This is a genomic window from Photorhabdus stackebrandtii (assembly GCF_011189495.1).
GTDB lineage: Bacteria > Pseudomonadota > Gammaproteobacteria > Enterobacterales > Enterobacteriaceae > Photorhabdus > Photorhabdus khanii.
Map to the genome: position 1 here is coordinate 1 of NZ_PUJV01000005.1, position 225,174 is coordinate 225,174.

General features: G+C 42.0%; 204 protein-coding genes, 1 tRNA gene, 3 pseudogenes, 1 riboswitch and 1 other annotated feature. Of the genes and pseudogenes, 88 read left to right on the forward strand and 120 right to left on the reverse strand.

What is annotated here, in order from left to right; genetic code table 11:
- Positions 1-367: 367 nt before the first annotated feature.
- The 19 genes from C5470_RS05540 to C5470_RS05630 form a co-directional block, all read right to left on the reverse strand.
- Positions 368-853 carry a C40 family peptidase gene (locus C5470_RS05540; RefSeq protein WP_166286653.1) on the reverse strand — a complete coding sequence of 162 codons (486 nt, stop codon included), beginning with the start codon at positions 851-853 and terminating at the stop codon, positions 368-370.
- A 93-nt stretch (positions 854-946) separates the two neighbouring features.
- Positions 947-1,339 (reverse strand): 4-amino-4-deoxy-L-arabinose-phosphoundecaprenol flippase subunit ArnF, encoded by a 393-nt coding sequence (gene arnF / locus C5470_RS05545; protein WP_166286655.1) that lies wholly within the window; start codon positions 1,337-1,339, stop codon positions 947-949.
- Complete coding sequence (gene arnE / locus C5470_RS05550) at positions 1,336-1,680, reverse strand: 4-amino-4-deoxy-L-arabinose-phosphoundecaprenol flippase subunit ArnE (protein WP_166286657.1); 345 nt, start codon at positions 1,678-1,680, stop codon at positions 1,336-1,338. Before arnE ends, arnF begins: the two co-directional genes overlap by 4 nt.
- A complete protein-coding gene (gene arnT / locus C5470_RS05555) occupies positions 1,677-3,338 on the reverse strand; it encodes a lipid IV(A) 4-amino-4-deoxy-L-arabinosyltransferase (protein ID WP_166286659.1) in 1,662 nt (553 codons plus the stop codon). Before arnT ends, arnE begins: the two co-directional genes overlap by 4 nt.
- A 7-nt stretch (positions 3,339-3,345) precedes the next feature.
- Positions 3,346-4,239, reverse strand: a complete 894-nt coding sequence (arnD, locus tag C5470_RS05560) for a 4-deoxy-4-formamido-L-arabinose-phosphoundecaprenol deformylase (protein WP_166286661.1) — start codon at positions 4,237-4,239, stop codon at positions 3,346-3,348.
- The gene (gene arnA / locus C5470_RS05565) at positions 4,236-6,221 is read right to left on the reverse strand and encodes a bifunctional UDP-4-amino-4-deoxy-L-arabinose formyltransferase/UDP-glucuronic acid oxidase ArnA (RefSeq protein ID WP_166286663.1); all 1,986 of its coding nucleotides are present in this window, start codon (positions 6,219-6,221) and stop codon (positions 4,236-4,238) included. The genes arnD and arnA overlap by 4 nt, the downstream gene beginning before the upstream one ends.
- The gene (arnC, locus tag C5470_RS05570; protein WP_166286665.1) at positions 6,222-7,208 is read right to left on the reverse strand and encodes an undecaprenyl-phosphate 4-deoxy-4-formamido-L-arabinose transferase; all 987 of its coding nucleotides are present in this window, start codon (positions 7,206-7,208) and stop codon (positions 6,222-6,224) included. It lies immediately after the preceding gene.
- Complete coding sequence (gene arnB, locus C5470_RS05575) at positions 7,209-8,354, reverse strand: UDP-4-amino-4-deoxy-L-arabinose aminotransferase (RefSeq protein ID WP_166286667.1); 1,146 nt, start codon at positions 8,352-8,354, stop codon at positions 7,209-7,211.
- Positions 8,355-8,531: 177 nt separating this feature from the next.
- Positions 8,532-9,278 (reverse strand): vitamin B12 ABC transporter ATP-binding protein BtuD, encoded by a 747-nt coding sequence (gene btuD, locus C5470_RS05580; protein WP_166286965.1) that lies wholly within the window; start codon positions 9,276-9,278, stop codon positions 8,532-8,534.
- A gap of 34 nt (positions 9,279-9,312) precedes the next feature.
- Positions 9,313-10,320: a vitamin B12 ABC transporter permease BtuC gene (gene btuC / locus C5470_RS05585; protein ID WP_166286669.1), complete on the reverse strand. Its 1,008-nt coding sequence runs from the start codon at positions 10,318-10,320 to the stop codon at positions 9,313-9,315.
- A 65-nt stretch (positions 10,321-10,385) separates the two neighbouring features.
- On the reverse strand, positions 10,386-10,682 hold the full coding sequence (gene ihfA, locus C5470_RS05590) for an integration host factor subunit alpha (protein ID WP_011146885.1): 297 nt from the start codon (positions 10,680-10,682) through the stop codon (positions 10,386-10,388).
- Between the two features lie 4 nt (positions 10,683-10,686).
- Complete coding sequence (gene pheT / locus C5470_RS05595) at positions 10,687-13,074, reverse strand: phenylalanine--tRNA ligase subunit beta (protein WP_166286671.1); 2,388 nt, start codon at positions 13,072-13,074, stop codon at positions 10,687-10,689.
- A gap of 14 nt (positions 13,075-13,088) precedes the next feature.
- Positions 13,089-14,072 carry a phenylalanine--tRNA ligase subunit alpha gene (gene pheS / locus C5470_RS05600; protein ID WP_036849454.1) on the reverse strand — a complete coding sequence of 328 codons (984 nt, stop codon included), beginning with the start codon at positions 14,070-14,072 and terminating at the stop codon, positions 13,089-13,091.
- 85 nt (positions 14,073-14,157) lie between these two features.
- Positions 14,158-14,282 (reverse strand) — a sequence feature (Phe leader region).
- On the reverse strand, positions 14,232-14,360 hold the full coding sequence (gene pheM, locus C5470_RS23570) for a pheST operon leader peptide PheM (RefSeq protein WP_166286673.1): 129 nt from the start codon (positions 14,358-14,360) through the stop codon (positions 14,232-14,234). Its footprint overlaps the feature before it by 51 nt.
- Before the next feature lie 25 nt (positions 14,361-14,385).
- Positions 14,386-14,742, reverse strand: coding sequence for a 50S ribosomal protein L20 (gene rplT, locus C5470_RS05610; RefSeq protein ID WP_021323015.1), 357 nt, complete (start codon positions 14,740-14,742; stop codon positions 14,386-14,388).
- 41 nt (positions 14,743-14,783) lie between these two features.
- Complete coding sequence (rpmI, locus tag C5470_RS05615) at positions 14,784-14,981, reverse strand: 50S ribosomal protein L35 (protein ID WP_006118955.1); 198 nt, start codon at positions 14,979-14,981, stop codon at positions 14,784-14,786.
- Positions 14,982-15,080: 99 nt separating this feature from the next.
- On the reverse strand, positions 15,081-15,620 hold the full coding sequence (gene infC / locus C5470_RS05620) for a translation initiation factor IF-3 (protein ID WP_166286967.1): 540 nt from the start codon (positions 15,618-15,620) through the stop codon (positions 15,081-15,083).
- Positions 15,621-15,623: 3 nt separating this feature from the next.
- Complete coding sequence (thrS, locus tag C5470_RS05625) at positions 15,624-17,552, reverse strand: threonine--tRNA ligase (RefSeq protein ID WP_166286675.1); 1,929 nt, start codon at positions 17,550-17,552, stop codon at positions 15,624-15,626.
- A gap of 478 nt (positions 17,553-18,030) precedes the next feature.
- Positions 18,031-18,702: a transglycosylase SLT domain-containing protein gene (locus tag C5470_RS05630; protein WP_166286677.1), complete on the reverse strand. Its 672-nt coding sequence runs from the start codon at positions 18,700-18,702 to the stop codon at positions 18,031-18,033.
- Between the two features lie 220 nt (positions 18,703-18,922).
- Here C5470_RS05630 and C5470_RS05635 point away from each other — a divergent pair, with 220 nt between their 5' ends.
- From C5470_RS05635 to C5470_RS05655, 5 genes are all read left to right on the forward strand, one after another.
- On the forward strand, positions 18,923-19,837 hold the full coding sequence (locus C5470_RS05635; RefSeq protein ID WP_166286679.1) for a metal ABC transporter substrate-binding protein: 915 nt from the start codon (positions 18,923-18,925) through the stop codon (positions 19,835-19,837).
- Positions 19,834-20,730: a manganese/iron ABC transporter ATP-binding protein gene (locus tag C5470_RS05640; RefSeq protein WP_036849447.1), complete on the forward strand. Its 897-nt coding sequence runs from the start codon at positions 19,834-19,836 to the stop codon at positions 20,728-20,730. Before C5470_RS05635 ends, C5470_RS05640 begins: the two co-directional genes overlap by 4 nt.
- Positions 20,727-21,602, forward strand: coding sequence for a metal ABC transporter permease (locus tag C5470_RS05645; protein WP_021324215.1), 876 nt, complete (start codon positions 20,727-20,729; stop codon positions 21,600-21,602). The genes C5470_RS05640 and C5470_RS05645 overlap by 4 nt, the downstream gene beginning before the upstream one ends.
- Positions 21,599-22,483 (forward strand): metal ABC transporter permease, encoded by an 885-nt coding sequence (locus C5470_RS05650; protein WP_166286681.1) that lies wholly within the window; start codon positions 21,599-21,601, stop codon positions 22,481-22,483. Before C5470_RS05645 ends, C5470_RS05650 begins: the two co-directional genes overlap by 4 nt.
- Before the next feature lie 122 nt (positions 22,484-22,605).
- Positions 22,606-23,463: a fructosamine kinase family protein gene (locus C5470_RS05655; RefSeq protein ID WP_166286683.1), complete on the forward strand. Its 858-nt coding sequence runs from the start codon at positions 22,606-22,608 to the stop codon at positions 23,461-23,463.
- A 54-nt stretch (positions 23,464-23,517) separates the two neighbouring features.
- Here C5470_RS05655 and C5470_RS05660 read toward each other — a convergent pair whose 3' ends face one another.
- From C5470_RS05660 to C5470_RS05675, 4 genes are all read right to left on the reverse strand, one after another.
- A complete protein-coding gene (locus tag C5470_RS05660; protein ID WP_166286685.1) occupies positions 23,518-24,060 on the reverse strand; it encodes a YniB family protein in 543 nt (180 codons plus the stop codon).
- 180 nt (positions 24,061-24,240) lie between these two features.
- The gene (locus C5470_RS23575) at positions 24,241-24,438 is read right to left on the reverse strand and encodes a phage terminase large subunit family protein (protein ID WP_166286687.1); all 198 of its coding nucleotides are present in this window, start codon (positions 24,436-24,438) and stop codon (positions 24,241-24,243) included.
- Between the two features lie 149 nt (positions 24,439-24,587).
- Positions 24,588-25,226 (reverse strand): type A chloramphenicol O-acetyltransferase, encoded by a 639-nt coding sequence (catA, locus tag C5470_RS05670; protein WP_166286689.1) that lies wholly within the window; start codon positions 25,224-25,226, stop codon positions 24,588-24,590.
- Positions 25,227-25,509: 283 nt separating this feature from the next.
- On the reverse strand, positions 25,510-25,701 hold the full coding sequence (locus C5470_RS05675) for a hypothetical protein (RefSeq protein WP_166286691.1): 192 nt from the start codon (positions 25,699-25,701) through the stop codon (positions 25,510-25,512).
- A 248-nt stretch (positions 25,702-25,949) separates the two neighbouring features.
- Here C5470_RS05675 and C5470_RS05680 point away from each other — a divergent pair, with 248 nt between their 5' ends.
- Positions 25,950-26,498 (forward strand): metal-dependent hydrolase, encoded by a 549-nt coding sequence (locus tag C5470_RS05680; RefSeq protein WP_166286693.1) that lies wholly within the window; start codon positions 25,950-25,952, stop codon positions 26,496-26,498.
- Positions 26,499-26,705: 207 nt separating this feature from the next.
- Positions 26,706-28,097: an L-cystine transporter gene (locus tag C5470_RS05685; protein ID WP_036849436.1), complete on the forward strand. Its 1,392-nt coding sequence runs from the start codon at positions 26,706-26,708 to the stop codon at positions 28,095-28,097.
- 72 nt (positions 28,098-28,169) lie between these two features.
- Here the strand turns inward: C5470_RS05685 and htpX are convergent, their stop codons facing one another.
- The 4 genes from htpX to C5470_RS05705 all read right to left on the reverse strand — a co-directional run bounded on the left by htpX (position 28,170) and on the right by C5470_RS05705 (position 32,760).
- The gene (gene htpX / locus C5470_RS05690) at positions 28,170-29,057 is read right to left on the reverse strand and encodes a protease HtpX (RefSeq protein WP_036849435.1); all 888 of its coding nucleotides are present in this window, start codon (positions 29,055-29,057) and stop codon (positions 28,170-28,172) included.
- A 340-nt stretch (positions 29,058-29,397) separates the two neighbouring features.
- Positions 29,398-31,449: a carboxy terminal-processing peptidase gene (prc, locus tag C5470_RS05695; RefSeq protein WP_166286695.1), complete on the reverse strand. Its 2,052-nt coding sequence runs from the start codon at positions 31,447-31,449 to the stop codon at positions 29,398-29,400.
- A gap of 19 nt (positions 31,450-31,468) precedes the next feature.
- Positions 31,469-32,167, reverse strand: a complete 699-nt coding sequence (proQ, locus tag C5470_RS05700; protein ID WP_166286697.1) for an RNA chaperone ProQ — start codon at positions 32,165-32,167, stop codon at positions 31,469-31,471.
- 95 nt (positions 32,168-32,262) lie between these two features.
- Positions 32,263-32,760 (reverse strand): GAF domain-containing protein, encoded by a 498-nt coding sequence (locus C5470_RS05705; RefSeq protein WP_166286699.1) that lies wholly within the window; start codon positions 32,758-32,760, stop codon positions 32,263-32,265.
- Positions 32,761-33,425: 665 nt separating this feature from the next.
- Here C5470_RS05705 and C5470_RS05710 point away from each other — a divergent pair.
- Positions 33,426-33,668 (forward strand): DUF1480 family protein, encoded by a 243-nt coding sequence (locus C5470_RS05710; RefSeq protein WP_166286701.1) that lies wholly within the window; start codon positions 33,426-33,428, stop codon positions 33,666-33,668.
- 230 nt (positions 33,669-33,898) lie between these two features.
- Here C5470_RS05710 and C5470_RS05715 read toward each other — a convergent pair whose 3' ends face one another.
- The 4 genes from C5470_RS05715 to ftnA all read right to left on the reverse strand — a co-directional run bounded on the left by C5470_RS05715 (position 33,899) and on the right by ftnA (position 36,381).
- On the reverse strand, positions 33,899-34,240 hold the full coding sequence (locus C5470_RS05715) for a YebY family protein (RefSeq protein WP_166286969.1): 342 nt from the start codon (positions 34,238-34,240) through the stop codon (positions 33,899-33,901).
- A gap of 160 nt (positions 34,241-34,400) precedes the next feature.
- On the reverse strand, positions 34,401-35,294 hold the full coding sequence (copD, locus tag C5470_RS05720) for a copper homeostasis membrane protein CopD (protein ID WP_166286703.1): 894 nt from the start codon (positions 35,292-35,294) through the stop codon (positions 34,401-34,403).
- 2 nt (positions 35,295-35,296) lie between these two features.
- Positions 35,297-35,683 (reverse strand): CopC domain-containing protein YobA, encoded by a 387-nt coding sequence (gene yobA, locus C5470_RS05725; protein WP_166286705.1) that lies wholly within the window; start codon positions 35,681-35,683, stop codon positions 35,297-35,299.
- 194 nt (positions 35,684-35,877) lie between these two features.
- Positions 35,878-36,381 (reverse strand): non-heme ferritin, encoded by a 504-nt coding sequence (ftnA, locus tag C5470_RS05730; RefSeq protein ID WP_166286707.1) that lies wholly within the window; start codon positions 36,379-36,381, stop codon positions 35,878-35,880.
- A 328-nt stretch (positions 36,382-36,709) separates the two neighbouring features.
- Here ftnA and C5470_RS05735 point away from each other — a divergent pair, with 328 nt between their 5' ends.
- Positions 36,710-36,940 carry a DNA polymerase III subunit theta gene (locus C5470_RS05735; RefSeq protein WP_166286709.1) on the forward strand — a complete coding sequence of 77 codons (231 nt, stop codon included), beginning with the start codon at positions 36,710-36,712 and terminating at the stop codon, positions 36,938-36,940.
- A 49-nt stretch (positions 36,941-36,989) separates the two neighbouring features.
- On the opposite strand, the gene pip is transcribed toward C5470_RS05735, so the two are convergent.
- From pip to C5470_RS05750, 3 genes are all read right to left on the reverse strand, one after another.
- Entirely contained in the window at positions 36,990-37,943 is a 954-nt protein-coding gene (gene pip, locus C5470_RS05740) for a prolyl aminopeptidase (protein WP_166286711.1), read from the reverse strand.
- A 79-nt stretch (positions 37,944-38,022) separates the two neighbouring features.
- A complete protein-coding gene (locus C5470_RS05745; protein WP_242687818.1) occupies positions 38,023-38,268 on the reverse strand; it encodes a YebF family protein in 246 nt (81 codons plus the stop codon).
- A gap of 107 nt (positions 38,269-38,375) precedes the next feature.
- Positions 38,376-38,555, reverse strand: coding sequence for a YoaH family protein (locus tag C5470_RS05750; protein WP_166286713.1), 180 nt, complete (start codon positions 38,553-38,555; stop codon positions 38,376-38,378).
- A 142-nt stretch (positions 38,556-38,697) separates the two neighbouring features.
- Between C5470_RS05750 and pabB the strand changes: the two genes are divergently transcribed.
- The 8 genes from pabB (at position 38,698) to mntP (ending at position 46,855) form a co-directional block, all read left to right on the forward strand.
- The gene (gene pabB, locus C5470_RS05755; RefSeq protein ID WP_166286715.1) at positions 38,698-40,068 is read left to right on the forward strand and encodes an aminodeoxychorismate synthase component 1; all 1,371 of its coding nucleotides are present in this window, start codon (positions 38,698-38,700) and stop codon (positions 40,066-40,068) included.
- Positions 40,065-40,628, forward strand: a complete 564-nt coding sequence (locus C5470_RS05760) for a CoA pyrophosphatase (protein ID WP_166286717.1) — start codon at positions 40,065-40,067, stop codon at positions 40,626-40,628. Before pabB ends, C5470_RS05760 begins: the two co-directional genes overlap by 4 nt.
- 170 nt (positions 40,629-40,798) lie before the next feature.
- The gene (locus tag C5470_RS05765; RefSeq protein WP_166286719.1) at positions 40,799-42,163 is read left to right on the forward strand and encodes an L-serine ammonia-lyase; all 1,365 of its coding nucleotides are present in this window, start codon (positions 40,799-40,801) and stop codon (positions 42,161-42,163) included.
- 497 nt (positions 42,164-42,660) lie between these two features.
- A complete protein-coding gene (manX, locus tag C5470_RS05770; protein WP_036849407.1) occupies positions 42,661-43,641 on the forward strand; it encodes a PTS mannose transporter subunit IIAB in 981 nt (326 codons plus the stop codon).
- A 58-nt stretch (positions 43,642-43,699) separates the two neighbouring features.
- The gene (locus tag C5470_RS05775; RefSeq protein ID WP_036849405.1) at positions 43,700-44,500 is read left to right on the forward strand and encodes a PTS mannose/fructose/sorbose transporter subunit IIC; all 801 of its coding nucleotides are present in this window, start codon (positions 43,700-43,702) and stop codon (positions 44,498-44,500) included.
- Between the two features lie 13 nt (positions 44,501-44,513).
- Positions 44,514-45,380, forward strand: a complete 867-nt coding sequence (locus tag C5470_RS05780; RefSeq protein ID WP_036849404.1) for a PTS mannose transporter subunit IID — start codon at positions 44,514-44,516, stop codon at positions 45,378-45,380.
- A gap of 68 nt (positions 45,381-45,448) precedes the next feature.
- Positions 45,449-45,907, forward strand: a complete 459-nt coding sequence (locus tag C5470_RS05785; RefSeq protein ID WP_036849402.1) for a DUF986 family protein — start codon at positions 45,449-45,451, stop codon at positions 45,905-45,907.
- Between the two features lie 366 nt (positions 45,908-46,273).
- The gene (mntP, locus tag C5470_RS05790) at positions 46,274-46,855 is read left to right on the forward strand and encodes a manganese efflux pump MntP (RefSeq protein ID WP_166286721.1); all 582 of its coding nucleotides are present in this window, start codon (positions 46,274-46,276) and stop codon (positions 46,853-46,855) included.
- A gap of 57 nt (positions 46,856-46,912) precedes the next feature.
- Here the strand turns inward: mntP and rlmA are convergent, their stop codons facing one another.
- Positions 46,913-47,731, reverse strand: coding sequence for a 23S rRNA (guanine(745)-N(1))-methyltransferase (gene rlmA, locus C5470_RS05795; protein ID WP_166286723.1), 819 nt, complete (start codon positions 47,729-47,731; stop codon positions 46,913-46,915).
- 280 nt (positions 47,732-48,011) lie between these two features.
- Between rlmA and C5470_RS05800 the strand changes: the two genes are divergently transcribed.
- Together C5470_RS05800 and C5470_RS05805 are read left to right on the forward strand one after the other, a co-directional pair.
- The gene (locus C5470_RS05800) at positions 48,012-48,263 is read left to right on the forward strand and encodes a hypothetical protein (RefSeq protein ID WP_241826044.1); all 252 of its coding nucleotides are present in this window, start codon (positions 48,012-48,014) and stop codon (positions 48,261-48,263) included.
- Positions 48,223-48,615: a DUF2335 domain-containing protein gene (locus C5470_RS05805; RefSeq protein WP_166286725.1), complete on the forward strand. Its 393-nt coding sequence runs from the start codon at positions 48,223-48,225 to the stop codon at positions 48,613-48,615. Before C5470_RS05800 ends, C5470_RS05805 begins: the two co-directional genes overlap by 41 nt.
- Before the next feature lie 78 nt (positions 48,616-48,693).
- On the opposite strand, the gene C5470_RS05810 is transcribed toward C5470_RS05805, so the two are convergent.
- From C5470_RS05810 to C5470_RS05820, 3 genes are all read right to left on the reverse strand, one after another.
- A complete protein-coding gene (locus C5470_RS05810; protein WP_166286727.1) occupies positions 48,694-49,017 on the reverse strand; it encodes a CcdB family protein in 324 nt (107 codons plus the stop codon).
- A complete protein-coding gene (locus C5470_RS05815) occupies positions 49,017-49,265 on the reverse strand; it encodes a type II toxin-antitoxin system CcdA family antitoxin (RefSeq protein WP_166286729.1) in 249 nt (82 codons plus the stop codon). The genes C5470_RS05810 and C5470_RS05815 overlap by 1 nt, the downstream gene beginning before the upstream one ends.
- Before the next feature lie 296 nt (positions 49,266-49,561).
- Positions 49,562-49,795 carry an addiction module antidote protein gene (locus C5470_RS05820; RefSeq protein WP_207626902.1) on the reverse strand — a complete coding sequence of 78 codons (234 nt, stop codon included), beginning with the start codon at positions 49,793-49,795 and terminating at the stop codon, positions 49,562-49,564.
- 195 nt (positions 49,796-49,990) lie between these two features.
- Between C5470_RS05820 and C5470_RS05825 the strand changes: the two genes are divergently transcribed.
- Positions 49,991-50,269: a helix-turn-helix domain-containing protein gene (locus C5470_RS05825; RefSeq protein ID WP_166286731.1), complete on the forward strand. Its 279-nt coding sequence runs from the start codon at positions 49,991-49,993 to the stop codon at positions 50,267-50,269.
- Positions 50,270-50,416: 147 nt separating this feature from the next.
- Here C5470_RS05825 and guaA read toward each other — a convergent pair whose 3' ends face one another.
- Both guaA and guaB read right to left on the reverse strand, forming a co-directional pair.
- Positions 50,417-51,994 (reverse strand): glutamine-hydrolyzing GMP synthase, encoded by a 1,578-nt coding sequence (gene guaA, locus C5470_RS05830; protein ID WP_036849395.1) that lies wholly within the window; start codon positions 51,992-51,994, stop codon positions 50,417-50,419.
- 78 nt (positions 51,995-52,072) lie between these two features.
- Complete coding sequence (gene guaB, locus C5470_RS05835; protein ID WP_036849605.1) at positions 52,073-53,539, reverse strand: IMP dehydrogenase; 1,467 nt, start codon at positions 53,537-53,539, stop codon at positions 52,073-52,075.
- Positions 53,540-53,711: 172 nt separating this feature from the next.
- Between guaB and xseA the strand changes: the two genes are divergently transcribed.
- Positions 53,712-55,085 (forward strand): exodeoxyribonuclease VII large subunit, encoded by a 1,374-nt coding sequence (gene xseA, locus C5470_RS05840; RefSeq protein WP_166286733.1) that lies wholly within the window; start codon positions 53,712-53,714, stop codon positions 55,083-55,085.
- Between the two features lie 26 nt (positions 55,086-55,111).
- On the opposite strand, the gene C5470_RS05845 is transcribed toward xseA, so the two are convergent.
- From C5470_RS05845 to maeB, 5 genes are all read right to left on the reverse strand, one after another.
- Positions 55,112-57,388, reverse strand: coding sequence for a TonB-dependent receptor domain-containing protein (locus tag C5470_RS05845; protein WP_166286735.1), 2,277 nt, complete (start codon positions 57,386-57,388; stop codon positions 55,112-55,114).
- A gap of 128 nt (positions 57,389-57,516) precedes the next feature.
- Positions 57,517-59,574, reverse strand: a complete 2,058-nt coding sequence (locus C5470_RS05850) for a S9 family peptidase (RefSeq protein WP_166286973.1) — start codon at positions 59,572-59,574, stop codon at positions 57,517-57,519.
- A 121-nt stretch (positions 59,575-59,695) separates the two neighbouring features.
- A complete protein-coding gene (locus C5470_RS05855; RefSeq protein WP_166286737.1) occupies positions 59,696-60,505 on the reverse strand; it encodes a TonB family protein in 810 nt (269 codons plus the stop codon).
- Positions 60,506-60,658: 153 nt separating this feature from the next.
- Entirely contained in the window at positions 60,659-61,534 is an 876-nt protein-coding gene (locus C5470_RS05860) for a ChaN family lipoprotein (RefSeq protein WP_166286739.1), read from the reverse strand.
- A 112-nt stretch (positions 61,535-61,646) separates the two neighbouring features.
- Positions 61,647-63,926 carry an NADP-dependent oxaloacetate-decarboxylating malate dehydrogenase gene (gene maeB, locus C5470_RS05865; RefSeq protein WP_166286741.1) on the reverse strand — a complete coding sequence of 760 codons (2,280 nt, stop codon included), beginning with the start codon at positions 63,924-63,926 and terminating at the stop codon, positions 61,647-61,649.
- Between the two features lie 576 nt (positions 63,927-64,502).
- On the opposite strand from maeB, the gene C5470_RS05870 reads away from it, so the two are divergent.
- The 5 genes from C5470_RS05870 to C5470_RS05890 all read left to right on the forward strand — a co-directional run bounded on the left by C5470_RS05870 (position 64,503) and on the right by C5470_RS05890 (position 67,710).
- A complete protein-coding gene (locus C5470_RS05870) occupies positions 64,503-65,138 on the forward strand; it encodes a response regulator (RefSeq protein WP_011146941.1) in 636 nt (211 codons plus the stop codon).
- 196 nt (positions 65,139-65,334) lie between these two features.
- Positions 65,335-65,718 carry an ArsC family reductase gene (locus tag C5470_RS05875; protein WP_166286743.1) on the forward strand — a complete coding sequence of 128 codons (384 nt, stop codon included), beginning with the start codon at positions 65,335-65,337 and terminating at the stop codon, positions 65,716-65,718.
- Positions 65,719-65,720: 2 nt separating this feature from the next.
- A complete protein-coding gene (gene dapE / locus C5470_RS05880) occupies positions 65,721-66,848 on the forward strand; it encodes a succinyl-diaminopimelate desuccinylase (RefSeq protein WP_166286745.1) in 1,128 nt (375 codons plus the stop codon).
- On the forward strand, positions 66,845-67,534 hold the full coding sequence (locus tag C5470_RS05885; RefSeq protein WP_166286747.1) for a M15 family metallopeptidase: 690 nt from the start codon (positions 66,845-66,847) through the stop codon (positions 67,532-67,534). The genes dapE and C5470_RS05885 overlap by 4 nt, the downstream gene beginning before the upstream one ends.
- Positions 67,522-67,710, forward strand: coding sequence for a YpfN family protein (locus C5470_RS05890; RefSeq protein ID WP_166286749.1), 189 nt, complete (start codon positions 67,522-67,524; stop codon positions 67,708-67,710). Before C5470_RS05885 ends, C5470_RS05890 begins: the two co-directional genes overlap by 13 nt.
- Here C5470_RS05890 and C5470_RS05895 read toward each other — a convergent pair.
- Positions 67,661-69,712, reverse strand: a complete 2,052-nt coding sequence (locus tag C5470_RS05895) for a tRNA(Met) cytidine acetyltransferase TmcA (RefSeq protein WP_166286751.1) — start codon at positions 69,710-69,712, stop codon at positions 67,661-67,663. The two genes, C5470_RS05890 and C5470_RS05895, sit on opposite strands and share 50 nt — an antisense overlap.
- Positions 69,713-69,717: 5 nt before the next feature.
- Positions 69,718-70,170 carry a DUF441 domain-containing protein gene (locus tag C5470_RS05900; RefSeq protein ID WP_166286753.1) on the reverse strand — a complete coding sequence of 151 codons (453 nt, stop codon included), beginning with the start codon at positions 70,168-70,170 and terminating at the stop codon, positions 69,718-69,720.
- A gap of 544 nt (positions 70,171-70,714) precedes the next feature.
- Between C5470_RS05900 and C5470_RS05905 the strand changes: the two genes are divergently transcribed.
- From C5470_RS05905 to C5470_RS05935, 6 genes are all read left to right on the forward strand, one after another.
- Positions 70,715-71,779 (forward strand): radical SAM protein, encoded by a 1,065-nt coding sequence (locus C5470_RS05905; protein WP_166286755.1) that lies wholly within the window; start codon positions 70,715-70,717, stop codon positions 71,777-71,779.
- 567 nt (positions 71,780-72,346) lie between these two features.
- Complete coding sequence (locus tag C5470_RS05910) at positions 72,347-73,357, forward strand: hypothetical protein (protein ID WP_166286757.1); 1,011 nt, start codon at positions 72,347-72,349, stop codon at positions 73,355-73,357.
- Positions 73,354-73,848 (forward strand): hypothetical protein, encoded by a 495-nt coding sequence (locus C5470_RS05915; RefSeq protein ID WP_166286760.1) that lies wholly within the window; start codon positions 73,354-73,356, stop codon positions 73,846-73,848. Before C5470_RS05910 ends, C5470_RS05915 begins: the two co-directional genes overlap by 4 nt.
- A 17-nt stretch (positions 73,849-73,865) precedes the next feature.
- Entirely contained in the window at positions 73,866-78,257 is a 4,392-nt protein-coding gene (locus C5470_RS05920) for a condensation domain-containing protein (RefSeq protein ID WP_166286762.1), read from the forward strand.
- A 24-nt stretch (positions 78,258-78,281) separates the two neighbouring features.
- Complete coding sequence (locus tag C5470_RS05925; protein WP_339916032.1) at positions 78,282-78,983, forward strand: efflux RND transporter periplasmic adaptor subunit; 702 nt, start codon at positions 78,282-78,284, stop codon at positions 78,981-78,983.
- Between the two features lie 32 nt (positions 78,984-79,015).
- Complete coding sequence (locus C5470_RS05935) at positions 79,016-79,243, forward strand: phosphopantetheine-binding protein (RefSeq protein ID WP_166286764.1); 228 nt, start codon at positions 79,016-79,018, stop codon at positions 79,241-79,243.
- 17 nt (positions 79,244-79,260) lie between these two features.
- On the opposite strand, the gene C5470_RS05940 is transcribed toward C5470_RS05935, so the two are convergent.
- The 10 genes from C5470_RS05940 to dapA form a co-directional block, all read right to left on the reverse strand.
- Positions 79,261-80,469, reverse strand: coding sequence for an alpha/beta hydrolase (locus tag C5470_RS05940; protein WP_166286766.1), 1,209 nt, complete (start codon positions 80,467-80,469; stop codon positions 79,261-79,263).
- Positions 80,470-80,575: 106 nt separating this feature from the next.
- Positions 80,576-81,295, reverse strand: coding sequence for a nucleotidyl transferase AbiEii/AbiGii toxin family protein (locus C5470_RS05945; protein WP_051477447.1), 720 nt, complete (start codon positions 81,293-81,295; stop codon positions 80,576-80,578).
- Complete coding sequence (locus C5470_RS05950; RefSeq protein WP_036849600.1) at positions 81,288-81,488, reverse strand: hypothetical protein; 201 nt, start codon at positions 81,486-81,488, stop codon at positions 81,288-81,290. Before C5470_RS05950 ends, C5470_RS05945 begins: the two co-directional genes overlap by 8 nt.
- 241 nt (positions 81,489-81,729) lie before the next feature.
- Complete coding sequence (locus C5470_RS05955) at positions 81,730-83,382, reverse strand: ATP-binding cassette domain-containing protein (protein WP_166286768.1); 1,653 nt, start codon at positions 83,380-83,382, stop codon at positions 81,730-81,732.
- Entirely contained in the window at positions 83,379-85,094 is a 1,716-nt protein-coding gene (locus tag C5470_RS05960; RefSeq protein WP_242687819.1) for an ABC transporter ATP-binding protein, read from the reverse strand. The genes C5470_RS05955 and C5470_RS05960 overlap by 4 nt, the downstream gene beginning before the upstream one ends.
- A gap of 591 nt (positions 85,095-85,685) precedes the next feature.
- Positions 85,686-86,399, reverse strand: a complete 714-nt coding sequence (gene purC / locus C5470_RS05965) for a phosphoribosylaminoimidazolesuccinocarboxamide synthase (protein ID WP_166286772.1) — start codon at positions 86,397-86,399, stop codon at positions 85,686-85,688.
- 437 nt (positions 86,400-86,836) lie between these two features.
- Positions 86,837-88,003, reverse strand: a complete 1,167-nt coding sequence (locus tag C5470_RS05970) for a VopS family T3SS effector adenosine monophosphate-protein transferase (protein WP_166286774.1) — start codon at positions 88,001-88,003, stop codon at positions 86,837-86,839.
- On the reverse strand, positions 87,990-88,433 hold the full coding sequence (locus C5470_RS05975) for a type III secretion system chaperone (protein WP_166286776.1): 444 nt from the start codon (positions 88,431-88,433) through the stop codon (positions 87,990-87,992). Before C5470_RS05975 ends, C5470_RS05970 begins: the two co-directional genes overlap by 14 nt.
- 311 nt (positions 88,434-88,744) lie before the next feature.
- Positions 88,745-89,794: an outer membrane protein assembly factor BamC gene (bamC, locus tag C5470_RS05980; protein WP_166286778.1), complete on the reverse strand. Its 1,050-nt coding sequence runs from the start codon at positions 89,792-89,794 to the stop codon at positions 88,745-88,747.
- Positions 89,795-89,810: 16 nt separating this feature from the next.
- Positions 89,811-90,710, reverse strand: a complete 900-nt coding sequence (gene dapA, locus C5470_RS05985) for a 4-hydroxy-tetrahydrodipicolinate synthase (RefSeq protein WP_166286780.1) — start codon at positions 90,708-90,710, stop codon at positions 89,811-89,813.
- A 255-nt stretch (positions 90,711-90,965) separates the two neighbouring features.
- Here dapA and C5470_RS05990 point away from each other — a divergent pair, with 255 nt between their 5' ends.
- Both C5470_RS05990 and bcp read left to right on the forward strand, forming a co-directional pair.
- Positions 90,966-91,511: a glycine cleavage system transcriptional repressor gene (locus C5470_RS05990; RefSeq protein WP_166286782.1), complete on the forward strand. Its 546-nt coding sequence runs from the start codon at positions 90,966-90,968 to the stop codon at positions 91,509-91,511.
- A 26-nt stretch (positions 91,512-91,537) separates the two neighbouring features.
- A complete protein-coding gene (gene bcp / locus C5470_RS05995; protein ID WP_036849350.1) occupies positions 91,538-92,008 on the forward strand; it encodes a thioredoxin-dependent thiol peroxidase in 471 nt (156 codons plus the stop codon).
- Positions 92,009-92,166: 158 nt separating this feature from the next.
- Here bcp and C5470_RS06000 read toward each other — a convergent pair whose 3' ends face one another.
- Positions 92,167-93,246, reverse strand: coding sequence for an AI-2E family transporter (locus C5470_RS06000; RefSeq protein ID WP_166286784.1), 1,080 nt, complete (start codon positions 93,244-93,246; stop codon positions 92,167-92,169).
- A 136-nt stretch (positions 93,247-93,382) separates the two neighbouring features.
- On the opposite strand from C5470_RS06000, the gene bepA reads away from it, so the two are divergent.
- Together bepA and arsC are read left to right on the forward strand one after the other, a co-directional pair.
- On the forward strand, positions 93,383-94,846 hold the full coding sequence (gene bepA / locus C5470_RS06005) for a beta-barrel assembly-enhancing protease (RefSeq protein ID WP_166286786.1): 1,464 nt from the start codon (positions 93,383-93,385) through the stop codon (positions 94,844-94,846).
- Between the two features lie 9 nt (positions 94,847-94,855).
- Positions 94,856-95,212 (forward strand): arsenate reductase (glutaredoxin), encoded by a 357-nt coding sequence (arsC, locus tag C5470_RS06010; protein ID WP_036849345.1) that lies wholly within the window; start codon positions 94,856-94,858, stop codon positions 95,210-95,212.
- A gap of 37 nt (positions 95,213-95,249) precedes the next feature.
- Here arsC and hda read toward each other — a convergent pair whose 3' ends face one another.
- A complete protein-coding gene (gene hda / locus C5470_RS06015) occupies positions 95,250-95,957 on the reverse strand; it encodes a DnaA inactivator Hda (protein ID WP_036849598.1) in 708 nt (235 codons plus the stop codon).
- A 714-nt stretch (positions 95,958-96,671) separates the two neighbouring features.
- Here hda and C5470_RS06020 point away from each other — a divergent pair.
- From C5470_RS06020 to C5470_RS06040, 5 genes are all read left to right on the forward strand, one after another.
- Entirely contained in the window at positions 96,672-96,977 is a 306-nt protein-coding gene (locus C5470_RS06020) for a PTS sugar transporter subunit IIB (protein ID WP_166286788.1), read from the forward strand.
- 29 nt (positions 96,978-97,006) lie between these two features.
- Entirely contained in the window at positions 97,007-98,329 is a 1,323-nt protein-coding gene (locus C5470_RS06025; RefSeq protein WP_166286790.1) for a PTS sugar transporter subunit IIC, read from the forward strand.
- A 24-nt stretch (positions 98,330-98,353) separates the two neighbouring features.
- Entirely contained in the window at positions 98,354-98,677 is a 324-nt protein-coding gene (locus C5470_RS06030) for a PTS lactose/cellobiose transporter subunit IIA (RefSeq protein ID WP_166286792.1), read from the forward strand.
- Positions 98,674-99,978 (forward strand): 6-phospho-beta-glucosidase, encoded by a 1,305-nt coding sequence (locus tag C5470_RS06035; RefSeq protein WP_166286794.1) that lies wholly within the window; start codon positions 98,674-98,676, stop codon positions 99,976-99,978. Before C5470_RS06030 ends, C5470_RS06035 begins: the two co-directional genes overlap by 4 nt.
- Positions 99,979-100,668: 690 nt before the next feature.
- Positions 100,669-100,842 (forward strand): hypothetical protein, encoded by a 174-nt coding sequence (locus C5470_RS06040; RefSeq protein ID WP_152961785.1) that lies wholly within the window; start codon positions 100,669-100,671, stop codon positions 100,840-100,842.
- 182 nt (positions 100,843-101,024) lie between these two features.
- Here C5470_RS06040 and uraA read toward each other — a convergent pair whose 3' ends face one another.
- Entirely contained in the window at positions 101,025-102,326 is a 1,302-nt protein-coding gene (gene uraA, locus C5470_RS06045) for a uracil permease (RefSeq protein WP_166286796.1), read from the reverse strand.
- A 67-nt stretch (positions 102,327-102,393) separates the two neighbouring features.
- Complete coding sequence (upp, locus tag C5470_RS06050; protein WP_166286798.1) at positions 102,394-103,020, reverse strand: uracil phosphoribosyltransferase; 627 nt, start codon at positions 103,018-103,020, stop codon at positions 102,394-102,396.
- A 226-nt stretch (positions 103,021-103,246) separates the two neighbouring features.
- On the opposite strand from upp, the gene purM reads away from it, so the two are divergent.
- The 5 genes from purM (at position 103,247) to ppx (ending at position 109,265) form a co-directional block, all read left to right on the forward strand.
- Positions 103,247-104,287, forward strand: a complete 1,041-nt coding sequence (purM, locus tag C5470_RS06055) for a phosphoribosylformylglycinamidine cyclo-ligase (protein ID WP_166286800.1) — start codon at positions 103,247-103,249, stop codon at positions 104,285-104,287.
- On the forward strand, positions 104,284-104,922 hold the full coding sequence (gene purN, locus C5470_RS06060) for a phosphoribosylglycinamide formyltransferase (protein ID WP_166286802.1): 639 nt from the start codon (positions 104,284-104,286) through the stop codon (positions 104,920-104,922). The genes purM and purN overlap by 4 nt, the downstream gene beginning before the upstream one ends.
- Positions 104,923-105,024: 102 nt before the next feature.
- Entirely contained in the window at positions 105,025-105,570 is a 546-nt protein-coding gene (gene speG / locus C5470_RS06065; RefSeq protein WP_166286804.1) for a spermidine N1-acetyltransferase, read from the forward strand.
- 89 nt (positions 105,571-105,659) lie between these two features.
- A complete protein-coding gene (ppk1, locus tag C5470_RS06070; RefSeq protein WP_166286806.1) occupies positions 105,660-107,729 on the forward strand; it encodes a polyphosphate kinase 1 in 2,070 nt (689 codons plus the stop codon).
- 3 nt (positions 107,730-107,732) lie between these two features.
- Positions 107,733-109,265 (forward strand): exopolyphosphatase, encoded by a 1,533-nt coding sequence (gene ppx / locus C5470_RS06075; protein WP_166286808.1) that lies wholly within the window; start codon positions 107,733-107,735, stop codon positions 109,263-109,265.
- A 450-nt stretch (positions 109,266-109,715) separates the two neighbouring features.
- Here ppx and C5470_RS06085 read toward each other — a convergent pair whose 3' ends face one another.
- The 3 genes from C5470_RS06085 to C5470_RS06095 all read right to left on the reverse strand — a co-directional run bounded on the left by C5470_RS06085 (position 109,716) and on the right by C5470_RS06095 (position 112,421).
- Entirely contained in the window at positions 109,716-110,387 is a 672-nt protein-coding gene (locus C5470_RS06085) for a Crp/Fnr family transcriptional regulator (protein ID WP_166286810.1), read from the reverse strand.
- A gap of 91 nt (positions 110,388-110,478) precedes the next feature.
- Complete coding sequence (gene add, locus C5470_RS06090; RefSeq protein WP_166286812.1) at positions 110,479-111,465, reverse strand: adenosine deaminase; 987 nt, start codon at positions 111,463-111,465, stop codon at positions 110,479-110,481.
- Between the two features lie 26 nt (positions 111,466-111,491).
- Entirely contained in the window at positions 111,492-112,421 is a 930-nt protein-coding gene (locus C5470_RS06095) for a nucleoside hydrolase (protein ID WP_166286814.1), read from the reverse strand.
- 386 nt (positions 112,422-112,807) lie between these two features.
- On the opposite strand from C5470_RS06095, the gene C5470_RS06100 reads away from it, so the two are divergent.
- The 8 genes from C5470_RS06100 (at position 112,808) to fbaB (ending at position 127,472) form a co-directional block, all read left to right on the forward strand.
- Positions 112,808-114,022, forward strand: a complete 1,215-nt coding sequence (locus C5470_RS06100; RefSeq protein ID WP_166286816.1) for an MdtA/MuxA family multidrug efflux RND transporter periplasmic adaptor subunit — start codon at positions 112,808-112,810, stop codon at positions 114,020-114,022.
- Entirely contained in the window at positions 114,022-117,168 is a 3,147-nt protein-coding gene (locus C5470_RS06105) for an MdtB/MuxB family multidrug efflux RND transporter permease subunit (protein WP_166286818.1), read from the forward strand. Before C5470_RS06100 ends, C5470_RS06105 begins: the two co-directional genes overlap by 1 nt.
- Positions 117,165-120,251, forward strand: a complete 3,087-nt coding sequence (gene mdtC / locus C5470_RS06110; RefSeq protein WP_166286820.1) for a multidrug efflux RND transporter permease subunit MdtC — start codon at positions 117,165-117,167, stop codon at positions 120,249-120,251. The genes C5470_RS06105 and mdtC overlap by 4 nt, the downstream gene beginning before the upstream one ends.
- Positions 120,248-121,636 carry an envelope stress sensor histidine kinase BaeS gene (gene baeS / locus C5470_RS06115; RefSeq protein WP_166286977.1) on the forward strand — a complete coding sequence of 463 codons (1,389 nt, stop codon included), beginning with the start codon at positions 120,248-120,250 and terminating at the stop codon, positions 121,634-121,636. Before mdtC ends, baeS begins: the two co-directional genes overlap by 4 nt.
- Positions 121,633-122,337, forward strand: coding sequence for an envelope stress response regulator BaeR (baeR, locus tag C5470_RS06120; protein ID WP_166286822.1), 705 nt, complete (start codon positions 121,633-121,635; stop codon positions 122,335-122,337). Before baeS ends, baeR begins: the two co-directional genes overlap by 4 nt.
- Positions 122,338-122,434: 97 nt before the next feature.
- On the forward strand, positions 122,435-122,779 hold the full coding sequence (locus C5470_RS06125) for a YegP family protein (protein ID WP_166286824.1): 345 nt from the start codon (positions 122,435-122,437) through the stop codon (positions 122,777-122,779).
- Positions 122,780-122,978: 199 nt separating this feature from the next.
- A complete protein-coding gene (trhP, locus tag C5470_RS06130) occupies positions 122,979-124,355 on the forward strand; it encodes a prephenate-dependent tRNA uridine(34) hydroxylase TrhP (RefSeq protein ID WP_166286826.1) in 1,377 nt (458 codons plus the stop codon).
- A gap of 2,067 nt (positions 124,356-126,422) precedes the next feature.
- A complete protein-coding gene (gene fbaB, locus C5470_RS06135; RefSeq protein ID WP_166286828.1) occupies positions 126,423-127,472 on the forward strand; it encodes a class I fructose-bisphosphate aldolase in 1,050 nt (349 codons plus the stop codon).
- 121 nt (positions 127,473-127,593) lie between these two features.
- Here the strand turns inward: fbaB and thiD are convergent, their stop codons facing one another.
- Together thiD and cspE are read right to left on the reverse strand one after the other, a co-directional pair.
- Positions 127,594-128,394: a bifunctional hydroxymethylpyrimidine kinase/phosphomethylpyrimidine kinase gene (thiD, locus tag C5470_RS06140; RefSeq protein ID WP_166286830.1), complete on the reverse strand. Its 801-nt coding sequence runs from the start codon at positions 128,392-128,394 to the stop codon at positions 127,594-127,596.
- A 41-nt stretch (positions 128,395-128,435) separates the two neighbouring features.
- Positions 128,436-128,527, reverse strand: a riboswitch (TPP riboswitch).
- A 115-nt stretch (positions 128,528-128,642) separates the two neighbouring features.
- Positions 128,643-128,852 (reverse strand): transcription antiterminator/RNA stability regulator CspE, encoded by a 210-nt coding sequence (gene cspE / locus C5470_RS06145; RefSeq protein ID WP_036781809.1) that lies wholly within the window; start codon positions 128,850-128,852, stop codon positions 128,643-128,645.
- 590 nt (positions 128,853-129,442) lie between these two features.
- Here cspE and pagP point away from each other — a divergent pair.
- Positions 129,443-130,066 carry a lipid IV(A) palmitoyltransferase PagP gene (gene pagP / locus C5470_RS06150; protein ID WP_166286832.1) on the forward strand — a complete coding sequence of 208 codons (624 nt, stop codon included), beginning with the start codon at positions 129,443-129,445 and terminating at the stop codon, positions 130,064-130,066.
- 69 nt (positions 130,067-130,135) lie between these two features.
- Here the strand turns inward: pagP and C5470_RS06155 are convergent, their stop codons facing one another.
- The gene (locus tag C5470_RS06155; protein WP_166286834.1) at positions 130,136-131,515 is read right to left on the reverse strand and encodes an amino acid permease; all 1,380 of its coding nucleotides are present in this window, start codon (positions 131,513-131,515) and stop codon (positions 130,136-130,138) included.
- A 165-nt stretch (positions 131,516-131,680) separates the two neighbouring features.
- Entirely contained in the window at positions 131,681-131,824 is a 144-nt protein-coding gene (gene mgrB, locus C5470_RS06160; RefSeq protein ID WP_036849285.1) for a PhoP/PhoQ regulatory lipoprotein MgrB, read from the reverse strand.
- A gap of 296 nt (positions 131,825-132,120) precedes the next feature.
- On the opposite strand from mgrB, the gene C5470_RS06165 reads away from it, so the two are divergent.
- Positions 132,121-132,504, forward strand: coding sequence for a helix-turn-helix domain-containing protein (locus C5470_RS06165; protein ID WP_166286836.1), 384 nt, complete (start codon positions 132,121-132,123; stop codon positions 132,502-132,504).
- A gap of 90 nt (positions 132,505-132,594) precedes the next feature.
- Complete coding sequence (gene yidA / locus C5470_RS06170; RefSeq protein WP_166286838.1) at positions 132,595-133,401, forward strand: sugar-phosphatase; 807 nt, start codon at positions 132,595-132,597, stop codon at positions 133,399-133,401.
- A gap of 63 nt (positions 133,402-133,464) precedes the next feature.
- Here the strand turns inward: yidA and yddG are convergent, their stop codons facing one another.
- The gene (yddG, locus tag C5470_RS06175) at positions 133,465-134,358 is read right to left on the reverse strand and encodes an aromatic amino acid DMT transporter YddG (RefSeq protein WP_422631053.1); all 894 of its coding nucleotides are present in this window, start codon (positions 134,356-134,358) and stop codon (positions 133,465-133,467) included.
- Positions 134,359-134,372: 14 nt separating this feature from the next.
- Complete coding sequence (locus C5470_RS06180) at positions 134,373-134,873, reverse strand: DUF2165 family protein (protein WP_166286842.1); 501 nt, start codon at positions 134,871-134,873, stop codon at positions 134,373-134,375.
- A gap of 220 nt (positions 134,874-135,093) precedes the next feature.
- Between C5470_RS06180 and C5470_RS06185 the strand changes: the two genes are divergently transcribed.
- On the forward strand, positions 135,094-135,522 hold the full coding sequence (locus C5470_RS06185) for a DUF805 domain-containing protein (RefSeq protein ID WP_166286844.1): 429 nt from the start codon (positions 135,094-135,096) through the stop codon (positions 135,520-135,522).
- A gap of 407 nt (positions 135,523-135,929) precedes the next feature.
- On the opposite strand, the gene C5470_RS06190 is transcribed toward C5470_RS06185, so the two are convergent.
- From C5470_RS06190 to icd, 4 genes are all read right to left on the reverse strand, one after another.
- Positions 135,930-136,757, reverse strand: a complete 828-nt coding sequence (locus tag C5470_RS06190) for an N-acetylmuramoyl-L-alanine amidase (RefSeq protein ID WP_166286846.1) — start codon at positions 136,755-136,757, stop codon at positions 135,930-135,932.
- A gap of 253 nt (positions 136,758-137,010) precedes the next feature.
- Positions 137,011-138,474 (reverse strand): alanine/glycine:cation symporter family protein, encoded by a 1,464-nt coding sequence (locus C5470_RS06195; protein WP_166286848.1) that lies wholly within the window; start codon positions 138,472-138,474, stop codon positions 137,011-137,013.
- Positions 138,475-140,493: 2,019 nt separating this feature from the next.
- Positions 140,494-141,060 (reverse strand): hypothetical protein, encoded by a 567-nt coding sequence (locus C5470_RS06200; RefSeq protein ID WP_166286850.1) that lies wholly within the window; start codon positions 141,058-141,060, stop codon positions 140,494-140,496.
- A 321-nt stretch (positions 141,061-141,381) separates the two neighbouring features.
- Positions 141,382-142,635, reverse strand: a complete 1,254-nt coding sequence (gene icd / locus C5470_RS06205) for an NADP-dependent isocitrate dehydrogenase (protein ID WP_021325636.1) — start codon at positions 142,633-142,635, stop codon at positions 141,382-141,384.
- Positions 142,636-142,775: 140 nt separating this feature from the next.
- Here icd and rluE point away from each other — a divergent pair, with 140 nt between their 5' ends.
- The 8 genes from rluE to C5470_RS06245 all read left to right on the forward strand — a co-directional run bounded on the left by rluE (position 142,776) and on the right by C5470_RS06245 (position 150,912).
- Positions 142,776-143,405: a 23S rRNA pseudouridine(2457) synthase RluE gene (gene rluE / locus C5470_RS06210; protein WP_166286979.1), complete on the forward strand. Its 630-nt coding sequence runs from the start codon at positions 142,776-142,778 to the stop codon at positions 143,403-143,405.
- Positions 143,398-143,847: an NUDIX hydrolase gene (locus C5470_RS06215; RefSeq protein ID WP_166286852.1), complete on the forward strand. Its 450-nt coding sequence runs from the start codon at positions 143,398-143,400 to the stop codon at positions 143,845-143,847. The genes rluE and C5470_RS06215 overlap by 8 nt, the downstream gene beginning before the upstream one ends.
- 84 nt (positions 143,848-143,931) lie before the next feature.
- Complete coding sequence (gene mnmA / locus C5470_RS06220) at positions 143,932-145,035, forward strand: tRNA 2-thiouridine(34) synthase MnmA (RefSeq protein WP_166286854.1); 1,104 nt, start codon at positions 143,932-143,934, stop codon at positions 145,033-145,035.
- 2 nt (positions 145,036-145,037) lie between these two features.
- Positions 145,038-145,664, forward strand: a complete 627-nt coding sequence (gene hflD / locus C5470_RS06225) for a high frequency lysogenization protein HflD (protein ID WP_166286856.1) — start codon at positions 145,038-145,040, stop codon at positions 145,662-145,664.
- 23 nt (positions 145,665-145,687) lie between these two features.
- Positions 145,688-147,058, forward strand: a complete 1,371-nt coding sequence (gene purB / locus C5470_RS06230) for an adenylosuccinate lyase (protein ID WP_166286858.1) — start codon at positions 145,688-145,690, stop codon at positions 147,056-147,058.
- A 434-nt stretch (positions 147,059-147,492) separates the two neighbouring features.
- On the forward strand, positions 147,493-148,161 hold the full coding sequence (gene phoP, locus C5470_RS06235; protein WP_166286860.1) for a two-component system response regulator PhoP: 669 nt from the start codon (positions 147,493-147,495) through the stop codon (positions 148,159-148,161).
- Between the two features lie 19 nt (positions 148,162-148,180).
- On the forward strand, positions 148,181-149,644 hold the full coding sequence (phoQ, locus tag C5470_RS06240; protein WP_166286981.1) for a two-component system sensor histidine kinase PhoQ: 1,464 nt from the start codon (positions 148,181-148,183) through the stop codon (positions 149,642-149,644).
- 146 nt (positions 149,645-149,790) lie between these two features.
- Positions 149,791-150,912, forward strand: a complete 1,122-nt coding sequence (locus tag C5470_RS06245) for a ribosomal protein uL16 3-hydroxylase (RefSeq protein WP_166286862.1) — start codon at positions 149,791-149,793, stop codon at positions 150,910-150,912.
- Between the two features lie 231 nt (positions 150,913-151,143).
- Here C5470_RS06245 and pepT read toward each other — a convergent pair whose 3' ends face one another.
- From pepT to lolC, 5 genes are all read right to left on the reverse strand, one after another.
- Positions 151,144-152,406, reverse strand: a complete 1,263-nt coding sequence (gene pepT / locus C5470_RS06250) for a peptidase T (RefSeq protein ID WP_166286864.1) — start codon at positions 152,404-152,406, stop codon at positions 151,144-151,146.
- Between the two features lie 55 nt (positions 152,407-152,461).
- Positions 152,462-153,304, reverse strand: a complete 843-nt coding sequence (gene cobB / locus C5470_RS06255; protein ID WP_166286866.1) for a Sir2 family NAD+-dependent deacetylase — start codon at positions 153,302-153,304, stop codon at positions 152,462-152,464.
- A 93-nt stretch (positions 153,305-153,397) separates the two neighbouring features.
- A complete protein-coding gene (gene lolE / locus C5470_RS06260) occupies positions 153,398-154,645 on the reverse strand; it encodes a lipoprotein-releasing ABC transporter permease subunit LolE (RefSeq protein WP_166286868.1) in 1,248 nt (415 codons plus the stop codon).
- Positions 154,645-155,349 (reverse strand): lipoprotein-releasing ABC transporter ATP-binding protein LolD, encoded by a 705-nt coding sequence (gene lolD / locus C5470_RS06265; RefSeq protein ID WP_036849253.1) that lies wholly within the window; start codon positions 155,347-155,349, stop codon positions 154,645-154,647. Before lolD ends, lolE begins: the two co-directional genes overlap by 1 nt.
- Positions 155,342-156,544: a lipoprotein-releasing ABC transporter permease subunit LolC gene (lolC, locus tag C5470_RS06270; protein ID WP_166286870.1), complete on the reverse strand. Its 1,203-nt coding sequence runs from the start codon at positions 156,542-156,544 to the stop codon at positions 155,342-155,344. The genes lolD and lolC overlap by 8 nt, the downstream gene beginning before the upstream one ends.
- A 197-nt stretch (positions 156,545-156,741) precedes the next feature.
- Here lolC and mfd point away from each other — a divergent pair, with 197 nt between their 5' ends.
- The 5 genes from mfd to C5470_RS06295 all read left to right on the forward strand — a co-directional run bounded on the left by mfd (position 156,742) and on the right by C5470_RS06295 (position 165,141).
- A complete protein-coding gene (gene mfd, locus C5470_RS06275; RefSeq protein WP_166286872.1) occupies positions 156,742-160,188 on the forward strand; it encodes a transcription-repair coupling factor in 3,447 nt (1,148 codons plus the stop codon).
- 700 nt (positions 160,189-160,888) lie between these two features.
- Entirely contained in the window at positions 160,889-161,866 is a 978-nt protein-coding gene (gene pvcA / locus C5470_RS06280; RefSeq protein WP_166286874.1) for an L-tyrosine isonitrile synthase, read from the forward strand.
- A 12-nt stretch (positions 161,867-161,878) separates the two neighbouring features.
- Positions 161,879-162,724 carry a TauD/TfdA dioxygenase family protein gene (locus C5470_RS06285; RefSeq protein WP_166286876.1) on the forward strand — a complete coding sequence of 282 codons (846 nt, stop codon included), beginning with the start codon at positions 161,879-161,881 and terminating at the stop codon, positions 162,722-162,724.
- 110 nt (positions 162,725-162,834) lie between these two features.
- The gene (locus C5470_RS06290) at positions 162,835-163,263 is read left to right on the forward strand and encodes an N-acetyltransferase (RefSeq protein ID WP_166286878.1); all 429 of its coding nucleotides are present in this window, start codon (positions 162,835-162,837) and stop codon (positions 163,261-163,263) included.
- A 210-nt stretch (positions 163,264-163,473) separates the two neighbouring features.
- Positions 163,474-165,141, forward strand: a complete 1,668-nt coding sequence (locus C5470_RS06295) for a S8 family peptidase (RefSeq protein WP_166286880.1) — start codon at positions 163,474-163,476, stop codon at positions 165,139-165,141.
- 87 nt (positions 165,142-165,228) lie between these two features.
- Here C5470_RS06295 and C5470_RS06300 read toward each other — a convergent pair whose 3' ends face one another.
- The 18 genes from C5470_RS06300 to yceD all read right to left on the reverse strand — a co-directional run bounded on the left by C5470_RS06300 (position 165,229) and on the right by yceD (position 180,657).
- Positions 165,229-166,533, reverse strand: a complete 1,305-nt coding sequence (locus tag C5470_RS06300; RefSeq protein ID WP_166286882.1) for an NAD(P)/FAD-dependent oxidoreductase — start codon at positions 166,531-166,533, stop codon at positions 165,229-165,231.
- 379 nt (positions 166,534-166,912) lie between these two features.
- Complete coding sequence (nagZ, locus tag C5470_RS06305) at positions 166,913-167,935, reverse strand: beta-N-acetylhexosaminidase (RefSeq protein ID WP_166286884.1); 1,023 nt, start codon at positions 167,933-167,935, stop codon at positions 166,913-166,915.
- A 53-nt stretch (positions 167,936-167,988) separates the two neighbouring features.
- Entirely contained in the window at positions 167,989-168,852 is an 864-nt protein-coding gene (thiK, locus tag C5470_RS06310; protein WP_166286886.1) for a thiamine kinase, read from the reverse strand.
- The gene (gene lpoB / locus C5470_RS06315) at positions 168,839-169,405 is read right to left on the reverse strand and encodes a penicillin-binding protein activator LpoB (RefSeq protein WP_166286888.1); all 567 of its coding nucleotides are present in this window, start codon (positions 169,403-169,405) and stop codon (positions 168,839-168,841) included. Before lpoB ends, thiK begins: the two co-directional genes overlap by 14 nt.
- 190 nt (positions 169,406-169,595) lie before the next feature.
- On the reverse strand, positions 169,596-169,946 hold the full coding sequence (gene hinT / locus C5470_RS06320; RefSeq protein ID WP_166286890.1) for a purine nucleoside phosphoramidase: 351 nt from the start codon (positions 169,944-169,946) through the stop codon (positions 169,596-169,598).
- Between the two features lie 71 nt (positions 169,947-170,017).
- A complete protein-coding gene (locus tag C5470_RS06325) occupies positions 170,018-170,803 on the reverse strand; it encodes a metal-dependent hydrolase (RefSeq protein WP_166286892.1) in 786 nt (261 codons plus the stop codon).
- Between the two features lie 25 nt (positions 170,804-170,828).
- Positions 170,829-171,818 carry a DNA polymerase III subunit delta' gene (holB, locus tag C5470_RS06330; RefSeq protein WP_166286894.1) on the reverse strand — a complete coding sequence of 330 codons (990 nt, stop codon included), beginning with the start codon at positions 171,816-171,818 and terminating at the stop codon, positions 170,829-170,831.
- Positions 171,818-172,456: a dTMP kinase gene (gene tmk / locus C5470_RS06335; protein WP_166286896.1), complete on the reverse strand. Its 639-nt coding sequence runs from the start codon at positions 172,454-172,456 to the stop codon at positions 171,818-171,820. Before tmk ends, holB begins: the two co-directional genes overlap by 1 nt.
- Positions 172,453-173,478 carry an endolytic transglycosylase MltG gene (gene mltG / locus C5470_RS06340; protein ID WP_166286898.1) on the reverse strand — a complete coding sequence of 342 codons (1,026 nt, stop codon included), beginning with the start codon at positions 173,476-173,478 and terminating at the stop codon, positions 172,453-172,455. Before mltG ends, tmk begins: the two co-directional genes overlap by 4 nt.
- Before the next feature lie 27 nt (positions 173,479-173,505).
- Positions 173,506-174,330: an aminodeoxychorismate lyase gene (pabC, locus tag C5470_RS06345; protein ID WP_166286900.1), complete on the reverse strand. Its 825-nt coding sequence runs from the start codon at positions 174,328-174,330 to the stop codon at positions 173,506-173,508.
- A gap of 190 nt (positions 174,331-174,520) precedes the next feature.
- Entirely contained in the window at positions 174,521-175,762 is a 1,242-nt protein-coding gene (gene fabF, locus C5470_RS06350; protein WP_166286902.1) for a beta-ketoacyl-ACP synthase II, read from the reverse strand.
- A 73-nt stretch (positions 175,763-175,835) separates the two neighbouring features.
- Positions 175,836-176,072: an acyl carrier protein gene (gene acpP / locus C5470_RS06355; protein WP_011147052.1), complete on the reverse strand. Its 237-nt coding sequence runs from the start codon at positions 176,070-176,072 to the stop codon at positions 175,836-175,838.
- 154 nt (positions 176,073-176,226) lie between these two features.
- Positions 176,227-176,961 (reverse strand): 3-oxoacyl-ACP reductase FabG, encoded by a 735-nt coding sequence (gene fabG / locus C5470_RS06360; protein ID WP_166286904.1) that lies wholly within the window; start codon positions 176,959-176,961, stop codon positions 176,227-176,229.
- A 13-nt stretch (positions 176,962-176,974) separates the two neighbouring features.
- Positions 176,975-177,904, reverse strand: a complete 930-nt coding sequence (gene fabD / locus C5470_RS06365; RefSeq protein WP_166286906.1) for an ACP S-malonyltransferase — start codon at positions 177,902-177,904, stop codon at positions 176,975-176,977.
- A gap of 18 nt (positions 177,905-177,922) precedes the next feature.
- Positions 177,923-178,876 carry a beta-ketoacyl-ACP synthase III gene (locus C5470_RS06370; protein ID WP_166286908.1) on the reverse strand — a complete coding sequence of 318 codons (954 nt, stop codon included), beginning with the start codon at positions 178,874-178,876 and terminating at the stop codon, positions 177,923-177,925.
- Between the two features lie 6 nt (positions 178,877-178,882).
- A complete protein-coding gene (plsX, locus tag C5470_RS06375) occupies positions 178,883-179,920 on the reverse strand; it encodes a phosphate acyltransferase PlsX (RefSeq protein WP_166286910.1) in 1,038 nt (345 codons plus the stop codon).
- Positions 179,921-179,949: 29 nt separating this feature from the next.
- Positions 179,950-180,120 (reverse strand): 50S ribosomal protein L32, encoded by a 171-nt coding sequence (gene rpmF, locus C5470_RS06380; RefSeq protein ID WP_011147057.1) that lies wholly within the window; start codon positions 180,118-180,120, stop codon positions 179,950-179,952.
- Between the two features lie 12 nt (positions 180,121-180,132).
- Positions 180,133-180,657 (reverse strand): 23S rRNA accumulation protein YceD, encoded by a 525-nt coding sequence (yceD, locus tag C5470_RS06385; protein WP_166286912.1) that lies wholly within the window; start codon positions 180,655-180,657, stop codon positions 180,133-180,135.
- Between the two features lie 142 nt (positions 180,658-180,799).
- Here yceD and C5470_RS06390 point away from each other — a divergent pair, with 142 nt between their 5' ends.
- On the forward strand, positions 180,800-181,390 hold the full coding sequence (locus C5470_RS06390; protein ID WP_166286914.1) for a Maf family protein: 591 nt from the start codon (positions 180,800-180,802) through the stop codon (positions 181,388-181,390).
- Here C5470_RS06390 and rluC read toward each other — a convergent pair.
- Positions 181,387-182,346 (reverse strand): 23S rRNA pseudouridine(955/2504/2580) synthase RluC, encoded by a 960-nt coding sequence (rluC, locus tag C5470_RS06395; protein WP_166286916.1) that lies wholly within the window; start codon positions 182,344-182,346, stop codon positions 181,387-181,389. The genes C5470_RS06390 and rluC overlap by 4 nt on opposite strands.
- A gap of 559 nt (positions 182,347-182,905) precedes the next feature.
- Between rluC and rne the strand changes: the two genes are divergently transcribed.
- Positions 182,906-185,935, forward strand: coding sequence for a ribonuclease E (rne, locus tag C5470_RS06400; RefSeq protein ID WP_166286918.1), 3,030 nt, complete (start codon positions 182,906-182,908; stop codon positions 185,933-185,935).
- A gap of 166 nt (positions 185,936-186,101) precedes the next feature.
- A complete protein-coding gene (locus C5470_RS06405; protein ID WP_166286920.1) occupies positions 186,102-186,734 on the forward strand; it encodes an SDR family oxidoreductase in 633 nt (210 codons plus the stop codon).
- 51 nt (positions 186,735-186,785) lie between these two features.
- On the opposite strand, the gene tmaR is transcribed toward C5470_RS06405, so the two are convergent.
- Positions 186,786-187,103, reverse strand: a complete 318-nt coding sequence (gene tmaR / locus C5470_RS06410) for a PTS system regulator TmaR (protein WP_166286983.1) — start codon at positions 187,101-187,103, stop codon at positions 186,786-186,788.
- A gap of 899 nt (positions 187,104-188,002) precedes the next feature.
- Between tmaR and C5470_RS06415 the strand changes: the two genes are divergently transcribed.
- Positions 188,003-188,233: a hypothetical protein gene (locus C5470_RS06415; RefSeq protein WP_036849223.1), complete on the forward strand. Its 231-nt coding sequence runs from the start codon at positions 188,003-188,005 to the stop codon at positions 188,231-188,233.
- A 95-nt stretch (positions 188,234-188,328) separates the two neighbouring features.
- Here C5470_RS06415 and C5470_RS06420 read toward each other — a convergent pair whose 3' ends face one another.
- The 3 genes and pseudogenes from C5470_RS06420 to C5470_RS06430 all read right to left on the reverse strand — a co-directional run bounded on the left by C5470_RS06420 (position 188,329) and on the right by C5470_RS06430 (position 189,790).
- Positions 188,329-188,730 carry a hypothetical protein gene (locus tag C5470_RS06420; protein ID WP_131601537.1) on the reverse strand — a complete coding sequence of 134 codons (402 nt, stop codon included), beginning with the start codon at positions 188,728-188,730 and terminating at the stop codon, positions 188,329-188,331.
- A gap of 73 nt (positions 188,731-188,803) precedes the next feature.
- Entirely contained in the window at positions 188,804-189,310 is a 507-nt protein-coding gene (locus tag C5470_RS06425) for a hypothetical protein (protein WP_166286922.1), read from the reverse strand.
- Positions 189,310-189,790: pseudogene (locus tag C5470_RS06430) on the reverse strand (Hcp family type VI secretion system effector). Before C5470_RS06430 ends, C5470_RS06425 begins: the two are co-directional and overlap by 1 nt.
- A gap of 296 nt (positions 189,791-190,086) precedes the next feature.
- Between C5470_RS06430 and sbcB the strand changes: the two are divergent.
- Positions 190,087-191,517: an exodeoxyribonuclease I gene (gene sbcB / locus C5470_RS06435; RefSeq protein ID WP_166286924.1), complete on the forward strand. Its 1,431-nt coding sequence runs from the start codon at positions 190,087-190,089 to the stop codon at positions 191,515-191,517.
- 140 nt (positions 191,518-191,657) lie between these two features.
- On the opposite strand, the gene dld is transcribed toward sbcB, so the two are convergent.
- The 8 genes from dld to yieE all read right to left on the reverse strand — a co-directional run bounded on the left by dld (position 191,658) and on the right by yieE (position 203,744).
- Positions 191,658-193,373: a D-lactate dehydrogenase gene (gene dld, locus C5470_RS06440; protein WP_166286926.1), complete on the reverse strand. Its 1,716-nt coding sequence runs from the start codon at positions 193,371-193,373 to the stop codon at positions 191,658-191,660.
- A 195-nt stretch (positions 193,374-193,568) separates the two neighbouring features.
- A complete protein-coding gene (locus tag C5470_RS06445) occupies positions 193,569-194,951 on the reverse strand; it encodes an APC family permease (RefSeq protein WP_036849217.1) in 1,383 nt (460 codons plus the stop codon).
- 592 nt (positions 194,952-195,543) lie between these two features.
- Positions 195,544-197,517: a ligand-gated channel protein gene (locus C5470_RS06455; protein ID WP_166286928.1), complete on the reverse strand. Its 1,974-nt coding sequence runs from the start codon at positions 197,515-197,517 to the stop codon at positions 195,544-195,546.
- Between the two features lie 372 nt (positions 197,518-197,889).
- Entirely contained in the window at positions 197,890-198,678 is a 789-nt protein-coding gene (locus tag C5470_RS06460; RefSeq protein ID WP_036849210.1) for an ABC transporter ATP-binding protein, read from the reverse strand.
- Positions 198,675-199,760: a FecCD family ABC transporter permease gene (locus C5470_RS06465; RefSeq protein ID WP_166286930.1), complete on the reverse strand. Its 1,086-nt coding sequence runs from the start codon at positions 199,758-199,760 to the stop codon at positions 198,675-198,677. Before C5470_RS06465 ends, C5470_RS06460 begins: the two co-directional genes overlap by 4 nt.
- Positions 199,761-199,784: 24 nt before the next feature.
- A complete protein-coding gene (locus C5470_RS06470; protein ID WP_207626904.1) occupies positions 199,785-200,936 on the reverse strand; it encodes an ABC transporter substrate-binding protein in 1,152 nt (383 codons plus the stop codon).
- Positions 200,937-201,244: 308 nt separating this feature from the next.
- Positions 201,245-202,726 (reverse strand): amino acid permease, encoded by a 1,482-nt coding sequence (locus tag C5470_RS06475; protein ID WP_166286934.1) that lies wholly within the window; start codon positions 202,724-202,726, stop codon positions 201,245-201,247.
- A gap of 154 nt (positions 202,727-202,880) precedes the next feature.
- Positions 202,881-203,744 (reverse strand): DNA-binding transcriptional regulator YeiE, encoded by an 864-nt coding sequence (gene yieE, locus C5470_RS06480; protein ID WP_166286936.1) that lies wholly within the window; start codon positions 203,742-203,744, stop codon positions 202,881-202,883.
- Between the two features lie 189 nt (positions 203,745-203,933).
- On the opposite strand from yieE, the gene C5470_RS06485 reads away from it, so the two are divergent.
- On the forward strand, positions 203,934-205,016 hold the full coding sequence (locus C5470_RS06485; protein ID WP_166286938.1) for a YeiH family protein: 1,083 nt from the start codon (positions 203,934-203,936) through the stop codon (positions 205,014-205,016).
- A gap of 109 nt (positions 205,017-205,125) precedes the next feature.
- Positions 205,126-205,968, forward strand: a complete 843-nt coding sequence (nfo, locus tag C5470_RS06490) for a deoxyribonuclease IV (protein WP_166286987.1) — start codon at positions 205,126-205,128, stop codon at positions 205,966-205,968.
- Between the two features lie 9 nt (positions 205,969-205,977).
- On the opposite strand, the gene fruK is transcribed toward nfo, so the two are convergent.
- Complete coding sequence (gene fruK, locus C5470_RS06495; protein ID WP_166286940.1) at positions 205,978-206,916, reverse strand: 1-phosphofructokinase; 939 nt, start codon at positions 206,914-206,916, stop codon at positions 205,978-205,980.
- Positions 206,917-207,120: 204 nt separating this feature from the next.
- Between fruK and C5470_RS06500 the strand changes: the two genes are divergently transcribed.
- The 3 genes from C5470_RS06500 to yeiP all read left to right on the forward strand — a co-directional run bounded on the left by C5470_RS06500 (position 207,121) and on the right by yeiP (position 209,622).
- Entirely contained in the window at positions 207,121-207,540 is a 420-nt protein-coding gene (locus C5470_RS06500) for a nucleotide triphosphate diphosphatase NUDT15 (protein WP_166286942.1), read from the forward strand.
- A 116-nt stretch (positions 207,541-207,656) separates the two neighbouring features.
- The gene (gene mtr / locus C5470_RS06505; RefSeq protein ID WP_166286944.1) at positions 207,657-208,916 is read left to right on the forward strand and encodes a tryptophan permease; all 1,260 of its coding nucleotides are present in this window, start codon (positions 207,657-207,659) and stop codon (positions 208,914-208,916) included.
- Positions 208,917-209,049: 133 nt separating this feature from the next.
- A complete protein-coding gene (yeiP, locus tag C5470_RS06510) occupies positions 209,050-209,622 on the forward strand; it encodes an elongation factor P-like protein YeiP (protein ID WP_132352772.1) in 573 nt (190 codons plus the stop codon).
- 224 nt (positions 209,623-209,846) lie between these two features.
- Here yeiP and C5470_RS06515 read toward each other — a convergent pair whose 3' ends face one another.
- The gene (locus C5470_RS06515) at positions 209,847-210,164 is read right to left on the reverse strand and encodes a hypothetical protein (RefSeq protein ID WP_207626905.1); all 318 of its coding nucleotides are present in this window, start codon (positions 210,162-210,164) and stop codon (positions 209,847-209,849) included.
- Positions 210,165-210,601: 437 nt separating this feature from the next.
- Between C5470_RS06515 and C5470_RS06520 the strand changes: the two are divergent.
- Positions 210,602-211,306 (forward strand): annotated as a pseudogene (locus C5470_RS06520) (phosphatase PAP2 family protein).
- A 359-nt stretch (positions 211,307-211,665) separates the two neighbouring features.
- A complete protein-coding gene (mepS, locus tag C5470_RS06525) occupies positions 211,666-212,259 on the forward strand; it encodes a bifunctional murein DD-endopeptidase/murein LD-carboxypeptidase (RefSeq protein WP_166286946.1) in 594 nt (197 codons plus the stop codon).
- A 64-nt stretch (positions 212,260-212,323) separates the two neighbouring features.
- Here mepS and C5470_RS06530 read toward each other — a convergent pair whose 3' ends face one another.
- The 3 genes from C5470_RS06530 to rsuA form a co-directional block, all read right to left on the reverse strand.
- The gene (locus tag C5470_RS06530; RefSeq protein ID WP_166286948.1) at positions 212,324-212,668 is read right to left on the reverse strand and encodes a YejG family protein; all 345 of its coding nucleotides are present in this window, start codon (positions 212,666-212,668) and stop codon (positions 212,324-212,326) included.
- A gap of 983 nt (positions 212,669-213,651) precedes the next feature.
- Entirely contained in the window at positions 213,652-214,839 is a 1,188-nt protein-coding gene (locus C5470_RS06535) for a Bcr/CflA family multidrug efflux MFS transporter (RefSeq protein ID WP_166286950.1), read from the reverse strand.
- A 125-nt stretch (positions 214,840-214,964) separates the two neighbouring features.
- On the reverse strand, positions 214,965-215,666 hold the full coding sequence (rsuA, locus tag C5470_RS06540; RefSeq protein ID WP_166286953.1) for a 16S rRNA pseudouridine(516) synthase RsuA: 702 nt from the start codon (positions 215,664-215,666) through the stop codon (positions 214,965-214,967).
- A 276-nt stretch (positions 215,667-215,942) separates the two neighbouring features.
- Here rsuA and radD point away from each other — a divergent pair, with 276 nt between their 5' ends.
- Positions 215,943-217,700 (forward strand): DNA repair helicase RadD, encoded by a 1,758-nt coding sequence (gene radD / locus C5470_RS06545; RefSeq protein ID WP_166286955.1) that lies wholly within the window; start codon positions 215,943-215,945, stop codon positions 217,698-217,700.
- A 146-nt stretch (positions 217,701-217,846) separates the two neighbouring features.
- Positions 217,847-218,131: a 50S ribosomal protein L25 gene (gene rplY / locus C5470_RS06550; RefSeq protein WP_036777310.1), complete on the forward strand. Its 285-nt coding sequence runs from the start codon at positions 217,847-217,849 to the stop codon at positions 218,129-218,131.
- A gap of 71 nt (positions 218,132-218,202) precedes the next feature.
- Here rplY and yejK read toward each other — a convergent pair whose 3' ends face one another.
- The gene (gene yejK / locus C5470_RS06555) at positions 218,203-219,207 is read right to left on the reverse strand and encodes a nucleoid-associated protein YejK (protein WP_166286957.1); all 1,005 of its coding nucleotides are present in this window, start codon (positions 219,205-219,207) and stop codon (positions 218,203-218,205) included.
- A 273-nt stretch (positions 219,208-219,480) separates the two neighbouring features.
- Here yejK and C5470_RS06560 point away from each other — a divergent pair, with 273 nt between their 5' ends.
- From C5470_RS06560 to C5470_RS06570, 3 genes are all read left to right on the forward strand, one after another.
- Positions 219,481-219,708, forward strand: a complete 228-nt coding sequence (locus tag C5470_RS06560; RefSeq protein WP_036772527.1) for a YejL family protein — start codon at positions 219,481-219,483, stop codon at positions 219,706-219,708.
- A gap of 32 nt (positions 219,709-219,740) precedes the next feature.
- A complete protein-coding gene (yejM, locus tag C5470_RS06565) occupies positions 219,741-221,480 on the forward strand; it encodes an LPS biosynthesis-modulating metalloenzyme YejM (protein WP_166286959.1) in 1,740 nt (579 codons plus the stop codon).
- 75 nt (positions 221,481-221,555) lie between these two features.
- Positions 221,556-221,632: transfer RNA gene (locus C5470_RS06570), tRNA-Pro, on the forward strand.
- A gap of 161 nt (positions 221,633-221,793) precedes the next feature.
- On the opposite strand, the gene C5470_RS06575 is transcribed toward C5470_RS06570, so the two are convergent.
- The 4 genes and pseudogenes from C5470_RS06575 to C5470_RS23580 form a co-directional block, all read right to left on the reverse strand.
- Positions 221,794-222,420: a tail fiber assembly protein gene (locus C5470_RS06575; RefSeq protein WP_166286961.1), complete on the reverse strand. Its 627-nt coding sequence runs from the start codon at positions 222,418-222,420 to the stop codon at positions 221,794-221,796.
- Complete coding sequence (locus C5470_RS06580; protein ID WP_166286963.1) at positions 222,420-223,487, reverse strand: tail fiber protein; 1,068 nt, start codon at positions 223,485-223,487, stop codon at positions 222,420-222,422. Before C5470_RS06580 ends, C5470_RS06575 begins: the two co-directional genes overlap by 1 nt.
- Positions 223,488-224,444: 957 nt before the next feature.
- Complete coding sequence (locus C5470_RS22665; protein WP_242687825.1) at positions 224,445-225,056, reverse strand: gp53-like domain-containing protein; 612 nt, start codon at positions 225,054-225,056, stop codon at positions 224,445-224,447.
- Positions 225,053-225,174: pseudogene (locus tag C5470_RS23580) on the reverse strand (IS982 family transposase); the annotation flags it as partial. The gene C5470_RS22665 and the pseudogene C5470_RS23580, both read right to left, overlap by 4 nt.

Sequence of the window (225,174 nt, forward strand, 5' to 3'; positions counted from 1 at the left end):
TAAACCATTAAACCATTAAACCATTAAACCATTAAACCATTAAACCATTAAACCATTAAACCATTAAACCATTAAACCATTAAACCATTAAACCATTAAACCATTAAACCATTAAACCATTAAACCAGTGTAAAATAAATCTCTTTTAAAAAAGTTAAAAGCCTTTTATTCAAAATTGCGCTTTGAACAATTAAATCACGCTTGAAAACTGATGTTGGCTAACCTGCTGGCATAAATAACGGTTAACCCTATTAAACATTTTAACATAATCTCATATGCCAATATGACATTGAATTTTTTACCCGATTTAAAAAAGCTTTAATCACTATTTTACCTTTGCTGATTAAAGTTTTTACCTGTTTTTCCGTTAAATCCTGCGAGCTTGCCAAAAAGCTTTTCTCCAGTAAACGTTATTCATAGATGAACGGGTTACACCTTTATGGGTTGATGCATGAATAAATTCATTGTTGGCATCATAAATGCCAACATGTAACCCATGTTCACCACTGCCTGTTTTAAAAAAAACTAAATCACCCGGCATTAAATCATCCCTATCAATGCGGGTTCCTAACCCTATTTGCCCACGGGTAGTACGAGGTAACTGAATATTAAACCGGTCACTGAATGTACGGTAAACAAAACCAGAGCAATCAACTCCCCTACGATCCATCCCACCATAATGATAGGGTGTGCCGTACCATTGATTAAGCTGCTCTTTAAGTTGAGCAATCACCATGATGGGATCAGAAAGCGCCGTTTTTAACGCAGGAGCCTGGGTTCTGGAGGGATGACTGGAACAACCAATAAGTAACAAGCTGAGTAACAACAACAGCTCTTTTATTCTTATTGTCATCAATCTCACCCCACAGAACCCACAAAATACGCTAACTTTATCCAGCCTCCAACCAAAAAACAAGGCTGTCTTTCAAGCAAAAGAGCTAAATATTTATTTGGCTATTCGTTCTGAACGGCTAATCAACCAGACACCAAATAAAATGAAAATTACACCTGCTGTTTTCAACAAGGTGACGGTTTCATTAAACCAGGGCAATAAAGCCGCCATGAAATAAACAAATACATAACTCAAGCTTATTAACGGATAAGCTTTATTTAATGGTAAATATTTCAGTGCGAATAACCAACATAGCATAGATAACAGATACCCAGCCAGACCAGCCATTATCGTCACGAGAGAATTGCGATTATCCCATAGCCACTCAATATCAAACCAATGCAGGCCAAGGTTCAATGCCGGCAAATTTACAACGCCCCATTTCAGTAATAACTGTGCTATTGTCACCAATAATACGCTGGCTAATCCCCAAATATAACCTTTCATTCATTCAGGCTCATCAACAATATTCCCAACATAATACAAGCAACCCCACTCCAATGCTTTCTGCCTACTTTTTCCTGATAGAGAAATTTCCCCGCCAAAGTGACCATAATAAAATTGATACTCAACATGGGATAAGCCATTCCCAACGGCAATATCTGTAACAAACGCAGCCAGAATAACATCCCGACTGCTAACAGAATTATCGCCCCCAGTAACCATTTTAGAGCTAATGTTTTTTTGCCATCAGCATCACTCTGCCAGCATATCACAGCCTGTTTCTGACATAGCTGACTAGCACATGTCATTAGGCTAACCAGCAACAGTAAAGCAAAACTTATCATGGACGTTTCTCATAGACCATAATAACGAAGCGGTAATCACGGCTAACTTGATCTGCTTTTGGTAAATCAGGTAATTCTTCATTTTTATACAAATGAAAGAGCACTGATACCCGGCCTTCTTTACGGGCTTTTTCCAGCCATTGCGGAAAATCTTTATCGTAAATATGTCGGTATCGGCTATCCGGATAATTCAAACCATATTCCAGTTCACCAAAACGCTCAAGCATATAAATATCACTGCGTTTCATCTCCCATGCAGCACTGGTCGCAAGGCCAACACTTTCCGATACAATATATCGACTGTCTGCAAGCTCCTGACGATGCAGGTTAATAAAACTCTGAGGCAATTTGGAGTTAATGATATTTTCAGGCAAAACATTACCAATCGTCAGACTGACAACAATAGAGCAAAATGCCGCCCACAACCAATATTTCCCATTCTGCGTGAAACACAGATAGCCAATAATCGCCCAGATCCCAAAGGCAACAATAGCTAAAACCCATTTAAGCCATTCTGATGGCTGGTATAAAGCATGTTTTGTCACTGTTTCCATAGCAAACAAAACCATTACCGCCAACAGACCAATGAATACGTTAACCATTCCATTGATCTTCAATAACTTCATCTTGCCATTTTTTACACAATCTACACCAAATTTAGCCATCATCATTGCCAATGGCGCCATACAAGGCAAGATGTAAGTCGGCAGTTTTCCTTTTGCAATACTGAAAAACAATAATGGCACCGCAAACCAACAAAACAGAAAAAACATTTCAGGATGGGATTTTCTCTCTTTCCAGCCTTTAATCACAGCCCCAGGTAATAATCCAAGCCACGGGATCACACCAAGAATCAGAATCGGTATGTAATACCAGAATGGTGCTATATGTTGGGCATCATCAGCAGAGAAACGCTTAATATGCTCAATCCAGAAGAAATAATGCCAATAATCAGGCTCACGCAGGGCAACCGCAATAACCCACGGCAAACTAATTGCTATCGCGGAAATAATGGCAAGCGGACCAAAGCATACTATTTGCCGGACCCGTTTCTGATAAATGACAACCGGCAACATAGCAATCACCGGAACGGCCAGGGCCAGAAACCCTTTCGTCATAAAGCCCATACCACAACATAAACCAAGCACCAGATATGCTATAACCCGCCACCGAGTACAATCTGCTTTTAATGCCCAGAAACTGCACATCATGGCAGCCGTCACCCACAAAGAGAACATCGGATCGAGCACACTATAAGTGCCAATCGCCAATACCAGAAACATTGAGATATAAATCAGACTGGAGGCAAAAGCAATATGTCGGTCCTGCCACATCATCATAGCAAGCCGATATAATAAAATTGTACTGACGAAAATACAGAAAACTGATCCAAAACGAACAGCAAAGTTATTATCGCCAAAAATCCATTGACTGATATTATTAATCCAATAACCCGCTACCGGCTTTTCAAAATAACGAATATCCAGTAAATACGGAACAACCCAATCTCCTCGTTGCAGCATTTCACGACTAATTTCTGCATAACGGGTTTCATCTGGTTGCCATAACAGACGACCATTAAGGGGTAATAAATAAGTAAGGACAAAAAAAAGAGCCATCAAAAAGGCCCCTACTTTACATGCCCGATTATTTAACATAGATAAATTAAACCTCTTGTTGGCATCCTAACCACCCTTCTCTGCCGGGAAATTCGGAACGAACGATTCTTCCTACAGGAATTCGCTGTATGTTTTCAGGCAGCAGATGACTCAATGCACAAAATTGTATGTTTTCCCGGTGAGCCATCTCCAACAGAGTTTCAAATTCTGTGGATTTGGACATCCCTTCCACTTCCGTATGGATGGTATATACCGGAACTCCCTGGTTGTTTTTTATTTCATCAAGGATAAACCGATTAAAATCTTCATCTTTAACCTGAATTCCTATCACTTCATCATAAGTTGGCAACGTCACCGGAATTTGCACAGTGCCAATAGTACCATCAGGTAAAATGGGCCTGAATGGATAGCTCCCCCGACAATCACTATTGTAATCAAAACCAAACTGCTGCTTTACTGTAAGTACGCGTTCATCCGCCCGCCAGCCAGCAACTGCGGAACACGTTACCCGTTGACCCGTTGCCTGTACCAAAGCTTCCACACCCAGTTTAACCTGCTCTGTTAACTGCGCCTCAGACCAGCGGCCAACTTTCGCCTGCCAACCCTGATGATCCCATGCATGCAAGCCAACTTCATGGCCTGCATCCAACGTTTGCTTCATCAGATAGCCTAAATCCCTAGCTATTTTTTTACCCGGCCATGCAGTACCCGCCAGTAAGATATCAAGACCATACAAAGATGCCGCATTTGATCTCAACATTTTCCATAAGAATTTCGGCCGTAAAAGACGCCATAAATGGCGCCCCATATTATCCGGTCCGACACTGAAGAAAAAACTGGCCTGGATCTGATGCTTTGCCAAAATTTTAAGCAACTGCGGTACCCCTTCAACGGTTCCCCGATAGGTGTCTACATCAATTCTCAAGCCAACTTGTTTCATGCGTTTTTCCCTAATTCTTCCACCTCACCACGCAGGAAGAAATCCAATGTTTCATTGATCGTCTGTTTCATCTCAATAGTTGGTTTCCAACTCAGAAGCCGTTCCGCATTTTTAATGCTGGGCTTACGATGTTCAACATCCTGATAGCCTTTACCATAGTAACTTCCGCTTTCAATTTTTTTGAATCCGGCAAACGGAGGAAAATGACCTCTCAACTCATGATTCTCAAAGCTATCAAGTAACATTTCTGCTAACTGGCGAATACTGGCTTCGTTAGTTGGATTCCCAATATTGACAATTTGACCGTCACACAACCCATCACGGTTTTCAATAATCCGGAATAGCGCTTCAATACCATCATTAATATCAGTAAAGCAGCGTTTCTGTTCACCACCATCCACCAGTTTTATCGGTGAGCCTTCAACTAAGTTCAATATCAGTTGTGTAATCGCTCTGGAACTGCCAATACGCGCAGAGTTCAGGTTATCCAAACGTGGCCCCATCCAATTAAATGGACGAAACAGCGTGAATTTAAGTCCTTCTTTCTCACCATATGCCCAGATAACACGATCCAATAATTGTTTAGATACAGAATAGATCCAGCGCTGTTTGTTAATCGGACCAACAATCAGGCGGGAATCATCTTCATCAAACTCTTTATCATCACACATTCCGTAAACTTCTGATGTGGATGGGAAAATAATCCGTTTATTGTATTTAACACAATAACGAACAATCTTTAGATTCTCTTCGAAATCCAGTTCAAATACACGCAATGGGTTACGGGTATATTCAATCGGGGTTGCAATAGCCACCAGCGGCAGAACCACATCACATTTCTTGATGTGATACTCGATCCACTCCGTATGGATGTTGACATCACCTTCAATGAAATGAAAACGCGGATTACCGATAAAACGCTCAATGGCAGAAGAACCGATATCCATACCGTAGATATCATAGTTGCCATCACGCAACAGGCGTTCTGTCAGATGATTACCGATAAAACCGTTCACACCCAGAATTAATACACGCTTACGGTGGCTAATTTGAGAGGTTGCCTTTGGACCGACACGTATATCCGTCACAATGCTCATATCTGCTGCCAGGCGCGTCCCCTGAACATATAGGCCGGATTCATTCTGCCCACTCATAATTTCCAGCGCACCTTGACCACAGGCAATAATCAGCGGAGCCACCGACAATATAGTCCCTGGCTGTTTATTATGCGCTTCATTCAGCACGGAAGCCCGCCAGATAGTCATCTTGCGATCACCCAGAAAAGTAAATGCACCAGGATAAGGTTCTGTCACGGCCCTTATCAGGTTGTTGATTTCAGTGGCTGATTTGTTCCAATCAATTTCTCCATCAGCGGCAGTACGGCGACCAAAGTAAGTTGCCTGCTTCTCATCCTGCGGTGTTGCCGTATAAGTTCCTGCTTTGATCTGAGGTAATACTTGATCAAGCAATTTTCCCGCTACTTCGCGCATTTTACCGTGCAAAATCAGTGAAGTATCTGTTTCTGCAATAGCAACTTTATGTTGAGCAACAATATCTCCTGCATCAGGTTTCAATACCATCTTATGCAGGGTGACCCCCGTTTCTGTTTCACCATGCAAAATCGCCCAGTTAATGGGGGCACGACCACGGTATTTTGGCAACAGAGAACCATGCAAATTAAATGCACCTGCGCTCGCCAGCGATAAAATATCTTCGCTCAACATGTTCCGGTAATAAAAAGAGAAAATCACGTCAGGCTTCATTTCCCGGATACGCTCAATCCAAAGTGGATGGTTAACGTTCTCTGGTGCAAAAACCGGAAGCGCCAAATCTGCGCTCAAACGGGCAACAGAAGAGAAAAAATGGGTTTCAGTAGGATCATCTGTATGGGTAAATACCGCCTGAATATCAAAGCCAGCTTTAATTAAGGCATTGATCCCGACACAGCCGATATCATGGTAGGCAAAGATAATTGCTTTCATTTAGTATTCTTCCTGGTTTTCTGGGTTATCGTTGGTCTTTTTATTTCCGACCACTTTTTGAATAAAATAACGTGGACGCGCACGGACATCGTTATAAATACGGCCTATGTATTCACCTAATAAGCCCATTGCGACGAACTGTGCGCCAATAAACATGAAAAGGATAGCAAACAGGGTAAACACTCCTTCTGCTGCCCAAATAGAACCGAAAATCAGACGTAAAGTCATCAGCAACACCGCCAGTAAAAAACCTGAAACCGCAATGACACTCCCGACTACGCTCAACAGACGCAATGGGGCTGTTGTCAGGCAGGTAAGCAGGTCATACATCAGATTAATCAGCTTCATAAAGCTGTATTTGGAATCACCAAATTCACGCTCTGCATGGGCGACATCAATCTCTATCGTTTTACGGGCGAATGTGTTTGCCAGAATAGGAATGAAGGTGCTGCGCTCATGGCACTGCAACATGGCTTCAATAATGTGACGGCGATAAGCACGAAGCATGCAGCCATAATCCCCCATAGAGCGACCTGTTGCCTTAGTAATCATAGCGTTGATGATTTTTGAAGCTGTTTTACGAAACAGGGAATCCTGCCGGTTAGCCCGGCGGGTACCCACAACGTCATAACCCTGTTCAGCGGTTTTAACCAGACGGGGGATCTCTTCTGGAGGATTCTGTAAATCTGCATCAAGCGTAATAACCAGATCGCCATTGACCTGATTAAAACCCGCCATGATTGCTGAATGTTGGCCGTAATTACGATTAAGCAGAATTGCAATAATATGATTTTCAGGTTGTTCCGCTGCCTGAATCAGAATTTCCGCAGATTTATCACTACTACCATCATCAATAAGAATAAGCTCGTATTCTTGAGTCAATTGTTTACAAGCCGCCAAAGTTCTTTCTAGTAAAAGAGGTAAGCTTTCCTCTTCGTTATAAACTGGAATAACAACAGAAACTTTTTTAATTTGCTCAAATGACACTTATCTGCGCTCCGAAATAATTTCTTGTAAAGCATCAATGACACAATCCACATCGTCATCACTCATATCAGGGAAAAGTGGTAATGAACAAAGTGTTGCTGAATTCCATTCTGATTCAGGCAACGACAATTGCGGATAACGTTCCCGATAATATTTTTGCGTATGTGCTGCTCTGAAATGCAAACCTGTGCCGATATTTTTCTCTTTTAGACGCTCCATTAATGCATCGCGGTCAATACCACAGATTTCCTTATTAACCCGCACCATAAACAGATGATGTGCATGTAAATGTTCATAATCGGGTACACTTAGCATCTGCAATGGCAAATTTTTTAATGCCGTTGAATAACGGGCTACAATTTGCCGACGGCGAGCATTCATTGATTCCAATTTACTTAATTGCACAACAGCAATGGCAGCATGAATATCAGATAAATTATATTTGTAACCTGGTTCTACAACTTCCGCCTGCGGTTTCCTACCCTGAATTTGACGATCAAAAGCATCAACGCCTAATCCATGAAACTTTAGACACCGGATTCGTTCAGCAAGTTCATTATTATCGGTAACAATTAAACCGCCTTCCGCACAGGTAACATTTTTTATGGCATGAAAGGAGAAAATGGCCGTACCATGCTCACCAACCCACTCATTTTTATAACGAGCCCCTATTGCATGAGCCGCGTCTTCAATCAACGGAATACCGGCATCTTGAGCAATGACACGCAGTGCATCCAAATCACAGGGAGCCCCAGCATAATGAACAGGAATAATCGCTTTGGTTCTGGAAGTAATTGCTTTTTTTACGGTTTCTGCTTCGACCATTAAAGTATTACGATCGACATCAATCATGATCGGCTCGGCACCAAGCAGACAGATCATATTTATTGTGGAAACCCAAGTTTGAGACGGCGTAATAACTTCGTCACCGGGACCAATACCCAACGCCATTAATGTTAGATGCATACCTGCCGTTGCAGAAGTCAAAGCAACCGCATGTTTACAACCAAACATACGGCAGAAGTCCTGTTCCAATTGATGATTTTGCGGGCCTGTTGTAATCCAGCCCGAACGAAGAACTTTCTCTACCGCCTGAATTTCTTCATCACCTATGGCAGGACGGGAAAATGGCAGAAAACGATCCATAAAACACAGTCCAATTCATTCATAGTATAATGATATATTAGATGACTGTATTTTAACGAATCCTCAACGTAGGTATGATTTAGTAAATTAATTGACATCCTCCCCTTCCTAAAGGAAGGGGCTTCCCGCGAAAAACATGGTGAAAATTACAATAGGTTTACTCTGACTGAACGGTGCTCAAGGCAAAAAAACTCGCCAATATTTATGCCTTCTCTCTGACACACATTTGATATCAGCCGCAAAAACGCTGGAGAGCGTATTTTCTTCCATTACTTCATCCGGTTTTCCATCCGCAACCAATAGGCCATTGGCAAGCAACCAGATCCGATCAGCTTTATCATAACTGTGATTAAGATCATGACCACTCATGATGACGGTTCCACCGAGTGCACAAAATTTCTTTACTAACAGATCAAGTGCTGCCACCTGAGTGATATCAAGGTTATTTGCAGGCTCATCCAAGAGTAATAATTTACCTTTCGAATTAACTGATGGCCAAACCTGTAAAAAAACCCCGGTTAACCGCACTCTTTGCCATTCACCACCCGATAAATTTCCTACCGGTGTCTCCAGCAGCATTCCCAACTTAAAATAAGAACAGAGCGTTGACAGCACATCATCACAATTAACCCGGTGGTGCATCAAGTGCAGTTGCAGATATTGAAAAACCGGCATTATTGGTACAGAAGAAATTTGCTGGCTGAGCCATGCTCTGTGCCGTGCTAATTCACCATGACTATATTGACTAAGGCATTTTTGTTGCAGATCAATTTCACCACTACACGGCAAAATACCTGCCATACAGGCCAATAATGTGCTTTTTCCTGAACCATTTGGCCCAATAAGATGGATTTGTTCACCTTGTTGTACTGAGGCTGTCAGCGGCATTAATCGGTTTTGTACGGAGACTTGCCGGAGAGTCATCAACTGGCTGGTGATTTTCGCATCATTCACTTGTTTAACTCCAATCTCTGACTTTTAATAATAACCAGATGAATACTGGCGCTCCTAATGTTGCAGTCACAACGCCAATCGGTACTTCTGCATTCGTCAGGCTAAGGCGAGAAAATAAATCAGCCAACAATAATCCATAACCGCCGGCCAGAACACATGCAGGCAATAATGTTTTATAATCCGTCAAACCACACAAACGCAAAATATGTGGGATCACCAAACCAATAAAGCTGATTGTTCCGGCAAGTGCAACACTTAACCCCACCAGCAATCCAATCGCGCATACGAATAGATTACGCCAACGATAAAGTGAAATACCTAACTGTTGAGATGTTGTTTCTCCCAGTGAAAGAAAATTAAGTACTTTTCCTTGACTGCTCAACCAAATGATTAAAGGAAACAAAGCAACGACCAACCATTGCTGTCGCCAGTCTATCCCACTGAAACTGCCCATCATCCAGTACATTAGCTGGCGTAAGTCCAGACTGGTGCTAAAATAAACCATCCATGTCATCAATGCACCAGAGACGACACCGAAAGCGACACCCACCAATAACAAACGGGCATTATTTAGATGACGCTTTCTTGAAAAGGTCAGTAATATCATGGTGACAGTGAGCGCGCCCAGCACAGCGCCAATGCTCAACAACCAGAATGGCGTAATACCGTGAAACATCAGCACCAAAAATACAACCACCACGCTGGCGCCATTACTGATCCCCAATAATCCCGGTTCAGCCAACGGGTTTTCAAACAGAGCTTGCATCACCGCACCCGCCACAGTCAAGCTTGCACCTACCGCAACGACGGCCAGAACACGAGGAAAACGCAGCTGCCACACAAACAATTGACCCGTTTCAGAAAACCATTTATCAGGCCATATCCAATTTTCTCCAGCACAAAGTGAGAGAAAAAAAACAAATAAAAATAAACAAGTGAGAATTGTCAGAAAGCGATAATCACGCCTTTTCTGACGAGTCACTAATTCAGCAATGGAATAGGTGGGTTGCATTGGAAATCAGCTCATGAGAGAAGATCTTTATAAGAAAAAGGCCGCTATTAACGCGGCCTTTTTGATTATTCCTTAGGTGTGGCTTTCTCAACTCTGCTTTTTAACTTCTGACCAGGACGGAATGTCACTACTCGGCGAGCAGTAATTGGAATATCTTCACCCGTCTTAGGATTACGTCCCGGACGTTGGTTTTTATCCCGTAAATCAAAGTTGCCAAATCCAGACAATTTTACCTGCTCACCATTCTCCAAAGAACGACGCACTTCTTCAAAGAATAATTCAACCAGATCTTTAGCATCACGCTTGCTAATTCCCAGTTTCTCAAACAGATTTTCTGACATTTCAGCTTTAGTAAGCGCCATAGGTTCAGTCCCTCAAGGATGCTTGGAATCGCTGTTTCAGTACTGCAACACATCTATTGACAGTTGCAGCAATCTCTTCTTCTTCCAGTGTACGTGCGGTATCCTGCAAGATAAAACTTATAGCAAGGCTCTTATGACCCTCGGCTACACCTTTACCACAATACACGTCAAACAAGTTTATGCCAACTATATGATTTACGCCAACTTTCTTGCATTCTGCCAAAACATCTTCTACAGCAACATTTTCAGGCACCACAATGGCGATATCACGACGGTTTGACGGGAAACGTGAAATCTCTTTCGCGTCAGGAACCACGCAGCCTGACAGCTTGTTCCAGAGTATTTCGAATACCACGGTGCGGCCGTTTAAGTCAAGTTTACGTTCTAATTCCGGATGGACAACACCAATGTATCCGATGTATTCATTTTCCAGATAAATCCCAGCGCTTTGGCCTGGGTGCAATGCTGGATTTACATCTGCTCTAAAAGAGATCTTAGATAATTTTCCGGTTAATTCCAGTACAGTTTCCAAATCGCCTTTCATATCGAAAAAATCGATAGATTGTTTTTCCAGTGTCCAATGCTCTTCAAAACGATTGCCGGCAATGACACCACCTAACATCAGCTCCTGACGAATACCCTGATCCGCATTTTCATCAGGAACAAAACGCAAGCCGGTTTCAAACAGGCGTACACGGTTTTGCTGACGATTCTGGTTATACACCACGGTTGTCAACAAACCCGTCAGTAAAGATAAACGCATTGCAGACATATCCGCTGAAATGGGGTTAGGCAGCATCAATGCCTGTTGCTGTGGATGCAACAATGCCTGAGTTTTGGGATCAACAAAGCTGTAAGTAATTGCTTCCTGATAACCTCTGTCAACCAGCATCGTTTTAACACGTTTCAAGGGAAGATCCGCTTCACGGTGTTTTTTCATGATAAGATCTGCACGCATCGGTACATCTGGAATATTATTGTAACCGTAAATACGGGCAACTTCTTCCACCAAATCTTCTTCAATCTCCATATCAAAACGCCAGCTTGGTGCAATCGCCTGCCAGCAGTTTTCCTGAACAGTGACGTTACAACCTAAACGGGTCAAGATATCACCAACCTGATCATCAGGCACACAGTGACCAATCAAACGATCCAATTTTTCACGGCGCAAGGTGATTGTCGCAGGTTTTGGTAATTGAGATTCATCAGTAATATCAATGACCGGACCTGCTTCACCACCACAAATATCAATCAGCAATTGAGTCGCTCTCTCTATTGCCTGGTGTTGTAACTGAGGATCAACACCGCGCTCATAGCGGTGAGATGCTTCAGTATGTAAACCATAACGACGAGCACGACCAGCAATCGCCAAAGGTGCAAAAAATGCGCACTCAAGTAAAATATTTTGAGTTTCTTCGTTCACACCTGAATATTCACCCCCAAAAATACCCGCCATTGCAATGGCTTGTTTTTCATCAGAAATAACCAGAGTATCAACAGAAAGCCTGGCTTCTGTGCCATCCAGCAAAACGAGTTTTTCATCCGGTTTCGCCATACGCACAGTGATTGAACCATTTAAGCGCTCCAAATCAAACGCATGCAATGGTTGGCCTAATTCAAGCAACACATAGTTAGTCACATCGACAATTGGATCAATAGAGCGGATACCACTACGACGCAGTTTTTCACGCATCCACAATGGTGTTGTCGCTTTCACATTGATTTTTTTAATTACCCGCCCCAAGTAACGAGGGCAAGCTTCTGTTGCTTCAACATGAATAGGAAAAACAGCATCTGTTGTTGGTTTTATTGCCTCAATTTGCGGTGCAGATAATGGCATTTTATTAGCGACTGCTACATCACGTGCGACCCCCATAATACTCAGGCAATCAGCACGGTTAGGTGTAATACTGATCTCAATGACGCTATCATCCAGCCTCAGATATTCACGTAGATCAACACCTAAAGGCGCATCAATGGGTAATTCAATAATACCATCGTGATCTTCAGAAATACCCAGTTCAGAGAAAGAACACAGCATACCTTCAGAAGACTCACCACGCAGTTTAGCCGCTTTGATTTTGAAATCACCCGGCAGTACAGCACCCACTGTGGCTACCGCAACTTTCAACCCCAAACGGCAGTTCGGTGCGCCACAAACGATATCCAATAGGCGATCACCACCGACATTCACTTTTGTAACCCGTAATTTATCCGCATTTGGATGCTGGTCACATTCAACAACTTCACCAACAACCACACCATGGAATTGACCAGCAACAGCTTCAGTGCCATCAACTTCCAAACCAACCATGGTGATTTGATCAGACAATTCTTCACTGTCAATGGCTGGGTTTACCCACTCGCGCAACCAGAGTTCACTGAATTTCATGAGATATTCCCGCCTTATTTAAACTGTTTGAGAAAACGCAAATCATTTTCGAAGAACGCACGCAAGTCAGTTACACCGTAACGCAACATTGTCAGGCGCTCCACCCCCATGCCAAAAGCAAAACCAGAATAAATTTCAGGATCAAGGCCAACATTATTCAGCACATTAGGATGAACCATACCGCAGCCCAACACTTCCAGCCATTTGCCGTTTTTACCCATTACGTCAACTTCCGCCGAAGGTTCTGTAAATGGAAAGTAAGAAGGACGGAAACGAACCTGCAAGTCTTCTTCAAAGAAGTTAGTCAGGAAATCGTGCAACGTCCCTTTCAGATTGGTAAAACTGATGTCACGGTCAATAATCAAACCTTCCACCTGATGGAACATAGGCGTATGAGTTTGGTCGTAGTCATTACGGTATACACGGCCAGGTGCAATGACACGAATGGGCGGCTGTTGGTTATGCATAGTCCGGACCTGAACACCAGAAGTCTGAGTACGCAACAGACGTTTGGCATCAAACCAGAAAGTATCATGATCAGCGCGTGCAGGATGGTGGGCAGGAATATTCAATGCATCGAAATTGTGATAATCATCTTCAATTTCAGGGCCTGATTCTACAGAAAAACCTAATTCACCAAAGAAAGTTTCAATACGCTCTATTGTACGGTTAACCGGGTGTAATCCACCATTTTCCATACGGCGACCAGGCAGAGATACATCAATCTTCTCTGCGGCTAAACGGAAGTTCAGGAGGTCAGTCTCCAGTTTTTCTTTACAGGCATTCAAAACTTCCTGGACTTCCTGCTTCGCCTGATTAATAACCGCCCCTGCGGCTGGACGTTCTTCGGCCGGCAGATCACGCAGCGATGACATTTGGAGAGTTAAATGGCCTTTTTTGCCTAAATATTCAACACGCACCAAATCCAACGCAGCAACATCTTGGGCATCTTCTATGGCTGCTTTTGCATTTGCAACCAATTCAGCGAGATGTGGCATCGTTTTCCTCTTCCTTCGGCCTAACGGCCTGCTAATAATGATCGTTAATGACTCTATAAACCTGCTTCTGTTTTTATGTGATAAAAACAAAAAAGCCTCCACAACGGAGGCTCAGGCGCTACTTTTCGTTTCTTTTCTTACGCGCAAAGCCCCCTGAATTCAGGCGCTAAAATAAAAAAAGAAGCGAAAAAAAGCTAAAGGCATAATATTGGTTCTCTCGGAAAAAATTTTTTCTGACAACGGCGCTCTAGTAAGCCACATTTTCAAACAAAGTAAAAGAGGGAGCATGCTCCCCCTCTTAAACTACTCTAACTTATGCCAGAGCGCTCTTCGCTTTTTCAACTAAAGCAGCAAATGCCACTTTGTCAAACACAGCGATGTCAGCCAGGATCTTACGGTCGATTTCAACAGAAGCCTTTTTCAGGCCATCAATGAAACGGCTGTAAGACAGACCATTCTGACGTGCAGCAGCGTTGATACGTGCAATCCACAGTTGACGGAACTGACGTTTACGCTGACGACGGTCACGGTAAGCGTACTGCCCTGCTTTGATTACTGCCTGGAAGGCAACACGGTAAACGCGCGAACGGGCACCATAGTAACCTTTCGCTTGCTTTAAAATTTTCTTGTGACGTGCACGGGCGACAACACCACGTTTTACGCGAGCCATATACTTCTCCTATCGTCTCTGAGTTCTAATCTAAAAATTGCTTATGCGTACGGCAGACAAGCAACAACCAGGCCCAGATCACCTTTGGAGACCATGCCTTTTGGACGTAAATGACGTTTACGCTTGGTTGATTTCTTAGTCAGAATGTGACGAAGGTTAGCGTGCTTACGCTTAAAACCACCACTTGCAGTTTTTTTAAAGCGTTTAGCGGCGCCGCGTACTGTTTTAATCTTTGGCATTTTAATTTCCACTTCGCATTGTTAATTACAACGAATCAGTAAGGCGAACAAGCCCCAACCAGACGAACCGACTGGAGCTTATTACTTGATTGTGCCCGACTATTTCTTCTTAGGAGCGAGCACCATGATCATCTGACGGCCTTCAATCTTCGATGGGAAGGATTCGACCACTGCCAGTTCATCCAGATCGCCGCGAATGCGGTTAAGCATTTCGACACCAATCTGCTGGTGCGCCATTTCACGCCCACGGAAACGCAGGGTGATTTTAGCTTTATCGCCATCTTCCAGAAAACGAATCAGGTTGCGTAGTTTGACCTGATAGTCGCCTTCATCTGTACCAGGACGGAATTTAATTTCCTTAACCTGAATAACCTTTTGTTTTTTCTTCTGTTCTTTGATTGACTTACTCTTCTCATAGAGGAACTTGCCGTAATCCATGATACGGCAAACCGGCGGCTCGGCATTCGGGCTGATTTCAACTAAATCAACACCCGCTTCCTCAGCTTTTTCAAGAGCTTCTCTCAGATTGACGATGCCAATCTGTTCGCCATCTAAACCTGTTAAACGAACTTCAGAAGCGCGAATTTCTCCATTAATGCGGTTAGGACGCGCCGTTTGAATTCTTTTTCCGCCTTTAATACCTTATTCCTCCAATTGATGAAGATTGCGACTGCGTATTTCTATCAGCAGTTTTTCGATGAACTCGTTAACATCAATGCTACCTAAATCCTTACCGCGGCGGGTTCGAACAGAAATTTTTCCTGATTCGACCTCTTTTTCACCACAAACAAGCATATAAGGAACACGACGTAGAGTGTGTTCACGGATTTTAAAACCAATCTTCTCGTTTCTCAAGTCTGCTTTTGCACGGATGCCTGCATCTTGAAGTTTTTTTGCTAATTCCTGTACATAATCAGCCTGGCTATCTGTGATATTCATCACAACTACCTGCTGCGGAGCAATCCATGTCGGGAAGAAACCCGCATATTCCTCAGTCAGGATGCCGATAAACCGTTCCAGTGAACCCAGAACCGCACGGTGAATCATTACAGGAACCTTACGTTCGTTGTTTTCACCTACGTAGGACGCACTCAAACGGCCCGGTAGTGAAAAGTCAAGCTGCACAGTACCACATTGCCACGCACGATCCAAACAATCATGCAAAGTAAATTCAATTTTTGGTCCGTAGAAAGCACCTTCACCTGGCTGATACTCAAACTGAACACCGTTTTCTTGCAGCGCTGCCGCCAAAGCTTCCTCGGCCTGGCTCCATTGTTCTTCAGTACCAATGCGTTTTTCCGGACGGGTCGATAGCTTAACAACGATTTTTTCAAAACCAAAAGTGCTGTAAACGTCGTACACCATCTTAATGCAGCTGCTCACTTCCCGATGAATTTGCTCTTCTGTACAGAAGATATGAGCATCATCCTGAGTAAAGCCACGAACACGCATCAAACCATGTAATGCACCCGACGGTTCATTACGGTGACAGCTACCGAACTCAGCCATACGTAAAGGCAAGTCACGATAAGATTTTAAACCTTGGTTAAAAATCTGAATGTGCCCTGGACAATTCATGGGTTTAACGCAATATTCACGGTTCTCTGAAGAAGTGGTAAACATATGCTCACCATAGTTTTCCCAGTGACCCGTTTTTTCCCACATCACACGGTCCATCATAAATGGACCTTTAACTTCCTGATATTGATATTCTTTCAGTTTAGTGCGCACGAAAGTTTCAAGTTCACGGAAAATAGTCCAGCCATCGTTATGCCAGAATGCCATACCCGGCGCTTCTTCCTGCATGTGGTACAAATCTAGCTGTTTACCAATTTTACGATGGTCACGTTTAGCGGCTTCTTCCAAGCGTTGCAGATAAGTGTTGAGCTGTTTCTTATCAGCCCACGCAGTACCGTATATCCGTTGCAACATTTTATTGTTGCTGTCGCCACGCCAGTATGCCCCTGCTATTTTCTGTAATTTAAAATGATGACAAAAACGCATATTTGGCACATGTGGGCCACGGCACATGTCAACATATTCTTCATGATTATACAGGCCAGGACGATCATCACGGCCAATGTTGTCATCCAAAATCTGTACTTTGTAATCCTCACCACGGGCAACGAACGTATCACGAGCTTCTTGCCAACTCACTTTTTTCTTGATGACGTCATAGTCTTTTTTAGCAAGCTCCAACATGCGTTTTTCAAGCAGCTCAATATCTTCCTGCGTCAAGGCACGGCCAAGATCGACATCATAGTAAAAACCATTATCAATGACAGGTCCGATGGCCATTTTAGTATCTGGCCATAATTGCTTAATCGCATGGCCCAACAGATGTGCGCATGAATGGCGGATAATTTCCAGCCCTTCCCCATCTTTACTGGTAATAATAGCCAGTTTTGTATCAGAATCGATTAATTCACAGGCATCCACCAGCTCACCGTTTACGCGGCCAGCAATACATGCTTTCGCTAAACCTGGACCAATATCACAGGCAACATCCATTACAGAAACGGCACGATCAAACTGACGTTGGCTACCGTCAGGAAGAGTAATAACAGGCATTTAAAATCCTTATCTACAGTGGTGACCCGCACGAAAGGTCACTTGAAGGAATTTGATATTCAACTAAAATAACGATTTAAATTATTATCTAGTCAATCCATTAACGTTTGGTACTAAAACGGGTACACAATGTAAAAAGTGACTGCCTTTGATACCGAAACATCGCGAAAATATACCACCAACAAACATTCAGGTCACGGCTATGTTTAGTTAGAAAATCAAAGGGCATATGGCCTTAATAATCCACTGCATCAATAATACGATCATTTCAATGACGAAAAAGCACGATTTCTGCTCTTATTACAGCGCGGAATAAATATCGCCAGTTTGATATTGAAGTCAATGAAAGTCTTAAAAAAATCTTATAGAAACATGAGGAAACAGTAATGGCTGTTCCCAGTTCTAACTGAATATAATCATAATCAAATATATATTTCAGAAAAAATCATTAGAAATGGAATAGCCTTTTGCCAGCTCTTTAATCTGCCATTGTCAATGAACGGTAAGCATTCTTCACTTTCCACAAATAGCGTGGAGCCTGAGGTGCCGGATGATTATCCTTGACATGCTGATAAAACTCATCCGGTGTCATCCGGTTTATTTTATTAACGGCTAACTGACGGTCAGCACTAAAAGTGCGCAAGAGCGCACCTGCACCATTGACGTAAGCAACGATAGTGGCGTAGTAGAGCGTCTCCGGATTATCAATACCCGCCAGATGCTGCTCTTTTAGAAGACGAATATAAGCAGTACCAAGATCAATATTGGTTTTAGGATCTTTCAACTCACGGGTTGTCGGCTGACCAAAACGCCCTTTCTGTCGATACACATCCCGTCCTGCTGTTGATGCTTTAATTTGCATAAGACCAATTGCGTTCGATTTACTGACGGCATCGGGGCGAAAACCTGATTCAACTTGAATAATCGCCCTGATAAGCGTTTCATCAACACCGTACCGATTGGATGCCTGCTGAATAAATTTATCAAAAGGTGTCGGCGGAAAAGAAGAAAACCCAGCGACGTTAGCAAAGCTACCATTCAGCATACGTTGCTGACCTGGCTGTTTTCCGATATTGGTTTGCTGAGCTTTCTTTTCAGCACAACCGACTAATAGCACAATCAGCGCCACAAAGCTGAGTTTTAGTTTCACCCTTTAATCCTCTGGATCAAATCTACTACAGCGCAGCATATACAATTTCGTTCACAACCCAAAAATATTTTACTTAACTTTTAACTCTATTCATGTTCATATCATATGAAGTGACTATTACAATAATCTCTGTTTCTAAATTTTATAATCTTGACTTTACTTAAATGATATTGATAATCGTTATCATATGCATATTTATAACAAGTAAAGGTTTGAATTCATGAAAAAGAAATTCTCTCTGCTTCCTTATCCTATACCGGGAATCGTATTGATTCTCTTATCCATAATCTTATTTAGCCAACAGGTATCCGCCGCCAAAAAACTTAAAGTCGTCACTACTTTTACTATCATTCAGGATATAGCACAAAATGTAGCAGGCGATGCTGCAATTGTTGAATCAATTACTAAACCAGGTGCTGAAATCCATGATTATCAACCTACTCCCAAAGATATTATAAAATCTCAACATGCTGATTTGATCCTTTGGAATGGATTGAATCTGGAACGCTGGTTCGAACGTTTCTTTGAAAACCTCAAAGATGTCCCTGCCGTTGTCATTACTGAAGGCATTACGCCATTACCTATTCGTGAAGGGCCTTACAATGGAAACCCTAACCCTCACGCCTGGATGTCACCCACCAATGCTCTAGTTTATATTGAAAATATCCGCAAAGCATTCGTGAAATATGATCCTGAAAATACAGAAATTTATAATAGGAACGCCAAAGCTTATGCTGAAAAAATCGCCCAATTGGATTCTCCACTGAGAGAGCGTCTTGCCCGTATTCCACAGGATCAACGTTGGTTAGTCACCAGTGAAGGGGCTTTTAGCTATCTGGCTAAAGATTATCAATTTAAGGAAGTTTATCTGTGGCCAATCAATGCGGAAGAACAAGGTTCACCACAACAAGTTCGTCATGTGATTGATACAGTAAGAGCAAATAAGATCCCGGTGGTGTTTAGCGAAAGTACCATTTCCGATAAACCAGCCAAACAAGTCAGCAAAGAAACCGATGCCCGTTATGGTGGCGTTCTTTATGTAGATTCACTCTCCGGCAGTGACGGGCCAGTACCCACTTATATTGATTTACTGAACAAAACTGTAGATACAATCGCAAAAGGATTTAATCAATGAATAGCAATATGCTGTTTGAGCGTCCTCATTTAGTGGTTGATGATGCCACTGTGACTTATAACAACGGCCACACTGCTATTTATGACGCCAGTTTTTCTATCACCGGCGGTACTATCTGTGCATTAGTTGGCATTAATGGCAGTGGTAAGTCCACACTGTTTAAGACCATTATGGGGCTGGTAAACCCATCTCAAGGGAAAGTTACCCTAAGCGATATGCCTGTCAAAAGTGCATTAAAGAAAAATATCATCGCGTATGTACCTCAAACAGAAGAAGTTGACTGGAACTTCCCGGTACTGGTTTCTGATGTCGTTATGATGGGCCGCTACGGCAAAATGGGATTTTTGAGAATCCCAGGCAAAAAGGATCACCAAGCTGTTGATGAAGCACTTGAACGTGTTGGCTTAACGGCTCTGCGCAACCGGCAGATTGGAGAGCTTTCAGGAGGGCAAAAAAAACGGGTTTTTCTTGCAAGAGCGCTGGCTCAGGAAGGAAAAGTTCTGTTACTGGATGAACCTTTTACCGGTGTTGATGTAAAAACAGAAAATGCCATCATTGACCTGCTGTGTGATTTACGTGATGAGGGTCATCTGGTTTTAGTCTCAACACACAACCTTGGCAGTGTTCCCGAATTCTGTGACCACGTCATCCTGATCAACCGAACTGTTCTGGCAAGTGGCCCGACAGAAACAACGTTCACCCAGAAGAATTTGGAGATGACTTTTGGTGGAGTACTTCGTCACATTAATCTATCCGGGCCGGAGTTGCATAATGATGATGATCCACGTTCCCTGACGGTTATTACTGATGATGAACGTGCAGCGGTGTTTTACGGTCAAGATCACCATGTTCCACCGAGGCAAACCCAGCAAAAGGAGAAACATAAACCATGATAGAACTTTTGCTGCAACCTTTTCACTATAACTACATGGTGAAAGCTATCTGGGTCAGTTCAATTGTCGGTGCCGTTTGTGCCTTTCTTTCTGCCTATCTGATGCTAAAAGGCTGGTCACTGATGGGAGACGCTCTCTCTCACTCGGTTGTGCCTGGTGTCGCCGGTGCGTACGCACTGGGTCTTCCTTATGCAGGTGGCGCTTTTTTTACCGGCATGCTGGCAGCGCTATCAATGACTCTCGTTCGCCATATCACTCGCTTACGTGAAGATGCGGTGATCGGGTTTATATTTTCTACTTTCTTTGCTGCCGGCTTATTAATCGTTTCTCTCAACCCCACATCCGTTAACGTGCAAACCATTATTCTCGGTAATATCCTCGGTATCGCTGATGAAGATGTTCTCCAGGTTGAAATTATCATTGCAGTTTCATTTATCGTGTTAATGCTTATTTGGAAAGATTTGCTAGTTGTGTTCTTCGACGAAACCCATGCACGTTCTATTGGCTTATCTCCCTTACGGATGAAAATTATTTTTTTTACTTTACTGAGTGCCTGTACCGTTGCTGCCTTACAAACTGTCGGCGCTATTCTAGTAATCGCAATGGTAGTAACTCCAGGAGCAACCGCCTATTTACTAACTGATCGTTTTAAACACTTATTGATAATTGCAGTAGCTATTGGTTCCCTGACCAGTGCGTTTGGTGCTTACTTAAGTTTCTTCCTTAATGGTGCCACCGGAGGTGTTATTGTCACGCTACAAACCGTTATTTTCCTATTGGCGTTCTTCTTTGCACCAAAACACGGATTAGTCGCATCCCGTATACGTGCCAGAAAAGAATCCGTGGCGTTGGCTAAGGAGACACCGCTATGAATCAGTTGATTCAATTGATCACTGAACCGTTTATGTTTCCATTTATGCAACGGGCAATGTTCGCAGCCATTGTGACAGGCGCAGTATGTGCGATGCTCTCTTGTTACCTGGTGCTTAAAGGGTGGTCGTTAATGGGAGATGCTATCTCTCATGCCGTATTACCGGGGATTGTACTGGCTTTCGCTGCCGGGATACCTCTGGCTATTGGCGCGTTTCTTTCTGGTATTTTTTGCGCTTTTGCAACAGGATATCTGAAAGAACACAGCCGGATAAAAGAAGATACTGTGATGGGAATCGTCTTTTCCGGCATGTTTGCTTTTGGTTTAGTTCTTTTTGCCCGAATGGATACCGATCAACATCTCACTCATATTTTGTTTGGTAATATGCTGGGGATCACTAAAGATGAATTGAATCAAACATTATGGATTACCTGTATTACCATGGCTGTGGTACTGCTAAAACGTAAAGATTTCATGCTCTATTGCTTTGATCCGAACCAAGCGCGCGTAGTAGGGTTACCTGTTAAGTTTTTGCATTACGGTTTACTTTGTTTGCTGGCAATGACTATTGTCGCTTCCCTGCAAGCCGTGGGAATGATTCTGGTTATCGCAATGTTAATATCGCCCGGGATTATCGCTTTTATGTTATGCCGTAGTTTTGATCGAATGTTAATTGTCGCTATTGTTGCGTCGGTCAGTTCCTGTGTTCTTGGTACACTGATTAGTTTCCATATTGATGGTGCAACAGGGCCATGCATTGTTATTATTCAAGCTATTTTCTTTACACTGGCACTGACTTACAGTCAGATAAAACAAGCAAGAACAAAACTTAAACATAAAACCCATCAAGTTACTCTCCAAGTCTCTGACGAACCTAATTAATAACAAAAAGGGTTATATCTGTTTTAAGATATAACCCTGCTAATCATCTTTTTTACCGACTCATATATTTTCTCTGACTATAATTGTTCATAAAAGTGATTGACGATTTAGAGAGGTGAACCATGTGGCAGGCAGTAAATCGTTTACTAAATGAATATTTCGGTGCTGCCGAAATTCACGATAAAACTGCGTTAACTGGAGGCGACATCCATCAAGCCTGGCAAATCATTCACGGCGAACGACAAGTCTTTGTCAAATCAAATCTGAAGGAAATGCTCGCTGTCTTCAAAGCAGAATCTGAACAACTTGAATTACTGGCACGCAGCCAAACTATACGTGTTCCTGCTGTTTATGGTGTTGGTTGTGATCGAGACTACAGTTTTCTGCTACTTGAATTTTTGCCTTTAAAATCTTTCAACCCACACAATGCTTATTGTTTCGGTCAACAACTGGCAAAACTTCATCAGTGGAGTGAGCAACCCCAATTCGGTTTTGATTTTGACAATATGCTGGCAACAACACCACAACCAAATGGTTGGCAACGACGTTGGCATCAGTTTTATGCAGAGAAACGAATTGGTTGGCAATTACAGATTGCAGCAGAAAAAGGCATGACATTTGGTGATATTAATAATATTGTTCGGGTTGTAAGTCACAAACTTCAGCATCACCAACCACAACCCTCTCTCTTACATGGCGATCTCTGGCCTGCTAATTGCGCTTCTCTGGATGATCACGCCGTTGCTTTCGACCCCGCTTGCTATTGGGGAGATCGTGAGTGTGATTTTGCTATGCTGCCGTTGTACCCTGACCTACCAATGCAAATTTTTGATGGTTATCAGAGTGTGTGGCCACTACCTGCCAATTTTATTGATCGACAACCTATATACCAACTCTATTATTTGCTTAACCGTTGTAATCTGTTTGGTGGTGATAATTTTATTGCGGCGCAAGACATTATTGATGACATTATGCAATGAAGAAACAACTCGCTGCGGAAGCACTTCATTCCGCAGCCATTATCACCAGAAGATTTACCAGCCTAAAATTCCCAGTAGAAAATAAAAAATTGCACCGATAATTACCGGTGAAACATATAAAATATAAATCTGACTAAACAATGTATGGTGCGGAAGTTTGATCCTTGATTCAATCTGTTCTCTTGTCAGGCCACCATTATCTTTGACCTTTTCAAGAATCAGCTGATCTTCGATATTTTCGCGTATAAATTTCACTTGTCTATACATACGCTGGCCTGATGCATTCATAGCAAGACCGACAAAAATAAGAAAATAAATAATCAGAAAACTCATATTTTCCCCAGTGAAACCCGCCAAACGAACAGGAGATGGCGAATTTTTCCAGAAGAAATCCAAAAATGGCGTATTAAAGCGCACCATTTCAGCCATCATTTTCAGAAAATCATCTAAAACAGCATTGATGCCATCACCTTTAATACCATGTAACCAGGCAAGATTGATCACAGAAACGATGGTCGATAAGAGTGCCGGAATAAAAATCATCCAACCTAAAATTCGCTTAATAATAGCGATGTATCCGGCTTTTTGGTAAGTCATGATACCCCTCATAGCAGTAAATAGATTTTATTTTTAGCTAATCATAGCCCATCAATCATTAAATTTAACTTTATATTTAATTAACTAAGCATTTCTTACCCTGTTCCCCACAAGAAAAAGATTTCATCTGCCAAGATTGCTACAATCAGCTTTCGCTAACTGTCTGAGTAATAGGAGATACTATAATGCCTTTTCGTTTACCAATAAAAGCAACCTTACTGTTTTTGCCATAGCACTGGCAGACAGAACAAAACAGTTAAAAAAATCGAGAAATTGACGATGACTACAATGCGGGCAAGCAATAGAAGTACGACACTGATCTGAATCCTCATAACTGGCGGCAATCCAACTTTCATCTTCAACAGTCGGAGAACACACAATTCAAGCCGAATATTGCTATACGCTTCTCCTCTAGCCGGATTTATTACTGGAGTATTATGAACATAAAAAGCCACCAGTGTTAGCTGATGGCTATTAGTGTATTTCCGATACAACCTTAGGCCATCAATAGTTCAGATTGGCCTTAACTAAATAAAATCGTTACATAACTCTTGTAATTTATTAATAACACGCCCCACATGGAAACCATCACAAGTAGCATGATGCACCTGAATTGCCAAAGGCAACTGAGTTTGATTTCCCTTTTTGTAAAATTTTCCCATTGTAAATATAGGTGGAAAATAATCCGTAAAATTAGCAACGTTCAAGTTAAATCCATCAAAACTCACCCACGGCACAGACGATATGTGAAAGTGGTTTTCAGGTAGTTCTGGTTTAGAAAAAAAGCAAAGATCATCTTTATAGGTTTCATAATCAGCAGAATAGTTTTTCATGAACTCTGACAGATCAGAATTGAACTCAGTCCAAATCGCTGAGAATGTTTCTGTTTCCTTGTGAAAGATTGTATACGCAGGATTGACACTATCCCATACAATTAATTCTTCATCTTTTATAGCCATTCTGAACTCAGAGTAAGAGTTCACAACTGTTGATATTAAATAAATGATGGTTGGGTAGAATTTATATTGTTTTTCCACCAACGAAGATAACAAATGGGTAATATCAATTTTTGTTGTTAGACTAAATCCGCATTGCACGATATTACGGTAATGCAAGAAATGCTCTTTCCTATTCCAGCGATTTATATCAATCTCTGAGTAACTCATATTTTCCCCTTCTAATGTAAAATTTAAAAAATGAATTAAATTAGAGGGGCTGCTCTTTCTGTTTGTAGTGGGATCATAATCACTCCGGTATGAAATTGGACTAAATACTCAGTCTCTGACGAAGAAAAATTATATATTAGCTAAAAACAAATCACTACCAACACAGCATTATCTTTATAAATCAAACAATAAGAGAGTTCACACCATAAAAACTTACACAATACTCTATCAAAGAACTTCATGAACACATCTTGTAGAATTTTATAAAATGGCATTTTATTCTTTATAATAACGTTTCTTGTTTACTCTGAAATTCAGCTTTTGCCATTGCCCCTATTGCATAGATAGTCCCCAGAATAAACCAGCCTTGATATACGACAAAAATGACAAATGTTGTATCGGTCAGTAAATCGTAGCATCGGAATTCTGTCGGAACGTGCTTATACTTAGCAATATGCAAACAGTCGTCGTACATCTTACCTTTTCTGCTTGCCGATGAACTGGCAACGATAGTGATCTACTCAAGTGTATAACGTTGTCATAGCGTTGCCCGAATTCGTTAGCGATAACATCAGTAGTAACAACCGGCATACCTTTTACCTTCTTGATTAGCTCATGTGGTTAGAATAAGATATTTTTGCTTTTCACCCCCTATCTTACCCGCATAAAACCCACTATACTTCGCCAACTGTATGGATAGACAGTTATTAGTCAGAGGAATTTATGACCGGGGAAGGGCATCTTTTATTTTCAGTTGCCAGTATTATTATGGCGCACAAACTTGAAATAACACCTGAAATAGCCAATGGTGACTGGTTGCATATGCTACCAGGCGTGCTGCTTACTGCATTGTTACCAGATATAGATCACCCAAATTCAACCCTGGGCAGATTATTCAGGGTTATCTCCATTCCAATTGCCAAACTATGTGGCCACAGAGGATTCACCCACAGTCTACTTGCTCTTGCATTAGGTATTGCTTTACTTTGGCTCAAAATACCAGAAAAATGGCCTGTACCAACCGATTTTTTCCATGCCATGATTGTTGGCTACCTAAGTCATCTGGTAGCAGATATGCTGACACCTGCTGGTGTACCGCTGTTATGGCCAATAAAGATACGTTTCTGCCTGCCGATACTTGGCAAACAAGGAAATAAGAAAGCAGAAAGATTTATTTCTGCCTTACTGATTGTCATCGCCATTTTTCTGCCAGAAGATATTGAATATTCTATATTTATTTATATAGATCACATCAAAAAATTGTGCTTTTAATAACCTTCGAAAATATTTTCAATGTTATAGTCGCATAAAAATCAATCTTAATTGCCATGATGATTATATCAAATTCTATTTAATTATAAGGGTCGATAACCTTAGCTGGTACCATATTCTCAATTACTTGCTGTAGGGTATAAGTTTATAACTTAACTCGATTAATACAGCTTAACTCCCTCAATAATTAAAATCTGGAGTTTGTGGATGAACTTACCATTAATTCTAAATGTGCTCGTTTTCGCAGCACTGCTTTTGCTATTGTCAAAAGCCAGTTCACACCAATGGAGTCTGTCAAAAAAGGTTCTTTTTGGCCTCGCCATTGGCGTTATTTTTGGTCTGGCGCTACAACTGACTTATGGAGCTGATAATACCATACTGAAAGAATCAATCTCATGGTTCAATATTGTAGGTAACGGCTATGTACAACTTCTGCAAATGGTGATTATGCCGCTGGTATTTGCCTCTATTCTAAGCGCTGTTGCCAGATTGCATAAAGCATCTTCTCTGGGAAAAATCAGTTTTCTAACCATCGGCAGCCTGCTGTTCACTACGATGATCGCAGCGCTGATCGGTATCATTATTACTAACCTATTCGGCCTGACTGCTGAAGGTCTGGTGCAAGGAACTCAAGAAACAGCACGCCTGTCGGCTATCGAAAACAACTACATAGGCAAAATCTCTGATTTGTCTGTGCCGCAGTTAATTTTATCTTTTATTCCTAAAAACCCATTTGCTGATTTAGCCGGCGCCAATCCAACATCTGTTATCAGTGTTGTTATTTTTGCGACCTTCCTGGGGATTGCTGCACTACAAATGCTGAAAGATGACCGCGAACGTGGTGAACGTGTATTAGCCGCTATCGATATTATGCAAGCATGGGCAATGAAACTGGTTCGCCTGGTTATGCGCCTGACGCCATACGGTGTTATGGCTCTGATGACCAAAGTTGTCGCCAACTCTAATATCCACGAAATTGCGAAACTGGGCAGCTTTGTTATCGCATCCTACATTGCACTAGCGCTGGTGTTTGTTGCTCACGGGTTTCTGCTCTCTCTCACCGGTATCAATCCACTTAAATTTTTCAAAAAAATCTGGCCGGTATTGACCTTTGCATTCACTAGCCGTTCAAGTGCAGCCAGTATCCCACTGAATGTTGAAACCCAGACACGCCGTATCGGTGTACCGGAATCTATCGCCAGTTTCTCAGCATCTTTCGGCTCAACAATTGGTCAGAATGGTTGCGCCGGGATTTATCCTGCCATGCTGGCAGTCATGGTTGCGCCGACAGTAGGCATAAACCCATTTGATCCTGTATGGATTGCAACACTGGTTGGTATTGTGACTATCAGCTCCGCAGGCGTTGCTGGTGTGGGTGGCGGTGCTACATTTGCCGCACTGATTGTCTTACCTGCAATGGGATTACCTGTAACGCTAATTGCACTGTTGATTTCTGTTGAGCCTCTTATTGATATGGGCCGTACTGCGCTGAATGTGAGTGGTTCAATGACCGCCGGTACAATTACCAGCCAGTTAATGGGGCAAACTGATAAAACCACCTTCAATCAGGAAGATGAAGTTGAATTAAATCAGCTATGATTTGAATTTCAAAAATCATAAAAAAAGCCGAGGAATACATCATTCTTCGGCTTTTTTATCTTATTCACAATATTATTTATTCAGGTACTGCCCACTACGCAGAGCTTCAATACGTTTGTCTAATGGTGGGTGAGACAGAAACAGCTCACTGAACGTCTTGGATTTACCATTAATACAGAATGCCATCATACTGCCTTCTTCCTGCGGCTCATAACTGGTTTTCAGACGCTGTAAAGCAGCAATCATCTTCTCACGACCTACCAACTTAGCAGAACCTGCATCTGCATGGAATTCGCGGTAACGGGAGAACCACATCGTAATAATACTTGCCAGAATACCGAATACGATTTCCAGCACCATTGAAACAACCATGTAAACGATCGGGTTACCAGAAGAGTTACCCTCTTCTTCACTATTGTTACCAGACAGAAAACCTGATACAACCTGAGCCAACAGACGGGAAATGAAGATAACGAAGGTATTGACTATCCCTTGCAGCAAAGTCATCGTCACCATATCACCATTAGCGATATGGCTAATCTCATGGGCAATAACGGCTTCCGCTTCTGCCCTGCTCATATTATCCAACAGACCAGTACTAACAGCGACCAGAGAAGCATTACGACGAGCACCGGTAGCGAAGGCATTAATATCTGGTGCAGCATAAATTGCAACCTGTGGCATCGTAATATTGACCTGCTCCGCCTGGCGGCGAACAGTCTCGACTAACCAATGTTCAACTTCATTCGCTGGCTGTTCTATGACCTGACCACCAACAGAACGCAAGGCCATCCATTTGGACATCAGCAGGGAAATAAACGACCCACCGAAGCCGAACAGGCCAGCCATAATCATTAAACCTTGTACGCTACTTCCCTGAATTCCTGTCAGAGATAGTATTATCCCAAACACCAACATAACAGCAAGGTTAGTGAGGAGGAACAAAGCAATTCGCATCATAAAAACCGGCTTCCTTTATTAATAATCAATGCACTTTCAGAGTTAATCTATAAATAAGGCTGTTCTTGCTATATTCAAGGTTTTTAACTCTTCAAGCGATAAAATCAACACAACTTTACAAAATCATAAAAAACCGGTATCAGCCTAACACTAATTGGTTAAGCAAAATACTCTGATACCCGGTAACACTGAGAAAATGTGAAACAGTTCATCATTCCTGAAAAGAGAGAACTGCTCAAAAAGCAACGTTTATATGGATATTGGAAGTCCAATACACCGTTCACTCAAAACATCAAGTGAACGGCATTGAATATCGTTAACGAGCTGTTTGAAAATCACTCTACTTAGATTTAGCTAACATTTTCTCGGCAGGTTGGTGCGCCAAATCAAGTGCAATTTTCACTGATTCATTAAGATAGGGATCCGGCCCCTGATAATCTTTAGGTAAATCATCCAGTGAAGTTAACAGTTTTTTACCTTCGCGTTTAAAGCGATCATTAATCCGGTTCAGTTTTAAAGCATCATCTTCTTTATTCTCTTTCTCTCTTTGTGCGTAGTTAAGAGAAACAATGTTCTTATGCTCTTTCATTGCCTTATAGTGCGCAATGTCTTCATTTATATACTTGAACTCTGGATCATCCGCGATGCGGGCACTATGAGCCATATTCAACTGCGGAACTAACCCCGCAATAACTTTAGATCCCGTATAACGGGCAGAAGGAACGCTATCCCAAGGCAAAGCATTATCTTCAAAACTTTCCCCTGTTTCTGCCGGATCAATCCCCGTTGGCATCACAATATCAGGTGTAACACCTTTACGCTGGGTACTACCACCATTCACACGATAGAATTTCTGAATCGTATACTGGACAGAACCCAGCGATGGCCAATCAGGACGCATCATTTGATCGTAAATACGATTCAAAGAACGATATTGCTGAACCGTGCCTTTACCAAACGTTGGCTCACCAACAATCAGCGCCCGTCCATAATCCTGCATTGCTGCGGCAAAAATCTCAGAAGCAGAAGCACTAAAACGGTCTACCAGGACAACCAAAGGCCCTTTATAGTACACCACTTCATCAGTATCAGAATCCTGGCGGACTTTCCCATTATTATCCCTGATTTGCACAATCGGGCCGCTTGGGAGAAACAAGCCAGACAGAGAAACCGCTTCTGTCAGTGCTCCACCACCATTACTACGCAGATCAATAACGATAGCACTGACATGCTGTTTAGTCAGTTTTTGCAATTGAGTTTTAACATTGTCAGTCAAGCCAACGTAAAAACCTGGAATATCAAGAACGCCCACTTTCTCTTTACCAATTGTCTTGACTGACATCTTTACCGCCCGATCTTCCAGACGGATCTGTTCACGAGTCAAAGTGATAGTACGTGGCTTTGCCCCTTTGGTATCAGAAATAACCTCAAGCCGTACTTTACTGCCTTTAGGGCCTTTAATCAGTGCAACCACATCATCCAGACGCCAGCCAATAATATCCACCATGGATTTCCCTGCCTGAGCGACACCAATAATCTTATCACCCACTTTTAACGCTTTGCTTTTGGCGGCAGGTCCACCGGCAACCATAGAATTTATGACGGTATAGTCATCATCTATCTGTAAAACAGCACCAATTCCTTCCAGGGAGAGACTCATCTCTGAGTTAAACTGTTCAGTATTGCGTGGTGAAAGATAATTGGTATGAGGATCGATTTCACGGGCAAACGCCGTCATAATCAATTGGAAGACATCTTCACTCTGACTTTGTGTCAGGCGTTTTAACGCAGACTGATAGCGCTTGGTCAGCACTTGTTTAATTTCTTTATCGTCTTTACCGGTGAGTTTGAGATTGAGCCAATCATATTTAACCTTAGCATCCCAAAGTTTATTTAACTCTTCGATATTCTGTGGCCAAGGGGCTTTAGAACGATCAACATCAATTGTATCGTTACCACCAAAACTCATTGGCTGTTCAAGGCGAGATAAAGCGTACTGATATCGCTCAAAGCGGCGTTTTTGCAACAAATTAAACAGGTCATACGGGATTTCCAGATTCCCGGTTTCCAGTTCCTTGCCTAACAACTTTTTCTTATCATCATATTGAACTACATCTGACGCCAGTAATATGTTATGGCTGTAGTCCAGTATATTAAGGTAGCGATCAAATATTTTTGCTGAAAAATCACCATTTAAATCAAATTGACGATAATGAGAGCGAGTGAAGCGGGATGTTACCCGCTCGCTTACTGTTGAGTGCTGAGGCTCTTGCTTCAATACAGGCAGTTGTTCAATACGAACAGGAACAGCCGCTGGACTGTTTGTATTTGCATAACAAGTACCAAAAATTGAAACGCCTAAGACAAAAGCCAGTCTGACGAATATGTTCATGCCCAGGTCGGCCTCCGTATCAGAACTGTAAATGTTCTGCGCGTACAATCATCGCTAAACCGGAAGGCAATTGTACCCGTACACCGTCTTTGGCGATTTCAAGCACAGAAGCATCCATCGAGCTTTTACCCACTCTTACTTTAATTTCCTGACCAATTTTCAGCGATGAAACATCGGCGATCTGAGTTGGTGCAGGTTGAGCAGGTTTAGCCGCCGGTTTACGTGCTTGCTGAGGGCGATTTTGTTGGCGTGGCTGCCGTTTTTCCCCCTCAGTATTATTGGCTCGACGAGGAGCTGGCTTTTTGGCTACAGGCCGTTCATTTTTTTCACCGGCAGCCTCATTTTCAGCTTCATGTTTTTTAGCTCTCTGCTCTGCACGCTGTGCCTGAACCCGTGCTTTGGCTTCAGTCAGTTGCTGGAGAGCGTGTTGAATATGTTCCGCTTCCAGTTCACCGCATGAATTACCATCAAGGTCAACACGCTGCGCGCCCTCTTTAACACCATACAAGTAACGCCAGCTTGATGTATACAGACGCAAGGCAGAGCGCAATTGTGTTTTACTTAAACACTCTTCGTCCTGGATACGTTCAACGATATCCTGAAAAATACCGATTTTTAAAGGACGGGCTTCACCTTCAGCTACGAAACAGAGCGGGAAACGCTCAGCTAAAAAAGCAATAATTTCTTTACTACTATTCAACTTAGGTTGATTTTCCATGAAATTTCCTGATTACAACGGTTTTGCCAACCAGCATAGGCATGAACTGGCGTCATTATAATAGCGTTGCTGATAAATGCCACGTTATCCATATGTTAAGTTACATTCAATTCAACATATTTCGGCACAACGCACTGTTCTAAATGAGCACAAAGCCCATCAATAAGGGCTTGTAAGCCAAATTCGTCTTTTTCGTCGAATCTATTAAGAATCGTGCTATCAATATCCAATACACCAATGATTCTATCGTTTACAATCAATGGCAACACAATTTCAGCGTTACTGGCAGCATCACAGGCAATATGACCGGGGAATGCATGAACATCATCAACACGCTGAATACGCTTTTCTGATACAGCAGTTCCGCATACCCCCTTGCCAACAGGTATTCTCACACAGGCGACTTTTCCCTGGAATGGCCCCAGAACCAATGTATCACCATCAACCAGGTAAAAACCGACCCAGTTAACGTCATGCAAGCGTTCATACAACAATGCACTAGCATTAGCGAACGTCGCTATTAAGTCATACTCACCAGACAACAGAGCTTTTAAGTCCCCCGCAAGCTCCCGATAGAACTCATTTTTATTCATATTGACCTATCCGATGAAATTTACAAAACGCATCTCTATTTTTTATATCAAAAAAATATCAAATGCCCAAAACAATAAGGTTAACAGCCTGTCACACTGACGTAAATTTTTTACTGTCTTTAATAAGATATTCTTTATTATATTTATTGAGCATGGGTAAAGGCTAGTGAGATATCACACCTCTCACCAAAACATTATCAAAAATGTAGCCAGTATGAATATGATTCACTGTAAGCGCCTCAATACCCTCACGCAATAAAAATCAGACTGAATTATTCCGCAATTATAAAGATCAATTATCTGATAACCGTACCAATCATTAGTTTCTTTCATTTTAGAGTTAACACTTCATGAAGTAAAAAACAAAACATTCAAACAATTTATCCATAGAATTATTGCACTACCACTTTATCGTTGACACTTTCAGCTCCTACGACCACACCAAATAAATATTTCCTACTGAATGTGGAAAAGGTCAAAGAATAGCGAAGATGAAAAAAGCAATATGACAAAACTAAGTTTTAGAACAGATAATTATAACAGCAATATCATCTACCGATAATATAGCATGGAAAATATTATTACTGGCAATCTCAGTCATTTGATCTATTCTCAAATGATGGCCTTACTGGTCGTACCTGTTAACTAAAAGCGAAGGAGCCATCATGAATCAGACAAAGTTAAAAATTTCCAGCTACGAAATTGATGATGCTATTCTGTCTTCACCTACCGAAGAAGATGACACAACCATTAGCATTCCTTGTAATTCTGACCACGAGCTTTGTATGCAATTGGATGGGTGGGATGAACATACCAGTATCCCCGCCTTACTAAACGATAAACACATTTTGCTATACAGGAAACATTATGACAGACAAAAACATGCATGGGTTATGAGGGTGGTCTGATGCCCAAAAAATTTTTGATAAAAAAAGGCCGAGTTGACTCCTCTACTCGGCCTAGGGAAAATGGCTCTTAAAGAGCCGTGCGCTAAAAGTGTCATTGAGACGAAACAACTTACAATTTAAAGCGTAGCTGACATATGGCATTTTACCAACTTTTTGGCCAATAAATAGCCAAATCAGTGTCTTCTATTTAAGTTAAGCCAAATATCATGCTACCGCTTAACTCAATGGCATCATTTTTTATCACACAATGCTAAAGCGGCTTGCTGGAATGGCTCTATACTCATTTTTTGAGCCGGATTTTTGCTATCATTCAATAGAATAATATCCAAAGACTTCGCATTCACTTTCCCTATCCTCATCATCTCTGCGGCTATATCATTCAATGGGTATTGCACCAATGTACTTGGATTAATCACAAACAGAGCTTGATTTGCTCTGCAATCCAACATCACTTCTTCCCGTGTAAATGCCCATTTATCACCAAACTGTAGCTTACTCACCGTTTCAATAGGAGCAGCAACATTTTGAAAAGAGAGCAAAAATAAAGGAAGTAATAAAAATAAACGTTTCATAATAGTTACCAATGTAGATATAAAGGCGAGAGAAGCAGATTCATTCTCACGCACTACCTGCGCACTCCAATTCCTGCACGCAATCCGTATTCACTCTATATTTTGTTGTCAAAAATAGACTGCACCAATAGCCCATACTAAAATTAGGGAATTAAGAAAATCAACCCAGCTGATAAGTAGCGAAAACAGCAACACATAATAAAGCCAACGCTCCAAGCATAATTTCAGCCCAACTATTAATAACTAACAATTGATAGCAACCGGGTTGCCTCAATTTAGGGACCAGAATATAACGGTTAATTAATGCCAGTACCACCATACCGGCCACCAGTGCTATCTTTAGCCATAGCATTGATTGATATTCACTACCACTATATTCCGGCCAACCAGGGAGCAAAATCAAGCTACTTATGATGCCTGTAACAATAATAAGGATTACTGCAATATGACCATACGTGGAAAAACGCATCATAGAGATCATGACCTGCTTATCCAGCCCTACAGCCAATTCATTTTGTATACGCAAAAATTGCAGGCACAACAAAAATGGCCATAATCCACCAAACCAGTATCCAACACTCAATAAGTGAATTATCTGATTAATCTGATGAAAAACACCTGTCACCCCATCATGTATTACCGAGTGGCCGATAAAAGCATGACAAGACAGTAAAATGGCAGAGATGATTAACATCGTAATATTTCTGGTTTTTGGGTTATTGATAAACAATAACCCTATAGCAACTATCGAAACCAGTATTTGCCATTGCCAAACTTTGCCAAAAGTTGTTCCCAGCACTGCCAGCCAAATTTCCAGATCATAAGTATCTTGCCAGCCATCCCCCATTATCCCCGCTTGCATCGCCAACCAGCCAATTGCTGTTATAAATGCCACAATCGTGCTGATAATTACCCCGAAACGGAGACGGGTATCAGTCAGAACAGATAAACGATCGGGAACCAGCATGGCAGTAAATATGCTGAAGCCAAACATCAACATGACTGCCACGAAATAAGTGAAGCGACAAAGGGTATACAGTGCAGCCAAAGACATAATTACTTAACTGTAAAGCTATAGACGCCTTTAGTCTTATGCCCATCAACAGAGACTACGCTCCAGTCAACATCATATTTACCCGCCACCAGCTTATCTTCGACAGGAAGAATAAGTTTTGTATTGGTTGCCAGATCAAGCTTCAATTTACCCGTTTTTATAGGTTTATTTTCCGGGCCAGTCACTTTTACTTTACTGAAATTCAGCTCAATACCTTCTGAAAAACTCAAGGTAATTACCTGTGGTGTATTTTCTACTGTCGTATCTTCTGCTGGAATTTGTTCTGTTAAATGCGCATGAGCCAAAGCTTGTTGGCAAGACATGCCGACAAAAAGGACAACTAAAGCAGATAACTTTCGGCAAAAAGAGTGAATTTTGCTGATAGCCATAAATAACCTCTTAATTTCCAGATGAATTTCTATGAATTGATATCATCTTATATCAAAAGGATTATTTTATCCGCGATAACTTACAATGAGAATTTCGTCTTGTGAACTATCGCGCAAAAATAAAGGAAAACCGCAGTATTAGCCTTAAATATCTAAAGCTATTCCGGCTACTGCGGTTAATTCATCCCATTCAGTTAGACAGGATTTGCAGCAGCCAGATCTTTCAGATCTTTATCCAGGAAGAAGAGCGCCTTACCATCCTCGCCAACCATATCCAGTTTATCAAGGATAGATTTGAACAATTTCTCTTCTTCGTGCTGTTCTGCTACATACCATTGCAGAAAGTTAAAAGTAGAATAATCCTGCGTAGTTATCGCCAAATGGGCAAGTTTATTAATTTCAGCAGTAATAAATTTCTCATGCTCATAAGTTCTCTTAAGTACATGGGATATGGATTCATAATCAACCGAAGGCGCATCAATCTGCCCCAAACGTGGCATCGCACCAGTATCACTCAAATAATCAAACAAGCGATGCATATGCTGCATTTCTTCCTGAGAGTGTGATTTAAAAAACGCGGCGGCACCTGCTAACCCTTTATCACTGCACCATGCGCTCATTTGCAGATATAAATTCGCAGAATAGAACTCCAGATTCATCTGCTCATTTAATTTATTAATCATTTCTTGATTTAACATAATAGGCACTCCAGTTATTAATTTACCTGTATTATGCCAATTATATTAAAATAATAAAACCCAACAAGCGAAAATAAATTAAATACATGTACTACTTTGAAATATAAATATATTTTCAGAGAGCACAAATAGAAATGAATCTCATTTAATATATCTAAATGGAAATGAATGTTATTTACAAAATAACATTCACTAAGAAATTTTTATATTTAATGATAATGAATATTATTTATATTTATAAAATAATCAATTCAGCCCTTGCCAGAAAAGCAAGTCTGGATTAACTTTATCGTTTTGTGAATTTAGGTTTCAATTCAGCGAGACACTTATGGAACATAATCTGGTCAGCCTTTCTACTGAGAACATGGATAAAGTAAATGTTGATTTGGCGGCTTCGGGTGTCGCTTTTAAAGAACGTTACAATATGCCAGTACTTCCTGACACCGTCGAACAGGAACAACCCACACACCTTAGGGAATATTTTCAACAACGTTTGGTGCATTATCGCCAGTTATCCAAACAATTTTCCCGTTTACCTTACGAGCCCAAAAGCCGCTAATCATCTATTGAGAATTGACAACCACCGGATAACCGGTGGTTATATCAAATTATTGCTCTGCAAACTTATCCGTTGCACTAATCAGATGATGTAAAATACCCGGCTCATCAAATGAGTGTCCTGCTCCCTCAATGATGTGTAATTCTGCTTCCGGCCACGCTTGTGCCAAATCCCAGGCATTCTGCACCCGGCAAGCCATATCATATCTGCCATGAATAATGACTGCCGGAATATTCCTTATAACGTCAATGTTATTCAACAGTTGTTGATCGTCATTCATAAAACCCTCATTAATAAAATAGTGGTTCTCAATTCGGGCAAACGCCAAGGCAAAATCATCTTCTGCGAAAGATTCCGTACTGTCTGAAGGAAGCAATGTTACCGTCTCGCCTTCCCACAAACTCCATAGACGAGCTGCTTCTAATTGAACCTGACGATCATCACTGGTTAGCCGCTTATTATAGGCTCCGATAATATCCTTTCGCTCTTCCTCCGACAAAATAGATATCGTTCGTTGCCATTTGTCAGGGAAAAAATTAGAAGCGCCATCCTGATAATACCAGTGCAACTCTTGCGGCCTCAGCAAGAAAATTCCCCGAAGAATTAATTCAGAAACTCGTTGAGGGTGAGTCTGGGCATAAACTAAAGATAAAGTAGAACCCCATGAGCCACCAAATACCAACCATTTTTCCACCCCCATCAATTGACGCAAACATTCAATGTCTTCAACTAAATGCCAGGTGGTATTATTTTCCAGACTGGCATGAGGTTTTGAACGCCCACAGCCACGCTGATCAAATAACATGACATGATATTTTTTAAGATCAAATAGCCGACGATGATAACAGGCAATACCACCGCCCGGTCCGCCATGAATAAATACGGCAGGCTTACCGTTAGGATTACCACATAATTCCCAATAGATTTGATGACCATCACCTGTGTCCAAATAACCAGAGCGGTAAGCTTCACAGGCCGGATATAATTTTTTCAATTCTGACATAACATTTCCTTTACTGACTAACACCAAACCTGGTGTCCATCTAATGACGGGTTGGAAATAACTATCAGAAAATGTTATTTCAATTCACTATAGCTAATCGTATTTTGCTGACAATCAACAACAACACGGTAATCTTTGTCATGATGCGGTTTTGCAGAAAATCACGTTTTACCTGAGCGGCAATTTGCGATTTTGTTAAATTATCGCAAGAGACAAATTTATCAACACGTTTGCTCTCTGACGCAGCAGATGCTGCAAATGAGACAGTGAGCAAAAGTGCAGCACCCGATAGGCCAATTCTATTAATGATATGACATGTTTTCATACTACCTCCTGTTAATATCTCAAAATAAGAGATTAAATATGGAGCTAACCTAACATGCCAGGTGAAATAAATGTGTGATTATTGTTAAATAAATAATTTAATTATGTTCATTTCTCATCATCAAACATCACATTAACCTGCTCTTTTGTGCGATGCTGTTCACGAAGCTCTTGAGCAACCAACCCTATTGCTTCCCCACTACTCATTCCCTCAGCCATTAATTGCTGAATTTTCTCCACTGCCAGTTGCTGTTCCTGATGAGATAAAGTTGGCATATTTGAAAACATGATAATAACCTCTCAATAAACTGATCGACGCCGAAGAGTATAGCGATTTTTATCTCAGGTAAGGAGTGGATTTCTATGTTAATCTCTGGGGATGAAAATCAATACCAACTTTTGCGTCACAACTGTTAAAACCAACACCACAATGAGTACTTCACTGCAAAAACGACAATTACCTTATCAATCAGACGCAGCCATCAACTATTTCGCGCCGATTTCAAACCAGCCTTGGGCAATGCTGCTCCATTCTGGTTCTGCAAACCATCCCCATAACCGGTTTGATATTCTGGTTGCAGAACCATTAATAACCCTACTCAGTCATGAAAAATCAACCGTAATAAATGAACGTGGTGATACTTATATTACTGAGGAAGATCCCTTTTATCTGCTAAAAAAACAACTGGAAAAGTTAAATATTACAGCAAAGTTTGATCCTGATTTGCCATTTCAGGGTGGTGCACTGGGTCTCTGGGGATATGATCTTGGACGTTGTATCGAAAAATTACCGTCACAAGCCAAAAATGAGTTGTCATTTCCAGATATGGCAATAGGTATTTATGACTGGGCGCTGATTGTTGATCATCATAAAAAAGAGGTGACTTTATTCAGTTACAGTGATGTTGATTCACGCCTGAACTGGCTTATATCCCACAAGGCTTTACCAAAAATGGCTTTTACGCTGACCAGCGAGTGGCAGTCAAATATGAACGCAGAGCAATATAATGAAAAGATTAGCTGTATTCATGACTATCTATTAGACGGCGATTGTTATCAAGTCAATCTGGCACAGCGATTTTGCGCTGATTACCGGGGAGATGAATGGCAAGCATTCATCAAACTGAATAAGAGCAATTGCGCACCTTTTTCTGCCTTTATTCGTTTACCGGAAAACAGTGTCATTAGTGTCTCTCCTGAACGCTTCCTACTCATGGAAAATAAGCAAATTCAGACTCGTCCAATTAAAGGAACACTACCACGCTCAAATGACGCAGAAAAGGATGCATTACAAGCTAAAAAACTGGCGGCATCAAAAAAAGACCGTGCCGAAAACCTGATGATCGTCGATTTATTACGTAATGATATTGGCCGGGTAGCCACACCGGGATCAGTTAAAGTTACTGAATTATTTGTCGTTGAACCATTCCCTGCCGTTCACCATCTGGTCAGCACAATTACCGCAGCATTACCAAATGAACAACATGCCACAGACTTACTGCGCGCCTGCTTTCCAGGCGGTTCTATTACCGGCGCTCCTAAAATCAGAGCAATGGAAATAATAGAAGAACTTGAGCCTCATCGCCGGCATGGATATTGTGGGTCAATTGGCTATATTAGCTTTTGTGGCACGATGGACAGTAATATTACTATTCGTACCCTCTTGACCGAGAAAGAAAAAATATATTGCTGGGCAGGTGGCGGAATTGTTGCCGACAGTATTGCTGAAAACGAGTATCAGGAAACATTTGATAAGTTGAATCATATTTTACCGCAACTGGGAAAAATAAAATCGATATGATGCCATTATCTGATTTCATTAACAGATTTCAGTTACAGATTCCATCACCCCCTAAACGGCTTGCAAATAACACCCGCCATGCTGCGGTGTTATTACCGATCATCTGCAAGCCGAAACCAACGCTATTACTGACCCAGCGCGCCACCACATTACGATCACACGCCGGTCAAGTAGCCTTTCCCGGTGGGGTTGCAGATCCCGAAGACAAATCAATCATTGCTACAGCACTGCGGGAAGCAGCAGAAGAAGTCAACATTCCCCATCAGAAAGTTAAAGTTTTGGGGCAACTCATGCCCTTAGACAGCATGAGCGGTTATCTGGTGACACCCATTGTTGGGTTATTACCCCCAGAGTTGTCTTTCCACAGCAACCCGACAGAAGTTTCCAGTATATTCGAAGTCCCTTTATCTGAAGCGCTTTCTCTTTCAAGTTATCATTACCTTGATGTTAACCGCCGTGGTCAGCAACATCGCATCTATTTTCACTGGTATCAGGGGCGACTTATTTGGGGCCTGACAGCGGCTATCATTTATCAATTAGCTCAACAAGTTCAGGTTTGATCCAAATCATGAGAAATAATCAACCTGTGTTTTTTTCATCCATTTTTGTCACAGTTGCTATCATAATTCAAAAAAAACTGTAAACTCACTTATCAACACTACTAAATCACAGTAAAGTAGCGTACCTCAATATATATAACTATATCTCTATCTTTTTTAAGGAGTCTGGCGTGATTAGCGTTTTCGACATGTTTAAGGTCGGTATTGGCCCATCTAGCTCTCATACAGTTGGCCCGATGAAAGCCGGCAAACAGTTTGTCGACGATCTGGTAAACCAGGGCTTAATGCCTTCTATCACGCGTGTAGCCGTTGATGTTTACGGCTCACTCTCATTAACCGGCAAAGGTCATCATACGGATATAGCCATTATCATGGGTCTGGCAGGTAATTTGCCAGCTACCGTTGATATTGATTCAATCCCCGGTTTTATTCGTGATGTAGAGCAAACTCAGCGTATTAAGCTGGCCAATGGCTTACATGAAGTCGATTTCCCACGTGATAGTGGCATGGTTTTCCGTAGTGATAACCTGTCGTTACATGAAAACGGTATGCAAATTCATGCATTCGCGGGAGACAAAGAAGTTTATAGCAAAACCTACTACTCAATTGGTGGTGGTTTTATTGTTGATGAAGAGCATTTTGGTAAACCCTCTCAGGATATCAAACCTGTTTCATATCCATTCAATTCAGCAAAAGAACTGCTGATGAATTGTAATAAAACCGGACTATCTATCTCCGGTTTGATGATGAAAAACGAACTGGATCTCCACAGTAAAGAAGAAATTAACGCTTATTTTGCTGATGTCTGGGGTACCATGCAGGCTTGTATTGAGCGTGGTCTGAACACAGAAGGCGTTTTGCCGGGCCCATTGCGAGTACCACGCCGTGCAGCGGCATTACATCGTATGCTGACCTCATCAAACAACCTGTCTAATGATCCAATGAATGTCGTGGATCTGGTGAACATGTTCGCCTTAGCCGTCAATGAAGAAAATGCCGCGGGTGGGCGTGTGGTTACCGCACCAACTAATGGCGCTTGTGGCATTGTTCCTGCCGTACTCGCTTATTACAACCATTGTATTGAGCCTGTGACACCAGAGCTGTATATCCGCTATTTCCTGGCATCCGGCGCTATCGGCATTCTGTATAAAATGAATGCTTCTATATCTGGCGCTGAAGTTGGTTGCCAAGGGGAAGTAGGTGTTGCCTGTTCAATGGCAGCAGCCGGCCTTGCTGAACTGCTGGGTGGTAGTGCTGAACAGGTCTGTATTGCAGCTGAAATCGGCATGGAACACAATCTTGGCCTTACCTGTGACCCGGTTGCAGGCCAGGTACAGGTGCCTTGTATTGAACGAAATGCAATCGCTTCAGTCAAAGCCATCAACTCTGCCCGCATGGCTTTGCGCCGTACCAGTGAACCACGTGTTTCTCTTGATAAGGTCATTGAAACCATGTACGAAACAGGCAAAGACATGAACGCTAAATACCGTGAAACATCCCGTGGTGGTTTGGCGATTAAAGTTCAGTGTGATTAATCAAATAAATAACCTGTTTTTTGATCAGTAAATTCTTCTGCCATCAAAATATCCCTACCTTGGGGTAGGGATATTTTTTAGCCAAAACCCACAATGATCACTTTTCGATCGAAAAAGATGAATATATTTTTAAATTTTAATTAATAAGATGTCACCGGAAACAGAATAAATAACCACAAATATGAGTATTTAAGATAATTATAAATTAATTTCACAATATTTAGCTTATTAAATTGTTTTGTGGTTAACATTTTCATCTATTTCATTTTTTCTGACTGACAGCAATTTTCCTCAGGTATTTCTGATGGTAATCTAGCAGCCTATTTTTTCAGTCAATAAGAGATAAAGTCTAAATCAAGTCAAATATTCAGGTATCACATTGATAAAAGGTTATTATTCGTACAAACATGCTTTTTATTGGAGGAATGATTCATCAAAATTATTGGAATAACTTTGTAATAATCCTACGTTTATATTGTTAACAGAGGGGAAAACAGGTGAGTATAGCCATTATGATTGGCACACATGGCGCTGCGGCAGAACAACTGCTCCGTACCGCAGAGATGTTAATTGGGGAACAGGAAAATGTTTCTTATATTGACTTCGTTCCTGGTGAAAATGCCGACACTTTATTTGAAAAATACAACAGTAAACTTGCAGCACTTAACACAGAACAAGGTGTGCTGTTCCTTGTTGATACATGGGGAGGAAGTCCATTCAATGCAGCTAACCGTATCGCTGTAGATAAAGAAAATTATGAGATCATCACCGGGGTTAACGTTCCGATGTTGGTTGAAACCTTTATGTGCCGGGATGACGGCCCATCTCTGACAGAACTGGTTTCTGTTGCTCTGGAAACAGGAAAAGAAGGTATTCGGGCCCTGAAAACGGAAGAGCCCCAAAAAGCCGAACCGGCTAAACCGGTAGCGCCTACTATACCTTCATCTACCCCCTCAGCGGGTGGTCATATGAAAATAGCCCTGGCCCGGATTGATGACCGTCTTATTCATGGTCAGGTTGCGACTCGTTGGACAAAAGAAACCAATGTCAAACGGATCATTGTCGTCAGTGATGAAGTTGCTGCCGATACTGTCCGCGCCACCCTGCTAAAACAGGTTGCTCCACCGGGACTCAGTGCTCACGTTGTTGACGTTGCCAAATGTGTTCGCGTTTATAACAACCCCAAATACGCTAACGAGCGTGTTATGTTGCTATTTACAAATCCAACAGATGTTTTACGTCTGGTCGAGGATGGTGTTGACATCACATCTATAAACATCGGTGGCATGGCATTCCGTCAGGGAAAAACTCAGATTAACAACGCGATATCCGTTGATGAAACCGATATTGCGGCCTTCAAAAAATTGGATGAACGTGGCATTGAGCTCGAAGCCCGTAAAGTTGCCAGTGACAGCCGTCTGCAAATGATGGATCTGCTCCAGAAGGTTAAAAACGAAAAACAAACCAGAGCAATTTAACTATTACTCAATGACAAAAATTTCTTACCAAATTTAATTTGGTTATAGGAGACAAACAATGGAAATTACCGTTGTTCAAATTGCATTGATATTCATCGTAGCTTGTATAGTCGGAATGGATTCCATTCTTGATGAATTTCAATTCCATCGCCCACTCGTGGCCTGTACCTTAGTTGGGATCATTCTTGGTGATATGACAACCGGTATCATTATCGGCGGCACACTAGAAATGATTGCGCTTGGCTGGATGAATATCGGTGCTGCAATTGCCCCGGATGCTGCCTTAGCATCAATCATCTCAACTATTCTGGTCATTGCTGGTGGCCGTGATATCGGTGAAGGTATCGCCCTGGCTATTCCTCTGGCAGCCGCAGGACAAGTGCTGACCATCATTGTACGTACTATCACTGTTGCCTTCCAACATGCCGCTGACAAAGCAGCAGAACGTGGTAACCTTCGTGCAATCAGCTTTATCCATTTATCCGCATTACTGCTCCAGGCTATGCGTATCGCCATCCCGGCCCTGATTGTCGCATTATCTGTTGGCACCAATGAAGTCCAGCAATTACTCGCATCTATCCCTAAAGTAGTCACAGATGGCCTGAACATCGCGGGGGGAATGATCGTGGTTGTTGGTTACGCAATGGTCATCAATATGATGCGTGCCGGCTACCTGATGCCATTCTTCTACCTGGGCTTCGTCACAGCGGCATTCACTAACTTCAACCTGGTTGCATTAGGTATTATTGGTATTGTTATGGCCGTACTGTACATCCAGTTAAGCCCCAAATATAACAAACCTCAGGTGGTAGCTGCCCCTGGACAAGCCAATAATCACCTTGATAACGAATTAGATTAAGAGGATGAGCAACATGTTAGATACAACAAAAACGACGGCTCAGACAGCAGACCAGAAGAAACTGACACCAAGTGACATCCGCGGTGTATTTCTCCGTTCTAATGTATTTCAGGGTTCATGGAACTTTGAACGTATGCAGGCTCTGGGTTTCTGTTTCTCTATGGTTCCGGCTCTTCGTCGCCTGTATCCGGAAAATACCGATGAGCGTAAACAAGCAATTAAACGCCACCTGGAATTCTTTAACACTCACCCTTACGTCGTCGCACCTGTACTGGGTGTCACGATGGCAATGGAGGAACAGCGCGCTAACGGTGCTCCGATTGATGATGGTGCCATCAACGGTATCAAAGTTGGTTTAATGGGGCCACTGGCTGGTGTGGGTGACCCGATTTTCTGGGGCACAGTCCGGCCGGTGTTTGCTGCTCTGGGTGCAGGTCTCGCCATGAGTGGCAGCTGGCTTGGGCCTGTGCTGTTCTTCTTCTTATTTAACCTGGTACGCCTGTTGGTTCTTTATTCAGGTATCTCTTATGGCTATAAGAAAGGGATTGATATCGTTCAGGATATGGGTGGTGGTTTCCTGCAAAAAATGACGGAAGGGGCGTCAATTCTTGGCCTGTTTGTCATGGGGGCATTAGTTAATAAATGGACAAAAGTCAATATCCCGCTGGTTGTATCAGAAATTCCTAACCAGCAAACAGGTGAAAATACAATAACCACAGTTCAGAATATCCTCGATCAGTTGATGCCGGGCCTGGTCCCACTTTTACTGACATTTGCCTGTATGTGGCTATTACGGAATAAAGTCAATGCCCTGTGGATTATTATTGGCTTCTTTATTCTGGGGATTATTGGTGCCAGATTTGGTTTCCTCGGTCTATAATTAATCATTCGGGGAGGGAGGAATTCCTCCCCGCATTTTCTTTTTTACAGCAATACAGGGATTAAAGAATGAGCCTTAATGATATGGTATTAGTTGGTTTAATCGTATTCATGCTGGCTTTCGCTGTCTATGATGAATTTGTGGTTAATCTGCTAAAAGGGAAAACTTACTTACAAATAAAGCTAAAAAGAAAGCACAAAATTGATGCTCTCATCTTTATTATCCTGATACTTATTGTTGTTTATAATAACATCACGGCTTATGGCAGCCGTTTAACCACATATTTATTGTTATTTACTATCCTGGTGACTATTTATATTGCCTATATACGCTCACCTAAATTGTTATTTAAAAATAACGGTTTCTTCTATGCAAACACATTTATTTCCTATGATCGGATAAAAACCATAAATTTATCTGAAGATGGTATCTTAGTTATTGGCTTAGAAAATAAGAAGTTATATCTCTCAGTAAGCCAACTTGATGATTTGGAAAAGATTTATAAATTTCTCATCGAAAACAGATAGATAAACATTAATAATATATAAAAAAATAATAAACAGTCAGCCTGATGCTGACTTTTATTTTTACCCTATCTTTACCACATCAATAGATAATGATAACTATTATCGACATCACACCTCAATCCTAAAAATAATATTATTTTCCCTTTTTGAGTTATTATGCTATCTTTTAAAGAGTCATGGGGAGTAGCCTGTTTCAGAGAATTAGCTTAGTCAATTTTTCTGAAAAGCTCGTATCAACACGCTCGTTTAAAAGTAAAACGTGGTGCGGGCAGCCTTATTTCGGTTGGCAAGACCATAGCATATAACACCATCATTGGTTGGGGGTGGATTATATGTATATGGAAACACCCAACCGAGGTTATTTTAATGAATATGTACGCAACCCTTATCTTAGCTTTAGCACTCTCAATGGATGCCTTTACTGTTGCAGTTTGTAAAGGGGCCGCACTACATAAACCACATTTTCGTGAAGCAATCCGTACTGGTTTGATATTTGGCCTGGTAGAAGCCTGTACCCCACTGATTGGCTGGTATATCGGGCTTTATGCCAGCCAATATATTATGGCGTGGGATCACTGGGTTGCTTTCACTCTGTTATTTATTCTGGGCTGTAGAATGATTACAATGAGTTTTAAAGCGAATCAAGAACAAGAGTGCGAATCACCCTGTCGCCACAACTCAATCGTGCTAATAACAACAGCCATTGCTACCAGCCTGGATGCAATGGCAATCGGTATCGGGCTCGCTTTTCTCCAGGTCAATATTGTGCATACTGCTATGGCTATCGGTATGATGACAATGGTTATGGCAACATTGGGGATGTTAATCGGTCGCTATATTGGCCCGCTGTTGGGCAAACGCGCTGAATTTATCGGTGGGTTTATTCTGATTGCGATTGGTTTCAATATCTTATTTGAGCATCTCGAATTGTTTATGTACGCGAAATAACATCTTCAGCCCAAAATATTAATCTCTCAAGAACTGTATTTTGGGCTGAAATTCTAATTACCTAAGGCGTTGATAAACCCTCAATATAAAATCAGTTTCGCATTCAAACAGCGCCTTATTTGCTAGTTCTTTTTTCATCGTTTCAGTTGCCCGCCAGGCAAATGGCGTCATCTGTAATAAATGACACGCTTGTATTCCATCTAATTTCATTGAATAAGATAATGACTCATCTATTATCAATTCAAATCCTGCCAATTGTTCTGTCTTCAATGGATGAAGATGAATATTTTGATAAATCAACTCCTTGAGCTGATAAAGATGTCGAGGACCAGGAGTCACTGTCAGAACAATTCCTTGTAACTTAATCACCCTTACCAACTCTTCTACTTTGCAAGGTGCATAAATTCGCAACACCCCAGCAAGAGACTTATCGGCAAATGGTAAACGATGACTTGACGCGACACAGAAACTGACTGAAGGATAGCGTTTAGCGCCATAACGCACAGCGATCTTAGCGACATCTAACCCATAGATGTTAAGATTACGCCCCTTACTTAACCGTTCTTCAACCGCGGCAGTGTAGTAACCTTCACCGCATCCTATATCCAGCAAACTATCTGCATTTTCTGGCAGATACTTTTCCAGCAGTTCTGAAACCCGTTGTTGTAATGGCTGATAATATCCTGAATCCAAAAATGCCCTTCTTGATTGCATCATCTCCGGGCTGTCTCCTGGCTCTTTGGATCTTTTATACTGAACGGGCATCAGATTGACATACCCTTCTTTAGCACAATCAAACTGATGATTATTTTCACAGCGCCATTGCTGCCGGGTTAGCAATAAAGGTTGATGACATAAGGGGCATTGATAAGACATATGATTCCCAAAAAATAAGTAAAAATCAGCGGATACTATAGCATATTCTGATACTTTTCATCGTAAATCATACTACTTAATAGTTCTATATAAGCGATTAATCATTATTTTAAATGAAATTACATTCCACTATTTTCAGCATTATCTTTGAGCCAGCTCGCAATATTTTTGTGGAATAAATATATTTATCAGGTATTATTTCCCAATCAAAAATCAAGAAAACACCCGTTATTAATAAGTGATTCAACTAACATAAACAGCTAATAATACAGGTAATAGAATGAACATTTTTATACAATATTTTAATAAATTAAGATCTATTTCACCAAGATTCGATATTATGCCGAATAAAAATTATTTTGATCTTATTCCATCAAAAAGTGATGTTGATACTTTATCTGATGATCTGGATAAAGTCCGCGCGGATTTTGCTGTTGTACTGAGGCAATTCAATGATGAAGTTATATTATCTACAGGGAAAGAGACGATATATGACCAAAAGAATAAACAAAAAACACCCGAAAATAGATAAACAAATCTATCCAAGTGATATCAACCCATTATATTACCAGCTTCCTGATTCGGAAATATTAACTATTTATGAACGATATACAAAGGGAGCCACTGATAGATTCTTAATCTTGATCGAGCAACAACAGAAGCATAGGCATGAAATGGAAAAAATTGCCTTAGAACAAACAATAAAACAAGGTATAAGAGGGCAAAATTGTGGACTGTTACTGACTTTCACCTCTCTATTTATTGCTTTAGTATTAGGATTAAATGGACATAATTGGTTAGCAAGCATTATCGGAAGCGGTACTGTAACAACGATTTTAATTATTTATGTTTTGAATAGAAATCCACAATCGTATATAAAATAAATCAAGTACCCCACAGATTTTATGCTCTCCGCACGAAGGGGTCTGACGGTTCTAGTTATCTTTCTTCTCTTTGCGGGTTCAGGTGTTCGTTATGATGGCATCGAGGGCTGAGATAATTTCATTTCTGGATGAGGCTACGTTGCATACAAAATCTGATTTGTTGATTTTTTTTGCATCCAGAAACGTTATTGCCGGTGTAAATATATAATAAGTGTTATTATTAATAACCACCTGAGGGGTGATTCTTTTCTGGTTGAGGCTAATGTCATTTTTAGATACCAGAGGAACAATAACCCTTGTTGTTAAATCATCAAAATAATCATTCTGGATAATAAGGTAAAACGGCCAAAGCCTGTTTGTTTTGGCCGATGGATTACGATACACATCAAATTGCTGCGGCATTACAGGCTCCCGAAAAATTCATCGTCTGTAAGCATTCCAGCTTTCGCCATGAATATGTTCATCGCCTGCATATCTTCTTTCTCTTTCTCTCTCTCATCCTTTTTAGCTTCTATAGCCTGCGCCAAAAGGATATCTAGCGTTGCTGAGAGATTCATGTCCATACTACGGGCTTTATCGACCAGTGAGGCCGTCAGGTACACGTTGGTGCTTCTTTTGGTGCTGTTACGGGAAGAGGTAACGGTATTCATGGTGTTTACTCCTATACGCAAAGGTATGCGCATAAGTATGATGGATGACGGAAAAACAATCAAGTATCCTGCTTCTTGAAAGACTTAGATGAGAGCATAAGAACCTTGGGGTACTTATTGCAGCAAAACAGTTAAAGAAGTTTCACCTAGCAACCTAAAGCGTCGCCAAACCAAAAGGTTGACATGGAGGAGAGCCACTTAACGGTATAAGTATTCATGGGTCATAGTCCGGTTTTATTAGACCACTACAGAATTACCCATTTTACAACCAAACAACTCAAGTGCCCCAGACTTTTTTATGCTCTCCAAATAGTACCAAACTCAGGGTTGCCGTCACCAGATAACGCCCGGTATAAACTCTCACGAGACAGACCGGCATTTTTTGCCACCTGAGTCATACCACGCGCACGCGCAATAAAAGCAGGATCATCACCCGCTTCTTCAATACAGGCATTCAAATACGAGGCCATATCCGCTTCGGTTTTCAAGTATTCTGCTGAATCCCAACGGGTAAACTGTTCATTCATCATATTGTTCCTCCCAACTACGAGCTAATTGTAAAGCCAGTTTAACATCTTTACCTTGTCTGCTTTTATCGCCACCACGAAAATTCCAAACCTGATTTTCTTGATAATGTAGCTAATGAAGTTTCTTTTTTTCCTATTCTGGATATTCTTGCAGATGAGAGATACTCTATCTTGGAATTTTTTATTAAGGCAAAGCAAATGAGCTCGGTTTACTCAGAGGAATATCAGTACGTTATCCGAGTATTACGCGAAACACGCTTGGAAAAAGGTATTACGCAGGAAAAACTGGCGCGAGCATTCGGCCGTCCTCAATCATTTATTGCCAAAATTGAAAACGGTGAAAGAAGACTAGATGTCGTGGAGTTTGTATATATGGCCCGTTTGTTGTCACTAAATCCAGTCCAGATTTTAGACAAAATAAAGCTGAAAAAACCAAGTCTAAAAAGTAAGGCCTCTCTGACACCACGTTGCTCATGAGCTAAAGCCTTTTCAATCCAATCTAAATTATATCCAGCGGATGGATACAGTTCGAGCTCGGTAGATATCATCAATAAAAACACCAAAAAAATCTTTGGTTTTATTGGTGTTTTTAGGCTTCAGCAAATGTTTATAGACTCTGTAGACTTATTCCCACTCAATCGTCGCAGGCGGTTTACCGCTGACATCATATACAACTCTTGAAATTCCATTGACTTCATTGATGATCCGGTTAGAAACCCGGCCAAGGAAATCATAAGGTAAATGCGCCCAATGTGCAGTCATGAAATCGACTGTTTCTACTGCACGTAAAGAGACAACCCAGTCATATTTACGGCCATCCCCCATAACACCCACAGAACGAACCGGCAGGAATACAGTAAATGCCTGGCTTACCTTATTGTATAAATCAGCTTTGTGCAGTTCTTCAATAAAGATAGCATCCGCACGACGCAGCAGATCACAGTACTCTTTCTTCACTTCACCCAAGACACGAACCCCCAGACCAGGACCTGGGAATGGATGGCGGTTCAGCATGTCATAAGGCAATCCCAGCTCCAGGCCAATCTTGCGAACTTCATCTTTGAACAACTCTTTCAGAGGTTCCACCAGACCCAGTTTCATCTCTTCCGGCAAACCACCTACGTTATGGTGAGATTTGATGACGTGTGCTTTACCTGTCGCAGAGGCCGCTGATTCAATCACATCCGGGTAAATAGTGCCCTGTGCCAACCATTTAACCTGAGTCTGTTTACTTGCCTCTTGATCAAACACTTCAATAAACACACGGCCAATGGTTTTGCGTTTTTCTTCCGGATCATTGATGCCAGCCAATGCAGTAAGGAAGCGATCTTCTGCAGGAACATGGACGATATTCAGCCCAAATTTACCGGCAAACATTTCCATCACTTGATCGGCTTCATTCAAACGCAGTAAACCGTTATCGACAAATACACAAGTCAAGCGTTTACCAATTGCACGATGCAGTAATAACGCGGTAACAGAGGAATCAACACCACCGGACAACCCCAAAATAACGTGATCATCACCAATCTGTTCACGCAGACGTATAACCGCATCTTCAATAATAGAAGCCGGAGTCCACAGAGCTTCACATTGGCAAATATCCAATACAAAACGTTCCAGTATGCGTTGCCCTTGATGGGTATGGGTGACTTCCGGATGGAACTGTACACCATAAAAACGTTTTTCTTCATTCGCGATAATGGCAAACGGGCAGGTATCAGTGCTGGCAATAGTGATAAAATCCGCCGGGATTGCAGTGACTTTATCACCATGACTCATCCATACATCCAGTAACGGTTTACCCTGCTCATTCAACGAATCCTGGATACCACGAAGCAATGCACTTTCCGCTTTAATTTCAACCTGAGCATAACCAAATTCACGTTCAGTAGAACTTTCTACCTGACCACCGCATTGCATCGACATAGTTTGCATGCCATAGCAGACACCCAGTACAGGAATATTGGCATCAAAAACATATTCAGGTGCACGCGGACTTCCCTGCTCCGTAGTACTTTCCGGGCCACCAGAAAGAATAATACCGCTTGGGTTAAATTCGCGGATTTGTTCTTCCGTTACATCCCATGCCCAAAGTTCACAGTAAACTCCGATTTCACGGATCCGGCGAGCAATCAACTGAGTATATTGCGAACCAAAATCAAGGATAAGAATACGGTGCTGATGGATATTTGTTGTCATGTGCGGCGAATTCCAAAAAACAAGTGAATAAGAACTAAGAAGATAGGTGGCTCCTACAGGAGCCACAATAAATATGAATTACAGACCTAACCGGTAGTTTGGCGACTCTTTGGTAATGGTAACATCGTGAACGTGGCTTTCCTGAATACCCGCACCACTAATGCGAACAAATTCGGCTTTGGTTCTCAATTCATCAATAGTTGCACAGCCGGTCAGCCCCATACAGGAACGCAGGCCTCCCATTTGCTGATGGATAATGTTTTTCAGCAACCCCTTATAGGCAACACGCCCCTCAATGCCTTCCGGTACCAGTTTGTCTGCGGCATTATCAGTTTGGAAATAGCGATCGGAAGAACCTTTAGACATCGCGCCCAGAGAACCCATTCCACGATAAGATTTAAATGAACGCCCCTGGAACAACTCGATTTCTCCTGGGGATTCTTCCGTTCCTGCCAACATGGAACCGACCATGACACAGGAGGCCCCTGCGGCAATCGCTTTTGCAATATCACCGGAGAAACGAATACCACCATCAGCAATAACCGGAATACCTGTGCCTTCCAGCGCTTCAACTGCATCAGAAATAGCGGTAATTTGCGGCACACCGACACCCGTCACAATACGGGTAGTACATATAGAACCAGGGCCAATTCCGACTTTAACCGCATTGACTCCAGCCGCTACCAACGCTTTTGCACCTTCTCCCGTCGCCACGTTACCGCCAATAATCTGTAGATTTGGGTATTTAGCGCGGGTTTCACGAATACGCAGCAATACACCTTCAGAATGACCGTGTGATGAATCAATCAGCAGAACATCAATACCCGCGGCAACCAACGCATCAACGCGCTCTTCATTACCGGCACCCGCACCAACTGCGGCCCCAACGCGTAAACGTCCATGCTTATCCTTACAGGCATTAGGTTTACGTTCCGCTTTCTGGAAATCCTTAACCGTGATCATGCCAAGCAGGTGAAAGTCTTCATCAACCACCAGCGCTTTCTCAACTCGTTTTTCGTGCATTTTCTGCAACACAACATCACGGGCTTCACCTTCTTTTACCGTTACCAGACGCTCTTTGGGTGTCATTACCGCAGTAACCGGCTGATCCAGATCGGTAACGAAACGTACGTCACGACCCGTAATAATACCAACCAACTCATTTCCTTCCGTTACAACAGGATAGCCAGCAAAACCATTACGCTCTGTCAGTGCCTGAACTTCACGCAGCGTTGTCTTAGGAGCCACCGTGACGGGATTTGTCACAACACCACTCTCATGTTTTTTCACCCGGCTAACTTCTTCTGCCTGGCGCTCAATAGACATATTTTTATGAATAAAACCAATTCCGCCTTCCTGAGCCAGCGCGATAGCCAAGCCGGATTCAGTTACGGTATCCATCGCCGCAGACAGCATAGGAACATTCAGACGAATAGTGGAAGTCAGTCGAGTAGACAGATCAGCAGTGTTAGGCAGAACAGAAGAGTGGGCAGGAATTAACAAAACATCGTCAAAGGTTAAAGCTTCTTTTTTAATTCGTAACATAAGCAATATCTCACCAGGCTGCGGACAATTTAAGGAATAAAATATTGCCGCGGCATTATACAGAACGTAATCGGTTGCCTCCAGCATTTTATTAAAAAATTTCTTGCTTACTTCATAACGGACGTTAGTATCGGTGAATTAAACCCTTGTTTTGGAATTTGATCTGGCTCACATGTCACTACCTTCTAACACTGGAATTTTTTCTGTCAGTCGCCTCAATCAGACTGTCCGTCAACTGCTCGAAATGGAAATGGGCAGAATTTGGCTAAGTGCTGAAATATCGAATTTTTCTCAACCCTCCTCCGGCCACTGGTATTTCACCCTGAAAGATGAGCGCGCTCAGGTGCGGGCCGCAATGTTTCGCAGTAGTAATCAACGGGTGACATTCAAGCCACAAAATGGTCAGCAGGTTTTAGTTCGCGCGGCGATTACGCTTTATGAACCCAGGGGGGACTATCAGCTTATTGTTGAAAGTATGCAACCCGCCGGTGATGGCCTGTTACAGCAACAGTTTGAATTATTGAAACAGAAACTCAGTGACGAAGGATTATTTGATCAGAGTCATAAGAAACCTCTTCCCTCTCCTGCTCAACAATTAGGGGTGATTACATCAACCAATGGCGCTGCCCTGCATGATATTCTGAATATTTTGCAGCGCCGTGATCCATCACTGCCAATTATTATTTATCCGACAGCCGTTCAAGGGACAGAAGCACCGTTACAGATTATTCGGGCAATCGAATTAGCTAATGAAAGGCAGGAATGTGATGTATTGATCGTCGGCCGCGGTGGTGGCTCATTAGAAGATTTATGGAGTTTCAATGATGAACGTGTCGCCAGAGCAATTTTTCACAGTGATATTCCGATAGTCAGTGCAGTAGGCCATGAAACGGATGTTACCATTGCTGATTTCGTGGCAGATTTGCGGGCCCCGACACCATCAGCGGCCGCTGAATTGGTCAGCCGTAATCAGCTCGAATTGTTACGTCAAATCCAGTCGCAACAACAGCGACTGGAAATGGCGATGGATTACTTTTTTGCACAAAAACAACAGGTTTTCAGCCTGCTATCTCACCGTTTACAACAACAACACCCTCATTTACGGCTGGCTCGTCAGCAAAACTTACTGCTCAGTTTACGCCAGCGACTGGCTGATAGCCTGCAACGGCATTTGCGGAAAAACGATCTAACTTATGAGAAATTGCAACAACGCCTCTGGTATTCAGAACCCAGTCAGCAGATCCGCCAGTATAGCCAACAAATTCAGCAACAAGATTTTCGGCTAAAACAAGCGATCGAACGACAAATCAGCCGTTCCAGAGAAAAATTTGCCGTTTCCTGCTCACGAATGGAAGCCGTCAGCCCACTGGCAACACTGGCCCGTGGTTACAACATCAGCGAAACCCCTGATGGAAAATTACTGAAACAAACCAAACAAGTCCATGTTGGTGATGCTTTGATAACCCGGTTACAAGATGGATGGATTGAGAGTGAAGTAATTAAAATTAAGAAAGAACGTAAAAAACGACCAGCAAGTCAGAAATAGTGGCATTCCTTGCCACTTATTTTATATCAGAAACGGATTTCTGCTCCTGCAATATAAGTACGCCCTCTGGCTGTTTGCATAGACGAAGTTTGCTCAATCATTAATGGAGACGAATTTGCGCGATTAAGTGCTTCCGAATAATTTTTGTTTGCCAAGTTCTGCACTGAAAACTTCAACAGTACGTTTTTATTTATCTGATAATCGCTATAAAGATCGATTATCGTTGGTATTTTTGGCTCTTTTTGCAATATAACCCGCCCGTCATCATCAATATTATATTGATCTGGGTCCATCCTATGAGAATCACCAGTATATTTAACAATCGCACCAACACGGACTTTCTCATCAAATAAACGGACACCGGTATCCAGAGTCATAAAACTATCAGGCAATTGTGACACAGGATCAGCACCAAAATGCGCTGTAGCGGCAGAAGTTGGCTGATGCGTTTTTTGCCGGCTATAAGCCAATTTGCTATAAAACATACCCGCATCATAATCAGCAGCAACTTCATACCCGCTTACTTTTACCGGCGTCAGACTATTGTGATAGATATACATTTTGATGTTAGGATCGACTTTGTCGTAGTCTGTTGAACTATCAGCTCTACATGTTTTCCTATTGCCACAGATAATCCAGATATCACTGAGAATATAATCTTTTATTTTAGATTGATACCAGGCAGCTTTCAGGCGGAAAGTATCCCCTTTTACAATCAAGTCTGGGCGGAAACTGTTAAAGCCAATTTGATAAGTGTCTGATGTCTCTCCCTTCAAAAATGGGTTCATGGATCCACCACCTTCATTACTATAGAAAGTTTCCTGAATATTTGGCGCTCTCATTGAACGGGCATAACTGACGAATGGCTGGAATTCAGGAATAATTTCTGCTGAGAGTAAAACACCTGGATTAAATCCATGTTCTTTCAAATCCAGTTCAGTTTCTCCCTGCGGGAAACAAGGGATCCGCAGATCACAAGCCGGTTTTTGACCTTTGACACTGTAGTTCATATAATTAAACGAAATGTCTGCCTGATAAATTCCACGACTAATTTTCAGCCCGCCATAAATACTGGTAATATCTTGTTTACCACTTGGTGCAAAAACATTATTTTCTTTTGCTTCACTATTCGTTTTTTCATATTTTTTCCTTTCTTCTTCATCTTGACCTTTACCAGAATAAACACTATCCGTTGCCTTGCTATATTCGGTTCTCATCAATTTACTGCCGAATGTTAGTTTAAAATCTGTATTACCACAGCCAAAATGGCTGATATTACTGATATCTATTGCATCTGATTTGTTTTTAGCATTGCTATTCAGCAACCTATAAAGTGAATCACCTTCGTAGCGTTGAGTCCCCTCACTGGTGCTGGCCAGTAATTTTATATCAACCCATTCGCTGAATGGTGTGTAATTGTATTTTAGGTAAATATCCCGACTATCAATATGACGGCGGGTAAATTTATTATGATAATTCCGCCCACTGAGCTCCATATTATGAAAGTCGCTCGGTTTAATATTTATTTTAATTAATTGCGAATTGGGTTTTTGCTTAAATGATTCATTTGTAGCAAACTCATCGCTTAATACTCCATCGCCATTCTTATAATGAGCATCAATTGAATGTCCGCTGACAGCCAGCATAACACCTATTGAACCTTCAGAACTGAAAGCCGATGTTTTACCCGCAACTGCTATCATGCCATTATGACCAATGCCATTATTGCCATAAGTTGCTTTTGTGCGTACTCCCAACGGATTCCCCGCAAATATCACATCATCTACACCAATTGTGCGGAAATTAGCACTACCCACTAATGCATTAACGCTATCTGAACCATCAGATTGACCACGGTTAACATCAACTCCCACAATAAAATTAGGATCAATTATTGCACCAAATTGGTTATAAGTAGTACCGTGAGCTGGACTGGTCGGCGATGTTCCGTAAAAACTCTGGCTAACACCATCAACCATCATATTGACTCGGCCAAAGCCACTTAATCCGCGAATATTCACACTCACCGTTCCCTGCCCAGGATCTATTTGCGTATAGGTTCCCGGCATACTGCGCAATATACTATCCACTGACTGAAGTTTAGTATCTTCGCCTTTAGAACTGTAAGAGCCGGGTTTTTCCATTGCCCGCACTTCAGCATTATCCTGTGAGCCTGAAACCTTAAGGCTACTGAATTTCAGCACCTTATCTGATTTCCCCTCTTGCTTTTCCTCACCATACGCAAGTCCTTGAAGCCCAATAAAAACAACGCTGGCCCCTGCTATTTTTGTCATTATTTTCATTTCAATCATCCCAATTGCATACAAATAAATATTTGCTTACATCCCGTTTTCAAAAAAACAATAGAAATATTTAGCACTGATAAATAATTATCAGTGCTTTTAATAGAAACTTATATTTATAATTTATTTCAGTTATCTTTTAATTGTGGAAAATACTTGTTAGCATCATCCAGCATCAAAATAAAACTGTAATCCAGTGCAGTATCTTTCAGTCGGTTAAAGCGGCCTGATTTACCTCCATGCCCGGCACTCATATTAGTTTCCAATAATAAAACAGAGTCACCTTTTTTCATATCCCGTAATTTTGCTACCCATTTAGTCGGTTCCCAATATTGAACCTGTGAATCATGAAATCCACTTGTGATTAATAAGTTTGGATAGCGCTGATGCTTTATATTGTCATACGGGCTATATGATTTAATCCGAAGATAATCTTCTTTATTTTCCGGGTTACCCCACTCTTCATATTCTCCTACTGTCAATGGAATAGAAGGATCAAGCATGGTGGTAACCGCATCAACAAATGGCACCTGAGCAACCACACCACGATATAATTCCGGAGCCTGATTAATCACCGTACCCATCAGCAAACCACCGGCACTGCCTCCCATAGCATAAACCCGTTTGCTGTCACCATATTTCTGAGCAATCAGTGCTTTGGTCACATCAATAAAGTCAGTAAAACTATTCATTTTATTTTCGACTTTACCTTGCAAATACCATTTTTTACCCAATTCACCGCCACCACGCACATGTACCAGCGCGTAAACAAAACCCCGATCTAATAAACTCAATCGTGGTGAACTGAATGAAGGATCCATACTGATACCATAAGCCCCATAACCATATATCAGGATCGGATTCTCGCCTTTTTTGAACAGTGACTTACGATAAACCAAAGAAACAGGAACTTCCACGCCATCACGGGCTTTCACCCAAATACGCTGACTCTCATAATGATGTTTATCGAAGCCTTTGACTTCCTGCTGTTTAAGTAATTCCCGCTCACCGGTTTTCATATTCCATTGGAATGTTGAGCTTGGTGTTGTCATGGATGAATAACCATAACGCACAACGTCGGTATCAGGTTCAGGGTTGTAATCAATCCATGCCATATAACTTGGATCATCAAACTTAATCTGTTTTTCCTGATCGGTTTCCCAATTAATCTGACGAATTGTCGGCAATCCTTTCGTTCGCTCCTGAACGACCAACCCGTTATTAAACAGTGCAAAATCTTCAAGATCCGTCTCCTGTTGCGGAGCAATCACTGTTTTCCACGGCGTATTTATGGCATCAGTTTGATAAAGCCCATAAGTTTCGCTTTCATGATTTGAGCGAATGTAAAAATGGCCACGGAAATGGTCAATATAATATTCCCGGCCTTCCTGACGGGGAGAAAACACCTGGAGTTCAGCTTGTGGTTTATTCGCGTCAATCAGCAAATATTCAGAAGTCGAATTACTGGTTATCGACAACATAATATAATCACGAGAGGAACTTTTATCTATGCCTAAATAAAAACGCTCATCTTCTTCCTGATATATTTTCTGATCTTCGGTAGTATTTGTACCATATTGGTGACGAAATACCTGATATGGCAATAAAGTCTGTAAATGCCTGCGAACATAAAACAGTGTATTACTATCATTTGCCCAAACAATGTTGCCCGAGGTATTTTCTATTACATCATTATTCCATTGGTTATCAGTAATGTCTTTAAAAGAGATTTGATAATTACGGCGCCCCTGAGTATCTTCAGCAATTGCAATACGTTTATTATCCAGAGAGATCGCAAAATTACTCAGCTGATAATATTCGTGACCTTTAGCTCTTTCATTACCATCAACCAGAACCTGCCAATCTGATGAACCATCAACAGGTTTACGCTGATAAATCGGGAAATCTTTTCCCGCTTCATAGACGGTACGATAAATATACCCGTTATAAGTATAGGGTACAGACTGATCATCCTGCTTCATCCTGCCGACCATTTCTTCATATAATGTATCCCGCAGTTGCTCTCCGGGTTTCAGTATCTGTTCGGTATATTTATTTTCGGCTGTCAGATAATCAATGATTTTTTGATCCTTGCGATTATCATCCCGCATCCAGTAATAATCATCTGTACGGGTATCACCATGAATCGTCATCTGATGTGGTTGTTTCATTGCCTTTGGTAGCATAATTTCTCCCTCTGCGGCGGCAGAGTTCAACCAGCCGCTCAATAAAAACGTCAATAACAGCCCTTTAGTTTTCAGGGCAAACCGCGCTTGCTGCCTTAACATATCTGCTGTCCTTAAGTCGCTAAAAGATTCGATTAGTTAAATTAAAATCAATCGGTAGTTCTATCGTAATTTCACTGCCTTTTAAAACGCTATCAGGAGGAATCGGTAATGGCTGTGCTCTCGCCAGAACTTGCTTCGCTTCCCTGTCCAGAGAATGGGTGCCTGAACGACGGACTACATCGCTGTTAGTGACATAACCTTGCTTATTAATGGTAAATCTGACTGTAGGCCGGCCGATGCGATTTCTTCTCTGTGCATCCTCGGGATAACGTTTATAACGGTTCAAATGCCCGATAACCTCCGCCCGCCATAAAGCATCCGCATCAACGACAGCATTTGAATCACTGTCATAAGAGGCAGCAACTCGCGAAGTCAAATTAGCCGACGTGGCAGTACTGCTTACCCTGGCTGCACTACTCTGAGACTTTTCACTCTCTTCTTCTGCTTGTTGCCGCTTCACTGGCGGTGTTTTCTTCAGCTCTTCCGGGTTCTTTTTCTGTTTTTTAGGCTTATGTACCAGTATTTGAGCCTGCTCATTTTTAATAAGCTCAGGTGTTTTCATCTCATTAACCGCACTTTCCTGTTGCCGGCTGGCAACAGAAAGCTGCTGTTCAAGACCAATAGGTTGCTTCTGTACTTGATGTACCGCTTCTGTCAATAATGAAAATTCCATCATCACTGCCGGAGGGGGCATCAGTTCACTCTGGATTTCTTCTGGCTGACAGATAATCCACACAATCCAAATGCAGTGAGCAGCAATAGCAATAATAAAAGCAAGCCCTTTGTTAACAGGACTTGTTCTGAAGATGGGATTTGTCAGCGTCAACATAGATCACAGCACATAATTTTAATTATCATTTAGTAATGATAATTAATTTCATATGCTAATGAAAATTATTTTTATATATATCGTTAACTTGCGCACATCCATGTGCCAAGTCCCTTTAACTACCGGAAAGAGACCATCATTTACTTAAAATATCTATGGTTTTTTTACTGGTGTATACCAGATATAGTCTGCATGTTGGCTGTCCAATACATTGCCTTTCTCAGCTATAATCAGCACCACCAGATCCTCTTGTGGTGACAGATCTTTAACATGTAAAGGAACACCCATTATTTTTGTTGCATGGTATGCACCCGCAATCAATGTGGCAGGCGTCGGGGCTTTAAGTAGCTGCTCTGCCATTCGGCGATCCCGCATTTGCTGAATAGTTGTCATAACAGATAATTGGTGTGCTGTTATTTCACCACCATGAGCCTCTTTAATCGTCGCTTCAATCCGCGATTTTACATTTTTGGCGACGGAAATATCTCCCTGGAGAACCGGTGGGTTGCAGCAAGCAGCTTTAACTTCACTGCGACTCAAGTTTGCAAACAGTAATGGATAAGGCTGCTGCATAAGCTCCATGACCAACCCGCCATACAACTGCCACGGCCAGCCATCGTGCCATACCAGCAACTCTTTTATACGGCTTTCACGCACACTAGGTTTAGTTTGCAACCAACTTTTAACTTTATTCACTTTTTCCTGCTGATCAGGGTTAATCATTTCTAGCAAAACCGCACCATGTTCTCTTTTAAGACGAAGTTGCTGAACCAGCCAAAGCTCAATCTGATGATGGTGTAGGTTATCGTGTTTTTCACCCACAATGATCCGCTGATGTGATGCCAATTGGTTGATCAATTCATCAGGAGTAAGAGCGTTGCCTGTTTTAAGATCGACAACCATCCCTTGCTGAGTCAGTTCGGGTGAAAGCACTTGGGGAGTGGGCTTTTGTTGTACAGATGCACACCCGGATAAGATAAGTAAGCCACAGATAATCAGAAAAGATTTTACAAAGGTGAGAAATGTCATAACGTCCGTTATCCATATAATATTTTTCCGCATCATATAGATAATAAGAATTATTTACAATAACCGGGCCCGGCTCCTTCCAGAGAGCCGGGCCCGGTTTAACCCATTGGTATTACAACGGATGAGTCTGCGCTTCAACGGCGGCCAAAGCGACCATATTGACGATACGGCGTACAGAAGCAATTGGCGTCAGAATATGTACCGGTTTTGCAACGCCCATCAGTACCGGGCCAACGGTAACCCCTTCAGAACTGGTGACACGTAGCAGGTTATAACTGATACGGGCGGATTCCATATTTGGCATAATCAACAGATTTGCCGCCCCCTTAAGTGGGCTATCCGGCATGATGTCACGGCGAATACTTTCAACCAACGCTGCATCACCATGCATTTCACCATCAATTTCAAGTGAAGGTGACATCTTATTGACCAATTCCAGCGTTCGACGCATTTTCTGGGCTGAAAGACAATCCGCCGAACCAAAACTTGAATGAGAAAGCAACGCAACTTTTGGTTCAATACCAAAACGGCGAACACTTTCTGCGGCCATGAGAGTAATCTCAGCCAGCTGTTCAGGTGTTGGATCATTATTGACATAAGTATCAGCGATAAAAGTATTACCACTTGGCAAGAGTAATGCGTTCATTGCACCCGCAGTATGAACCCCATCACGGAAGCCAAAGACATTTTTCACCACATCATAATGTTCACTGTAACTGCCCACAGTGCCACAAATCAGGCCATCAGCTTCCCCACGCAGCACCATAATTGCCCCAATCAAAGTTGGATTACCAATGACTGCACGGCGCGCCTGTTCCGCAGAAACACCACGACGTTTCATGATCTGATAATATTCTTGCCAATATTTTTTGAAGCGCGGATCGTTCTCATTATTAACGACTTCAAAATCTTTACCCGCTTCAATATGCAGACCCAGTTTCTGGATACGCCTTTCGATAACACTTGGGCGGCCAATCAGGATCGGGTAAGCCAATCCAAGAGAGATCAGCTCTTGAGTCGCATGTAATACACGCACTTCTTCCCCTTCTGCCAAAACAATCCGTTTTTCCGTTTTTTTGGCCTGAGAAAAAATAGGTTTCATAAACAAGTTTGTTTTATAGACAAACTCATTCAGTTTCTCTATATACGCACTAAAATCTTCAATCGGGCGGGTTGCCACGCCAGAATCCATTGCAGCTTTAGCCACTGCCGGGGCAATTTTAACAATTAGGCGTGGATCAAATGGCTTGGGAATAATATATTCTGGGCCAAAAAACAGATCCTGATCATTATAGGCAGAAGCCACTTCTTCACTCTGCTCGGCCATCGCCAAATCAGCAATAGCGTGAACACAAGCCAGTTTCATCTCTTCATTGATAGTTGTCGCACCCACATCCAGCGCGCCACGGAAAATGAATGGGAAACAGAGAACATTATTAACCTGATTAGGATAATCAGAACGACCAGTGCAAATGATAGCATCAGGGCGAACTTCTTTAGCCAGTGGTGGCAGAATCTCTGGCTCAGGATTTGCCAACGCCATGATGAGGGGATCTTTCGCCATGGTTTTCACCATGTCCTGAGTCAATACACCCGGCCCGGAACATCCAAGGAAAATATCCGCACCAGGAATAGCATCACCTAATGTACGGCTGCCATTGTCTTCTATCGCATAGGCTGCTTTAGTTTCTTCCATATTTTCATCGCGGCCACGATAAATAACCCCTTTAGAGTCACATACCACGATATTTTCACGTTTTAATCCAAGCGCAACCAGCAAATTCATACAGGCAATTGATGCAGCACCTGCACCAGAAACCACCAGACGAACATCTGAAATCTCTTTTTTCATAATCCGCAAGCCATTCAGCACAGCCGCGGTACAAATAATCGCGGTGCCATGCTGGTCATCATGGAATACCGGAATGTTCATTTTTTCCCGGAGTTTTTTCTCAATATAAAAACATTCCGGTGCTTTGATATCTTCGAGGTTAATTCCCCCAAAAGTCGGCTCCAGTGCCGCAATAATATCAATTAATTTATCAGGATCAGACTCATCAACTTCGATATCAAATACATCAATACCGGAGAACTTTTTAAACAGTACGCCTTTTCCCTCCATCACTGGCTTACCTGCCAGTGCACCAATATTCCCCAACCCTAAAACCGCAGTACCATTAGAAATCACAGCCACAAGATTGCCACGCGCAGTATATTTGTAAGCCGCTAATGGATCTTCTGCAATTTCCAGACAAGGCGCGGCAACACCCGGTGAATAAGCTAAGGCCAAATCCCGCTGAGTTGTCAGAGGCTTAGTTGGAGTAATTGTGATTTTCCCTGGTTGTGGAAACTGGTGAAAATCCAATGCACTCTGTTTTAATTTTTCATCCATCGTCGGATCCTTTATATACATTATCTGGAGTAAGAACGGGACCAGTATAATGGGTACTGTGTGCTAAATCATAACATTGACAGCATTTTACCCATAAATCAGCACTTTTTTGCTCACAAAAAACACGACTGAATTTATCTATCAATACCACCGACTGAGTATGGGAACATCAATAAATAAACATTATAATTTATATAATATTATTTGAGTTATAATAACTATGAAAATTATAACCAATAAAAACCCTCAATATAAATTCAATTAAAATAAATTTTATAAAAGAAAACAAATTTAATAAATATATTTATAACAAATTGATTTACAATATTATTTTACACTTCAATGTTATATTTTTTTACTGAAAATCACTCATCTTCTTTTTTTACTTATCAAACTAATTTGCGCTATTTATATTTTTATATCAGGATGTGCTTTCTGGACTTACAGAGCTATCAATTCTGTAAATCAATCGATTTTGAGTAAATTTTTTCACAGTAATTTAATTTAGGGCAGACCCATTCATTACTGCCTTTTAATCGTGCATTTCGTGGCTTTAATCTTTTAGGGAGAAGGAAAATGTATAACCATTCAGTGATGATAGTTGATGACCACCCTCTCATTCGCCATGGCTTGAAACAGATTGTAGAGCTCGATCGAGCGCTTACCGTAACAGCAGAAGCTGATAATGGTGAAGAAGCAATAAATATTGCATGCAAACTGAAACCTGATGTCATTATGATAGATCTCAATATGAATGGTCTTTCTGGCGTGGATACGATTAAATCTATTCGTAGAAAAGGGATCAACTCTTATGTACTGGTATTATCTGTTTCAGATGACCGGAATGATGTTTACGCAGCCATTGACGCAGGCGCCAATGGCTATTTATTGAAAGACAGTGATTTAGATTCGCTATTAAGCAGTATTCGTCACGCAGCCCGAGGGCAAACTGTCTTTAGTGAAAAAATATATCAACATCTGGCTAACCGCCATAAACATGTTGATCCTTTATCTGAATTGACCAAGCGTGAATTAGATGTCTTAAAAGAAGTTTCCAGTGGCATGACCAATAAGGAAGTTGCTGATGTCCTCTTTATTTCCGAAGAAACGGTGAAAGTACACATCAGAAACTTGTTAAAAAAACTAAACGTACGTTCCCGCCTGGCTGCAACAATTATGTATCTGCAACACAGGAAAAATGGCGTAGCTTAATGTTTTTCCTGAGCCGCCCTCTTGGGTTTATTGCCGGAGGTCGGCTCTTATCGCTATGATGACAGGCCGATAAGAATTACGTTCCCCCCTTTTGATATCCCAGATAATAAAAATCAGGACATCATCTAGAAAAAGCAGGTATTTTCCAGCATTATATTTAGGTATTTAAATTCTTTTTTTCAAGGATCTCTTAATTATGTCGGATAAATCTTATCAGCCTGTTTTTACTCTCTACGGGATCAAGAATTGTGACACTATGAAGAAAGCCCGTCATTGGCTGGAAGAGCAGGAAATCGCTTACCTGTTTCACGATTATCGTGTGGATGGATTAGATGCCGCGCTTTTGCAGTCATTTATTGATAAACTTGGCTGGGAACCATTAATTAACACCCGTGGTACAACCTGGCGTAAATTGAGTGATAACCAACGCGCGACAATCAATAATGCTGATGCGGCGAAAGCGTTGATGTTGGAACAACCGGCTATTATCAAGCGTCCACTGTTAATTTCTGCAAAAGGTGACTACCTGCTGGGTTATAAGGCAGATGAATATCAGCAATTTTTTGCTGAGGCTCTCTGAAAATGACTTGTCCTGTAATTGAGCTTGCGCAACAACTGATAAAACGCCCCTCTGTCAGCCCGGATGATAAAGGTTGCCAGGATATTATGATTGCCCGTCTGCAAGCCATTGGCTTCACCATTGAACGGATGCCTTTCGGCGACACAAACAATTTCTGGGCTTATCGCGGCACAGGCCCGACGCTAGCCTTTGCCGGGCATACTGATGTTGTCCCTGCGGGTGACGAATCTCAATGGGAGCACCCCCCTTTTGAGCCGACTATCCGTAATGGCATGTTATATGGCCGGGGCGCGGCAGATATGAAAGGCTCGCTGGCTGCCATGATTGTCGCGGCTGAACGCTTTGTTGCCAATCACCCCAACCACAATGGTCGCCTGGCCTTTCTTATTACCTCAGATGAAGAAGCACAAGCCATCCATGGCACAGTTAAAGTGGTTGAAACCTTGATGTCCCGTAATGAACAGCTGGATTATTGTCTGATTGGTGAGCCGTCCAGTCAGCACCACTTGGGCGATACGGTGAAAAATGGCCGGCGCGGCTCCCTGACAGCGAATCTGACTGTACAGGGTATTCAAGGCCACGTTGCCTATCCGCATTTGGCTGATAACCCAATCCACCGGGCCCTGCCGGCCTTACAAGAGCTGGCCAATACCCAGTGGGACAAAGGAAATGAATTTTTCCCGGCAACCAGTATGCAAATCGCCAATATTCATGCTGGAACAGGCAGTCATAACGTGATCCCTGGGAATTTACAGGTTCAATTCAATTTTCGTTTCAGTACGGAACTGACCGATAGCCAAATCCGTGAGCGGGTTGAGACAATCCTGAAAAATCACGATCTGAATTACTCAATTGAATGGATATTGCCAGGCCAGCCTTTCCTGACCGCCAAAGGCGAGTTAGTCAATGCCGTCGTACAGGCAATAGACCATTACTGCGGCTATAAGCCTGAATTATCTACCAGTGGCGGCACATCAGATGGGCGGTTTATTGCTCAGATGGGCGCTCAGGTTATCGAACTGGGGCCACTCAACGCAACAATTCATAAAGTTAATGAATCCGTCAGTGCCGCCGATCTGCAACAACTCAGCCGAATTTATCAGCGCGTTATGGAGCAACTCATCCAATGATAACTGCAAATATGTTAACCGGACTGGCGACCGGGCACTTAATTGCTCTCTCTGGTAATCACCGATTACAACCAGAAGCAGCAAAATCTTTTCTTTCCATGCAGCAAGCAGCCGCAAATGCAGGAATGAATCTGCAACCTGCCAGCACATTCCGTGATTTCCAGCGTCAACAGACTATTTGGAATGGCAAATTCCGTGGCGAACACCCGGTATTGGATGAAAACAGCCAACCAATGGATATCACCCAATTAACAGAAGGAGAACTTTGTCAGGCTATTCTCCGCTGGTCGGCCCTGCCCGGTGCCAGCCGCCATCATTGGGGAACTGACCTGGATATTTATGATCCAACGATGCTGCCGGAAAACCAGAAATTACAGCTGGAACCCTGGGAGTATGAAAATGGCGGTTACTTTGAATCACTGGCACATTGGTTAACAGAGAATATGGCCCATTTCGGTTTTTATCGCCCTTTTGTCGGTAAGCGTGATGGTGTCGCTTATGAGCCGTGGCATATCAGTTACCGGCCACTATCCGGGCAATTAGAAAAATTGCTGACTAAACAGATGTTACTGGATGTATGGCAACAGCATGATATCGCAGGTATTGGCTGGTTATCAGCTAACTTGCTTTATATATTTGAGAATTACCTCAGTAGTTCGCAGGAGATGACCCAATGCAATGGTTAGCTAATTATTGGTGGATTATTTTAGTCTTATTGGTTGGCGTTCTTCTCAATGCCATTAAAGAATTACGCCGCCTGGACGTTAAAAAATTTCTGGATAATAAACCAGAGCTTCCTCCTCACCGGGATTTTAATGACAAGTGGGATGATAAAGACGACTGGCCTCAGAAAAAGCAGTAGTCCATTCTTGCCAATGCATAGCCAATTTCTTGTCGAGACTTGCCAACGCCTGTGCGGTTTCTTGCCGCCAGAGTAATATTAATGCCTTATATCCGCTTAATTTCAACTCAGTAACACACTGCTCAATACTCCTCTCCTGCTGGAGATAATTTCTCAATGCGGGCAACAGCAAATCACTGTTCAGTAACAATCGTTGCAAAGCCGGTAGTGAAGCAGAAAATGGCCGGTGAGCAAATGCAAAACCTGCAAGCGTCTGCCAATCACTCTGATTGAGGTGGTGGTCAGTTTGGTAATCCACAGGCAAGCTGAATCCAATCTGTGATTCCAGCCAATGTGCATCACGGGCAAGCTGTTGTTGTGCCTGGATACAAAGTGCCATCCCCTGTTCACTCAATGGAAAAATCGCCATTGCGGTATAACAACCGCTACTGGCTTCCAAATGGGTTCCCATACGTACCAGTTGGAAACCACATTTTTGCCATAATGCCCACAGTTCAGTGGTATAACCAAAGCTGACAGAAATAAAATCTATTCCCTGCCCTTCTGCCCTTGCCCGCTGAAACGCGATCATTCCCTGAGCAATACCCTGTCTGCGGTTATTAGCCTGTACGGCAACCCGGCTAATCCGTTGAGATTTCAGGACTGCCGCCTGAGGTAAACCACTATGGGCCGCTAACGATTGAGCGACCAAATTTCCTCTGGGGCGACGCCTGCCAGCCCATACTTCATGTGCCAGCTCAGGCGACAATCCACCTTCGTCAACCATCCACAAAGCACCTGTCAAGGTCTTATCTCCAAGCGCTGCGATAAACTGCATTCCTTTGGCGTCAAGTAGACGCCGTAAATCCAAAGGTGAAGTTTTATAATGAGCGCTGGTTAATATGCCGTAAAACTGTTTCAGCAATTCAGGCTGCTTAATCCATTGCTGCTGATAATATACGTGATGACGGATCGCCTTATCAGAATTGTTTGCCGGAACAGCATCCTCAAACAATAAAGCGTTTTCCAGCCAGTTCTCCAGAGGATCATTCTCAGCCCAACGTACAGGCGCTGTCAGATTCAAAATATGACAATCAGGAATTTCAGCACAAAATTTAAGTAAAAATCCCCGCCCTGTACCTTCATATCCTTGCACAGTTGTCGTTAATAATACCCGGGGGAAATAGCTGATCAACTCAAATAACTGAGGCATTGGAATCGCTGCGGCTTCATCGATAAGCAACCAATCAATATCTGACACACGATTTTGTCTGCAATATTTCAGCAAATTATCTACTGCCCAAAATTGCCCTTTTTCACCCGAATAACCTCTGATGATTTCAGTCGTTGCTTTTGCCGGCGCCGTCAGCCAGCAATTATTCCCTTGCCATTGCTGCATCAACATACCTGCAAGCGTCGATTTACCTCGCCCTCTAGGCGCCGTAATTACCCATACCCCCTGATTTGCCCGCAAAAGTTGCACTAAAATGGCATGCTGGCTAATGGTCGGATTGCCATCAGGCAATTGCCACTCGCTGTATTGCGGAAATTCAGGCAGGTGAAGAAAAGTATTTTGCCGCCATAACAAAACTTGAGGATCGTTCATAAGTCGCCGCTGAATATGCTGAATAAAGTGCGGAGTTGGGATAGCGTCTAATTGTTCATTCCAACGCATGCTGTCCTTATCTGGTTGATAACACCATTGATACCACGATGGAACCATCATTACCAACCAACTTCCGGCCTTCAATGTACCCGCTAATATCGCCAGCGCTTCCGCATTAAAACCCTCGGTAGCATCAAATATTCCGTGCAGATATTCCTGACCTAATAAGCTGACCGCTTTTGCTGGCTGCACGGCTTTCTCTTTGCGATAAGAAATCCATAACCAATCACCGGCAAATCTCTGCTGTAGCTCATTAGCCTGTTGATAACACCAATCATGATCTCCACTCAACACTAGCAAGCGACGTAATCCTTGCCGCTGCATCTCCGCTTGTGTCGCACCCAGTTCTGCCAACATAACGACTACGATTTACCAATCAGCAATGACAAAATCCCGGCAGCAATCAATGGCCCCACTGGAACACCTTTAAACAAGGCAACACCCAGTACGGTTCCCACCAGTAAACCCGCAACAGTAGAAGGCTGATTAGACATCAACGAAACACCGCGGCTACCCAGCCAAGAGACTAATACCCCTATGGCTATCGCCAGTAACGATTTCCAATTCATAAATGAATGAAGAACCGCTTGCGCAGTAATTTTGCCGCTGGCAATGGGCGCCATCACCCCCACAGTCAAAATAAGTACACCAATAGTCAACCCATATTTCTCCACCCAAGGGAAAAACTGATTTAGTGGTGTTACACGGATAACCAGCAAGAATAACATTGCAAGAGTGACGGTCATGTTGTGGCTGATGATACCCAGCGCCGCCAACACCAGCAGCACAAGTAAAGTTGAATCAAGATAGCTCATAGACTTCAATACCCTAATAGCAGCCTCATCTCATCAGGCCAGGGCAATTTTTCCTTATATCACAGAAATGGCTGATATTTTCCTACTAATTCAAACAATTAACAAGTTTATGATGGAAATATTTTTTCTTTACAAAAGACTCTCGGCAAATAATATTCCTAAATTAATTGAGTGATTAAAGGGCTATTATTGCCAAAAAATTGCAAAAAATAGTCTTGCATGCCATAAACAAAATCCTCTTGTGAGGCTAAAATAATCAAAATGACTTTCTATATAGAAATATTTCAGCTTAGATAGCATATAATACTTCAACGATAAAATGATTATTTCAATACCTTTAGCGATAGTCACGCACTATTTATTTTACCCTCCGTTAGAAATACCTCCTTATTTTGTGAGCAATCTCTAAATACGTGTTTTTTTAACAGCTCATACTTAGCCTAAACACTCAAAATAAAAATTTAATTAACCAATTCATTGCAAAATAAATTAATACTGATAATAGTAAATATCATCTGACCTTTAATCCAACAGGGAGTAAATTATGCCATGCTTTCCTAGCGGATATTGGGAACAATATCCGAATACTGCCACCGTGATCACAACATATACTTGCAATGCCGCTTGCAAAGAATGTTGTTTTGAATGTAATCCCTCAGTGAAAGCACGTCTGAACCTGGATGAAATTAAGCAATTTATTTCACACTCAAAGGCCAATTTCCCAGGGCTAAAGTTAATCGTTTTCAGTGGTGGCGAGTGTTTCCTGTTAGGTAAAGATCTGATTGAAGCGATTCGTTTCGCCTCAGATCACGGCTTATTAACTCGCTGCGTGACTAACGGCTACTGGGGAAAAAACAGAGAAAAGGCGCAAAGAATCGCCCAAGATTTAACCGATGCCGGCATCACAGAAATAAACATCAGCACCGGGAAAGATCACAGTGAATGGATACCCATCGACAGTGTAGTTGCGGCGGCAGAAGCGTTAGCCGGGCAAAATATTACAACACTGATTACCGTGGAACAGGATACCGCTGATTCCGCCATTGCGACACAAATCACACAGCATCCGATCATCAAGCGCCTCAAAGCACAAAACAAAGTTAACTTACAACGCAACACATGGATGCCGTTCTATGACACCAGTGAAAAACGAAAAGACGTTCCAAACCGGGATGAACAGCTGGCAAAAGGGTGCGATCAAGTCTTTGAAAATATCGTACTGACACCACACGGTGAAATCTCCGCCTGCTGTGGGCTGACATTAGAGCATATCCCTGAGATGAAACTAGGTCGATTACAGGGAGGCGATTTATCCCAGCTATTCAAGGGACAGGAAGAAGACTTTATGAAAGTATGGTTGCGAACAGAAGGGCCGTACAAAATTCTAAAAAAATATCGTCCACATGATAGCAACATTAATCTGGCAAAAATCGTTCATCCCTGCCAAGCCTGTGCCCATCTGCATAAAGACGAAGGAATACGCCGAAATTTATTAGATAATTATCATAGGGAAATTATTCCGGTGATGAAGAAATTTAATGCCAAAGAAAGGCTGGATTTGATCTACTATTCAGCAGAAAAAAATGCCATTAACTTAACGAAGGAGTAATGACGAAGCGATGTAGGTTTATTAGCATAGCCGCGGGAGCAGACGTTGACAGAATTGAATCCAGGCCTTAACGTTATGCTAATCAATATCGCCATGATCACTATTTTCCGGCTATGTGATTTTTATTGAATGAGGTGGTAATCAAGGAAAACAAATACTTTTTTCTCCTTTAGGAATATTTTCACCTGCTGTTTTGTGAACAGGCTCCAAATAAGCAAATTTTGTAATAAGATATATTTAGTCTAAACTCTCAAAATAAAAATTTAATCAGCTAACATATTGCAAAATGGAACCATCCAGCTAATAGTTAGTATCGTCTGCCCTTTAATAGAGAGCATAGGGTAAATTACCCTATGCTTCACCACTGAACATTAGGAATAATATCGAAATATTGTTACAGCAATCACAATATACACTTACAATAAATATCGTTAGTAAGAAATATTAGTCAGATAATTATTATACGAAATTATTTCAACAACGAAGAAATTTAATAAGAAAAAGTTAGCACTCATCTTATAGTACCCAGTAAAAAAAGAATTCCGTCAACTTAGAAAGGAACAAATCATGAAAAGACGTACATTTATTGGCGTAGCAGCCGGAGCAGCTATTGGCAGTGTCATACCAACCGTTAATGCCAGTGCTGATAGCAATCGACTCTTTGGCGTGCCACGTTCATTGCTCTCTCCAGGAGAGGTTGAAGAAAATAAACTGAGGCTATCGATGTCAAACGCAAAGCTCCCGGTTGAAGTTTGGGAAGAGATCATCACCTATAACCGATTTTGGGAAACAATAAAACAGCATCCCAACTTAGCATTAGAATACAGGGAATCACCGGAAAAAGTTCTGGCTGAATTCAACATAGACAAAAATATTGTCAGCCCCGGTTCAGCAGAGGAATTACTATTGTTCATCACTTATGATAAGGATTTGATGAACGCAGTGAAAGCCAATGATTATGAAGAATTATTTTCCCGACTGAAAGCCTATGGTTTAAACGAAAGAGGTTCAAGCCTAAGAAGCCGGATCAACCACCATCTTAATCAAGACGCCAGCCTTGTTGCACATTTTAAAGAACATATCGAATCCTACCAACTTCAAGATACAAACAGTCCTCCCCTTATCAGGTTAAAGGAAATTCTGGAACCTTTGAACAATGAAGACGATACCAATATCGAAATTGCCCGTCTTGTCGTAGGGGCAAACGTGGTTGCTGCGGTTAATGTGGCTGTCGGTACCAGAGTCGTCGCGGCTGTGAATGCAGCGGCGGCAGTAAATGTAGCAGCCTATTTGAGCCTGGCAGTGCAAGTCGCCGTCACTGTATGTATGGCAAATTATTTACCCAAAATCGATCACAGTGACCTTTCAACCGGCACGGCTTCGCTTCATCTTGCCAGGCTCTATAACAACCAAAAGATGGTGGACACCCTGGTCACAGAAGCTATCCGCAGGGAAATCACCGCTTGCCTGTTTGCCGCGCAAAAATGTGGTTATATCAATCTGCCGGCGACACGCGAAGAGCGTAAAGAAGTGATTCATCTTTTTACCGAATTATCTTTAGGAATGGCGGCAGCATGAGCAATATCGTGGGATTGAATCCAGACTTCAAAGTCATATTAATGAACGTCGCCATGTTCATCCTGATCGCCCTGGTTTTTCTGCCTGTACCATATTGGCTTAATAGCAGTAACCCAAATAAGCTGGCAGCAAGCATTACGACAACTCTCTTCGTGGTCATTGCCTTATTTGTGGGCTATCAACTTCTAGCAAATAAGGCGGTTGTCAAGAAAGATAAATTATTGATGAAGTCCGGAGTATATTCACACGAATGGACTATTTCCTCATTGCGCCGGGAAGAAAGCGTTTCCCTGGAAGATTTTCATCGCAGCAATGGTATACATATTATCCATTATTCGTCGGGATATTATCACAAGAAACGAAATAAATATTTCATTCTACGAGTAAGTAAACGCCCTTTAATATGCTTTAGTGCAGAAGGCAATATTGGATTATGTATAGATGAATCTGTTTTCGAAAAAATAAAGGGCGAACTACGAGATAAAATATAACGTGGAGCAGCAAGATAATGGAATATAGCGACAATTATTGGCCTTTGAACTATACACAGCTTCGTTTAGCTATTGCTAATACTGTTGCTGACGATAAGTCTGTCTTCAATGTCGGCGAATTCGTCAGCTTCAATGACAATATTAATCTGGAAAGATTGGAACAAGCTATTGTGACCATTCATAGCTTCAATGATGGTTTTTCCTTACGTTACCGTATTTCTGAGCACAATATTTTTCAGGAGAAGTGCTTTGCACCGATCGAAGTTATATCAATAAAACTGTCAGATCCAGCGGCAGAACAAGCGGCAAAAGCTGATTTTGACAAGAGAACAACGAAACCACTGGCCCCTGAAAATGGTGTGACGATCAGGCATTATCTTTATTTTAATGATGCTGGGTGCTGCTTTTGGGGAATTATCGCTCATCATGTCGCCACAGATTATTGGGGCATAGGCCAGTTGATTCACGATGTTTTGTCCTGCTATGAACAACAACTATTTCACCTAACATCAGAACCTGTTTTTACCTACCAAGCTTATCTTAACGATGTTAAATATAAAGCAAGCGCACATTATGCCAACGACAAAAACTATTGGAATAATTACCTCAACCAACTTCCCAAATTAGAGGATTACGCAGGAAAACGCTTGTTTCCCTCGAAAGCAATTAAAGTGATCCGACCGCTTGCCGCAAACAACGATGGTTTTACCTTTAATGATAAATTAATGATGATACTGGCCTTATGCCTGCAAATGACTAAACGAGGCCGTTTATCAACAAGTATCATTAACTTACCTTTCTCTAACCGACGTGACAAAGCAGAATACCGTTATTACCGCCCGGCGATGAATACCTTACCTCTTATGGTTTCTTTATCACCAGAAACAACGATAAAACAAATCCTCACGGAAATGCAGTCGCAAATTAGTCTGCATAGCAGGCATAGCCGTATTGATATAAGTGATTTGAATGATAGCGCGATAAATCGGGCAGATAAATTAACCGCTGTCCCTTATGTTAATTTACTGCATGAGATTGAACATGATATTATGAAAAATAACCGCGCTATTCGCGGTTGTATGACTTCCGGCGCAGTAAATGATTATGGAATTAATATCCGGTTTTCTTTTGACGGAAAGTCAGCATTAATTGAATTGGACGCAGGAAGCCGCTTGTACAGTACTTTTGCCGCTGATGCTCTGATTGATGATTATTTATGTATCTATAATGTCATTACAGAAAATATCAATGAAACTGTCGGGACATATTGGGAAAAATATAAAAAAATTAAACTAAAGGACAACATAATATCTGACATGGAAACTCCAGAGAATATTGTCGTTAACCTCCCCATCAAAGAAAACATTATTTCCCGAATAGCACAAATCGCCACAATATCGCCGGATAAAAAAGCAGTAATTTGTGGAAATCAAACCATAACAAACTCCACACATTATCTTAATTACCATGAACTTTATGATAAATTATTAGCTTTCAGACAGCTGCTATTATCCTATCCGCTGCAAAACCGAAGGGTAGCAGTGTTATTGCCCAGAGGAATAGAATCCTTATTGTCTATATTAGCAATCCATACTGCGGGATTATGCTTTATTCCAATCAATATGACATTCGGACGAGGAGAAATCAGTAATATATTGCGAAGGTTAAATATTTCTTTATTAATAACTTCTCATTACTATTATGAGAAAGTGAACAATATTAATAATACGAATATTTTCTTTATTGAAGATATGAACACTTTCCCTTCAGGAATATCTCTGGAAAATGACATAAAATTCCCCTCGACCAAAGAGGACGAAGCCTATATCTTTTTTACATCAGGCACCACTGGAATACCGAAAGCGGTACCGATAACTTTCAAGGGGCTTTATGCTTATTTAGCCGCTATGACAGCCCGATATGGTATTCAACAAGATGACGTTATTCTTAATTTCAGTACCCCGGTTTTTGATGCCTATATTGAGGAGGTATTTGGATGTTTTTATCAGGGAGCTACGCTGGCAATAGCCAGTGATCATATGATTGTTGAGCTTGATTCATTGTTTTCATTTTGCCATGCACAATCGGTAACTGTCGTTAACTTTCCTACGAATTATTGGCATCAAATTGTCTTTTTCCTGCATACAGCGATTAAAGAATTGTCACCGACCATCAGAATGACAATCATCGGTGGCGATCTGGCAATGGATAAAGCAATCCACCATTGGTTGGAAAAAGTAGGATGCGGAATTTCTCTAATTAACTCTTATGGCCCAACAGAATGTTGTGTTGTCGCAAGCTGTCACAATATAGATGATGAGTTCCAACCCGGTAATATTATTGGTAAAGCGCTGGCAAATAGTTCTATTGTCATTCGGGAATATGGAACTGATAATATCATCAGCGACAGCAGTGGGGAAATATGTATTCGTGGGGATTCTATCTGTACCGAATATATTAACGATAATCAATCAACCTTGAGTAAATTCTTACAGTTGAACGATGGGGAAATTTATTATTTAACAGGAGACCGTGGGTTTTACGATGCCCAGGGAAATTTAAATTTCGTTGGCCGGCTGGACAAAAAACATAAAGTTGACGGAAAACGTGTCGATCTAGCAGAAATGCAAAAAATACTTACAGCGGCAACTAATATTGATGGAATTCATTTAACGATAAAAGAGAATGACACCGGGTATCAGTATATCAATATACTTATCCCTCATGGCTCATACTCAATTGCACGTCACGAAATCGTCTCATTCCTGCGTGGATGTTATCCAAAATTACAGGTGCCTTTTATTGTCGAATCAGCATTAACCAACTATTCCTCTCCTGTGACAAAGTTGAATAAAGAAGATAATATTTCGCAGATTAAAGGGGAAAAACGCGAAATATTTTTTACATTGTGGCGCGAGATCTTTGGCGATAGCGATGGAGTTGTTGATGAAGATACGAATTTCTTTGATGCAGGTGGTACTTCGCTTAAAGCATTATTGCTCATTAATAAGATCCAGCAATGTTTTGATTGTTCTATCCGCCTGGAAGATTTCTATCAATCCCCCAGATTGGGTTATTTATTGCAATCTGTCATTCAACAGGGGCAGATGCCGGTTCTAACCCACAAAAATAGCACCTGCCTGACAGAACAACACGACCAATATTATTGGATAATCGATACTATTTCGAATCATTCAGGTGCCCATAATATCCCGTTATATTATCATCTGGTCGGTGATATTGATTTAAAGAAATTACGCCATGCTTTGCTGTATACCATGCAATGTTTCCCTGCTCTCTGCCAAAGAGTCACCATGACAGATGGGCAACTCTCTTTAACCCTCTCATCTGCAACCGAAGAAAATTTGCCCTTCGAATATATCGATCTGACTCATACTACCGGTATCAATATTGAGATTTCATTGCGCAAGATCTTAAATGATATGGCATTCAAGCCGATGTCATTACAGGACAACCCACCGGTATGTTTTAAGTTGTTGAAAATAGCAGAGCATAAGCATTACTTTTTGTTAAATTTCCATCATGCATTTTGTGATGGAATGTCGATTGCTCATGTATTACAACAATTATCCTTAGCTTATACAGATAATGCACCGAGAATTGCCGCAACGACAGCAACAAAAGTTACCGTAATTAATCAGCGTATGTCGGACGAAACATTAAATTTTTGGACAGAAAAATTACTCAACGTACTTTCTGTTGCCGGACAACGAGATATTACATCAAGGGCTAATATTCGGGTTCGTGGCCGACGCTATTCGATGCCGTTGTCTCCTCAATTATTGACCACGCTGTCCTGCGTGCAAAAGAAACACTCGGTGACTCTGGAACATATCGTGATTGGGGCATTTCTGATGACCATCAGATCATTACTCAATAAAGATGAACTTATCCTAGGTATCCCTTGCGCCAACCGTGTTCCTCCTGTGCCATTCGAGGGTGTCGGCAGCTTTGCAACAACATTGCTACTGCCCTATGTTACTGCGGAAACCTCATTAATTAACGTATCCAAGTATGTCCGTGATTTCCTGACGGATGCAAATACCCATTCAAATATCTCACTGGCGTATTTGAAACAACACCTTCACCACCAGCACGGCATGCAGTTGCCGGAAGTCGCTTATTACTTCTCTTCTCAAATAGGATTCTCCACCGATTTGTATCTTGGTGAAACCCATTGCACAAAAGAAAAAATCAAGGGGCTCAAACCTAAAGGTGATATCGCACTCGAACTGGTAAATTCATCAACCGGGATGGGCTTAGAGTGGCTCTACGACGACGATATTTTCTCTGAGGATATCCTCAGCAACATGGGGCTGTTTTTACTTGATTTATTGGATTGCATGAGCGTTGAACATAACTTAATGCCTGACGATGCGGAATTATAACAACGACTAAGATGGATGCTGATTGTGCTGGTTAAAAAAAAGAAATGGGTAGTTATCATTACCGCCATGATCGTTTTTCTTGCCGTGATTTATAACAAATTCAATCGGCAAGAAACGCCTGCGGTCATAACAGAACAAATCATCACCGGAACCTTGGGTTATATTATCACGACAGTAGGCGCTGCCGGTGTTATACAACCGACCAGCCAGCAATTGCTGGATGAAGCCACTTTCGGCGTGAAGAAAAGTCAGACAAGAATTAAAAGCCTCAAAGCTGATATCAAGCAAAATGAACATATTTTGCGTAATGAAGAAGTCAGCCTCAGTTATGCCCAAATCTATTCACCTATTGCCGGCGTAGTGACCGCAATCCATGTTGATCCAAGGCAAACCCTGAATGTTAATCAACAAACACCCGTTCTCATGCAGATTGCCGATCTCAAGAATATGACTGTTTATGCAAAAGTTTCCGAGGCAGATATTAACCAAACCGTACTGGGGCAAAAGGCCTCCTTTAGGACCTATGGGACAAATCGGCATATATGGCACGATAATGTTAAGAAGAGTTTCAGAATATTATCGTTATTTTATATTGCTGTTGGTTTCTCTTTTTATTCCTTTTTATTGGCTTCCCTCTCGGCATGCTTCATCACAGTGGTGTTTGGTGTCTATCCATCACATCGCGCAGCCGCATCTGCACCGATCGAAGGGATCAGGGAATTGTAGCTTGTTTTGTTTAATGCAATTTTGGAGACACAATGGAAAATCAGCTTTTATATGAAATTCTACACCGTGAAATCATGGCTCTTCATCCGGAAACGGTGGAAATACCGGCAGATGAAAATCTTTTTGATATTGGTTTCGACTCGATAAAAATGCTGATGCTGGTTGATCGGCTAAAGTATGCAGGGTATCCAGTCAAATTTGCGGATTTGGTCCGGTGGCCGACAATAAATGACTGGGTCAATTTGATGGCAAAAGATTAATGTCACAGCCTGTCGTTTCATGATGAGTGGTGGCTGATCCATGCAGCAAGATCTGCAATCACCTGCGCCGGGATCTGCCCTGGTTGCAGATAATCCTCGCCACCAGCACATCCTGTCATGGGCAACAAAATATGATTTAATCCCGTGTAGAGTTTGAACTCCACCTGTTTATTGCTTTTCAATGCGGTTTTCCACATTGTGAAGTCAATATCATGCGGAACCTGAAAATCCTGATCGCCCTGAGCGAAGAATAGAGGCATTGCGGGCAAGCGGGTTAAGCAGGTAAATGCGTGGTAATCCTTAAGCTGCTTGAGATAGCTATCTGGCACTGCAAGGAAATCTGCAAGGGATGTGGTGTTTTTCCCGCTGGTATCTGGGCTGGTGGTACATTCCGGGGACAAATTAGCATCTTGTAACTGGGATAAAATCACCTGAAATAAACTACGAAAAGGCGTAGCCAGCATCGCAATACCCATAATATTTCTGCCTGATCTTTGCCGCAAATTCTTTGCAATTAGCGGGCTGACATATCCGCCGAAACTATGCCCGACAAGGAATACGGGCACATTATAGAATTCAGCATGTTCCATCAGACCAGCTAAAATATTGCAGGCATCATCAATAACCTCTGTGTTGAGATCGATAGCCTCAGAGTCGGTATTCCCCTGACAGGCGCGATAGTAACGTTTGTCAAAACGCACACTGGCGATACCATGTTGGCTTAACTCATGTGCCAACATACGAAACAGTGGATTAGGCCCAATATCATAATCCATCGAATGCGGGCCAGAACCCGCAACCAATAGTACAAGCGCTGTAGTATTTCGGGAGGATGGCAAACACACCAAGCCGTCAGGAACATTTTCAAAATTAAACGCCCTTAGTGTTTTTTCGGTGAAGATACCTGATTTTTCATGCACATCGGGTAACGGACACAGAGCCAGCATAAGCGAGCTAATTAGCTGATCTTTCAGCCCAATATAAAGGTTGAACTTTCCATTCAAGGTATTTAGTCGCAGATGACAAGCATCTTCCTGCCGGGAGATAATATCAATATCTGAGTGACACAAGCTGTCCACCAGAGCAGTTAAGGTCAGGTCATCAGCCGTCATACGCAATGGCTCACTCATCAATTCCCTGGCCCTTTCCCACTGCTCATCAAGCAACGTAGCTATCAATACCTGTATTTCCCCATCCAATGAGGCAATTAAGTTCTTAACAAGCATGTCTTTTCTCAAATAACAGCGCAGTTTGCTTTTCTATACCAATTTTTACCTGACCATATTTACTTAGAATTCATTTAGCTCCGCTTCATATTAATGCTATCTTAGATTAATAATCGTGATAATAACTATCTAGCTCAGGAGGAACAAATTCCAACTTCAAGGTATTAACTATCTTCTCCTGATTTTCAGCAGAAATAACCAAATCCTTCATGCATTTATCAAAATAAGCTTGATTATTATTCAGCATGTGAATGGCAGAATCGTAAGCTTTATCCACTGTAATACCATATGCAGAGCGCGCTTTATTCCAAGCTTCAACGGGGATGCATCCCCATTCGGACTGCATCATGCTCAGATCGATGAGATCTTTACTCTGCGAAGCTTTATCAAGACCACGATCAGCGTTAGCCAAGAGTTTAGCTGCCAATAAATCTACTTTACCCAGCGTTGGCACACCGAGAATACGGGTGCCAAACGAAAGATCCAGGCGGGATTCACTAACAAATTCAAGTCTAATAGGAACACCATCAACATTGATGCGTCCTCTAACACCATATTGATCTTTTTTAATCTCTCCAATGGTGGGCACAGGTGATGTAAAAAGTGGGGAAAAGTCTGTCCCATAAAGGGCTGAACGAAGCTTACTGTAACCTTCACGTGAAGAACACAAAAAATCAATATCGACCGATTCCCTATATTCAGAAAGCATCATAACTATTGCAGTACCGCCTGCAAAATAGCAATCTGCGTCATTAAGAAATCCATGTGATAAAGAACTTAATACTTTCGCAATACGGTTATGATGCTCAAGACGAAAATTAGACATTCAAAAAACCATGCCCCTGTTCATGGATGAGTCGTTCAATCAGCTGACGCTCTTGAGGTTCAAGCTTATCTTCTTCGACATATTTCCAATTGCGTTCGTAAAATGCAAGCGCATCACGATCAGTTAGCTCAGTATCCTCAGCCAGATACCAGGCACAATTTTTCATTTGTGGATAATCAGCGATTTTTACCATAACAACCTCTCTTTTCATATTTACAATATAGCAGAGTAAACTTCCAACTCAACCATATTGCAAATGCTCACATATTCACCGCAGTAGCCGCCACGAAGTGATCTCTCAGATCTGATTCAAGTTTTATAGTAGAAATAGCTTACTTACTCATAATCCCCTCTCACCAGATATGGAAAAAATATATACCATTTCATTATTGACACCCACTCATCAACTTAAATAGGAGTGGATGTCAAGTGGATTATGCTAATTCCCTCTGCCGTTGAACAGTCACAATATGGTCAGCTTTAGCGAGGAGATCGGCATTATGTGAAACAACAATCCACAAACCGGGCCAGCGCTCAGGTAAGGTAGACCACAAACGACGGGCCGTATCTGCATCTAATGACGAATCACAGTTATCAACGATATAAACGTCAGCAGGACGGCATAGCATCCGGGCCAGAGCCAAACGCTGACGCTGACCACCAGACAATTGCCCGGCATTGCCAGAATTAATGACAGTATCAAGCCCTTCGGGCAATTCATATGATCCGGGAATCAAACCCACTGCCTCTAAAGCCCGTGCCATGACATCATCGTTAATATCCGTATCACCCAATGCTAAGTTTTGTCTTACCGTTCCACCAAAAAAACCCGCTTTCTTTCTGGCATAACCAATACGTGGATTCCGCCACCAGTTTTCATTCCCCAACACTTCTCTGTTATTCCACAGCACACTGCCGGAACTGGATTTTTCCAAGCCAATCAAGTAGCGCAAAAAGGTAGTTTTACCCGCGCCAATATCACCAACAATGCCAATAATCTGATTAGCTGTTGCCTCAAACGAAACTGGGAACTGAGTATTTGAACAGGCAAGATGATTAACACTCAGCTTATGCAACGCCTCAACTTTCCCATCTTGCTCATATTCTTTGGTCTCTTTTTTATCTAGCAAAAGCTGTTTGATTCGCCCATAACACACATCAGCATTTTTGTAATAGGCAACAGCCCGGCCAAAGAAAAATATCTGTTCACTGATCCAGCCGATGTAGGTCAAAAATAATGCCAGATTACCTACGGTAAAACTGCCATCAACGATTCGTTTACTGACTATCAATAAAACCGCTGACGTTCCAAGTATCACAATATTTTTAAACAAACCAGAAAGCAGGTCAGTAAATACCTGATGTCTGGCTTGAATAGCCCGGCGACTGACAAATTTCTGCGACAATCTTTCAATCTGCCCCTCAATTTTGTTGCCAAGACGCAAATCGCGTATGCCCGTTAAAACATCAGTAATCTTGCCGGCAATATCTCCCTGGGATTGACGTTTACTCGCCTGTAAATTACCTACTTTGCGTTTAAGTATCGCCCCAATCCAAAGGCCCGCAATCATCGGCATAAGAGCAAGCGTGGTTATTGTGTCGGTGTTGATAAGCACAACTAATGCGATAATTAAAAGTAAGGCACGGTAGAGAAAATCAGAGGTCCAGCTCAAAAATTCCGCAATTTCATCACTGTCATCGCGAATGCGGTTCAAAAGATCACCTTGCGAAAAAGTATGTCTCTGATTATGGGAACAATGGCTCACGCCCCACAAAACGCGTTCTTTCAGGTAAGCACTGACTTTAAAGATCAGCGTAAAGTCCAGGCTTAATCCCAAAAAGAGAACCAATGATCGCAAGACCATAGTTGCAATCGCAGAGGCAAGCAGCCACCAGACCACAGGGTTAGCGGGTTCATTCATCGCTCTATCCAGTAACTGGCTGATCAAGTAACCAACCAATAGAGGAAAACCGTGCATAAGTGTCCACACAACCATAGTGATGAAATAGAGAGGCGCAAACCTTTTCATGAGGTCAATCAAGGCCGGCAACATTTTGGGTTTAGTTGATACACTGGATATAGTCATACAATGAGTCCATGATTGCTCGTTAATGTTGCGATTTCCGCTTCTGGAATTCGCTGTTGAATCCGTCCATCATCAACAATGATGATTTCATCAACGGCTGAAAGCGTGTGAAGACGGTGTGCGACCATCACTACGGTGCGATTGCGGCTTAATTTTTCAAGTAATTTCAGCCAACTCTCTTCAGTCCGGGGATCAAGTTGAGATGTTCCTTCATCAATAATCACCAGCGAACAATGCTGCAACATCACTCTGGCACCCGCTATCATCTGAATTTCACCTTCCGACAGCATCCGGCCATTAGTACCAACCTGCGTATCAAGGCCGTCAGGTAACGCCCTGGCCCATTCAAGCGCATCTAATTCCTGGAGAACCTCCCAAATTTGCTTGTCAGATATTTCATCACTGAATAGTGTTAAATTTTCTCGCAGCGTTGCAGAAAACAGATGAGAACGCTGACTAAGAACGGAAACCTTTTTTGCAAACTCTTCAGGTTTAATTGTTGAGACATCAATATTTCCAATGGTTACTCTTCCTGAGTCGGGTCGCGCAAATCCACACATCAAATTAAGAATGGTACTTTTTCCCGCTCCTGTTCTGCCGATAATGCCAATTTTGCTTCCCGGAGCAACGTAAAAATTAACACCATGCAAAACCTGTGCTTCTTCCCCATTATAACTAAAATCAACATTATTAAAATGGATAGAAAGAGGACCATCAGGCAACAAATTATCTGATGATTTACCTGACGTACCTTCATTTAACGTTTTCACCGCCAGTGATAAAGCAGCAAATAATTTCTGTATCAGCTCTATCTCTGATGACATATCCTCCACCGGCTCGCGAAGTTTATCAACGTAGAGATAAATCATGGTTAATGTACCGATGCTTAAGCTGTTCTCACCAAGTAATTGAAGCCCAAAACCAAAACCTATACCGAAACACAGTGCAAAGAAGAGCTGAGTAATTGGCCAGAACGCTCTGCCGCCAATATAAGCACTGCGTTCAAATTTGAGCAATACCGACAGCATCTTACGAAATGCAATGGCAGGCCAATGCGCCTGTGACAATGGCTGTAAATCATCCATAGCATGTAATGAATCCCCGATAAAACCAAAGATTCGGGCTTTTTCATTGCGTGCAATTAGCCAACGACGAACAGAAAGCCGGGTTAATTGAATTAATACATATGCCACCAGTACTACGACAATAGCCATAGCAATACCTGCCTGAGGCATGACGCTGAATATAATGATCAATGTACCCAGTGTCATCGCTAAATTAGCAATGGCCTTGAAACCCGCTTTAGAAATCGTTTTTCCTATAATGTCAGCATTACCTTCGATATTTTCCAGCAATTCTCCCTGTGATCTTCGTTCTATTTCCAATACCGGTAAAACTGTCATCACATGATGAAAGAGCTTGTATCTGATGGTATCGGCAATCCCCCAACCGGCCTTAGTGCTCATATAACTGGTCACCAGACTACCGATCACACCAATCGACGCGATAAAAATATAAATGATTGCCAGCATGATAAGTTGATCAGCAGTCGTTCCTGATGTCGCCTTATCAACGTAATTCCTGATAATATAAGGACCACTTAGATCACATGATAATGTCACTGCTAAAGCCAGAAAAGCACATACAACCGTTCCCTTAAATGGTACGGCGCTATGTAGCAGTATCCGCCATACAGTTAACTTCTTTGACATGATTTTTTCCATCTTTTGGTTATGGCACCTCAGTAAAATTAGGGATGTTATTCACAACATCGGGATTATTAATAACAGATCGATTACAGCAACCAGATCTTGTTCACAATTAGCAAAATGCAATTATCGCAAAATATCCGCATTTATCACTATCTGATTGAAGTCTTTATAAACACTATCACAAGAAAACAAAATTTATATCTTATTCTATAATGTCAATACCTTTGTTAGGTTATTTAACAACCTAACTGGAAGATATATCACCAATGTGAATAATAAATAACTGGCTCCAAGTCGTGAATCATAAGTAGAGGAAAAACCAGTAATAATCCCAACGAATTATAATGATTTCCACAAATATATAGCGATTATATAAATGAATTCCTATTCAATATTGACACATCTTGAATTGCCCACTATTTCAGCCAGTTATGACTAATAAGGCGGTAATCTACTCTATATTGAATTATCCATATTCACTATTTATATTATCGGATAATATTTGGTCACAAAAAACAAATGAAAGAATTATAACCAAGATGAATTTATGCCAGTAAAAGGGCCTTTCGGCCCAGGTAATCGTTTGCGTAATTAATCCAGAATAACACCGATACGGTGAGCCACCTCTTCATACGCTTCAATCAGGCCGCCAAGACTTTGGCGGAAACGATCTTTATCCATTTTGTCTAAAGTCTCTTTATCCCACAAACGGCTGCCATCAGGAGAGAATTCATCCCCCAAAACCACCTGCCCTTTAAACAAACCAAATTCCAGTTTGAAATCAACCAAAATCAAACCGGCATCATCAAACAATTTGCTCAATACTTCATTAGCCTTGTAGCTTAATCTTTTCATCTCAGCCAGATGTTCTTTGCTAACCCAGCCAAAAGTTTCACAATAAGACTCATTCACCATTGGATCGTGCATAGCATCATTTTTCAGAAACAGATCGAACAAAGGCGGATTCAATATTACACCTTCTTCAACACCAAGGCGCCTGACCAATGAACCCGCAGCCCGATTGCGAATAACACATTCAACTGGCACCATATCCAGATTTTTAACCAATACTTCGGTGTCTGATAACAGACATTCCATTTGTGTCGGGATACCCGCTTCTTCCAGTTTGCCCATGATGAAATAGTTAAATTTGTTATTCACCATCCCCTTGCGGTCAAACTGTTCAATACGTTCGCCATCCAATGCTGATGTATCATTACGGAACTCCAATACCAGCAAATCAGGATCATCCGTGGTGTACACCGTTTTTGCTTTCCCACGATACAACTCAGCTTTTTTCTGCATCTTATATACTCCAAAATATCACTACTGAATAAACGTCAGAGATAAATAATAAAGCAGATTGCTAACAAAATCCTGTTCAAAAGGTCGATTTTTTCTATCGTTATCGGGTTAGTCCACAAAACAAACTAATTTTTAGGCCAACAGCCTTCCTCTCATCCAATTAAAATAACCAGAATTATTACCTGCAAATAAAATTCCGTTTTTTGTGAATCCAAAAATTCTCTCAGGAAGCATTACTTGGTGCATTAACTATTACAACAAATATTGTGTCTGAAAGATAAGTATTATCTATGGATCTTATTGCAAACTCTAAATATGTTTAGACACCAGCTCTTCAAGGGACAGACTTTCAGGGAGAAATTATGGTGGGCGAAGTCTCTTAACATGGAGGTGAGTTCAAAATGCTGACTAAAAAGCCAGCACTTTAGCCTGCACTTTTAGTGGATGCCATGCAAAGCGTTTTCTGTAGTGACAGAAAGAGGAGTGAATTGACCCGCTCTTAATTCTGTCAGCGCATAGAGGAGGCGCCCCATCCGGCCATTGCCATCAGTGAAACCATGAAAACCAACGACAGCCGCAAAGAGTTGTTTCCCAATCTGAGGATCTTCCTTATCCAAAATTTCCAGATGACGTGCCAGTAACGCCGCACCACCTATACTGGAAGGAAGGCTCCCTCCGCTGATTGCTGGACCACGATAATCACGCTCTATGTTTGGAACCAACCTATGATGAAGCTCCTTAAGATTTTGGCTATCCGTTAAATCCTTTCCGTTATGGGTGTATTCCTTCAGTAGCGCCGTGAAGTTACTCCATTCATTACCACCTGAAGTGGATGCCTTGAGAATCCAAGCGGCTGCCCTGTCAACATCATCAGTTAACTTGCCTGGATTATAAAAATCTTCAGAAAGGGTTTCCGCGTAAATACCTTGGTTAAGATCTTGGCCTTTTATTGCCTCTTGATGACGCTGGGCCGCCAGCAAATTCTTTTCTTCCATCATCAAAATTGGCTCCAGACTAGCGACAGCGCCAGAAGCCGAAGGTTGCTTACGTAATTGTTCAAAGCTGACAAAAGACTGCTCAGGGGCAACCAGTTTACTGGTCAGTTGAGCTGTTGCCTGGTGTCCCATTAGCTCCTGTAATTTTTTACCCGTTTCTGTATTCAGTAGTGACTCTGACATAGCACGCTGTAGCAAAAGAGAATGTTCAGCCAACATTGCTTCCGTCATTTTATGGGTATCTGCTGTTTTTAATCTCTCCAGCACTTGTTCCGATGTCTGTAAACTACCATCCTTAAACAACATACGGGCATGGCTGACCGAGTCTGTACTCTGGAGACGCTGTTGTTGCGCCCCCTCTGTAGAAAAGAGGGTTTTAGTCGCCTCTTTAGCTACGGAAGCACCACTGCCACTTAAGAAAAATTTACTTATTCCTTCCAAGAAACGGGCAAAGTGATCACTTTTTGGGTGCGTACGCAAAACCTGTTGCAGATCTGCATTAATATGATATTCACGACCAGCAATTTGCAGTTTACCTTCATTACGAACCTGCTCTTGTATTTGCATTGGGGCATTTTGTAATACAGCAAGATTCTTAAACTCGATCATAAATCATTCTCCTGTCATAAGATGATTGTAGGGTATTTTTCTGTGATAGTGATGTTGGAAATTCATTTATCCAGGTAATAAATTCAGACAATTTATCTTCCAACTTATTGGCCGTTAAGTGTTGTATGGTTAATATTCTATACGCAACAACTCCAAGTTCCTGATGCCAGCCAATACCCGGCATCTGACTATTTAATGGATTAAGGGCTGTATTGAGTAAATAACGAAGGGTATCAGCATCCGCTGAGTCTGGAAGTTCCATATTTATCTGACCAATGATAGCTAAATGTTCCTCCTGGTGACGCAAGATAATAGGTATAGCGTTATCGACCAATAAGAAACAATTCCCCTCTTTATCAAAGGAGAGTTTACTCATACCCAGCTTTGCTGCCAGCTCAGTCAGTAATATATCAGTTAGATAATCGTTCATAGTGGAGAAGGAAGCCCAATTATTTTGATAACAGGATTTTAAGCTTTCGGAAATAGGATGACTGTCAGATCTAGTCTGTCTTTTGTATATAAACAACCCATATTGATAGTCGAGTCAGTTTTACAGATCAGATGATGTTTAAGAACCCATTCTTCAAAGGACACCCTTGAGAGAGAATTGCGGTGGAAGAACTCCTCTTAGCATAGAAGATAAGCTCATTTTTCATGCGGGCTTTTATGAGATCAAAGTGCTGACTAAGAAACCAGCACTTTGTTAACAGAGGGGGCAATTCATTTCGCCCCTTTATTTATCTATAATCCTGTCGTTTGGCTGAAAGCAGCTTTTAATGCTGCAACCAGCTCATCATTTTGTGACTGGGTCAACGGCTTACCTTTATCGCTAATAAACTGCAAGCTACTCCGGTTATTCAAATCACCCACCTGTAATTTGTAATCACCTTCGATGATGGAAGGTTCATTAACCCCCATTGATTTCCAATCTGATGCGCTAAGACCTTTATAAGTTACAGCGATAGAACCCGTTGAACGGCTGCGGCTACCCATTTTCATACCCACTTTTTCCAGCGCTGCCGGTAACCTATCCCAGACGATATTATATGGCGCACGAACAATCATCTGAGGTAAACCAGAAGTATCTCCGCCACTCTGTATATCTAATGGCCCCAAATTGCGGGCTGCCATATTATCGGTAATCCGTTCACGCTGCTGGTTCACACCTTCGATCAACTCATTGAGCATCAGTGCGTTATAACGTTGGGTTTCGATAGGATCAGTTATGGGTTGATCGCCTTGTCTCAGACCTTCATTGGTAACTGATAATTCAACCTGATAACTCTGGTGTGCAACACTGATACGATAGCGAGCCTGATATGGAACGTTTTCATCTGCACGTGGCCATTCAATCCAGTCGGTTGTCAATGCCTGACCAGCATCATCGCGCTGACTAACGTTGTAACCTTTTTTCAGCAGAACATAATTAATCTGCGACCACAGGTTGCTATTTTCAGACGTGTTTTCAAGCAGCAATTTACTGCTCTTCACACTATTTTCAGCACGGGAGCCACTCAACAGGGCCAATGCCTGCGATGGTGGACGAATATCAAGCTCTTTGCCAACCTGTCCTTTAGATACTGTTGGTGGAATATCATATTCACCATTCTGTAATGGCAATATCATACCCGCAGGAACATTCAGCGCTTTCAGAGGAGGTGTTTCAAGATACGTGTCATCATCATTGACCTGGCGCTTATAACTTTGGTCACCAGAACACGCTGCCAATAACACTACCAGTGACATACCAGCAGCCTTCATCACCTTTGATTTTTGCAACAATATTGCCATTAAAATTCCCTAAATTTTACAGTAATCCAGCCGTTTTCAAGGCTTTTTCGACTGAGACTTTTCCTGCATCCGTCAATGGTGTCATCGGCAGACGCAGCGTGTCATCAGCAATCAGCCCCAGTTTGTAACATACCCATTTGACTGGAATGGGGTTAGGTTCAACAAATAGTTGATGGTGTAAATCCATCAGGCGGTTATTCAGTTTACGCGCTTCCGCAAACTGGCCACTCAGTGCCAACTTACAAAATTTAGCCACCTCAGCAGCCGCAATATTTGCAGTAACAGAAATTACCCCTTTACCACCAAGCTGAATAAAATCCAACCCACTTGCATCATCACCACTCAACAAGATAAAGCTATCATCATTAACTAACTCTTGGATTTGGCTGACACGACTTAAGTTCCCTGTCGCTTCTTTAATTGCGACAATATTTTTAATCTTCGCCAAACGAGCTACAGTTGGCGGCAGCAAATCACATCCTGTACGGGAGGGCACATTATACAGAATTTGTGGCAAATCAGTATTTTCAGCGATCGTTTTAAAATGCTGATATAAACCTTCCTGCGATGGCTTATTATAATAAGGCGTTACCGTCAGGCAACCAACAACACCACTGTTTTCAAAACGTTTCGTCAGAGATATTGCCTCAGCAGTCGCATTTGCACCTGTTCCGGCGATGACCGGAATACGTCCGTCAGCCAGTTCCACCGTTGTCAAAACAACATCACCGTGCTCATCGTGACTCAATGTGGCAGACTCTCCGGTTGTTCCTACCGAGACGATCGCTGATGTACCACTGGCAACATGGTAATCAATTAACTTTTTCAAACTAGTCTTATCAACGCGACCATTCGCGTCCATTGGTGTTACCAGCGCAACAATACTGCCTGTAAATTCAAAGCTCCCGCTAGACATTACATACCCCCCTATACAAACAAGAGTTCAATGGTACTTTCTAGTCATACAGAAGGAAACTATTTAAACAGGATTTCAATGAATTTTGTTAATACCGGATAACCTCTGTTAAAAAGAAGTAATAACCGGAGTAATTTATTGAAATTCAAAGGCAGGGAATGAGAACAATAGAGCAACTTTGATACGATTGACCTTGGCAGTATACCCTTTTTGTGTTTACCTTAAATAAACCACAGCAGAGAAGGAAAAGTGACTTTGCCACAATCAGAACAACATTTTCTCGTTATAACCGCTTTAGGCGCTGACCGTCCTGGTATCGTCAACACGATCACTCGTCTTGTGAGTGAATGTGGTTGTAACATTGAAGACAGCCGCTTAGCGATGTTTGGTGAGGAATTCACCTTTATTATGCTGCTTTCCGGTAGCTGGAACGCTATCACCATGATTGAATCCTCACTGCCACAGAAAGGAGCCGAATTGGATCTTCTTCTCGTCATGAAACGTACAAGATGTGATGAACATACAACATTTCCTTCCACTGTTTCCGTCAAGGTTGATGTTGATGATTCACCCGGTATTGTTGAACAGTTTACCAATCTGTTTACCACGCAGGATTTTAATATTGCTGAACTGGTATCAAAAACACAGCCACCAGAAGATGGTATCCCTGCCCGGCTACAAATCCAGATTACCGCTCATAGTCTATTAGATGATGACGGCATAATTATTAAGCAAGCGTTTAATAAGCTATGTACAGATCTAAATGCACAAGGCAGTATTAGTATTCTTGAACCACTTTAGCAGAAAGATTAAACGGAGAATACGTGATGAGCCCATTGAAAGCCGGTGATAAGGCCCCTCAATTCAGCCTTCCTGACCAAGATGGAGAAACAATCAACTTGTCTGATTTCGAAGGTCAGCGTGTTTTAGTTTATTTTTACCCTAAAGCAATGACTCCTGGTTGTACTGTACAAGCCTGTGGTCTGCGCGATGAAATGGATACATTAAAGGGATCAGGTGTTGAGGTATTGGGTATCAGTACCGATAACCCAAGTAAACTGTCACGCTTTGTGGAGAAAGAAATGCTGAACTTCACATTGTTGTCCGATGAGGATCATCAAATTGCTGAGCAATTTGGTGTTTGGGGCGAGAAACAGTTTATGGGGAAAACCTATGATGGTATTCACCGTATCAGTTTCCTGATTGATACCAAAGGTAATATTGAGCACGTTTTTGATAAATTTAAGACCAGTGATCACCATCAGATAGTGGTGGATTATCTGAAACAACATCCTTAATAAAAACCGCTAAAAAATTAATCGTATTTCATTCAGCAACTCAAGATACCTGGAGTAAGTACGGGAAAGAAATTCCTATCCTGTACTTACTCTAATAACAAGTAACCGGCATTAACTCAGAAATAAATACAAAGGCCATTTTCATATTAAAAACAGATTTATTCTTTTATTTCATCGTCTTCTGTTATAACTATCTCCTCCGGCCATGCATGAATAACGGCTTTAATCAGCGTCGCCAGCGGAATAGCAAAAAATACCCCCCAAAATCCCCATAAGCCACCAAAAGTAATCACAGAAAGAATAATCACCAGTGGATGCAAGTTTACTGCCTCAGAGAACAAAATCGGCACCAGTAAATTGCCATCCAGCCCCTGAATAACCAGATAAGCAATAATCAAGGTCCAGAAATCTGTCCCGACTCCCCATTGAAATAAAGCAACCAGTACAACAGGAATAGTGACAATCACTGCTCCCACATAAGGAATTAACACCGACAGCCCAACCAAGACAGCAAGCAGTAATGAATAATCTAACCCAAGAAATGCAAATACAGCATAAGTACAGATACCAACAATCACCATTTCCGTGACTTTACCACGAATATAGTTAGTGATTTGCTGATTCATCTCGCGCCATACCTGCCCGGCTAAAATGCGGTTACGTGGCAAAACCCGTTGTAACGCTTGCAGCATCTGGTTTTTGTCTTTCAGCAGGAAAAAGGCCATTAGTGGCACAAGAATCAGGTAGATAGCCAATGTCAGCAAACCAATCAATGAAGCTACCGAAAACTTCACCACAGATTCTCCGGCAGTTGAAATCTTACTGCGCAGATTTTCCGCCATCATATCAATGATGCCGGCATCAACCAAAGCCGGGTAACGGGTCGGTAATGTTTGAGCATATTCATTAAACCGGTTAAGCATATTAGGCATATCTGACAACAGATTAATTCCCTGCTGCCATGCCGTTGGCGCCACAATCAGAATAACCAGCAAGCTGATCCCGGAAAAAATAATCACCACAATGCAAACAGCCACTGTCCGTGAACATCCCAGTTTTTCAAGTTGGGCCGTTGGCCATTCCAATAAATAAGCGAGAACAATCGCCACCAGTAATGGCGTTAAAATGCCATGTAAAAAATAAATAATGCAAAACCCTACCAGGAGGATGACAAACAACGCAATAACTTGCGGATCAGTAAACCGACGGCGATACCACTGTATAATCATATCCAGCATTGACCAGGCTCCTTGATAGCAATATTCATGTTTCTATTTTTCTTGAAAATTGTACTAATTGGTTAATTTTAAGGTACCCTTGTTCATCATACACGCATTATCTAAAACGATGGCCAAATGAGATCATTTTTGTTTTATGAAAATAATGTCTAAACAATCCCTGACAGCAATATTGATCAGTACATTATTGCTAATAAGTCCCCCTGTTCTCAGCACCTCTATTGAAGACTCATTGCCGGATATAGGTACCACGGCAGGTTCAACCCTGAGTATCAATCAGGAACTGTCAATGGGCGATTTTTACGTCCGCCAGATGCGTGACAACGTTCCACTGATTTATGACCCATTATTGACGCAATATATCAACACCCTTGGACAAAGGTTGGTAGCTAATGCAGATTCAGTTAAAACACCTTTTCATTTTTATCTGATCAATAACCCGAATATCAACGCTTACGCTTTCTTTGGCGGTAACGTCGTACTCCATGCCGCACTTTTTCGTTATAGCCGTAATGAAAGCGAGCTGGCATCCGTTATAGCCCACGAAATTTCCCACGTCACTCAGCGCCATCTGGCTCGAATGATGGAAGATCAGCAGCGTACAGCACCACTGGCCTGGGCAAGTGCTCTGGGTTCTATCCTGTTGATAATGGCTAACCCACAAGCAGGAATGGCGGCACTCAGCGGAACGCTTGCCGGGATACAACAAGGTATGATCAGCTTTACTCAATCCAATGAGCAGGAAGCTGACCGCATTGGCATGCAGACGCTACGCAAAGCGGGTTTTGATCCTCAAGGCATGCCGGATTTTATGCAGATCCTGGCAGATCAGACCCGTTACAGTTCCAAACCACCAGAGATGTTGCTGACTCACCCATTACCCGACAGCCGCCTTGCTGATGCCCGTAACCGCGCTAACCAATATCCCGCCAAGCGTGTTCCACAATCTCAAGATTTTCTGTTTGCCAGAGTCCGTATTATGGGAATGTACACTACGGAGCAGCGCGGCTATCTGGAACAAATTTTAGAAAATTACCGTAAAGGCACAGCTAAAGAGCAACTCGCCGCCGCTTATGGACAAGCAATCTTATTTTCTCAGGATAAAAAATACGCTGAGGCACGGGCTATTCTGGAACCATTATTAGCAAAACAACCAGATAACCTCTGGTTTATTGACACGATGACCGATATTGATATTGAACAGAACCGAACGGCTCAGGCTATCACCCGATTACAAAACGCCTTACAGAAACAAAAAGACAATTTGGTCTTACAGATTAATCTGGCAAATGCGCTCATTCGCGCAAAGCAATACCCGCAGGCTGCAAAGCTGCTCTACCGTTATACGTTCAATAATCCTGATGATCCAAACGGTTGGCACCTGATGAGGGAAGCCGCCGCCCAACAAGGCAAACGCCATGAAGAATTATCAGCGTATGCTGAAGAAATGGCACTTCATGGTCAGTTTGACAATGCCATTAAATACCTCAGCAATGCCAGCGCACTGGTAAAATTAGGCAGTTACGATCAAGAACGTTATGATGCCCGTATCGATCAGTTACGCCAGCTACAACAGCGTTACAATCAATACCAACGTTAAGGAACTTTCATGCAACAGGTGATCATTTATCATAACCCCCGCTGCTCCAAAAGCCGTGAAACTTTGGCTCTTATTGAAGAGCAAGGCATTAAGCCGCAGATTATTCTCTATCTGGAGGTCCCTCCCACGATAGAGCAATTATCTGTTCTGTTAAAACAGCTTGGTTTTCATGATGCGCGCCAGTTGATGCGAACTAAAGAAGATCTATACAAAGAGTTGAATCTGGCCGATGAAAAACTCACTCAACACGATCTACTGAAAGTGATGGTTGCCAATCCTAAACTGATTGAGCGCCCTATTGTCGTTTGTGGTGATAAAGCCAGGCTTGGGCGCCCACCAGAACAAGTAAAAGAAATTCTTGGCTAATCGGGTAGATATGATGATGGTGAAATCACCATCATCGTCAAAGATGCAGAATATCCTTCACAAATGGAATCGTCAGCTTGCGCTGGGCAACTATCGAAGCATGATCTAACTGATTCAAGGTCATAAACAGCGTCCGCATTTCTCTGTCTAATCTTTTCAGTAAGAAGCGCCCCACATCTTCCGGCAACTCAAACCCACGTAATTTTGCACGCAGTTGCAAAGCCTGTAATTTCTCATCATCGGAAAGTGGTTGTAATTTATAAATTTGCCCCCAGTCCAGACGGGAAGCCAAATCAGGTAACCTAAGATCAATCTGACGAGGTGGACGATCGCCACTGATAAGCAAACAAGTGCGACCGATTTCCAGAATGCGATTATAAAGATTAAACATCGCCATTTCCCACTCTTCATCACCAGCAATACATTCGATATTATCGATACAAACCAGTGATAAGTGTTCCATGCCATCAAGCACTTCAGGAATAAAATAGGCACGTTTATCCAGCGGAACATAGCCCACAGCTTCATCTTTCAGGGACAATTCAGCACATGCGGCATGCAACAAATGACTTCGCCCCCCACTATCACGGGACCAAAAATAAATATAGCTGCCATGCGGCTGATTAATGGCCAATTTGATTGCAGCTAACAGGGTGGCGTTTTCCCCCGGAAAGAAACTGGCAAAAGTTTCATCATCGGGAAGATATAAAGGTAATGAAAGCTGCGATGGTGTGTTCAGAAGCACCTCAAACAGAGCAGGTAACAAGCGCAAACAAGTTTATCACAGAAAATAGTTGTAAATGAACTGTATAGATAAATAATAAAAAAACTATTTTTTGGATTCAATAAGTTAAACCCATTTTCAACCTCCCCCTTAAATGCACAATATTTCTTCATAATACAGAACAACCTGCAAGCACCAGTGAAATATTCTGAATGCGAAAACAGGAAAGCGCTAAGTTTTTAATTTTATGCTATCTAAGAGAAAATAGTCAGATGGTGAGATTTGTCAGTTTTCAGAAGGATCAATGTAATAATTCTTTACTGATAACAAAAAGGCGATGATAGTGGTAATCCTTCTCATGGCCCCAACAATAATCAGCCCAAGTTACATAGAAATCATCCCATGATGTAAGCTTCGGCATTAACCATATCTGCTACGCAGTGTATTAGCGAAATAATAAATAATCAACGTCCGGTTGACGTAAAAATGAGCAACCCACTATTTTCATGAAATAAGAAATCCCTCTGCAACGCCCGGTACAACCTAACATTTTCACGCTATGTTCAATACAAATAAAGATCACATTCTATCGCTATTCCTCACACTATTCTGATTAATATGCTAACAAAATCGCAACAAATTTAACATAAGTGCTAATCTTAATAAGAAGTGGGTGCGCTCTGATTTACCGCCTACCGTGATTATCAACTGACATAATAAACAGGAAGCTGAATAATGAAAAAAATCCTATTGTGTTGCTCTGCTGGCATGTCCACCAGCATACTGGTACAACGTATGCAGGCAGAAGTGACAAAACGAGCATTGAACATTGAGATCAAGGCCGCCTCTACCATCGAATTAAAACATCTGATAACCGATGCCGACATTGTTTTACTTGGCCCGCAAGTAAGACATCAGCTGGCTCATTTTTCCGCTATCGCCAAACCACTCGGCAAGCCGATAGACATTATTGACATGATGGATTACGGCGCTCTCCGTGGTGACAAAGTTCTCGATAAGGCACTAAGCCTGTTGGAATAATTAACTTCATCATCAATACGGAGGGCCCTATGAGCCTCTATACTGCTTTCATACGCGTCGTAGAAAGCCATATTGTCCCGCTTGCAGGACGAATCGGTAACCAGCGACATATTAGTGCAATACGTGACGGCTTTATCTCAGCCATGCCATTTTTGCTCATCGGCAGTATCATGTTAATTGCGGCAAACCCACCATTTGATGCACAAACTTCATCCTCATTTGGTCAAGTTTGGTTGTCCTTTGCTAAAACTCACTGGGACACCATCACCATGCCTTACTTTATGACCATGGGATTAATGAGCATATTTGTTTCGGTCGGAACGGCCTACAGCCTGGCTAAATCCTACGGTCTGGATGGATTAACTTCTGCTTTACTGTCACTAATGGCGTTTTTATTAGCGGCCGCACCACAAATCGAAAACAAAATAGCACTCGATTTTCTCGGAGGAGCCGGTGTATTCACCTCATTGATTTGCGCTATCTGGTCAGTTGAACTGGCGCGTTTATTAAAAAAATATAACATCACCATCCGTATGCCGGCACAAGTACCACCGGCGATCGCCCGTTCTTTTGAGCTTTTGTATCCGGTCACCGGTATCCTGTTGACGGTTTACCCGATCAGTTTGTTCTTACAGAGTGAATTCAATCTGCTCATTCCTGCCGCCGTCATGCAGATTTTCCAACCCCTCATTTCCGTCGGTGACACACTGCCAGCCATTATGCTGGCAGCGCTGATAGCCAATCTACTGTGGTTCGCCGGTATTCACGGCGCCAACATTGTTACTGTCCTGTTGAGCCCCATATTTATGGCAAATATTGCCACCAACGCCTCATTAATGGCTCAAGGGGCTGCGGCAACCCAAATTCTCACTGATCCATACTGGTCATTTTATGTCTGTCTTGGTGGCTCCGGCTCCACCCTGGCTCTGGCTATTCTTTACCTACGCAGCCGTTCTATACACTTGCGTACTATCGGAAAACTGAGCGCAGTTCCGGCTATGTTCAACATTAACGAACCGCTGTTATTTGGTTCACCGATTGTTATGAATCCAACCCTATTAATTCCACTATTGGTTGTGCCATTGATCAATGCAATCTTGTCTTACAGCACCCTGCATCTCGATCTGGTGCATAAAATGGTCGTTATCTCTCCCTGGACTACACCGGCACCATTCGGTGCAATGCTTTCCGCCGCCTGGGATTACCGTGCGGCAGTGCTGATTATCGTACTGATGATAATCGATCTATTTATCTGGTATCCCTTCTTCAAAGTTTATGAAAAACAATTAATCAATGAAGAAAATAAGCAGCAAGAAGAGACGATACCCACCAACGTAGAAACTCAATCTTAGCCATAATCTTCGGAGGATTTATACATGGATTTGGAACAAACTATTGTCGAACTACTGGTTCATGCCGGGAGCGCACGCAGCCATGCGCTGATGGCATTACAACATGCCAGAAATGGTGACTTTCACGCTTCACAAACACTGATGACTGAATCCCAACAGGCAATCAAGAAGGCGCATGCCATTCAGACCACTCTAATCGGGTTAGATGAAGGTGGTGGTAAATTGCCTGTCAATCTGATCACTATACATGCACAGGATCATTTGATGAACGCGATGGTTATTCAGGATCTTGCCGGCGATATGATTGAACTCTACCGCCGGATACCATCGCGGGAGGAAAAAATATGAAACAGATCAAAATAACCGTTATCGGCGGCGGTAGCAGCTACACACCTGAGTTAGTAGAAGGACTCATTCTGCGCAACAAAAGCATGCCACTCTCTGAACTGGCATTAGTTGACATTGATGGTGGAAAACAGAAAGTAGAAATTATCGCTGCACTTACCCGTCGTATGTTGGCCCGTCATGGCCTGGAACACGTTATTATCAGCGTACATTTCACACCAGATAATGCAATTCGCGGCGCCAGTTTTATTTTAACTCAATTGCGTGTCGGCCAGCTTCCGGCGCGTGCTATGGATGAACGTCTGGGGCTGAAATACGGTTTAATCGGTCAGGAAACGACAGGCGTAGGTGGATTTGCCAAAGCGTTACGTACCATCCCCGTTTTGCTGGATATCGCCCGTAAAGTTGAACAACTTGCGCCAGATGCATGGATTGTTAACTTCACTAACCCGGCAGGGATCGTCACCGAAGCGGTTTCCCGTTACAGCAAGGCAAAAATAATCGGCCTGTGTAATGTCCCGGTCACCATGCACCATATGATTGCCAATATGCTGCAACACCCTTATCAAGATGTGCAATTACGTTTTGCAGGGCTTAATCACATGGTTTGGGTACACCAGGTACTGGTTTCAGGGCGGGATGAAACGCATCGGGTACTTGATATGTTATGCAACGGTGTAGCATTAACCATGAATAACATTAAAGAATCCCCCTGGCCCCCGCCATTACTCAGAGCATTAGGCGCAATCCCCTGCCCTTATCACCGTTACTTCTATCAGACCCACAGCATGTTGCAGGAAGAGCGCGAAGCCGCTGCCAAACAAGGCACACGGGCAGAACAAGTCATGAAAGTAGAGCAGGAGCTGTTTGAACTGTATGCCGATCCAGACCTTGCTCACAAACCAGAACAGCTCAGTTTCCGCGGCGGTTCATTCTATTCTGAAGTTGCACTGGATCTGATGTGCGCTATTCACAACAATCTTGGCAGCCAGCTGGTGGTTAATACCCCTAACCACGGTGCTATCCGTGGCCTGCCGGACGATGCCGTCATTGAAACCAACTGTATCATTAATGCAGAGGGCGCCCACCCGCTGACATTTGGCCGCCTGCCTGACAGTATGTACTCTCTGACCCAACAGATAAAAACCTTCGAGCGTTTAACGATTGAAGCAGCGGTTCATGGCGATCGCAACGCTGCACTGCGGGCATTGATCACCAACCCACTGGTTGCCGATGTAGATATTGCTTCACCGCTTTTGGATGACGTATTGGCGATAAATCGTGATTACCTGCCGCAATTTTAATGAATAATCTGCACCTGGTTGAATAACCTGAAACCAGAACGAGCATAAAATTAAAGAGATATCAGTTATTAGTCACTAAAAGACTAATACTGATATCCTTTAATCGTAACTGACCTTGTGACCTCTTTTTTTGCGGCGTAACACGCATTTATTTCTCCTGCTAAGTTTGAACAGGAAAGTCTGCATTATAATACTGCTATGAAATCAATTGATTGAAGAATACTGAAAATATAAAGTTTCAACATGTTGAAACTTTGGGAAAACCTATGCCTTTTAAAATAGAAAACCTCGGATATGGCGAAGCACATATCAGACTTTGAGGTGTCTAGCGTGGAATACACCTTGATTATAATGGAAATTATCTCAAAGGGGGATTCTTCTGTCGTTCTGCCTGAAAATTACAGACTCGACCGGGGCAGTTGCTTTGAAGTTTCATTTGATGCAAAAAACAATTTAGATAATAACACGCTATTTGAGAGGTACCCGACAAATAACCATCATCAGATGATAGGAATTATGTCCGAAGTTGAAAGGTTGATTAATGAGCATATAATGCGGTTAGTCCTAGTGGATACATTTTGCTAGCCGCAGATGAGCGACTGAACCGGGTCTATAAACGATATATTAATCGATTTGTGACACAAAACGGTTTTACCATGACAGATAAATTAGATCCAAGCGGGAGGGGTTATGTCATACATACATAACAAACAAGCTGAAGAAAAAGAAAAGCTTGAACTCGAAAAAGCGGTAGCTAAAAAGGCTGAACGTATGAGAGCTGCTTACAACGCCCTAAAGAAATCCGAACAAGAGGGTACTGTCCGGTATCTCAGTGAAAAGCAGAACTGGTACGTAGTCCGATAAACATTTGAAGGGAGCTTGTCGCTCCTTTTTTCTCCATAACAAATATGCCGCCAGTAAGTTTACGTCCAATTGGTGGTGAACATCTGCTTCCCTAATCTCCTCCACGGATAAAATAAATTATTCTAACCATCCCCGCCCTCCCTGATTAAAACCATTCAAAGCGGGGAAATAAATCGAACTTATTACTTCAATGACTTATCACGTTTAACAGATTCAATTGAAGACTCAATATATTGTTTTTCAGGACGAATAATACTAATCAAGCAGAAAATCAGACTCATACCAATACCCACAATCGTTGCCAGCGCCATACCTTTCAGTTCAGTAACGCCAATATTTATTTTCGCGCCACTGACACCAATAATAAGAATAACGGAGGTCAGAATGAGATTTTGTGCTTTATTGTAATCTACTTTGGAATCAATCAGCACCCGAATACCTGATGCTCCGATAACACCATAAAGCAACAGAGAAACACCGCCCATGACCGGAACAGGCACGGCCTGAATCGCTGCCGCCAGTTTACCGACACAAGAGAGCAGAATCGCCAATACCGCAGCGCCACCAATAACCCAAGTGCTGTATACTTTGGTAACTGCCATCACACCAATATTTTCGCCGTAAGTCGTGTTAGGGGTCGAACCAAAAAAACCTGAAATCACAGTTGAAATACCATTCGCAAACATAGAACGATGCAAGCCCGGTTCTTTCAGCAAATCTTTCTTCACAATATTCGCCGTGACAACTAAATGACCAACATGTTCCGCGATAACAACCAGTGCCGCAGGCAGGATCGTCATTATGGCGAACCATTCAAAACGGGGTGAGTAAAAAGTTGGCAATGCAAACCACGGTGCTTCACGCACAGGTGTCAAGTCAACCTCCCCCATCAGGAATGCCAGTGCGTAACCCACCAACACCCCAATCAAAATCGGAATGATAGCCAGAAATCCACGGAACATTACGGAACCAAGAACAGTAACCGCCAGTGTGACCAGCGAAATTGTCAGCGCCGTTGGATTAACATCAGCGCCTTCTGCCGGACGCAAACCGGCCATATCAGCCGCAACACCTGCAAGCTCCAGCCCGATAACCGCAACAATCGCTCCCATTGCTGCTGGTGGAAACAACACATTAATCCAGCCTCGTCCCGCCACTCTGACAATCAATGAAACCAGACAAAACAGCACACCACACAAGATAAAACCGCCCAACGCTAATTCATACCCCAGTGGCAACAACAATAAAACCGGCGAAATAAATGCAAAACTCGATCCCAAATACGCCGGAATTTTTCCCTTACAGATAACCAGATATAATAATGTACCGATACCGTTAAATAGCAGAATCGTCGCCGGGTTGACTTTAAACAGAATCGGCACCAATACCGTTGCACCAAACATAGCAAAAAGATGTTGGAAGCTCAGTGGAATGGTCTGTAAAAGCGGAGGTCGCTCATCTACCCCAATAGTGCGACGGGTCATTTGTTTATCCTCATCATGTTATCGCATCACGAACCAAAAAAAGCCGACTCAAAAGTCGGCTAACATATTATTTTGTACCAAATATCTTATCGCCCGCATCTCCCAGGCCAGGCACAATGTACCCCTGCTCATTGAGTTTCTCATCAATAGAAGCGGTATACAGTTCTACATTAGGATGGGCTTTTTCCAGCGCAGCAATACCTTCAGGCGCCGCAACCAAAACCAGAACTTTAATCGACTGGCAACCTGCTTTTTTCAGTAAATCAATAGTTGCAATCATGGAACCGCCGGTCGCCAGCATGGGATCAACCACCAGCGCCATACGTTCATCAATATTGGAAGCAAGTTTCTGGAAATAAGGGACAGGTTCTAACGTTTCTTCATCACGATACACACCTACGACACTGATCCGGGCACTTGGCACATTCTCCAATACGCCATCCATCATACCCAACCCTGCACGCAAAATAGGCACAACGGTTATTTTTTTACCTTTAATCTGCTCAACAGCTACCGGGCCACACCAGCCATCAATAGTGACCTTTTCAGTTTCTAAATCAGCGGTTGCTTCATAAGTCAGAAGGCTTCCAACTTCTGCGGCCAGTTCACGAAAGCGTTTGGTGCTGATATCATTTGCTCGCATCAGGCCGAGTTTATGTTTAACAAGAGGGTGGTTCACCTCAACGATCTTCATGGGCTTCTCCTACTGTATGTCAAGTCGCCGGCAGACAAAAAATCGCGAGATTATACCGCCTTTTAACCATAACACCACTACCAATCTGTTGATTTTAATCAAACACCCGCCTTCTCTCCGATAACTGAGATCCTGCATAAGAGTCTCGCAAACGTTTGCTTAGGCTGCTAGAATTGTCAGCGTTCTATCTTAATTTATCAAATGCAACCGCCTTGAGGGCTTCTCAGTGACCAACAAAACCTCTCTCAGCTATAAAGATGCCGGTGTAGATATCGATGCTGGTAATGCCTTAGTAGACCGTATCAAAGGTGTTGTAAAACAGACTCGTCGTCCAGAAGTTATGGGCGGTTTAGGTGGATTTGGCGCTTTATGTGCATTACCGCAAAAATACCGCGAACCTATTCTGGTTTCCGGTACCGACGGTGTGGGTACCAAATTGCGTCTGGCGATGGATCTCAAACGCCATGACACTATCGGCATTGATTTAGTTGCCATGTGCGTCAACGACCTGGTTGTTCAGGGCGCAGAACCCTTGTTCTTCCTTGATTATTATGCAACCGGAAAACTGGATGTTGATACCGCCGCCAGCGTTATCACCGGTATCGCGGAAGGTTGTAAATTATCCGGCTGTGCGCTGGTTGGCGGTGAAACCGCGGAAATGCCGGGGATGTATCACGGTGAAGATTATGATGTTGCCGGTTTCTGTGTTGGTGTCGTAGAGAAATCAGAAATCATTGATGGCAGTAACGTTCAGGCGGGTGATGCCCTGATTGCTCTCGCCGCCAGTGGCCCCCATTCAAACGGCTATTCTCTGATACGCAAAATTCTGTCCGTCAGTAACACAGATCCAGAAACAACCGAGCTTGAAGGCAAATCACTGGCAGATCACCTGCTCGCCCCGACAAAAATTTATGTGAAATCCCTTTTATCCCTGATTGAACACCTTGATATTCACGCGATTGCTCATCTGACCGGCGGCGGTTTCTGGGAAAATATTCCACGTGTCCTGCCTGAAAATACCCAGGCACAAATTAATGAATCCAGTTGGCAATGGCCGGCAATATTTAACTGGCTACAACAAACCGGTAATGTCAGCCGTCATGAAATGTACCGTACATTCAACTGTGGCGTCGGGATGGTCATTGCATTACCACAAACAGCCGTTGAACAAGCGCTTGAATTACTCAATACCGCCGGTGAAAAAGCCTGGCAAATCGGCACCATCGCCACACTGAAAGAGGGCGAACAACAGGTTGTTATTCAATGAAAAACATCGTTGTCTTGATCTCCGGTAACGGCAGCAATCTCCAGGCGGTGATTGACACCTGCCAGCAGAACAAAATCAGTGGGCAAATTTGTGCGGTATTCAGTAATAACGCCGATGCTTATGGTCTGCTGCGGGCTAAACAGGCGGAAATTCCCACCCACGTCGTCAGCCCAAAAGACTATGCGGATCGTCAAACTTATGATCAAGCACTGAAACACGCCATTGATCAGTATCAACCTGATTTGGTCATTCTCGCAGGTTACATGCGTATCCTGACGCCGGATTTTGTTCAGCACTATCTTGGTCGCCTGCTGAATATTCACCCTTCTCTATTGCCAAAATATCCCGGTCTGCATACTCACCGCAAAGCAATGGAAAATGGCGATACAGAACACGGCACTTCGGTTCATTTTGTGACAGAAGAGCTGGATGGCGGCCCGGTGATCCTGCAAGCCAAAGTCCCTATTTTTGCAAATGACCAAGAAAGCGAGGTTATTAAACGGGTTCAAACTCAGGAGCACGATATCTACCCATTAGTTATCAACTGGTTTGTCGAAGGACGCCTGAGCATGGTTAATGGCAAAGCGCATCTGGATGGGAATATTCTTCCACCACAAGGCTATGCCGCAGAATAATCTATTTATTCACCCCTACTTACAGTGCTGTGGTATTATACCCGGCACTGCGAACTAATATTAATAATACTCTGTTATTTATTAAAAACACCGAGGTATCAAATGTCTGGTGGTTCTCATTCTCCACCTGTCAGGTTACGCCCCCTTGAGCGGGAAGATCTGCCTTTTATCCATCAATTAGATAACAACGCCAGCGTCATGCGTTACTGGTTCGAAGAGCCTTATGAAGCTTTCGTTGAACTGAGCGATCTCTACGACAAACATATTCACGATCAGAACGAGCGCCGGTTTATTATCGCGAGTTCTGACGCCAAAGTTGGGCTGGTTGAACTAGTCGAAATCGACTACATCCATCGCCGGGCAGAATTTCAGATCATTATCGATCCGACATATCAGGGCCAGGGCCATGCAACCAAAGCGGCAACACTGGCAATGGAATACGCATTTTCTGTGCTTAATCTGTATAAACTCTACCTGATTGTCGATAAGGAAAATAGTAAAGCCATTCATATCTACAATAAGCTGGGTTTCTACACTGAGGGCGAATTAATAGATGAATTCTTTATTAATGGCTGTTACCGCACAGCAATTCGCATGTGTGTTTTCCAACATCAATATTTCGCATCCAAGGCAGATAAAAAAGCCTGAACCCGCCATGACAGACGAGGTTATAACAACAGGCCACGACTAACAATATTCAAAATTTCAATACCTTTACCTCAACACCTGGAGTAACAATGTCCCAAGACAGGCTCTATACCGAGAAAGAACTTAGTTGGTTATCCTTCAACGAACGTGTGCTTCAGGAAGCGGCGGATAAGAGCAACCCATTGATAGAACGGATGCGGTTCCTGGGTATTTACTCCAATAATCTGGACGAATTCTACAAAGTTCGTTTTGCTGATGTGAAACGGCGGATACTGATTAATGAAGAGCGCGGATCCGCCACCAGCTCCCGGCATGTACTGAAAAAGATCCAATCCAAAGTCGCTAAAACCGATCATGAATTTGATGTGCTCTATAATGAATTACTGCTGGAAATGGCCCGCAATCAGATTTTCCTGATCAATGAACGGCAAATTTCACCGAATCAGCAAATCTGGTTACGCCAATATTTTCGTCAACATTTGCGACCCCATATCACACCAATCCTGATTAACCCGGAAACGAATCTGGTTGAATTTCTGAAAGATGACTACACTTATCTGGCGGTTGAAATTGTCCGCGGCCAGAATATCCAATATGCATTACTGGAAATTCCGTCAGATAAGGTGCCACGTTTTGTTAATTTGCCGCCTGAAATGCCACGCCGCCGCAAATCAATGATCCTGCTGGATAATATTCTGCGCTACTGTCTTGATGAAATTTTCAAAGGCTTCTTTGACTATGATTCACTCAATGCCTATTCAATGAAAATGACCCGTGATTCTGAATATGATTTAGCAACAGAGATGGAATCAAGCCTGCTCGAATTGATGTCATCTACCCTGAAACAACGGCTGACTGCGGAACCGGTAAGACTCGTTTATCAAAGAGAAATGCCGGATGAAATGGTGGAATTACTGCGTAGCAAGCTTGGCCTGTCAAATGACGACTCGGTGATCGCTGGCGGACGCTATCACAACTTTAAAGATTTCATTAAATTTCCCAATGAGGGAAAGAAAAACCTGCTAAACAGACCCTTACCGAGATTACGGCACACTTGGTTTGATAATTTTCGCAATGGTTTTGATGCTATTCGTGAACAGGATGTTCTGCTCTATTATCCCTATCACACCTTTGAACACGTGCTGGAATTACTGCGGCAGGCTTCTTTTGACCCAAGCGTGCTTTCCATCAAGATCAATATTTATCGGGTAGCAAAAGACTCCCGCATTATTGAATCAATGATTCATGCTGCCCACAACGGTAAAAAAATTACCGTGGTTGTTGAATTGCAGGCACGATTTGATGAAGAAGCCAATATTCATTGGGCCAAACGGCTGACCGAAGCGGGCGTACATGTTATTTTCTCAGCACCTGGGCTAAAGATTCACGCAAAACTGTTTTTTATTTCTCGTCTGGAAGGCGAGGAAATTGTTCGCTATGCCCATATTGGTACAGGTAACTTTAATGAAAAAACAGCGCGTCTCTATACCGATTATTCCCTGCTGACAGCCAATCCGAAAATTACCAACGAAGTCCGTCGGGTATTCAACTTTATTGAAAACCCTTATCGCCCGGTCAACTTTGAAAACCTGATGGTTTCGCCGCAAAATTCCCGTGCGATGCTCAACCAGCTTATTTCTCAGGAAATCGCAAACGCCAGAACAAATAAACCCGCTGGCATTACATTAAAAATCAATAACCTTGTTGATAAAGAGCTGGTGGACCGCCTGTACGATGCCTCAGAAGCCGGTGTAAAAATACGGCTGCTGATACGTGGTATGTGTTCACTGGTGCCCAATCAGCCAGGATTTAGCGAAAATATTCAAATCACCAGTATCGTTGACCGTTACCTCGAACATGATCGGGTTTATGTCTTTACCAATAACGGTGATGAAAAAGTCTTTCTCTCCTCTGCCGACTGGATGACCCGTAATATCGACTACCGGATTGAAGTTGCTGTCTGCCTGCTTGATCCACAATTGAAACAGCGTGTACTGGATATTCTCGAACTACAATTCAACGATACGGTAAAAGCCCGTTACGTCGATAAAGAATTGAGCAACAGTTATGTGCCACGGGGTAATAAACGGAAAATCCGTGCACAATTGGCGATTTATGACTATATAAAAGCCCTCGAACAACCTGGACCAAGAGCCTAATCCATGCCGCTAACACACGATAAATCTACGCCCCGACCAATGGAAATTGCCGCTATCGATCTGGGTTCAAACAGTTTCCATATGATCATTGCACGAATCGTTAACGGCGCATTGCAGATCCTTGGCCGGTTAAAACAACATGTCTACCTTGCTTATGGCCTTAATCAAAAAAACGAATTAAGCGAAGAAGCCATGACGCGCGGCCTGGCTTGCCTTGCGCTGTTTGCTGAACGGCTACAAGGTTTTCCGGCGGATAACGTCTGTTTGGTGGGCACTCACAGCTTACGTGAAGCCCGCAACGCCAAAGAGTTCATCAGGCGGGCACAAGAGGTTATTCCCTATCCAATTGAAATTATTTCCGGACACGAAGAAGCCCGCCTGATCTACATGGGAGTCGAACACACTCAGCCAGAACAAGATCGTAAGCTGGTGATTGATATTGGCGGTGGCTCTACTGAACTGGTGATCGGCGAAAATTTTGAACCCTTATTAATAGAAAGCCGCCGGATGGGATGCATCAGTTTTTCTCACCAATTCTTTTCCGACGGTGAAATCAGTGCGAAAAAATTCCGCAAAGCACGGCTTGAAGCAGCTCAAAAACTGGAGAACCTCTCATGGCAATACCGCATAAAAGGCTGGAACTCCGCGCTCGGCGCATCCGGGACAATCAAAGCAGTTTATGAAGTACTGGTCGCAATGGGAGAGAAGGATGGATTAATCACAGCTGAACGGCTGGAAATGTTGGTCAAAGAGGTGCTTAAATTCAAAAAGTTTAAAACCCTCGACTTACCTGAATTATCCGATGATCGTAAACACGTTTTTGTTCCCGGCCTGGCTATCTTATGCGGTGTATTCGATGCCCTACAAATAAAAGAATTACAGCTATCAGATGGCGCTTTGCGTGAAGGTGTTTTATATGAAATGGAAGGTCGCTTCCGCCACCAGGACATCCGTCGGAGAACAGCAAAAAGCCTGGCTGAACACTATAATATCGACAGAGAACAGGCAAAGCGTGTGCTCGATACCACTGAATTGCTTTACCAACAGTGGGCAATTCAGAACCCAAAGCTGGTGCAGCCCCAGCTCGAAGCGATTTTACACTGGGCGGCAATGCTGCATGAAGTTGGGTTGAGTATTAACTTAAGCGGATTACAACGACACTCTGCTTATATTCTGCAAAACACCAACTTGCCCGGCTTTAATCAGGAACAACAATTACTATTGGCAACACTGGTTCGCTGTCACCGCAAAACAATAAAACTGGATGATTTACCAAGATTCAATCTATTTAAGAAAAAACAATATCTGCCATTAATTCAAATCCTGCGTCTGGCGACTTTACTCAATAATCAACGTCAATCCACAACCACTCCTGAATCACTCAGACTAGTTACTGATGATGGTCATTGGGCACTCTATCTGCCTTACAATTACTTATCAGAAAACACCCTGATGCAGCTTGATCTGGAAAAAGAGCAGGAATACTGGCATAACGTTACAGGTTGGCAATTAGAAATAGCAGAGGAATCAACATAGCGATTTAGCCCATGAAAAAAAGAAGCGATCTCAAATTACTAAACTGGTTCTACTTATCAGCTTTCTGATTTTATTTGGCCGTTTCATTTATTCGTCCATAGCGGCATTAGATCACCATCAAAAAAGTAAGCAGACCACAATTGAGAAAAGCGAAAACCAATAAACAAAATAAACCGCCTGGCGCCACGATTATCGCCAGTCGGTCTATGATTTTCTCATTGTTCCCTGCATTTTCCGGGGGAACATTTCATTATCAATACTACAATTTCAACAGAACACCCCCTGCAATTATGATAATAATGCTCATCCCTTGAATTCAGCTCAATCGTTCGCCACAATGAAAATTAAATGTATCAGAGACAAATGATATCATTACTATATTGATCATGACATTGTTTATCTTGTTAATAACGCAGCTATTTAGAGAAAGAATATATAAATTTTCATTGTTTAAAATTCAATATTACTCCCCAAAGATCCATAATCAATAATTTTAACCTGTTTATTCTTTGACATAATTATCTCTTTCTCATTCAAGCTTTTAATAGCCCGATTTAATTGCCTAACTGAAACACCAAGAATAGCAGCTAAATTTTCTCTTTTTTCTAATACAAATACCGTTCCCTCTTTCTTCGCACTATAATAAAGAAATCGCTTTAATTTATCTTCAACAGTCAAGAATGCGCCAGACTGCAATAAAGAAGATTCAAAAAGCTTATTACTGAGTTGCTTACAAACAAATTCAAGAAATCGAGGATCCGTTAAACCAAATATTTTTACCCTTTCTAAGGGCATTGATAGGAGTACTGACGGCTCCTGAGCAGAGATAGTATTCATTATGCTATCTCCCTGGGAATGAAAAAGCTCTAAATCGCCAATAAGAAAAAGTGGAGTGGCTAATGCAAAAACAAAGAATTTCCCATTAATATTATAATATTCAACTTTCAACTTACCCTCAACCAAAATATAAAGATGAGTAAATTTTGATAATTGATGTGTAAGATAAACATTTTTCTTCATTTCTACCACATCTGATTTATCCATAAGCTCTGGTGAAATAATCTTATCAAGATGATATTTATCCACATAATACGTTAATTTTCTTTCTTTATCCCGGCACATATTGAACCTACCCTTTTCTTAAATCACGCCATGACCAAGTATATTATGACATTTAAGAAATTTCCATTGACTCTCTGCCAATTTTTTACCATTACAATATCACTATTTCTTTTTCCAATTTATTCTTCAGCTCTTTACTACAAAATGAGGCGTGTAATGCATTCAAATTCGTTTCAATAAAATCACTATACTGCCAATTAAAACATCTATTAATCTTTAAATATTCTTCACATAAAGTTATATTTGCCACTGTTCTGGTGTCTGTATTAATACCAATATTTACCCCCATCTGCTTTAAAATATTAACCGGGTGGTTTTCATAAGTATCATAAATATCGCAAACAATATTACATGTCGGACATATTTCTAAATGTATATTTCTTTCTATAAGAGAATCAATAACACCTTGATTTTCAATGCTTCTTACTCCATGACCTATACGAGAAATATTTAATTTATTCATAGTCTCACGCACACTTTCAGCTCCCTTTGCTTCTCCTGCGTGCGCAATAACATTTCCGCCATTTTCCAATACCAGTCTGAATGCTTTCAAATGAGCATTAAGCGGATATCTTGCCTCATCAGCAGCAAGGTCAAGAGCAACGACACCATAATGAGAATATTTATTTACAAGATAAGCTGTTCTCAAACTTTGATCTTCTGAAAAATGCCGCAAGGTACATAATATTAAACCTGCCTCTATGCCATATTTAATCGACGAATTTTCCATTGCCACCAGAACAGTTTCAACAATATCGCAATCACTTAATCCCAGGCGAAGGTGAAGTAAAGGGGCGAATCTAATTTCAACATAGACTATATTATCGTTTTTTAATTGTCTAAAAAGATCTTCTACAACATCAGCTATCACATTCTTTTTTTGCAACAGATCTAATGAAGGGCCTATTCTACTTAAGAAATCGCCTAGATTATGACATTTATCAGGCGCGATATACTTTTCACGAAATAATTTTTGGGTAATATCCGGAACCTGTTTTTTGATGAAATGATAACTCAACCCCGCATCAAGATGCGTATGTAATTCGACTTTCTTCAGTAAATCAGGATTAAAACTCATTTTTTATCCTCCTATAGCATTAGAATTCACGATAACAGTGTAAACAATTTATGCTTAAATACATTGCCTTTAATTTTCGTAATGACCGTCATATTATGAGGTTTATTGAGAAGATGAGTTGAATCAATCACTAAATGCCCATATGAACGTTCACTCTGATACTCGACATAGCCATACACCGCTAATTTATCGACTATCATTTCATTCGGATATAAAGCAACCGCCATTGTTATGGGGTCAGGCAAATCAAACCCTTTCTTATCACATCTTCCTGCATTGAATTCCATCAATGTCCTATTACATCTCACAGCAAATTGACCAAGATCACTTATAGAACTTAATTTATCCATATCGAATTCATTAATAAAAGCGTCTTCCATACCTAACTCCCATCCACAAAAAACAAGAGGTAATCCAGAGTTCAACACAATATGTGCTGCCTCAGCATCTGCATAAATATTGAATTCGGCTAAGGGGGTAATATTACCTGGTTTCAATCCAGCACCACCCATGATATAAACGATTTTGACCAACTTATATAAATCAGGTTCTTTTAACACCGCCATCGCTAAATTTGTCAGTGGTCCCAAAGTAATTATCTCTATCTCACCAGGAAATTTTCTTACAATATCAATAATTACATCTACTGCATGTTTATCCTCTGATACTAATGATGATTCCGGTAAATTCATATCACCCATGCCATCTTTTCCATGAATATGATGTGAAGTATAGCGTTCTCTAAATAACGGTTTACTCATTCCCTCATATACCGGAGGAATATATGTCCCCGCTTTTTCGATACTAATTAATGCATTTTTTCTGCACTGATCAATAACACAATTACCTGCAACAATAGTGATAGCTTCAATAAAGATTGATGGCTCACGAAGCGCCATTAGCAATGCAACCACATCATCGGAAGCCGTATCTGTATCGATAATAAAGTGTCTCATCACATACCTCTCTTATATCATGCTCCTTACATTAGGTTATAAGTTCCCTGAAAAAAAAGTCATATGACCTTTTTCTGGTATTATTCCATTTTCCCTCTGTTTTATAATCATCATGAGTTTTATGAAAAATTAAAATATGTCATCCAATAACTGCAAAAAAATGAAAGTAACAAGCTGCGGTCATTTACATAATTCTTGGAGCAGTCTCGAAGAAACTGACAAAAAAAACCTTAATTTGACTTAAAAAGCGCTTTCTTGACATATTTTCCACATTTCCTCCATTTTTTAGCCTATCCTCACTGGCTAAACTAATAGAATACGATTAAACCGCTATTACAGTCGGACATAACTAAGCAACATCTTGCATTTGAGAGCATGTCGAAGAGATGAATAAAAATAATAAACGCCGTATCCTCCTTTTCCGTGCAGTACTGGTCACTGTTGCCATCGCTGCCGCTATATTTATCTGGCACCAATTTAAAACGCCTTCGGCCCTTCAACAATCAGGCGCATCGGATCAATCCTCTGGTTTAAGGCACCCTCCGTTGCCTCCTGTTCAAATTGCCACCGTAAAAGAGCAGACCGTACCCCGCTTTCTGACTGGACTCGGCACCATTCAGGCCGCCAATACCGCTATCGTGACCAGCCGGGTTGAAGGTCAGCTTATGGCTCTGCACTTTCAGGAAGGTCAACAGATTAAACAAGGTGATTTATTAGCAGAAATTGATCCTCGTCCTTTTCAGGTTCAGTTAGCACAAGCCAAAGGCCAACTTGCCAAAGACGAGGCAATACTGGCGAATGCCCGTCAGGATCTAAACCGCTACCAGAAACTGGCAAACACTAAACTGATTTCCCAACAAGAAATGGATAATCAGCGTGCACTTGTCCGCCAACATGAAGCCAATCTGAAAGTTGATCAAGCCGCAATTGACAGTGCAAAACTCCAACTCACTTACAGTCGTATTACTGCGCCCATCTCCGGTCGGGTGGGTCTGAAACAAATAGATGTAGGGAATTTTATCGCCAGTGGCAATAATTCGCCTATTGTTGTTATCACACAAACAGATCCGGCTGATGTGCTGTTTTCATTACCCGAAAACGATATCAATGCCGTTTTGCAAGCTCAGAAAGCGAATCATGATGTCATTGTCAGCGCATGGGATCGCAACAACCAGCAACAACTTGCCGAAGGAAAATTACTGAGTATTGATAATCAAATCGATGCAACTACCGGCACCATTAAGCTGAAAGCCCGTTTTGCCAATCAAAGTGACATTCTGTTCCCGAATCAGTTCGTTAATATCCGTATTAAAGTTGATACGCTGGAAAACGCAGTGGTGATCCCAAATGCGGCTCTGCAAATGGGTAATGAAGGGAATTTTGTCTGGATATTGGGTAAAGATAATAAAGTCAGCAAACATCTGGTCTCAGTCAAATTGCAGGATACACAGCGGGTTGTTATCAATACCGGCCTGACGGCGGGTGATAAAGTGGTGACTGATGGTATCGATCGCCTGACAGATGGCGCTAAGGTGGATATTGTCACACCGATGGCAAATAAGATTCAGCCGCAAAAACACGGCAAAACGGAGAATTCCTGATGCAGGTAAACTCCCAAACTCCAAAAGGCGGGCCATCACGCCTGTTTATCCTGCGCCCCGTTGCCACCACACTGTTCATGGCGGCAATCCTGCTGGCGGGCATTATCGGCTATCGCATGTTGCCGGTGTCTGCGCTGCCGGAAGTGGACTATCCCACAATTCAGGTTGTCACACTCTATCCGGGTGCAAGCCCTGATGTGATGACCTCTGCCGTCACCGCACCACTGGAACGTCAGCTTGGACAAATGTCCGGTCTTAAACAGATGGCATCCCAAAGTTCCGGTGGAGCTTCCGTTATCACATTACAATTTCAACTGACTTTGCCATTAGACGTTGCCGAGCAGGAAGTACAAGCGGCCATTAACGCCGCCAGTAACTTATTGCCCAATGACCTGCCCTATCCTCCCATTTACAACAAGGTCAATCCCGCAGATCCCCCTATCCTAACGCTGGCCGTCACCTCTGAGGCGATGCCGATGACGCAAATTCAGGATATAGTCGAAACCCGTATCGCACAGAAAATTTCACAGGTAAATGGTGTTGGATTAGTGACACTAGCCGGCGGTCAGCGCCCGGCGGTCAGAGTGAAGTTGAATGCTCAGGCTGTCGCCGCACAGGGATTGGATAGCGAAACTATCCGTACCGCTATCAACAATGCCAACGTTAACTCCGCTAAAGGCAGTCTTGACGGCCCGACCCGTTCTGTCACGCTTTCGGCCAATGATCAAATGAAGTCAGTAAATGATTACCGCAAACTGATCGTTGCCTATAAAAAAGGTGCGCCGGTGCGGTTACAAGACATAGCAACCATTGAGCAAGAGGCCGAAAATACGAAACTGGGCGCATGGGCAAATAACAAACAGGCAATTGTGATTAATATCCAGCGCCAGCCGGGTATTAATGTGATTAAAACCACCGATAATATTCGTCAGATGTTGCCGGAACTCAGCAGCAGTTTACCGAAATCTGTCGATATGAAAATTTTGACCGACCGCACCACAACGATTCGTGCCTCAGTGAAAGATGTTCAGTTTGAGCTATTACTGGCGATTGCACTGGTTGTTATGGTGATTTACCTGTTTTTACGCAACGGTATCGCCACACTTATCCCAAGTATTGCTGTTCCTCTTTCACTGATCGGTACGTTCGCAGTGATGTATTTCTGCGGTTTCTCCGTTAATAACCTGACACTAATGGCGCTCACTATTGCCACCGGTTTTGTGGTGGATGATGCCATTGTGGTCATCGAGAATATCTCCCGCTATATAGAACAAGGGGAGAAACCGATGGCAGCCGCATTGAAAGGCGCAGGTGAAATCGGTTTTACCATTATCTCCCTGACTTTCTCTTTAATCGCAGTGCTGATCCCGCTGCTTTTTATGGGCGATATCGTCGGCCGCCTTTTCCGTGAGTTTGCTATTACTCTGGCCGTGGCAATTCTGATTTCAGCTGTTGTCTCACTGACATTGACACCTATGATGTGCGCCAGAATGCTCAAACCAGAATCAAAGGTAAAACACAATCGTTTTGAGCAGGCCAGTGAACGCTTTTTTGAACGGACAATTGCCGGTTATGCCGTATGGCTGAAAAAAGCGCTGGACCATCCGTGGATCACACTTAGCGTCGCCTTGAGCACCCTTGCACTGACTACCCTGCTTTATCTCGTTATTCCAAAAGGATTTTTTCCATTGCAAGATAACGGGCTGATTCAGGGAACACTGGAAGCGCCGCAATCCATCTCCTTTGCGGCAATGGTGGATAAACAGCAGCAGGTTTCATCTTTATTGTTGCAAGACCCGGCAGTGGAAAATATCACTACATTTGTCGGCATTGATGGTAGCAACCCGACACTGAATAATGGCCGGTTGCAAATCACACTAAAACCACTCAATCAGCGTGATGACAGAATCGCCGAAATTATTCCACGCTTGCAGGAAAAAATTGCGTCTATACCCGACGTAAAACTCTATCTGCAACCCATGCAGGATCTGACGATTGATACTCAGGTTACACGTACCCAATATCAATTTACATTACAGGCGACGTCCCTGAATGAACTGGGTATTTGGGTGCCCAAATTACTGGCTGGACTGAAACAGAGATCAGAATTGGTTGATGTCAGCAGTGACTGGCAAGACCAAGGGCTGATCGCCTATGTCAAAGTGGACAGGGACACCGCCAGCCGATTAGGCATCTCAATGGCAGCCGTAGATAACGCACTCTACAACGCGTTCGGCCAGCGGCTAATCTCAACAATTTATACTCAGGCTAATCAATACCGGGTTGTACTGGAACATGATGTGACATCAACTCCAGGTCTGGCAGCATTTGATAACATCCGTCTCAACGGAACTGACGGCAATACCGTCCCCCTCAGGGCTATCGCTACTGTTGAACAAAGATTTGGCCCATTGGCAATTAACCATCTGGCGCAATTCCCCGCAGCAACATTTTCTTTCAACGTTGCCGAAAACGCTTCTCTTGAACAGGCAGTCAATGCGGTTCGTGATGCCACGCAATTAATCAAAATGCCCAAAGACATGACCACCCAGTTCCAGGGAGCAACGTTGGCATTTGAAAGCGCGCTGGGTAATACCTTGTGGCTGATCGCAGCTGCCGTCATCGCCATGTATATCGTGTTGGGGATCCTGTACGAAAGCTTTATCCATCCGGTGACAATTCTCTCCACTTTGCCAACCGCAGGAGTGGGTGCACTGCTGGCACTGATCATGGCAGGTCACGAACTGGATGTTATTGCTATCATCGGCATTATCTTGCTGATAGGTATTGTGAAGAAAAATGCCATCATGATGATCGATTTTGCACTGGCGGCAGAGCGCGAACAAGGATTATCCCCTTACGAAGCAATTTATCAGGCATGTTTATTGCGTTTTCGTCCGATACTGATGACCACAATGGCAGCATTGCTTGGCGCGCTACCCTTGATGTTCAGCATCGGTGCAGGTGCCGAATTACGTCGTCCTCTGGGTGTCTGTATGGTGGGTGGACTGATTATGAGCCAGATCCTGACGCTGTTTACCACCCCGGTGATCTATTTACTGTTTGACCGGCTGGCGTACTATCGCCGCAACCGCACGTTCTCAGTACCGGATATTTCATCCATTGATCATCAGGAGCCGCGGTGAAATTCTTTGCTTTATTTATCCAGCGCCCGGTTGCCACCACGCTATTAAGTTTAGCCATAACCCTGTGCGGACTATTGGGGTTTACCCTGTTGCCGGTTTCCCCTTTACCGCAAGTAGATTTTCCGGTGATCTCCGTCTATGCCTCATTACCGGGCGCCTCACCGGAGACAATGGCCTCATCTGTTGCGACTCCGCTGGAACGGGCATTGGGCCGAATTGCCGGTGTCAATGAAATGACATCCAGTAGCTCCCTTAGCAATACCAATATCACACTTGAATTTGACCTGAGTCGTGATATTAACAGCGCGGCACGGGACGTACAGGCAGCTCTGAATGCTGCCCAAAGTATGTTGCCTTCTGGTATGCCCAGCAGACCGCGTTATTACAAAGCAAACCTGTCCGACGCACCGATTATGATCCTGACACTGACTTCTGATACCTATAATCAGGGGCAGCTTTATGATTTTGCGTCTACTCAACTGGCTCAGAAAATTGCACAAGTTGAAGGCGTCAGTGAAGTCTCTGTTGGCGGCAGTTCATTACCCGCAGTAAGAATTGAATTGGATCCCAGTGCTCTATTTCATCAGGGTGTTTCTCTGGATACGGTGCGCAAAGCGATCAGTAATGCCAATGTTCGTCGTCCACAGGGCTATGTGGATTCCGAGCAACAACGCTGGCAAGTTCAAACCAATGATGAGTTAAAAACAGCCGAAAGCTATCGCCCGATAATCGTTCATTATAATAGCGGCTCACCGGTGCGATTGCAGGATATCGCGAATGTAAAAGATTCTGTTCAGAATGTCAGAGCAGCCGGCATGTCTGATGGTAAACCGGCTATTTTGCTGATCATCCGCCGTGAAGCCGGTGCAAATATTATCGCTACGGTAAATCGGATTCGTGAACAATTACCGGCATTGCGTGAATCCATTCCTGCCTCTATTCAGCTTAAAGTAGCTCAAGATCGCACACCAACTATTCGTGCTTCATTGGTTGAGGTAGAACGGGCGCTGGTGATTGCTATCGGGCTGGTGATTCTGGTGGTATTTCTGTTTTTACGTTCTGGCCGGGCAACGTTGATCCCGGCAATGGCGGTACCCGTTTCACTCATTGGAACATTTACCGCCATGTATCTGTGCGGTTTCAGTCTGAACAACCTTTCCCTGATGGCTCTGACGATTGCGACGGGATTTGTGGTGGATGATGCGATTGTGGTACTGGAAAATATTTCCCGCCACCTTGAAGCCGGTATCAAACCGATGCAAGCCGCACTGCGCGGTGTCCGGGAAGTGGGCTTTACTGTTATTGCTATGAGTATTTCGCTGGTCGCCGTTTTTATCCCACTTCTGCTAATGGATGGACTGGTCGGTCGGCTATTCCGTGAATTTGCCATCACCTTAACCACATCAATCGGCATCTCATTGCTGGTTTCTTTGACACTGACGCCGATGATGTGCGCCCATTTACTGAAATCCCAACCACCCAAAGCACAGAAAAGAATCCGTGGATTCGGTAAAGTTCTGTTGAAAATTCAACAAGGCTATGGGCGCTCTCTAATGTGGACTCTTAATCATAGCCGTTGGGTATTGTTAATCCTGTCTGGCATTATTGCCCTGAATATTTGGCTCTATATCAATATCCCAAAAACTTTCTTCCCAGAACAGGACACCGGCCGGTTGTTTGGGTTTGTCCGGGCAGATCAAAGTATCTCTTTCCAGTCTATGAGTGAAAAAATGAAAAATTTTATGCAGGTAATTGATGCCGATCCTGCGGTAGACAGCGTTACCGGTTTCACTGGTGGTGAACGGGTCAATTATGGCTTTATGTTTATCTCTCTGAAACCATTGAAAGAGCGCTCAGACAGTACCGAACAGGTTATTTCACACCTGAGAATTAAACTTGCCAATGAACCGGGGGCAAACCTGTTTCTGATTCCAGTACAAGATATCAGGGCTGGCGGTCGTCAGTCTAATGCCAGCTACCAATTTACCTTGCTGGCAGATGACCTCAATGATCTGCGCAAATGGGAACCCATTATTCGTAAAGCATTAGGGCAACTGCCCCAACTGACCGATGTTAATTCCGATAAAGAAGATAAAGGGGCTGAAATGGCAATAATCTATGATCGTGACACCATGTCACGACTGGGAATTAATGTCAGTGAAGCAAATAGCCTGCTGAATAACGCTTTTGGTCAGCGACAAATATCCACTATTTATCAGCCACTAAATCAATACAAAGTTGTGATGGAAGTTGCACCGGAATATACGCAGGATGTCAGCGCACTGGAAAAAATGTTTGTGATAAATAATCAAGGAAACGCGGTTCCACTCTCCTATTTCGCCCACTGGCAACCGGCTAACGCGCCGTTAAGTGTAAATCATCAGGGGCTTTCTGCTGCGTCTACTATTTCTTTCAATGTACCGACAGGTTATACCCTCTCCGACGCTATTAATGCGATTGAAAGAACCATGACCGAACTGAGTGTGCCCTCAACGGTTCGCGGCACTTTCGCCGGCACCGCCCAGATTTTTCAGGAAACCCTGAAATCACAATTATTCTTGATCCTGGCTGCCATTATGACTGTTTATCTGGTACTGGGGATATTATATGAAAGTTATATCCATCCACTGACCATTCTTTCTACTCTGCCTTCTGCCGGGATTGGTGCCCTGCTGGCGCTGGAACTGTTTGACACACCATTCAGCCTGATCGCTTTAATAGGCATCATGTTGTTGATTGGTATCGTGAAAAAAAATGCCATTATTATGGTGGATTTTGCCATTGAAACTCAGTGTAACGGTAATCTCTGCGCCCGTGACGCGATATTCCAGGCCAGCCTGTTACGTTTCCGCCCAATTCTGATGACTACACTGGCCGCCTTGTTTGGTGCCCTGCCACTGGTTTTGAGCAGTGGTGATGGAGCGGAATTGCGCCAACCATTGGGAATCACCATCGTTGGTGGCTTGGTCATGAGCCAGCTTTTGACGCTATATACCACACCGGTTGTCTATCTCTGTTTTGATCGGCTGAAGGAGAAATGGCAACAGCGGCATGCCACCAAACAGATTGCAGGGCAACCATGAAACCAGGTATCAGCGGTAAACTGTTTATGGCTATCTTCGCCACTTGCATGCTGGTGCTTATCACCATGCACTGGGGCGTAAGAAGCAGCTTTCAACATGGTTTTATGGGTTACATAAAACAAAATATCCAGTTACGTACATCTATGCTGGCAGAAGCGCTGGCTGAACAATATCAACAATATGGTAGCTGGAAATTCTTAAAGAAAAATGACCGGATCATTTTTCAAATCATTCGCTCCATTGAACAAACCAGCGAAAGCCGCCAAGGTCCACCACCCCGTGGCTGGCGAACTCAATTTTGGGTAGTGGACAATGATATGAAACTGCTGGTCGGTCATGAAGGTAAAATTCCGGAAGATACCTATCGCAAACCGATCATCTATAATCATCAAGTTGTTGGCTGGGTCATTGTCAGTGCATCAGACAAAATTACCCGTCAGGCAGATATCAGTTTTGATCGCCAACAACAACTGACAAGCTGGATAATTGCCAGCTTGTCTACTCTGCTGGCCATCATCGCCACATTATTGTTATCCCGCGGCATGTTAAAACCCGTTAAGCGTTTGGTCGAAGGGACACATAAACTGGCGTCGGGCGATTTCAGTGTCCGGGTAACACCATCAAGTAAAGATGAAATCGGTCAGCTTGCCCACAATTTTAACCAGCTCGCCAGTACACTGGAAAAAAATGAACAGATGCGCCGCGATTATATGGCAGATATTTCCCATGAACTGCGCACTCCCCTTTCCATATTGCGCGGTGAGCTGGAAGCTTTACAGGATGGTGTTCGCCAACCAACACCCGAAACACTGAATTCGTTATTAACAGAGATCACCACATTGACCAAATTGGTTGACGATCTACACCTGCTCTCTTTATCAGATCGCGGAGCGCTGGCATACAGGAAAGAATTTATCAATATCAGTAAGTTACTTCAGGCAGCTATCGCGTCTTATCGTGGGCGCTTCCTCGATAAGCAAATTCAGGTAGATGTTAAACTACCTGGAGCTATCATGATGTTTGCTGATCCAGGCAGATTAACTCAGCTTTTTCATAATTTGCTGGAAAACAGCCTTCGCTATACCACTGATAACGGAAAACTGACTATTGAAGGAAATTCTGACGATAATCACTTTATATTGAACTGGCAAGACAGCGAGCCTGGTCTATTACCCGAGCAATGCCAGCGGGTTTTTGAACGATTTTACCGCAGTGAATCCTCACGAAACCGCGCCAGTGGTGGATCGGGGCTTGGGCTGGCTATTTGCTATAACATCGTTGAAGCACATAACGGTACGATCTGTGCAGAATCCTCACCTTTAGGTGGCTTGGGAATCATCGTAGAATTGCCGTTAACTGAATCCCCTGATAGCGAAACATTATGAATATGGAATGTGACCATTATACTGTTCTGATTGTTGAAGATGAGCCAAAGCTCGGTCAGTTGCTAGTTGATTACTTACACACGGCTGATTACGAAACTCAGTGGCTGCTGCGTGGTGATGAAGTTGTTCCCCACGTACAGCAACATAAACCAGATATTATTTTATTGGATCTGATGCTGCCAGGTTGTGATGGCATATCTGTCTGCCGGGAAATCCGCCGCTTCTCTGACGTACCGATTATTATGGTTACCGCCAAAACGGAAGAAATTGACCGTTTATTGGGGCTGGAAATCGGAGCGGATGATTACATTTGTAAACCTTACAGCCCGCGTGAAATTGTCGCGCGAGTTAAAACCATTCTTCGCCGCTGTTACCGGCCGCAGAATATTGTCAGACAAAGTGATCTGCACATTGACGAAGCCTGCTTTCAGGCACGTTACTGCGATAAAATACTGGATTTGACACCGGTTGAATTCCGGTTATTAAAAACGATGGCAAGTTGTCCAGGGCAAGTGTTTTCCCGTGATCGGTTACTGAACAATCTGTATGACGATCACCGGATCGTGACAGACCGTACTATTGATAGCCATATTAAAAACCTGCGCCGTAAACTGGAGCAATTGGACAATGATAAAACGTTCATTCGTTCCATTTATGGGCTGGGTTACCGGTGGGAAGCAGATATATGCCGTTTGTTATAACTGTCACACTTTAACTGAATTAAATTTCTCTCAACCTTTCGCCGGTCAGAAATTCAGCTATATTAAAAATACTTACCTTTAAATGGAGGGATTTATTATGGCTGTAGGTTATTATGATCTGAGAAGAACAAAAAACAAGCAATATTACTTCAATTTAAAAGCATCGAACGGTGACGTTATCCTCACCAGTGAAATGTACACCACAAAGGCAGCAGCAAATAAAGGGATTCGTTCTGTCCAGGCAAATTCGCTGGCAGAAAAAAACTTCGAAATCAGGGAACACAAGTCTGGCAAGCATTATTTCGTGCTGAAAGCCAGGAACTATCAAGTCATTGGTATCAGCGAATCTTTCGATAATGAAACCATTGCCAAAAAGAGCATTCAGTCTGCGATTAAAAATGGCTCCAGTGAAAATGTCCGGGATCTGACAAAGTCAGAGTGATATTTTTTCATCATAAACTGCACCTTATCAGTTGAAATTAATATTCAACGGATAAGGTGCAACTTCATCGACCAACAGAACTGAGCACTTCAATTCAATAAATTTGTATCCTCAACAAATTAAGCGTTAGAATCCTCTACCTTACCCTCACTTTTTGTAGTGAAAATTGCGCTGAACTCAGACCGAGAATTTTTTAAACATGTTTATTCCAGAATTACTTTCCCCTGCCGGTTCACTGAAAAATATGCGTTATGCTTTTGCCTATGGCGCGGACGCAGTCTATGCCGGTCAACCGCGTTACAGCCTGCGTGTTCGCAATAATGAATTCAATCACGAAAATCTGGCGCTAGGCATTAAAGAAGCACATGAACTTGGCAAACGTTTTTATGTTGTGGTGAATATTGCGCCGCACAATGCCAAACTGAAAACCTTTATCCGTGATCTGAAACCTGTCGTTGAAATGGGACCTGATGCGCTAATTATGTCCGATCCCGGACTAATTATGTTGGTTCGTGAAGCTTTTCCCGAAATGGAAATTCATCTTTCCGTTCAGGCTAACGCCGTTAACTGGGCGACAGTCAAATTCTGGCTACAAATGGGACTGACCAGAGTCATTCTCTCTCGTGAACTTTCTCTGGATGAAATTAACGAGATTCGCCAGCATGTTCCCGATATGGAGCTGGAGGTTTTCGTACATGGTGCACTGTGCATGGCCTATTCCGGTCGCTGCCTGTTGTCCGGTTATATTAATAAACGTGATCCAAATCAAGGAACATGCACTAATGCCTGTCGTTGGGAATATCATGTTCAAGAGGGCAAAGAGGATGATATCGGTAATATTGTGCATATGCATGAACCTATACCGGCAAAAAATATCGAGCCGACACTGGGAGAAGGTGCACCAACAGATAAAGTATTTATGTTTGAAGAAGCGAAACGCCCAGGCGAATATATGTCGGCTTTTGAAGATGAACATGGCACTTATATCATGAACTCCAAAGATTTACGTGCGATTGAACATGTTGAGCGACTAACTAAAATGGGCGTTCACTCTTTGAAAATCGAAGGACGGACAAAATCTTTCTATTACTGCGCCCGCACAGCACAAGTTTATCGCAGAGCCATTGATGATGCTGTCGCAGGAAAACCTTTCGATCCAACCCTGCTGACAACACTGGAAGGGCTTGCACACCGTGGATACACCGAAGGTTTTTTGCGCCGCCATACCCATGATGCCTATCAGAGTTATGAATACGGCCATTCAATATCCGACACCCAACAATTTGTCGGTGAGTTCACGGGAAAACGGGTCAACGGATTAGCTGAAGTTGCAGTTAAGAATAAATTCATGGTTGGAAACAGTCTCGAATTAATGACCCCATCAGGCAATATCCAGTTTACACTGGAAGCAATGCAGGATAAAAAAGGCCAACCAATGGAAGTTGCTCCTGGAGATGGGTATATTGTCTATTTACCAATCCCTAAACAAATTGATATTAATTACGCTTTATTAATACGCAATCTAAATGGTATTAGTTCTCAATATGCTCAAAAGAACCGAAACTCAGACAAATAATCACCAATATACCATCCTGGTGATTATATATTTCTTTTTTTAGAAACAGATCACATCAATACTATTTTATTTATCGTAGTATTGTGGGTGAAAAATAAAAAATTAAAAAAGTTTTACAGTAAGACTAGGAACCACCTCCTTGGCCGGCTCAATCTCCCTTGAGCTGGCCTTTTCTTTTTCTCTTAAATAAAATCAATAAGTTATGTGATCCATTTACATGATTAATTAAATAGATAAACTTAACTATTAAATTAATAAACCTTTATATTAATATGTTTCTTGTACTCTATGCATTAATAGGAAAATATTTCTACTTATTGAAATATCACACTATCTAAAGAAATTTAATTAAAATTTTTCACTGTTCAATAATTCAAGAAACCCATCATATTCAGACCAAACATTATACAACTCAATAGAATTAATCAGGTGAAAATTATGAAAATAGATTATTGCAATTTACTTATTGTTAAAACTATTAGTTCAACATTTACCTGACTATTTTAGTTATCAACACTGAACGAACGGCTTCTGTTTCATATAGCCATAATATTAACAAGGGTAAAATAATAATCATCGACCAAAGGCCGGTAAACGACAATGCAGCACATCCGGTATCTCACAAGAATAAAGTTGATATTCATCTTAACCTCACAAAAAGTGTCAGTTAGCAAATCAAAGGACAACAATAAGCATTTCACCTTACCTATCAAGCACAGCATCTTCCATTAACAGCCTAATCATTTGATAAAACACCATTTACCAAGGAAAAAACGTAACAGGAGAAATGTTTTTTACAAAGGAAAGAAAGTTAAATATCAGCATCTGCAATAAAAAACCATGAGGAATTTTCTATCTGTGAAAAAATCAAATTATATTGATATGTTTTTCAATTAGTTAATTGACTGATGAATATAGTCTGAAACTAAAAATTTAATACAATAATTATTTCAATTTATAATCATTTTTATGATAGGATAAATAACCACATTGATTTCCGCTTACAGGATTATATATATTTTAAAACTGTGATGGCCCAGTTCTTTATTTATTTTATATAATCAGGGAAAATTAATTACCAAAATAAAAACTTAAGAATATTAATACCTAGCCCGATAAAGCTCACTAAAATAACATTAGGATATATTGTGTTTTTGTAAAAATTTCATGCATTCAATGATATTTATTTATGCAAATGCACAATACAATAATATTAATCACAGATTCACTAATTTTAAACTTTTTATCTATAATATCAATTGCATATGTTTTTATAAAACCTACAATAAACACAACAACAGCCAAAAAAATTACACTAGCGCCAGCAACAGATGTAGCTAACATCAAAAAACTGGCGCTAAGGTTTTAATTGATTAATCCCAACATGACTTTTTAGGGGGTTCCCCATATAACCGTCCCAAGAGGGGGTCTTATTTTATGTATATCATCGAGAAATCTCTTTTAATATTCTTAGAATCAAAATTCATCACATTAGTATTTAACGGATGGCATTTCCAATTTGAGTGAGAAAATATGACCATCTGAATTGGAATGGATATTTAAGTATGAGAATCATATCAGTAGAACAGAAATATTTTAAATTCCATTTTCCAAAACCGTTCCTGTAAACAAAACCATTCCATTTAATAAGTAAATAAACTGTTAATTTTATCCACAATGTTAAGGTTCAAGTGCAATTTTTCAGAATAGCGGTCAGTTGCTATTCCTCAGTATCTTTCCCCCAAAATAAACGTTAATGTGGTCAATAAAGATAATCCATTTAAATATATGGAAATTTCAACTTACAAAATTCTATAAGTATAGCAGAAACTTATATAAATTATGAAGATATATAACCCAATACATAAAACCCTTACACATTTCTACCCATATCACTTAAAAGCATGGTAATGTCGCTTTTACATTAAAGAACGCCTTTTCAGGTAATAAATTTAACTTTAAAAGCTTACCTGAAGCGATCCACTACCACTTACCTCCTAATACAACTTGTTATTTTAAAAAGGATAAATGACAATCAATAGTATCTCTTATGAACTGGAGTAAGACATGACTGATATCGCTAAGTTGTTAGGCAAAGATGCAGACAGTTTATTGCAGCATCGTTGTAGCACCATTCCAAGTGAAAATCTTTATCTGCCCGGATCCGATTTTGTTGACCGCGTCATGATCGACAATAACCGGCCAAATACGGTTCTGCGCTCTATGCAAACATTGCTAAATCATGGTCGCCTTGCGGGTACTGGCTATTTGTCTATTTTGCCGGTGGATCAAGGTGTAGAACATTCTGCTGCCGCTTCTTTTGCCGCAAACCCACTCTATTTTGATCCAAAGAATATCGTTGAACTGGCTATTGAAGCAGGCTGTAACTGTGTCGCCTCTACTTATGGCGTGTTATCCGCGGTTTCCCGCCGCTATGCTCATAAGATCCCGTTTCTGGTTAAACTAAACCACAATGAAACATTGAGTTATCCCGCTCAATATGATCAAACTTTATATACCAGCGTTGAACAGGCATTTGAGATGGGTGCGGTAGCCGTTGGTGCAACTATTTACTTTGGCTCTGCTGAATCACGTCGTCAAATTGAAGAAATTTCAGTAGCCTTTGAACGAGCACATGAATTAGGCATGGTCACGGTATTATGGGCCTATCTGCGTAACTCCGCCTTCAAAAAAGAGGGGGTGGATTATCACGCCAGCGCAGATTTAACCGGTCAGGCTAACCATTTAGCAGCCACTATCGGTGCCGATATTGTTAAGCAGAAAATGGCTGAAAATAATGGTGGCTATACTGCAATTGGTTTTGGTCATACAGATAAACGTGTTTACTCCAATTTGACCACCGATCACCCAATCGATCTGGTCCGTTATCAGATAGCTAACTGCTACATGGGTCGTGCCGGCTTGATTAACTCAGGCGGTGCATCCGGTGATAATGATTTGAGTGATTCAGTTCGTACTGCCGTCATTAATAAACGCGCTGGCGGTATGGGGTTGATACTCGGTCGTAAAGCTTTCAAAAAATCCATGAAAGAAGGTGTTGAACTGATTAATGCAGTTCAAGATGTCTATCTGGATCAGCAAGTGACTATCGCTTAATAAGGCTTGTCATCGGTGATAATGAATAAGATCGTGAAGGCATTACACATCCTGAACCATATTGCTCCCATAGCACCGGCATCTTACCCTTCATGACCCATTATCACCGAATCACGCTCCCTCACCACCACTGGTAAAAATGATGTACAGGCCCAATTCCGGTTCCGACATTCAGAGAATCCGCCTGTTCTAGTGCCGCCTGGAGGTATGATTTGGCAACAGGAAGCGTTGTCTGCCAATCTGAATAACGTGGACGTAAAGCCGCTAATGCAGCGGAGAAAGTACACCCTGTACCATGAGTATGACGGGTATTGATTCTGGGAGCAGTGAAACGCCATTCTCCATCCCCCGTAAATAGCCAATCAGGGCTTTCACTGTTGGTAAGGTGTCCGCCTTTAAGTAAAACTGCTTCACATCCCAGTGATAACAATTCCCATCCTTGTTTTTGCATGTCTGCTTCGGTTTCTGCTAAAGAGCATCTCAATATAGCCGCGGCTTCCGGCAAATTCGGCGTCATCAACGAAACCTTCGGTAATAACCGTTCAACAACCGCAGAAACCGCTTCCGGCACCAGCAGCGGATCACCGCTTTTCGCAATCATCACCGTATCCAATACAACATAAGGTACTGAATAACGGCTTATTGCGTCTGCAACTACCGCAACATTGGCCGCATTAGATAACATGCCTATCTTGGCGCTATCGATTCTGATATCTGACAGCACAGACTCAAGCTGTGCAGCAACGAAAATGGGATCTATGTCATAAACAGATTGCACACCATGCGTATTTTGTGCGACAAGAGCTGTCATTACTGTTGTGCCATAAGCACCAAGCGCAGAGAAAGTTTTTAGATCAGCTTGAATACCAGCACCACCGCTAGGATCAGTCCCGGCAATTGTCAGTGAATTAATTCTTACCATAGGTACTCCTTCCTACCAGCAAAAGAAAAGCAGGTATCAGGAAAAAGACACCTTGACTTCCCTACGCTGGCATTATCCAGATCAGGTATTACGGGTTCATCTCAGCTCAGAAAGAGCGCCCCGAGTCAAAACAAAAACACCCTATTAGATGACCAACAGGGTGATATCGGTATGTCATTGTTGCCAATAAAAAACCAATTAAGACAACAAATTTACTTCGTCAATTCAAAATGATTGACAAAAAGAAGTTATGCTGTAGTGACGTTTGCCGCAGAAGGGCCTTTCTGACCATCTTGAATTTCAAACTCAACTTTTTGACCTTCCGCCAAAGTTTTAAAACCTTCGCTCTGAATAGCGCTAAAATGTACAAACACATCTTTGCTGCCATCAGCGGGAGTAATAAAACCAAAACCTTTAGATTCGTTGAACCACTTTACAGTACCAGTGATTTTTGCCATTTTAAGAATTTCCTTTGGATCACTTAATTCTAATTCGCCGTTCGGCGCAACATAAAAACCAGAGCGAGTTGCTGCTATTAACAGAACCGTACCTCGTTTACTCGAACGATTTATCACATATTCTTAATATGATGGCAAGCCATTTTTTATCAGCTATGGAGCTAACGCACATATTTAAAATTCTTAACAACAATTATTGTTTAACATAACCGCAAAAATTTGAAAATCCAAGGTTATCCTAATTAGCTTACGGTTCATCCACTCAACAAAACCCCAAATAACATAAATAATTTTAATTTATTTTGCCTGTCTTATTATTAGAATCTTTATATCTATGGTATGTCTACAGGCGCGAATCATCCCCCCTCTTTGAGTGAAAGAAAGAGTCAATACATTTCCAATATTCGTCAGCCCAAATATACGTATTAAATATACCCATTTAATACGTATAACATCTTAATATTGATTTTTCGTTTAAGTTTTATTGAAAATAGCAAGAGTAGAATTCCCAAATTTAGATGTTTGTCATATTTTTCATGATGCAAAGGATCTTCCCAATTCGTGTCATTGGGAAATTGGAGCAAGAAATAATGAAGTTTGATTTAACCGTAGCCGGTGCCCTATCAGTTACTTTTGTAGTCTCATCCGGGACAGTATTTGCAACAGCGGCTGATACCGCCAGTCAATCATTAACAACCACGATATCCCATGCACCCATCAGTTATGGCAACAGTTCAGACAGTTTATGGGAAAAATTTAGCAATAATGTCGCTCTCACTTGGGATGCACCCAGTAATGAACTTTATCTGCCGGTAATTACCTGGCATAACAGATTTACCTACGATGAAGAAAAAATTGACAAATATAATGAACGGCCCTGGGGTTTCGGTTATGGTAAATACCGTTACGACGAAGACAATGACTGGCATTCTCTCTACGCTATGGCTTTTATGGATTCTCATAACCGTTTGGAACCCATCGTTGGTTATGGGTTTCAGAAAATGTGGATACCCAGTGATTTAGATGGCTTCCGAATGGGTATTGGTTTCACTTTAAGTGTCACAGCCCGTCATGATTATTACTATGTTCCTATTCCACTTCCACTACCACTATTCTCCATAGAATATGATCGGTTATCGTTTCAGGGGACATACATTCCCGGCACATATAATAACGGTAACGTGCTCTTCGCCTGGTTACGCTGGCAATGGTAACCAGATAAAAAACACCAGGCTGTGGGTGACATCAGCCTGGTATCCTTATCGAGATAATCCAGGTATATATTATCCCTGGTTCATGGTTTCCATTTTATTATTGCGGGAATGAGATATGAGAAACCCGAGCCATAAAATACCAATCCAAAATGGCATCAGAATGACTGAAATACGAATACTGTCCATCATCAAAATAATGACAAGTATAAAGACCAGGAAAACCAGACACAGATAATTACTAAACGGGTACCAGAATGCTTTAAATGAAGGTTCTACCCCTTCTTTAACTTTCTTTGCCCGGAATTTTAAATGCGCCATACAGATCATGACCCAGTTAATAACCAGTGTTGTCACCACTAACGCCATCAATAATTCAAATGCTTTACCCGGCATGACATAGTTAATCAATACACCAATTGACGTAGCCAACGCAGATATCACAATTGCTTTAGTAGGAACACCACTCTCATTAACTTTTATCAGCGTTCTGGGTGCATTGCCTTGCTTTGCTAAACCGTACAGCATCCGACTGTTACAATATACACCGCTGTTATAAACGGACAAGGCGGCAGTCAGAACAACAATATTCAGAACATTAGCCACCCAAAAGCTATCCAGGTTATGAAAAATCATGACAAATGGGCTTTCACCTTCAATGACATTGCCCCACGGATAAAGCGACAACAACACGGTCAGAGAACCAATATAGAAAATCAATATCCTGTATACCACCTGATTGGTGGCCTTGGGAATACTGATACGTGGGTTTTCCGCTTCCGCAGCGGTAATACCAACCAGTTCCAACCCACCAAAAGAAAACATAATCACAGCCATTGCCATGATAAGGCTAGAGATCCCATTAGGCATAAAACCGCCATATTGCCAAAGATTAGCAATACTAGCCTGTGGGCCACCATTCCCGCTGACCAACAGGTAAGCGCCAAAAACAATCATGCAGATAATTGCTGTCACTTTAATGATAGCAAACCAGAATTCTGTCTCACCATATGACCGGACATTAATTAAATTTACCGTATTGATTAGGACAAAGAATACCGTAGCAGAAACCCAAGTAGGAATATCAGGCCACCAGTAATGAATATACATCCCTACAGCCGTTAATTCTGCCATTCCAACCAGAGTAAACATCATCCAGTAATTCCAGCCTGATAAAAAACCGGGAAAATCCCCCCAATATTTATAGGCAAAATGACTAAACGACCCCGCTACAGGCTCTTCAACCACCATTTCCCCCAGTTGACGCATAATCAGAAATGCAATAAAGCCTGCGATAGCGTAGCCTAAAATTACAGAGGGACCGGCCATTTTTATGGTTTGTGCAATACCGAGAAATAACCCGGTCCCGACAGCGCCCCCCAAAGCAATAAGCTGAATATGCCGGTTTTTTAAACCGCGTTTAAGTGTTGATCGCTGCGATTGTTCTGCCATCTTTTCCTCTTGCTGCAACTTTTTATTTTATTATTAGTGGGAAAACAACCGCTTCCCATTCACCTGCTTTATTTAAAACAGACATAGCTTTAAAGGGTGGATATTGAAGACATATGTTAGCACAGATACATGATGGGAAAATGGCTGATGAGTATCAGCAACTAATCAGAAAGGCAGATATCGAGTCACAAAACAAATACCTGAATCAAACTTTTCACCCTGATCACAGTAGCTATCCAAAGCTAACAAGTACAAGAACAGACATATTCCAAGTAATACTAAGATTGCAATGGTTTTTTTTATGTCCAATTCTGTTTCCTTCGAGTTCGGTCAGTACGCAAATATGTTAAGAATAAAGTTGGAAAATGATATCTTACAATAGTGCAACAGGAAAAATATTCATCTCACGCTTTCCGTTATGAAAAAATCGTACTGGCTCACAGTCTTATGACAGAAATGTACCAGAACGAATTTAACAGAACAAAAAAATCAATTATCACATTCAGTTATAATTTGAATCACTATGTCAAAGCTTTGTCATCTTTAGAAAAATCAGAAAAAATTGTGTATACTTCCTTTCACTTTCAACCAGAACAAAATTGTTAATGCCACAGGATAATCACTTAGCACTTGTATACGCTCTTAGCAAATGGATTGAGAATCACCTTGGCCGGGTAATTCATCTGGAAGAACTGGCTGCTTACTCTGGCTATTCGCTTTGGCATATGCAGAAAATATTCAAGGAAGTTACCGGAATTTCTCTTGGCAAATATATCCGCCAGCGACGTCTGGCCGGCACTGTTCATCTTTTAAGAAACAGCACTTTGCCTATTTTTGATATCGCCCTGGATTTTGGCTTTGGTTCACAATCTCATTTCACTTATATGTTCCGCAAAGAGTATGGCATAACGCCCTATGATTTCCGGCAGAATCCAGATATTGAGCTGGAGGTTAAACTACCCCTGCATTTCGCTACCAACTGTTCATGACACGGCAACCGGAAAGCACCTTTAAACGGGTAATTACCCAACAAACGCAGCCATACCATAATCAGGTTGCCAGATTTTCAGGAGAGAGATATGTCAATAAAATTGATCGCCATTGATCTTGATGGCACTTTGCTGAACGAGAGTCATCAAATCACGCCCCCAGTCAAACAAGCTGTCCATCGAGCCAGACAACAAGGCGTTCATATTGTTTTGGCTTCTGGCCGGCCTTTTACCGGCATCCAGCGATATTTACAGGAATTAGAGCTGGACAAAACCAACAGTTACTGCATCAGTAATAATGGTAGTGTTGTCCATCAGGCGTATAATGGTGAACATTTGCTGGAAAATTTATTGGATTTTGAAGACTATCTGTTTTTTGAATCTCTCTCCCGTGAAATCGGTGTTCATCTTCACGCTTTAGAATTTAATAAAATATACACCGCTAACCGTGATATCAGCCCATATACCGTCAGAGAAGCTTTTCTCACCGACACACCTCTAACTTATTGTCCTGTCAACGAAATGAACAGTGAGATGTACTTTACTAAATTAATGATGATCGACCACCCTAATATTCTCCGTGATGCCATCAACTTCATTCCTGCCGAAACTTATAAGCACTATACACTGATTCAAAGCAGCCCCTATTTTCTGGAAATTCTCAGCAAAGAAGTGAATAAAGGTACTGCTGTCAAAGCCGTTGCTGATCATCTCGGTATTACCAGAGACAAAATTATGTGTATTGGTGACCATAATAATGACCTGGCAATGATCGAATTCGCCGCTATTGGTGTCGCAATGGGTAATGCCGAACAACGTGTCAAAGATATCGCTCAGTTTATTACTGCAACAAATGAACAAGATGGCGTGGCAATAGCGATAAATAAATTCCTGTAAAGCGATTTATTTTCTATTCAATCCCATCTTATGCTTCTCCCTGATATCTTGACTTCACAGGTACTATTTGGTTCTGGTCGCTAACCAACAGACAATTGATCCGATTGTGACCATTAACACACCTTGCCAAAATGAAAAAGAGAGCGCGGTACTCAGCAGCAAGGATGAAAAAGCGGTTGATATAATCGGCGTGAAATAAGATAACGTAGCCAATAATGCAACATGTCCTCTGATGATTGCAACTGTCCAGGCAGCATTCGCTACACCAATAGCCGCTCCGGCAAACAATAATATGCTGACACTACGAAGAGTTATCACCATTTCAGGGGGAGATGTGAAAAAGTATTGAATCCATAATGCAAAAGCAGTCAGGATAAAAAACAGCGTCATGCCATTTTTACCCGCTGCCATAATTTTTGTAATGTTACAATACACAGCCCAGATAATTGCACCAGCAAAAGCCAGCCCATAGCTTAATGGATTGCTCTGGATATTCTCCACCATCTGCCTGAATGACCAGCCATTATCACCGCTCATCACCCAACCAATCCCCAAAATAGACAGTAATAAACCAGGATAAAGCCACCCATTCACTTTCTGCTTATTAACAATAACCGCCAGTAAGACAGTAAAACCTGGCCATAAATAGTTAACCATACCCAATTCAATTGCCTGAGCACGATTATTGGCAAAACCTAATGAGAGTGATAAACAGATTTCATAACCGACAAATAGCAAACTCCCAAGCCACAAATAGACTCTGGGAAAAGTGCTGATTTTTGGGAAACCTATTAGAAAAACCAGAAAAATTGCGCCAACAGTATAAATAAGAGCCGCGCCACCTACAGGCCCAAAACTTTCACTAACACTTCTTATCAATCCGACAATTGTACTCCACAGCACAATCGCCAGTACTCCGTATATTGTCGCTTTGTGTTGTTCGATCCTTGTTTTCACATCTACCCTCATATTTATTCTTGGTCTAGTTCTTTGTCACACTGAATCAAATAAATCAATACCAGAATGATAGTGATAAAGAAATGGAAAGCGCTGGATACTCCGTTCCATTGTTTAGACATCCACATCCCAAACCATTCACCACCAATTGACATAAATGCCACCTGCCAGGTGAGGAAACCCAAGGTCAGGCCGACTATCGCGATAGCTTTCTTTTTATTGAAGACAGCAGCATTAGATTTTAAATTCGTGAGTAAACGGATACCACCAATCCAACATAACACCGCGGTTAACGTTTCTAAAGAAATAATGGCAATATAACCAATGTGATGTAGTATCGGTGAATGGATTGCACGATAGGTGATGGTCGCATCAGGGAAAATGGTATCCATCATTAATACATGCTGTACAAACACGAAATTAGTGCCATAGTCTGTGATATTGCCAAAAGCGGCCAATGTAGCAAACAGCGCTATTGCAAAGACCATCAAAACCTTAGATAAACGAATAATCATTTGTCGGGTTCTCCAAAGAATGACTAAAACAAAACACCAGAGAGATCATAAAGAACACAAACTATCATATAATTTAACAATCATCACCTTATTCCCACATATTAAATCGTAGAATTACTTTTAAAATATTTTCATCTAATATCTAACTTATGTTTTCCTGTTCATACTATCATTAGATCAGTTATTATCTGCTCTATTCTTATTTACCTGGCTGTTATTTATGGACAATTCTCTAGTTAGCTCAATAAAAAATCATTTCAGACAAAAACTAAGCAGAAGAGATTATATTATCAGCTTTATTACAGCAGCACTCATCCTCGGAATGCTAATTTTCCTCTCTGGTTATCTGGCAGAAAACAATTATGCAGCCTATATGCAATATGGATTATCTGTATGGCTATATATGATCTCTGTTGGTTTATGGGCAATGTGCTCCTTCGCCACTATTTATTATTTAATCATGAAAACCGCTTTCCGATTGAATGATGTGGGGTTATATGGCTGGCCCATATCTATTTTTATCTATCTATGCAGTGTCTTACCAAACTATCTTTCTGACAAAATAATGATCTATTCGCCATTTATCAGTCTGGTTGGGATTATTCTTGCGTTTACTCTTCCGGCAAGAAAAAACCATAATAAAGGCTAATAGTTATTTTATGTTCCCAAAAATTTTATTTCATCTGACTATTACTTAAGATAGTAATAGTCGCTATAAAATAAAATGATGATTATTTATATATATTGCATTATTACTGTCTATTTTACTATTCAACTATGGCTGGATTTCTACAACCCTTTCTGACGACTAGTTTGTTAAAATAATTTAACTATAAGAGAGATGATGAAAGAGATCCAGCATCAAGACAATGGAAACTGGAAATTCTTAATTAATTATTGCCGAAATAATCTGCGATTACAGATTAAAACAAAGTGAAAAAGAATTAGAAAAGTGGACTATGAAAATCTATAGCGTTAATTATCGAAAAACCATGCCACAAAAGTCATCTTGATAAAGCCCCTTTTTATGGCACGATTTTACTGACAGGCGGCAAACTACCCTTTATATTTCTCAACCAAAGCCAGAGCTATTGACTCAGTTTGCGCATCAGGATTACCACTAATGTCATCTGGTCTGAAATGCATCTGGAATGCACTGATTGTTTTAAGGGTATCTTCATCAAGTACACCCGTTTGTGGAATAGTATAACCATACTTAGCTAATGTTTTCTGTATTAACGCAACAGAAGCCATGTCATTCCATTTTCTGCCAGCCATATATTTTTCAACTGTTGCATCATCAGGCCATGCACCGATACCTTGTTCAGCCAAGCTCTTCCAAGGGAAAAGTTTACCTGGATCATATTTTCTCAACGGCGCGATATCGCTGTGACCAATAACATTTACAGGCTCAATGCCATAACGCTGGATAATATCTTTCGCTAAACGCGTTAACAGATCGATCTGCGGCTCATTAAACGGATACCACTCTTTCTCAAGTAACCTTTCCGTAAATCCTTTATTGACAATTTCAATACCAATCGATGTGTCATTTAAATCTTTTCGACCATTCCATCCACTGACACCAGCATGCCATGCTCTCTTACCTTCAGGAACCAATTCCAGAATAACCGGCTTCCCGCTCACATAATTCGGTAATGATGGGATCAAGTAATGAGCACTGACACCGTCCTGAGTCAATATCCGTAAAGAATCCTCATCATTGACAGCAGTATAATGGAACACCAAAAACCTTATTCTGTCATTCTGACTTTTCGAAGGAAAAGCGCTATCAACTTTATACGTGCCTCGATCTTCCAGATGACGCTGGCTAGAACACCCGGCCAATAGCATAAATAAGCCAACCAATATGATCTTCTTCATAATCTCCCTGTCCCACCTATTAATTGAATACAAGATAATAACACAAAGAAATCAAATGAATACAAAATAAATTTTATGTTTTATATGATTTTTTTATAAAATTATCGGCTTCATTCTTGATGATACCCCACAAGAGAAAATGCCTTATTCCCATAACTTAAACAGGAATAAGGCAAAAATAACAGGTAAGACGTAAAAGGTAATCAGTCCGTATATCATTAAATAATATTAACTATACCTTTTGTCTGGTATTTCACTTGTGGTCGGTCGCTTGATACGCTTGGGCGCGACTGGCAGTTTCCTCCCAAATACCAACTTCAACCTTTTGTTGAATCTCAGGATATTGATTGATATCAAATGTCGGTAACTTACCGGCACGTCTCTGCTGGTTATAATCCCTTGCAAGTTTAAACGCGACGCCGGAAAGTAACAAAATAGCGGTTAGATTGGTAATTGCCATCAATGCCATGGACAAATCAGCCATTTTCCAAACTAAAGGCAATTCAGCCAACGCACCAAACATCACCATACCTAATGCCGCCAGACGGAGGATCACCAGGCCCGCAGTATGATTACGTTCAAGAAAGACGATATTGCTTTCAGCGTAAGCATAATTCGCAATGATTGATGTGAAAGCGAAAAAGAAGATAGCTAACGCGATGAACTCAGATCCCCAATCACCGACAGCTGAGGATAATGCCCGCTGAGTCAGCTCAATTCCACTTATTCCTGCAATATTGCCATCAAGCACACCCGATGAAAGGATGATGACAGCGGTAGCACTACAGATAACGAGAGTATCCATAAAGACACCCAACATTTGCACATACCCCTGAGACGCCGGATGAGGAGGATATGGAGATGCGGATGCGGCGGCATTAGGGGCTGACCCCATTCCCGCTTCATTTGAAAACAATCCTCTCTGGACGCCTTGCGTCATCGCCTGCGCAACGCCATAACCAACGGTTCCTGCAACCGCTTCCTGCAAACCGAATGCACTTTTGAAGATCAATGCAAACACTTCCGGCATTCGTTCAAAATTATGCCCGACGACCCAAAATGCCAGGATCAAATAAGCTGCCGCCATAAAAGGGACAACCAGCTCCGCAACTCTGGCAATAGAGCGCAAACCACCAAAAATAATGATCCCGCTAAGGATCACCAGGCCAATACCAACATATAACGGATTAAAATTAAACGCGAAAGCAGCAGCCTGAACAATTGAATTTGCTTGGACAGCATTGAATACCAGACCAAAAGCAATAATAAGGAATATGGAGAACATAATGCCCATCCAGCGTACCCCAAGCCCTTTTTCCATGTAATAGGCCGGGCCACCACGGTAATTCCCCTTATCGTCTTTTGTCTTGTACAGCTGGGCAAGTGTGCTCTCAATAAAAGAGGTCGCCATCCCAATCAGGGCAACAACCCACATCCAAAAAATGGCGCCTGGCCCACCCGCCGTTAAGGCGATTGCTACACCGGTAAGATTACCCGTACCTACCCGTGCCGCTAAACTGGTACACAACGCTTGGAATGATGAAATACCTGCACTGTCAGATTTTTTACTGTTTTTCAGTACTGAAAACATATGCCCAAAGTGGCGAATCTGTATAAAACCTGTACATATAGTGAAGTAAACACCGGCCCCAAGAAGAAGATAAATCAATACGGAGCCCCAAAGGATGTTGTTAAAAAAGTTAATTAGTTCCGTCAAGATGTTTTTCCCCTTAAATTAGCAAACCTAGTCTGACCATAAAATCGTATCCGGCAGAATTCATTGCGCTTAATATGCCTTTATAATTAACAACTAACGCAATGCCGTTTAAAAAAACACAGAGATACTGGTCAGAAAAACGCTATGAATGTAACACAAGTTTGAAATTAATGTGTAATGTTTACTGACCTTTTTACATTATCCATAAGATTAAATGAATGTTTGATGTACTGTTCCAGGCCGATAGTTAATAGATCATGTCATTCAATCAACTATTGCCCGCCAGTAACTTCATACACGCCATTATCTATACTTCCCATCCGTGAATCGCTTGTTAATTAAATCAACAAACAATTAATATCAAGAAAAAAGACTAAAAAATAAGATATTGTGGTTAATTTTGTGAGCAGATTATCAGCTTTAAGAAAAAAATCGTAATTAATTTAAAAAAATTTCGTATAGTGACGTTCATCATATAAATATTAAAAAGATAAATCGCCACCTCCTATTAAATAGCAATGAAATATCAATGCCTTATGCTAATGCCTAGAATATCACCCAATGAATAACATAACATTCAAAAAACTAATAATAAGGTAAACCTATAACTGCCCTACAACTACAGGCCTAACAAATCAAAAAAATAAATGATATTTTTCTTTTGATTATTTGTGTTAAGGTATTATTAACATTAAAAGTTTTTAACGAATACTCTATACTTCTTTATATAGTCACAATCAACACATTTCCGCTTATTTTTTGACTATCTGAATATATATCCAATCTCTGTTAATACTGTATTTTCTATAAAATTACTGCTCAATATTCCCACAGATAAATTAAAGTTAAATTACAATAGAACTGATATAGCAAGATCTTTTTTTCATAAAATAACCGACCCCACTCTCTGATCGTCTGTGGGAAACAAATAACGATTATCTGGTAGCTTTCCAGTGCATAAATACAAATTCGATTATCTGTCAATGATTGGTTAAATCACCGACAAAAAGCTCAATTCAGCAATTCATTAATATAACCAGAAAAAAATAGCCTAAGCGACTGCTTTCCATACTATCGAACAAGTTTTCCAATTTAGAGGGTTTACAGTATTTTTTGCTAAAATCTTGCCCAATATTTATTTTAACAATTTATTTACTTTTAAGCATCAAAATTCTCCAAAACCAATATTCTCACGATCATTTACAGCCCCATTAATCTGTAAAAACAAGGTACTTAACCCAACTATACATAGTCACAACCAATACTTACTTTACATTAACATAACATTACACATTAATTTCAATAAAATATTATTTCAATATGAAATCAATTTCGTAAAAAATATGAAAAAACTTCTCTTATATGCAACATAAAACTGGATCTTTTATTATCTACTGCTAATATTTTCATTTGTTATCTTTTACAAAAAAAACATGTTTATGAAGTTAATATTGCAAAAATATCTCACTTTTATTCTCAATACATAATTTAAACAATATACGTTGAGGTTATGAATGACGTTAAGAAGAAAAAGGAAGAATCCTACTGATAACAATTTACCTATAAGAGTCTATCGTGGGAGATCTAAATATGAATACCACCCTCCATCAGGGGGTTCAATATCCATTTGTTGCTTAAGTTCACCGTTATCTGTCGTTTGGGAGGAATATGAAAAAATCCTTAATAAGGAAAATAATAACTAAATCATAACAATTCAAATATTATACAGTAAGTACTATATTTACAGTTATAAAAACAGCGGGAGAACAAACTCCCGTTAGCGGTTTTTACTTAGTCACATCTATCATAAAGATTTTTACAAGCTATTAAATTAACTATCCAGTTTTAACTTCTATATTTATATCGGTCATTAGCTTCTATCCGGCCCATATGACGTGTTACAGATGCAGCTACAGTACTATTCCGATATAAACGGGTAAGGCACCGTAGCAGAAGAGAATGAAGAAGAGAAAATAGTAACGTCCCAAAAAACAACTGTAACGTGTAAAATTTTGCACGTTACTGGATAAGAGCAACCGCCTTAAAAATATATTCTTTAAAAAGAAACGCCAGCGTCGCAGCAACAATAGACCATTGAAGACGATCAAATTTACCTTCAAGTTTGCTAAGACGTACATCCACAGACTCGAATCGTTGGTTAACGCCTTTACTCATAGATTCGAATCGTTGGTTAGATTCTTTATCCATAGTTTCAAATCGTTGGTTAGACTCTTTACTCATAGCTGCAAATCGTTGATCAAGGGCTTTATCCGTAGCTTCAAATCGTTGGTTAGACTCTTTACTCATGGCTTCAAATCGTTGATCAAGGGCTTTACCCATAATTTCAAATCGTTGATCAAGGGCTTTATCCGTAGCTTCAAATCGTTGGTTAAGGGCTTTATCCATAGATTCAAACCGTTGGTTAATATCGGATTTAAGTGACGTGAAGCTAGCCTCATTCTCACGGCGCAGATTATCAACACTTTCCTGAGTTGCAAGATGTTGCATATTCTGCCCGCGATGCAAGAGAGCATTTAACACATCACTCGTACTAAACTCTATTTTTTTATCATCTGAGTCACTCATCTTTCCCTCTCAATATCAGACAGAACAAATATTAACCTTAGTATACACTCTGGCATATGTAACTTGCAAAATTTTGCATTCAACAAAAACAACAAAATATCGCACTTGGGTACTTGAATCTTTCTAATATAATCATTAAGACATAAACATATAAAAACGATAGGTAACTACATGATGGCAAGGGAAAATTGATAAACCATAGCAATATAAATAAATACGTTTTTTATGGCTATTTTATGAAAATTTTACAGCAAAAGTTTCAAGAAATGAGAAAACTCCACGGAAATATCAGCTACCGTGAAGTTTGCAGAAAATGACGGATTACATATGCTGAATAATAGCGTCACCAAATTCACTGCATTTCAGCAGCTTGGCGCCTTCCATCAGACGCTCGAAATCATAAGTGACGGTCTTCGCAGCAATTGCGCCTTCCATGCCTTTAATGATGAGATCAGCGGCTTCCGTCCACCCCATATGGCGCAACATCATCTCAGCGGAAAGAATAACTGAACCAGGGTTCACCTTATCCTGACCCGCATATTTAGGTGCTGTACCATGAGTTGCTTCAAACAGAGCACATTCATCACCGATGTTTGCTCCCGGAGCGATACCGATACCACCAACCTGAGCAGCCAATGCATCAGAAATATAGTCGCCATTCAGGTTCATACAGGCGATAACATCATATTCAGCAGGGCGCAACAGAATCTGTTGCAGGAAAGCATCAGCAATCACATCTTTGACAATGATCTCTTTGCCGTTTTTCGGGCTCTTAATTTTCACCCAAGGACCACCATCCAGCAGTTCACCGCCAAACTCTTCACGAGCAAGCTGGTAGCCCCAGTCTTTAAAAGCACCTTCGGTGAACTTCATAATGTTGCCTTTGTGAACCAGAGTGACAGATTCACGGTCATTATCAATCGCATATTCGATAGCAGCACGAACCAAGCGTTTAGTGCCTTCCTCAGAACAGGGTTTCACTCCGATACCACACTGCTGTGGGAAACGGATTTTATTCACGCCCATTTCGTCTTGCAGGAATTTGATCACTTTATCCGCTTCCGCAGAACCCGCTTTCCATTCGATACCTGCATAAATATCTTCTGCGTTTTCACGGAAGATGACCATATCGGTCAGTTCAGGTTGTTTAACCGGGCTTGGCGTTCCCTGGTAGTAACGAACAGGGCGAAGACAGACATACAGATCCAATTGCTGACGCAATGCCACGTTCAGAGAACGGATACCACCACCAACCGGCGTCGTCAGAGGGCCTTTGATGGCGACGCGGTATTCACGGATCAGATCCAGAGTTTCATCCGGCAACCAAACATCTTTACCGTATACATGAGTAGATTTTTCACCGGTGTAGATTTCCATCCAGGAAATTTTACGCTCACCCTTATAGGCTTTCTGAACCGCTGCATCGACAACTTTCAACATTGCAGGGGTAACATCGACACCAATCCCATCTCCTTCGATATAAGGGATGACCGGGTTATTCGGAACAACCAGTTTACCTTTAGCGTCGACTGTTATTTTTTTACCTTCCGCCGGAATAACTACTTTGCTTTCCATTAACCTCTCCTTTCAAGTAAGCGTAATACCTTGTTAATTTTTTGTAAGGGACGTGTCAATACTACTTGAATATTCTGCAAACGCCAATCAATAGCAGACTCATGTATAATACCCACCCTATTTCGCTTAGTGATCATATGATGACAAATCTCTCTGTTAAAAAACGTAAAGTTAACCGATTCAGCCAAAGAAAAATATCACATTCTGTCAAAAAACCAGCAGGACCTCGCCGGGTATTGATCTTTAACAAACCTTACGATGTCTTGCCCCAGTTCACTGATGAAATGGGCAGAACAACGCTGAAGAATTTTATCCCATTCCCTGATGTGTATGCCGCCGGACGTTTGGACCGTGACAGTGAAGGATTATTGATTTTGACTAATGACGGTAAACTTCAGGCACATCTGACTCAACCGGATAAAAAAACTGCCAAGGTTTATTATGTCCAGGTTGAAGGGGTTCCAGATGACGCTTCGCTCGACAAACTGCGTGGCGGCATTATCTTAAAGGATGGCCCTACCCTGCCCGCCGGTGCCGAGTTAGTTCATGAACCAACATGGCTCTGGAGTCGTCATCCACCGATTCGTGAACGTAAAAGCATTCCGGTGAGCTGGTTAAAAATAACACTTTATGAAGGCCGAAACCGCCAAGTGCGCAGAATGACAGCACATATTGGTTTTCCTACACTTCGGTTGATTCGTTTTAGTATAGGAAACTGGCAATTAGACAATATGAAACCCGGCGAATGGAAGGAGATCAATTTTGTTTAACCCCCACATTACCGTTGCCTGTGTTGTCCATGCCCAGAATAAATTCCTGGTGGTTGAAGAGACAATTAATGGCAAAACATTATGGAATCAACCCGCGGGTCATCTTGAAGCAGATGAAACGTTATTACAGGCAGCAGAGCGTGAATTATGGGAAGAAACCGGTATCCGGGCTAAACCACAAGCGCTGCTGAAAATTTATCAGTGGGTTGCACCAGACGGCACACCATTTATCCGTTTTCTGTTCCTGGTCGAAATGGAACAGCAAGCAACACCTCATCCACAGGACAGTGATATTGACTGCTGCCACTGGGTTAGCGCAGAACAAATATTAAAGAGTGCTTGTCTGCGTTCACCACTTGTCGCAGAAAGTATCCGCTGTTACCTGCAAAATGAGAAACATCCTCTCACCCTACTGGATAACTATGTCTCTCCGTTTAATTAATAGCAAAACAGTGATGAGTTTAATGCACCCCCGTTTACAACGTGTTAAAGTACGGCGCTTGTTTTTTTCTCCAGTGAGATTCCCATGTCAGATAACAGCCAAAAAAAAGTCATTGTCGGCATGTCCGGCGGTGTAGATTCCTCCGTTTCCGCCTACCTGCTGCAACAGCAAGGTTATCAAGTGGCTGGCTTGTTCATGAAGAATTGGGAAGAGGACGATGATGAAGAGTACTGTTCAGCCGCGACTGATCTGGCCGATGCTCAATCCGTTTGCGATAAACTGGGTATTGAACTTCATACCGTCAATTTTGCTGCCGAATATTGGGATAATGTTTTCGAGCATTTCCTTTTTGAGTATCAAGCTGGCAGAACCCCTAACCCAGATATTCTATGCAACAAAGAAATTAAATTTAAAGCATTTCTGGAATTCGCCGCTGAAGATTTAGGTGCGGATTACATCGCTACAGGTCATTATGTCCGCCGCAAGGATATTAACGGTAAGAGCCAATTATTGCGAGGGCTCGATAACAATAAAGACCAAAGCTACTTTTTATATACCCTGAGCCACCAGCAAATCGCGCAAAGCTTATTTCCTGTCGGTGAATTGGAAAAACCAGAAGTTCGTCGTATCGCTGAAAAAATCGGTTTGGTGACGGCAAAGAAAAAAGATTCCACGGGTATCTGTTTTATCGGTGAGCGCAAATTCCGTGATTTCCTTGGCCGTTATTTGCCCGCCAAACCGGGGCCGATTATGACTGTGGATGGAGAAACCCTTGGCGAACATCAGGGCCTGATGTACCACACACTGGGTCAACGTAAAGGTCTGGGGATCGGCGGAACTAAAGAAGGCAGTGAAGAGCCGTGGTATGTCATAGACAAAGATGTTCAAAATAACATTCTTATCGTGGCTCAGGGACACGAACACCCCCGTATGATGTCTGCCGGCCTTATTGCTCAACAGCTTCATTGGGTTGACAGACAACCATTGACTGAAGAAATCCACTGCGTGGTCAAAACACGTTATCGCCAGCAGGATATTCCTTGTACTGTCACACCAATAAACGAAGACAAAATAGAAGTACGTTTTGCTAACCCTGTCGCCGCAGTCACCCCCGGCCAGTCAGCCGTCTTTTATCAGGGTGAAATTTGTCTTGGCGGTGGCGTGATTGAACAACGTTTGCAGGAGTAATTGTGGCAAAGAATTATTACAATATTACACTGGCTCTGGCGGGAATTTGCCAGTCAAGTCGTCTGGTACAACAACTTGCTCACGAAAACCAGTGTGATACCGACGCTGTTGCAACTATGGTTAATAGCATTCTGAACACTAACCCGTCATCTGTTTTAGATGTGTTTGGCAATCATGAACGCAACCTGAAAATTGGTCTGGATGCCATGCCAGGAATGTTCAATGGCTCTAACAGCCGTCTTTCTGCCGATCTTACCCGCTATATGTTAAGCCTTATGGTACTGGAGCGCCGCCTGAGTAAAAATCAGGACGCTTCCGACGCACTTGGCAACCGCATTGGTCAGTTAGAGCGCCAACAGACTTATTTTGAACCCATGTCAGAAGGCATGTTCAATGCGTTGGCCGGTATTTATGTTGATGTTATCAGCCCATTAGGTCCAAGGATCCAGGTGACAGGTTCCCCTGATGTTCTGCGCAATCCACTTGTACAAGCGAAAGTCCGGGCTATTCTACTGGCAGGGGTCCGTTGTGCTGTCTTATGGCAGCAAGTTGGCGGTAGTCGCTGGCAATTAATGTTTTCTCGTCAACGCCTGCTCCAACAGGCGAAAGATATTCTTGCTCATTGTTAAATAAAATCCGGGAGTTGCTACCAATGGAATTATCCTCACTGACTGCTGTTTCTCCGATTGATGGCCGTTACGGCGACAAAGTCAGCGTATTACGTGCCATTTTTAGTGAGTTTGGCTTATTGAAATTCCGCACGCAGGTTGAAGTACGTTGGCTGCAAAAACTGGCAGAATGTGCTGAAATTAAAGAAGTTCCGGCTTTTGATACGGACGCAAACGCTTACCTGAATGAAATTATCGCAAATTTCAGTGAACAGGATGCAATGCGTATCAAAACGATCGAACGCACGACTAACCACGATGTCAAAGCAGTGGAATATTTTCTCAAAGAGAAAGTTGCAGACGTTCCGGCACTGCATAAAGTTGCCGAGTTTATTCACTTTGCCTGTACTTCTGAAGATATTAACAATCTGTCTTATGCGCTGATGCTGAAAACAGCCCGTGAAGAAGTAATTTTGCCACAATGGCGCCAGATGATTGACGCCATTAAAAAAATGGCGGCTGAATATCGGGACTTGCCGCTGTTGTCCCGTACTCACGGTCAACCTGCTACGCCTTCCACGGTGGGTAAAGAGTTTGCTAACGTTGCTCACAGGATGGAACGCCAGTATCGCCAACTGGAACAAACTGAAATATTAGGCAAAATCAATGGCGCAGTGGGTAACTATAATGCCCATATAGCTGCTTACCCGCAAGTTGACTGGCACCAATTCAGTGAAACATTTGTGACTTCACTGGGCATCAGATGGAATCCCTACACGACTCAAATCGAACCTCATGACTATATTGCTGAATTGTTCGATTCCATCGCTCGTTTCAATACGATTCTGCTCGATTTTAACCGTGACATTTGGGGTTATATCGCACTCAACCATTTTAAACAGAAAACGGTTGCCGGCGAAATTGGTTCTTCCACCATGCCGCATAAAGTCAATCCAATTGATTTTGAAAACTCTGAAGGTAATCTGGGGCTGGCAAATGCCGTATTAGGCCATCTGGCAAGCAAGTTACCGGTTTCCCGTTGGCAGCGTGATCTGACTGACTCAACCGTATTACGTAACCTGGGCGTTGGTCTGGGATATGCTCTGATTGCTTACCAATCTACAATGAAAGGCTTAAATAAGCTGGAAGTCAATGAACAGAATCTACTGGATGAGCTGGATAAAAATTGGGAAGTCCTTGCTGAACCTATCCAGACCGTCATGCGTCGCTACGGTATCGAAAAGCCTTATGAGAAACTGAAAGAACTTACTCGTGGTAAACGCGTCAATGCTGAAGGGATGAAAACCTTTATTGATGGGCTGGATTTACCTGAAGAAGAGAAAATACGCCTAAAAGCAATGACGCCGGCTAATTATATTGGCCGCGCAATCACACTGGTTGATGAATTAAAGTAATTGATATTCCACAGACGGATAAAGACTGCTGACAAACCTCGTTGAAAATGACGAGGTATTGCTCTGATTTTGTACCTGTGTGTGGCTGTTATCCGGGATTATCCCGGCTGCAATAGCGAATAGCAGGATGAAAAGGATAGACGGCGGTAAGATAAATTAAAAGATAACTCATGGCTCTGACCACCGGGTTGGTCAGCAACCTGAGACGAATAAAATATCCGTTTATTTCTATCCTTTTATAAACCAATTCCAAACACACATTGAAGTTATATTCTATATTTCTACTTGATGACTTGCTGTTACAGATCCATATATCTAACATATTCAGCCAGGCCCATTGCATTGCATTTTTTACCGGCAATTTTGTCTATATAACAGTTTGAGTAAATTGATTATTACAATACTGCCAGTTGGCGTTTTAGAAGGAATATTCCATGCGAATATTGATCGTTGAAGACAACATGCTGTTGCGTCATCATTTGACAGTACAGCTTCGTGACACAGGCCATCTGGTTGATGCTGCAGCAAATGCCAAAGAAGCCGATTACTATCTGGCAGAAAGTGAACCCGATATTGCTATTGTTGATCTTGGTTTGCCCGGAGAAGATGGTTTGAGTCTGATCCGTCGCTGGCGCCAAAAAGATGAAAAACTCCCCATTCTTGTTCTGACAGCCCGTGAAAGCTGGCAAGAAAAAGTCACCGTTCTTGATGCAGGGGCAGATGACTATGTCACCAAGCCATTTCATCTTGAAGAAATTATTGCCCGGATGCAGGCACTCCTGCGCCGTAATAATGGGTTAGTTTCTCAGGTTATTGAATTTCCCCCCTTCCGAATTGATCTGTCACGCAAAGAATTAACGGTACATGGTGAAAATGTCAAACTAACAGCGTTTGAATACCGGATTATTGAAATACTGATGTGTAATAGTGACAAAGTAGTTACTAAAGATTCATTAATGCGCCAGTTATATCCCGATGCTGAACTACGCGAAGGCCATTCCATTGATGTCTTAATCGGTCGGTTAAGAAAGAAAATACAAGATATATGGCCTTATGAAGCTATCGTAACTGTCCGTGGTCAAGGCTATCGCTTTGATGTATAAAGCTTTGATGGGTAAAACAGTGCTGAAGCACAAAAAGAAACCTTTCTCACTCCGTACCCGGTTTTTAATGGCGACTGCTGCCGTTATTCTGGCGCTGACAATGTCTTACGGTATTGTTGCCATTGTCGGTTACCTGGTCAGTTTTGATAAAACCGCTTATACACTGCTACGCAGTCAGAGTAACCTGTTTTTCAGTCTTGCCCAGTGGAATAACAATAAACTGGATATTTCAGTCCCCCCCAATTTCACATTAAACAACCCATCACTGGTTCTGATTTACAACAACAAAGGGACTATCCTCTGGCGTCAACGTCATCTCCCGAAAGTAGAGAACTCGATTCCAAGTGAATGGTTAAAGGAAGATGGTTTATATGATCTGGATACCAACCTGAAAAATAGCCGGGATTTGTTAAAAGATTCGGCCAATATGCAAGGGCAATTAGGTAAACTTAACGCTCTCGACGAAAATGAAGACAATGAGCTAACCCACTCCGTTTCTGTTAACAGATACAGTGCGACAGACCATCTGCCGGAGTTGACCATTGTCGTCATTGATACTATTCCACAGGATTTACAAAAAACAGTTCTGGTGTGGGAATGGTTCGGCTACGTATTGATTGCCAATCTGATTCTGGTCATTCCCTTAATCTGGCTGGCGGCACACTGGAGTTTGCGACCGATTAAATCGCTGATTCATCAGGTCAGCTCGCTGGAGAAAGGTGAACGGGAAAAACTGGACGAAAACCCACCTACCGAGCTGCGTGGATTGGTGCGTAACCTTAATGTGTTGCTCAATAATGAACGCAACCGCTATACAAAATACCGGACAACGCTGGCTGATCTGACACACAGCCTGAAAACCCCACTGGCTGTTTTGCAATCAACTCTCCGTTCTTTACGCAACAGTAAGCAAATGACTATTCAACAGGCCGAACCCATCATGCTTGAGCAAATCAGCCGTATTTCTCAGCAAATAGGCTATTACCTGCACCGGGCCAGTATGCGCAGCGAACACAGTACTATTATGCGGAAAGTTTCTTCTGTTCCTGCTTTATTGGATAGCCTGTGCAGCGCTTTAACAAAAGTCTATCAACGCAAGGGGGTCAGCCTCACGTTAGATGTATCGCCGGAGATCACCTGGCTTGGTGAAAAAAATGATTTTATGGAAGTCATGGGCAATGTGCTGGAAAATGCCTGTAAATATTGCCTTAAATTTGTCGAGATCTCAGTCACTATTGATCACGATTCGGTGATGATTACTGTCGATGACGACGGCCCAGGCGTTCCAATTGACAAACGGGAAATAATTTTTCAACGGGGCCAGCGTGTCGATACCTTGCAGCCTGGTCAAGGGCTTGGGTTATCAATTGCTTCTGAAATTATTGAACAATATACCGGTGATATCAGTATCAGTAACAGCCCACTCGGCGGTGCCAGAATTTGCGTCATATTCCGGTGTCAGCAAATTAATGATGACGATTAAATGACTGCTCTCCACTCTGGATATCTCCGCCCGCATTGGACGAAGGTTTACGGCTATTTTTGCTAAATATGCCTATGCAGTCTGATACTCGATTTAACTAATTCGTTATAATATCCTGAAACTCACTTCACACTCAGGATGTCACTATGGACTATCAGTTGAATCTGGACTGGCAGGCGTTTTTGCAAAATCACTGGCAAAAACGCCCTTTACTGATTAAACAAGGCTTCCGTCAATTCATTGATCCACTTACTCCCGATGAACTGGCAGGTTTGGCTATGGAGAATGAAGTTGACTGCCGTCTGGTCAGCCAGAAAAATGGCCGTTGGGATGTCTCTCATGGTCCATTCGAAAGTTACGATCATTTAAGTGAACAGGATTGGTCACTGCTGGTACAAGCGGTTAATCACTGGCATCATCCTTCCGCGGCATTAATGCAACCATTCCGCGTGTTATCTGACTGGCGGATGGACGATCTCATGGTTTCCTTCTCTGTTCCCGGTGGGGGTGTTGGCCCGCATCTCGACCAATATGATGTGTTTATCATTCAAGGAATGGGTCGCCGTCGTTGGTGTGTTGGCGAAAAGATCCCCATGAAACAGCACTGCCCTCATCCCGATTTATTACAGGTCGATCCATTTAACGCCATTATTGATGAAGAGATGGAACCCGGTGATATTCTCTATATTCCACCTGGGTTTCCGCATGAAGGTTATGCCATTGAAGATTCACTGAATTATTCAGTTGGTTTCCGTGCGCCCAATTCCCGCGAACTGTTCAGCAGTTTTGCCGATTATGTGCTGGCTAATGATTTAGGCAGCTATCGCTATAGCGATCCTGATCTGACTTTCCGCGAAAACCCGGCACGGGTCCAACTACATGAACTATCCGCGCTACACACAATGATGAACGAATTATTAGCGCAACCTGAAATTTTCCAACAATGGTTTGGTGAATTCATCTCTCAGTCCCGGCATGAACTTGATATTGCCCCACCAGAACCTCCCTATGAAAGTGATGAAATTTATGAATTAATGAAACAAGGTGAAAATCTCCACCGCCTTAACGGATTACGCGTTATAAGAATTGGTGATCAGTGCTTTGTTAACGGTGAATTAATAGATACACCTCATATTAAAGCAGCTGATGTTCTTTGCCACTATTATGAAATTAATGCAGAAATGCTGGGTGAAGCGATAGATGATGTGCGTTTTATCAGACTGCTCACGGCATTGGTAAACAGTGGCTACTGGTACTTTAATGATTAATGTATCACCACAAAAGGTGACCCTTTAAATAATTCTGTGTCACTTCTCACCCGGTTATTACCTCACTGCCTTTTAATCAGATCTTCCGATTAAGAGGCAGTTCTCGAAAAGTTGTATTAATCGTGATTGCTTTAATCATCGTTCATACCCACCATTTATAAGCCAGGTCACCTCCACGTAAATGCAAAAACTTGTGGTGCCAGGATTTGCATTAATCTCTGTTCAAATTAATCAATAGTGTAAAACTCCTGAATTTCTCTCAACTTTTTTGGACAACAGTGCTGTCAACTCAGCAATACGCATGACAACACTCACAGCTTGCTCCATTCCCTCCAATGAAACAAATTCATGCTTACCATGATAATTATACCCTCCCATGAATATATTCGGGCAAGGCAAGCCACGAAATGACCATTGTGCCCCATCAGTACCACCACGAATGGGTTTAATAATGGGATCAATGTCACAATCCAACATCGCCTGTTTGGCAATCTCAATAACATGCGGGTATTTGATAACTTCATCATGCATATTGTAATAATTGTCATCGATAGTCAGTTCGATATAACAATCGGGATGTAATCCCTCACCGGCTTTTTCCGCAATTTTGATCATCTTCTTTTTACGTTCTTCGAAACTATTCCGATCAAAATCACGAATAATATAGTGCATTTCGGCACGTTCCACCGTACCTTTAATACGTTGCAGATGGTAGAAACCTTCATATCCGTCGGTATGTTCCGGTGTTTCTTCCGCTGGCAACTCCTGATGAATACGGATTGCCAGCGATAAGGCATTGATCATGACATCTTTAGCATTACCAGGATGAACATTGTTGCCAACAATCTTGACTGTTACCACCGCCGCATTGAAGTTTTCAAACGCCAGTTCACCCACACCACCACCATCTACGGTATATGCCCACTCAGCATCAAATGAATTAATATCAAAATAGCGTGCTCCCTTACCTGTCTCTTCATCAGGTGTAAACGCTATCCGAATATCACCATGTAAAATATTGCTGTTTTTCAGGCGAACCATTGCGGTAATGATTTCTGCGATACCCGCTTTATCATCAGCACCAAGCAGCGTTTTGCCATCTGTAGTAATCAATGTTTTCCCCAACATGCTATGCAATACAGGAAACATGACTGGCGATAGCACTTCATCACCAACCCCCAGAGCAATCTCACCACCCCGGTAATCTTCCAGCATTTGTGGGCTGACATTTTTTCCAGGAAAATCTGACGAAGTATCAAGATGAGCAATAAAACCGATAGCCGGTACAGGCCATGGTGTATTGGCAGGTAATGTTGCCATAACACAACCATAATCATTCTGAATCACATTGGAAAAACCCAGCTCAATCAATTCTTGTTTCAGCGCTTTGGCCAGTTCAAGCTGACCATCACTGCTGGGAATAGTTTTCACTGACGGCTTTGACTGAGTATCAAAAGATATATATTTTAAAAAACGCTCTAGTAGTCTGTCCATTATTCTCTTCCCCCAGGAACCTGACAGCCCATTATGAGGAAGAGAAACAGAATAATTATTGCGTCAAGTCAGCTTTAAATTCTTTTATCTTATTAATTAATCTTCGGACATACTCATCCACTATCTTACTGGCTGGTCCATAATGCTTTTCATCAAACAGACTCTCTACCTGACTCGGCTCCAGATTCAGCTCTACTGTGTGTGCCCCTGCCAGTTTAGCTTCATGCACAAATCCAGCCGCAGGATAAACATGCCCAGAGGTACCGATAGCAATAAAAATATCCGCCTGAGCCAGTGCAGAGTAGATTTGCTCCATAGCAAAAGGCATTTCACCAAACCAAACAATATGCGGACGCAACGGTGATGGAAACTGACAACAATGGCAACGTTCATCAGTTGTCAGAGGACCTGTCCACTCGAACACTTGTCCGGATTGACAGCAACGGACTTTGAATAACTCACCATGCATATGCACAGTACGATAGCTGCCCGCCCTCTCATGAAGATTATCGATATTCTGGGTAATCAGCAGAAGATGATCGCCAAGCTCATTTTCCAGTGCCGCCAAAGCATAATGCGCCGCATTCGGGTTTATTTCCGGTTGCTGAAGTTGATGACGCCGGGCGTTATAAAATGCCTGTACCAATTCTGGATCTCTCTGAAAACCTTCAGGTGTAGCAACATCTTCCACCCGATGTTCTTCCCACAACCCATCAGAGGAGCGGAAAGTCCGAATACCCGATTCAGCCGAAATACCCGCACCAGTCAATACCACTACATAAGGTTTTTTCATATTCAGTGCCAATCGATTATCCCTATAGAAAATTCGGCTACGAAACCTTTGATGCCGCAAACGCTTAACCTTACGAAACCGACCAAGCCGACGACGAACACGCATATGATTTCCTTTAATAAGATTTCTCAATACTGTTTAGGTTTCTATTTTTTATACCATAGCGCCTTTGTTGAGTTCATGCCAATAACAGGTTTATTATTTCCCACTTAAAATCCGCGCCGGATCAAGCCCACTTGCCCGCCTTGCCGGATACCAACTTGCCAGTAAACTCAGAATCAAAGCCGTCGCCAGAACAGACAGAACATCCATGCTATGTAGCTCAGATGGCAGGAAATCAATGAAATAAACATCACCAGAAAGAAATTGATGGCCGATCAGTTTTTCCAGACCATGAATCAAGGCCGTCAGATTCAGTGATGCCAACACGCCGACTACCGCGCCGGCAATACTGCCTACCATACCCGCCAGTAATCCATACCAGAGAAAAACCGCTCTGATTTGCCCATCTTTCGCGCCAAGGGTTCGCAAGATAGCGATATCACTGCTTTTATCTTTTACCGCCATAACCAGCGTAGAAACGATATTAAAACATGCCACGCCAATCACCAGAATCATCGCCAGATACATAATGCCGCGTACCATCTGAATATCCTGATACATATAACCGTAATTTCTTATCCAACTACTGATATAGACATATTCTTGTGATGCTTCACCGGCAGCTCTTACCCGTTGATCAGCGGCAAACACATCATCAACCTTGATCGCAATGCCGGTGATCCCCTGGTCATAATCCAAATATTGCTGTGCATCAGCCAAAGGAATCAAAGCCAGGCTATGATCAAGTAAGCCACTTAGCTGAAAAATTCCACTAACCTGTAAACGGATCCGCTTTGGTTGCAATAGTTTCATTTCTGGATCACTGTTCGGGATCATGACAGTCAGCCAATCGCCCTGCTTAACCTTCAAAGCATTAGCAACCCCCTGCCCAAGAATGACCTGTTGATGACCTGCCTGAAAGTTTTGCCATGCATTACCTTGTACAAACTGTGGTAATGAACTGACCTGAGCCTCAGTGACTAAATCAACACCTTTCACCTGAACAGCATGTAAGCTGGCACCTTTTTCCATTAATCCGGTAAAAGTAATATAAGGTGAAGCAGCCACTACGCCGGTTGTGTTTTTTACCCGTTCCAATGCTGGCCGCCACTGCTCAAAAGGCTGATTGACCGCATAGATTTCACCATGAGGAACGACAGAAAGGATCCGGTTTCTCAATTCCCGTTCAAAACCATTCATGGCACTCAGACCAATAATCAGAACAGCGACACCAAGCATAATCCCCAGCGTAGAAATCACTGAAATCAGGGATACCATTCCACCCCGGCGACGCCCCCGGCTAAATCGCAGAGCCGTGACTAAAGAGAGAGGCAAATTCGCCATTACAATGCCCCCGCCAGGGTCAATTTATCCTGTAAATAACCATCCCGCATTTCCACCTGACGATTCAATCTGCCAGCCAGTGTCAAATCATGGGTGACAACCAGAAATGCTGTGCCTTGCTGTCTGTTAAGTTCGCCCAATAATTCAAAAACGCTATCTGCATTACGTAAATCAAGGTTACCGGTAGGTTCATCAGCCAAAACTAAAGACGGCTCATTAACCAAGGCCCTGGCAATCGCCACTCGCTGGCGCTCACCCCCTGATAATTCTGACGGGCGGTGATGGGCCCGTTTTTCCAGACCAACAGCCGCCAACATTTCCAATGCTTTCTTTTGTGCCTGACTGCGGTTCTTTCCGCCAATCAGCAGTGGCATCGCCACATTCTCTATTGCGTTAAAATCAGGCAACAAATGGTGAAACTGATAAATAAAACCCAATTCATGGTTGCGCAGTGCTGCTCTGGCTTTGGCAGACATTTTATTCAAAGAGTGCCCTTTAAAAAGGACTTCACCGGAGGTCGGTGTATCCAATCCACCAAGCAAATGCAGCAGCGTACTCTTACCTGAGCCGGAACTCCCCACAATCGCCATCATTTCACCCGGTTTGATAGCAAAAGCGACATTTTTCAGCACTTCGGTCAGTACTTGCCCTTCCTGATATTTTTTACATAAGTCATTACACAGCAGTAATGGTTGATTATTCATAACGCAAAGCCTCAGCAGGTTGAATGGCAGCAGCACGCCAGGAAGGATATAACGTAGATAACAAGGCGATTACCATCGCTGAAATTGCAATTGTGGCTACCTGTAATGGCTCAATCGCAACAGGCAATTCAACACCCAAGGTCAACAGGCCAACCAACGGCATTAAGTTATTAAGCTGGCTGGTAAGCAAAACACCAAGCCCGGTTCCCACTAATGTACCGATAATCCCGGCACCCGCTCCCTGGATCATAAAAACGGTCATAATCTGACGACGTACCAGCCCCTGTGTTTGCAAAATCGCCACTTCACTCTGCTTTTCCATCACCAGCAAACCAAGCGAAGTAATGATATTGAATGCAGCCACAGCAATAATCAGACTTAACAGTAAACCCATCATGTTTTTTTCCATCCTGACAGCCTGGAAAAATTCACCTTTACGTTCGCGCCAATCTTTCCACAACAACCCTTCTGGCATGGTTTGTAAGCTCAAACTATCTACAGCCAAGGGTTCTGTGAGATAGAGACGCCAGCCGGTGATGTTACCCTGCGGATAACGCATCAGACGAGCCGCATCTTGCTGATTAACCAGAACCTGTGTGCCGTCTACTTCACTGTTAGAAGCAAAAGTACCCACAATGGTAAACAGGCGCTGACTGGGAATACGCCCCATCGGTGTCAATTGGCTGGCCCCCGGCACCATGAAGCGGACTCGATCACCACGCTTTATCCCAAGCTCCCTGGCCAGTTTTTCGCCCAAAATCGCATTATAGCTGCCGGGTTCAAGTTGCTGACGATAAGTGCTGATCAGATATTCCGTCAGCGGCTCATATTCATCAGAAGTGGTACCCAACATCACGCCCACACCGACATTGCGGGGGCTTTGTAATACGACATCTCCCATCACCAAAGGTGTAATCCTGCTAACTTGTTTCAAATCCGCAAGCTCGCTGGCCGGATGTTTTTCCGGATCCAGAGAACCCTTCACCGACGTCACAACAGCCTGTGGCATAAAACCAAGAATACTGGTTTCCAGTGAACGCTCAAAACCATTCATCACGGACAGTACTGTAATTAATGCAGCAACACCGAGAGTAATACCAATTGCCGACAGCCATGAAACAAACCGGCCAAATCTGTCAGCCGCACGGCCACGCATATACCGCAAACCTATAAATAATGAGACAGATTGAAACATGAAATCTGTTACTCCCCTGTTGCCAAAGCAAAGTGTTCGGGGATAATAAAGGGTAGCTATACTTTATGGAACCACCAACGCCCGGATCTGTGGTTTTTTTTATTTTCTCTCAACCTGCCAGCGTATTTACTTTAAGACCATTATGCGTCGAAAATCTGTTGGGAATGGACTGAATCATAGAGAACACATTAACGCTTATGTCCTCAAAATACCGTTATGAACTTCCTAAACGCCGCGGTGATAGCCGCCAGTTAGGCCAACTTACTGGCGCCGCTTATGCTGTAGAGTGTGCTGAAATTGTCGAACGCCATCAAGGCCCTGTGGTACTGATAACCAAGGATATGCAAAACGCTCTACGTCTGCATGATGAAATCCATCAGTTTACCGATTGTCCTATTGATCTCCTTTCTGACTGGGAAACATTGCCGTATGACAGTTTTTCTCCTCATCAGGAAATTATTTCCAATCGCCTGTCCACACTCTACCGTCTGCCAACAATGACCAAAGGTGTTTTAATCCTGCCGATAAATACCTTAATGCAACGGGTTTGCCCGCATGAGTTTCTGCACGGGCATGCGCTGGTTATGTGCAAAAGTCAGAGGCTTTCGCGGGATAAACTGCGTACTGAATTGGAACAAGCGGGCTATCGCAGTGTTGAACAAGTTCTTGAACATGGCGAATTTGCTACCCGTGGCGCACTGCTTGATCTTTTTCCAATGGGGAGCGAGCACCCTTATCGTATTGATTTTTTCGATGATGAAATTGATAGTCTGCGAATTTTCGATGTTGACAGCCAACGCACGCTGACCGAAGTCAAGCAAATCAACTTACTGCCTGCTCATGAATTCCCAACGGATAAAGAGACGATTGAACTGTTTCGTAGCCAGTGGCGGGAACGTTTTGAAGTCCGTCGTGACGGTGAACATATTTATCAGCAGGTCAGTAAAGGGACATTACCGGCAGGGATAGAATACTGGCAACCCCTGTTTTTCAACCAGCCCTTACCTTCGCTATTTGATTATCTGCCAGACAACACCTTGATTATCAATCAAGAGATAAACCCCTCCGCAGAACGTTTCTGGCAAGATGCTCAACAACGTTTTGAGAGCCGTAAAGTTGACCCCATGCGTCCTCTCTTACCACCGGAAGAACTTTGGCTTCCGGCTGATAAGCTATTCTCAGAACTCAAAAACTGGCCCCGCATTCAACTCAAAACAGAAGAGTTCAGTAAAAAAGCCAGCCACATCAATCTTGATTATCAGCGACTGCCGGATCTCGCCGTGGTTACACAACATAAGGCACCGCTGGATAAGCTTCGCCGTTTCCTTGAACAGTTCACTGGCCGCGTTATTTTCTCCGTTGAGAGTGAAGGCCGAAAAGAAACGTTGCAAGAATTGTTGTCACGAATAAAGATTAAACCAATTAAAATCAGCAAATTACATGAAGCACAACAATCAGGCCACTTTTTAATGATTGGTGCGGCTGAACATGGTTTTATTGATGCAAAGAATGCGCTTGCTCTGATCTGTGAAAGTGACATGCTCGGTGAGCGTGTTGTTCGCCGCCGTCAGGATACCCGCCGCACGATCAATACAGATACCCTGATCCGTAACCTTGCAGAATTACACCCCAGTCAGCCAGTGGTTCATCTGGAACATGGTGTTGGCCGTTATCAGGGGTTAACCACTCTGGAAGCAGGGGGGATCAAGGCTGAATATCTGATCCTGAGTTATGCCGGTAACGACAAACTCTATGTTCCGGTGTCTTCCCTGCATCTGATTAGCCGCTACGCAGGTGGCGCAGATGAAAATGCGCCATTACATAAATTGGGCGGAGAGGCATGGAGCAAGGCCCGCCAGAAAGCAGCCGAAAAAGTACGCGATGTGGCTGCGGAGTTGCTTGATATTTATGCCCACCGCACCGTAAAACCAGGGTTTGCTTTCAAACATGATTGGGAACAATACCAACTGTTTTGTCAAAGCTTTCCATTTGAAACTACGCCAGACCAAGAGCAAGCGATTAACGCTGTTCTCAATGATATGTGTCAACCCGTGGCGATGGATCGCCTGGTTTGCGGTGATGTCGGATTTGGTAAAACCGAAGTTGCGATGCGCTCTGCATTTCTGGCCGTCCATAATGACAAGCAAGTAGCGGTATTGGTTCCGACAACTCTTCTGGCTCAACAACATTTTGATAATTTCCGTGACCGTTTTGCTAATTGGCCGGTACGTATTGAAATGATATCCCGTTTCCGCAGTGCGAAAGAGCAGCAGCAAGTTGTTGAAATGGCGACTGAAGGTAAAGTCGATATTATTATCGGTACTCATAAATTGCTGCAAAGTGGCCTGCGCTGGAAAGATCTTGGTTTATTAATTGTCGATGAGGAACACCGGTTTGGTGTTCGCCACAAAGAACAAATTAAAGCTATGCGCACCGATGTGGATATTCTGACTCTTACCGCAACCCCTATTCCCCGAACGCTCAATATGGCAATGAGTAGTATGCGAGATCTCTCGATCATTTCGACACCACCCGCCCGTCGCCTGGCGGTCAAAACGTTCGTACGCGAGTATGACAGCCTGGTTGTTCGGGAGGCGATGTTGCGTGAAATTTTGCGCGGTGGTCAAGTCTACTACCTCTATAATGATGTTGAAAATATTGAGAAAGCGAAACTGCGCCTCGAAGAGTTAGTACCAGAAGCACGGATCGCCGTTGGTCATGGGCAAATGCGTGAACGGGATTTGGAACGGGTGATGACCGATTTTCATCATCAGCGGTTTAATGTCCTGATTTGCACCACCATTATTGAGACAGGCATTGATATTCCCAGTGCCAATACCATCATTATTGAACGTGCTGACCATTTCGGCCTGGCTCAATTGCATCAACTGCGAGGACGTGTCGGACGCTCTCATCATCAGGCTTATGCTTATCTTCTAACGCCACATCCGAAAGCCATGACAATCGATGCGCACAAACGTCTGGAAGCAATCGCCTCCCTTGAAGATTTGGGCGCTGGTTTCGCACTGGCAACCCATGACCTTGAGATCCGCGGAGCCGGTGAGCTTCTCGGTGAAGAACAAAGTGGCCAGATGACAACGATTGGCTTCACACTCTATATGGAGCTACTGGAAAGTGCTGTCAATGCATTAAAAGCAGGTCGTGAACCTTCACTTGAAGACTTGGTGAATAGCCAAACGGACGTTGAATTGCGTACGCCTGTTTTACTGCCTGATAATTATATTCCTGATGTCAATATGCGTTTATCTTTCTATAAACGCATTGCCAGCGCCAGAAACGCATCAGAATTGGCAGAATTAAAGGTTGAACTGGTAGACCGGTTCGGCACATTACCTGCTCCTGGGCGCCATTTATTACAATCAGCGGCAATTCGCTTATCCGCTCAGAAATTAGGGATTAAGCGCATAGAAGCCCATGAAAAGGGCGGTTTCATCGAATTTAGTGAAAAAAATAAAGTTGATCCAACTTATCTGATCAGCCTGTTACAGAAACAACCTGAAATTTACCGGCTGGATGGCCCAGCTAAACTGAAATTCATTACTGACCTGAACGAGAGGATGGTACGTCTGGACTTTATTCAGCAGTTACTGAGTACTTTTGAACACCATCAAGTGAGTTTCTAAGCTATTTTTTACTTCCCCTGTGATTGATTATCAGTCCGTGGGGAAGTGCTGTGATTTACTCATTAATATTTATTTTGAAATAACAATCATGCCGCAATATTCGTATGGAATCGGGAATATTGCCTGATTGAATGAAAGATAAATCCAATTTTCCCAAAATAATAGCCAAATGAGTTGTACTCATAATAACAGATTATATTATCAACCTTATATATTAGTTTACTTTTTTAACTTAAATCCTATTTCTCTTGTTACAATCATAAAAATTACTTATGCAATTCATGTATTTCATAACCAGAAATAATATATTAGGTAAAATAAAGATATACCCTACTCGTCTTAATTTACGATAAATTTAAAAAAATCGTTAACATAAAATCGTGCAACAACCTCATTTCACTTACCCGACTTAACCTTAGTAGTATCTAATCAAAGTGATCGTACCAGTTATATAAGACTCTAATAACCTAGGAAAACTGTGCCTTATTGGAACAGTCAATCAAATATATTGATTGACTATAAAAATCATATTCAAACATATTGTTTGTTAGAAAATAAATTATTATTTATTCCTAAATATTATATCATATTTTAATTGCACTATTTTACACTGCGTCTATACCAATTAGTTAAACTCGTATTTATCTATTTTTAAGAAGCAAAGAATGGATATTTATGACAAGAATGAGAAATAGTCATTATGCAAAGCATTACTTACAATAACGTTACTTCTGATAGTGTTTCTTCTAGCAATATTTCCATGCAAATTCTACATGAGTTGTTACAATACCGCAGGCGTCTTACCGACTCAGAAAGAGATTTAGCGCAAGAAGAAGCGCTTGTTAAAAGCGTACAGTTACCCAGAATTGCATATTTCATCAGGAATAAAAAACCTATCGAATTTATTTTGCCGGCATTCCCAACAAAATCACCAAATAAAAATAAAGTGCTTGGTACTGTTCCCGATATGGCAGAACGCTTATCTTTGACTTTTCTTAATTCTCTATGCCAGCGTATACAGCTTTATTATCCTCCTGGCGCCCGTATTATTATCTGTTCCGATGGGCATGTTTTCGGTGATCTCATTCGTGTCAATGATGAAGTTATCAGTCAATATCATGAAGATATTAAACAATTAATCAATGAGATGGGTGCTATAAACTTAAGTACATTTAATCTCAATGACGACAAGAACCTCTGCGAGCATAGTGATGATTTCGATTTACAGAGGCATATGTTAGTAAAACATTACGCTCGATCTGAGGAATCCATTAAAAACCAACTGTTGCAAAACAGTGATGGATTGCAATTGTATCGCGCGGTTACCCGTTTTTTATATGAAGACAGCTTATTACCCGGCTATACCGGCTCAAATAATGCCCTGCAAAAAGACGCCAAACAGAGAGCTATCGGTGTTATTCAGCGGAGTTGGGCATGGGGAAGTTTATTAGATACGCATTTCCCAGAAGCCATACGTCTGTCTATTCATCCTCAGCCAGCAGACAGCATTAAACTCGGTATTCATATGATGCCAACCAGGGATGATTGGTTAACCCCTTGGCACGGTGTCGCAGCCAATGTAAATGGGCAGTTCATATTAATGAAACATAAAGAAGTTCAGATGATGGGCGGAAAATTGGTAAATATTCATGGAAAACCCAGCCATTATGTAATTTAAAGGAAAATGACTATGACAGATTTAAATAAATTTCAGACAGAAGAAATGGCGCCTTTTGGCCTGAAGATTACACCACAATATTCTGACCAGCATATTGATACGCTATCGGTAGAAGAATTAAAACAACTGATTAAAAAATATCATTTGCTTATATTACGTGGCTTCAAATCTGACTTATCTGATCACGAAAAATATGAAGATTATGCCCGTGATTGGGGAGAAATAATGATGTGGCCGTTTGGTGCTGTTTTAGATGTCCGTGAACATCAGGATGCGACCGATCACGTATTTGATAACAGTTATATGCCGCTTCATTGGGATGGCATGTATAAACCGACAATTCCCGAGTTTATTATGTTCCACTGTGCACATGCGCCAGATGGTGACCAAGGAGGTAGAACAACCTTCGTCAATACCCGCCTTGTGGTTGCTAATGCGACTCAGCAACAATTAGAACAATGGAAAAATATATCTGTCACTTACCGCATTAATAAAGTCACTCATTATGGTGGAGAAGTCCATTCGCCTTTATTGGAAAAACATCCGGATGGAAATGGATTTGTTATCAGATATAATGAGCCAGCGACAGATGGTGAGAAATTCCTGAATAAACATGCTATTGAGTATCATAATATCAATCCTGAGCAAGTAGCAGAATTTCAACAGGATTTTATCAATACACTATACGATAAACGTCATCTATATGCTCATTCATGGCAAAAAGGCGACTTGGTGATTGTGGACAATTTTTCTCTGCTACATGGCCGTGAAGGATTTACGTCTAAATCAGAACGACATTTGCAGAGAATCCATATTCAATCTGATCCTGTCTTTAACAATCAAGCATTAATCACATAAAAAGAGCTAGAAAGATCCATTATTTTGACTCCCGTTGTAGTATGCTCGTCACTCTGCCACTACAATGTAGCTAACAGCTAAAACAGATATAAATATGTTGGGAGTCAATCATGATCCGCCCTTTTGACACACAGGATATGGATACTATTCTGGATATCTGGCTATCAGCATCGTTGATTGCCCATCATTTCATTGATGCTGATTTCTGGAAAAGCAAAACAGATGACATGCGCAATATCTATATCCCATCATCAGAAACCTATGTATATGAAGAACAAAATTCCGTGAAAGGTTTTCTCAGCCTATACGAAAACAGTATTGCTGCCATCTTCGTTTCACCATCAGCGCAAGGAAGAGGTATCGGTAAGCAGCTGATCAGCTATGCGAAAAATTTACGAAATAAACTGGAGTTAGAGGTTTATTGCCAAAATAAAAATTCTATCAGTTTCTATCTTAGCTGCGGCTTCGTAAAAAAAGGAGAAATAATCGATAAAAACACAGATAGCCCCGCATTATTCATGGAGTATATTCATACCTGATTTTATTAATTAAAATCAGCCGCTCATCTTAAGAGAGATAACCCCAACACGAATAGAATTATAAATTCAACTTAAAATCACATTCAGTAATAATCAATATAGATAATACATCCACTATCTAACAACATAGTGGACTAAGAAATAATAATAATATGAAATACCCATTTGTAGTTATACTAAGGAGGCAATTAACCAAAGAGGAGAATGACAATGTCTATATCCCTTGAGTACTTTCAATCTGCAAAATTTGACGGTAATCTATATCTTAAATGTCATGGTGAAATAAGTGACAACATAGAAATAAAATACACACTAATAAATTCAGACACAAAAGATATATATGAATACTATAGTGACGATAATCAATTAGCCTGTTTTATCTCACTTAAACCCGCAAATTACACAATAGAAACCACTATCATTGAGAATGGAAAAGTAATTAAAACACTTCCACGAGAAAATATAGAAATAAAAGAGTCAGACTTTCTATTTGATATAGATAGAGAAATAGATGAAATCATTAGAGATGAAAGCAATAATATTCATTATCCATTACCTAAACAAACACCGTTTGAAGATAACATTGTTTCTTTAAAAGGAAACAATCATATCCAAAATGATAACTTGAAGTACAATCTTGAAATCATGTTTTCTCCGGATGGATTAAAGAGATTAGCAGCCGAAAAAACACATTTATTACCGATTTTTAATGCATTTAAACATAAAATAGAGATAAAACCTGTTTTTAATAAAGAAAACTTAGATAAAAAGAACTGGAAAACCAAAGAATTTAATAAATTAATTCACCTTTATAAAATAGATGCTGATATTAATCATTCTGATTTAGTCAAGTTAGCCGATGAATTGGAAAAACTGGATTATATCGAGTTTTGCTCTCTCACTCCCGTTTTAAAATATCTTCCGCCACCTCCTCAGATTTTATCCGAAACAGAAGAGGTAATTGCCGAATTTGATTCTAATATTATTACACCCGATTTTTCACATCTACAAGGATATTTAGACGAATACAGTGGGATGAATATCAGAAACGCTTGGGCGACGGGTTATAAAGGTCAGGGTATCACCGTGCACCATCTTGATTTTGGTGTTTACAGAAACCATGAAGATTTAGTTGGTAATATTACGGTTATCAACAGCCGCCCGGAAATACAAGACTGTAACCACGGTACAGCCTCCACCGGCTGTATTGCAGCAAAGGATAATGGATTTGGTGTAACCGGTATCGCTCACAAGTGTCATTTCCGTTTTTATGATATTACTGATTTTGACAGAATAATATATAGCTTTTCGCCGGGAGATATTATTAGTTTAAATATTCAAATTGTCGCTAATAATAGATATTATCCTTTTACTTATATTAAATCTAATTGGCAGAAAATAAAAAGCTGTGCTGACGCAGGTGCAATTATTATCTTCTCTGCCGGTAATAGCGGTATTAATTTAGCCTATGATTTCACCTTCCCTAATTATGGCGACCACGGCGGTATTATGATTGGTGCTTGTACATCAATTAATGGATACAGATTAGGTTTTTCCAATCATAATCTCTATACCAGTTTAAATTCCTGGGGTGAGAATGTCACAACCACCGGATATTCAAATTTACAGCATCTGCCAGGAAATAATAGAAACTACACTCGTAGTTATAATGGGACATCCAGTGCAACACCTTTAGTTTCTGGTGCATTAGCTCTCATTCAATCCTATATTAAATTAAAATATCATAAATATTTTAATTGCCAACAAATAGCAACACTGGTTAAAAATAGTGGTTATTTAACAGGAGAACCACAGGGAATTGGCTCACGCCCGAATGTCGCGAATGCGTTCAAATTAATTGATCGCCTGTTTTCTTAATTAACGTAAATTATTTCAAACTAAAAAAGTGATGCTTTATCAAGGCCACCCATTATTTCACAGGGTGGCCTTATATCGATTAAATGATTAATGCAATTTTAATCGCGGACGGATCACACGGTTAATTCCACCGACCAACATCATCAAACCAGTTTTAATATAACCATGCAAAGCGACCTGATGCATACGATATAAAGAAATATAGACAGCACGCGCCACACGCCCTTCAATCATCATTGAACCGCGCATTAAGTTACCCATCAGACTACCAACCGTACTGAATTTCGATAATGAAACCAGAGAACCATGATCTTTGTAGATATATTCTTTTAACGGTTGGTCATTCAACAACGCCATAATATTGCTATGGCAACGGCTGGCCATTTGGTGAGCCGCCTGCGCCCTTGGAGGAACAAAACCCCCCTCTTTCTTCGCACATGATGCACAATCACCAATAGCAAAAATATGGTCATCAAATGTCGTTTGCAGCGTTGGCTTCACCACCAGTTGATTAATTCGGTTAGTTTCAAGACCGGCAATATCTTTCATAAAATCAGGTGCTTTGATACCCGCCGCCCATACCATGAGATCCGCTTTAATCAATTCACCCTCTTTGGTATTCAATCCCTGCTCATCAGCACTGGTTACCATAGTTTTGGTCAATACATGAACGCCAAGTTTTGTCAGCTCCTGATGCGCCGCAGCAGAAATACGTGCCGGCAATGCAGGCAAAATACGCTCACCCGCTTCTACCAAGGTAACATTCAATGCTTCCGAGTTCAGCCCCTCAAAACCATAGCTGTTAAGCTGTCTTACCGCATTATGTAACTCAGCAGATAACTCAACACCTGTTGCTCCACCACCAACAATAGCAATATTAACTTTATCTTGCTGACCACAACTTGCAGAATATTTAAGAAACAGATTCAACATTTCATTATGAAAACGGTGAGCCTGCTGTGGGTTATCCAAGAAGATGCAGTGCTCTTTCACCCCTTGCGTACTAAAATCATTAGATTTACTGCCCAGAGCCATAACCAAAATGTCATAACTCAGCTCACGTTCAGGAACCAATACCTCGTTATATTCATCCCGGATTTCAGCCAAAGAAATCTTTTTGGTGTCACGATGAATATCAGTCAACGTGCCTAATTGAAAACTGAAATAGTGATTACGGGCGTGAGCCAAATAACTCAACGCATCAACCCCATCGTCAAGTGATCCTGTCGCGACTTCATGTAATAACGGCTTCCATAAATGACTTTGGTCACGGTCCACCAACACAATTTCTGCTTTCTTCTTGCGCCCCAGCTTATGCCCCAAACTGGTTGCCAGTTCCAAACCACCAGCACCTCCACCAATGATCACAATTCTTTTCTTTGGTGTTGACATGACTACTCCACTAAAAATGTAAATCAAATGTTACCTAAGGATATTGTTTCAATATCCTTAGGTAACATTTAGTTTGAAATAAATAATTGATGTGATAGTTCCAGAATACCACGGCCGGTTAGTTGGTCATACCAAAATTGAACAACAGCAAATTCTTTTGAATAAATAAACATCAATCACAAAAATTGTCAATTTATTTTCAGTTGGTTCGATTCAGTTCATATTTATCTTATTTTTCTGTTTACATAAGAAATAAAATATGCTTTATAAAAATCAGTCTTAAAAAAGCTGATATTGGGGAAACGCCAGAAGTAGGCTTCCAGGATAGCCAAATGTTTCACTCTGATAAGTAAATGCGGATTTAAGATATCTTTATCAATTATCGTGCACAACACTGCCATTTCTCATGTAAAACCGTTAATGCTTTATTAGCCTGCTGCCAGCGTTTTGAATCCTTTAGCTCATTCAAACTGAATTGACCGCCCTGATGGTACAATTCCAATACTTTCTCTGCTTTGGTCTGAGGCAAATTATCAAGCACACTGACCGCCCCATCACGGTTATTACACACCAAGATCATGTCACAACCTGCATTCAGCGCAGCCTGCCCGCGTTCGGCGTAACTGCCCATAATCGCCGCGCCCTCCATAGAGAGGTCATCCGAAAATATCACTCCATTAAAACCCAATTGCTGACGCAGTACCGATTTCAACCAATATGACGATCCGCTGGCAGGATGCTTATCCACCTGAGAATAGATCACATGAGCCGGCATAATCGCATCCAACAAATTACGCTGGATAAAATCACGGAAAATAGACATATCATGATGGCAAATAACGTCCAGCGGACGATCATCGTGGGGCGTTTCTTTATGAGAATCAGCATTAACAGCACCATGCCCCGGAAAATGCTTACCCGTCGATTTCATACCGGCAGAATGCATTCCTTTAATAAATTGCTCAGCCATCATCTTGACCTGCTCAGGGTTTTCATGGAATGAACGTTCACCAATAGCCACACATTGATGACCTAAATCCAAAACAGGCGCAAAACTGATGTCGATATCCATTGCAATCATTTCAGACGCCATCAGCCAACCCGCTTCTTCCGCCAATTTAATGCCATTGAAATTATCATTCAATCCAGCAAAAGACTGAGCCGCAGGTAAACAGGTAAACCCTTCACGAAAACGCTGAACTCTGCCACCTTCCTGATCAACAGCAATCACAAGACGATGACGAGATGCCTGACGAATTTGACGTATCAATTCACGTAATTGTTCGACATTATGAAAATTGCGGGTAAATAGAATTAAACCGCCCACTAATGGATGTTGCAAAATTTCCTTTTCTTCATTATCGAGCTCATAACTGACAACATCTAACATTACCGGACCCATAACACATTCCTCACTTGTATTCGTGTGCTGCAATTAATGCAGCGTAATAGAATTTAAAACGTTAGACCAAAAGAGAGGCGCAACGGTTGCGCTAATTCTAAAAATTGTGGATCACCGCTCTGCTTCCAACGCACTTCAAACCACATCAAAATCATATAGTCAACCCAAGGTTGCCAACGTTTAATCTGACGCGCCAATAATGTTCGATCCCGGTATCCTGATGGCTGACTGCAATAGCAGTGCAAAAAAACCTGTTGCTGTGGCTCACCCCAATGATTAGTACGAAACAGTGTCGCTAACGCAAACCCGATATCAGTATCAGCTGCATATTCCCAGTCAATGAGTTTCAGCCCCTGAGGCGTATTAAGCAAATTATCGCAATGAACATCCATATGCACAGGTGATAATTTTAGTATTGAAGGCATCGAAGACGATATAAACCGTTTATGCAACCACAACCAACGAGGAGTAAGACGCGCTTTATCAATTTGCAACCAGTAGCTTTCTAACTGATGCCGTAGTTGAAGCGGATAACCGAATAGCGGCTGATGATGCAAAGTGGTCAATAACGCCGCCAGTTTTTGCAGAAAATCAGGCTGAGAAAACGCATTTTTCTCAATAACATGACCAGGCAGCCATTCCAATAACAACCAATGAGGATCTATTGCAATGACTTGCGGAGCAATTTTTGTCTGGCTGAGATGACGCAGGATGGCGTTTTCACGCTGACGGTTAACGCCAAGCTGCTTCCCCTGCTGCCACTGCCTGCGGCCGACAATATGATATTCGCCATCGGTAGCATAATAGCTTTCATTTGTCAGGCCATTTAACGGCCTTATCTTCCAGCTGCTTGCTATTGTATAAGGCCATTGCCTGCATAACGCTCGCAATAAACAATCTTGATTACTTAACGTCACCGTGCCCTGACCAAAGAATCTCACCTGTCTGTACTATCATCAGCTGCATGACAATATCACGCTTATCACTATTACCTGAAACGATAGAATAGAGAACATAATCCGCATTTAAGTAACGAGCCAGACCAATCGCTTTGCTGCGTAATCCCAGACTATCTTCCTCAGACAAGCCCAAAGATTGGCGGGCGCTCTGTACCTGATTTTGCGGTACTAATTCAAAAATACCCTTGCTACTGACGGTTTGACGCAAAACATCAGTTGCTTGCATAGTTTGCAACACACCATTGGTATTATTCTTTACTGTATCAACTAACAGTAACTTGCCGTTTCCCAGCCCATTCGCCTTAACCATTTGCTCTATCAATGGTTGCACAGTCCCTTCCCAATCAATTTCGCGCACTTTAGGTAACTCTGGAACTTTTTCAGGTGGTGGCGTCGGTTCCGTTGGGGGCACCGGTATAACCGGCGTAGGAGGCTCAGGCTGCTGCAGAGGCAAGGATGGACAACCAGCCAGAAACATAACCGATAGTGCTACAAAAACAATTCTTTTCATCAATTTATTCCAATTACAGAGTTTAAAGAAACCGATAAGTTTCTGCTGTGTCACCAGTAATCTATATCAGTTCAACCCCAGTAATACATCAATAGCATCTATTTAAAAATCGAGATATCCGGGACCATTCTGAGAAAAATACCCCCGAATATCTGTATATACTGTATAAGTTAATTTTGGTATTTCATATTTACTTCAACAGTAACGGCCCCAAATGGCAACCGCCAACCAGATGCATATGAATATGGTAAACCTCCTGTCCCGCATGACGGTTACAGTTCATAATCAAACGATACCCATCTTCAGCAATACCTTCCTGCTCAGCAATTTTTGCTGCAACCGTCATCATTCGTCCCAACGCGGCTTCATGCTCTGCCTTAACATCGTTCACCGTTGGGATAAGAACATTGGGAACAATCAGAATATGAGTCGGTGCTTGTGGAGAAATATCGCGGAATGCAGTAACCAGATCATCCTGATAAACAATATCAGAAGGTATTTCGCGACGAATAATTTTACTGAAAATAGTTTCTTCTGCCATCACATTTTCCTTTTAATTCACATGATAAGAGATATATGAGCGCTTACAAACCACAAGTTCAAGTTGATAAATCAAATTCTGCATACATCAACATGAAATAGATCGCAAAAATTCCGCGTGGTAACTTGAGCCAGTTCCTCAATACTCACACCTTTGAGCACAGCCATATATTCCGCAACATCACGCACGTATGCAGGCTGGTTTTCTTTGCCACGATGCGGCACCGGTGCAAGATAAGGAGAATCGGTTTCAATCAGAATACGATCCAACGGTACATATCTTGCTGCTTCACGAATTTGCTCCGCATTACGGAAAGTCACAATACCGGAGAACGAAATATAGAAGCCTAAATCCAATAATTCTCTGGCGGTATCTTTATCCTCAGTAAAACAATGCAAAACACCACCACATTCTTGTGCCTGTTCTTCACGCAATACCAGCAAAGTATCATCACGGGCACTGCGGGTATGAACAATAACGGGCTTATTGAGTTTACGTCCAATACGAATATGTTCACGAAACGAGGTTCGTTGTAGTTCAGCATTATCCTGCTGATAATAGTAATCCAGCCCAGTTTCACCCAATGCGACAACTTCATTCCCGGCAGCTAAACGTGCCAGCTCATCAAAATCATAGCCTTCATCCAGATTAAGCGGATGAATACCACAGGAAAAGACGATATTTTCCCGCTCACCGATCAGAGTTTTCATTTGCCGGAAACCAGGTAGCGTAGTCGCTACTGCCAGCATAAATTTAACCTCCCGATCCGCCGCTTTTGCGACAACATCATCTACATTTTTATGTAGTTTTTCATAATCAAGACAATCAAGATGACAATGCGAATCCACTAACAACATATTAAACTCGTATACAAAAAAGATTTCAGAATTGTGAAGTAAACTGTTTTTCCCAATTGAGCAATTGCTCTGTCAGTAACAACTCTCTGTTTACGCCCACTACTGAGAGTAGCTGATGACGACAATACGTCCAGTCATCAACGCCTTGTAGTAAAACAACCATAGTATGCATGGAACTTAATTGATAAATCAGCGTTTGTTGATCCTGATTGATGCAATAATTCGGCGCCCGCTGTTGCCACTTTACCGCATCAAGTAACAAGCTGATAAGCCAATGAAGGCGCTGTGGCGCATCTTCGTGATTTAACTGGGATAAAAGCGACAAAGCATCACGTTTATCCAAAACCTGTTCAACAGCCTGACAGAATTGCCTCCGAATCTGCCATTGTTCCGGTTGCAGTAGTCGTGCCGCAGCAGCAGGTGCTCCCTGAGACAGTTTCAAAGCCGTCATTGCATCAACCGAAGAAATTACAGGTAACTGTTTTTGCAACCAATAAAGGCTGGTTTCTGCTTCAGGCACCGGTAGAAAATAGTAAAAACAGCGACTGCGTAAAGTTGCCAGAAGGTTGGCTGGCTGACGGCATTCCAGAAGAAAATAGGTCTGTTCCGGCGGTTCTTCCAGGGTTTTCAATAATGCATTGGCAGCAGCATCTGTCAAACATTCGACCAAAGGCAGCCAGACAATTTTTACGCCGCCTTGCTGAGAACGACTATAAAGCTTTTCCGTAATCTGGCGTACCGCCTCCACACCCACATTGGTTTTACCCTTCTCTGGTGACATAATATGCCAATCAGGATGAGTTTCGGCCATCATCAGGTGACAACTATGGCACTCCCCACAACTTTTCATTCCCTGTTTATTCTGACACATCAACCAACGGCTTAATCCATATATCAACACATCAGCCCCGGTGCCGGCATTAGCATGAAGCAATAAAGCATGATGGCCTCGCCCTTGCTGATGAAATTCCACCAACTGACGGTATGCCTGATTAAGCCAAGGATACCAATTCATCAGCTATTTTCCTGCTGTTTCAGCCATTGCTCAAGGACTTGGCAAATATCGGCTTGTACCTGCTCTATTGGTTGAGCAGCATCAACCGTCACAATACGCTTATCTTGTGCCGCAAATTCCAGATAACAGCTGCGAGTACGATCAAAGAAATCCATCGATTCCTTTTCAATTCTGTCTAATTCCCCACGCTCACGGGCGCGCAGTAGACCCATCTGAGGAGGAAGATCGAGATAAATAGTCAGATCAGGGCGAAAATCACCCAGAACGGTATCACGCAGCGAGGTCATCAGGTTTTTATCAATACCACGTCCTCCTCCTTGATACGCCTGAGAAGAGAGATCATGACGATCACCCACAACCCATGTACCACGGGCCAGAGCAGGTTTAATCACATTTTCGACCAATTGCACCCTGGCTGCATATAACATCAGCACCTCTGCTTTATCCGTCAGAGATTCACCTTCAATACCTTGCTTAATCAATTCACGTAGTTTTTCTGCCAGTGGTGTTCCACCCGGTTCACGGGTAAAAACTAAGTCCTGAATACCGTGCTGCTGCAATCTTTCAACGACCGTTTTCATCGCTGAAGTTTTTCCTGCACCCTCTAGCCCTTCAATAACAATAAATTTGCTGTTCATCTGCTCTGTCTTAATCCCTGACGGTAAATATTCACCGCTCTGTTATGCGCCGCCAGACTGGTCGTAAAAGTATGGCCGCCTTTACCATCCGCTACAAAATAGAGAAATTCAGTTTTTGCCGGGTGCGCAGCTGCTTTTATCGAAGCAAGACCGGGCATAGCAATTGGCGTAGGTGGCAAGCCATTAATCATATAGGTATTGTATGGTGTCAGTGTGGTTAAATCTTTGCGAAAAATAGTGCCGGTATATTTTTCACCTAAACCATAGATCACGGTCGGATCAGTTTGTAGCCGCATATTTAACCGTAAACGGTTAATAAATACAGAAGCCACTTTTGTCCGTTCAGCCTCAACACTGGTCTCTTTCTCAATTATCGACGCCATGATCAACATTTCATAAGCACTTTTATAGGGCAGGCTTTTATCACGCTTTTGCCATTCTTCTTCAAGCGTCATTTTCATCTGTCGGTATGCTCGTTTCAGTAATGCGACATCGCTCGTCCCCGCCGTATAGTGATAAGTATCCGGATAGAGCCGCCCTTCCAGGGTATCAGTCTCTTTGATACCCAGTATCTCAGCCAATTCCTGAGCACTTTTATCATTCAGTTCATGTTTAAGATACTCAGATTGTTGGAGTATTTTCCACCAGTCAGATAAACGGCTGCCTTCGACAAAACGAACCGTAAATTGCGCCTCTTTACCACTGGAGAGTAATTGCAACATTTCCCTCAATGTCATTTCTCGTGTTAACTGGTAAGTTCCCGCTTTAAATTCAGCAAGTTTTGGCTCCAGCCTTAATAACCAAGGGAAAATATGACTGTCTTTAATCAGGTTATCCTGAACCAATAATGCTTCCAGACTATGACGGCCAATACCTGCCGGCAATGTAAATACCCGATCTTGTTTGATTGCCAATGTTTGATCTGCAAATCTTTCAACTTTCTTATAGCCGGCATAGAGTAATATTGCCGCTACCATGACAATCAAAGCCAATAAGGTAAAAAAGTGCTTTTTCCGTTTCATCAATTAATCACTTAAACACAGAGCGAATTACAACCTCAGACATTCAGGAAGCAAATATTCATACAGCTCCCTTGACTGATATTTCCATGCGGGCTGATTTTCATGAGCCTGAATTTCACTGACAGATATCACCGGCATTAAAGAATTGCAAACTATTACCTCGTCTGCATAAGCCAATGTTTCAGGATAACGATTTACACAAGAAAGGTAATAGTCACTTTCTGATAGTAACTGCATTATTTTTTCCCGCATCACCCCTTCAACCCCACACCCCCGCAAATCAGGAGTATACACCTCTTTTCCTTTACGCCAGAAAACGTTTGCAGTACAGCATTCGACCAATAAACCATCTGTATCAAGTACCAAGGCTTCATCAGCATTTGATTCTTCGATAAATGATTTAATCAATACTTGTTCCAATCGGTTAAGATGTTTAATTCCGGCAAGATAGGGATTTATTCCCATGGGTATCGGGCTGAGTATCAGAGAAAGCCCCTGCTGACGTTGTTTCAGATATTTTTCGGGATAAGGACTGAGAGACAGGATCTGATTTGGTTGCGTGAAACCCTGTGAACTGTAACCACGCCCTCCTGCCCCACGGGAAAGGATAACTTTAAGTATACCTTGTTCAGTAGTGGAAGTAATCTGCTTTATATGGTTTTCAAGCTGTTGCCAATTGGGTTGTGGAAGATATAACCTTTCAACGCCTTTTTGTAATCTTTTGATATGCAATGACAGCAAAGCGGCCTGTCCCTGCTCTATTTTTGCTGTTGTAAAACAACCATCCCCGAATTGAATTGAACGATCATTCACTGGCAAATAGTCGCACCGCTCCCCATTAATCCAATACATATAACTGTGTTCTTAATTACTCAAAAAAGATATTTCAACCAACTTATCAAGAAGCGGTATCATAGTACATAGTATATAACCGACATGAGTGCAAAAATGCCCGCAAAGCCTGCCATGAAAAGAGCTCCAATAATTATTAACTATTGGAGCTCTTTATTCTGTCACCTTAAAGTATTTACAAAAATAAGGCTTATATCTTACGGAAAATCAGTGAGCCGTTAGTACCACCGAAACCGAAAGAGTTGCACAACGCATATTCCATGCCCTCTACCTTGCGGGATTCGTTAGGAACGAAATCCAGACGGCAGCTCTCATCCTGGTTTTCCAGGTTGATAGTTGGCGGAACAATTTGATCACGCAGTGCCAGGATGGTGAAAATAGATTCCACTGCACCCGCAGCACCCAACAAATGGCCAGTCATTGATTTGGTAGAACTGACTAAAACATCTGTGCCTTCACCAAATACTAACTCAACAGCATGGGATTCCGCTAAGTCGCCGGTTGGTGTTGAAGTACCGTGAGCATTAATATACCCCACTTGCTCAGTGGTAATACCGGCATCTTTCAGGGCATTTTCCATCGCCAGCGCAGCGCCAGCACCGTCTTCTGGTGGTGACGTCATATGGTAGGCATCACTGCTCATACCAAAACCAACGATTTCCGCGTAAATTTTCGCACCGCGTCTCTTCGCGTGCTCATACTCTTCCAGCACCAGAATACCTGCGCCATCCCCCAGAACAAAACCATCACGGTCTTTATCCCACGGCCGGCTTGCACCTTGTGGATTATCGTTACGGGTAGACAAAGCACGGGCAGCGCCAAAGCCACCAACTCCCAGAGGCGTACTGGCTTTTTCTGCGCCACCTGCCAGCATAATATCCGCATCATTGTAAGCAATAATACGAGCAGCATGACCGATATTATGCACACCTGATGTACATGCTGTGGCGATGGAAATACTTGGGCCGCGTAAGCCGTAAATGATACTCAGATGACCTGCCACCATATTCACAATCGTGGAAGGAACAAAAAATGGGCTGATCTTACGAGGACCACTAGCCACTAACGCACCGTGATTCTCTTCAATAAGACCCAAACCACCAATACCAGAACCAATAGCAGCACCAAAACGACTAGCATTGGCTTCTGTTACTTCGATTCCAGAATCTTCAATAGCTTGCACACCTGCTGCAATACCATATTGAATGAAATCATCCATCTTTCGTGCATCTTTGCGCGAAATATTAAAATCTTCATGATTAAAATCTTTAACCAGACCAGCAAATCTAGTTGCATGGCGACTGGTGTCAAAATGGTCAATCAGGCTGATACCACTCTGTCCGGCACAAACAGCTTTCCAAGAAGATTCAGCTGTGTTACCGACAGGAGATAACATGCCTAGTCCGGTCACAACTACTCGACGCTTAGACACGCTTATCCTCCAGGGAGGGAAATAATTTAGGGCAGAAACATAGGCGGTCGAATGACCGCCTAGGTGTGTTCACTTATTCGCTTTGGTTCTGGACGTAATCAATAGCTGCCTGAACTGTAGTGATCTTTTCTGCTTCTTCATCTGGAATTTCGATATCGAACTCTTCTTCCAGAGCCATTACGAGTTCAACTGTGTCAAGAGAATCAGCGCCCAAGTCATCAACAAAAGAAGCTGAATTGACAACTTCCTCCTCTTTAACACCAAGTTGTTCAACGATGATTTTTTTAACGCGTTCTTCAATAGTGCTCATGCTATTAAATTTCCTATCAAAATTCGCTTTCGCGATGGTTTTCGTAGTTTATAAAATACAGGAAAAGATGCAACCAAATCCCGGCTGGTCGAACCACAATCTTGCTCTATTTTGCGTTATTTAACACAAAAAATGCAACTGGTTCGCTCACTTTTTAGTTCATGTACATGCCGCCATTGACATGTATTGTTTCACCTGTGATGTAGGCCGCCTCATCAGAAGCTAAGAAAGCCACAGCACTGGCAATTTCTTTCACATCGCCAAGTCTCTTAACGGGTATATCACTCGAAAAACTTGCCAACTGCTCATCTGGCAACTTCTTGAGCATATCCGTTTCAATAAGCCCTGGAGCAACAACGTTAACCGTAATACCCCGAGAAACGACCTCACGAGCTAATGTTTTACTGAAACCAATAATTCCTGCTTTTGCCGCGGCATAGCTCGCTTGCCCAGGGTTACCCATTGACCCAACAACAGAACCAATAGAGATGATACGGCCATAACGTTTTTTTATCATAAAGCGCATTGCCGCTTTTGACATACGGAAAACGGAAGAAAGATTAGTGTCAATAACATCCTGCCACTCATCATCTTTGATGCGCATCACCAAGTTATCACAAGTGATACCGGCATTATTCACTAAAATGTCAATTCCACCAAACTCGGTACGAATGGTAGACATCAGCTGTTCAATAGATTCAGGATCAGCGACATTCAGTACAAAACCTTTACCTTTTTCGCCAAGGTAAACACTGATAGCTTCAGCGCCTTTTTCACTTGTTGCTGTACCAATGACATGGGCTCCACGCTCTGCTAATAGTTCAGCAGTTGCACGACCGATCCCACGGCTGGCACCTGTTATCAATGCAATCTTTCCATCTAATCTCATGTGTTGTCCTCAATTATTTTCCAAAAATGGTTACTAATGAAGTTGTGTCATTCACCGCTGCTGCGCTTAAGGTATTGACAATTCGTTTAGTTAAACCCGTCAAAACTTTACCTGGCCCTATTTCTAATATCTGTCCGACACTCTGTCCAGCAATAAATTCAACTGTTTCCGCCCAACGGACAGGATTATAGAGTTGTCGTACCAGTGCATCACGGATAGCTTCAGCAGATTGTTCTATTTTCACATCAACATTATTTACCACTGGGAACTGAGGATGATTGAATTCAATTCCTTCCAAAACAACTGCCAGCTTATCTGCGGCTGGTTTCATCAATGTGCAATGCGACGGCACACTGACAGCCAAAGGCAGCGCGCGTTTTGCACCCGCAGCTTTGCATGCAGCACCAGCACGTTCTACAGCCTCTTTCTCACCGGCAATAACAACCTGCCCAGGTGAGTTAAAGTTAACAGGGCAAACAACTTGCCCCTGAGCAGCTTCTTTACAGGCTCTGTCAATGGATTCATTATCTAAACCAATAATAGCATACATTGCACCAGTGCCTTCAGGTACAGCTTCTTGCATCAATTTGCCACGCAGTTCAACAAGTTTAATCGCTTGTTTGAAATCAATGACACCTGCACAAACCAGTGCAGAATATTCACCAAGGCTGTGTCCAGCCATCAGTGATGGCGCTTTTCCACCTTTTTCCTGCCAGACCCGCCAAATAGCAACCGAGGCTGCCAATAACGCAGGCTGGGTTCGCCACGTTTTATTCAATTCTTCTTCCGGCCCCTGTTGAACCAGAGTCCAGAGGTCATATCCCAGCACATCAGACGCTTCAGCAAAAGTTTGCTCTACAACCGGGAACACTGTGGCCAAATCAGCCAACATACCAAGGGACTGAGAACCCTGCCCAGGAAATACCATTGCAAATTCAGACATGTTCATTTTCCTGTCAAATTAAAAACGTATCAGTGCTGAACCCCAAGTCAGTCCACCACCAAAAGCCTCAATTAAGATTAGCTGACCACGTTTAATCCGACCATCACGCACTGCCTCATCAAATGCAGTAGGTACCGATGCCGCGGAAGTGTTACCATGACGATCCAGCGTTACCACCACTTTATCCATAGTCATATGCAATTTCTTAGCTGTCGCTGCGATAATACGCAAATTAGCCTGATGAGGCACCAACCAATCCAGCTCACTATGCGATAGATTGTTAGCCTCTAATGTCTCATCAACCAGATTAGCCAATTCACGAACTGCAATTTTAAAGACTTCATTACCGATCATACTGGCATACGCGGGTTCTTTCCGATTCTGGCGATCCTGATAAGGCAACACCAGCAATTCACCATAGCTACCATTTGCATGAAGGTGAGTTGAAAGAATTCCTGGCTCATCAGAAGCCCCTACCACCATCGCACCCGCACCATCACCAAACAAAATAAGTGTTCCGCGATCTTCTGGATTAAGCGTTCGGGTAATAGAATCAGAACCAATGACCAGCGCATGCTTTGCCGCACCCGTTTTAATAAACTTGTCAGCAATACTCAGGGCATAAGCAAAACCAGAACAAGCAGCCGAAATGTCAAAAGCAGCTGAATTCTTGGTACCCAACATGTGCTGAATTTGGCACGCAGAACTGGGGAAAGCATGACTGGATGAAGCTGTTGCCACAATGATCAAATCAATCTGATCTTTATCAATGCCAGACATTTCAATTGCTTTTTCCGCAGCCCACAGCCCCATCATCGCAACCGTTTCATCATCAGTGGCAATACGGCGTTCACGGACACCTGTGCGGGTAACAATCCACTCGTCAGAGGTATCCACCATTTTTTCTAAATCAGCGTTAGTGCGCACTTGCGCAGGCAGATAACTACCTGTACCTAAAATTTTTGTATACATGTATGTTCAGTCACTCTTGGGTAATGCTGTTGCCAGGCGGGCAGCAATTCTATCAGGAACCTGCCTTTCAACGGCCTGAACAGCCTGTTCGATTGCGGCTTTAAACGCATGCTCATTAGCCGCCCCATGGCTTTTGATTACGATTCCATATAATCCTAACAGACATGCGCCATTATATTGGTCAGGGTTCAGGTGACCGAAGCGTTTTGTCATCCGTTTTTGCAACCACTTCTTGACTATTTTCAACAACCAGGAAAATCTTTTCTTTTGTCCATCCGATGATTTGAGCAAGGATAAGATAATCCTGATTGCTCCTTCCATCGTTTTTAACGTCACGTTACCTGCGAAGCCGTCACACACCAATACATCGCTCTTGCCTGTCAGCAACTCATCGCCTTCCAGATAACCAATGTAGTTTATTGCCGGAATGTTCTTTAAAATAGTGGCGGCTTCGCGGATATTATCCAGCCCTTTACTCTCTTCTGTACCAATGTTAAGCAGTGCTACCGCGGGATTAGCTATACCCACAACTTCCTCTGCCATTACTGAACCCATAATGGCGAATTGCACCAGCATACGGCTATCGCAATTAACATTGGCGCCCAAATCCAGTACCACCGTTTTCTGTTGCTTCAGATTGGGCATTACTTGCATCAAAGCAGGTCTGTCAATGCCATCAATAGATCTTAGCATCAATTTGGACAACCCCATCAATACCCCGGTATTCCCTGCACTGACGCATGCTTGCGCCACACCGGATTTCACTAAATCCAGTGCGACACGCATTGATGTACCACGACTGGCACGAATTGCCTGCGATGGTTTTGCACCGTTAGCCACAACCTGTTCGGCAGGAACTACCTGCAAGCGACTGAGCAACTTAGCATCAGTATTTGCAAGCAAAGGAGAAATGGTATCGGGGATCCCGACCAACAATAATTTAAGTTTAGGATTAGACGCCAGTGCCTGCAATGCAGCAGGCACTGTAACGCGAGGACCAAAGTCCCCGCTCATGGCGTCTAACGCTAAAGTCAGATTAGTCAAGGTATCAACTTGCTAATGACTGGCGGAGATTATTTGTTGATGACCTTGCGGCCACGGTAGTAGCCATCGGCAGTCACATGGTGACGCAGGTGAGTTTCACCAGAAGTTTTGTCTACAGATAATAATGGTGCGGTCAGTGCATCATGGGAACGACGCATACCACGTTTAGAACGAGTTGGTTTATTCTGTTGTACGGCCATTGACCTTACTCCTTAAGTACTTTTCTTTAAACTGGCTAATACGGCAAATGGGTTTGGTTTTTCAGCCTCTGGAGGTAATTCACCAAACACCATATCCGCGTCGGACACTTCACAGTGTTCAGAATCATGTACCGGAACCACCGGCAGAGAAAGAATTATTTCATCTTCAATCATCGCCAGCAAACCTATTTCGCCAAATTCGTCAACGTTAATTGGCTCATACTCTTCCGGTAATGCTTCAGCCTGCTCATCATTAATGACCGGGCTAAAACAATATGTTATGTGAACGTGATGGCTGAAATTACCGCCACAACGCTGACACTCAAGCGTAACATCCACATCGGAATGCCCACGCACAACTGCCAGACGTTGATTATCTATCTGAAACGATAAAACGCTGTCTACATCATTGTCCACGCTAACCACAGATTCCGCGATACGCAAAACTTGCTCAGGAGAATAACTACCTGTGTAGTCTAATCGTTTCTGAGCTGCGCGAAGCGCATCAATGGTCAGGGGTAATTTTACCTTTTGCATAAGGCGCGCATATTATCTTTGTAATGAGATATAGTCAAAGAAAAAGGCCACACATCTGCACCTTTCCGCCAAATATTCGCTTATTAAGCTAAGCTTAGTTTAAAATGCCTGCAATTATTTCGCTATGTATTTTAGAAAAATTATGACACAAATCGTTTTAGCTTCTACATCAACTTACCGCCGTATGCTACTGGAGAAACTCCGTTTGCCCTTTATATGTGTGGCTCCCGATGTTGATGAAACACCTCAGATTAATGAAAATGCAGAACAGCTCGTTATGCGCCTGGCACAAGCCAAAGCACAGGCATTACAAACAAAATATTCTCAGCATTTGATTATTGGGTCTGATCAAGTTTGTGTTATTAATGGTGAAATAACCGGCAAACCACACAGTTTTGAAAATGCATTTAAACAATTACGGCAAGCCAGTGGTCATTGTGTCACCTTTTATACCGGCATTTCTCTTTTCAACAGTAAAACAGGGGTAATTGATACCCGTTGTGAATTATTCAATGTTTATTTCAGGGAGCTGACTGATGATGAAATCCGGGCTTATTTAACAGCGGAAGAACCGCTTAATTGTGCCGGAAGCTTTAAAAGTGAAGGATTAGGGATTACTTTATTTGAACGGCTTAAAGGAAAAGATCCGAATACTCTGGTTGGCTTACCATTAATTACACTGACTGAATTATTAATCCGCCAGGGGGTAAACCCACTGACGGCAGTATATTAATTACAATTACTTTTACGCAACATATTTATACAGTAGCGCAATTGTTCATCCATCGGTGCTTCAACACGCAATGTCTCCCCTGTTGAGGGATGGGTAAATTTCAACGCACTGGCATGCAAAAACAGGCGATTGAGGCGAGTCTCTGATAGTTGAGAATCAAAAGCCTTATCGCCATAACGATCATCAAAAGCGATTGGATGCCCGGCGTATTGAGCATGCACACGGATTTGATGGGTGCGGCCTGTCACTGGGCTGGCTTTCACCAGCGTTGCATTGGTAAAGCGTTCTTCTACTTTAAAACGTGTTTCAGAAGGTTTGCCTTCGCCGTTCACTTTCACAATCCGTTCACCACTTTGCAAGATATTTTTCAGCAGTGACGCTTGAACAACCTTGCAATGTGATTGCCATTGCCCCCGAACTAAAGCCAGATAATCTTTCTGCATCTGTTTAAGCCGTAATTGCTCGTGCAAGGCCCGTAAAGCTGAGCGTTTTTTAGCAATTAACAAAATTCCAGAGGTATCACGATCCAGACGATGCACCAATTCAAGGAATTTTGCCTCCGGGCGCAAAACCCGTAACCCTTCAATAACGCCAAAACTTAAGCCACTGCCTCCATGCACGGCGGTACCGGCAGGTTTATTGATCACCAGAATATGGTCATCTTCATATAAAACACAATCGTCCAATGCGGCCACTTTATCCAGTTTGGCTGAAACCGGCACAGCCTGCCGTTCTGCAACCCGGACAGGCGGAATTCTAACAACATCTCCCGCAGACAATTTATACTCAGGTTTTATCCTGCCTTTATTTACCCGGACTTCACCTTTACGCACAATCCGGTAAATCATGCTCTTAGGAACGCCTTTCAGACGCGCTAATAAAAAGTTATCAACACGCTGTCCAGCCTCATCGTCATCAATAGTGACAAATTGTACAATTTGATTATTCGTTTTCATGATAGTGATTTTAATTACCACTCAAGCTGAGCGCCACTCATTTTTAAATATGAGTAAAAATCATGCATGCTTTCCAGCTGTTGCCTGTCCTGCTTTAAGATAAAGACTAAATATTAACTATTTCTTCATATTTCATCAGAAAAACCACTTAAAGGCATAAAGTCACCTTGCTATCACCCCAACAGCAATGGAATAATGCGTAGCCACCATCAGTTTTTTAATTCTGAATGGCAAAGTTAAACGTTTGTTCTTTGTTTGATTGCACAAAAACGCAGCAATGGCGTAAGACGTACTGGGGAATCAAATAATTAGCGGGCTACGGGTAGCAGCTTACTGGAATTGGATCAAATCCGCTTCATTCATATTTGCAGATTATTCCTAGAAAAGAGTGCTGTTTTTTAAGTGAAAATTCAGGCTCGCCGAAAATATGCGTCTCTATACAAACGATAACCGGGAGGTTGGCGGATTTGTAAAAGACACGAGACCATCGGTTATCAGTAGCTCATCTATATTTGCCCGTGGCTCTATAACTAATGTAAAAAATAATGAGTAAGTTACAATGAAAAGAATGCTAATCAACGCAACTCAGCAAGAAGAGTTGCGTGTTGCTCTGGTTGACGGGCAACGCCTTTATGATTTGGATATCGAGAGTCCAGGACACGAGCAAAAAAAAGCAAACATCTACAAAGGTAAAATCACCCGAATTGAACCTAGCCTGGAAGCCGCTTTTGTTGACTATGGTGCTGAACGGCATGGTTTCCTTCCTATTAAAGAAATAGCCCGCGAATACTTCCCCAGCAACTATCACCCTCACGGTCGACCTAATATCAAAGATGTTCTTAAGGAAGGCCAGGAAGTTATCGTTCAAGTCGATAAAGAAGAGCGTGGTAATAAAGGGGCTGCATTAACCACATTTATCAGTCTGGCAGGCAGTTATCTGGTACTCATGCCTAATAACCCTCGTGCCGGCGGTATTTCCCGCCGTATCGAAGGAGATGACCGCACAGAGCTGAAAGAAGCCCTGGCCTCTTTAGAAGTACCTGAAGGAATGGGACTGATTGTCCGCACTGCCGGCGTCGGTAAATCCGCAGAAGCCCTGCAATGGGATTTATCGTTCCGCCTCAAACACTGGGAAGCTATCAAAAAGGCGGCGGAAAACCGTTCCGCCCCATTCTTAATCCATCAGGAAAGCAACGTCATCGTCCGTGCTTTCCGTGACTATCTGCGCCCGGATATCGGTGAGATCTTAATCGACAATCCCAAAATTCTCGATCTGGCACGACAGCATATCACTGCGCTCGGCCGCCCGGATTTTACCAGCAAAATTAAACTGTACAGTGGTGAAGTCCCTCTGTTCAGCCATTATCAGATTGAATCCCAAATTGAATCTGCGTTCCAGCGCGAAGTTCGCCTGCCATCAGGTGGGGCTGTCGTTATTGATACCACAGAAGCATTAACCGCGATTGATATCAACTCTTCCCGTGCAACACGCGGGGGTGATATCGAAGAAACAGCGTTTAATACCAACCTTGAGGCAGCGGATGAAATTGCCCGTCAGTTACGTCTGCGTGACCTTGGTGGCCTGATTGTTATCGACTTTATCGATATGACACCCGTACGCCATCAACGGGAAGTTGAAAACCGTTTACGTGATGCTGTCCGTCAGGATCGCGCCCGTATTCAAATTGGTCGTATCTCCCGCTTTGGTCTGCTGGAAATGTCCCGTCAGCGCCTGAGTCCATCGCTGGGTGAATCCAGCCATCATGTTTGTCCGCGTTGTAGTGGCACAGGAACTATCCGTGATAATGAATCCCTGTCACTGTCCATTTTACGCCTGATTGAAGAAGAAGCGCTGAAAGAGAACACGCATCAAGTACATGCCATTGTTCCAGTACAAATCGCTTCATATTTGCTAAACGAAAAACGCCAGGCAGTCAGTGCAATTGAACGCCGTCAGGGGGATGTTGGCGTGGTGATCGTTCCTAACGATCAAATGCAGACACCGCACTTCTCTGTTTTGCGCGTGCGTAAAGGTGAAGAAGTTTCTACACTGAGTTATCTGCTTCCTCAGCTTCATGAAACTGGAGTGGCGAATCCTCAAGAAGATGTCCAACCTGAACGTAAACGACCTGAGCAGCCCGCTATTTCTGCTTTTGCTTTACCAACCGATACGCCGGCACAACAACCATCACATAAAGCAAAGGAGAAAAAGCCTAACCACCCTGCTCAGGTTAAAACGGAACAACCTGGCCTCTTAAGCCGCATCTTTACTGCTTTGAAAAAAATGTTCAGCGCAAAAGAAGAGCCAGTACAGAAAAAAGACAATAAATCGTCTGGTCATGATAACCGTCGCGCTTCTGAACGACGCAATCAGCGCCGCCAGAATCCACGCAAAGATCGTGATGATAATAACCCACGTGATGAGCAACGTAATAACCGCGACCGTGACGAACAACGGAAAAACCGTCATACACAGCAGAAAAATGGTGTTCAAGATAACAACGCGACGATAGATATCGCTGCTCGCGAAAGCCAACAGCAGCAACGTCGTGAGCAACGTGCAGAACGTCAACGCCGTCGTCAGGAAGAAAAACGCCAGCAACAACTTGAAACCCAGAAGCCCGAAATCGTTGAAAGTGAGGTTGAAGAACGTCTGCCGGTTACACCACGCCGCCAGCGTCGTCAGCTTGAGCAGAAAATTCGTATCACAGATGAAGTGAAAGAAATGACAACGATCACTCCACTGCCTGTACCTGTTGTTACAGAAGAACCATTACCTGCACTGGTTGACATGCAAGTAGAAACGGTTCAGCCACAACAACAGACTGAAAATAAAGAGCAACAAGACAGTGTGATGCCACGCCGCTCTCGCCGCTCACCTCGCCATCTGCGCGTTAGTGGTCAACGCCGCCGCCGTTACCGCGATGAGAGAAATCTACCTCAATCACCGGTACCATTATCGCTGGCTGTTGCATCACCGGAAATGGCTTCCGGCAAAGTTTGGGTTCGCTATCCGGTAATTCCGGTTTCCACAGAAATTTCTGTTGTCGAACAACAAAATGAGGTACTGCCAATAATAGCAGCAACAGCATCTGCGATAATCGTTGTAGCTGAATCTGAACCAACCATAACTGAATCGCCGAAGGTAGCAGAGGTATCGGAAGTTTATCCGGATGAAATTAAACCTGAAGCAGCCATTGCAGAAGAAAATGATGTTGTTCTGCAACAAACTGAATCAGTACAACAAGAGCTGTCAATTATTGAATCTGTTGCGGTAACACCAGTTACGCCTGAATTTGAACAGCAACCAAAGATAGAAGAAGTTGTTGTTTCTGAAGAAATTGCAGAAGTGGTTACTGGTGAAGAGAGTAAAGATGAAACAATTACACAACCTGTTGCTATAGTCAAAATTCATCATGCTTACGCGCCGATGACCAAAGCATCCGCTCCAGAGATGATCGAACAATCTATTGTTATCAACGAGTGGCAACGCCCTTTTTCTCATTTCGAAGGGAAAGGAGGTGCTGGAGGTCATTCAGCCACTAACGCAGCCACTTCCCCAATGGCTAAACCGCGGTCTTTTGAATAACAATATCATTTAATATTAGCAAAATGGCTCTTTTTTAGGAGCCATTTTTTTACCTCTGCCCCCACGAAAATACTTGTCATTAATTTCATTCCATCTGTATGATGATTTAAAATTAAGCAATTCATCATCCTATTGACTCATTATTATTTGATCTGGAGTACAACTTATGAAACCGTGGCTTATTTTTGGTGCAGGTAGCGGGATTGGACGCCATTTAGTCACTATCGCACTGCAACAAAAACGTCCCATAACTGCACTTATCCGCAATTCTCAGCAGGCTTCTGAGCTCAGCGCCTTGGGTGTCAAAGTGATACATGGTGATGCCTGTGATGCTATGAATGTCGAAGAAGCAGTATTAAATGCCGGTTCAGAAGCAATTGTGTTTTCTACTATTGGTGGAGTTGATTCAGATCTCTTCGGTAATATGACTATCATTAATACCATTGAGAAAACCGGAATAACACGTATGTTACTGGTCACATCAATAGGTTGTGGAGAAGGTTGGAAAACCCTGTCACCCAGGGCTAAATCACTATTTGGTCAATCTGTCCGACGCAAATCAATGGCAGAAAGCTACCTTCAAACTAGCTCTCTGAATTACACAATTATCCGCCCAGGCGGATTAACAGATAAACCAGGAACAGGCCATTGCCAACGATATCAGAATGACATTCATGGTGTCGTCAGCCGCAAAGATGTTGCGCATCAACTGGCAATAATGGCAGAAGAGGAATCTTCATATCAGCAGATTTATGCTTTGATTGATCCAGAACTTAAACCTGATTGGGCTGCTGCGTAATCACTAATAATAACCACGCAATCATGCGTGGTTATTGGTTATCTGATGATATTACTTGGGTTCACCCATTGTTTTTAGTTTTTTAGACAATTCACGACGCTCTTTGGAAAGATCCGCATTTTTAATGATGTGATCATCTATACGGTCTTCATAATCACTACGCATGTTCATAATGATACTTTGAATATCCTCAATTGACATACCCGGCTTGATGTATTCACTCAGGTTATCAAGCAATAAAACACGTTTCTGGTTATCACGTATTTTCTTTTCGTTATCCACGATCTCGCGCTGTAACTTATTCTTACGGCGAAACATACGCACAAACTCCAACACATTGTTGAATGACAGTTTATTTACGTTATCCATTTTCATACCTTTCTTTAACCCAAACATACAAATTATCCAATCTGATCACACAATACAGGCTAAAGCCATGAATAGACAAGTCAGTTTCCATTCTTTATTGATTTTAATTGATTACAACAACCTGCTAGCCTCCTGTTTTTCGCTGAAAAATTCAGCAAGTTGATTAATCGCAAGCAATAGATCAATGTAGATGAATAACAAACAGTCAATCTTTCACTGGTAGAAACACACGTTTTTTCTTCCCTGCCCTCTTCATTTCTTACCACAGTTAGATCCGAGGCTCGATGTTTGTTAATCACTATAATCGCTACAATGGCCTAAAAACGGAATTATATATCTATCAGAGAAAAGATTTATATGTGATAATTATTTTTATCCTATTTCATGGAAATTAAGTGAGAAACTATAAAATAAATCTCACTTTATCTGAAAATAAAAGCACTAAGCCAATTATCAATAAAATAAAAACTATTGATTTCATGTGACACTATTAACGCTTTAGATAACAAATACCTTGTATAACCTTAACTATAGTAACAAATATGATTTTCAAAGAATTCATTTTAATAAAAACATGCAACAATAACAGAAATAATTATTAGTTTATTAGTTTATTAGTTTATTAGTTTATTAGTTTATTGGTTTATTAGTTTATTAGTTTATTAGTTTATTAGTTTATTAGTTTATTAGTTTATTAGTTTATTAGTTTATTAGTTTATTAGTTTATTAGTTTATTAGTTTATTAGTTTATTAGTTTATTAGTTTATTAGTTTATTATTTAAATACATCTCAAAAATGACTATATTTGTGATATTCATCTTAATAATAAAATAAAAAATTCCTTATTACTGAAACAGTATTAAAATCGACGAAAAACATGACGAAGATTAGGTTAAGTGATGAAAAAAATCCCTTTTGATTTAGATGGTTACGAAATATCCTTTGGCTATGCCCGTAGAACAAAAATTCCGATTATAAAAATAATCCATCCCAAAAATGGCCTTTCTATTAGGCCATTCTATAGTGTCAATAGAACGAATTTGCTTGAAAGAATCCAATACGAAACTGATTTAAAAGATCAATATATTGAGCGTATTAATGAGCATTTTCAAGAAATTAATTATCCTTAAAAAACCAGATATAACAGGAGCTTATACCCTTCTACTTTAGTACCTTGGAAATTACCAAGGTACTGCATATCAGTTTATTATGTTTTATATCTTATTCACTGATGAATACATTTGTAATTAGCTGGTAAAAGTGCTGACCTGATGTAAGATAGTAAATAATAACACCCCCTAATATCTCTATCTCTTATTATATCTGCATTGAAATTTACTGAAATAATTGGCATTTTTCTTTTATTTTTTCTGTTATGTAGAAAATAAAAGCAGAAAACGCCAAGCATGTACCCGCAACTATCGCATACTGATATCGATTTTCTAATGTTGACATCAAGGTAAAATAAACTAATCCCATAACTGAAAATACACTCACCCCACCAATTATCCCTTGAATTATATGCATCACTATTTTCATCAATATACTTATTATCGCCATCAGCATTTATCCAGTCCTGCGGAGAATTCATTAAATATCGCATTAAATAAACTGCGATCTTCTTCATACGCCTCTAACGCTCTGACATATGACTCCATTTTACTCTCAACCAAAAAATAGAGTAAATCCAAGTTACCTTCTCACCTTAATAACATATATAAGCTCGGGTTTGTTTGAGCTAATTCCCTAGAAGTATAGATCGCCCTAGATACTGCCCCAAGCCCCAAAACTGTAGTAAATGCTAGAGAACCCCCAAATTTCGTAAACCATTTTGTGCCAAAAAAAGCACCGAGCTGTCCGTTAAAGATGACATATTTTGCAACAATACCTCCAAATATTTTCCCAACTTTCGTTTCGATTAATCGTTGCTTTTGCTCTTCACTAAGTTTACCTAAGTAATCCTCAAAAATAATCTGAATAATCCTTTCAAGATTATTAAGCGTAATAGCTTCCGACTTTATCAATCCAACAAAACGATATTTGTCATTTTCATTATCCCATCTATGCTCAGTATCAAGATAATCATAACCAAGATAATAAAAATCCACAGGAATATCTAATACCCCTTCGGCAAACCCAGTAAGCCAGCTACTGTCATCGTCAATTGTTGCAACCATTTTTTCAGCAATTTCTTTAGCCCCGTCCATTAAAAAACCCTTTCATCCCAAATGCTATAGGCACCTGTTGAACAAGCTACATTATTCCAAGTAATATTAGTATATACCATTGAAAGAATTTCCTGTGGCATCATATGATTACTGGTTAATGAATGCGGGTGGTCTGATTTTAAACTAACAATATACGCTTGCCCGAGACGAATTGTATAGTAAAGCTCAAGTCCACCATTTTCACTGGTACGGTAAGATTCAAGAAAACACTCTAACCTTTCATTATCATCCAAGCTTTTTGCTAATAAAGGAGAAGCTTTATCAATAGGTTTAGTGATAATTACCGGATGATGTGAAACATTTTGTTTGCGAGTCATAAGATGTTGCAGACTATAGACGAAGATCTGCTCTTCGTGCCCATTTTGCGCTTTGATACCTATTTGAGTCTCTTCTGCCACAACCCGCAGAAATTAACCCTTGGTTTTGACCTTTAATCGTTAAATAAATTAAATTTGACATATTCACCTCATTTATCATTTCAATACTTTAATGCATACTGCAGTAGGCAGATCAATATTGTCAAGGATAAATGTTCTAAAAACATACAATAATTTATTCCAAGCCCCAAAAATGTTAATAACTGACATCCCATCGTGGCGCAGAAAGTAGGAAAATATGGATATAATATTGCAATCACATGGATTCTCTAAGATAGTAAGCAATGATTACCTACATTTCTGGACAAAATATCATTCCCCTCTCTAAAAAGCAGAAAAAACAAATAATTAACTAACCTCATTGGACATTGAACAACAATGAAAAACAGCAGCGAACAACCCAACTTCTATATTCATGACTACGAAACTTTCGGTAAACATCCCGCATTGGACAGACCGGCTCAATTTGCCGGTGTCCGCACCGATATGGATTTCAATATTATTGAAGAGCCGTTAGTTATTTACTGTTCACCTGCTGATGATTATCTCCCTCAACCAGAAGCGGTCATGATTACAGGAATTACGCCTCAGATTGCCTTGGAAAAAGGCGTCAACGAAGCGGAATTTGCCCGTCAAATCCATAACGCGTTCAGTGTGCCGAACAGCTGCATTCTCGGTTATAACAATGTCCGGTTTGATGATGAAGTCAGCCGGAATATTTTTTACCGCAATTTTTATGATCCATACGCTTATAGCTGGCAAAAAGGTAATTCCCGTTGGGATTTACTTGATGTATTACGTGCCTGTTATGCCCTGCGTCCCGAAGGTATTATCTGGCCAAAAAATGAAGAGGGTCTGCCCAGCTTTAAACTGGAACATTTGACGAAGGCAAATGGCGTTGAGCATTCACATGCTCACGATGCAATGTCCGATGTTTACGCCACGATTGCCATGGCAAAATTGCTTAAAGAAGCACAACCACGGATGTTCAATTATTTCTTTCAGTTGAGAAATAAGCAGAAAGTCAGCAATCTCATTGATATCCCTCAAATGAAACCACTGCTTCATGTTTCCGGTATGTTTGGCGCTGCCCGCGGCAATACCAGCCTGGTTGCACCTCTTGCCTGGCATCCGGTAAATCGGAATGCCGTTATCATGTGCGATTTGGCAAGAGATATTTCACCTTTACTGGAGTTGGATGCTGATGCTTTACGTGAACGCCTATATACCCGCCATGATGAATTGCTGCCCGATCAGCCCTCAGTTCCTGTCAAATTGGTTCATATTAATAAGTGTCCGATAGTCGCACCTGATAATACTTTAAGAACAGAAGATGCTGAACGTCTTGGGTTGGATCGTGATCATTGTGAAAGAAATCTCGCTATTCTGCGGAATAATCCACAAATCAGAGAAAAAGTTGTAGAACTCTTTGCTGAGGCCGAACCTTTCCCTGAATCAGATAATGTTGACGCTCAACTGTACAATGGCTTTTTTAGTGATGCAGATAAAACAGCAATGAATATTATCCGTGAAACATTACCTCAGAATTTACCTGCACTAGATCTGACTTTTCAGGATCCAAGGATTAAAAAGCTGTTATTCCGTTATCGAGCCAGAAACTACCCTGCTACTCTGACTTATGATGAACAACAAAGCTGGTTGCGTCATCGTCAAGATGTATTAACTCAGGACAAGCTCAGTGAATATATCTTTATCATTGAACAGCTCTTTATTGAACATCAAGGCAACGAAGAAAAATGCCATCAACTTAAAGCATTAATGGAATATGCAGCGAAACTGGCTGGATAATTAGGCAAATAGCGGATAAGCACAGAATGGCGAGCTATATCTACTCGCCTTTCTTGTTAACAGGATAATTTTCATTCATTCTGACAGATTTAAACTTTCTTAGCATCAGCATAGCGTTGTAAATGCTGAGAATATTAACATTAAGATTCCCCATCCCAATTTTTCAGCTTGGATGTTTTTCCAATGCCTGGATTAAGAGTGTTAGTAGGATCGGTCATTCGATAGAAAGCTTTAAGTTGAGGCTTAGCCTGATACAGATGACCCACATTATGTTCTGCGGGATATTCTGCGCCTCGTTTATCAAGCAGTTCCATCATTCTTTCTTTCAGAGCATGTACATCCACACCTTTCTTCACAATGTAATCCTGATGGAACACATGGCACATAAAATGTCCACAATAAAGCTTGTGCACTAATACATCATCAAACTCCGGTGGTAACTGTTCAAACCATTTACGATCATTACGGCGCAAAGCAATATCAAGCGAAAGGATATTCTCCGTTTCGTTACTATGCACGGCTTGATAACGGATCGCTGAACCACCCGCGGAGAAACGATGCAGGAACGCTTTAGCGCCTTCATCCGGTGTACAAGCAAAGAAATCCCCTTCTGCCCGGCTGAAATAACTTTCCAGCCAATTTCTAGCTTCCTCAACCCCATCACCAGACATTTTTAATATCAAATGATGCTCAAACCGATCACGATATTCTTTCAAACGCTTAGGTAAGTGGGGAGGAAGTAAACGACTTAACCCTTGCATCATTCGATCAATAATATTGGCAGGTAAAAATGGGATCCTGTTGAAAATAGCGTCCATTTTCCCTTTCAAAGTAAAATAAGCTGGCATCTTATCCGTACCAAGCTTATCAATCATAATGAATGTATCTTTACCGTAAACTTCTGCAATATCGAAAACATCCCGATGCATATATTCACCCGCCACCGGTAAATGACGAAAATTCGCTAATATATGGCGCCGCAATTCCGTCAATACATCAGTTTGATTGGTACCAATATAAAATACCTGAGATAAAGGCTCTGCCGGGAAAGTATCAAGCCTAACCGCAAACACAACCAATTTACCTGCACATCCTGAGGCTTCAAACAGACGGCGTTCATCAGAATTAAAACGAGATGGCGTATCAGCATCTACGTCACGTACTCGTTGCGCATACTCATAATCAGACGCTTTACGCTGACCATATTCTACATCTTGCTCACTGTAACGCTGTCCTTCCAGACAAGAGAGGATCTCTTCCGGTGTTTCTCCCAGACAGATACCCAGATGATTAATCAATTCTGGTTTACCACGTTCATTAACTCGTCCGTATAACGCCATTTCAGTATAAGCTGGCCCACGATGAACCAAAGATCCGCCGGAGTTATTACAGACACCGCCAATCACAGAAGCACCAATACAGGAAGAGCCGATAATGGAATGCGGCTCGCGTCCCAGAGGTTTAAGAGCACGTTCAAGTTGCCACAATGTACTGCCAGGCAGCGCGACTACCTGATTGCCCTGTTTCAGGATCTGTATTTTATTCATGCGCAACGTACTAATGATCACGATGTCGCGGTCGTAATCCTTACCATTTGGTGTAGAACCTTCGGTCAAACCGGTGTTAGCCGCTTGCATCAAGATGATTTTATCTGCTTCAACGCAGGCTTTAAACACACGCCACTGTTCCACCAGCGAACCGGGAAATACCACAGCTAAAGCGTCACCTTGGCCGGAGCGAAAACCTTTACGATAACGTTCCGTTTTATGGGGAGCAGTCAGGATATGAGATTTACCGACAATATTGGTCAGGGCAGTGATGAGTTGTTGATTTTGAGAGGTCTTTGCATCATTCATAGTCTCTTCCTCTATAATTTAATCGCCTCTCAGAGCATAGATTGTTTTTCTCCATTTACCGTTGAAATTTTTCTTATCTGCAAACTACCTCCCTGTTTTTTTTCCTAAGATTCTTATTCTGAATTATTGCAACAATGGGAAACATAAAAAAAACGGCGCCAAATTCGGTGCCGTTATTCTTTTTCAAACCGAATACTAAACCATTTCAGAACACTGAGGCATCGGCTGACGGAAGCTGCGGGTCAGGAATACCATATAAATCAAACCAATTGCTCCCCAAGTCAGCCCTAACTCCATAGAACTTTGTTCCAGATTCATCCACAGCACACCAACAGTACAAGCCCCAATCACCGGTAATACCAGGAAGTTGATTGTATCTTTCAGTGTACGGTTACGACGTTCACGAATATAGAACTGAGAGATGACCGACAAGTTTACAAAAGTGAATGCTATCAGCGCGCCAAAGTTAATCAGAGCCGTTGCAGTAACCAGATCAAAGATCATTGCGGACAGCGCGACAAGACCGACCAGCAATACGTTGATTGCCGGAGTTCGCCATTTCGGATGCACATAGCCGAATACTTTCTCAGGAAATACACCATCACGCCCCATAACATAAAGCAGACGGGAAACACCTGCGTGAGCCGCCATACCAGAAGCCAAAACGGTGACACAAGAGAACACCATAATGATGGACTGAAATAAAGTACCCGCTACATACAGCATAATTTCTGGCTGAGCTTCATTCGGGTTCTTGAACCGAGAGATATCAGGAAAATAGAGCTGTAAGAAATAAGAAACCATAATAAAGATGATGCCGCCAATTAATGCCGTCAGGAAGATCGCTTTCGGGATCACCTTGCCTGCATTCGGCGTCTCTTCGGACAACGTGCTAATGCTATCAAACCCAAGGAATGAAAAACACAAAATCGTTGCCCCGGTAATCATCGGGATTAAATGAGCATCTTCAGAAGTAAATGGCCTTGCGCTCCATAAAGTTCCTGCGCCTTCTCCATTGTATACGCCGTGGATCAACAAGCCCACGAATACAAGCATAACTGCAACCTGAACAATAACAATACCTGTGTTGAGATTAGCAACAACGTTAATCCCACGCAGGTTAAAAACGGTCATTAGAAACGTCAAACCTACAACGAAGATCCACGGATCTACACCGGGAAAAATGGCCTGGAGATAAATTTTCGCCAACAAGATATTTATCATCGGCATGAACAAATAGTCCAGCAACGATGACCAACCCACCATAAAGCCAACATGAGGGCTGATGGATTTTTGTGCATAAGTGTATGCAGATCCGGCAGAAGGAAAACGTTTTACCAATTTCCCATAGCTTAGGGCAGTAAACAGAATTGCGATCAAAGCAATAGCATAAGATGTTGCTACATGACCGTCAGTCAAACCAGAAACAATCCCGAAAGTATCAAAGATGGTCGTAGGTTGCAGATAAGCAAGCCCCATCATCACCACCTGAACTAAGGTCAGTGTTTTTCTGAGTTGAACACGATTGTTCGCACCAGTTTGGTTGGTGCCAATTGGAATTACAGTATCATGCGACATGAGCGAAACCTCCCATAACTTCGATTCGTGTTACGGTACTACTTAATCGACAGTTACTGGGAAGACTTCGCTTCTGCCTATAGGCAGTGGAATTAGAGGCTGGATTATACGCAGAGCTCAACGCTCCGTAGTCATCAACACAGCAGCTTGCGCCAATTGGCACAAGTGCGAAAGAGAATAATTGCTCCATATTAGCGTTCCTCATGACGGCAACCGATTCTCGTTATGGTTGCTCGTGGGCCAATTATCTATCCGGCTCAGAATCCGGCCTCTAGTATAGTAAAAAATAAGTCTAAGCAAAAAAAATAACCGACACATATAAACGCATCAGTTATTTTCCAGTGGGCGAATTCTGCACTTGAAGACTTGAAATAGCAATAGTCACCGCACTAAAAGCCCATTATTTTTTACCACACAAATTGATCACGCTATGGAATTTAACTATGTCATATACATTCTTTTGACATGCATTAAGTTGTAGCACAACACAAAACGGATTGCCATTCAGTTTTTGCAGGTAGAAGTAAAAAAACAAAACCCCCTGCCAGAAACAAACAAGGGGGTTATAGCACATTATAGCTAAAACTAATTATCAGAAGTCGTAGGTGATACCAATGTTATAACGACGGCCATCCAGTACCGAACCATGATTCTCTTCAGTAACACGTTTATCAAATACGTTGTATACCCCACCTAGCACACGTAACTCTTTAGTCAAATTATAACTAACGCCGATATCCACAAAGGTATAGGATGGAGTCCCCTTGTCCATACGGGTACGTAACAAGTAATCCGAAGTTTTGCCGCGGAAATTAACGCGCGTCCAGGTTTTCATTTCCGGTAAAGTCTGCCAGTTCAAAGTCGCATTTGCCATATGCTTAGGCGTTTTGTTCAGTGGCTTACCTTTGAAATCCCCACTTTTTTGTTCTGAATCAGTATAAGTGTAGTTTGCTGTCAACGACCAGTCTTCAATGATATCCCAGTTCATTGTCGCCTCCACACCATGCATATTTACTTTATCAACGTTCTCACGTTTACTAATAAAGTCATAATTTATTCCATTAATTGGAGCACATGGTTTAGCGCTGTCTTTATCACAATCTCTAATTTCAGTGATCTTATCTTTAAAATCTGTATTAAAGAGAGTTATACCAATATTAAAGTTATCCTGATTGTTCCAGATAACACTAATTTCTTCACTAACCGTTTTCTCTGGCTTAAGATCTGAATTGCCTAAAATCATGCCCTTCAAGAAACGGCCACCTGTTACTTGTCCCCAATTCGGGGCTACATGACGCAGATCAGGTGAGCGATAACCCGTGGAGACACCACCTTTAATCGTCCATTGTTCATCCGCATGCCACACACCATACAAACGAGGCGTCCAGTGTGCACCAAAGTTTTCGTCTTTATCCATACGGATGCCGCCAGTCAGAGCAAAATCATTAGTCATTTGCCACTCATCTTCAGCAACCAACGCCCAGCTCCAGCGAGTTAATTTATTCACATCTCTTGCTGAAGGCAGTTGGTTACCATCATCTCGCAAATCTTCATAACGATACTGACCACCAATGCTTACTGTATGATCATCCAGCATGAAGACTGAATGATTATTAAATACCGTCTCATTATATTTCATGTCACGGCCGGGGTTACTTGACTCGTCACGCTGAATGTAGGTATTTATGGTACCAAAGTCATAGTTGCCATTATGGGTGATAGAATAATTATTACGTTTATAGCGATTTACATTATCATCACAAGATTTTGGCGTGCATTCACGCGTCTTACCGATAGTTGAATCACGATCCTGCTCATAACGACCCGCTACAAAATCAAAAGTATTCTGTTCATCAGGTGTCAGAGAAAAAGTTGCTGAACCGTTGCGCATTTCCTGCTTGTTAAAGCCGCCAATAAATTTATCTTCGTTGCGGTGAGAATACAGGCCATGCACTTGTAATCCCAATAGTCCGTCAATTATCGGGCCTGCTGCATAAATGCTGCTCTGATGGCTGTTACCGGAATTTTTACGTTCAGTCAAAGTGGTATCAGCGCGAAGGCTGGTTTTCCACTCTTTCTGCGCTTTACGGGTAATAACGTTGATCACTCCTCCCATCGCATCAGAACCATACAGAGAGGACATAGGACCACGTATCACTTCAATACGTTCAATAGCAGCCAATGGCGGCAACCACCCCTGCTCAATACCAGAACCGTCACTGTTTGGACGGGTATTACGGGTATCAATACGCTTACCATCAACCAGAATCATAGTATACTTAGATGACATACCACGAATACTGATATCACTGCTGCTACCACCTCCGGTTATAAGTACTCCCGGTACATCTTTCAGTGCATCAGTCACATCACGATAAGCCTTGGTTTCCAATTGCTCACGGCTCACCACAGAAATAGACGCTGGCGCATCTTCAATCTTCTGTTGGAAGCCTGAAGCAGTAGTTACAACAATAGTGTCATTACTGTCACTGGCCGCAAAAACAGAGCCAGATGAGATTGCAGCAATAACTCCTAACGCGATTTTTCTTTTATTAAAAACACCCATTCCCGATTCTCCAAGAAATATAATTATGTTTTATTCATATGTAAAAATGGATAATCAACATATGCTCAAATAACGAGGAAAAATATTTACCTCTGTGTGGTTTTATTGTTTTTTATTAGATTTACTTATATTTTATGATCATAAAATATAAGTGACTTTCCTATCTCATTAAATTATTTTATTTTTCATTCTTTGCAATAAATAATGGATCTGAACATTACCTAGACAAAAATAATCGTTTTTAAGCGCATGATAATACGAGCGAAATAGCCCATCCCTCACTTATTTATAAGTACCGTTCCGGTTTCTATGCGCTGTCCATTCCCATGTTTTATCAACAATATTTTTTTAAACAATACGTTACAATAGGTTCTAACTGGCTAACTTGGAAACCAAGCCATCAATCAATACCTGCGGAACACCCTGAGAACAGTATTCAATTCTGCCTCTGACCCCATAAACTTGTGCCAAACTATCCGGCGTAATAACTTGTTCAGGAATGCCTTCAGCAATTAAATTCCCTTTTTGTAACATTAATACATGGTTACCATGGCGCAAAGCGATATTAATATCATGCACCACTACTACCGTAATAATATTACGACGATATGTTTCTTGTGCAACCAAATCCATGACATGATATTGATAATTTAAATCCAGCGCACTGAGTGGCTCATCTAATAATAACAATGTTGGCTTACGAATTAACGATTGTGCCAATCCAACTAACTGTTTTTGACCACCGGATAATTGATCTAAATAACATAACGCCAGATGTTCAATCCCCAACTGACGTAATAAAGACATCACTTCTTCTTCGCTGGTTTCAGAATGACGCCCACCGGAGGCCCGCTGCGCAACAATAATGGATTCCAGCACATGTAAATGAACACCAGCAGGCAAACTTTGTGGCAAATAAACCACATTTTCTGCCCGCTGGGCAAAATTCATTTTCATCAAATCCTGACCATCGAGCCAGATCTGCCCGCTTGCGCGATTTAATCCAGCCAAAGAACGTAAAAGTGTTGATTTTCCGCTACCATTTGGCCCCAGTAATACCGTAATTTTTCCACGGGATAACGTTGAAACATTTAAATTTTCAATGACCGGATTTTTCGGATAGCCCGCGCAAAAATTATTAATCGTTAATCCCTGATTCATACATTCCCCCTATGGCGTAAAATTATGCTAAGGAAGAATGGAACCCCAACTAATGCGGTAACTATCCCAACCGGAATAATGACACCTGGGATCAAGTTCTTCGAGACAATCGACGTCATAGACAGCACTAATGCACCAATCAGTGCACTGGCAGGCAAATAGAAGCGGTGATCTTCCCCAAACATCATACGAGCAATATGGGGTGCAACCAAACCGATAAAGGCAATTGGTCCGACAAATGCAACCGCTAAAGCGGAAAGAATACTGATACGCAGCAATGTACCCAAGCGCAGGCGACGAACATCAATACCAAAACTGATTGCACGATCTTCACCCAAACGCAACGCTGTCAATTTCCAAGCATTCATCATTGAAATCGGAAATATAGCTGCAAATACCAGCAACATAACACCCAGTTTTATCCAAGTTGCTCTGGCAAGGCTACCCATTGTCCACAGTACCAACCCCTGAAGGGTATCCTCAGTTGCAATAAACTGCATCATGGAAACCAGTGCATTGAAAGTAAAGTACAGCGCAATACCAAACAACACCACGCCAGAAGTGGCAGCCCGTGTCCAACGGGTAATACCATCCAGCATCAACGCTGACAGAAAAGCAAAAATAAAGGCGTTCGCAGAGATGAGCCATTGGTCAGGCAGGCCCGGAATACCAACACCTGACACGATGGCCAACGCAGCACCAAATGCAGCCGCCTGAGAAACCCCTAAAGTGAAAGGGCTTGCCAATGGATTATTCAGAATTGTCTGCATTTCAGCACCAGCCAGCCCAAGAGACAGACCGATCACCACCGCCATCAAAGCGTAAGGTAAACGGATATCCCAAACAATAACCCGTGTACCCGCATCCATACTCTCTGGTGACACTAAAGTCTGCCAGAGAGACTGCAAAGATAAACCTGATGGCCCTATAGTAAAATCTATTACCAAGGAAACACCGATAACCAGGAAGATGAACATCATCATCACGATACGCCGGCGTAAAATATGTTGGTAATGGGCTTTTACACCGTTGTCATCTGATTGTTGTTTCACCGTTGGCATAAGCTCGGTAGTGGCACTCATTGTTTCTGTTACCTATCTTACTAATTACTTCTCACTGACCCAATAAACACCTGATGGCTCAACTGCCAGGAATTTATTGTGTAATTCATTCAGTGTCTTCTGTGGGTCCAAATCTGCAAACTGTTCAGGATAGAACCACTTAGCAAATACCTGAGCAACTATCACGTTATATGGAGAGTTGTAATAGTTATGCCAAATAGCATAATCTCTGCCCTCTTTGACCGCAGTCAACGAGCTGATACCTTTGCGTTCAGTCATTGTTTTCAGACTGGCTTTTGCCAGTTCAGGTGTTGATTGTGCCCCCAGTTTTACACCAGGTTCATTGCTGTCTGGCGCTTTTGCTCCACTGGCAATGTAAATATAAGGGTCAACGGCAATAACTTTTTCGAGGTTCATGTTGCCAAGCGCGCCTGGCAGAACATCTTTAGCAATGTTTTTGCCACCAGCCAGATCGATAAAGTTACCCAAATTACCATTACCGGCCGTCCCACAGCAGTCTTCAAAAGCGCCGGCTCTCAAGTCGATAAATACGCTTGGCTTTTTCTCTTCTGAGATTTTACTGGTGATATCAGTCACCAATTTGACATTTTTCTCGTAGAAATCAGCATACTCTGCCGCTTGTTTTTCACGGTGCAGTACTTTACCTAGCATACGAATGCTCGGGAGCGTGTTTTTTAACGGCTCAGTACGGAAGTCAACAAAAACAACCGGAACACCTGCCTTTTCAAGCTGGGTAACTAATTCACTGTTCTTACCAGGCCCATGACCGGATAAGCCAAAAATAGCAATGTCTGGATTGAGGGTTAACACTTTTTCAGCGCTAACGCTGTCAGCACTGGTGTTACCAATCAAAGGAATTTTGTCAATTTCAGGAAATTTAGCTTTATAGACAGCATAGGACTGTGGGTCCAATTTGCGGAAATCACCTTGCCAACCCGCGATACGAGCCAGGGGCTTATCTCCTTCAAGTAAAGCGACAGCATGAAACAAACGGCCTTCGCCCAACAAAATACGGTTTATATTCTCAGGAACTTCAACAGTGCGACCCGCTACATCAGTGACCGTTTCAGCCCATGACGCGAAGCTTGCCATGACTGCTGAACCCGCCAATAGGCCGATACTGATACTTTTTGCAATGGATCGAGATACAAATTTCACTTTGCTAGCCCCTTTCATATTAATAATTATGGCGCTAACAATAAAGTAAACGAGAATACTTATCAATGTTATTTACACAGATTTTAGTAAATTGAGTAACTAATTTCATACTAACTCTATGAAAAATAAAAAACCGCCCATTCGGTTACAAAATGGGCAGTTTCTTCTGACTTCTATTAATAACTGTTTATTTACTCCAATAAATAAACGTTAAGATAATAATAAATCAATCGTGAATCAAAATAAAAACCCGTAAAACCATGCCGAATTAACATTTTTCCCAAGATCCCTGCCGGCCTGTTAATCATCATTTAGCATGATCAAATTCACTTATTTGGGATATCAGGAAATTTCATCTCGTTATATTTAATAAAATTAGTTTTCTTCACCAATTTATAACCAAACCAAATCAACAAGAATAATGGAATACCAATATAAGTTGCGGTTACACCATACCAGTCAATTTTGTCTTGTAGAAATGCCTGGTAATTCTGCCCTAATGTGATGGTCAGACACAGAATAAACGCAAAGATTGGACCAACCGGGAAAAACCCTGAACGATAAGGCAGTCTACTTAAATCCAGCCCTTGAGCGATGTAACCACGGCGGAAACGATAATGGCTGATAGCAATCCCCAACCAGGCAATAAAACCTGTCATACCTGAGGTATTCAACAGCCACAAATAGACGGTCTGGTTACCATACATTGAACTAAGGAAACACAAAGCAGCAACAACCGTTGTTGCATACAAAGCATTACGCGGTACACCACCTTTGGATAATTTTCCAAAAATCTTCGGTGCCTTGCCCTCTTTTGCCAGTGTGAACAACATACGGGTAGAGGCATACATACCTGAGTTACCGGCAGACAACACCGCTGTCAAAATAACAGCGTTCATCACAGCCGCAGCTGATAATAAACCGGCATTTTCAAATACCAGCGTAAACGGACTGACGCTGATATCACCGACCTCATTACGCAGTAAACTTGGGTCAGTATAAGGAATGATCAGACTGATAATCAGGATCGCAAAAATATAAAACAGCAGAATACGCCAGAATACTTTACGTACTGCGCGGGGAACATTTTTTTCTGGATCTTTGGATTCACCCGCAGCAATACCAATCAGCTCAGTTCCCTGAAAAGAAAATCCAACGATCATTGCCACGCCGATCATGGCAGAGAAACCACCAGCAAAAGGCGCATCACCCACAGTCCAGTTATGCCATCCGGCGCCTTCCGCACCTTTCATGATACCGCTTATCATCAATAATCCGACCGCAATAAAGACAATAACTGTGCTGACTTTAATCAAAGAGAACCAATATTCGGCCTCACCAAAACCTTTCACTGAAATAAAATTCAACAGGAAAATTAGTGCGAGGAATAGCGCGCTCCAGATCCAGCCCGGCATATCGGGTAACCAGTAATTCATCACTAACTGAGCAGCAACCAAATCCACAGCGATAGTCACCGCCCAGTTGTACCAGTAATTCCAACCAAGGGCGAAACCAAATCCTTCTTCAACATATTTGGAGCCATAAGTTGAGAAAGAGCCAGAGACAGGCACATAAGCAGCCAATTCCCCCAGACTGGTCATCAGAAAATAAACCATCAGACCAATTAATGCATAGGAAAGTAATGCTCCACCAGGCCCTGCTTGTGAAACCGTCGCACCTGAAGCCACGAATAACCCGGTACCTATTGATCCGCCAATGGCAATCATTGCCATATGCCGTGCTTTCAATTCACGGCGCAAATGTTGCACTACTGGTTTCTGGGAAACACTTTGTTGTTGTTGAGACATTCTGTTCCTGTTAGCTGCAAATAAGTCTGATGGCGGATTGTAGCAAATCCTCACTGTCAAAATAGCGAGGAAGCGCTGTTATAAGATACCTTCATAATTTAGAGAAAATTATAAGAAACACAGGTAATTCTAAATTTTAAACAAAACGTAAAACTCACCGGCAATAACTGAGCAGTTTTTGCAATGCATTGGACATATGCTTCTGCCGATGATGAACCAGGTACAACATCCTGAAAAGTTTCAACTCCGGCACTTTTAATTCCAGCAAAGTACGATTTTCCAATTGCTCTGCAACGACCCGTCTGGATAAGCAACTAATCCCCATGCCAAATTTGACCGCATGTTTTATCGCCTCGGAATTTCCCAACTCCATCAGAATCTTGAACCCAGGTAAGCGGGCAAACAACAGATGATCCAATACCTCTCTGGTCCCCGAACCCCTTTCTCTTAATATCCACGATGCTTTGGTTAGATCATCCAGTTTCAGATTCTGTTTAGCTAGCGGGTTCTTAGGCGAAGAAAAAATAACCAACTCATCCTCCATCCAGAGCTGAGTTATCAATTCAGGACTATGGCAAGAACCTTCTATCAAACCAAGGTCAACGCGGAATTCGAGTATAGAATTGATAACATCCTGTGTATTACTGATGTTTAGCTCCAGAGGGGTATCTGGAAAATCCAGGCGATAATTTGCCAACATCTCCGGTAACATATAATTCCCAATGGTACTACTGGCAGCAATACGTAATGCACCCAATTCCTGTTTGAACAACAGCTGAATTTCCCCCGCCTGTTCCAGCAATGCCAAAGCCTTGGGATAGAGTAAACGACCATGCTCATTAGTCACCAACCGTTTTCCTACTCGGTCAAAGAGCTGTACGCCAAGCTGGCTTTCCAAATCCGTTAATGAAGCACTCACTGCGGATTGAGATAGCGCTAACTGCTGGGAGGCTTGTGTCGTTGAACCGCTTTTCAATACCTCCGTGAAAACTTCCAATTGCCTCAATGTGATATGCATATTGCCCCGCAAAATATGGTGTCATCGAAATAGGTTGTTTTAATTTTATACAGCAATAAACAACTTAACAAAAATCCTCTTTTTATTACCACTTTTTACGATTATACATAAAAATATTATCAATTTTAATGATAAATTGATTTGCTATATGCTTATGTTTAAAACATATAAGCAAAGTGAGAAATATCTATGTCTGACATTCATGAAGAAAAACTCAGTCAACAACCGTCAATTCCCGGTATGAACTTAATACCTGGACTCATACTGGCAGCAATACTGACTGCAATTTCAATATACGCCGGAAATATCCCGTGGTTTGTTAATATGGGACTGGGTGCACTGACACTGGCGATCCTTGCAGGAATCATTGCCGGTAATACCGTCTATCCTTTACTTAAATCTCATTGTGATAAGGGTATCCATTTCTCAAAACATTATCTTCTGCGAGCAGGGATTATTCTTTATGGCTTCCGTCTGACATTTCAGCAAATTGCCGATGTAGGCACTACCGGTCTTTTGATTGACGCTATTATGTTGTCTTCAACGTTCTTTATTGCAATCTGGCTGGGCAAATCACTCTTTGGATTAGATCAGCAAACCTCAATGCTGATTGGTTCCGGCAGCAGTATCTGCGGTGCAGCGGCCATTATGGCAACCGAACCGGTAGTGAATGCCCCCGCCAGCAAAGTTGCTGTTGCAGTGTCAACAGTTGTCATCTTCGGTACTATCGCTATTTTCATTTATCCATGGTTCTATCAGCTCAATGAGCATTACCAGTGGATCCCATTGACTCAAGAAGCTTTCGGTATCTTTACAGGCTCCACCATTCATGAAGTTGCTCAGGTTGTTGCTGTCGGTCATGCTATTGATGATCAAGCTGAAAACGCGGCAGTTATCAGCAAGATGATTAGAGTTATGATGCTGGCGCCATTCTTGTTGTTGTTATCCAGTTACATCAGCCGTACCGGAGCAAAAAACGGAGAGAAAAACCAAGCGAGAACGCCGATTACCATTCCCTGGTTTGCGGTAATTTTTATTGCAATAGCAGGTTTTAACTCGTTCGATTTATTACCTGCAAAAACAGTGAGTTGTTTGATTCAGATTGATACTATTATGCTTGCCATGGCAATGGTTGCACTAGGTTTAACCACGCATGTGAGTGCCATCCGTCAGGCTGGATTTAAACCCATTTTACTGGCTCTGATTTTGTTTGTATGGCTGATGGTTGGTGGATTCTTGATAAATCTGGGCGTTCAATATTGGTTTGGTTGATCGGAACATATGCATTGAAGAGCTTCAACAACCTATGACCTTTCCGTTCTTAAGGTTCAATAAGCGATTGAACAATGTCAAAATGGTGTAAATAGGAAGGAGAAGAATGATGAAATTTATTGGAGCACATGTCAGCGCTGCCGGCGGCGTCGATCAGGCAGTTATCCGGGCTCACGAACTAAAAGCGACTGCTTTTGCCCTGTTCACAAAAAACCAGCGCCAGTGGAATGCACCACCTTTAGCCACTGACATTATCGATAAATTTAAAGAAAATTGTGAGCGCTATGGATACGGTAGCCGGCAAATTCTCCCTCATGACAGTTATCTGATTAATCTTGGTCACCCAGACATTGAAGCACTGGAAAAATCCAGGCTGGCTTTTATTGACGAAATGCAACGTTGTGAACAACTGGGTATCGATTTATTGAATTTCCATCCTGGCAGTCATCTTAACAAGATAGATGTGGATAACTGCCTGACACGAATTGCAGAATCTATTAATATCGCTCTCAATAAAACGCAGGGAGTCACCGCTGTTATCGAAAATACCGCAGGTCAGGGCACAAATCTGGGGTTCAAATTTGAACATCTGGCAGCAATTATTAACAGAGTTGAAGATAAGAACAGGGTTGGTGTCTGTATTGATACCTGTCACGCCTTTGCCGCTGGTTATGATTTGCGTACTGAAGACGTTTGTCAGCAAACTTTTCAGGAGTTTGAAAAAATTGTTGGCTTTCAGTATCTGTGCGGAATGCATTTAAATGATGCCAAAAGTGAATTTGCCAGCCGTGTTGACCGACATCATAGCCTTGGGGAAGGAAATATTGGCAAAACACCTTTCAGTTATATTATGCAAGATGCCCGTTTTAATGGAATTCCGCTAATCCTTGAAACAATTAATCCAGATATTTGGCCACAAGAAATTGCTTGGCTGAAATCACAACAAAATTAATGGTCCTTTTCATTTAACGGGTGTCAGTTCAATTTTAGCCATCATTGCGGCTAATTCGGGGCGATTGCTGATACCCACATTAGGCTGGCTAACAGCAAGCGCCGATACAGCCGTTGCCAATCGCAACGTGTGTTCACTGGACTCCCGCATCAGCAAACCATAAACCAAACCACCGACCATTGAATCACCGGCACCCACAGTGCTGACAACTTTACAAGGCGGTGGTCTTGCCAACCATGCTCCAGATGCATTAACCCATAATGCGCCCTGTTCACCTAAGGATATAACGACATGAGCAATTCCCTGGTCCCTGAGTTGATGTGCCGCCATGATCACATCGGATAACTCAGGTAACAGACGCCCCGCCCAGACCTCAAGTTCATAGCGATTCGGTTTAACTAACCAGGGAGACGCTTTCAGACCCGCAACCAACGCTTCACGGCTGCTGTCGAAAATAATACAAGGGCAAAGCTGGCGCAAGTGGGCCATCCAATCGGTAAACGATTCAGCAGAAACACCCGCGGGTAAGCTACCACTGACAACAACCATATCAAACTGTCCGAGCCATGAAAGCGAGTCATTAACAAATTCCGACCATTCCGTTTCACTAACATAAAAACCAGAGAAATTGAAATCCGTTACTTCACCGCTCTCTTCTGTTAATTTGACATTAATTCGTGTTCTGCCCGGCACTAAATGGAAACGATTTTCCATGCCATTTTCACTGAAGAATTGCTGAAATCCTTCCTGATTTTCCCTACCCAGAAAACCACTGACAGTGATATCAACGCCTAAATCACACAAAACTTTAGCAACATTATTGCCTTTCCCTGCCGCATGCAGTCCGGCTGCTTGCACACGATTAATCGCCCCTTTGACGATTTCCGGGCACAATCCAACCAAATCATAAGCTGGGTTTAAGGTGATAGTGGCAACTCTACGGCTCATTATGCCCGATGTCTCCTAAGTAGATAATCATCATTACTATGAATTTTCAGTTCCATTTATACCATTAAAATTGAATCGTTTCAGTTAAATTCCATACTTTCTTGATCGTTGTCTTATACTGATTTACGGAATAAGAATAGTCTTGAGTTTTTTTCTCAAAAAGAGATGCTAATTTGCTGAAACTTATCTGAAGGAATATATCAAATGTCCGTAATTGTTGGTGTTGGCGTTGTTATTGTGAATGAATATGGTCAGGTATTACTTGGAAAACGCAGCAGTAAACATGCGCCATACTGGTCAATATTTGGTGGTCATGTTGATGCCGGAGAAACATTTGAACAATGTGCAATCCGTGAAATTGAAGAAGAAACGGGTCTGACGATACAATCACCAAAAGTCTATGGTGTTTGTAATAATCTTCAGACTTATCAAAAAGAAGGGAAACATACCATTTCAGTCTGTTTATTGGCTAAACACCCAGGTGGTGAACCAAAACTAATGGAGCCGGAAAAATGCGAACAACTTATGTGGTGCGATCCTGATAATCTCCCTGAACCCCATTTTGAAGCCAGCCGGAATGCCATAAAAATGTGGCGAGAGAATTGTTTCTATCTTACTGAGTGAACCAACTTATATTAGTTCAATTTCAAATAATCCTTTATGACGTCTATTTACACTCTACATACAAAAATGTATCTTTAAGCTAGTACAAAGAAACAATATACTCAGCAGGAGTTAATATGTCCATTGAGACAACTCAGAGTTCAAAGCGCCCTTCCATACTTGGTGGGGCAATGATAATTGCCGGAACCTCTGTTGGTGCCGGAATGTTCTCCACTCCCGTGGTGACTTCCGGTATCTGGTTTACTGGCTCAATTATTCTGCTGGTTTATACATGGGCTTGTATGTATTTTTCCGGCTTAATGATTCTGGAAGCCAACCTGAATTATCCATCAGGGGCGAGCTTCCATACCATTACTAAAGATTTACTTGGCAAAGGATGGAATGCGATCAACGGCGTCTCAATTGCATTTGTTCTCTACACACTGACCTACGCCTATATTTCAGCCGGCGGCTCAATCATTGCCCACAATTTTAAAAATATTATTCCAATATCACAGGCTAGCACCGGCTTTATTTTCTCCTTTATCGTCGCATTTATTGTCTGGCTATCAACTAAAGCCGTCGATCGTCTGAGCACAATTTTGATCGGGGGTATGGTTATTGCTTTTTTTATGTCCGTTGGTGGCATGTTTACAGAAGTTAAATCTGTTATCCTATTCAATCAAAGCAATACTATACCAAGGGATACGGCAGCAAGTTATATGCCTTACGCTTTAGCCGCCCTACCCTATTTATTAATTTCATTCGGATATCACGGTAACGTCCCAGGTTTGGTGAAATATTATCATAAAGACAGCAAAGCCGTTGTTCACAGCCTGTTATTCGGTACGTTAATCGCACTGACTATTTATATCCTATGGCAATATGTTATTCAGGGGAATATTCCCCGTGAAGCATTCAAACAGATTATTGCTGATGGCGGGAATATCGGTGATTTACTGAAACAAATGGATAATACAACCAACAACACAACCGTTACCCAGCTTCTAAACGCATTTTCTTATATGGCGTTGGCAAGTTCATTTCTTGGTGTCTCTTTAGGGCTGTTTGATTACCTAGCTGATTTCTTTGGCTTTAAAGATAACAGCACCGGCCGGTTAAAATCTGCATTAGTAACATTTATTCCACCTACAGCCCTGGCTTTGCTGTTTCCCAATGGTTTTCTGTATGCTATTGGCTTTGCCGGATTAGCCGCAACCATTTGGGCTGTTATTGTCCCGGCACTTATGACTCGGGCAAGTCGCCGGCGTTTCCCTAATGCCAGTTATCAGGTACCAGGTGGGAAATTCCTTATCGGATTTATCATTCTGTTTGGCTTGATGAACGCGGTAGCTCATATCCTGGCCTCCTTTGATTTACTGCCCGTGTATCGCTGATATACCCGATATTCTTTCTACAAACCCCAACGTAAAAAAACGCTGGGGTTTTCTGATCCCCACTTGCCTAATTCCCTAACTACGAGTAATTTTGTCGCCGGTTATTCTCTCCCAGTTTTATGGAAGGTTACATATGGCTAAAGCCAACGAAATTAAACGCGGTATTGCCGTCAGTTATAATGGTAAGTTACTGCTAGTCAAAGATATTGATATTCAAGCACCAAGCGCCCGGGGAGCCAGCACACTATATAAAATGCGTTTTACCGATATCCGTACCGGGCAAAAAGTGGAAGAACGTTTCAAGGGTGATGATATCATTGATACGATTAACCTAACTCGTCGCAGCGTTAATTTTTCCTATATTGATGGCGATGAATATGTCTTCATGGATGACGAAGATTTCACACCTTATCATTTTAAAAAAGAACAAATCGAAGAAGAATTACTATTCATCCCTGAAGGTGGCCTGCCGGGTATGCAAGTTCTGACAATAGAGGGACAGGTTATTGCCCTTGAACTGCCGCAGACAGTCGATATGGTTATTGAAGAAACTACTCCCGGAATTAAAGGTGCCTCAGCCAGTGCGCGGACAAAACCTGCAAAAATGAGTACCGGGCTGACCGTCCAAGTACCTGAATATATCAGTAACGGCGAAAAAATCCGTATTCATATTGCAGAACGTCGCTATATGGGGCGTTGTGATTAACAACATTAGCTAATCCTAAGTTGCTCTGTATAAAACAGAGCAACTCATTTTAGATTATTTAATTAACTATCCGTTTATCTTTATAATTTAGGCATAATTTGAATTTCCAAATAAAATGCAAGCGTAAATTCGCCATTGATTTTCATTTATATTGCTAAAAAATGAAAAATAACATTCCAAATATTATTCAGTTAAGTATTGAAGAAATAATATTTATCTTAATATCAATTATAAGAAATTGTAACAATTCCGATTTTCTTTTCTCCTTTTACCCATTTAATTTCTGTTACACCAATTTGGTGTGGTAAATAAAAATAAACATCATTTTGGAAATCCAATTTTCGTCGCTGGGTAATTTTATCTCCTTTTCGCCAGCAAGTGGTGTCAGTCCAGTGGTCATGCCAATCAAAACGACATGGTGGTTCAACAATTGCACCTGAAAAGTGAATAACCCCTGTACCTAGTCTTGTCTCTGACTCACTACTAACAACACCAGAAATCATTAGGAAAAAACAACCCACCATAACCCGGAATATAGACATAAAACCCTCGCCATAAGACAGCATTATTTGCTGAGATTTCCAAATGCAAAATCAATCTGGAAATCGGAAAAACTTACGAGTCCATGCTATTGGTAACGGCTATTTTTATTGTTTTATTACTGTTTTTAGCTTTTGAAATTGATTAAAACACTTACATCTTTCAATGTGAAAATTATCAGAAGTAATAATTAATAAATTAAAAATTTATAACTTTAAATATTGCCACTATTACTCAATAAAAACGACAAAATTGAGCATAAATATTTACCAAATCAAATAAGCATCAGCAGGAAAAAGCACAAAACAGATAAAAAACCACCAGATTAACTTATGATAGGGACTGAATTCATAACATTGTTACCTAACACTTGTTATATTAACCTACATAATTATGAGCTTGATTATTACTGAATTTTACTTTTAACAAATGGTATCCTATGACATGCAGTCATTCATTTACCATATTTACACTTAACCTGTTAGGGATCACTTTATTTCTCTCCTGGTATTTACCAGAGCACCACGGTTTTTGGTTAAATATCGACTCTGTAATCTTCTACTTCTTTAATGAGAAATTAATATCGGGTTCAAAATTTACAGAGTTTGTAGCATTTTTGAATATCAGGGCTTTCGATGTAATTTCACTTTTATGTATGGGATGACTTTATTATAGCGTATTTCGTAAGCAGAATTACGCAGGCAAACGCAGATTATTCATGATTGGCCTGGTCATGCTGATAAGCACAATTATACTTAATCAAATCAGTCATCAGCTCCCTGTCATTCGTCCAAGCCCGACATTAACATTTGATAATATCAATCGCATGAGTGAAATGACTAATCTGATGACTAAGGATTCATCTGGCGATAGTTTTCCAGGCGATCATGGATTAATGCTATTCATTTTCAGCTGCTTCATGCTTCGCTATATCTCAGTTAAAGCATTCTCCATTGCATTACTGATTATGGTCATATTTACGTTACCCCGCATTATCGCGGGAGCGCACTGGTTTACTGATATTGCAGTCGGTTCTTTATCTGTGGTTCTCATTGGAGCAAGTTGGTTATTATTAACACCATTAAGTGACATAATGATTAACTGGTTGGATAAGAGCCTACCACAAATTGGTCGCCCGGTATAAACGCCTTCTCGTATGCCCCTTATTACTGAGGAATATTGGGAAGGTATTTAACCTTCCTGATTGCTCATAAGATCCACATAAATAACATAAATTAGCAACATTCCTAATCTCTCGTACTGAGAAATCTAATTTTTTGTAAATTATGCCATTAAATACTCGCCTTTTCCTGATTGTTTCTGTACTCTCGGTCTGAATAACATTTATTGTAAATATCGTCATAAAACGTGGCATCCGACGCGTTTTTACAGTAAACGCGTTGTTTGCTTATTGCTTTTTCTGACACCAGGCTTCGAAGCGTTTGATATTTTTCAATAATAGCGACCAACTTAAGGTAAGGATAGCAAGGGAAAACAAAAATAATGGTCAAATCTCAACCGGCACTGAGATACATTACGCGCCTGATACTCGCGCTGTTCGTAGCGATCACTTTATCCGCGTGCAGCTCACCAGATTCTTCAAAATTTCGCAATACACAAACTGATACGCATGCAGTAAACGGTAAGAACGGTTTCTTACTTCAAGCGTCTCAGGATGAATTCGAAGCACTGGTTCGTAATCTGGACATAAAATCTAAAATTCTTAGCCAATACAATGGCTGGAAGGGGGTTGCCTATCGACTCGGCGGCAACACTAAACGCGGTATTGATTGTTCTGGCTTTGTTCAACGTACTTTCCGTGACCAGTTCGGCATGGAGCTGCCACGTTCAACATTCGAACAACAAAACATTGGCAAAAAAATCGACCGCTCAAAATTACGTCCTGGCGATCTGGTTTTGTTTAAGACAGGTGCCCATACAAGGCATGTTGGTATCTATGTTGGCAATGACCAATTCGTTCATGCCTCCACCAGCAATGGTGTGATTGTTTCCAGGTTAAACAGCGCATACTGGAGCAAACGTTATTACGGTGGTCGCCGGGTCATCAACAATAGCATAATGCCTCCTAACGGCTAAGAATTCTTTCCCTTGCGTATACAAAAAAGCGCTTCCTTTGATGGAAGCGCTTTTTGCGTTTATATCAGAATGGATAAAGAGCTGTTATCTTCTCAGCAATCGCAGCACCAAGTGTCTTCAAACGACACATAACAGCACTCTCGTCTTCACTATCAATAAACAAGCACGGCTGACCTTCCCATTCAATCACAGTACTTTCAATTTGCATATCAGCAAGTGATTGCTGTAATTTTTGCATAACATTCCATGCAGCCATATCTTCGTGGCTGAGTAACTTCAACCCCATCAGGCTGCTTTTTACATTCACTTCATCAACTGGAAGTGGCTCAACTTTGATACCCGCAAAACCGGGTGACCACCTGTAACTTTGCGGTAGTCGATGTACCACCGAAAGCTGAATATTATTCACAAATTATTCCTACCTGAAAGAACATAGATACAAAAGTTAAAGTTAGCGACTATCTTCAGGTGTTCTACTCGCCAAAACCGAATAACTAACTCCCCAAAAAGGTAAACAAAAAGTTAAATTTGTGTTTATAGTATTACATTAATTTCAAACTTCACCTTAGAAAAAATGAGATCGAGCTCGCATTTTCTATATATTTATACTTTTTTAAAAGAAAACTCAATTTATTTTTATGCAAAAAACTAACTGTATGTTTAACGATTGTTCACATATTTTATTTTTTCAACCCAACTCTTTAACATAAGAATCAAACAAGGACTGTAAAAACAAATAGATAACAATATGTTTTATAAGGAAAAATTAATAACAATCTAATGATAACGCTATTGAATATTTTTTATTTAACAAAAATGCAACAACAAACCCATAATCACCACCAATGCATTAACAATTAATCATTCCCAAAGCAAAATAATTCGGAATTTCCTTACATTTACACATCAACCTCTCAGTCCAATTCGAATATAAAAATCAATAAATACGGCATATTAAGAAATAATAAAAGAATAAAATAACAATGGCTTCATCCCGGAAGAATATCGATACCATCAAACCATTCAACACCAAAATATCCCTAATATTCAGGAAACAACCCAATAATTTAGCTACTAACATTATCATTTATAATGATAATGTTAGTGATACAGAAAATGCTTTTAATACCACATAGTTAATACCATCTCAGTTTAATGGCAGATATTCGAATAACACAGTGTGGCACAATCCCCTAATCTGAATAGTTATTTAAAAAAATCATATTAAATATCATCCTATCAAGATGAAATATATTAACGAAGACAGACATTATTCTGTAATAAAATTACGTCTCGACGGCCCGCATAAAATCACAACAAAACAACATCACCAAAAAAGCATTTGTAGTTTACAACCTAAGGAAAAGGCTGCAATAAAGCAGCCTTCTGTTTCTAACCATGACCTCTTTTTGCATATATAACAAGCAGCGTAGCCAAAATAACACATAAAACCATAGAACCAACCATTGGCCAGGCACTACGCGCAGGGAACATGGCAATTAATACCCCAACCAAAGCACTAATCCCAAAACGAATGGTACCTGCCAATGAAGATACTGTCCCTGCCATATGCGGGTAACCATCTAAAACCACCGCCATTACATTGGATGTAATCATGGCAATACCACAGACATAAGCTGCCACACCGATGACCAAAGAAATAAAACCAAAATCCAGTGCGGTAGACAATAACAGCCAGATCCCCATAATAAATTGCATACTTAAACCAAAATACATCATTCTCAACGCGCCAAAGCGCTGTACATAACGACTATTTATTGTTGTCATCACAAACAGAAAGACGATATTAAGTGCAAAATAATAACCAAATTTCTGTGGCGACACACCATTCAACTCAATATAAACAAACGGCCCGGCACTGAGAAAAGAAAACATTCCCGCAAACGAAAATCCGCTGGCAAGCATGTAACAAAATACGCGGCGCTGGCGGAATAACATAATAAACTGGCTTATGGTTGTACGAAGATGAAACTTTTGCCTTTTCTCTTTCGGTAAAGTTTCTTTTATAAAGAAAGCGACAAGGAATACCCCTATCACAGCAGTGATCGCAATAATCCAGAAAATAGCATGCCATGTGAACCAAATCATCATCATGCCACCAAGAATTGGGGCAATTAATGGTGCAATAGTCATTACCAATATCACAAAAGACATACTGCGTGAAAATTCATCTTTCGTGAACATATCCCGCATCAGGGCATTAATAACAACACTCGCAGCAGCGGCGGAAAACCCATGCAAAAACCGCATATAAATAAAATCGTCAATATCCTTGGCTATCGTACACGCGGCTGACGCCAGAGCAAACACGATAACGCCACCCAAAATAACCGGCTTACGCCCCAAACTGTCAGCCATTGGTCCATATACCATCTGACCGATAGCAAAACCAAGAATATAACTGCTCAGTGTCATCTGAACCCGCCCGCTATCCACACCGAAATCTTTAGCAACGGTTGGCAAGCTGGGTAAATACATGTCAATGGCAAGAGGCATTAACATAGAAAGCAGCCCAAGGATCAAAATCAACCCTAAATAGGATGATCGTTGTTGTTGCACGCTTATTTCTCCAATAATTTAGAATGATTAACTAAAACTAAGAACCTGCCCCAATAGGCGGAGTGGCACGATTGTTGCGGACTATTCTTGTGAATATGTAATCCCTAAAGGGATGAACTCTAAGATTAAGGAGCATTAATACTGGCTATTTCTTGCTCAGTTAACGGTCGGTACTCCCCTGGTTCCAACTCAGGATCTAAGATAATTTCACCGATTCGCTCACGGTAAAGCTCAGTTACCCGATTACCTACCGCTGCAAACATGCGTTTCACTTGATGGTAACGCCCTTCACTGATAGTCAGGCGGGCTAATTGAGGCGCCAGAATTTCCAGCTGAGCGGGTTTTGTCAGTGTTTTTTCACCATTGAGTTGGACACCCGCAAGAAATTTATCTGCTGTCTCTTCTGCAATAGGATATTCAAGAGTGACCAGATAGGTTTTTTCACAATGATGTTTTGGGGAAGTAATACGATGGGACCATTGACCATCATCCGTCAGCAAAACCAGCCCCGTAGTATCCATATCCAGCCTGCCAGCCGTGTGTAATTTATGCGCCGCGGGTTCATCAATAAAATAGAGAACCGTCGGATTCACCGGATCATCTGTAGAGCAGACATACCCTTGTGGTTTATTTAGCATAAAATAGCGAGGCCCTTGCTGCTGTTCCAGTAATGAGCCATCAAACATAACCTGTTGTTCTGGAGTTAATTTATAAGCTCCGGTTTTTACAATCTCATCATCAACAGTGATACGCCCTGCACGCAATTCACGCCCTACTTCATTCCGGCTGATACCAAGCTGTTGTGACAGAAATTTATCCAATCGCATGGATGAAGACACCTGTATTAAATTAATTTAAAAATAAACGCGACCCTACTATCTTGAGACTACAACGCAAAGCCACCAAAAAAGATGATATGAGATGAATTTAAAAGCTTTCAAAGCTAATCATAACCATGTTTACTATAAACAACAATTATCTATTTGTTATAACGGGTTATAGTTTCACTCAATCAGATAATTATCTTACCTTACTTCTATCCACAGCAAATTGATAAGAAAAATGTTACTCTTCCGCGAATATTTTTCTGTTGTGGAACAAATATGACTTTCACTTTACGTCCCTATCAGCAAGAAGCCGTAGATGCCACCGTTAATCATTTCCGGCACCATCATGAGCCCGCAGTCATTGTGTTACCAACCGGAGCAGGTAAAAGCCTGGTTATTGCTGAATTAGCAAAATTAGCTCGAGGGAGAGTTTTAGTATTGGTGCATGTAAAAGAATTAGTTGCACAGAATTACAGCAAATATTGCGCATACGGTTTACAAGCAGATATTTTCTCCGCGGGATTGCAGCAAAAGCAAAGTTCAGGAAAAGTGATTTTTGGCAGCGTGCAATCTGTCGCCCGTAATCTTGAGCATTTTGATAGTCAATTCTCTTTACTAATAATTGATGAGTGTCATCGTATCAGTGATGAAGAAAACAGCCAGTACCAACAAATTATTCATCACCTTCGGCAAAATAACCCTCAACTCCGTATTCTTGGCTTAACAGCGACACCTTACAGGACAGCTATCGGCTGGATATATCACTATCACTATCACAGTATGATCCGTGGTGATAAAAATAGTTTTTTCCGTGATTGCATATATGAATTGCCACTGCGCTATATGATTAAGCACAGTTTCCTGGTTCCTCCACAGCGACTGGATATGCCAGTTATGCAATATGATTTCAGCCAAATCCGCTCCAGTCAGCAAGGTATTTTCAATGAAACGGATTTAAATCGTGAAATCAAACGACAAAAACGCGTCACACCTCATATTATCAGGCAGATCATTGAATATTCGGCTGACCGTAAAGGCGTTATGCTTTTTGCTGCAACAGTCGAACATGCCAAAGAGATCTTTCAATTACTTCCTTCCGGCCAAGCCGCATTAGTCAGTGCCGATACATCAACCACCGATCGTGATCTGTTTATCGAAGCCTTTAAAGCTCAACAATTACGCTACATGGTTAACGTTGCCGTATTAACTACCGGATTTGACGCACCTCATGTCGATCTGATAGCCATCTTGCGCCCTACCGAATCCGTCAGCTTATATCAGCAGATTATCGGCCGTGGTTTAAGATTATTTCCGGGTAAAAAAAATTGCCTGATTCTCGACTACGCAGGGAATCCTCACGATCTCTACACACCGGAAGTTGGCAACAGTCGGCCAGATAAGCAGAGCCAACCGGTTCAGGTATTCTGTCCTATCTGTCACTTTGCCAATATATTTTGGGGAAAATGTACCTCCGACGGTGAAATTATCGAACACTTTGGACGCCGCTGTCAGGGCTGGGAAGATGATCAACACGGCAAACGTCGTCAATGCGATTTCCGCTTTCGTTTTAAACTCTGTCCTCATTGCGGCGGAGAAAATGACATTGCTGCGCGGCGTTGTCACAGTTGCCAGGAAGTGCTGGTCGATCCCGATGATATGCTGAAAGCGGCATTAAAACTCAAAGATGCTCTGGTACTGCGTTGCGGTGGTATGCAACTCATCCCTGGAACTGACAGTAAAGGAGAATGGCTGAAAATCATCTATTACGATGAAGATGGCGCCGATGCCTCGGAACGCTTCCGGCTTAAAACACCGGCTCAACGACGGCTCTTTGAGTACCAGTTTCTCCGTCAGCATCAACGTGCCCCAGCGGTACCTTTTAACTGGAAAACAGCGTCAGACATCATTCATCAGCAACCTTTGTTACGTCATCCCGATTTTGTCGTCGCCCGTAAAAAAGGTCAGTTCTGGCAGATTCGTGAAAAGATCTTTGATTATCAAGGACGCTTTCGTCGAGCAGATGAATTGTATTAATAGGCCCCAATTGACGTATTCCATTTGCTGTCATAACCATTTTTCGCTAGAATGCCGCCCGTTTAGCGCCCGCGTTAAACCAAATCCCGAACCTGCTGCTGGGTCGCCTGTAGCAGGATTTATTTTCTTCTTTAAAGAGAAAAATAATGTTTACTATTAATGCAGAAGTACGTAAAGAGCAGGGCAAGGGTGCGAGCCGCCGCCTGCGCAGAGCTAACAAGTTCCCAGCTATCGTATATGGTGGCAACCAGGAGCCTGTTTCTATTGAGCTGGATCACGATCAAGTTATCAATATGGAACACAAAGCAGAATTTTATAGCGAAGTTCTGACTCTGGTTATCGACGGTAAAGAAACTAAAGTTAAAGTGCAGGCTGTACAGCGCCACCCGTTTAAACCAAAACTGGCGCACATTGACTTCCTGCGTGCTTAATTAGCCTCAGTCGAGCTTTTCGGGACGCCGAGTAAATAACGCCGCATTTGCGGCGTTATTTATTTCAGGTATCAATGACCACCACTGCGGCGCTGTAACTGGTCACGTAAATTTGGTGGCGTGCCTTTAATAGTTAAAGTGTCCGTTACCGGATCCCAGAAAATTCTTTCGCCAAATAACATTGCATCAAAATTAATTGTCAATCCGCCACCGCTTCCGGCAAATTTAGTTAACTGACGCAATGTACTGCGATCCGCTGGAAAACACTCTGCCAATTCATATCCCTGTTCCTGAGAAAATTGCTGGAAATTCTGCTCACCAAATGTTGGCAATTCCTGAGACAACGCCTTAATCTCAATTTCCTCTCCTGCCTGCAATTGTTCATTACAATAGCTGTATACTTGCTGGCGATATGCCTGACGCTCATTTTTATCAAGCTGGCCTGACTCACAATAATCATCAACGGCCTGCAACAGCCCCTTATTCTGAGCCTTAGCATTCATCCCTTCACTGGCAGCGAGAAAATCCATAAAGAAATCTGAAACCTTACGTCCTACCCGCCCTTTTAGGAACGTTAAATAACGGCTTGATTCAGGATTAGTTTCCCACTCAGTCAAATCTATACGAGCAACAATATCAGCATGAGGAATATCCAGATAATGTGTGGTATTTAGATCCAGATTATCGTTAACAGACATACTGTTACAGCTATTAAGTATAGCAATCAACAAATACTCTACCGCCAGATAGCGATACTGACAGAACAGGACAATCCCACCTTCGGCAAACGGGTATTTTGCCAGTTCATCCCTAAGACGAGCCGTTGCTGCGCGACTGAACCCCAGAAAATCCTCATCACCTTTACGCTGATGTCTGAGCGCTTCTGCCAATTCGCTCTCTTCATTAAACAGGCCGTAAGCTTTGCTTTTTGCACTATATACACGGTGTAATTCAGCCATCATATCTTCCACCACGCGATCGGTGGAGAGCAAAGAATCACGCAGCACGACATCCAGCGTCTGCTCATCACGCTTGATTAATTGATGCAAGGCAATTTGGTCTATTTGCAGACTCATTCTTTCTACTCCTTTCGCTGCTTATTTCATTCGCATCTAACGGCGTATTCAAACACTGATAACCAACTGCTGCAATAAAAAACCCTGGGAAAAATAATGTTTCGCCACGTTCCATCAACTATTATTTACTGACAGATATCAGAAAATTGCTAAAGACGCGCTATTACTGCAACATAAAATCTTAACCGTGAATTAATTTGCCACAAAAGAGCAGAAAATCACGCACCTATACGGTAAGATAGTGTGCTTTGTTAGTTCAGGAAGTCTAAATTTATGCCACAGTCATCTCGTTATAGTGACGAACACGTTGAACGTTTATTAACAGAATTGGTCAGTGTTCTGGAAAAAAACCATACGCCGACAGACCTTTCTCTGATGGTACTTGGCAATATGGTAACAAATTTAATCAATACGAGTGTGTCTCCTGCCCAGCGCAGGCATATTGCCGACTCGTTTGCACACGCGCTTAAATCTTCAGTAAACGAAGATAAAGCCCATTAATTTTTAACTAAAGACCACAACGTAAACAAAATATGGTGACTAGCCGTCAGCGTTATCGTGAAAAAGTGTCCCAGATGATTAGCTGGGGGCATTGGTTTGCCTTGTTTAACATCCTACTCAGTCTTGGATTAGGTAGCCGTTACCTGTTTGTTTCTGACTGGCCGGGCTCGCTGCTCGGCCGAGTCTATGCTTTGACCAGTTGGCTTGGGCACTTTAGTTTTATTGTTTTTGCCGCTTACCTGCTGATTCTGTTTCCACTGACATTTATTGTCATGTCACAGCGCCTGCTCAGGTTTCTTTCGGCCATTTTCGCCACAGCCGGGCTGACACTGTTAATATTCGACATTACCATCTACCACCGTTTCCACCTTCACCTAACACCTTTAGTTTGGGATTTAGTTATCAATCCTGATCAAGGGGAACTGGCGCGGGACTGGCAACTTATGTTCATCTGTATTCCAGTCATTTTTCTGGTACAGATGTTATTTGGTACCTGGAGTTGGCAGAAACTACGCAGCCTGAGTCGGCAACGGATTGGTAAGCCATTGGCTGCCGTCCTTATTTCTGCCTTTTTGGCTTCCCATCTGATGTATATCTGGGCTGATGCTAATTTTTATCGTCCGATAACCATGCAACGCTCTAACCTGCCGCTCTCTTATCCAATGACAGCGCGCAAGTTTCTTGAAAAACATGGCCTTCTGGATCAACAAGAATATCAGCGCCGTCTTATGCTACAGGGAGATCCTGCTGCATTAACAGTGGAATATCCACTTAACGATCTGACTTATCAGGATAAAGGCAGCGGATACAACCTGTTAATACTAGTGGTTGATGGGCTGGATAATAAAGACATTACAGAGAATATGCCTGTACTTTCCCATTTCAGAGAAACCAGCATTCAGTTCAATCAACATTTCAGTAATGGTATTCAAAATGATACCGCCCTATTCGGGCTGTTTTATGGTATTTCTTCTGGCTATCTGGATGGAATACTTGCTGGACGTAAATCATCCGCACTGATTAATGCACTGACTCATCAGGGATATCAGTTCGGCTTATTCTCTTCCACAGGATTCAATACTCCACTTTATCGTCAGGCATTACTTTCCGACTACTCATTGCCCACTGCGGTCAACCAAAGTAATCAACTTACGGTAACACAGTGGCAGCAATGGCTAAATTTACCCACTAACAGCGCCCCGTGGTTCTCCCTCTTGAAAATGAGTCGACTGGATGAAACTAACGCACAAGGTAATACGGCTGCTCTTGATGTTCAAATTAGTGCTGTATTAGAGACGCTGAAAAACAAAAACGCACTGAATAATACAGTCATTGTTATTACCGCTGCGCATAGTGAAATCACAGCTACACATCCACCAAAATGGATAAATAATGACAGATTTAATCGTGATCAAATGCATGTTCCCCTGCTTATTCATTGGCCTGGAACACCACCACAGACCATTGATAAGCTGACAAGCCATCAGGATGTTATGACAACATTGATGCAACGTTTGTTACATGTCAGCAATCCACCTGATGATTACTCTCAAGGCGAAGATCTGTTTACAGCACAACGTAGTAGCCCATGGATAATTACCGGTGATAATGGTTCTCTGATTATCACAACCAGTGAGAATACCCTGTTTCTGGATAAAAACGGTGATTATTCCTTATATGACCTCGAAGGCAACGAAGTTAAAGATGCTAAACCCAATCTGGCCCAACTGTTACAAATACTCACAGAGGTTAAACATTTTATAGCTAATTAAATGCTTAAAAATCAATCGGTCATTGAATTTAGCACTTGCTTTAATTCATAAAATCAGTAGTATAATAAAAGTTATCGGCATGTAGCGCAGCTTGGTAGCGCACCGTCATGGGGTGTCGGGGGTCGTAGGTTCAAATCCTATCATGCCGACCAAATTTCCCTAGAAAAACCAACCTGTTAGGGTTGGTTTTTTTATGTCTGAGATTTGTCTCTGGTAAAATTATGGTAAAACCCCAACTTCAAGTCTGACATTGATAGCCACTGACAAACCCGCCTTTCTTACCTAAAAATATAAATTTATCTAATTATTTTGCTCACTTCGGTACCTCCGGCCACTCAACATCAGGAGCCTGTGAAGTATCTACACGAGTGAGTAATACTCTGTACTTCTTCCATTCCAACAGAGCGGCTTTCTCTGAGTCTGTCGCGACCTCTAAGTCAACAGAATCCTGTAGCAATGAGAGTGTTTCATTTGCTTGTTGTAACAGTGCTGCTTGCTTCTGCTTGGCTTCATCAATCTGATGAGACTTCAGAAGGTCTTTATCAACTACCCACTCTTTACCGTTCCACTTGTCATAATCCGTGTCGGGCTTTTTGAATGTCAGTATATCGGGTAATTCACCCAGTTCGGTCACTTCTTGTTGTACTCCCGTTTGAGTGTTGTAAGCAGTTTTTCCGCGATAGTCAGGGACAGTTTCCCAACACTTACCGTCTTCACTGCGACAAACGGCCAAATCATCAGACTTCAGCAGCTCAGGCGCATCGGGATAAGCACCGGCTGATAGACTGACACCCAACATGACATATTCGATATCTGAAACTGTGAATTCCCTTGTTGCCTGATTAGTGTGGTAAATCTTTATCCAGCCGGCTTTCTCGGCTAAACCATCTTTACCCAATACGGCTGTTTCATGTTCTAAAGAGTATTTTTGTTCTGTCATTATGCTGCTCTCACTATGTAGTTAAATGCGATGTTGCGAGGTCTGAGCCGCAAATAATTAATTCCATGACCAATGATTCCCAATATTGATGAATTGTATCTGCGGGCCTTTGAATCGTTATATTCAATGCCGTCTCCATCTGATATATCGTGCCCTAAACCACCTGTGTAGTACTCGACATATTGCCCTAATGAAGAACCTCTTTGCCAAGACAATAATGCTCTCCCACTATCAACTCCACGACTACTATCCCAACCACGGATAAACTCACCGCGCAAATCGGGTAATACGCCTGATGAATATGCTGCCGCTAATTCCGGAAATTTCGACTTATCAAAGGCCGCACCGTTACATTGCAGCCATCCAGTTGGCGGTATGGCAGTTGGCCAGGGAATAGGAACACCTACAGGAATATTATTGACTGTATTAATCAAATTATTAACTTCTGCCTTGGTATATGCACCTACATTACCAGCTGGGATATTAATATTTGCCGTACCATCAAAGGCAACTCCGGCAATCGTTCTGGCTGTAGCCAATTTGTTAGCTGCTATAGCAGTGCCATTGGAAGGCAATGCCCCTATATCCACTGCATTCAGACTAATATCTGTACTTAACGCTTTCCCATTCACCTTCCGGATATTAGGTACTCTATTATTAATATCCTTGCGCAATGAATTTATTATTTCCTGAACAAGCTTTTGTGTAACCGCCAATGTGTCGCTATTACCAATCACATTTGTAAGCTGAACAACGCCTTTTTGGGTTAACGAGGCATCGGGAACTTTTGTTGTGGTTTTTTGTTCTAACGCTTTATTCAATTGCTCGGTGAGTTTAGCTACGTTTCCATCATCCAGAACATCATCACCAGATTGTGTCGCAATAAAATTAGCTACGACAGATGATATGGTTGACGATTGACGCAATACTTTATTTAACAAATGAATAGGAACATCATTTGGTGGAAACCCAGTCAGTAAACCCTTACTTTCTTCATATAATTTCTGACTCACTACATTCGCATTATCACTAATAGAAAAAGCTTTAAAATCATTCTTCTGACTCATATACACCCCTTAAATTAAATAATATTATTTTATAGATTTATAGACGACTTATCACAATTCAGTGTATTTCAGTAAAATAATAACAAAACACCTTTATAACTCAGAAGTCTGATTATTTTTATATAATCCCAAGAATAAAAACCCAATATTTATCAACCAAAGATATACTAAACCCATTTATATTTAACATCTGAAAACTATTTTCCTTTTATTCCTTCCATCCTTTCCTGCAACTCCCGATACTTAACATTCCACACTGAATCTTTAGGCATTTAAATTCTAACATCTAATCTACAGAGTTCAGGGATATCACAAGGCTCTCCACCTTTGTAAAATAGGTTACTGGTTTTACCTTATTAAACAAGCGATACATTCGCTTTGATTGAATAATTATATCTGAGAGGTTCTTATATTCCGTATCAAAAATACCCCATCGCCAAAATGGGACATAATCAATTCAGCATCGACCTTAACCACTTCATTGTACTCTGACTTTGAATTCTGAGATCCATTTTTGAATATCTGGTTTTAACAAGTTTTTGAACTAATCTGGTTTGCAAAATTTGTACTGTTTGCATTCACAGTCAAAACTCACGAAACCCATGTGCAGCAAGGCTTTGAGCCAAATAATGCTATTGTCATGGAGTGTCGGATCATAGGTTCAAATCCTATCATGACGACCAAATTTCCCTAGAAAAACCAACTTGTTAGGGTTGGTTTTTCTATTTACGGGATTTGCTTGGGGAAAAATTAGGGAAAAACCCCAACTTCAAACCTGGCATTTATAGCTACTTACAAACCCGCCTTTCTCACCTGAAAACATAAAATAATCTAATTATTACTGTCTGTCACTTCGGCTGTTCTGACCACTCAACATCAAGAATGAGTAAAGTATTTTGTTAATAATAAATATCTGCTCACTATACGGTATTTATCCTCAAGAGGAACAATATATTTTTAGTATCCAATAGCCATCCAATGAATCGCTCGTGGAAAAAAATCAGTATTGTATGCCCGAATAGTTCTCGCTACAAAAGATGTTAGTTTAACATCACCAACTTCAACAAAACAGCGATGTACGCTAAGAGAGTGATATTCTCCATCGGCTGTCGCAATCACAGATGTACATACATTAGGAAAACTAACAGGAAAGTTAACCAAATAATTATCACGCCCTCCAACAAAACCCCACTGATAGACTATTCCTGTATCACCACATTTCCACCATCCATTTTCAGAAGATTTTGACGCTACGTTTTTGCGGCCATATCGAGCATCAGATTCAGATTTACCATAACTCCCTACATCCCCCGCACTCAGACTAATATCTGTACTTAACGCTTTCCCATTCACCTTCCGGGTATTAGGTACTCTATTATTAATATCCTTGTGCAATGAATTTATTATTTCCTGAACAATCTTTTGTGTAACCGCCAATGTGTCGCTATTACCAATCACATTGGTAAGCTGAACAACACCTTTTTGGGTTAACGAGGCATCGGGAACTTTTGTTGTGGTTTTTTGTTCTAAAGCTCTATTTAATTGTGCGGTGAGTTTAGCTAACCTCAGCTTCGTTTAAAAATAGCGATATCACAATCCCGTAAATTCAAGCTCGGTTTTTTAGGTTGGAATGTATAAGCAATTAGGCCAGCGACGATTTCCAATAAAAAACCGAGCTGACTGCGGT

Coding starts and splice junctions, on each gene's coding strand:
- C5470_RS05540 (WP_166286653.1), bottom strand. CDS start 853: ATGACAATAAGAATAAAAGAGCTGTTGTTGTTACTCAGCTTGTTACTT.
- arnF (WP_166286655.1), bottom strand. CDS start 1,339: ATGAAAGGTTATATTTGGGGATTAGCCAGCGTATTATTGGTGACAATA.
- arnE (WP_166286657.1), bottom strand. CDS start 1,680: ATGATAAGTTTTGCTTTACTGTTGCTGGTTAGCCTAATGACATGTGCT.
- arnT (WP_166286659.1), bottom strand. CDS start 3,338: ATGTTAAATAATCGGGCATGTAAAGTAGGGGCCTTTTTGATGGCTCTT.
- arnD (WP_166286661.1), bottom strand. CDS start 4,239: ATGAAACAAGTTGGCTTGAGAATTGATGTAGACACCTATCGGGGAACC.
- arnA (WP_166286663.1), bottom strand. CDS start 6,221: ATGAAAGCAATTATCTTTGCCTACCATGATATCGGCTGTGTCGGGATC.
- arnB (WP_166286667.1), bottom strand. CDS start 8,354: ATGGATCGTTTTCTGCCATTTTCCCGTCCTGCCATAGGTGATGAAGAA.
- btuD (WP_166286965.1), bottom strand. CDS start 9,278: ATGACTCTCCGGCAAGTCTCCGTACAAAACCGATTAATGCCGCTGACA.
- btuC (WP_166286669.1), bottom strand. CDS start 10,320: ATGCAACCCACCTATTCCATTGCTGAATTAGTGACTCGTCAGAAAAGG.
- ihfA (WP_011146885.1), bottom strand. CDS start 10,682: ATGGCGCTTACTAAAGCTGAAATGTCAGAAAATCTGTTTGAGAAACTG.
- pheT (WP_166286671.1), bottom strand. CDS start 13,074: ATGAAATTCAGTGAACTCTGGTTGCGCGAGTGGGTAAACCCAGCCATT.
- pheS (WP_036849454.1), bottom strand. CDS start 14,072: ATGCCACATCTCGCTGAATTGGTTGCAAATGCAAAAGCAGCCATAGAA.
- pheM (WP_166286673.1), bottom strand. CDS start 14,360: ATGCTCCCTCTTTTACTTTGTTTGAAAATGTGGCTTACTAGAGCGCCG.
- rplT (WP_021323015.1), bottom strand. CDS start 14,742: ATGGCTCGCGTAAAACGTGGTGTTGTCGCCCGTGCACGTCACAAGAAA.
- rpmI (WP_006118955.1), bottom strand. CDS start 14,981: ATGCCAAAGATTAAAACAGTACGCGGCGCCGCTAAACGCTTTAAAAAA.
- thrS (WP_166286675.1), bottom strand. CDS start 17,552: ATGCCTGTTATTACTCTTCCTGACGGTAGCCAACGTCAGTTTGATCGT.
- C5470_RS05635 (WP_166286679.1), top strand. CDS start 18,923: ATGAAAAAGAAATTCTCTCTGCTTCCTTATCCTATACCGGGAATCGTA.
- C5470_RS05640 (WP_036849447.1), top strand. CDS start 19,834: ATGAATAGCAATATGCTGTTTGAGCGTCCTCATTTAGTGGTTGATGAT.
- C5470_RS05645 (WP_021324215.1), top strand. CDS start 20,727: ATGATAGAACTTTTGCTGCAACCTTTTCACTATAACTACATGGTGAAA.
- C5470_RS05650 (WP_166286681.1), top strand. CDS start 21,599: ATGAATCAGTTGATTCAATTGATCACTGAACCGTTTATGTTTCCATTT.
- C5470_RS05655 (WP_166286683.1), top strand. CDS start 22,606: ATGTGGCAGGCAGTAAATCGTTTACTAAATGAATATTTCGGTGCTGCC.
- C5470_RS05660 (WP_166286685.1), bottom strand. CDS start 24,060: ATGACTTACCAAAAAGCCGGATACATCGCTATTATTAAGCGAATTTTA.
- catA (WP_166286689.1), bottom strand. CDS start 25,226: ATGAGTTACTCAGAGATTGATATAAATCGCTGGAATAGGAAAGAGCAT.
- C5470_RS05675 (WP_166286691.1), bottom strand. CDS start 25,701: ATGTACGACGACTGTTTGCATATTGCTAAGTATAAGCACGTTCCGACA.
- C5470_RS05680 (WP_166286693.1), top strand. CDS start 25,950: ATGACCGGGGAAGGGCATCTTTTATTTTCAGTTGCCAGTATTATTATG.
- C5470_RS05685 (WP_036849436.1), top strand. CDS start 26,706: ATGAACTTACCATTAATTCTAAATGTGCTCGTTTTCGCAGCACTGCTT.
- htpX (WP_036849435.1), bottom strand. CDS start 29,057: ATGATGCGAATTGCTTTGTTCCTCCTCACTAACCTTGCTGTTATGTTG.
- prc (WP_166286695.1), bottom strand. CDS start 31,449: ATGAACATATTCGTCAGACTGGCTTTTGTCTTAGGCGTTTCAATTTTT.
- proQ (WP_166286697.1), bottom strand. CDS start 32,167: ATGGAAAATCAACCTAAGTTGAATAGTAGTAAAGAAATTATTGCTTTT.
- C5470_RS05705 (WP_166286699.1), bottom strand. CDS start 32,760: ATGAATAAAAATGAGTTCTATCGGGAGCTTGCGGGGGACTTAAAAGCT.
- C5470_RS05710 (WP_166286701.1), top strand. CDS start 33,426: ATGAATCAGACAAAGTTAAAAATTTCCAGCTACGAAATTGATGATGCT.
- C5470_RS05715 (WP_166286969.1), bottom strand. CDS start 34,240: ATGAAACGTTTATTTTTATTACTTCCTTTATTTTTGCTCTCTTTTCAA.
- copD (WP_166286703.1), bottom strand. CDS start 35,294: ATGTCTTTGGCTGCACTGTATACCCTTTGTCGCTTCACTTATTTCGTG.
- yobA (WP_166286705.1), bottom strand. CDS start 35,683: ATGGCTATCAGCAAAATTCACTCTTTTTGCCGAAAGTTATCTGCTTTA.
- ftnA (WP_166286707.1), bottom strand. CDS start 36,381: ATGTTAAATCAAGAAATGATTAATAAATTAAATGAGCAGATGAATCTG.
- C5470_RS05735 (WP_166286709.1), top strand. CDS start 36,710: ATGGAACATAATCTGGTCAGCCTTTCTACTGAGAACATGGATAAAGTA.
- pip (WP_166286711.1), bottom strand. CDS start 37,943: ATGTCAGAATTGAAAAAATTATATCCGGCCTGTGAAGCTTACCGCTCT.
- C5470_RS05745 (WP_242687818.1), bottom strand. CDS start 38,268: ATGAAAACATGTCATATCATTAATAGAATTGGCCTATCGGGTGCTGCA.
- C5470_RS05750 (WP_166286713.1), bottom strand. CDS start 38,555: ATGTTTTCAAATATGCCAACTTTATCTCATCAGGAACAGCAACTGGCA.
- pabB (WP_166286715.1), top strand. CDS start 38,698: ATGAGTACTTCACTGCAAAAACGACAATTACCTTATCAATCAGACGCA.
- C5470_RS05760 (WP_166286717.1), top strand. CDS start 40,065: ATGATGCCATTATCTGATTTCATTAACAGATTTCAGTTACAGATTCCA.
- C5470_RS05775 (WP_036849405.1), top strand. CDS start 43,700: ATGGAAATTACCGTTGTTCAAATTGCATTGATATTCATCGTAGCTTGT.
- C5470_RS05780 (WP_036849404.1), top strand. CDS start 44,514: ATGTTAGATACAACAAAAACGACGGCTCAGACAGCAGACCAGAAGAAA.
- C5470_RS05785 (WP_036849402.1), top strand. CDS start 45,449: ATGAGCCTTAATGATATGGTATTAGTTGGTTTAATCGTATTCATGCTG.
- mntP (WP_166286721.1), top strand. CDS start 46,274: ATGAATATGTACGCAACCCTTATCTTAGCTTTAGCACTCTCAATGGAT.
- rlmA (WP_166286723.1), bottom strand. CDS start 47,731: ATGTCTTATCAATGCCCCTTATGTCATCAACCTTTATTGCTAACCCGG.
- C5470_RS05800 (WP_241826044.1), top strand. CDS start 48,012: ATGAACATTTTTATACAATATTTTAATAAATTAAGATCTATTTCACCA.
- C5470_RS05805 (WP_166286725.1), top strand. CDS start 48,223: ATGACCAAAAGAATAAACAAAAAACACCCGAAAATAGATAAACAAATC.
- C5470_RS05810 (WP_166286727.1), bottom strand. CDS start 49,017: ATGCCGCAGCAATTTGATGTGTATCGTAATCCATCGGCCAAAACAAAC.
- C5470_RS05815 (WP_166286729.1), bottom strand. CDS start 49,265: ATGAATACCGTTACCTCTTCCCGTAACAGCACCAAAAGAAGCACCAAC.
- C5470_RS05820 (WP_207626902.1), bottom strand. CDS start 49,795: ATGATGAATGAACAGTTTACCCGTTGGGATTCAGCAGAATACTTGAAA.
- C5470_RS05825 (WP_166286731.1), top strand. CDS start 49,991: ATGAGCTCGGTTTACTCAGAGGAATATCAGTACGTTATCCGAGTATTA.
- guaA (WP_036849395.1), bottom strand. CDS start 51,994: ATGACAACAAATATCCATCAGCACCGTATTCTTATCCTTGATTTTGGT.
- guaB (WP_036849605.1), bottom strand. CDS start 53,539: ATGTTACGAATTAAAAAAGAAGCTTTAACCTTTGACGATGTTTTGTTA.
- xseA (WP_166286733.1), top strand. CDS start 53,712: ATGTCACTACCTTCTAACACTGGAATTTTTTCTGTCAGTCGCCTCAAT.
- C5470_RS05845 (WP_166286735.1), bottom strand. CDS start 57,388: ATGAAAATAATGACAAAAATAGCAGGGGCCAGCGTTGTTTTTATTGGG.
- C5470_RS05850 (WP_166286973.1), bottom strand. CDS start 59,574: ATGCTACCAAAGGCAATGAAACAACCACATCAGATGACGATTCATGGT.
- C5470_RS05855 (WP_166286737.1), bottom strand. CDS start 60,505: ATGTTGACGCTGACAAATCCCATCTTCAGAACAAGTCCTGTTAACAAA.
- C5470_RS05860 (WP_166286739.1), bottom strand. CDS start 61,534: ATGACATTTCTCACCTTTGTAAAATCTTTTCTGATTATCTGTGGCTTA.
- maeB (WP_166286741.1), bottom strand. CDS start 63,926: ATGGATGAAAAATTAAAACAGAGTGCATTGGATTTTCACCAGTTTCCA.
- C5470_RS05870 (WP_011146941.1), top strand. CDS start 64,503: ATGTATAACCATTCAGTGATGATAGTTGATGACCACCCTCTCATTCGC.
- C5470_RS05875 (WP_166286743.1), top strand. CDS start 65,335: ATGTCGGATAAATCTTATCAGCCTGTTTTTACTCTCTACGGGATCAAG.
- dapE (WP_166286745.1), top strand. CDS start 65,721: ATGACTTGTCCTGTAATTGAGCTTGCGCAACAACTGATAAAACGCCCC.
- C5470_RS05885 (WP_166286747.1), top strand. CDS start 66,845: ATGATAACTGCAAATATGTTAACCGGACTGGCGACCGGGCACTTAATT.
- C5470_RS05890 (WP_166286749.1), top strand. CDS start 67,522: ATGCAATGGTTAGCTAATTATTGGTGGATTATTTTAGTCTTATTGGTT.
- C5470_RS05895 (WP_166286751.1), bottom strand. CDS start 69,712: ATGTTGGCAGAACTGGGTGCGACACAAGCGGAGATGCAGCGGCAAGGA.
- C5470_RS05900 (WP_166286753.1), bottom strand. CDS start 70,170: ATGAGCTATCTTGATTCAACTTTACTTGTGCTGCTGGTGTTGGCGGCG.
- C5470_RS05905 (WP_166286755.1), top strand. CDS start 70,715: ATGCCATGCTTTCCTAGCGGATATTGGGAACAATATCCGAATACTGCC.
- C5470_RS05910 (WP_166286757.1), top strand. CDS start 72,347: ATGAAAAGACGTACATTTATTGGCGTAGCAGCCGGAGCAGCTATTGGC.
- C5470_RS05915 (WP_166286760.1), top strand. CDS start 73,354: ATGAGCAATATCGTGGGATTGAATCCAGACTTCAAAGTCATATTAATG.
- C5470_RS05920 (WP_166286762.1), top strand. CDS start 73,866: ATGGAATATAGCGACAATTATTGGCCTTTGAACTATACACAGCTTCGT.
- C5470_RS05935 (WP_166286764.1), top strand. CDS start 79,016: ATGGAAAATCAGCTTTTATATGAAATTCTACACCGTGAAATCATGGCT.
- C5470_RS05940 (WP_166286766.1), bottom strand. CDS start 80,469: ATGCTTGTTAAGAACTTAATTGCCTCATTGGATGGGGAAATACAGGTA.
- C5470_RS05945 (WP_051477447.1), bottom strand. CDS start 81,295: ATGTCTAATTTTCGTCTTGAGCATCATAACCGTATTGCGAAAGTATTA.
- C5470_RS05950 (WP_036849600.1), bottom strand. CDS start 81,488: ATGGTAAAAATCGCTGATTATCCACAAATGAAAAATTGTGCCTGGTAT.
- C5470_RS05955 (WP_166286768.1), bottom strand. CDS start 83,382: ATGACTATATCCAGTGTATCAACTAAACCCAAAATGTTGCCGGCCTTG.
- C5470_RS05960 (WP_242687819.1), bottom strand. CDS start 85,094: ATGTCAAAGAAGTTAACTGTATGGCGGATACTGCTACATAGCGCCGTA.
- purC (WP_166286772.1), bottom strand. CDS start 86,399: ATGCAGAAAAAAGCTGAGTTGTATCGTGGGAAAGCAAAAACGGTGTAC.
- C5470_RS05970 (WP_166286774.1), bottom strand. CDS start 88,003: ATGATCGAGTTTAAGAATCTTGCTGTATTACAAAATGCCCCAATGCAA.
- C5470_RS05975 (WP_166286776.1), bottom strand. CDS start 88,433: ATGAACGATTATCTAACTGATATATTACTGACTGAGCTGGCAGCAAAG.
- bamC (WP_166286778.1), bottom strand. CDS start 89,794: ATGGCAATATTGTTGCAAAAATCAAAGGTGATGAAGGCTGCTGGTATG.
- dapA (WP_166286780.1), bottom strand. CDS start 90,710: ATGTCTAGCGGGAGCTTTGAATTTACAGGCAGTATTGTTGCGCTGGTA.
- bcp (WP_036849350.1), top strand. CDS start 91,538: ATGAGCCCATTGAAAGCCGGTGATAAGGCCCCTCAATTCAGCCTTCCT.
- C5470_RS06000 (WP_166286784.1), bottom strand. CDS start 93,246: ATGCTGGATATGATTATACAGTGGTATCGCCGTCGGTTTACTGATCCG.
- bepA (WP_166286786.1), top strand. CDS start 93,383: ATGAAAATAATGTCTAAACAATCCCTGACAGCAATATTGATCAGTACA.
- arsC (WP_036849345.1), top strand. CDS start 94,856: ATGCAACAGGTGATCATTTATCATAACCCCCGCTGCTCCAAAAGCCGT.
- C5470_RS06020 (WP_166286788.1), top strand. CDS start 96,672: ATGAAAAAAATCCTATTGTGTTGCTCTGCTGGCATGTCCACCAGCATA.
- C5470_RS06025 (WP_166286790.1), top strand. CDS start 97,007: ATGAGCCTCTATACTGCTTTCATACGCGTCGTAGAAAGCCATATTGTC.
- C5470_RS06030 (WP_166286792.1), top strand. CDS start 98,354: ATGGATTTGGAACAAACTATTGTCGAACTACTGGTTCATGCCGGGAGC.
- C5470_RS06035 (WP_166286794.1), top strand. CDS start 98,674: ATGAAACAGATCAAAATAACCGTTATCGGCGGCGGTAGCAGCTACACA.
- C5470_RS06040 (WP_152961785.1), top strand. CDS start 100,669: ATGTCATACATACATAACAAACAAGCTGAAGAAAAAGAAAAGCTTGAA.
- uraA (WP_166286796.1), bottom strand. CDS start 102,326: ATGACCCGTCGCACTATTGGGGTAGATGAGCGACCTCCGCTTTTACAG.
- upp (WP_166286798.1), bottom strand. CDS start 103,020: ATGAAGATCGTTGAGGTGAACCACCCTCTTGTTAAACATAAACTCGGC.
- purN (WP_166286802.1), top strand. CDS start 104,284: ATGAAAAACATCGTTGTCTTGATCTCCGGTAACGGCAGCAATCTCCAG.
- speG (WP_166286804.1), top strand. CDS start 105,025: ATGTCTGGTGGTTCTCATTCTCCACCTGTCAGGTTACGCCCCCTTGAG.
- ppk1 (WP_166286806.1), top strand. CDS start 105,660: ATGTCCCAAGACAGGCTCTATACCGAGAAAGAACTTAGTTGGTTATCC.
- ppx (WP_166286808.1), top strand. CDS start 107,733: ATGCCGCTAACACACGATAAATCTACGCCCCGACCAATGGAAATTGCC.
- C5470_RS06085 (WP_166286810.1), bottom strand. CDS start 110,387: ATGTGCCGGGATAAAGAAAGAAAATTAACGTATTATGTGGATAAATAT.
- add (WP_166286812.1), bottom strand. CDS start 111,465: ATGAGTTTTAATCCTGATTTACTGAAGAAAGTCGAATTACATACGCAT.
- C5470_RS06095 (WP_166286814.1), bottom strand. CDS start 112,421: ATGAGACACTTTATTATCGATACAGATACGGCTTCCGATGATGTGGTT.
- C5470_RS06100 (WP_166286816.1), top strand. CDS start 112,808: ATGAATAAAAATAATAAACGCCGTATCCTCCTTTTCCGTGCAGTACTG.
- C5470_RS06105 (WP_166286818.1), top strand. CDS start 114,022: ATGCAGGTAAACTCCCAAACTCCAAAAGGCGGGCCATCACGCCTGTTT.
- baeS (WP_166286977.1), top strand. CDS start 120,248: ATGAAACCAGGTATCAGCGGTAAACTGTTTATGGCTATCTTCGCCACT.
- baeR (WP_166286822.1), top strand. CDS start 121,633: ATGAATATGGAATGTGACCATTATACTGTTCTGATTGTTGAAGATGAG.
- C5470_RS06125 (WP_166286824.1), top strand. CDS start 122,435: ATGGCTGTAGGTTATTATGATCTGAGAAGAACAAAAAACAAGCAATAT.
- trhP (WP_166286826.1), top strand. CDS start 122,979: ATGTTTATTCCAGAATTACTTTCCCCTGCCGGTTCACTGAAAAATATG.
- fbaB (WP_166286828.1), top strand. CDS start 126,423: ATGACTGATATCGCTAAGTTGTTAGGCAAAGATGCAGACAGTTTATTG.
- thiD (WP_166286830.1), bottom strand. CDS start 128,394: ATGGTAAGAATTAATTCACTGACAATTGCCGGGACTGATCCTAGCGGT.
- cspE (WP_036781809.1), bottom strand. CDS start 128,852: ATGGCAAAAATCACTGGTACTGTAAAGTGGTTCAACGAATCTAAAGGT.
- pagP (WP_166286832.1), top strand. CDS start 129,443: ATGAAGTTTGATTTAACCGTAGCCGGTGCCCTATCAGTTACTTTTGTA.
- C5470_RS06155 (WP_166286834.1), bottom strand. CDS start 131,515: ATGGCAGAACAATCGCAGCGATCAACACTTAAACGCGGTTTAAAAAAC.
- C5470_RS06165 (WP_166286836.1), top strand. CDS start 132,121: ATGCCACAGGATAATCACTTAGCACTTGTATACGCTCTTAGCAAATGG.
- yidA (WP_166286838.1), top strand. CDS start 132,595: ATGTCAATAAAATTGATCGCCATTGATCTTGATGGCACTTTGCTGAAC.
- C5470_RS06180 (WP_166286842.1), bottom strand. CDS start 134,873: ATGATTATTCGTTTATCTAAGGTTTTGATGGTCTTTGCAATAGCGCTG.
- C5470_RS06185 (WP_166286844.1), top strand. CDS start 135,094: ATGGACAATTCTCTAGTTAGCTCAATAAAAAATCATTTCAGACAAAAA.
- C5470_RS06190 (WP_166286846.1), bottom strand. CDS start 136,757: ATGAAGAAGATCATATTGGTTGGCTTATTTATGCTATTGGCCGGGTGT.
- C5470_RS06200 (WP_166286850.1), bottom strand. CDS start 141,060: ATGAGTGACTCAGATGATAAAAAAATAGAGTTTAGTACGAGTGATGTG.
- icd (WP_021325636.1), bottom strand. CDS start 142,635: ATGGAAAGCAAAGTAGTTATTCCGGCGGAAGGTAAAAAAATAACAGTC.
- rluE (WP_166286979.1), top strand. CDS start 142,776: ATGACAAATCTCTCTGTTAAAAAACGTAAAGTTAACCGATTCAGCCAA.
- mnmA (WP_166286854.1), top strand. CDS start 143,932: ATGTCAGATAACAGCCAAAAAAAAGTCATTGTCGGCATGTCCGGCGGT.
- purB (WP_166286858.1), top strand. CDS start 145,688: ATGGAATTATCCTCACTGACTGCTGTTTCTCCGATTGATGGCCGTTAC.
- phoP (WP_166286860.1), top strand. CDS start 147,493: ATGCGAATATTGATCGTTGAAGACAACATGCTGTTGCGTCATCATTTG.
- C5470_RS06245 (WP_166286862.1), top strand. CDS start 149,791: ATGGACTATCAGTTGAATCTGGACTGGCAGGCGTTTTTGCAAAATCAC.
- pepT (WP_166286864.1), bottom strand. CDS start 152,406: ATGGACAGACTACTAGAGCGTTTTTTAAAATATATATCTTTTGATACT.
- cobB (WP_166286866.1), bottom strand. CDS start 153,304: ATGCGTGTTCGTCGTCGGCTTGGTCGGTTTCGTAAGGTTAAGCGTTTG.
- lolE (WP_166286868.1), bottom strand. CDS start 154,645: ATGGCGAATTTGCCTCTCTCTTTAGTCACGGCTCTGCGATTTAGCCGG.
- lolD (WP_036849253.1), bottom strand. CDS start 155,349: ATGAATAATCAACCATTACTGCTGTGTAATGACTTATGTAAAAAATAT.
- lolC (WP_166286870.1), bottom strand. CDS start 156,544: ATGTTTCAATCTGTCTCATTATTTATAGGTTTGCGGTATATGCGTGGC.
- mfd (WP_166286872.1), top strand. CDS start 156,742: ATGTCCTCAAAATACCGTTATGAACTTCCTAAACGCCGCGGTGATAGC.
- pvcA (WP_166286874.1), top strand. CDS start 160,889: ATGCAAAGCATTACTTACAATAACGTTACTTCTGATAGTGTTTCTTCT.
- C5470_RS06285 (WP_166286876.1), top strand. CDS start 161,879: ATGACAGATTTAAATAAATTTCAGACAGAAGAAATGGCGCCTTTTGGC.
- C5470_RS06290 (WP_166286878.1), top strand. CDS start 162,835: ATGATCCGCCCTTTTGACACACAGGATATGGATACTATTCTGGATATC.
- C5470_RS06295 (WP_166286880.1), top strand. CDS start 163,474: ATGTCTATATCCCTTGAGTACTTTCAATCTGCAAAATTTGACGGTAAT.
- C5470_RS06300 (WP_166286882.1), bottom strand. CDS start 166,533: ATGTCAACACCAAAGAAAAGAATTGTGATCATTGGTGGAGGTGCTGGT.
- nagZ (WP_166286884.1), bottom strand. CDS start 167,935: ATGGGTCCGGTAATGTTAGATGTTGTCAGTTATGAGCTCGATAATGAA.
- lpoB (WP_166286888.1), bottom strand. CDS start 169,405: ATGAAAAGAATTGTTTTTGTAGCACTATCGGTTATGTTTCTGGCTGGT.
- hinT (WP_166286890.1), bottom strand. CDS start 169,946: ATGGCAGAAGAAACTATTTTCAGTAAAATTATTCGTCGCGAAATACCT.
- C5470_RS06325 (WP_166286892.1), bottom strand. CDS start 170,803: ATGTTGTTAGTGGATTCGCATTGTCATCTTGATTGTCTTGATTATGAA.
- holB (WP_166286894.1), bottom strand. CDS start 171,818: ATGAATTGGTATCCTTGGCTTAATCAGGCATACCGTCAGTTGGTGGAA.
- tmk (WP_166286896.1), bottom strand. CDS start 172,456: ATGAACAGCAAATTTATTGTTATTGAAGGGCTAGAGGGTGCAGGAAAA.
- mltG (WP_166286898.1), bottom strand. CDS start 173,478: ATGAAACGGAAAAAGCACTTTTTTACCTTATTGGCTTTGATTGTCATG.
- pabC (WP_166286900.1), bottom strand. CDS start 174,330: ATGTATTGGATTAATGGGGAGCGGTGCGACTATTTGCCAGTGAATGAT.
- acpP (WP_011147052.1), bottom strand. CDS start 176,072: ATGAGCACTATTGAAGAACGCGTTAAAAAAATCATCGTTGAACAACTT.
- fabG (WP_166286904.1), bottom strand. CDS start 176,961: ATGAGATTAGATGGAAAGATTGCATTGATAACAGGTGCCAGCCGTGGG.
- fabD (WP_166286906.1), bottom strand. CDS start 177,904: ATGTCTGAATTTGCAATGGTATTTCCTGGGCAGGGTTCTCAGTCCCTT.
- C5470_RS06370 (WP_166286908.1), bottom strand. CDS start 178,876: ATGTATACAAAAATTTTAGGTACAGGTAGTTATCTGCCTGCGCAAGTG.
- rpmF (WP_011147057.1), bottom strand. CDS start 180,120: ATGGCCGTACAACAGAATAAACCAACTCGTTCTAAACGTGGTATGCGT.
- yceD (WP_166286912.1), bottom strand. CDS start 180,657: ATGCAAAAGGTAAAATTACCCCTGACCATTGATGCGCTTCGCGCAGCT.
- C5470_RS06390 (WP_166286914.1), top strand. CDS start 180,800: ATGACACAAATCGTTTTAGCTTCTACATCAACTTACCGCCGTATGCTA.
- rluC (WP_166286916.1), bottom strand. CDS start 182,346: ATGAAAACGAATAATCAAATTGTACAATTTGTCACTATTGATGACGAT.
- rne (WP_166286918.1), top strand. CDS start 182,906: ATGAAAAGAATGCTAATCAACGCAACTCAGCAAGAAGAGTTGCGTGTT.
- C5470_RS06405 (WP_166286920.1), top strand. CDS start 186,102: ATGAAACCGTGGCTTATTTTTGGTGCAGGTAGCGGGATTGGACGCCAT.
- tmaR (WP_166286983.1), bottom strand. CDS start 187,103: ATGGATAACGTAAATAAACTGTCATTCAACAATGTGTTGGAGTTTGTG.
- C5470_RS06415 (WP_036849223.1), top strand. CDS start 188,003: ATGAAAAAAATCCCTTTTGATTTAGATGGTTACGAAATATCCTTTGGC.
- C5470_RS06420 (WP_131601537.1), bottom strand. CDS start 188,730: ATGAAGAAGATCGCAGTTTATTTAATGCGATATTTAATGAATTCTCCG.
- C5470_RS06425 (WP_166286922.1), bottom strand. CDS start 189,310: ATGGACGGGGCTAAAGAAATTGCTGAAAAAATGGTTGCAACAATTGAC.
- sbcB (WP_166286924.1), top strand. CDS start 190,087: ATGAAAAACAGCAGCGAACAACCCAACTTCTATATTCATGACTACGAA.
- dld (WP_166286926.1), bottom strand. CDS start 193,373: ATGAATGATGCAAAGACCTCTCAAAATCAACAACTCATCACTGCCCTG.
- C5470_RS06445 (WP_036849217.1), bottom strand. CDS start 194,951: ATGTCGCATGATACTGTAATTCCAATTGGCACCAACCAAACTGGTGCG.
- C5470_RS06455 (WP_166286928.1), bottom strand. CDS start 197,517: ATGGGTGTTTTTAATAAAAGAAAAATCGCGTTAGGAGTTATTGCTGCA.
- C5470_RS06460 (WP_036849210.1), bottom strand. CDS start 198,678: ATGAATCAGGGATTAACGATTAATAATTTTTGCGCGGGCTATCCGAAA.
- C5470_RS06465 (WP_166286930.1), bottom strand. CDS start 199,760: ATGAGTGCCACTACCGAGCTTATGCCAACGGTGAAACAACAATCAGAT.
- C5470_RS06470 (WP_207626904.1), bottom strand. CDS start 200,936: ATGAAAGGGGCTAGCAAAGTGAAATTTGTATCTCGATCCATTGCAAAA.
- C5470_RS06475 (WP_166286934.1), bottom strand. CDS start 202,726: ATGTCTCAACAACAACAAAGTGTTTCCCAGAAACCAGTAGTGCAACAT.
- yieE (WP_166286936.1), bottom strand. CDS start 203,744: ATGCATATCACATTGAGGCAATTGGAAGTTTTCACGGAGGTATTGAAA.
- C5470_RS06485 (WP_166286938.1), top strand. CDS start 203,934: ATGTCTGACATTCATGAAGAAAAACTCAGTCAACAACCGTCAATTCCC.
- nfo (WP_166286987.1), top strand. CDS start 205,126: ATGAAATTTATTGGAGCACATGTCAGCGCTGCCGGCGGCGTCGATCAG.
- fruK (WP_166286940.1), bottom strand. CDS start 206,916: ATGAGCCGTAGAGTTGCCACTATCACCTTAAACCCAGCTTATGATTTG.
- C5470_RS06500 (WP_166286942.1), top strand. CDS start 207,121: ATGTCCGTAATTGTTGGTGTTGGCGTTGTTATTGTGAATGAATATGGT.
- mtr (WP_166286944.1), top strand. CDS start 207,657: ATGTCCATTGAGACAACTCAGAGTTCAAAGCGCCCTTCCATACTTGGT.
- yeiP (WP_132352772.1), top strand. CDS start 209,050: ATGGCTAAAGCCAACGAAATTAAACGCGGTATTGCCGTCAGTTATAAT.
- C5470_RS06515 (WP_207626905.1), bottom strand. CDS start 210,164: ATGTCTATATTCCGGGTTATGGTGGGTTGTTTTTTCCTAATGATTTCT.
- mepS (WP_166286946.1), top strand. CDS start 211,666: ATGGTCAAATCTCAACCGGCACTGAGATACATTACGCGCCTGATACTC.
- rsuA (WP_166286953.1), bottom strand. CDS start 215,666: ATGCGATTGGATAAATTTCTGTCACAACAGCTTGGTATCAGCCGGAAT.
- radD (WP_166286955.1), top strand. CDS start 215,943: ATGACTTTCACTTTACGTCCCTATCAGCAAGAAGCCGTAGATGCCACC.
- rplY (WP_036777310.1), top strand. CDS start 217,847: ATGTTTACTATTAATGCAGAAGTACGTAAAGAGCAGGGCAAGGGTGCG.
- yejK (WP_166286957.1), bottom strand. CDS start 219,207: ATGAGTCTGCAAATAGACCAAATTGCCTTGCATCAATTAATCAAGCGT.
- C5470_RS06560 (WP_036772527.1), top strand. CDS start 219,481: ATGCCACAGTCATCTCGTTATAGTGACGAACACGTTGAACGTTTATTA.
- yejM (WP_166286959.1), top strand. CDS start 219,741: ATGGTGACTAGCCGTCAGCGTTATCGTGAAAAAGTGTCCCAGATGATT.
- C5470_RS06575 (WP_166286961.1), bottom strand. CDS start 222,420: ATGACAGAACAAAAATACTCTTTAGAACATGAAACAGCCGTATTGGGT.
- C5470_RS06580 (WP_166286963.1), bottom strand. CDS start 223,487: ATGAGTCAGAAGAATGATTTTAAAGCTTTTTCTATTAGTGATAATGCG.